Origin of the sequence: Actinosynnema sp. ALI-1.44 (genome assembly GCF_001984155.1) — a bacterium.
Classification (GTDB): Bacteria; Actinomycetota; Actinomycetes; order Mycobacteriales; family Pseudonocardiaceae; genus Kibdelosporangium.
On the sequence record NZ_MTQO01000052.1, the window covers coordinates 341,430 to 569,014 of the forward strand.

The 227,585-nt window shown below is 68.7% G+C and carries 221 protein-coding genes and 1 pseudogene (2 of these 222 cut by a window edge); 76 read left to right on the forward strand and 146 right to left on the reverse strand.

Features of this window, described 5'->3' with window-relative positions; translation table 11 throughout:
* The 4 genes from ALI144C_RS39465 to ALI144C_RS39480 all read left to right on the forward strand — a co-directional run.
* Positions 1-173 carry the final stretch of an FIST signal transduction protein gene (locus ALI144C_RS39465; RefSeq protein WP_083753791.1) on the forward strand. 1,003 nt of this gene lie to the left of the window's left edge, so 173 of the gene's 1,176 nt are visible here — the last part of the coding sequence; the start codon falls outside the window, past its left edge; its stop codon occupies positions 171-173.
* Between the two features lie 16 nt (positions 174-189).
* On the forward strand, positions 190-1,695 hold the full coding sequence (locus ALI144C_RS39470; protein ID WP_076992334.1) for a sensor domain-containing diguanylate cyclase: 1,506 nt from the start codon (positions 190-192) through the stop codon (positions 1,693-1,695).
* A gap of 106 nt (positions 1,696-1,801) precedes the next feature.
* Positions 1,802-2,680 carry an NAD-dependent epimerase/dehydratase family protein gene (locus tag ALI144C_RS39475; RefSeq protein ID WP_076992797.1) on the forward strand — a complete coding sequence of 293 codons (879 nt, stop codon included), beginning with the start codon at positions 1,802-1,804 and terminating at the stop codon, positions 2,678-2,680.
* 30 nt (positions 2,681-2,710) lie between these two features.
* A complete protein-coding gene (locus ALI144C_RS39480; RefSeq protein WP_076992335.1) occupies positions 2,711-3,463 on the forward strand; it encodes an alpha/beta fold hydrolase in 753 nt (250 codons plus the stop codon).
* A 20-nt stretch (positions 3,464-3,483) separates the two neighbouring features.
* On the opposite strand, the gene ALI144C_RS39485 is transcribed toward ALI144C_RS39480, so the two are convergent.
* The 7 genes from ALI144C_RS39485 to ALI144C_RS39515 are packed head-to-tail and all read right to left on the reverse strand — an operon-like array spanning position 3,484 to position 7,897.
* Complete coding sequence (locus ALI144C_RS39485; RefSeq protein WP_076992336.1) at positions 3,484-3,948, reverse strand: PH domain-containing protein; 465 nt, start codon at positions 3,946-3,948, stop codon at positions 3,484-3,486.
* Positions 3,945-4,442 carry a 6,7-dimethyl-8-ribityllumazine synthase gene (gene ribH, locus ALI144C_RS39490; RefSeq protein ID WP_076992337.1) on the reverse strand — a complete coding sequence of 166 codons (498 nt, stop codon included), beginning with the start codon at positions 4,440-4,442 and terminating at the stop codon, positions 3,945-3,947. Before ribH ends, ALI144C_RS39485 begins: the two co-directional genes overlap by 4 nt.
* Positions 4,439-5,710 carry a bifunctional 3,4-dihydroxy-2-butanone-4-phosphate synthase/GTP cyclohydrolase II gene (locus ALI144C_RS39495; RefSeq protein ID WP_076992338.1) on the reverse strand — a complete coding sequence of 424 codons (1,272 nt, stop codon included), beginning with the start codon at positions 5,708-5,710 and terminating at the stop codon, positions 4,439-4,441. Before ALI144C_RS39495 ends, ribH begins: the two co-directional genes overlap by 4 nt.
* A complete protein-coding gene (locus ALI144C_RS39500; protein WP_076992339.1) occupies positions 5,700-6,323 on the reverse strand; it encodes a riboflavin synthase in 624 nt (207 codons plus the stop codon). The genes ALI144C_RS39495 and ALI144C_RS39500 overlap by 11 nt, the downstream gene beginning before the upstream one ends.
* 2 nt (positions 6,324-6,325) lie before the next feature.
* Positions 6,326-6,985, reverse strand: a complete 660-nt coding sequence (gene rpe / locus ALI144C_RS39505) for a ribulose-phosphate 3-epimerase (RefSeq protein ID WP_076992340.1) — start codon at positions 6,983-6,985, stop codon at positions 6,326-6,328.
* 28 nt (positions 6,986-7,013) lie between these two features.
* Positions 7,014-7,517, reverse strand: coding sequence for a flavoprotein (locus ALI144C_RS39510; protein ID WP_441297594.1), 504 nt, complete (start codon positions 7,515-7,517; stop codon positions 7,014-7,016).
* Between the two features lie 11 nt (positions 7,518-7,528).
* Positions 7,529-7,897, reverse strand: a complete 369-nt coding sequence (locus ALI144C_RS39515; RefSeq protein ID WP_076992342.1) for a PLD nuclease N-terminal domain-containing protein — start codon at positions 7,895-7,897, stop codon at positions 7,529-7,531.
* Positions 7,898-8,040: 143 nt separating this feature from the next.
* On the opposite strand from ALI144C_RS39515, the gene ALI144C_RS39520 reads away from it, so the two are divergent.
* A complete protein-coding gene (locus ALI144C_RS39520) occupies positions 8,041-8,451 on the forward strand; it encodes a DUF3574 domain-containing protein (protein WP_076992343.1) in 411 nt (136 codons plus the stop codon).
* Positions 8,452-8,496: 45 nt separating this feature from the next.
* On the opposite strand, the gene ALI144C_RS39525 is transcribed toward ALI144C_RS39520, so the two are convergent.
* From ALI144C_RS39525 to ALI144C_RS39555, 7 genes are all read right to left on the reverse strand, one after another.
* Positions 8,497-9,240, reverse strand: a complete 744-nt coding sequence (locus ALI144C_RS39525) for a class I SAM-dependent DNA methyltransferase (protein ID WP_076992344.1) — start codon at positions 9,238-9,240, stop codon at positions 8,497-8,499.
* Between the two features lie 44 nt (positions 9,241-9,284).
* Positions 9,285-9,662, reverse strand: coding sequence for a VOC family protein (locus tag ALI144C_RS39530; RefSeq protein ID WP_143231140.1), 378 nt, complete (start codon positions 9,660-9,662; stop codon positions 9,285-9,287).
* A 178-nt stretch (positions 9,663-9,840) separates the two neighbouring features.
* Complete coding sequence (locus ALI144C_RS39535; protein WP_237774535.1) at positions 9,841-11,259, reverse strand: RsmB/NOP family class I SAM-dependent RNA methyltransferase; 1,419 nt, start codon at positions 11,257-11,259, stop codon at positions 9,841-9,843.
* On the reverse strand, positions 11,256-12,185 hold the full coding sequence (fmt, locus tag ALI144C_RS39540; protein ID WP_076992347.1) for a methionyl-tRNA formyltransferase: 930 nt from the start codon (positions 12,183-12,185) through the stop codon (positions 11,256-11,258). Before fmt ends, ALI144C_RS39535 begins: the two co-directional genes overlap by 4 nt.
* Before the next feature lies 1 nt (position 12,186).
* On the reverse strand, positions 12,187-12,732 hold the full coding sequence (def, locus tag ALI144C_RS39545; RefSeq protein ID WP_076992348.1) for a peptide deformylase: 546 nt from the start codon (positions 12,730-12,732) through the stop codon (positions 12,187-12,189).
* Between the two features lie 20 nt (positions 12,733-12,752).
* Positions 12,753-14,228 (reverse strand): glycoside hydrolase family 28 protein, encoded by a 1,476-nt coding sequence (locus ALI144C_RS39550; RefSeq protein ID WP_076992349.1) that lies wholly within the window; start codon positions 14,226-14,228, stop codon positions 12,753-12,755.
* 182 nt (positions 14,229-14,410) lie between these two features.
* Positions 14,411-16,357 (reverse strand): glycoside hydrolase family 18 chitinase, encoded by a 1,947-nt coding sequence (locus tag ALI144C_RS39555; protein ID WP_076992350.1) that lies wholly within the window; start codon positions 16,355-16,357, stop codon positions 14,411-14,413.
* A gap of 386 nt (positions 16,358-16,743) precedes the next feature.
* Between ALI144C_RS39555 and ALI144C_RS39560 the strand changes: the two genes are divergently transcribed.
* Positions 16,744-18,090, forward strand: coding sequence for an MFS transporter (locus ALI144C_RS39560; protein WP_143231175.1), 1,347 nt, complete (start codon positions 16,744-16,746; stop codon positions 18,088-18,090).
* Positions 18,091-18,202: 112 nt separating this feature from the next.
* Here ALI144C_RS39560 and ggt read toward each other — a convergent pair whose 3' ends face one another.
* From ggt to ALI144C_RS39585, 5 genes are read right to left on the reverse strand one after another with little or no spacing between them, the layout of a single operon-like run.
* On the reverse strand, positions 18,203-19,990 hold the full coding sequence (gene ggt / locus ALI144C_RS39565; RefSeq protein WP_076992352.1) for a gamma-glutamyltransferase: 1,788 nt from the start codon (positions 19,988-19,990) through the stop codon (positions 18,203-18,205).
* 58 nt (positions 19,991-20,048) lie between these two features.
* Positions 20,049-21,392: an aminobutyraldehyde dehydrogenase gene (locus ALI144C_RS39570; RefSeq protein WP_076992353.1), complete on the reverse strand. Its 1,344-nt coding sequence runs from the start codon at positions 21,390-21,392 to the stop codon at positions 20,049-20,051.
* A complete protein-coding gene (locus ALI144C_RS39575) occupies positions 21,392-22,990 on the reverse strand; it encodes a thiamine pyrophosphate-binding protein (RefSeq protein WP_076992354.1) in 1,599 nt (532 codons plus the stop codon). Before ALI144C_RS39575 ends, ALI144C_RS39570 begins: the two co-directional genes overlap by 1 nt.
* A complete protein-coding gene (speB, locus tag ALI144C_RS39580; RefSeq protein WP_076992355.1) occupies positions 22,987-23,925 on the reverse strand; it encodes an agmatinase in 939 nt (312 codons plus the stop codon). The genes ALI144C_RS39575 and speB overlap by 4 nt, the downstream gene beginning before the upstream one ends.
* Positions 23,922-25,370 carry a sodium:solute symporter gene (locus ALI144C_RS39585; RefSeq protein WP_076992356.1) on the reverse strand — a complete coding sequence of 483 codons (1,449 nt, stop codon included), beginning with the start codon at positions 25,368-25,370 and terminating at the stop codon, positions 23,922-23,924. Before ALI144C_RS39585 ends, speB begins: the two co-directional genes overlap by 4 nt.
* Before the next feature lie 125 nt (positions 25,371-25,495).
* On the opposite strand from ALI144C_RS39585, the gene ALI144C_RS39590 reads away from it, so the two are divergent.
* Both ALI144C_RS39590 and ALI144C_RS39595 read left to right on the forward strand, forming a co-directional pair.
* Positions 25,496-27,007: a PucR family transcriptional regulator gene (locus tag ALI144C_RS39590; protein WP_168211471.1), complete on the forward strand. Its 1,512-nt coding sequence runs from the start codon at positions 25,496-25,498 to the stop codon at positions 27,005-27,007.
* Between the two features lie 75 nt (positions 27,008-27,082).
* Positions 27,083-27,658, forward strand: coding sequence for a sigma-70 family RNA polymerase sigma factor (locus ALI144C_RS39595; protein WP_076992799.1), 576 nt, complete (start codon positions 27,083-27,085; stop codon positions 27,656-27,658).
* Here ALI144C_RS39595 and ALI144C_RS39600 read toward each other — a convergent pair.
* Both ALI144C_RS39600 and ALI144C_RS39605 read right to left on the reverse strand, forming a co-directional pair.
* The gene (locus ALI144C_RS39600) at positions 27,655-27,876 is read right to left on the reverse strand and encodes an RNA-binding S4 domain-containing protein (RefSeq protein ID WP_076992357.1); all 222 of its coding nucleotides are present in this window, start codon (positions 27,874-27,876) and stop codon (positions 27,655-27,657) included. The two genes, ALI144C_RS39595 and ALI144C_RS39600, sit on opposite strands and share 4 nt — an antisense overlap.
* A gap of 6 nt (positions 27,877-27,882) precedes the next feature.
* Positions 27,883-29,022: a carboxylate-amine ligase gene (locus ALI144C_RS39605; RefSeq protein ID WP_237774536.1), complete on the reverse strand. Its 1,140-nt coding sequence runs from the start codon at positions 29,020-29,022 to the stop codon at positions 27,883-27,885.
* Positions 29,023-29,155: 133 nt separating this feature from the next.
* Between ALI144C_RS39605 and ALI144C_RS39610 the strand changes: the two genes are divergently transcribed.
* Both ALI144C_RS39610 and ALI144C_RS39615 read left to right on the forward strand, forming a co-directional pair.
* Positions 29,156-29,758, forward strand: coding sequence for an RNA polymerase sigma factor (locus ALI144C_RS39610; RefSeq protein WP_076992358.1), 603 nt, complete (start codon positions 29,156-29,158; stop codon positions 29,756-29,758).
* Entirely contained in the window at positions 29,755-30,456 is a 702-nt protein-coding gene (locus ALI144C_RS39615) for a hypothetical protein (protein ID WP_076992359.1), read from the forward strand. The genes ALI144C_RS39610 and ALI144C_RS39615 overlap by 4 nt, the downstream gene beginning before the upstream one ends.
* 342 nt (positions 30,457-30,798) lie before the next feature.
* Here ALI144C_RS39615 and ALI144C_RS39620 read toward each other — a convergent pair whose 3' ends face one another.
* The 13 genes from ALI144C_RS39620 to pyrR form a co-directional block, all read right to left on the reverse strand.
* Positions 30,799-32,796: a primosomal protein N' gene (locus tag ALI144C_RS39620; RefSeq protein ID WP_237774537.1), complete on the reverse strand. Its 1,998-nt coding sequence runs from the start codon at positions 32,794-32,796 to the stop codon at positions 30,799-30,801.
* 435 nt (positions 32,797-33,231) lie between these two features.
* A complete protein-coding gene (metK, locus tag ALI144C_RS39625) occupies positions 33,232-34,437 on the reverse strand; it encodes a methionine adenosyltransferase (RefSeq protein ID WP_076992361.1) in 1,206 nt (401 codons plus the stop codon).
* Positions 34,438-34,488: 51 nt separating this feature from the next.
* A complete protein-coding gene (gene coaBC / locus ALI144C_RS39630) occupies positions 34,489-35,709 on the reverse strand; it encodes a bifunctional phosphopantothenoylcysteine decarboxylase/phosphopantothenate--cysteine ligase CoaBC (protein ID WP_076992801.1) in 1,221 nt (406 codons plus the stop codon).
* A gap of 29 nt (positions 35,710-35,738) precedes the next feature.
* Positions 35,739-36,020: a DNA-directed RNA polymerase subunit omega gene (gene rpoZ, locus ALI144C_RS39635; protein ID WP_033390145.1), complete on the reverse strand. Its 282-nt coding sequence runs from the start codon at positions 36,018-36,020 to the stop codon at positions 35,739-35,741.
* 18 nt (positions 36,021-36,038) lie between these two features.
* The gene (gmk, locus tag ALI144C_RS39640) at positions 36,039-36,629 is read right to left on the reverse strand and encodes a guanylate kinase (RefSeq protein WP_076992362.1); all 591 of its coding nucleotides are present in this window, start codon (positions 36,627-36,629) and stop codon (positions 36,039-36,041) included.
* An 11-nt stretch (positions 36,630-36,640) separates the two neighbouring features.
* Complete coding sequence (mihF, locus tag ALI144C_RS39645) at positions 36,641-36,958, reverse strand: integration host factor, actinobacterial type (RefSeq protein ID WP_054293572.1); 318 nt, start codon at positions 36,956-36,958, stop codon at positions 36,641-36,643.
* Positions 36,959-37,069: 111 nt separating this feature from the next.
* The gene (gene pyrF / locus ALI144C_RS39650) at positions 37,070-37,906 is read right to left on the reverse strand and encodes an orotidine-5'-phosphate decarboxylase (protein ID WP_076992363.1); all 837 of its coding nucleotides are present in this window, start codon (positions 37,904-37,906) and stop codon (positions 37,070-37,072) included.
* The gene (carB, locus tag ALI144C_RS39655) at positions 37,903-41,229 is read right to left on the reverse strand and encodes a carbamoyl-phosphate synthase large subunit (protein ID WP_076992364.1); all 3,327 of its coding nucleotides are present in this window, start codon (positions 41,227-41,229) and stop codon (positions 37,903-37,905) included. The genes pyrF and carB overlap by 4 nt, the downstream gene beginning before the upstream one ends.
* Positions 41,230-41,232: 3 nt before the next feature.
* Entirely contained in the window at positions 41,233-42,342 is a 1,110-nt protein-coding gene (gene carA, locus ALI144C_RS39660; protein ID WP_076992365.1) for a glutamine-hydrolyzing carbamoyl-phosphate synthase small subunit, read from the reverse strand.
* Positions 42,339-42,842 carry a PH-like domain-containing protein gene (locus ALI144C_RS39665; protein WP_076992366.1) on the reverse strand — a complete coding sequence of 168 codons (504 nt, stop codon included), beginning with the start codon at positions 42,840-42,842 and terminating at the stop codon, positions 42,339-42,341. Before ALI144C_RS39665 ends, carA begins: the two co-directional genes overlap by 4 nt.
* Positions 42,839-44,122, reverse strand: coding sequence for a dihydroorotase (locus ALI144C_RS39670; RefSeq protein WP_076992367.1), 1,284 nt, complete (start codon positions 44,120-44,122; stop codon positions 42,839-42,841). The genes ALI144C_RS39665 and ALI144C_RS39670 overlap by 4 nt, the downstream gene beginning before the upstream one ends.
* Positions 44,119-45,051 (reverse strand): aspartate carbamoyltransferase catalytic subunit, encoded by a 933-nt coding sequence (locus tag ALI144C_RS39675; RefSeq protein ID WP_076992368.1) that lies wholly within the window; start codon positions 45,049-45,051, stop codon positions 44,119-44,121. The genes ALI144C_RS39670 and ALI144C_RS39675 overlap by 4 nt, the downstream gene beginning before the upstream one ends.
* Positions 45,048-45,620 (reverse strand): bifunctional pyr operon transcriptional regulator/uracil phosphoribosyltransferase PyrR, encoded by a 573-nt coding sequence (gene pyrR, locus ALI144C_RS39680; protein WP_076992369.1) that lies wholly within the window; start codon positions 45,618-45,620, stop codon positions 45,048-45,050. Before pyrR ends, ALI144C_RS39675 begins: the two co-directional genes overlap by 4 nt.
* 262 nt (positions 45,621-45,882) lie before the next feature.
* Between pyrR and bldD the strand changes: the two genes are divergently transcribed.
* Positions 45,883-46,371, forward strand: coding sequence for a transcriptional regulator BldD (bldD, locus tag ALI144C_RS39685; protein ID WP_003096372.1), 489 nt, complete (start codon positions 45,883-45,885; stop codon positions 46,369-46,371).
* A gap of 495 nt (positions 46,372-46,866) precedes the next feature.
* Here bldD and nusB read toward each other — a convergent pair whose 3' ends face one another.
* From nusB to ALI144C_RS39700, 3 genes are read right to left on the reverse strand one after another with little or no spacing between them, the layout of a single operon-like run.
* The gene (gene nusB / locus ALI144C_RS39690) at positions 46,867-47,286 is read right to left on the reverse strand and encodes a transcription antitermination factor NusB (RefSeq protein ID WP_076992370.1); all 420 of its coding nucleotides are present in this window, start codon (positions 47,284-47,286) and stop codon (positions 46,867-46,869) included.
* A 1-nt stretch (position 47,287) separates the two neighbouring features.
* On the reverse strand, positions 47,288-47,854 hold the full coding sequence (gene efp, locus ALI144C_RS39695) for an elongation factor P (protein ID WP_269086727.1): 567 nt from the start codon (positions 47,852-47,854) through the stop codon (positions 47,288-47,290).
* A gap of 58 nt (positions 47,855-47,912) precedes the next feature.
* Positions 47,913-49,022, reverse strand: coding sequence for an aminopeptidase P family protein (locus ALI144C_RS39700; protein ID WP_076992371.1), 1,110 nt, complete (start codon positions 49,020-49,022; stop codon positions 47,913-47,915).
* A gap of 70 nt (positions 49,023-49,092) precedes the next feature.
* Between ALI144C_RS39700 and ALI144C_RS39705 the strand changes: the two genes are divergently transcribed.
* Positions 49,093-49,509, forward strand: coding sequence for a hypothetical protein (locus ALI144C_RS39705; RefSeq protein WP_076992804.1), 417 nt, complete (start codon positions 49,093-49,095; stop codon positions 49,507-49,509).
* Here the strand turns inward: ALI144C_RS39705 and ALI144C_RS39710 are convergent.
* The 7 genes from ALI144C_RS39710 to ALI144C_RS39745 all read right to left on the reverse strand — a co-directional run bounded on the left by ALI144C_RS39710 (position 49,473) and on the right by ALI144C_RS39745 (position 56,115).
* Entirely contained in the window at positions 49,473-50,948 is a 1,476-nt protein-coding gene (locus ALI144C_RS39710; protein ID WP_237774538.1) for a beta-xylosidase, read from the reverse strand. The two genes, ALI144C_RS39705 and ALI144C_RS39710, sit on opposite strands and share 37 nt — an antisense overlap.
* 51 nt (positions 50,949-50,999) lie before the next feature.
* A complete protein-coding gene (locus tag ALI144C_RS53790) occupies positions 51,000-52,046 on the reverse strand; it encodes a GNAT family N-acetyltransferase (protein WP_083753796.1) in 1,047 nt (348 codons plus the stop codon).
* Positions 52,043-52,468, reverse strand: a complete 426-nt coding sequence (gene aroQ / locus ALI144C_RS39725) for a type II 3-dehydroquinate dehydratase (RefSeq protein WP_076992372.1) — start codon at positions 52,466-52,468, stop codon at positions 52,043-52,045. Before aroQ ends, ALI144C_RS53790 begins: the two co-directional genes overlap by 4 nt.
* Positions 52,465-53,565 carry a 3-dehydroquinate synthase gene (aroB, locus tag ALI144C_RS39730; protein WP_076992373.1) on the reverse strand — a complete coding sequence of 367 codons (1,101 nt, stop codon included), beginning with the start codon at positions 53,563-53,565 and terminating at the stop codon, positions 52,465-52,467. Before aroB ends, aroQ begins: the two co-directional genes overlap by 4 nt.
* 6 nt (positions 53,566-53,571) lie before the next feature.
* The gene (locus ALI144C_RS39735) at positions 53,572-54,087 is read right to left on the reverse strand and encodes a shikimate kinase (RefSeq protein ID WP_168211472.1); all 516 of its coding nucleotides are present in this window, start codon (positions 54,085-54,087) and stop codon (positions 53,572-53,574) included.
* Complete coding sequence (gene aroC, locus ALI144C_RS39740; protein ID WP_076992375.1) at positions 54,084-55,271, reverse strand: chorismate synthase; 1,188 nt, start codon at positions 55,269-55,271, stop codon at positions 54,084-54,086. The genes ALI144C_RS39735 and aroC overlap by 4 nt, the downstream gene beginning before the upstream one ends.
* A gap of 145 nt (positions 55,272-55,416) precedes the next feature.
* Positions 55,417-56,115 (reverse strand): TetR/AcrR family transcriptional regulator, encoded by a 699-nt coding sequence (locus ALI144C_RS39745; RefSeq protein ID WP_076992376.1) that lies wholly within the window; start codon positions 56,113-56,115, stop codon positions 55,417-55,419.
* 94 nt (positions 56,116-56,209) lie between these two features.
* On the opposite strand from ALI144C_RS39745, the gene ALI144C_RS39750 reads away from it, so the two are divergent.
* Both ALI144C_RS39750 and ALI144C_RS39755 read left to right on the forward strand, forming a co-directional pair.
* Complete coding sequence (locus tag ALI144C_RS39750) at positions 56,210-56,914, forward strand: NAD(P)-dependent oxidoreductase (RefSeq protein ID WP_076992377.1); 705 nt, start codon at positions 56,210-56,212, stop codon at positions 56,912-56,914.
* Entirely contained in the window at positions 56,911-57,657 is a 747-nt protein-coding gene (locus ALI144C_RS39755; protein ID WP_083753797.1) for a DUF4386 domain-containing protein, read from the forward strand. The genes ALI144C_RS39750 and ALI144C_RS39755 overlap by 4 nt, the downstream gene beginning before the upstream one ends.
* 152 nt (positions 57,658-57,809) lie before the next feature.
* On the opposite strand, the gene ALI144C_RS39760 is transcribed toward ALI144C_RS39755, so the two are convergent.
* The 4 genes from ALI144C_RS39760 to ALI144C_RS39775 all read right to left on the reverse strand — a co-directional run bounded on the left by ALI144C_RS39760 (position 57,810) and on the right by ALI144C_RS39775 (position 59,776).
* The gene (locus ALI144C_RS39760) at positions 57,810-58,421 is read right to left on the reverse strand and encodes a prepilin peptidase (protein ID WP_083753798.1); all 612 of its coding nucleotides are present in this window, start codon (positions 58,419-58,421) and stop codon (positions 57,810-57,812) included.
* An 82-nt stretch (positions 58,422-58,503) separates the two neighbouring features.
* Positions 58,504-59,085 carry a class I SAM-dependent methyltransferase gene (locus ALI144C_RS39765; RefSeq protein ID WP_076992378.1) on the reverse strand — a complete coding sequence of 194 codons (582 nt, stop codon included), beginning with the start codon at positions 59,083-59,085 and terminating at the stop codon, positions 58,504-58,506.
* Positions 59,086-59,087: 2 nt separating this feature from the next.
* The gene (locus ALI144C_RS39770) at positions 59,088-59,543 is read right to left on the reverse strand and encodes a PTS sugar transporter subunit IIA (RefSeq protein ID WP_076992379.1); all 456 of its coding nucleotides are present in this window, start codon (positions 59,541-59,543) and stop codon (positions 59,088-59,090) included.
* On the reverse strand, positions 59,540-59,776 hold the full coding sequence (locus ALI144C_RS39775; RefSeq protein ID WP_076992380.1) for a glucose PTS transporter subunit EIIB: 237 nt from the start codon (positions 59,774-59,776) through the stop codon (positions 59,540-59,542). Before ALI144C_RS39775 ends, ALI144C_RS39770 begins: the two co-directional genes overlap by 4 nt.
* A gap of 265 nt (positions 59,777-60,041) precedes the next feature.
* On the opposite strand from ALI144C_RS39775, the gene ALI144C_RS39780 reads away from it, so the two are divergent.
* The 3 genes from ALI144C_RS39780 to ALI144C_RS39790 are packed head-to-tail and all read left to right on the forward strand — an operon-like array spanning position 60,042 to position 62,030.
* Positions 60,042-61,265: a PTS transporter subunit EIIC gene (locus ALI144C_RS39780; protein ID WP_076992381.1), complete on the forward strand. Its 1,224-nt coding sequence runs from the start codon at positions 60,042-60,044 to the stop codon at positions 61,263-61,265.
* Positions 61,258-61,527 (forward strand): HPr family phosphocarrier protein, encoded by a 270-nt coding sequence (locus ALI144C_RS39785; protein WP_076992382.1) that lies wholly within the window; start codon positions 61,258-61,260, stop codon positions 61,525-61,527. Before ALI144C_RS39780 ends, ALI144C_RS39785 begins: the two co-directional genes overlap by 8 nt.
* Positions 61,528-61,538: 11 nt before the next feature.
* Positions 61,539-62,030, forward strand: a complete 492-nt coding sequence (locus tag ALI144C_RS39790; RefSeq protein ID WP_076992383.1) for a pyridoxamine 5'-phosphate oxidase family protein — start codon at positions 61,539-61,541, stop codon at positions 62,028-62,030.
* A 68-nt stretch (positions 62,031-62,098) separates the two neighbouring features.
* On the opposite strand, the gene ALI144C_RS55980 is transcribed toward ALI144C_RS39790, so the two are convergent.
* The 14 genes from ALI144C_RS55980 to aspS form a co-directional block, all read right to left on the reverse strand.
* Positions 62,099-62,257: a hypothetical protein gene (locus ALI144C_RS55980; RefSeq protein ID WP_168211473.1), complete on the reverse strand. Its 159-nt coding sequence runs from the start codon at positions 62,255-62,257 to the stop codon at positions 62,099-62,101.
* Between the two features lie 71 nt (positions 62,258-62,328).
* Entirely contained in the window at positions 62,329-63,189 is an 861-nt protein-coding gene (locus ALI144C_RS39800) for a shikimate dehydrogenase (protein ID WP_076992385.1), read from the reverse strand.
* The gene (locus ALI144C_RS39805) at positions 63,176-64,396 is read right to left on the reverse strand and encodes an endolytic transglycosylase MltG (protein ID WP_237774539.1); all 1,221 of its coding nucleotides are present in this window, start codon (positions 64,394-64,396) and stop codon (positions 63,176-63,178) included. Before ALI144C_RS39805 ends, ALI144C_RS39800 begins: the two co-directional genes overlap by 14 nt.
* Complete coding sequence (gene ruvX / locus ALI144C_RS39810; RefSeq protein ID WP_076992386.1) at positions 64,393-64,920, reverse strand: Holliday junction resolvase RuvX; 528 nt, start codon at positions 64,918-64,920, stop codon at positions 64,393-64,395. Before ruvX ends, ALI144C_RS39805 begins: the two co-directional genes overlap by 4 nt.
* Positions 64,917-67,580, reverse strand: a complete 2,664-nt coding sequence (gene alaS, locus ALI144C_RS39815; protein WP_076992387.1) for an alanine--tRNA ligase — start codon at positions 67,578-67,580, stop codon at positions 64,917-64,919. The genes ruvX and alaS overlap by 4 nt, the downstream gene beginning before the upstream one ends.
* Positions 67,581-67,648: 68 nt before the next feature.
* Positions 67,649-67,915 (reverse strand): hypothetical protein, encoded by a 267-nt coding sequence (locus tag ALI144C_RS39820; RefSeq protein ID WP_076992388.1) that lies wholly within the window; start codon positions 67,913-67,915, stop codon positions 67,649-67,651.
* The gene (locus ALI144C_RS39825; protein WP_076992389.1) at positions 67,912-68,319 is read right to left on the reverse strand and encodes a DUF948 domain-containing protein; all 408 of its coding nucleotides are present in this window, start codon (positions 68,317-68,319) and stop codon (positions 67,912-67,914) included. The genes ALI144C_RS39820 and ALI144C_RS39825 overlap by 4 nt, the downstream gene beginning before the upstream one ends.
* Before the next feature lie 232 nt (positions 68,320-68,551).
* A complete protein-coding gene (locus tag ALI144C_RS39830) occupies positions 68,552-70,132 on the reverse strand; it encodes a purple acid phosphatase family protein (RefSeq protein ID WP_076992390.1) in 1,581 nt (526 codons plus the stop codon).
* Positions 70,133-70,232: 100 nt separating this feature from the next.
* Positions 70,233-70,703, reverse strand: a complete 471-nt coding sequence (locus ALI144C_RS39835; protein WP_076992391.1) for a GNAT family N-acetyltransferase — start codon at positions 70,701-70,703, stop codon at positions 70,233-70,235.
* Positions 70,700-72,028 (reverse strand): replication-associated recombination protein A, encoded by a 1,329-nt coding sequence (locus tag ALI144C_RS39840; protein WP_237774574.1) that lies wholly within the window; start codon positions 72,026-72,028, stop codon positions 70,700-70,702. The genes ALI144C_RS39835 and ALI144C_RS39840 overlap by 4 nt, the downstream gene beginning before the upstream one ends.
* Before the next feature lie 139 nt (positions 72,029-72,167).
* On the reverse strand, positions 72,168-72,968 hold the full coding sequence (locus ALI144C_RS39845; protein WP_076992393.1) for an SGNH/GDSL hydrolase family protein: 801 nt from the start codon (positions 72,966-72,968) through the stop codon (positions 72,168-72,170).
* 71 nt (positions 72,969-73,039) lie between these two features.
* Positions 73,040-74,236, reverse strand: coding sequence for a hypothetical protein (locus ALI144C_RS39850; RefSeq protein ID WP_076992394.1), 1,197 nt, complete (start codon positions 74,234-74,236; stop codon positions 73,040-73,042).
* 91 nt (positions 74,237-74,327) lie between these two features.
* Positions 74,328-75,269 carry a DUF389 domain-containing protein gene (locus ALI144C_RS39855; RefSeq protein ID WP_076992395.1) on the reverse strand — a complete coding sequence of 314 codons (942 nt, stop codon included), beginning with the start codon at positions 75,267-75,269 and terminating at the stop codon, positions 74,328-74,330.
* Positions 75,270-75,272: 3 nt separating this feature from the next.
* Complete coding sequence (aspS, locus tag ALI144C_RS39860; protein WP_076992396.1) at positions 75,273-77,063, reverse strand: aspartate--tRNA ligase; 1,791 nt, start codon at positions 77,061-77,063, stop codon at positions 75,273-75,275.
* Between the two features lie 199 nt (positions 77,064-77,262).
* On the opposite strand from aspS, the gene ALI144C_RS39865 reads away from it, so the two are divergent.
* Positions 77,263-78,216 carry a helix-turn-helix transcriptional regulator gene (locus tag ALI144C_RS39865; RefSeq protein ID WP_143231142.1) on the forward strand — a complete coding sequence of 318 codons (954 nt, stop codon included), beginning with the start codon at positions 77,263-77,265 and terminating at the stop codon, positions 78,214-78,216.
* A 10-nt stretch (positions 78,217-78,226) separates the two neighbouring features.
* On the opposite strand, the pseudogene ALI144C_RS39870 reads toward ALI144C_RS39865, so the two are convergent.
* The 4 genes and pseudogenes from ALI144C_RS39870 to ALI144C_RS39885 all read right to left on the reverse strand — a co-directional run.
* Positions 78,227-79,312, reverse strand: a pseudogene (locus tag ALI144C_RS39870) (aminotransferase class V-fold PLP-dependent enzyme); the annotation flags it as partial.
* A gap of 19 nt (positions 79,313-79,331) precedes the next feature.
* A complete protein-coding gene (locus ALI144C_RS39875; protein ID WP_168211474.1) occupies positions 79,332-80,801 on the reverse strand; it encodes an Rv2578c family radical SAM protein in 1,470 nt (489 codons plus the stop codon).
* A 37-nt stretch (positions 80,802-80,838) separates the two neighbouring features.
* The gene (locus tag ALI144C_RS39880; protein WP_076992399.1) at positions 80,839-82,209 is read right to left on the reverse strand and encodes an MFS transporter; all 1,371 of its coding nucleotides are present in this window, start codon (positions 82,207-82,209) and stop codon (positions 80,839-80,841) included.
* On the reverse strand, positions 82,202-82,648 hold the full coding sequence (locus ALI144C_RS39885) for a MarR family winged helix-turn-helix transcriptional regulator (RefSeq protein ID WP_076992400.1): 447 nt from the start codon (positions 82,646-82,648) through the stop codon (positions 82,202-82,204). Before ALI144C_RS39885 ends, ALI144C_RS39880 begins: the two co-directional genes overlap by 8 nt.
* A gap of 203 nt (positions 82,649-82,851) precedes the next feature.
* On the opposite strand from ALI144C_RS39885, the gene pnuC reads away from it, so the two are divergent.
* The 3 genes from pnuC to ALI144C_RS39900 are packed head-to-tail and all read left to right on the forward strand — an operon-like array spanning position 82,852 to position 85,891.
* The gene (gene pnuC / locus ALI144C_RS39890) at positions 82,852-83,493 is read left to right on the forward strand and encodes a nicotinamide riboside transporter PnuC (protein ID WP_076992401.1); all 642 of its coding nucleotides are present in this window, start codon (positions 82,852-82,854) and stop codon (positions 83,491-83,493) included.
* A complete protein-coding gene (locus ALI144C_RS39895) occupies positions 83,490-84,575 on the forward strand; it encodes an AAA family ATPase (RefSeq protein ID WP_076992402.1) in 1,086 nt (361 codons plus the stop codon). The genes pnuC and ALI144C_RS39895 overlap by 4 nt, the downstream gene beginning before the upstream one ends.
* A 38-nt stretch (positions 84,576-84,613) precedes the next feature.
* On the forward strand, positions 84,614-85,891 hold the full coding sequence (locus ALI144C_RS39900) for a YibE/F family protein (protein ID WP_237774540.1): 1,278 nt from the start codon (positions 84,614-84,616) through the stop codon (positions 85,889-85,891).
* Here the strand turns inward: ALI144C_RS39900 and ALI144C_RS39905 are convergent.
* Entirely contained in the window at positions 85,845-86,480 is a 636-nt protein-coding gene (locus ALI144C_RS39905; protein WP_076992403.1) for a hypothetical protein, read from the reverse strand. The genes ALI144C_RS39900 and ALI144C_RS39905 overlap by 47 nt on opposite strands.
* On the reverse strand, positions 86,480-87,181 hold the full coding sequence (locus ALI144C_RS39910; protein WP_076992404.1) for an MBL fold metallo-hydrolase: 702 nt from the start codon (positions 87,179-87,181) through the stop codon (positions 86,480-86,482). Before ALI144C_RS39910 ends, ALI144C_RS39905 begins: the two co-directional genes overlap by 1 nt.
* A gap of 142 nt (positions 87,182-87,323) precedes the next feature.
* Between ALI144C_RS39910 and ALI144C_RS39915 the strand changes: the two genes are divergently transcribed.
* Together ALI144C_RS39915 and ALI144C_RS39920 are read left to right on the forward strand one after the other, a co-directional pair.
* The gene (locus ALI144C_RS39915) at positions 87,324-88,142 is read left to right on the forward strand and encodes a peptidylprolyl isomerase (RefSeq protein WP_076992810.1); all 819 of its coding nucleotides are present in this window, start codon (positions 87,324-87,326) and stop codon (positions 88,140-88,142) included.
* 103 nt (positions 88,143-88,245) lie between these two features.
* Positions 88,246-88,920, forward strand: a complete 675-nt coding sequence (locus tag ALI144C_RS39920) for a helix-turn-helix domain-containing protein (protein ID WP_076992405.1) — start codon at positions 88,246-88,248, stop codon at positions 88,918-88,920.
* Here ALI144C_RS39920 and ALI144C_RS39925 read toward each other — a convergent pair.
* The 8 genes from ALI144C_RS39925 to ruvC form a co-directional block, all read right to left on the reverse strand.
* The gene (locus tag ALI144C_RS39925; RefSeq protein ID WP_076992406.1) at positions 88,896-91,211 is read right to left on the reverse strand and encodes a RelA/SpoT family protein; all 2,316 of its coding nucleotides are present in this window, start codon (positions 91,209-91,211) and stop codon (positions 88,896-88,898) included. The two genes, ALI144C_RS39920 and ALI144C_RS39925, sit on opposite strands and share 25 nt — an antisense overlap.
* Before the next feature lie 111 nt (positions 91,212-91,322).
* Positions 91,323-91,841, reverse strand: a complete 519-nt coding sequence (locus ALI144C_RS39930; RefSeq protein WP_076992407.1) for an adenine phosphoribosyltransferase — start codon at positions 91,839-91,841, stop codon at positions 91,323-91,325.
* A gap of 1 nt (position 91,842) precedes the next feature.
* Positions 91,843-93,084 (reverse strand): protein translocase subunit SecF, encoded by a 1,242-nt coding sequence (gene secF, locus ALI144C_RS39935; RefSeq protein WP_076992408.1) that lies wholly within the window; start codon positions 93,082-93,084, stop codon positions 91,843-91,845.
* A 1-nt stretch (position 93,085) separates the two neighbouring features.
* Positions 93,086-94,909 carry a protein translocase subunit SecD gene (secD, locus tag ALI144C_RS39940; RefSeq protein WP_076992409.1) on the reverse strand — a complete coding sequence of 608 codons (1,824 nt, stop codon included), beginning with the start codon at positions 94,907-94,909 and terminating at the stop codon, positions 93,086-93,088.
* Positions 94,910-95,058: 149 nt separating this feature from the next.
* Positions 95,059-95,469 (reverse strand): preprotein translocase subunit YajC, encoded by a 411-nt coding sequence (gene yajC / locus ALI144C_RS39945; protein ID WP_076992410.1) that lies wholly within the window; start codon positions 95,467-95,469, stop codon positions 95,059-95,061.
* 114 nt (positions 95,470-95,583) lie between these two features.
* Complete coding sequence (gene ruvB / locus ALI144C_RS39950; RefSeq protein WP_076992411.1) at positions 95,584-96,624, reverse strand: Holliday junction branch migration DNA helicase RuvB; 1,041 nt, start codon at positions 96,622-96,624, stop codon at positions 95,584-95,586.
* Positions 96,625-96,633: 9 nt separating this feature from the next.
* The gene (gene ruvA, locus ALI144C_RS39955) at positions 96,634-97,227 is read right to left on the reverse strand and encodes a Holliday junction branch migration protein RuvA (protein WP_076992412.1); all 594 of its coding nucleotides are present in this window, start codon (positions 97,225-97,227) and stop codon (positions 96,634-96,636) included.
* Positions 97,224-97,799, reverse strand: a complete 576-nt coding sequence (gene ruvC / locus ALI144C_RS39960; RefSeq protein ID WP_076992413.1) for a crossover junction endodeoxyribonuclease RuvC — start codon at positions 97,797-97,799, stop codon at positions 97,224-97,226. Before ruvC ends, ruvA begins: the two co-directional genes overlap by 4 nt.
* A gap of 86 nt (positions 97,800-97,885) precedes the next feature.
* On the opposite strand from ruvC, the gene ALI144C_RS39965 reads away from it, so the two are divergent.
* Positions 97,886-98,329, forward strand: a complete 444-nt coding sequence (locus ALI144C_RS39965; protein ID WP_076992811.1) for a cupin domain-containing protein — start codon at positions 97,886-97,888, stop codon at positions 98,327-98,329.
* Here the strand turns inward: ALI144C_RS39965 and ALI144C_RS39970 are convergent.
* The 9 genes from ALI144C_RS39970 to ALI144C_RS40010 form a co-directional block, all read right to left on the reverse strand.
* Positions 98,290-99,552 carry a cation:proton antiporter gene (locus ALI144C_RS39970; RefSeq protein ID WP_076992414.1) on the reverse strand — a complete coding sequence of 421 codons (1,263 nt, stop codon included), beginning with the start codon at positions 99,550-99,552 and terminating at the stop codon, positions 98,290-98,292. The two genes, ALI144C_RS39965 and ALI144C_RS39970, sit on opposite strands and share 40 nt — an antisense overlap.
* Before the next feature lie 9 nt (positions 99,553-99,561).
* Positions 99,562-100,872 carry a cytochrome P450 gene (locus ALI144C_RS39975; RefSeq protein ID WP_143231143.1) on the reverse strand — a complete coding sequence of 437 codons (1,311 nt, stop codon included), beginning with the start codon at positions 100,870-100,872 and terminating at the stop codon, positions 99,562-99,564.
* Positions 100,866-102,080, reverse strand: coding sequence for an alpha-hydroxy acid oxidase (locus ALI144C_RS39980; protein ID WP_076992415.1), 1,215 nt, complete (start codon positions 102,078-102,080; stop codon positions 100,866-100,868). Before ALI144C_RS39980 ends, ALI144C_RS39975 begins: the two co-directional genes overlap by 7 nt.
* Positions 102,080-103,642, reverse strand: coding sequence for an NAD(P)-binding domain-containing protein (locus tag ALI144C_RS39985; protein WP_076992416.1), 1,563 nt, complete (start codon positions 103,640-103,642; stop codon positions 102,080-102,082). The genes ALI144C_RS39980 and ALI144C_RS39985 overlap by 1 nt, the downstream gene beginning before the upstream one ends.
* 204 nt (positions 103,643-103,846) lie before the next feature.
* Positions 103,847-104,356, reverse strand: coding sequence for a DUF4262 domain-containing protein (locus ALI144C_RS39990; protein ID WP_076992417.1), 510 nt, complete (start codon positions 104,354-104,356; stop codon positions 103,847-103,849).
* Between the two features lie 214 nt (positions 104,357-104,570).
* Positions 104,571-105,323: a YebC/PmpR family DNA-binding transcriptional regulator gene (locus tag ALI144C_RS39995; RefSeq protein WP_076992418.1), complete on the reverse strand. Its 753-nt coding sequence runs from the start codon at positions 105,321-105,323 to the stop codon at positions 104,571-104,573.
* Between the two features lie 25 nt (positions 105,324-105,348).
* Complete coding sequence (gene pdxT / locus ALI144C_RS40000; RefSeq protein WP_237774541.1) at positions 105,349-105,966, reverse strand: pyridoxal 5'-phosphate synthase glutaminase subunit PdxT; 618 nt, start codon at positions 105,964-105,966, stop codon at positions 105,349-105,351.
* A 62-nt stretch (positions 105,967-106,028) separates the two neighbouring features.
* Positions 106,029-107,414, reverse strand: coding sequence for an amino acid permease (locus tag ALI144C_RS40005; RefSeq protein WP_076992420.1), 1,386 nt, complete (start codon positions 107,412-107,414; stop codon positions 106,029-106,031).
* Positions 107,415-107,515: 101 nt separating this feature from the next.
* Positions 107,516-108,658, reverse strand: coding sequence for a hypothetical protein (locus tag ALI144C_RS40010; RefSeq protein WP_076992421.1), 1,143 nt, complete (start codon positions 108,656-108,658; stop codon positions 107,516-107,518).
* Between ALI144C_RS40010 and ALI144C_RS40015 the strand changes: the two genes are divergently transcribed.
* Complete coding sequence (locus tag ALI144C_RS40015; protein ID WP_076992422.1) at positions 108,657-109,265, forward strand: TetR/AcrR family transcriptional regulator; 609 nt, start codon at positions 108,657-108,659, stop codon at positions 109,263-109,265. The genes ALI144C_RS40010 and ALI144C_RS40015 overlap by 2 nt on opposite strands.
* Positions 109,266-109,425: 160 nt before the next feature.
* On the opposite strand, the gene pdxS is transcribed toward ALI144C_RS40015, so the two are convergent.
* Positions 109,426-110,331 (reverse strand): pyridoxal 5'-phosphate synthase lyase subunit PdxS, encoded by a 906-nt coding sequence (gene pdxS, locus ALI144C_RS40020; RefSeq protein WP_076992423.1) that lies wholly within the window; start codon positions 110,329-110,331, stop codon positions 109,426-109,428.
* A 271-nt stretch (positions 110,332-110,602) separates the two neighbouring features.
* Here pdxS and ALI144C_RS40025 point away from each other — a divergent pair, with 271 nt between their 5' ends.
* Entirely contained in the window at positions 110,603-112,720 is a 2,118-nt protein-coding gene (locus ALI144C_RS40025; protein WP_076992424.1) for an elongation factor G-like protein EF-G2, read from the forward strand.
* Between the two features lie 71 nt (positions 112,721-112,791).
* On the opposite strand, the gene ALI144C_RS40030 is transcribed toward ALI144C_RS40025, so the two are convergent.
* From ALI144C_RS40030 to ALI144C_RS40050, 5 genes are all read right to left on the reverse strand, one after another.
* The gene (locus ALI144C_RS40030) at positions 112,792-113,757 is read right to left on the reverse strand and encodes an NUDIX hydrolase (RefSeq protein ID WP_076992425.1); all 966 of its coding nucleotides are present in this window, start codon (positions 113,755-113,757) and stop codon (positions 112,792-112,794) included.
* The gene (locus tag ALI144C_RS40035; protein WP_076992426.1) at positions 113,754-114,884 is read right to left on the reverse strand and encodes a glycosyltransferase family 4 protein; all 1,131 of its coding nucleotides are present in this window, start codon (positions 114,882-114,884) and stop codon (positions 113,754-113,756) included. The genes ALI144C_RS40030 and ALI144C_RS40035 overlap by 4 nt, the downstream gene beginning before the upstream one ends.
* Positions 114,881-115,786 carry a phosphatidylinositol mannoside acyltransferase gene (locus ALI144C_RS40040; RefSeq protein WP_076992427.1) on the reverse strand — a complete coding sequence of 302 codons (906 nt, stop codon included), beginning with the start codon at positions 115,784-115,786 and terminating at the stop codon, positions 114,881-114,883. The genes ALI144C_RS40035 and ALI144C_RS40040 overlap by 4 nt, the downstream gene beginning before the upstream one ends.
* Positions 115,783-116,397 carry a phosphatidylinositol phosphate synthase gene (pgsA, locus tag ALI144C_RS40045; RefSeq protein ID WP_076992428.1) on the reverse strand — a complete coding sequence of 205 codons (615 nt, stop codon included), beginning with the start codon at positions 116,395-116,397 and terminating at the stop codon, positions 115,783-115,785. Before pgsA ends, ALI144C_RS40040 begins: the two co-directional genes overlap by 4 nt.
* 68 nt (positions 116,398-116,465) lie before the next feature.
* Positions 116,466-116,960 (reverse strand): MarR family winged helix-turn-helix transcriptional regulator, encoded by a 495-nt coding sequence (locus tag ALI144C_RS40050; protein WP_076992813.1) that lies wholly within the window; start codon positions 116,958-116,960, stop codon positions 116,466-116,468.
* An 88-nt stretch (positions 116,961-117,048) separates the two neighbouring features.
* On the opposite strand from ALI144C_RS40050, the gene ALI144C_RS40055 reads away from it, so the two are divergent.
* Entirely contained in the window at positions 117,049-117,594 is a 546-nt protein-coding gene (locus ALI144C_RS40055) for a YceI family protein (RefSeq protein WP_076992429.1), read from the forward strand.
* A 290-nt stretch (positions 117,595-117,884) separates the two neighbouring features.
* Here ALI144C_RS40055 and ALI144C_RS40060 read toward each other — a convergent pair whose 3' ends face one another.
* Together ALI144C_RS40060 and thrS are read right to left on the reverse strand one after the other, a co-directional pair.
* Positions 117,885-118,454, reverse strand: coding sequence for an HIT family protein (locus ALI144C_RS40060; RefSeq protein WP_076992430.1), 570 nt, complete (start codon positions 118,452-118,454; stop codon positions 117,885-117,887).
* Complete coding sequence (gene thrS / locus ALI144C_RS40065; RefSeq protein WP_076992431.1) at positions 118,451-120,466, reverse strand: threonine--tRNA ligase; 2,016 nt, start codon at positions 120,464-120,466, stop codon at positions 118,451-118,453. Before thrS ends, ALI144C_RS40060 begins: the two co-directional genes overlap by 4 nt.
* A gap of 378 nt (positions 120,467-120,844) precedes the next feature.
* Between thrS and ALI144C_RS40070 the strand changes: the two genes are divergently transcribed.
* Positions 120,845-121,162 (forward strand): hypothetical protein, encoded by a 318-nt coding sequence (locus ALI144C_RS40070; RefSeq protein ID WP_076992432.1) that lies wholly within the window; start codon positions 120,845-120,847, stop codon positions 121,160-121,162.
* 21 nt (positions 121,163-121,183) lie between these two features.
* Here the strand turns inward: ALI144C_RS40070 and ALI144C_RS40075 are convergent, their stop codons facing one another.
* Positions 121,184-121,810, reverse strand: a complete 627-nt coding sequence (locus ALI144C_RS40075) for a DUF305 domain-containing protein (RefSeq protein WP_076992433.1) — start codon at positions 121,808-121,810, stop codon at positions 121,184-121,186.
* A 125-nt stretch (positions 121,811-121,935) separates the two neighbouring features.
* Here ALI144C_RS40075 and ALI144C_RS40080 point away from each other — a divergent pair, with 125 nt between their 5' ends.
* The 6 genes from ALI144C_RS40080 (at position 121,936) to ALI144C_RS40105 (ending at position 127,366) form a co-directional block, all read left to right on the forward strand.
* Positions 121,936-123,348 carry an LVIVD repeat-containing protein gene (locus tag ALI144C_RS40080; protein WP_076992434.1) on the forward strand — a complete coding sequence of 471 codons (1,413 nt, stop codon included), beginning with the start codon at positions 121,936-121,938 and terminating at the stop codon, positions 123,346-123,348.
* Positions 123,349-123,506: 158 nt separating this feature from the next.
* Positions 123,507-124,418, forward strand: a complete 912-nt coding sequence (locus tag ALI144C_RS40085) for an ABC transporter ATP-binding protein (protein ID WP_076992435.1) — start codon at positions 123,507-123,509, stop codon at positions 124,416-124,418.
* Complete coding sequence (locus tag ALI144C_RS40090; RefSeq protein WP_076992436.1) at positions 124,411-125,268, forward strand: ABC transporter permease; 858 nt, start codon at positions 124,411-124,413, stop codon at positions 125,266-125,268. The genes ALI144C_RS40085 and ALI144C_RS40090 overlap by 8 nt, the downstream gene beginning before the upstream one ends.
* Positions 125,265-126,218, forward strand: coding sequence for an ABC transporter ATP-binding protein (locus ALI144C_RS40095; RefSeq protein ID WP_076992437.1), 954 nt, complete (start codon positions 125,265-125,267; stop codon positions 126,216-126,218). Before ALI144C_RS40090 ends, ALI144C_RS40095 begins: the two co-directional genes overlap by 4 nt.
* Positions 126,215-126,931 (forward strand): ABC transporter permease subunit, encoded by a 717-nt coding sequence (locus ALI144C_RS40100; RefSeq protein ID WP_076992438.1) that lies wholly within the window; start codon positions 126,215-126,217, stop codon positions 126,929-126,931. Before ALI144C_RS40095 ends, ALI144C_RS40100 begins: the two co-directional genes overlap by 4 nt.
* 72 nt (positions 126,932-127,003) lie before the next feature.
* Positions 127,004-127,366 (forward strand): hypothetical protein, encoded by a 363-nt coding sequence (locus ALI144C_RS40105; RefSeq protein ID WP_076992439.1) that lies wholly within the window; start codon positions 127,004-127,006, stop codon positions 127,364-127,366.
* On the opposite strand, the gene ALI144C_RS40110 is transcribed toward ALI144C_RS40105, so the two are convergent.
* Positions 127,347-128,198 (reverse strand): enoyl-CoA hydratase/isomerase family protein, encoded by an 852-nt coding sequence (locus ALI144C_RS40110; protein ID WP_076992440.1) that lies wholly within the window; start codon positions 128,196-128,198, stop codon positions 127,347-127,349. The two genes, ALI144C_RS40105 and ALI144C_RS40110, sit on opposite strands and share 20 nt — an antisense overlap.
* A 107-nt stretch (positions 128,199-128,305) precedes the next feature.
* Here ALI144C_RS40110 and ALI144C_RS40115 point away from each other — a divergent pair, with 107 nt between their 5' ends.
* The 3 genes from ALI144C_RS40115 (at position 128,306) to ALI144C_RS40125 (ending at position 132,017) form a co-directional block, all read left to right on the forward strand.
* Positions 128,306-128,716, forward strand: coding sequence for a winged helix-turn-helix transcriptional regulator (locus tag ALI144C_RS40115; RefSeq protein ID WP_076992441.1), 411 nt, complete (start codon positions 128,306-128,308; stop codon positions 128,714-128,716).
* The gene (locus ALI144C_RS40120) at positions 128,713-130,563 is read left to right on the forward strand and encodes a maleylacetate reductase and hydroxyquinol 1,2-dioxygenase domain-containing protein (RefSeq protein ID WP_076992442.1); all 1,851 of its coding nucleotides are present in this window, start codon (positions 128,713-128,715) and stop codon (positions 130,561-130,563) included. The genes ALI144C_RS40115 and ALI144C_RS40120 overlap by 4 nt, the downstream gene beginning before the upstream one ends.
* Before the next feature lie 92 nt (positions 130,564-130,655).
* A complete protein-coding gene (locus ALI144C_RS40125; RefSeq protein WP_083753802.1) occupies positions 130,656-132,017 on the forward strand; it encodes a lipase family protein in 1,362 nt (453 codons plus the stop codon).
* 39 nt (positions 132,018-132,056) lie between these two features.
* On the opposite strand, the gene ALI144C_RS40130 is transcribed toward ALI144C_RS40125, so the two are convergent.
* Positions 132,057-132,431 (reverse strand): hypothetical protein, encoded by a 375-nt coding sequence (locus ALI144C_RS40130; protein ID WP_076992443.1) that lies wholly within the window; start codon positions 132,429-132,431, stop codon positions 132,057-132,059.
* Positions 132,432-132,553: 122 nt separating this feature from the next.
* The gene (locus ALI144C_RS40135; RefSeq protein ID WP_076992444.1) at positions 132,554-132,814 is read right to left on the reverse strand and encodes a hypothetical protein; all 261 of its coding nucleotides are present in this window, start codon (positions 132,812-132,814) and stop codon (positions 132,554-132,556) included.
* Between the two features lie 513 nt (positions 132,815-133,327).
* Between ALI144C_RS40135 and ALI144C_RS40140 the strand changes: the two genes are divergently transcribed.
* The 3 genes from ALI144C_RS40140 to ALI144C_RS40150 are packed head-to-tail and all read left to right on the forward strand — an operon-like array spanning position 133,328 to position 135,523.
* On the forward strand, positions 133,328-134,092 hold the full coding sequence (locus tag ALI144C_RS40140) for a hypothetical protein (protein WP_143231145.1): 765 nt from the start codon (positions 133,328-133,330) through the stop codon (positions 134,090-134,092).
* A 26-nt stretch (positions 134,093-134,118) separates the two neighbouring features.
* Complete coding sequence (locus ALI144C_RS40145) at positions 134,119-134,682, forward strand: DUF6879 family protein (protein ID WP_237774542.1); 564 nt, start codon at positions 134,119-134,121, stop codon at positions 134,680-134,682.
* 22 nt (positions 134,683-134,704) lie between these two features.
* Positions 134,705-135,523 (forward strand): helix-turn-helix domain-containing protein, encoded by an 819-nt coding sequence (locus ALI144C_RS40150; protein ID WP_237774543.1) that lies wholly within the window; start codon positions 134,705-134,707, stop codon positions 135,521-135,523.
* A gap of 38 nt (positions 135,524-135,561) precedes the next feature.
* Here ALI144C_RS40150 and ALI144C_RS40155 read toward each other — a convergent pair whose 3' ends face one another.
* On the reverse strand, positions 135,562-136,386 hold the full coding sequence (locus tag ALI144C_RS40155; RefSeq protein ID WP_076992447.1) for a phosphotransferase family protein: 825 nt from the start codon (positions 136,384-136,386) through the stop codon (positions 135,562-135,564).
* Positions 136,387-136,498: 112 nt separating this feature from the next.
* Between ALI144C_RS40155 and ALI144C_RS40160 the strand changes: the two genes are divergently transcribed.
* A complete protein-coding gene (locus ALI144C_RS40160) occupies positions 136,499-137,350 on the forward strand; it encodes a GNAT family N-acetyltransferase (RefSeq protein ID WP_076992448.1) in 852 nt (283 codons plus the stop codon).
* On the opposite strand, the gene ALI144C_RS54935 is transcribed toward ALI144C_RS40160, so the two are convergent.
* On the reverse strand, positions 137,290-138,645 hold the full coding sequence (locus ALI144C_RS54935) for a hypothetical protein (protein ID WP_143231146.1): 1,356 nt from the start codon (positions 138,643-138,645) through the stop codon (positions 137,290-137,292). The two genes, ALI144C_RS40160 and ALI144C_RS54935, sit on opposite strands and share 61 nt — an antisense overlap.
* 273 nt (positions 138,646-138,918) lie before the next feature.
* Positions 138,919-139,533, reverse strand: coding sequence for a TetR/AcrR family transcriptional regulator (locus ALI144C_RS40175; RefSeq protein ID WP_076992451.1), 615 nt, complete (start codon positions 139,531-139,533; stop codon positions 138,919-138,921).
* Between the two features lie 70 nt (positions 139,534-139,603).
* Here ALI144C_RS40175 and ALI144C_RS40180 point away from each other — a divergent pair, with 70 nt between their 5' ends.
* Positions 139,604-140,497 (forward strand): NADP-dependent oxidoreductase, encoded by an 894-nt coding sequence (locus tag ALI144C_RS40180; RefSeq protein WP_076992452.1) that lies wholly within the window; start codon positions 139,604-139,606, stop codon positions 140,495-140,497.
* Between the two features lie 48 nt (positions 140,498-140,545).
* On the opposite strand, the gene ALI144C_RS40185 is transcribed toward ALI144C_RS40180, so the two are convergent.
* Positions 140,546-141,301, reverse strand: coding sequence for an ABC transporter permease (locus tag ALI144C_RS40185; protein ID WP_076992453.1), 756 nt, complete (start codon positions 141,299-141,301; stop codon positions 140,546-140,548).
* Positions 141,298-142,275 (reverse strand): ABC transporter ATP-binding protein, encoded by a 978-nt coding sequence (locus ALI144C_RS40190; protein ID WP_076992816.1) that lies wholly within the window; start codon positions 142,273-142,275, stop codon positions 141,298-141,300. The genes ALI144C_RS40185 and ALI144C_RS40190 overlap by 4 nt, the downstream gene beginning before the upstream one ends.
* Before the next feature lie 74 nt (positions 142,276-142,349).
* On the opposite strand from ALI144C_RS40190, the gene ALI144C_RS40195 reads away from it, so the two are divergent.
* Together ALI144C_RS40195 and ALI144C_RS40200 are read left to right on the forward strand one after the other, a co-directional pair.
* Entirely contained in the window at positions 142,350-143,312 is a 963-nt protein-coding gene (locus tag ALI144C_RS40195) for a helix-turn-helix transcriptional regulator (protein WP_193441267.1), read from the forward strand.
* Between the two features lie 19 nt (positions 143,313-143,331).
* Positions 143,332-144,369, forward strand: a complete 1,038-nt coding sequence (locus ALI144C_RS40200; protein ID WP_202819164.1) for a DNA polymerase IV — start codon at positions 143,332-143,334, stop codon at positions 144,367-144,369.
* On the opposite strand, the gene ALI144C_RS40205 is transcribed toward ALI144C_RS40200, so the two are convergent.
* Both ALI144C_RS40205 and ALI144C_RS40210 read right to left on the reverse strand, forming a co-directional pair.
* The gene (locus tag ALI144C_RS40205) at positions 144,347-144,925 is read right to left on the reverse strand and encodes a TetR/AcrR family transcriptional regulator (RefSeq protein ID WP_076992456.1); all 579 of its coding nucleotides are present in this window, start codon (positions 144,923-144,925) and stop codon (positions 144,347-144,349) included. The two genes, ALI144C_RS40200 and ALI144C_RS40205, sit on opposite strands and share 23 nt — an antisense overlap.
* Positions 144,926-144,963: 38 nt before the next feature.
* Positions 144,964-145,317, reverse strand: coding sequence for an ArsR/SmtB family transcription factor (locus ALI144C_RS40210; protein ID WP_076992457.1), 354 nt, complete (start codon positions 145,315-145,317; stop codon positions 144,964-144,966).
* A 262-nt stretch (positions 145,318-145,579) separates the two neighbouring features.
* On the opposite strand from ALI144C_RS40210, the gene ALI144C_RS40215 reads away from it, so the two are divergent.
* Complete coding sequence (locus ALI144C_RS40215) at positions 145,580-147,916, forward strand: glycosyl hydrolase family 95 catalytic domain-containing protein (RefSeq protein ID WP_076992458.1); 2,337 nt, start codon at positions 145,580-145,582, stop codon at positions 147,914-147,916.
* A gap of 6 nt (positions 147,917-147,922) precedes the next feature.
* On the opposite strand, the gene ALI144C_RS40220 is transcribed toward ALI144C_RS40215, so the two are convergent.
* Positions 147,923-148,378, reverse strand: coding sequence for a MarR family winged helix-turn-helix transcriptional regulator (locus tag ALI144C_RS40220; RefSeq protein WP_076992459.1), 456 nt, complete (start codon positions 148,376-148,378; stop codon positions 147,923-147,925).
* A gap of 66 nt (positions 148,379-148,444) precedes the next feature.
* Here ALI144C_RS40220 and ALI144C_RS40225 point away from each other — a divergent pair, with 66 nt between their 5' ends.
* Positions 148,445-148,819 (forward strand): VOC family protein, encoded by a 375-nt coding sequence (locus tag ALI144C_RS40225; protein WP_076992460.1) that lies wholly within the window; start codon positions 148,445-148,447, stop codon positions 148,817-148,819.
* A 164-nt stretch (positions 148,820-148,983) separates the two neighbouring features.
* Here ALI144C_RS40225 and ALI144C_RS58075 read toward each other — a convergent pair whose 3' ends face one another.
* On the reverse strand, positions 148,984-150,207 hold the full coding sequence (locus ALI144C_RS58075; RefSeq protein ID WP_143231147.1) for a GNAT family N-acetyltransferase: 1,224 nt from the start codon (positions 150,205-150,207) through the stop codon (positions 148,984-148,986).
* A gap of 103 nt (positions 150,208-150,310) precedes the next feature.
* Between ALI144C_RS58075 and ALI144C_RS40240 the strand changes: the two genes are divergently transcribed.
* Positions 150,311-151,336 (forward strand): LacI family DNA-binding transcriptional regulator, encoded by a 1,026-nt coding sequence (locus ALI144C_RS40240; RefSeq protein ID WP_076992461.1) that lies wholly within the window; start codon positions 150,311-150,313, stop codon positions 151,334-151,336.
* Between the two features lie 77 nt (positions 151,337-151,413).
* Here the strand turns inward: ALI144C_RS40240 and ALI144C_RS40245 are convergent, their stop codons facing one another.
* The 10 genes from ALI144C_RS40245 to ALI144C_RS40290 all read right to left on the reverse strand — a co-directional run bounded on the left by ALI144C_RS40245 (position 151,414) and on the right by ALI144C_RS40290 (position 160,315).
* A complete protein-coding gene (locus ALI144C_RS40245; protein ID WP_076992462.1) occupies positions 151,414-152,136 on the reverse strand; it encodes an ABC transporter ATP-binding protein in 723 nt (240 codons plus the stop codon).
* Entirely contained in the window at positions 152,136-153,881 is a 1,746-nt protein-coding gene (locus ALI144C_RS40250; protein ID WP_076992463.1) for a branched-chain amino acid ABC transporter ATP-binding protein/permease, read from the reverse strand. Before ALI144C_RS40250 ends, ALI144C_RS40245 begins: the two co-directional genes overlap by 1 nt.
* Positions 153,878-154,759 (reverse strand): branched-chain amino acid ABC transporter permease, encoded by an 882-nt coding sequence (locus ALI144C_RS40255; protein ID WP_083753866.1) that lies wholly within the window; start codon positions 154,757-154,759, stop codon positions 153,878-153,880. The genes ALI144C_RS40250 and ALI144C_RS40255 overlap by 4 nt, the downstream gene beginning before the upstream one ends.
* Entirely contained in the window at positions 154,756-155,976 is a 1,221-nt protein-coding gene (locus ALI144C_RS40260) for an amino acid ABC transporter substrate-binding protein (protein WP_083753804.1), read from the reverse strand. Before ALI144C_RS40260 ends, ALI144C_RS40255 begins: the two co-directional genes overlap by 4 nt.
* Positions 155,977-156,148: 172 nt before the next feature.
* Positions 156,149-156,592 carry a GNAT family N-acetyltransferase gene (locus tag ALI144C_RS40265; protein ID WP_076992465.1) on the reverse strand — a complete coding sequence of 148 codons (444 nt, stop codon included), beginning with the start codon at positions 156,590-156,592 and terminating at the stop codon, positions 156,149-156,151.
* A gap of 26 nt (positions 156,593-156,618) precedes the next feature.
* Positions 156,619-157,017: an MmcQ/YjbR family DNA-binding protein gene (locus ALI144C_RS40270; protein WP_076992466.1), complete on the reverse strand. Its 399-nt coding sequence runs from the start codon at positions 157,015-157,017 to the stop codon at positions 156,619-156,621.
* A gap of 12 nt (positions 157,018-157,029) precedes the next feature.
* Entirely contained in the window at positions 157,030-157,752 is a 723-nt protein-coding gene (locus ALI144C_RS40275; protein WP_076992467.1) for a dienelactone hydrolase family protein, read from the reverse strand.
* A gap of 54 nt (positions 157,753-157,806) precedes the next feature.
* Positions 157,807-158,721, reverse strand: coding sequence for a DMT family transporter (locus tag ALI144C_RS40280; RefSeq protein ID WP_076992468.1), 915 nt, complete (start codon positions 158,719-158,721; stop codon positions 157,807-157,809).
* Between the two features lie 10 nt (positions 158,722-158,731).
* Complete coding sequence (locus ALI144C_RS40285) at positions 158,732-159,547, reverse strand: helix-turn-helix transcriptional regulator (protein ID WP_076992469.1); 816 nt, start codon at positions 159,545-159,547, stop codon at positions 158,732-158,734.
* 276 nt (positions 159,548-159,823) lie between these two features.
* A complete protein-coding gene (locus ALI144C_RS40290; RefSeq protein ID WP_143231148.1) occupies positions 159,824-160,315 on the reverse strand; it encodes a hypothetical protein in 492 nt (163 codons plus the stop codon).
* 140 nt (positions 160,316-160,455) lie between these two features.
* On the opposite strand from ALI144C_RS40290, the gene ALI144C_RS40295 reads away from it, so the two are divergent.
* Entirely contained in the window at positions 160,456-161,292 is an 837-nt protein-coding gene (locus tag ALI144C_RS40295; RefSeq protein WP_076992471.1) for an ADP-ribosylglycohydrolase family protein, read from the forward strand.
* A 16-nt stretch (positions 161,293-161,308) separates the two neighbouring features.
* Here ALI144C_RS40295 and ALI144C_RS40300 read toward each other — a convergent pair whose 3' ends face one another.
* On the reverse strand, positions 161,309-162,181 hold the full coding sequence (locus tag ALI144C_RS40300) for a DUF4394 domain-containing protein (protein WP_076992472.1): 873 nt from the start codon (positions 162,179-162,181) through the stop codon (positions 161,309-161,311).
* A gap of 440 nt (positions 162,182-162,621) precedes the next feature.
* Here ALI144C_RS40300 and ALI144C_RS40305 point away from each other — a divergent pair, with 440 nt between their 5' ends.
* Positions 162,622-163,059 carry a hypothetical protein gene (locus ALI144C_RS40305; RefSeq protein WP_143231149.1) on the forward strand — a complete coding sequence of 146 codons (438 nt, stop codon included), beginning with the start codon at positions 162,622-162,624 and terminating at the stop codon, positions 163,057-163,059.
* 9 nt (positions 163,060-163,068) lie between these two features.
* Here the strand turns inward: ALI144C_RS40305 and ALI144C_RS40310 are convergent, their stop codons facing one another.
* The 5 genes from ALI144C_RS40310 to ALI144C_RS40330 all read right to left on the reverse strand — a co-directional run bounded on the left by ALI144C_RS40310 (position 163,069) and on the right by ALI144C_RS40330 (position 171,254).
* Complete coding sequence (locus ALI144C_RS40310; protein ID WP_076992474.1) at positions 163,069-166,248, reverse strand: AfsR/SARP family transcriptional regulator; 3,180 nt, start codon at positions 166,246-166,248, stop codon at positions 163,069-163,071.
* An 87-nt stretch (positions 166,249-166,335) separates the two neighbouring features.
* A complete protein-coding gene (locus ALI144C_RS40315; protein WP_168211475.1) occupies positions 166,336-168,570 on the reverse strand; it encodes an ATP-binding protein in 2,235 nt (744 codons plus the stop codon).
* Between the two features lie 112 nt (positions 168,571-168,682).
* Positions 168,683-169,906 (reverse strand): helix-turn-helix domain-containing protein, encoded by a 1,224-nt coding sequence (locus tag ALI144C_RS40320; RefSeq protein ID WP_076992476.1) that lies wholly within the window; start codon positions 169,904-169,906, stop codon positions 168,683-168,685.
* Positions 169,907-170,049: 143 nt separating this feature from the next.
* Positions 170,050-170,793 carry an isocitrate lyase/PEP mutase family protein gene (locus tag ALI144C_RS40325; RefSeq protein WP_076992477.1) on the reverse strand — a complete coding sequence of 248 codons (744 nt, stop codon included), beginning with the start codon at positions 170,791-170,793 and terminating at the stop codon, positions 170,050-170,052.
* Positions 170,790-171,254 (reverse strand): carboxymuconolactone decarboxylase family protein, encoded by a 465-nt coding sequence (locus ALI144C_RS40330; protein WP_076992478.1) that lies wholly within the window; start codon positions 171,252-171,254, stop codon positions 170,790-170,792. Before ALI144C_RS40330 ends, ALI144C_RS40325 begins: the two co-directional genes overlap by 4 nt.
* Positions 171,255-171,480: 226 nt before the next feature.
* Here ALI144C_RS40330 and ALI144C_RS40335 point away from each other — a divergent pair, with 226 nt between their 5' ends.
* The gene (locus tag ALI144C_RS40335; protein WP_076992479.1) at positions 171,481-172,302 is read left to right on the forward strand and encodes an NmrA family NAD(P)-binding protein; all 822 of its coding nucleotides are present in this window, start codon (positions 171,481-171,483) and stop codon (positions 172,300-172,302) included.
* 70 nt (positions 172,303-172,372) lie between these two features.
* Positions 172,373-172,747 (forward strand): YccF domain-containing protein, encoded by a 375-nt coding sequence (locus tag ALI144C_RS40340; RefSeq protein WP_076992819.1) that lies wholly within the window; start codon positions 172,373-172,375, stop codon positions 172,745-172,747.
* On the opposite strand, the gene ALI144C_RS40345 is transcribed toward ALI144C_RS40340, so the two are convergent.
* Positions 172,689-173,015: a DUF6191 domain-containing protein gene (locus tag ALI144C_RS40345; protein ID WP_076992480.1), complete on the reverse strand. Its 327-nt coding sequence runs from the start codon at positions 173,013-173,015 to the stop codon at positions 172,689-172,691. The two genes, ALI144C_RS40340 and ALI144C_RS40345, sit on opposite strands and share 59 nt — an antisense overlap.
* Positions 173,016-173,069: 54 nt before the next feature.
* On the opposite strand from ALI144C_RS40345, the gene mobA reads away from it, so the two are divergent.
* The 8 genes from mobA (at position 173,070) to ALI144C_RS40385 (ending at position 180,648) form a co-directional block, all read left to right on the forward strand.
* On the forward strand, positions 173,070-173,852 hold the full coding sequence (gene mobA, locus ALI144C_RS40350) for a molybdenum cofactor guanylyltransferase (protein ID WP_202819165.1): 783 nt from the start codon (positions 173,070-173,072) through the stop codon (positions 173,850-173,852).
* Between the two features lie 158 nt (positions 173,853-174,010).
* A complete protein-coding gene (locus tag ALI144C_RS40355) occupies positions 174,011-175,021 on the forward strand; it encodes an ABC transporter substrate-binding protein (protein WP_076992482.1) in 1,011 nt (336 codons plus the stop codon).
* A 220-nt stretch (positions 175,022-175,241) separates the two neighbouring features.
* On the forward strand, positions 175,242-176,252 hold the full coding sequence (locus ALI144C_RS40360) for a methyltransferase (RefSeq protein WP_143231150.1): 1,011 nt from the start codon (positions 175,242-175,244) through the stop codon (positions 176,250-176,252).
* 128 nt (positions 176,253-176,380) lie between these two features.
* Entirely contained in the window at positions 176,381-177,334 is a 954-nt protein-coding gene (locus ALI144C_RS40365) for a PP2C family protein-serine/threonine phosphatase (protein ID WP_076992484.1), read from the forward strand.
* 255 nt (positions 177,335-177,589) lie between these two features.
* Positions 177,590-178,543, forward strand: coding sequence for a MetQ/NlpA family ABC transporter substrate-binding protein (locus tag ALI144C_RS40370; RefSeq protein WP_076992485.1), 954 nt, complete (start codon positions 177,590-177,592; stop codon positions 178,541-178,543).
* On the forward strand, positions 178,540-179,577 hold the full coding sequence (locus ALI144C_RS40375) for a methionine ABC transporter ATP-binding protein (RefSeq protein ID WP_076992486.1): 1,038 nt from the start codon (positions 178,540-178,542) through the stop codon (positions 179,575-179,577). The genes ALI144C_RS40370 and ALI144C_RS40375 overlap by 4 nt, the downstream gene beginning before the upstream one ends.
* Positions 179,577-180,239, forward strand: a complete 663-nt coding sequence (locus ALI144C_RS40380) for a methionine ABC transporter permease (RefSeq protein ID WP_076992487.1) — start codon at positions 179,577-179,579, stop codon at positions 180,237-180,239. The genes ALI144C_RS40375 and ALI144C_RS40380 overlap by 1 nt, the downstream gene beginning before the upstream one ends.
* A 70-nt stretch (positions 180,240-180,309) precedes the next feature.
* Positions 180,310-180,648, forward strand: a complete 339-nt coding sequence (locus ALI144C_RS40385) for a hypothetical protein (protein ID WP_076992488.1) — start codon at positions 180,310-180,312, stop codon at positions 180,646-180,648.
* A 6-nt stretch (positions 180,649-180,654) separates the two neighbouring features.
* Here the strand turns inward: ALI144C_RS40385 and ALI144C_RS40390 are convergent, their stop codons facing one another.
* The 3 genes from ALI144C_RS40390 to ALI144C_RS40400 all read right to left on the reverse strand — a co-directional run bounded on the left by ALI144C_RS40390 (position 180,655) and on the right by ALI144C_RS40400 (position 183,735).
* On the reverse strand, positions 180,655-181,650 hold the full coding sequence (locus tag ALI144C_RS40390) for an ABC transporter substrate-binding protein (RefSeq protein WP_076992489.1): 996 nt from the start codon (positions 181,648-181,650) through the stop codon (positions 180,655-180,657).
* A gap of 190 nt (positions 181,651-181,840) precedes the next feature.
* Positions 181,841-182,671, reverse strand: a complete 831-nt coding sequence (locus ALI144C_RS40395; protein WP_237774544.1) for an SAM-dependent methyltransferase — start codon at positions 182,669-182,671, stop codon at positions 181,841-181,843.
* Between the two features lie 32 nt (positions 182,672-182,703).
* Complete coding sequence (locus ALI144C_RS40400) at positions 182,704-183,735, reverse strand: NAD(P)/FAD-dependent oxidoreductase (protein ID WP_076992491.1); 1,032 nt, start codon at positions 183,733-183,735, stop codon at positions 182,704-182,706.
* 80 nt (positions 183,736-183,815) lie between these two features.
* Between ALI144C_RS40400 and sigJ the strand changes: the two genes are divergently transcribed.
* Positions 183,816-184,712, forward strand: coding sequence for an RNA polymerase sigma factor SigJ (gene sigJ, locus ALI144C_RS40405; RefSeq protein WP_076992492.1), 897 nt, complete (start codon positions 183,816-183,818; stop codon positions 184,710-184,712).
* Here sigJ and ALI144C_RS40410 read toward each other — a convergent pair.
* From ALI144C_RS40410 to ALI144C_RS40430, 5 genes are all read right to left on the reverse strand, one after another.
* On the reverse strand, positions 184,678-185,100 hold the full coding sequence (locus tag ALI144C_RS40410) for a hypothetical protein (RefSeq protein WP_076992493.1): 423 nt from the start codon (positions 185,098-185,100) through the stop codon (positions 184,678-184,680). The genes sigJ and ALI144C_RS40410 overlap by 35 nt on opposite strands.
* Positions 185,093-185,473: a hypothetical protein gene (locus tag ALI144C_RS40415; RefSeq protein ID WP_076992494.1), complete on the reverse strand. Its 381-nt coding sequence runs from the start codon at positions 185,471-185,473 to the stop codon at positions 185,093-185,095. Before ALI144C_RS40415 ends, ALI144C_RS40410 begins: the two co-directional genes overlap by 8 nt.
* Before the next feature lie 111 nt (positions 185,474-185,584).
* Positions 185,585-186,274, reverse strand: a complete 690-nt coding sequence (locus ALI144C_RS40420; RefSeq protein WP_076992495.1) for a DJ-1/PfpI family protein — start codon at positions 186,272-186,274, stop codon at positions 185,585-185,587.
* Positions 186,275-186,277: 3 nt separating this feature from the next.
* On the reverse strand, positions 186,278-188,419 hold the full coding sequence (locus ALI144C_RS40425) for a heavy metal translocating P-type ATPase (RefSeq protein ID WP_330359642.1): 2,142 nt from the start codon (positions 188,417-188,419) through the stop codon (positions 186,278-186,280).
* The gene (locus tag ALI144C_RS40430) at positions 188,416-190,299 is read right to left on the reverse strand and encodes a cytochrome c oxidase assembly protein (protein ID WP_076992496.1); all 1,884 of its coding nucleotides are present in this window, start codon (positions 190,297-190,299) and stop codon (positions 188,416-188,418) included. Before ALI144C_RS40430 ends, ALI144C_RS40425 begins: the two co-directional genes overlap by 4 nt.
* A 184-nt stretch (positions 190,300-190,483) precedes the next feature.
* Between ALI144C_RS40430 and ALI144C_RS40435 the strand changes: the two genes are divergently transcribed.
* Entirely contained in the window at positions 190,484-193,105 is a 2,622-nt protein-coding gene (locus ALI144C_RS40435; RefSeq protein ID WP_076992497.1) for an ATP-binding protein, read from the forward strand.
* Positions 193,106-193,168: 63 nt separating this feature from the next.
* A complete protein-coding gene (locus ALI144C_RS40440) occupies positions 193,169-193,942 on the forward strand; it encodes a DUF1684 domain-containing protein (RefSeq protein WP_076992498.1) in 774 nt (257 codons plus the stop codon).
* 102 nt (positions 193,943-194,044) lie between these two features.
* On the opposite strand, the gene ALI144C_RS40445 is transcribed toward ALI144C_RS40440, so the two are convergent.
* The 4 genes from ALI144C_RS40445 to ALI144C_RS40460 form a co-directional block, all read right to left on the reverse strand.
* Positions 194,045-195,211: an IS30 family transposase gene (locus tag ALI144C_RS40445; RefSeq protein ID WP_076992499.1), complete on the reverse strand. Its 1,167-nt coding sequence runs from the start codon at positions 195,209-195,211 to the stop codon at positions 194,045-194,047.
* A 63-nt stretch (positions 195,212-195,274) separates the two neighbouring features.
* The gene (gene secD / locus ALI144C_RS40450; RefSeq protein WP_168211476.1) at positions 195,275-197,401 is read right to left on the reverse strand and encodes a protein translocase subunit SecD; all 2,127 of its coding nucleotides are present in this window, start codon (positions 197,399-197,401) and stop codon (positions 195,275-195,277) included.
* A gap of 62 nt (positions 197,402-197,463) precedes the next feature.
* The gene (locus ALI144C_RS40455) at positions 197,464-197,799 is read right to left on the reverse strand and encodes a hypothetical protein (protein ID WP_076992501.1); all 336 of its coding nucleotides are present in this window, start codon (positions 197,797-197,799) and stop codon (positions 197,464-197,466) included.
* 14 nt (positions 197,800-197,813) lie between these two features.
* Positions 197,814-198,488, reverse strand: coding sequence for a TetR/AcrR family transcriptional regulator (locus tag ALI144C_RS40460; protein WP_237774545.1), 675 nt, complete (start codon positions 198,486-198,488; stop codon positions 197,814-197,816).
* Between the two features lie 48 nt (positions 198,489-198,536).
* Between ALI144C_RS40460 and ALI144C_RS40465 the strand changes: the two genes are divergently transcribed.
* The 8 genes from ALI144C_RS40465 (at position 198,537) to ALI144C_RS40500 (ending at position 206,903) form a co-directional block, all read left to right on the forward strand.
* Positions 198,537-199,265: an enoyl-CoA hydratase/isomerase family protein gene (locus ALI144C_RS40465; RefSeq protein ID WP_076992821.1), complete on the forward strand. Its 729-nt coding sequence runs from the start codon at positions 198,537-198,539 to the stop codon at positions 199,263-199,265.
* Positions 199,258-200,646, forward strand: a complete 1,389-nt coding sequence (locus tag ALI144C_RS40470; protein ID WP_076992503.1) for an AMP-binding protein — start codon at positions 199,258-199,260, stop codon at positions 200,644-200,646. The genes ALI144C_RS40465 and ALI144C_RS40470 overlap by 8 nt, the downstream gene beginning before the upstream one ends.
* Entirely contained in the window at positions 200,643-201,029 is a 387-nt protein-coding gene (locus ALI144C_RS40475) for an acyl-CoA thioesterase (protein ID WP_076992504.1), read from the forward strand. Before ALI144C_RS40470 ends, ALI144C_RS40475 begins: the two co-directional genes overlap by 4 nt.
* Positions 201,029-202,585 carry an amidohydrolase gene (locus tag ALI144C_RS40480; protein WP_076992822.1) on the forward strand — a complete coding sequence of 519 codons (1,557 nt, stop codon included), beginning with the start codon at positions 201,029-201,031 and terminating at the stop codon, positions 202,583-202,585. Before ALI144C_RS40475 ends, ALI144C_RS40480 begins: the two co-directional genes overlap by 1 nt.
* Positions 202,582-203,184: a hypothetical protein gene (locus tag ALI144C_RS40485; protein ID WP_076992505.1), complete on the forward strand. Its 603-nt coding sequence runs from the start codon at positions 202,582-202,584 to the stop codon at positions 203,182-203,184. Before ALI144C_RS40480 ends, ALI144C_RS40485 begins: the two co-directional genes overlap by 4 nt.
* A gap of 21 nt (positions 203,185-203,205) precedes the next feature.
* On the forward strand, positions 203,206-203,751 hold the full coding sequence (locus tag ALI144C_RS40490) for a GNAT family N-acetyltransferase (RefSeq protein WP_076992506.1): 546 nt from the start codon (positions 203,206-203,208) through the stop codon (positions 203,749-203,751).
* Between the two features lie 72 nt (positions 203,752-203,823).
* The gene (gene ilvA / locus ALI144C_RS40495) at positions 203,824-205,077 is read left to right on the forward strand and encodes a threonine ammonia-lyase IlvA (RefSeq protein WP_083753869.1); all 1,254 of its coding nucleotides are present in this window, start codon (positions 203,824-203,826) and stop codon (positions 205,075-205,077) included.
* A gap of 62 nt (positions 205,078-205,139) precedes the next feature.
* Positions 205,140-206,903 carry an alkaline phosphatase D family protein gene (locus tag ALI144C_RS40500; protein WP_076992508.1) on the forward strand — a complete coding sequence of 588 codons (1,764 nt, stop codon included), beginning with the start codon at positions 205,140-205,142 and terminating at the stop codon, positions 206,901-206,903.
* On the opposite strand, the gene ALI144C_RS40505 is transcribed toward ALI144C_RS40500, so the two are convergent.
* The 4 genes from ALI144C_RS40505 to ALI144C_RS40520 form a co-directional block, all read right to left on the reverse strand.
* Positions 206,866-207,324 carry a hypothetical protein gene (locus ALI144C_RS40505; protein ID WP_076992509.1) on the reverse strand — a complete coding sequence of 153 codons (459 nt, stop codon included), beginning with the start codon at positions 207,322-207,324 and terminating at the stop codon, positions 206,866-206,868. The two genes, ALI144C_RS40500 and ALI144C_RS40505, sit on opposite strands and share 38 nt — an antisense overlap.
* Positions 207,321-207,797 (reverse strand): hypothetical protein, encoded by a 477-nt coding sequence (locus tag ALI144C_RS40510; protein WP_076992510.1) that lies wholly within the window; start codon positions 207,795-207,797, stop codon positions 207,321-207,323. The genes ALI144C_RS40505 and ALI144C_RS40510 overlap by 4 nt, the downstream gene beginning before the upstream one ends.
* Positions 207,794-208,918: a VanZ family protein gene (locus ALI144C_RS40515; RefSeq protein WP_076992511.1), complete on the reverse strand. Its 1,125-nt coding sequence runs from the start codon at positions 208,916-208,918 to the stop codon at positions 207,794-207,796. Before ALI144C_RS40515 ends, ALI144C_RS40510 begins: the two co-directional genes overlap by 4 nt.
* Before the next feature lie 136 nt (positions 208,919-209,054).
* Positions 209,055-209,567, reverse strand: coding sequence for an RICIN domain-containing protein (locus tag ALI144C_RS40520; protein ID WP_076992512.1), 513 nt, complete (start codon positions 209,565-209,567; stop codon positions 209,055-209,057).
* Between the two features lie 147 nt (positions 209,568-209,714).
* Here ALI144C_RS40520 and ALI144C_RS40525 point away from each other — a divergent pair, with 147 nt between their 5' ends.
* Positions 209,715-213,449 (forward strand): nSTAND1 domain-containing NTPase, encoded by a 3,735-nt coding sequence (locus ALI144C_RS40525; protein ID WP_237774546.1) that lies wholly within the window; start codon positions 209,715-209,717, stop codon positions 213,447-213,449.
* On the opposite strand, the gene ALI144C_RS40530 is transcribed toward ALI144C_RS40525, so the two are convergent.
* Positions 213,425-214,678 (reverse strand): styrene monooxygenase/indole monooxygenase family protein, encoded by a 1,254-nt coding sequence (locus tag ALI144C_RS40530; protein WP_076992823.1) that lies wholly within the window; start codon positions 214,676-214,678, stop codon positions 213,425-213,427. The genes ALI144C_RS40525 and ALI144C_RS40530 overlap by 25 nt on opposite strands.
* Before the next feature lie 344 nt (positions 214,679-215,022).
* Between ALI144C_RS40530 and ALI144C_RS40535 the strand changes: the two genes are divergently transcribed.
* A complete protein-coding gene (locus ALI144C_RS40535) occupies positions 215,023-215,472 on the forward strand; it encodes a GNAT family N-acetyltransferase (RefSeq protein WP_076992824.1) in 450 nt (149 codons plus the stop codon).
* Here the strand turns inward: ALI144C_RS40535 and ALI144C_RS40540 are convergent.
* Entirely contained in the window at positions 215,469-215,795 is a 327-nt protein-coding gene (locus tag ALI144C_RS40540) for an META domain-containing protein (protein WP_168211477.1), read from the reverse strand. The genes ALI144C_RS40535 and ALI144C_RS40540 overlap by 4 nt on opposite strands.
* 61 nt (positions 215,796-215,856) lie before the next feature.
* Positions 215,857-218,610 (reverse strand): AfsR/SARP family transcriptional regulator, encoded by a 2,754-nt coding sequence (locus ALI144C_RS40545; RefSeq protein ID WP_168211478.1) that lies wholly within the window; start codon positions 218,608-218,610, stop codon positions 215,857-215,859.
* A gap of 328 nt (positions 218,611-218,938) precedes the next feature.
* Between ALI144C_RS40545 and ALI144C_RS40550 the strand changes: the two genes are divergently transcribed.
* Entirely contained in the window at positions 218,939-219,331 is a 393-nt protein-coding gene (locus ALI144C_RS40550; RefSeq protein WP_143231153.1) for a winged helix-turn-helix transcriptional regulator, read from the forward strand.
* Here the strand turns inward: ALI144C_RS40550 and ALI144C_RS40555 are convergent.
* Positions 219,270-220,610 carry a GGDEF domain-containing protein gene (locus tag ALI144C_RS40555; RefSeq protein ID WP_083753810.1) on the reverse strand — a complete coding sequence of 447 codons (1,341 nt, stop codon included), beginning with the start codon at positions 220,608-220,610 and terminating at the stop codon, positions 219,270-219,272. The genes ALI144C_RS40550 and ALI144C_RS40555 overlap by 62 nt on opposite strands.
* 297 nt (positions 220,611-220,907) lie before the next feature.
* Here ALI144C_RS40555 and ALI144C_RS40560 point away from each other — a divergent pair, with 297 nt between their 5' ends.
* On the forward strand, positions 220,908-222,068 hold the full coding sequence (locus ALI144C_RS40560; protein ID WP_076992518.1) for a GAF domain-containing sensor histidine kinase: 1,161 nt from the start codon (positions 220,908-220,910) through the stop codon (positions 222,066-222,068).
* On the opposite strand, the gene ALI144C_RS40565 is transcribed toward ALI144C_RS40560, so the two are convergent.
* Positions 222,065-222,706, reverse strand: coding sequence for a response regulator (locus ALI144C_RS40565; RefSeq protein WP_076992519.1), 642 nt, complete (start codon positions 222,704-222,706; stop codon positions 222,065-222,067). The genes ALI144C_RS40560 and ALI144C_RS40565 overlap by 4 nt on opposite strands.
* 268 nt (positions 222,707-222,974) lie before the next feature.
* Here ALI144C_RS40565 and ALI144C_RS40570 point away from each other — a divergent pair, with 268 nt between their 5' ends.
* Positions 222,975-223,379, forward strand: coding sequence for a pyridoxamine 5'-phosphate oxidase family protein (locus ALI144C_RS40570; RefSeq protein WP_076992520.1), 405 nt, complete (start codon positions 222,975-222,977; stop codon positions 223,377-223,379).
* Positions 223,380-223,382: 3 nt separating this feature from the next.
* On the opposite strand, the gene ALI144C_RS40575 is transcribed toward ALI144C_RS40570, so the two are convergent.
* Together ALI144C_RS40575 and ALI144C_RS40580 are read right to left on the reverse strand one after the other, a co-directional pair.
* Complete coding sequence (locus ALI144C_RS40575; protein ID WP_076992521.1) at positions 223,383-224,897, reverse strand: hypothetical protein; 1,515 nt, start codon at positions 224,895-224,897, stop codon at positions 223,383-223,385.
* Positions 224,898-224,899: 2 nt separating this feature from the next.
* Positions 224,900-226,819, reverse strand: a complete 1,920-nt coding sequence (locus ALI144C_RS40580; protein ID WP_076992522.1) for a hypothetical protein — start codon at positions 226,817-226,819, stop codon at positions 224,900-224,902.
* Positions 226,820-227,020: 201 nt separating this feature from the next.
* Here ALI144C_RS40580 and ALI144C_RS40585 point away from each other — a divergent pair, with 201 nt between their 5' ends.
* Positions 227,021-227,585, forward strand: the 5' portion of a protein-coding gene (locus tag ALI144C_RS40585) for an alkaline phosphatase D family protein (RefSeq protein WP_143231155.1). It continues 971 nt past the right edge of the window; only the first 565 of its 1,536 coding nucleotides appear in the window; it begins with the start codon at positions 227,021-227,023; the stop codon falls past the right edge of the window.

A 227,585-nucleotide genomic window follows, 5' to 3' on the forward strand; every position in this document is an offset into this window, starting at 1 on the left:
CGGCGCTGCGCGCCGTCCTCGGCGACGAAGGCATCACATGGGAGAACGAACGGATCGCCAAGTGGGCGCGGAACACGCCGTTCTCCGGCTTCTACACCTACGGGGAGATCGCACGGGTGCGCGGCATCGACGGTTTCCACAACCAGACGCTCGCGGTGCTGGCGATCAGCTGAGACGACCGCACACCGGATGACGACCGAGGACGGGTGGCTGCAGGGCCAGCAGCTGTTGGAACTGCTGGCCGTGATCTCGTCGTACCCGGACGAGGAGTCCGCCGTCCACGGCGCGGTCGAACGCGCGGCTCAGGCGTTGGAGGCCGAGGTCGCCGCGGTCGTGATGGGCACGAGCGTGGTCGCGTCGGTCGGGTTTCCCGCCGGGCAACTGCCGGAGGACGACCTGGTCGCTGTGACGACCCTGCGACGGGACAGGCTGACGGTGCCCGGGGTCGGCGAGTGCCCGGTGACGACGGCGAGCTGGGGCGGCACGCACCCGGGCAGCCTGGTGCTGGCCAGGTGGGACGCGGCGTTCACCGTGCAGGAGCAGTCGCTGGTGCGCGGGATGGCGCGGCTGCTGGAGCTGACCCTGACGATGCTGCGGACGCTGGAACGCAGTGAACGCCAGGCAGCCGAGAACGCCGAGTTGCTGAAGTCGTTGCGGCAACGCCAGCGGCTGGTCGAGCACCTGTTCGACATCCAGCGCGCGATCTCGCGGCGCCGCCCCCTCGCCCAGATCCTCGACATGATCACCGGCGCGGCGCAGGACCTGCTCGGCGACGAGGTCGTGGGCCTGTGGCTGCGCGAGTCACCGGAGGGTGACGACGCCAAGCTGGTCGCGCACGTCGGGCTGCGCACCGGGGTCGCCCGCAGACGACCGACCATTCCGCTGGCCGAGGCCGGTGCGGCGGGTCAGGCCATGCTCACCGACGACGTCGTCGTGCTGCACGGGTACACCGAGACGTCGACGTTGATCGCCGAGCTGACCGACGGGCGGCTGCGCGCGTCGATGGCCGCGCCCGTGCACGACAGCGGCGCGGTCAGCGGCAGCCTGATGGTCGGTTCGCACCAGCAGACCCGCGGGTACAGCGCGTCGGACGTGCAGACCCTGCGGGCGTTCGCCGAGCACGTCAGCCTCGCGCTGACCGACGCCAACACCGTCGACCGGATGTACCAGGCCTTCCACGACTCGCTGACCGGGCTGGCCAGCCGTGGCCTGTTCCTGGAGAAGCTGGCCAAACGGCTCGGCGCGGCCGAGCACGACGGCAAACGGGTGGCGTTGCTGTTCTTGGACCTCGACCGGTTCAAAGCGGTGAACGACAGCCTTGGCCACGCCGCGGGCGACGACCTGCTGACCATCACGGCGGGCAGGCTCAAGGCCCAGCTGCGCGCGACCGACGTCGCCGCCCGGTTCGGCGGCGACGAGTTCGCGGTGCTGCTGTACGGCGTCGCGACCACGGCGGACGCGGTGCGGGTGGCGGAGCGGATCCTGCGGACTCTCGGCGAGCCGATGCCGGTCGCCGGGCGGCACCTGCGCGTGAGCGCCAGCATCGGCATCGCGCTGAGCACGCCGGGGATGCCGGACCCGGCTGACCTGATGCGCCGCGCGGATGTGGCGATGTACCAGGCGAAGCGCAACGGGCGCGGCCGGTTGGAGGTCTTCACCGACGAGATGCTGCTGTCGTTCCCCACTTCGGACTGAGCAGACCGGGCCGACACCGGGGATCCACGTTTGGACAGGGGCTGACACGCCGGGCGCACCGGCCCACGATGGGGCCGACATCCCCGGTGTGAAGGGACGGCGGGCCGTGCGAGTTCTTGTGGTCGGATCGACTGGGACGTTGGGCGGTGCCGCGCTGCCGCAGCTGATCGCCGCTGGTCACCGGGTGACCGGGTTGGCGCGCAACGACGAACGCGCCGCCGTGGTCAGGGAACGGGGTGCGGAACCGGTTGTCGCGGACCTGTTCGACGTCGAACAGCTCACGGACGCGCTCGAGGGGCACGACGCCGTCGTCAACCTGGCGACGCGGGTTCCCGTTGGCGGCAAGCTGATCCGCTCGTCGTCGTGGGCGGAGAACGGCCGCATCCGCGTCGAGGGCAGCAAAGCACTCGTGCGGGCGGCGACCATGGCCGACGTCGGGATCCTGGTGCAGGAAGGGGTCGCGTTGGCGTACGCCGACGGCGGCGACCGCGAACTGGACGAGGACGCACCACTCGACCTGACCGGGCCACCGGCGACGTCGGTGGCCGCGCACGACACGGTCGCGGGGTTCGCGCGGGACGGGCGGATCGCGGTCCGGCTGCGGATCGCGAACGTGCACGGAGACGAGCCGCTGACCCGGTGGATCGTCAAGGGCGCCAAGGGTTTCGGCCCGTCGTACTTCGGCTCGAAGAACGGCTGGATCACCCCGGTGCACCCCGACGACGTCGGGTCGGCGGTGGTGGCGGCGCTGACCGCGCCGAGCGGCGTGTACAACGTCGGCGCGACGCCGCTGCGCAAACACGAGTTCGGCGCAGCGGTCGCGGCGAAGGCCGGGGCCCGCAGGGCGCGGACGGTGCCGTTCGCGTTCGGGTTCCTGAGGATACTGGCGCGCTCGCAGCGGGTGGTGTCCACGAAGCTGACCGAGGCGACGGGCTGGAAACCGGAACGGCCGGTCGTGACCCCGGAGTGGTTCCCGGCCCCCTAGCGGTACGCCCGTTGTGGCAAAATTCGTCGGATGGGAGACCGGCTGAGGGTGCAGCGTGGCGGTTCCGGCGACGCGGTGGTGTTGCTGTTGCACGGTTTGGGTGCCACCGGAGACGTCTGGCACGGCGTGCACGAGCAGCTGGCGAACGGCCCATGCCGCTGGATCACCCCTGATCTGCCAGGTCACGGCGGCTCCGCGCCCCTGCCCCGCTACACCTTCGGGCACATGGCGGCGGCGCTGGTCGAGCTGATCGACGACGAGGAACACGTGGTCGTGCTCGGTCACTCGCTGGGTGGCGTGCTGGGTCTGACGCTGGCCAGCGGCTGGTTCGGCGGCTCGGTGGACCGGGCGTGCGGCCTGGGCATCAAGGTGGCGTGGTCGGCGGCGGAGCTGTCCGGCGCGAAGGCGTACGCGCAACGCCCGAACAAGCTCTACGTGGGCCGCACCGAGGCAGCCGAGCGCTACCTGAAGGTGTCCGGCCTCGGCGGCCTGGTCGACGTCGACGATCCGCGGGTGGACTTCGGCCTGGTCGGGACCCCGGACGGCTGGCGGCTGGCGTGTGACCCGAAGACGTTCGCCGTCGGGCGACCGGACGTGCCCGGCCTGCTCGCCGCGAGCCAGGCCGAGACCGTCCTCGCGGTGGGCGAGCAGGACCAGATGTGCAGCCCGGAGCAGGTCCGCGAGGTCGACGAGAACGCCGTCGTGCTGCCCGGCCTCGGCCACAACGCGCACGTGGAGGACCCCGGCGCGATGGTGAAGCTGATCTCCGACCTGCTCAGCTAGTGGTTGCGACCGCCGGGCGGCTACTCCGCCGCGGTCGCCTTGAGCCTGCGGAGCTCACGCATCGCGACCACCGAGCGTTCGCCGTCGATCGCGGGGATCGCCATGATCGTGACGTACTCGTCGTCCGGCAGTTCCAGCCGCGCCCACGACGCGCCGTCGGGGAAGCTGACGTGCTCGACGTGCTTCCACTCGTAGCGACGGGTGCCGATGAGGTTGCGGACCTCGATGCCCACGGCGTCGGCGCGGACGCGGGACCGCGTGAACATCAGGACGATGACGGCGAGCACGATGCCGATCCCGACCATCGCGACCTGGTCGGAAACCTGGAAGTAGGCGCCGGTCCACTCGCTGCGCAGCAGGAACGCGACCACCGTGAACACCGCGACGAACAGCACCGCGATCACGATGGCCACGTACCGGACCTTGCGGGGGCGGAACTGGAACTCCGGCGCGTGCTCGGTTCGCCCACTCGTCGGTTCTGTCACTCGAATCCTCGTTCTGTCCATGGCTGGCGCAGGCCCCGCAGCACCATCGCGGCCTCCAGCGCCGCCGCACACGCCTCGAAGCCCTTGTCCTCGACCGAATCCGGGAACCCGGCCCTGGCGAGGGCCTGCTGCTCGTCGTTCACCGTCAGCACACCGTTGCCGACCGGGGTGCCTTCGTCGAGGGACACCCTGGTCAGGCCCGCCGTCACCGCGTCGCACACGTACTCGAAGTGCGGCGTCCCGCCACGGATGACGACACCGAGCGCGACGACGGCCTCATGGTGCTTGGCCAGTTCCTGGCAGACCACCGGCAACTCGATCGCCCCGGCGACCCGGACGACCGTCGGCTCGACGATCCTGGCCCGCTTGGCCGCGTCCAGCGCGCGTTCGAGCAGGGTGTCCGTGATCTTGCCATGCCACCTGGTGGCCGCGATGGCCAGCCGGATGCCCTCGCACTCCGGGACCGAAGCCTCCGGCCGCCCTTCGCCGCTCACTGCCGCGTTTCTCCTTCGAACTGTTCCAGGTCGCCCAGTTCGTGGCCCATCCGGTCACGCTTGGTACGCAGGTACCGCAGGTTCTCCGGGTTGGGCCACACCGACAGCGGCACACGATCGACCACTGTCAGGCCATAGCCTTCCAGACCCACGCGTTTGGCCGGGTTGTTGGTCAGCAAACGCATGGTCTTCACGCCGAGATCCGACAGGATCTGCGCGCCGGTGCCGTAGTCACGGGCGTCCGCGGGAACACCGAGCGCCAGGTTCGCGTCCACGGTGTCCACGCCGTTGTCCTGCAGCTGGTACGCCTGGAGCTTGTGCATCAGGCCGATCCCCCGGCCTTCGTGCCCACGCATGTACAGCACGATCCCGCGGCCCTCGGACGCGACCGCTTCCAGCGCCGCGTCGAGCTGGGGACCGCAGTCGCAGCGCAGCGAGCCGAACACGTCACCGGTCAGGCATTCGGAGTGCACCCGGACCAGGACCTCGGTGCCGTCGCCGATCTCGCCGTAGACCAGCGCGATGTGCTCGATGCCGTCCAGCAGGCTGTCGTAGCCGACGGCGCGGAACGTGCCGTGCGCGGTCGGGATGCGGGCCTCGGCGACCCGGGTGACCTGCATCTCGTTGCGGCGCCGGTAGGCGATCAGCGCGGCGATCGAGATGATCGTCAGGTCGTGCTCGGCCGCGAACACCTCGAGCTCGTCGCGGCGGGCCATGTCGCCTTCGTCCTTCTGGGACACGATCTCGCAGAGCACACCGGCGGGCCGCAGCCCGGCCAGCACCGCGAGGTCGATGGCGGCCTCGGTGTGCCCGGCACGCCGCAGAACGCCGCCTTCCTTGGCACGCAACGGAACCACGTGCCCCGGGCGGTTGAAGTCGGTGGGCTTGGTGTCCTGGTCGGCCAGCAGCCGGATCGTGTGCGCGCGGTCGGCGGCCGAGATCCCCGTGCTGACGCCGTCACGCGCGTCGACGGTGACCGTGTAGGCGGTGCCGCGGCGGTCCTGGTTGGTGTGGAACATCGGCGGCAGGTCGAGCCGGTCGCAGTCGGTCTCGGTCAACGGCACGCAGATGTACCCCGACGTGTACCGGACCATGAACGCGACCAGTTCGGGCGTGGCCTTCTCGGCCGCGAAGATCAGGTCGCCCTCGTTCTCCCGGTCCTCGTCGTCGACCACGATCACCGGACGCCCCTCGGCGATGTCCTTGATCGCTTTCTCGATGTCGTCCAACCGGGCCACGGCGCCTCCTTCAGAACCACTAGTGCTCATTGTGGCCCTGCCCAGCCCCGGTTGCCGTCGCGATGTGAGGCACAGCAAGTCGCTCGACGTACTTGGCGAGCACGTCGACCTCGAGGTTGACCACGTCACCGGGCCGGCGGAGCCCCAGTGTGGTCAGTGACAACGTGGTCGGGATCAGGGCGACCGAGAACCTGTCACCCTGCACGGCGGCGACCGTCAGCGACACGCCGTCGATCGCGATCGAGCCTTTTTCCACGACGTACTTGGCCAAGTCGGCAGGAAGGTCGAACGTGGTCAGGCCGTCGTCGTCGCGGGAGACGAACACGCCCGTCCCGTCCACGTGGCCCTGCACGATGTGGCCGCCGAGCCGGTCGCCGAGCGCCATCGCGCGCTCGAGGTTGACCTGGTCGCCCGCGTGCGCCTTGGCCAGGCTGGACCGCAGCAGTGTCTCGTGCACCACGTCGACGGTGAACGCGCCGTCGGCGACGTCGACGACCGTCAGGCAGACGCCGTTGACCGCGATCGAGTCGCCGTGTTTGGCGTCGGACGTGACCAACTGGCCCGCGACCGTCAGCCGCGCCGCGTCGGGCAGCGGATGGACGGCCGTGATCTGGCCGCGCTCCTCGACGATCCCCGTGAACATGCTCAGATCCCTCCCCTGGTGCGCGCCGCGCGGTCACGCAGCGCCGAGATGGCTTTCCCGGGGTCGTCGGCGTTGTAGACCGCCGAACCCGCCACGAAGCAGTCGACCCCGGCCTCTGCTGCCAACTCGATCGTCTCACTGTTGATTCCGCCGTCGATCTCGACGAGGACGTCGAGGTGCCCGGTGTCGACCAGTTCGCGCGCGGTGCGAACCTTGCCGAGCACGTCGGGGATGAACGACTGGCCGCCGAAGCCCGGCTCGACCGACATCACCAGCAGCGTGTCGTAGTGCTTGAGCACCTGCACCCACGGCTCCAGCGGGGTCCCCGGCTTGATCGACAGGCCGGCCTTCGCACCGGCCGCCCGCAGGTCCTTGGCGAGCTTGACCGGGTCGGCCGCGGCCTCGGCGTGCACGGTCACGTTGTACGCGCCCGCTTCGGCGTACCCGATCGCCCAGCGGTCGGGGTCCTCGATCATCAGATGGCAGTCCATCGGGATGTCGGTCGCCTGCAGCAACGCCTTGACGACGGGCAGGCCGAGCGTCAGGTTCGGCACGAAGTGGGCATCCATGACGTCGACGTGCACCCAGTCCGCCCCGGCGATGGCGGACAGCTCGTCGGCCAGGCGGGCGAAATCGGCGGACAGGATGCTGGGCGCGATCATGGGCTGTTCTGCGGACACGGACGAAAGTCTATGGTCGATCGGTTCCGGTCACCGGCAGGGCGTCCAGGACGCCCGTCCACGGTTGGTCGGGCGAGACGGTCGTCACAACGGCACCGGCGCCACGCAGGGTCGCGAGATGTCCGCGCCACGCGGGGTGCCGTGCCTGCTCAGGCGACAGTTGCGGGCACACCGACACGTGCACGCCCGGGTTGCCGAGCGCTTCGCACAGCACGGTCAACGCCTGGTTGTCCGCGATGCCGAGCGCGAGCTTGGCTGTGGAACTGGCGCTGGCCGGGACGAACAGGAACGTGCTCGGATCCGGGTGCGGGCGTGGCTCGCCGGGCAACCGGGACTCGCTGCGGACCGGCAGGTCGGTCAGGGAAGCTACGCGGTCGAACTCGCCGCTCGCCCTGAACCACCGCTCGGCCGTCGGGGTGAGCGTGATCGCCAGCCGCCAGCCGCGCTCGGCCGCCGGTTTCGCGATCTCGTCGTACAGCCGCCGCTCGACGCCGTAGCACGCGGCGGCGACCAATCCCAGAACAGCTATGACTCGTCCTCCTGCTGGCGTTGCTTGGCGGCCCTGCGCTGCTGCTCGGCGCGTTCACGGCACTTGCGCAGGAACTCCTCGTCGTCGTCCGGGCTCATCGCCACATGCCGCCCCGGCCGGTCGTACTCGGGGAACCGGCTCGGCGACTGCCTGGCCTGCCGGTAGCCACCGCCCGAGCCTTCCGGGCGGCCCGCGACCAGCCAGAGGATCGAGCCGACCAGCGGCAGCAGCAGGACGATGAACAGCCAGCCCATCTTGGGCAGGTTGCGCGTGGTCCCGTCGACCGTGGTGATCACGTCGACGAGACAGAAGATCCAGAGGCCCATCACCACGATGCTGAACAGGCCACCGGCGAACAACGGCATGATGTGTTCTCCACCCCAGGAAGACATGGTCCGCTCGAAGGGCGCACAGTGTGCCAGGTCTGCCCGGGCGGGCGGTTCCCAGGGTCCGGACGCCGCCCCCGATTGCCGGACAGGACCGCGGTGATGCCGCTTGAATACGCGGCATGACACGACGCACTGCCATCGCGGGCATGGTCTCCGCGCTGATGCTCGGCCTGACCGCGGCCGGAACCGCCGCGCCCGTCACCGCCGAGAAGACGCCCGGTGAGCCCTACAAGCGCACCGAGCTGTACTTCGGCGGCAACAGGCCGGACGGCTCGCCGATCACCCCGGCGGACTTCGAACTGTTCCTGGACAAGGAAGTCACGCCCGCGTTCCCGGACGGCCTGACCTGGCTCGACGCGCACGGCCAGTGGAAGGGCGGCAAGGAGGACTCGTACGTGCTGATCCTGCTGTACCCGTACGACAAGCGGAGCGCCGGTCGCGAGATCGAGGAGATCCGCTCGGACTACAAGAAGCAGTTCCAGCAGGAGTCCGTGCTGCGCGCCGACAGCGTGGAACGGGTCTCGTTCTAGCGCGCAGCGAGGAACGGCGTCGAGAAACGGTCCCCTGGAGGAGTCTCAGGTCCTGGCGTCGAGAATGGTGGCGACTGGTGCGGCGGTGAACGCCGTCCAATACTCCGGGCCGAATTTTGCCAACCCTTCCTCGGTAACCGTGGGGTTGATCCACAAAAGAGTCGTAAAACCTGCCGTCGTGGCGCACTCCTCGTAAGTTTCCCTCGACCACCAATACGCACTGAACCGTACCGGCGCCCCCTGGGATGCAACGTTCAGTACCAGGGGTGCGCCCTCATACCCTCCTGATTGACCGATGGTGAAACCGTAAGGAGCGTAGTAGTCTTCGGGGTTTCGGACATAGTCGGGGTTTACCACTACCGCGACGAAGCGGCCACCAACGGGAGGGAGCGCCTTCCGTGCGGTGACGAAGAAGCCGGAGAGTTGCTCCTGGTTCGCGGCGAAAGGCAGCACGAAGACCGATGAGACCAGGTCGAACTGGCCGTCGAGTCCAGTGTCGTTTGTCGGGTTGGCACCGTCGAGCTGCATGTACTCCACGTTCGGATGGTCGCCGTCGTGGGCACGCGCGATTTCGAGCATACCGCCGGAGATGTCAGTACCGACCACCCTGGCAGCGCCCCACTGTGCGTACTGACGTGTCACCGTACCCGTCCCACTACCCAGGTCCAGCACTCTCAGCCCGGTGACGTCGCCGACCACCTCACGCATGGCAGGGACTACAGAATGCACGCGGTACGGCAATTCGGCCGCTAGTTGATAGGCTTGAGCAAAGTCGTCGAATTGGCTCATTGTTTCTTCTTCCAGAACACATCGAGTCACATTTCGCGCATGGCTCACTGCTTGGGTGACACCGCGATCTCGGCGATGGCGCCGGACGATGTGGTGAAGCGCAGTGTGCGCTGGCCCCACGATTCGTCCTTGGCGCCTCGCAGGACGACATCGGCGAAGGCATCGGCCGCCTTGTCCACGTCGTCGACCTCGAAGCTGACCACAAATCCGAGCGGAATGCGGTCAGCGGCGTCAGAGCTACCGAAGGTCGATTCGGCGGCGTGACGGCGTTCCCATAATCCGAAGTGCGCGACGCCGTCGATCTTTACCTCGCAATAACCAGGCATCGTGCGCTCGACCTCGAGGCCGAGGCGCTCGTAGAAAGCCGCAGCGGTATCGAGATCCTCCACGATCTCCGCCAGCCCTCCCAGATATTTGATCATATGCATCTTCACTCGGTTCGATTTCGGCCACTGGAGTGGGAAGTCGTACTACTGGACGCATGTGATGGGAATGCATGGTCGAAGCTACCCGCCTCTTGTGGCCGACGCCAGTACGAGACTTCGAGGCCGGTGCGAACGGAAGTTCGTCGGGGTCTCGGCAGACTTCCGTTCGCAACCGCTAGATCTTGCGGATCAGGGCGCAGTACATCGCGTCCGTGCCGTGCAGGTGCGGCCAGAGCTGCACGTCCGGGCCCGGGCCGAGATCGGGCACGCCGGGGAAGAACTCCCTGGCGTCCAGCTGCTCGGCCTTGGTCCGGCGCACCACGTCGCCGACCACACCGACCGTCTCCGACAGGTGCGGTGAGCAGACCACGTACGCGACCACACCGCCGACCCGGACCAGGTCCATCGCGGACATCAGCAGTTCGCGCTGGAGCTTGGTCAGGTCGCCGACGTCGGACTGCTGACGCCGCCACCGCGCCTCCGGCCTGCGCCGCAACGCGCCGAGGCCGGTGCACGGCGCGTCCACCAGGATCCGGTCGAAGCTGCCCGGCTCGAACCCGGTGTCGCGGCCGTCGGCCACGTGCACGGTGACCGGCTGGCCCTCGGTGGCGTTCTCGACCAGCCTGGCGCGGTGCGGCGCTTTCTCGACCGCGTCCAGGGTCGCGTCGCTGAGCCCCGCGAGCGCACCGAGCATGGCCGCCTTGCCGCCCGGTCCGGCGCACAGGTCGAGCCATCGCGCGTCGGACCCGGTCAGCGTCGGCCGGGTCACCGCGACCGCGCACAGCTGGCTGCCTTCGTCCTGGACACCGGCGAAACGCTCGCGGACCGGCTCCATGTCGGCCGGGTCGCCGCCGCCTGCCGCCAGCCGGACACCGTACGGCGAGTAGGGCGCCACGTCGCCGCCGGTGATCGCGGCGAGCTCCTCCGCGGTGATCTCGCCCGGCCTGGCGACCAGGTGCACGGCCGGGCGGTCGTCGTCGGCCTTGAGCGCGGCTTCCAGCGCGTCGCCCTTGTCGCCGAGCGAGTCGGCGAACGCGCGGGCGATCCACCGGGGGTGCGCGGTCGCCGTCGCCAGGTAGCCGATCGGGTCCTCGTCGCGCGGCGGCGCGATCGCGGCGACCCACTCCTCCTCGGTGCGCTCGCCGACCTTGCGCAGCACCGCGTTGGCGAACCCGGCCAGCCGCGAGCCGACGTCGAACCGCACCAGGTCCACTGTGGAGGACACGGCGGCGTGCGGCGGGATCCTGGTGCGCAGCAACTGGTACGCGCCGAGCCGAAGCACGTCAAGCAGCTGCTTGTCCACTTGCGACAGCGGACGGTCGGAGCACGCCGTGATCACCTGGTCGAGCCAGCCGATCGCGCGGCTGGTGCCGTACGCCAGTTCGGTGGCCAGCGCCGCGTCACGGCCGCTGATCCGCCGTTCCCGCAACAGGCCCGGCAGGACGAGGTTGGCGTACGCGTCGCGGTCACGCACCGCACGCAACGTGTCCAGCGCGGCGCGACGAGCCGGATCCTCCATCGGCGGGCGCGGCGCGGACGGCTCACGGCGACGCGGCGGGTGTGCGCGCCGGGGCCGGGACGGTCGGTGCGTCAAGACAATCGTTCTCCTTGCTCGACCCGGGCGCCGCGCGCCCAGTCGGTCGCAGCCATCTTCTTCTTGCCCGGTGCCTGGACGTCGCCCAGCCGCACGGGATATGTCGCGGTGCCGACGAGCACGCGCTTGCGTTCCACTTTGACCTCACCCGGCGGCAGCGCCTCGGCGTCGGTCGGCGTCACCGGGCCGAGCTTGAGCCGTTCGCCGCGGAACTGCGCCCATGCTCCCGGATCCGGGGTGACCGCGCGAACCAGCCGGTCGACCGCGGCAGCCGGTTTGGTCAGGTCCAGGTGCCCGTCGTCGGGAGTGATCTTGGACGCGTAGCTGACGCCCTCGGCGCGCTGCTGCTCGACCGCGCTGATCGTGCCGTCCTCGATTCCGTCCAACGTGGACACCATCAGATCCGCACCGGCCACCGCGAGCCGGTCCAGCAGGATCCCGGCGGTGTCCTGCGGCCGGATCGGCTCGGTCAGCACGCCGAACACCGGCCCGGCGTCGAGCTCCTTGACGATCCGGAACGTGCTCGCGCCGGTGATCTCGTCGCCCGCCCGGATGGCGGCCTGCACCGGCGCGGCGCCGCGCCAGGCGGGCAGCAGCGAGAAGTGCAGGTTCACCCAACCGTGTACCGGGATGTCCAGCGCGACCTGCGGCAACAGCGCGCCGTACGCGACGACCGGGCAGCAGTCCGGGGCGAGCTCGGTCAACCGGGCGAGGAAATCCGGTTCCTTGACCCGCTGCGGCATGAGCACCTCGATGCCGTGCTCGTCGGCCAGTGCGCCGACTGGCGAGCGCACGACGTGCCGACCACGCCCGGCAGGCGCGTCCGGCCTGGTCACCACGGCCACGACCTCGTGACGCGGCGAGTCGATCAGCGCCTTGAGCGTGGGGACGGCGGGTTCCGGGGTCCCGGCGAAGACCAGCCGCATGTCAGAAGCCCCCGAACAGCGCGTGCGGGTCCTGCTTGATCGTCGGAACCGACCCGGTGAACCAGGACGCCTGGCGGATCTCCCGCATCGCCTGCTTGCGGGTCTCCGCGTCGAGCCGGTCGAGGAACAGCACGCCGTCGAGGTGGTCGCTCTCGTGCTGGATGCAGCGCGCGAGCAGGTCCGTGCCCTCGACCTCGATCGGTTCGCCGTACATGTTCCACCCGGTCGCGACGATGTTGCGCATCCGCCGCGTCTCCCAGGTGAAGCCGGGGATGGACAGGCAGCCCTCGTCGCCGTCCTGGCACTCGTCGTCGATCGCGTTCCACGTCGGGTTCACCATGTGCCCGACGAAGCCGTCGCAGTGGTACGTGAACACCCGCAGGCCCACCCCCAACTGCGGGGCGGCGAGCCCGGCACCGCCCTGCGACTCCATGGTGTCCCACAGGTCCTTGACGAGCGTGCGGAGCTCCTTGTCGAACTCGACGACCTCGTCCGCGCGGGTGCGCAGCACCGGGTCACCGAAAAGCCTGATCGGTTGGATGGTCACGACGGTCGATTCTACGGCTCCTACTGAACCCGGACGCGTGGACTGCCACCGCCTGGTGTGGTGGTGCTGCCGGTGACCTGCTGGCCGCTCGACTTCCGGAACGTGACGTCCCAGCTGCCCGTGGAGCGTTGCATCCGGACCCGGTCGACGGTGAGCCCGGTCGTGTCGTCGGCCAGGAAAGCGGGCCTGCCGTCGGACTTCTGGAACCCGACCGCGCTGTTGAGGAACATGACGTTCCTGGCGTGCCGGACCCAGAACGCGTACGCCGGGCGGACGCCGAACGTGCGCGGCGGGTAGGCGGTCGAGTTCTCCGGCGGCACGCGGTCGGCGTCGGAGGCGGGGTGACCGCCGGGGAAGTCGAGGGCGACGTTGTCCAGTGTGATGTTCTCGATCGGCGAGTCGGTGCGCCCGGTGATCGTCGCGGAGTACTCGTCGTCCCCGGCGACGTCACGTGGGGTGGTCAGGTTCGTGCCGGTGATGTGCTTGAGCGTGATGTCACGGATCTTGCCCGCGGGTGGGTTGCCGGGGCAGCGCGAGCGTTTGCCGACGTGCATGAAGATGGCCGACGCGGTCTTGCTGAGCTTGATGTTGTCGTAGGTGATGTTCTCGATCGTGGCGCCGTCCATCGACACGATGCCGATGCCCGCCTTGCCCGCACCGGTCACGTCGAGGTTCCTGAACTGGATGTCGCGGAACGCGCCGCAGGTCTCGGAGCCGAACTGCAGCGCGTTGTTCTCCGTCGAGAGGATCGTCGAGTCCCGCACGACCGCCTTCTCGGTCGGGAACGTCCGGCCGAGCGCGTAGTCGCTTTTGAACACCACCGCGTCGTCGCTCGCCTCGATGCGGGAACGGGCGATCTCCACGTCGGAGGTGTTGATGATGTTGAACGCGTCCCTGTCGTCGGCGCTGAGGATCTTCGTGTCGTACATCCGCACACCGGTGCAGCCGTTGATCAGGATCGCGAAGTGTCCGCCCCGCCGGAAGGTGATGTCCTGGAACCGGAGGTTGCGGCAGTACTTCAGGCTCAGCGCCTTGTCCGCCTGCCCCTGCTTGGGGTCGCCGGTGATCAGCTTGTCGTCGCCGTCGATGGTGCCCGCACCGGTGAACGCGATGTTCTCGACGTTCTCGCCGGAGATCAGCGCGTTGCGGAAGTGGCTGTGCCCGTAGTCCTGGTACTCGTCCCACTCGTTGGGTTCGGCGTTGTCCATGCCGCTGCCTGCGGCGAGCAACGTGGCACCGGCGTTGAGGTTGAGTGTCACGTTGCTCTTCAGGTGGATGGTCCGTGAGCGGTACCGGCCGGGCGGGAAGTCGACCACGCCACCGCCTGCCGCGTTGGCGGCGTTGATCGCCTTGTCGATGGCGTCGTCGTCGTTGGTGCTGCCGTTGCCGACGGCGCCGTAGGACTTGACGTTGAACACCGGCGCCGCGTCGGCTGCGGGCACCGTCAGCCCCGTCACGATCACGCTCGCAAGGACAAGCATGCCGATTTTCGCCATGAGCACTCCTCGTCTGTCGTAGACGTGTCACTCTCGCGGCGGCATGAAAACGTTTACGAAACGTACACTAGCGGGCACCCACGCGGGTCACAAGCGTTCGACGACGGTCGCGTTCGCCAGGTCCGCATCGGTTTCCACCGCCGGGTGACCGACGCCTGACGGCGCCGGTCACCTGGCTAGTGTCAGCCGATGCCCTGGTGCACCGCTGTCATCAGTTCGCCGTCGGCGGTGTCGCCGTCCATGGACCAGATCATCGCTCCGCCGAGCCCGTTGGCGGAGATCCACGCGGTCTTCCTGGCGATCTCCGCCGGGTCGTCGAACGTCCAGAACGTACTGCCGTTGAACAGCCACGCGTGCCCGGACACGGTGTCGCGGTGCAACTGGTAGCCGCTGTTGAGCAACGGTTTGATCAGCTTGTAGTCCTCGATGCCCTTCTCATAACGTCCGGGCGCGCCGTCCGTTGCCTTCTGGTGCAGGCCGTTGTTGGCGTTCGTCACGCCTGTCCAACCGCGACTGTAGAACGGCACGCCGAGCACGAGCCTGTTGGCCGGGGCGCCCCGGCTCGTCCACGCGTTCGTGGCGATCTCGACGCTGTACGGCTTCGGGCCGGGGTCGTTGGCGGGCAGCCGTAGTGCGGACTGGTTGTTGGTCACCGGGTCCCAGGCGCCGTGCAGGTCGTAACCCTGCAGGGTCGCGAAGTCGAGCGAGTCGAAGATCTGGCTCACCTCGAAGCCCGCGACCACCTTGTCCGGGTCGGCGGGCAGGAACGCGGTCAGCTCGTAGTGCTTTCCTGTCGTGGCACCGTACGCGTCGAGCTGCCTGCGCCATTCCTGCACCAGCAGCGTGAAGTTCTGCTTGTCCTCCGGGCGCACGACGTTGCCGGTGTTGCCTTCGCTGCCCGGCCACTCCCAGTCCAGGTCGATGCCGTCGAACACACCGGCGGCCGACCCGGGTCCACCCTGCGGTTCGCCACCGAGCTTCGGCAGGTTGCCCTTGATCCACATGTCCAGGCAGGAGGAGACGTGCGCCTGGCGCGACGCTGCCGTGAGGGCCGCGTCGGAGAAGTACTTCGACCACGTCCAGCCGCCGAGCGACAGGTTGACCTTCAGGTTCGGGTACTTCGCCTTCAACTGCTTGAGCTGGTTGAGGTTGCCCGCGAGCGGCTGGTTGTAGACGTCGCCCTGCCCGTTGACGGTCAGGTCGGCGGTGAACCGCCGCTGGTAGTCCGCCCACGCGTCGCCCTGGCCGAGTTGGTTGGCCTGGAAGCAACGGCCGCTGGAGTCGAGGTTGCCGAACGAGTAGTTGATGTGGGTCAGCTTGGCCGCCGAACCGGACGTGTCGAGGTTCTTGACGTAGTAGGCGCGGTCGTAGATGCCCCACTGCGTGAAGTAGCCGACCTTGCGCTTGCCGCCGGGACCGGGGTCGCCGAATTCCTTCGTGGTCGCGGACACCTGCGTGCTCAGCGCGGACACGTTGCCCGCCTTGTCCCGCGCACGCACGCGGAAGGTGTACGTGGTGGTGGGTTGCAACCCGCCGACGAGGAACGACGCGGACGTGGACGTGGCGATCGGGGTCGTCGACGCGCCCTGGAAGACGTCGTAGCCGGTGACACCGACGTTGTCGGTGGACGCCGTCCAGCTCAGCGGAACCGTGGAGCTGCTCGTCTCCCCCGCGGTGAGGCCGGTCGGGACGGACGGGGCCTCGGTGTCCGGCGCGCCCGACGACCCGTCGCACGGGGTGCCGTTGATCGTGCAGTTGGTCGGCGAGCCCGGCCCGACGCCGTTGAACCCGAAGGTCGCCGAGGCGCCCGCGGCCACGCTTCCGTTGTACGGGCGGTTGACGAACGTGTAGCTGTCGCCGCTGCGGGTCATGCCCGCTTCCCACGTCGACCCGATGCTGGTGCCCGCAGGCAGGTCGAACTTCACGGTCCAGCTGGTCAACGCGGTCGTGTCACCGGCTTTGACGACGACCTGGCCGGTGAACCCGGACCCCCAGTCGGACACCTTGCTGAACGTGGCGGTCGGGTCGGCCGCGGCCTGTGCGACGCCGGGAAAACCGGATAACGCGAGCGAAACGGCGGCGACGGCGACGCCGAACCGCCGCCGACTCGTGGACGGTCTGAGTGACATGAGGTCTCTTCCTCCTGACGGCAGGGTGTGGCAGGAAGACCACTCACCACTATTGGTCCAGACCACGTGATCAACACAAGGTCTAGACCAAACTTCGTCACCGGACTGTTGCCCAACCAGACGAAGAAGACGAACACGACACAGCGAATGCCCGTGAACTGGCACCCGTTCGGCGCCGGTTGTACTATGTGGGCACTGGAAGTAAAAACGTGTGATCCACACACGCGCACACGCGGTATCGAACGATCCGCCACTTCTTCACCACGAAGGAGTGCGCAGTGACCGTCCCCCGCAGTGAAGCCGTCCAGGACGCCCCGTCAGCACCACGCTCCCTGCGTGAGGCATGGGTTGCCCTCGCAGGACTGTCGGCGGTCTTCCTGGTTGAGATGCTCGACAACTCGATCCTCAACGTCGCCCTGCCGACCATCGGCCGCGAACTGGCCGCGTCGACCACGGCGCTGCAGTGGATCACGGGCGTGTACGCCGTCGTGTTCGGCGGCCTGATGCTGGCCCTCGGCGCGCTGGCCGACCGGGTCGGCCGCCGCAAGATCATGCTGCTCGGGCTGGTCCTGCTGGGCGCGGCGAGCCTGGCAACCGCGTTCGTCACCACATCCGGGCAGCTCATCGCGGTCCGCGCGGCGATGGGCGTCGCGGCGGCGATGACGACGCCTGGCTCCCTCGCCTTGGCGTTCCGCCTGTTCCCCGACGACGAACTCCGCGTCCGGGCGATGACCCTGATCTCGACCGTGGGCTTGGTCGGACTCGCGGTCGGCCCCACGGCGGGCGGCCTCGTGCTCACGTTCGCACCGTGGCAGGTGCTGCTGCTGGTGGACGTGCCGGTCGCCGTGCTCGCGATCATCGGCATCCGCAGCGGCATCCCCGCCGACAGGGCGGACGAGTTGCACCGCGACCCGATCGACTTCGCAGGGGGCCTGCTGGGCACCGCCACGATCGTGCTCGCGCTGCTCGCGCCGACGATGTTCGTCCACGACGGCGCCTCGTCGCCGCTCCCCTGGCTGACCACGGCGGCGGCCGTCGCGCTGGCCGTGCTGTTCGTCGTCCGCGAGCGCACGGCCCGCTTCCCCCTGCTCGACCTCAAGCTCATCGCCCGCCCGCTCGTGTCGAGTGGCCTGGCGTTCAAGGCAGCCGCGGGCCTGGCGACCGCGGGACTGACCTACCTCGCCACCCTGGAGTTCCAGTTCGACTGGGGCTGGACGCCCGCGCAGGCGGCCATCGGCATGCTGCCGCAGGTCGTCGTGCTCATCGCCGGCGGCGCTGTGATCACGCCGCTGATCACGCGCATCGGTCTCGACAAGGCCGCCTGGCTCAGCGCCGCTGTCGTCGTGTGCGGGCTCGCCGTCTACGGCCTGCTCGGCCGCTTCGGGTACGTGTGGATCGCGCTGGCCATCGTGCTCGTCGCCGCCGGGATGCGCGTCGTGGGTGTCGTCGCCGGGAACAACGTGATGCGTGGCCTCCCGGAGAACCGCACGACCATCGGCGCGGCGCTGATCGACACCGCCAGCGAGGTCACCACCGGCGTCGGCATCGCGGTCGGCGCGACCATCATCGCGGCGCTGTTCACCGGCGACATCACCACGTCGAACTGGAGCCCCGGCCAGACCTCGGAGTTCCGCACGGGTGTCACCGGCGCGGGCCTCGCGCTCACCGCCCTGGCCGCGGCGCTCGTGCTCTGGGGCATCATCCGCTCCCGGCGCGCCCCCGACAGCGAGTAACCCGTGCAACCAATGTGGCCTTCGTTGCGAAAACCGCCACCAATGCCACATTGGTTGCCAAAAACGCAACCAATGTGGCCTTCGTTGCACGCAGTCGGCGGTCGTGCGTCACCTACCAGCGGATCGGAAGCACCACGGCAGCCGATCCGCCGCCGCGGCGAACCGGTTCGGCCGCGGCGATCCACCGGCCGTCCGGCAGGCGCTCCACCCCGGTCGCCGCGCCGATCTCGGCGGGCGCGGTGCTGAAGCCCTGCCCGCGTTTCACCAGTTCCGCCGTTTCCGGCTGGGCCAGGAACTCCTTCTCCACCTGGGCAGCCGCCGCGTTGCGCTGGGAGGCCCGAGGCGCGGCGATCGCGTCCTTGAGCGACTTGCCCCGGTCCACCCGGCCGGTGATCACCTGGGCGACCGTGGTGATGATCGACGCACCACCCGGCGAGCCGGTGGCGAAGTACGGCTTGCCGTTGCGCAGCACGATCGTCGGGGCCATCGAGGACCGGGGACGCTTGCCCGCCGCGGGGAGGTTCGGGTCCGGCACGCCGGGGAACAGCGGCGCGAAGTTGAAGTCGGTCAGCTCGTTGTTGAGCAGGAATCCCCGTCCTGGCACGACGATCCCGTTGCCGCCTTCGGATTCGATGGTCAGCGTGTACGAAACGACGTTGCCCCACGCGTCGGCCGTGGTCAGGTGCGTGGTGTGCTGGCTGCCGATCTCCGCCGCCACGCCTTGGCCGACGGTCGCGCACGCCTGCGGGTTGCGCGGGTCACCGGGCGCCACGGGGCTGGTGAGCGCCTTCGCCGGGTTGATCAGGCACGCACGGGAATCCGCGAACTTCTGGGACAGCAGTTCACGCGTGGGCACGTCGCCGAACGCCGGGTCGCCGACCCAGCGGTTGCGGTCCGCGAACGCCAGCCTCGTCGACTCGAGGAAGTAGTGCAGGTAGTCCGTCTGCGACAGCTTCGAGACGGCGGTCGGCTCCAGGATGTTCAGCGCCTCACCGACCGTCGTGCCGCCGGACGACGGCGGGGCCATGCTGTAGACGTCCAGGCCGCGGTAGCTGGTCCTGCTCGGTTCACGCAGCGGCGCGTCGAACCGGGCCAGGTCCGACTCCGCCAACTTGCCCGGTCGTACGTTCAGTGTGGACGCCGGGTCCTTCGGCGGCTGCTGGACGGCCTTGACGATCTCCTTGCCGATCTGGCCGTGGTACAACGACTTCAGGTTCGTGTCGGCCAGCTCCCGGTACGTGTTCGCCATGTCCGGGTTGCGGAACTTCGTGCCGACCACCGGCGGCTGCCCGCCCGGCAGGTACAGCGACCGGGTGGACGGGAACGCCGAGAACCGGGCGGCGTTGTTCGCGATCTGCGTGCGGAACGTGTCGTCGACGGTGAACCCCTCGCGGGCGAGCTGCTCCGCGGGCTTCATCACCTCTTTGAGCGACTTGCGGCCCCACAGCTGCAACGCGCGCTGCCAGGTCCGCGGCGTACCGGGCACACCGACGCTCAGGCCGCTGGTGACGCCTTCCGCGAACGGGATCGGGGCACCGTTTTCCTGGAACAGCGTTTCCGACGCCGCCATCGGGGTCGTCTCACGGCCGTCGATCGTGTGCACCTTGCCGGTGCGGGCCTCGTAGAACACGAAGAACCCGCCACCGCCGATGCCGTTGGAGAACGGGTCCGTCACACCGAGCGCGGCGGCGGTCGCCACGGCCGCGTCCACCGCGTTCCCGCCCCTGCGCAGCACGGAGACGCCGATCGCGGTCGCGTCGGCGTCGATGCTGGCCACCGCGCCGCCGTAGCCGACCGCTTCGGGGACTTTGGGCCTGGTGGGACTGGCACCCTCCGCAACCCCGCCGACGAGCGCGGTGGTGACGGTGAGCAGTGCGACTAAGGCGGCTGACCTTCGCACGACATGACCTCCCGGAAACGATTGAGGTGGCCCACTTTGCCCCGACGACGTGATGATCTCAACCCAGCCGGGTCATCACGTGCTTGACGCGCGTGTAGTCCTCCAACCCGATCGTGGACAGATCCTTGCCATATCCGGACTGGCCGAACCCGCCGTGCGGCATCTCCGAGGCCAGCGGACCGTGCGTGTTCACCCAGACGCAGCCGAAGTCCAACTCGACCGCCAGCCGTGCCGCGCGGGCGGCGTCCGCCGTCCACACCGAGGAGGCCAGGCCTTGCGGGACGCCGTTCGCGCCGGTCACGCCTTCGTCGTCGGTGGTGAACCGCTGAACGGTGATGACCGGGGCGAACACCTCCTCCTGGACGATCTCGTCGTCCTGGCGCAGCCCGGAGATCACGGTCGGCTCGACGAAGAACCCGCGCTCGCCGAGCCGCTTCCCTCCACAGTGGACGACGGCGTGCCCTGGCAGCCGGTCGAGCAGGCCGGTGACCCGTTCCAGTTGGGCCGCGCTGTTGAGCGGGCCGGTCCGGGCCGCTTGGGCACGGACCGCCAGCGCTGCGACGAACTCGTCGTGCACGCGGTCCTGCACGAGCACGCGCGCGGCCGCCGTGCAGTCCTGGCCGGCGTTGTAGAAGGCCGCGGCGATGATCCCGTCGGCCGCCTCGGCCACGTCGACGTCGTCGAACACGAGGACCGGCGCGTTGCCGCCGAGTTCGAGGTGCGTCCGTTTCAGCGTGTCCGCCGCCGCGCGGGCCACTTCGATCCCCGCCCGGGTGGACCCGGTGATCGACACCATCGCGGGGATCGGGTGTGTGACGAGCAGCCTGCCGGTGTCCCGGTCGCCCGTGACCACGTTGACCACGCCTTCCGGCAGGTGCCGGGACGCCAGCGAGCCGAGCAGCAGCGTGCTCGACGGGGTCGTGTCGGCGGGTTTGACGACCACGGTGTTGCCAGCCGCGACCGCGGGCGCGATCTTCCACACCGCCATCATCAGCGGGTAGTTCCACGGCGTGATCTGGGCGATCACCCCGATCGGCTCACGCCGCAAGCTGGAGGTGTGGCCGTCGAGGTACTCCCCGGTCGCGGCGCCCGGCATCGTGCGCGCCGCCCCGGCGAAGAACCGCAGCACGTCCGCCGACTGCGGGATCTCCTCGTCGAGCACGACCGCCTTGTCCTTGCCGGTCTCCCGGCACTCCAGGTCGGCGATCTCGCCCGCGTTCGCCTCAAGGGCATCGGCGACGGCGAGCAGCGCGGCCTGCCGCCGCATCGGCGTGCTCCTGCGCCAGGTCGCGAACGCCGTGGCAGCGCGCCGGACGGCCGCGTCCACTTCGGACTCACGGCCGACCGGCGCGGTGCCGAACACCTCGCCGGTCGCCGGGTCGATCAGGTCGATGCTCGTCATCACTGCTCCAGGTGGGTCGGGGCGAACATGCGCAGCAAAGCCGGGAGGACGACGACCGCCGGTCCGTCGGCAGCCAGCGCCTTGGCCAGATCGGCCCGCAGCCGCTCCGGTGCGCTCCGCACGGCCGGTACGCCGAAGGACTCGGCCAGCGCCACGAAATCGGGCCGGGTGAGCTCGGTGCCGTTCGCCTCGCCGAACGCGTCGGTCATGTACTCGCGCAGGATGCCGTAGCCGCCGTCGTCCACGATCAGCCACGTCACGTTCAGGCCGTACTGCTTGGCTGTGGCCAGTTCGGACAGTCCGTACATCGCGCCCCCGTCACCGGAGACCGCGAGCACCGGACCGTCCACAGTGGATGCCGCACCGAGCGCGGCGGGGAAGGCGTAGCCGAGGCCGCCCGAGCCCTGGGCCGTGTGCACCGATCCGTGCCGGTGGTCCCACGCCGACCATGCCCAGTACGCCAGGATCGTCATGTCCCAGAAACTCGGCGCGGTGTCCGGCAACGCGTCCCGGACAGCGGCGAGCACGTCGCGCTCCAGCGTCAGGTCCTGGCTGTCCAGGCGTTGCCGGACTTTCGACAGCAGGTCGGGCACGACCGCGGCCCGCTGCTCCACGAGCGCAACCAGGGCCCGCAGGGCCAGCCGGGCATCGGCGTGGATGCCCAGTGCGCTGTGGTTGGCTTCCAGTTTGCCCAGATCGGCCTCGATCTGCACGACCCGGCCACGCGGCCGGAAAGTGTGGTAGTTGCTCGACAGCTCGCCCAGGCCGGATCCGACCACCAGCAGGACGTCCGCGTCCTGCAACACCTCGGTCGTGTACTGGTCCTCCAACCAGGACTGCAGCGAAAGTTCGTGCTCCCACGGGAAAGCACCCTTGCCGCCGAACGTGCTGACCACCGGCGCGCCGAGTTTCTCCGCCAGTTCGAGCAGTTCCGGCTGTGCGCCACTGCGCACCACACCGCCACCGGCCAGGATCACCGGCCGCTGCGCGTGCTGAAGCAACCGGGCCGCCTCGGCGAGCAGTTCAGGCCGTGGGACCAGCGGGACGGGCGTCACGGACAGGTCGCCCACGGCCGGAACCCCGGCCGGTCCGAGCAACACGTCCTGGGGGATCTCGACCCAGACCGGGCCGGTCGGCGCGGTCACGGCGATCCGCCACGCCTCGGCGATCGCCGACGGGATCTGCGACGCCGACCGCACCACACGCGTGTGCTTGACGACGTCACGGAAACTGGCCTGCTGGTCGGGCAGCTCGTGCAGGAATCCACGCCGCCGCCCGCCGAGGCCCGCCACCGGGATCTGACTGCTGACGCCCAGAACCGGCACGCTCGACGAGGCCGCTTCCTGCAGCCCCGCCAGCGTCTGCAACGCGCCAGGGCCGGTGGAGACGAACAACGGCGTCACCTCGCCGGTCGTCCTGGCGTGGCCGTCGGCGGCGAACGCGGCGTTGACCTCGGTACGGCTGCCGAAGTACCGCAGCGACGACCTGTGCACCGCGTGGAACAGCCCGAGCGCGTGCTGTCCGGGCAGTCCGAACACGGTCCGCGCGCCCAGTGCCACGAGTGACTCGACGACCAGGTCGCCGCCGGTCCGGCTCATTCGCCCACACCCATGGCCAGCAGCGTCACGAGGTCGTAGGCGACGTGCGACGCGGCGATCGACGTGATGTCGGCGTGGTCGTACGCGGGCGCCACCTCGACGACGTCCGCGGACACCAGGTTCAGCCCGGCCAGGCCGCGCAGGATCTCCAGCAGTTCCCTGCTGGTCATGCCGCCCGCCTCGGGTGTTCCGGTGCCCGGCGCGTGCGCGGGGTCCAGGACGTCGATGTCGATCGACACGTACACCGGGCGGCCGCCGATGCGGTCCCGGAGGGCTTCGACCACCTCGTCCACCCCGCGGCGCATGACGTCGGCCGAGGTGACGATCCCGAACCCGAGCCTGGCGTCCTCGGACAGGTCGGCCTTGCCGTACAGCGGGCCGCGCGTGCCGACGTGGGACAGCGCGGACGTGTCGAGGATGCCTTCCTCGACCGCACGGCGGAACGGGGTTCCGTGCGTGTACGGCTCGCCGAAGTAGGTGTCCCACGTGTCCAGGTGGGCGTCGAAGTGCAGCAGCGCGACCGGCCCGTGCTTGGCCGCGACCGCACGCAGCAACGGCAGGGCGATGGTGTGGTCGCCGCCGACCGTGACCAGCTTCGCGCCGGTGTCCAGCAGTTCGCCTGCCTGCTCGGAGATCTCGCTGATCGCCTGGCCGATGTCGAACGGGTTGCCCACGATGTCCCCGGCGTCCACGACCTGCGCCCGTTCGAACGGCGACACGTCGAGGCCGGGGTTGTAGGGCCGCAGCAGTCGGCTGGCCTCGCGGACCGCCGCCGGGGCGAACCGGGCGCCGGGGCGGTAGGACACCCCGGTGTCGAACGGGACGCCGACCACCGCGATGTCGGCCTTGTCCACCTGGTCGAGCCGGGGCAGCCGGGCGAACGTGGCGTGCCCGGCGTACCTGGGCACCTGGGAGCTGTCGACCGGACCGATCATGCGGGTATTTCCTCCTTGGTCTCGCCGTTGACACGGCTGTTCCAGTGGTCGAGCACGGCTTTGTCGGTCGGCGGCGTGAGCAGGCTGACCACGACGTAGGACATGAGGCTGACGCCGAGCCCGTAGTAGATGACCTCGTTGGCCTCCAGCCCGGCCACGATCATCATGACCACGACCGTGATCGCGCCGGTGACCATCGACGCGAGCGCGCCCTGCCGGTTGCCGCGTTTCCACACCATCCCCCCGACGATCGCCACCAGCAGGCCGCCGACGAGCAGGTTGTAGGCCACGGTCAGCGCGGCGACCACACCTTCGATCAGCACCGCCAGCACGACCGCCACGACGCCGAGCACCAGCGTGAACATGCGGTTGGAGTGCACGTCGTCCTTGACCGCCGCCGCTCGTTTCATTAGCCCGTTCTTGATCAGGCGGGGCCAGATGTCGTTCGCCGCGACCGTCGACGACGCGATCAACGCGCCGCTGGAGGTGGACATCAGCGCCGCGAGGGCGGCGGCGAGCACCAGGCCGCGCACGCCCATCGGCAGCAGGTTCTCCACCGCGGTCGCGAACGCGTCGTCGCGACTGGGCAGGTTCGGGTACAGCGCCTTGGTCGCCATGCCGACCAAGGCTCCCGCGAACGCGTAGATCACGCAGTACAGACCGGACGTGATCCCGCCCCACGTGGCCACGGCCGACGTGCGCGCGGTGAACACCCGCTGCCAGATGTCCTGCCCGATCAGCAGGCCGAGCGTGTACACCACCAGGTAGGTCACGATGGTGTCGCCGCCGATGGCGGTGAAGTCGAAGTAGGCCGCGTCCAGCCGTTGCCGCATCCCGTCGAACCCGCCCGCCTTGGCCAGCGCGAACGGCAGCAGCAACATCAGGATGCCGATGGTCTTGACCACGAACTGGACGATGTCGGTCATCGAGATCGACCACATGCCGCCGAGCACCGAGTACAGCACCACGATCCCGCCCGCGAGCAGGATGCTCGACCAGCGGTCGAACCCGAACAGCACCTTGAAGATCGTCGATGACGCGCCGAGCGAGGTGACCGTCAGCATCAGCGCGTACGCCCACATCACCACACCGGAGACGGCCGCCGACGAACCTCCGTACCGGATGTCCAGCATGTCGGACACGGTGTACACCCGCAGCCGCTGGATCCGCCGGGCGTACGCCGCCGACAGCAGCAGGATGCCCAGGCCGATCGCGAGCACGAGCCACGCGCCGGAGATGCCGAACTTGTAGCCAAGCCCGACGCCGCCGACCGTCGACGCGCCGCCGAGGACGATCGCGGACATCGTGCCCGAGTACATCGGGCCGCCCAGCCGCCGCCCGGCCACCAGGTACTCGCTCTTGGTGGTCGCCCGGCGCATGCCCCACCACCCCATCGCGACCATGCCGAGCAGGTAGGCCACAATCACTGCGTTGTCGAGGGCCATGTCGATCTCCTACGCGTGGCGTTTCGTTCCGGTCACCGTAGAGAGCCACCTCTGGTCTCGTTCAGGGGTTGTTCTGCACAATCTGGCCACGTGGCGTTGGACGAATCAACCTTGAGGAGGCTGCCGTGGTTCTCCGGACGATCCCGTTGCGGACCCTGGTCAGCCGTGCCGATCTCGGCCTGGAGGTGAAGGCGGGCAAGTCGCGGCTGGACCGGCAGATCTGCTGGGCGCACGTCAGCGAACTGCGTGACCCGATCCCGTACCTGCTCGGCCAGGAGCTGCTGCTGACCGCGGGCGTGAACTTCCCCCGGACGCCCGCGGAGATCGACGCCTACGTCGAAGGCCTGATCAACGCCGGGGTGAGCGCGTTGGGCTTCGGGGTCACCCCGGTGTACGACACCGTGCCCAAGGAACTCGTCAAGGCGTGCCGGGACCGCGACCTGCCGCTGATCGTGGTGCCGGAACGCACCCCGTTCCTCGCCGTCAGCCAGGCTGTCGGCAACGCGCTCGCCGAGGCGCAGAACGTCGAACTCCGGGTGATCGCCGACAGCCAGCGCAACCTGACCCGCGCCGCGACCCGTCCCCGGCCGACCGAGACCACGGTCCGTTCGCTGGCCACGTCCCTGACGGGCTGGGCCATGCTGCTGGACGCGGAGGGCACTGTCGTGACCCGGTCCGGCATGGCGCCCGAACCGGGCGACGACCTGCTGTCGCTGGCCGAACGGCTGCGCAGCGGCTCCGGTCCGCGCAGCGCGAGCACGCATGTCGGCGGCGACCACGTCGTGCTGCACCCGGTCGACCGGTCGACCGTGCTCGTCGTCGGGCGCAACCGGTCGTTCAGCGTCGCCGATCGCGCGGTCGTCGCCATGGCACTGGCGATGCTCGGGCTGCTGCGCCGGGACACCGACACGTCCCGCGGGCACGCGTACCGCCTGGCCGCCCGGCTGGTGCTGGCCGCCGGATCGGCCGCGGAGTCCACAGGGGACCTGCTCGCCGCGTTGCTGGACAACCGCGCGGGCCAGGACTACCGCGTGCTGGCAGGAGTCGACGTGCGACGCAGGCACCGCGCCGACAACGACGACTTCGGCCAGCTCGTGCAACTGCTCGGCACCCCTCTGGTCGACCTGGCCAACGGGAGTTTCCGCGCGGTCGTGTCCGCGCGGTCCGCACCGTCGCCGACCGCGTTGGAGACGCTGCACAAACGAGGCTGGCTCGTCGGCATGAGCGGCGTCGTCGGGATCGCGGACCTGCGGCTGGCCGAACGCGAGGCCGTCGCCTTGCGTCGACGCGCCGCCGCGGCGGGCCACCCGGTCAGCGCGGACAACGAATCCGAGAGCGTGTCGTCGCTGGTCGACCCGGCACAGGCGCGTGCGTTCGCGCGCCGGACGCTGGCGCCGCTGGCCGAGATCCGGTCGCCCGGTCCCGCCCACCTGGTCGAGACGTTGCGGGTGTGGCTGGCCAACCACGGCAACTGGGACCGCAGCGCCGCCGCGCTGGACGTGCACCGCAACAGCGTCCGCCACCGGATCGGGCAGATCGAGCGCGCCTTGCACGTCGACTTGTCCCAGGCCCAGCACCGAATGGACCTCTGGTACGCGGTCAACTGGCTGCCGCAGGACTGGCCCGAACAGCAGTAGAGCACAAAGTCCCGAATGCGCCGAAGTCTTCCGGCACTGTCGGCCGAACAGCGCAACGAACGAAAATTGACCGTGATGGCTACGAACTTGGTCAACTACCTCGACGCCCTGGTGCCTGCGGCGGTCAACGGCGACCCTGAAGCGGTCGGCCGTCTGTTGACAACGATCCGGCCCATGGTCGTGCGCTATTGCCGCGCCCGCGTCGGCCGAGGTGAACGCTCCTACACCTCAGCCGACGACATCGCGCAGGAGGCTTGCCTCGCGGTTCTCACCGCCCTGCCGCGTTACGAGTTCCAGGGACGCCCGTTCCTGGCGTTCGTGTACGGCATCACTGCCCACAAGGTCGCCGACGCCCACCGCGCCGTCGCTCGCAACCGCGAGCAACCGGTCGCGGAGATCCCCGAGGCACACGAAGTCGAAGCGAGCCCGATGCAGCACGTGCTGCAGGGCGAGTCCGCCAAACAGATCAACCTCATCCTGGGCAGCCTGCCCGAGCGGCAACGCGACATCCTCGTGTTGCGGATCGTCGTCGGGCTGTCCGCGGAGGAGACGGCCGCTGCCGTCGGCTCGACCCCCGGCGCTGTCCGCGTCGCCCAGCACCGGGCGCTGACCCGGCTGCGGCGAACCGTGAACATCGCCGAGCTGGTCTAGCGGCCTGCCACCAGGCGGGCCTGCTCGCCGTCGACGGTGACCACGTCGCCGTCACGCAGCTGCCTGCCGCGTCGGACCTCGACCTGGTCGTTGACCTTGACGTCCGAGGTCTCGATCAACTCTTTCGCGTGCCCGCCGTCCTCGGCCAGGCCGGCCAGCTTCAGGAACTGGCCGAGCCTGATCGACTCGTCGCGGATCGGAACGTCACGGATGCTCATCAGGCGTCAGCGTACCGACCGGGTCTGCGCACCGAGGAACCTCACCACCTCGCCCAGCGAGCCGGACCTGGCGAACGCCGCGCGCTGCCGCGCGGCACCGCACCCGTCCAGCACCAGCCTGGCCAGCGACTCGTCGACCAGCTCGTAGTCACCGGCGGCCTCCAACGCCGGGCGGATCCAGCGCACCAACGCTCCCGCCAAGTCGGCCGCCGGGGCCAGGTCACCCGTCACGAGATCCACGCCGAGGCCTTCCAGACCATCCCGGGCGGCCCGCCACAGCGCCGGACGCAACTGGTGCTGCGGCACATCGGGCCCTTTCGCACCCGAAGCCAACGCGGTCACCGCGATCCCCCGGACCAACGCGGCGAGCAGGACCGCGTCGTCGACGGTCGGTGCCACGTCGCTCACGCGCAGTTCCACAGTCGGCTGATGGGCGGAAAGCCTTACGTCCCAATAGAGCATGCCGATGTCCATCGCCGCGCCGCTGGCGATGACCCGCTCACGGGCCGCGTAGTAGTCCGAGGCCGACTCGAACCACGGCGGCGCTCCCGCCGAGGGCCATCGGCTCCACATCACGTACCGCCAACTCGCGTAGCCGGTGTCGGTGTTGTTGGAGTACGGGGAGTTCGCCCCGATCGCGAGCAAGGTCGGCAGCCAGTGGCGGAGGTGGTTGCAGACCAGGACCCTGGCCTCGTCGTCCGGCAGGCCGACGTGCACGTGACACCCGCACACCGGCAGATCCCCTGTCAGCGCACGGAATTCGCGCGTGATCCGGTGGTAGCGCGGCAACGGGGTCAGCGCGTTCCGCGCGCCGTGGCCGAGAACCGGCGTTCCCGACGCGATCAGCCACGACCCGTGCCGCTGCGCCTCGTCCGCCAGCACAAGGCGGGCATCGCTGAGCTGCCGGTGCAGGTCGGTCATGCTCACGCAGACGCCGCTGACCGATTCCACTTGGCTCAACGCGATTTCGGCCTGCAGGTCGTAGTCGGCACCGCCGACGTCCGACAGGATGTCGGGCGCACGGTCGGCCAACACGCCCGACTCGGTGTCCACCAGCAGGAACTCCTCCTCGACGCCTACCGTCAGCTGGTCCACCTCCGTGGCGGTCGACAGGGAGTCCCGGGTGCCGAGCTGGGCTTCGCTCACGCTTGCCTCCATGACGGCTGTCCTGCCTTCGACCCTAGGAGCAGGCACCACCACACCGCATGCGGCGTTGGGCTGAACCAGGTGGGAGTTTCGGGTGTGCAACGTTGTCACCCGTCCCGGACATGTAAGAGATGTGACCACCAAAAGTCTGCAGGCTGATCCGTACGCGGATACGCACGACGACGCTGCATTGTGGCAACGGGCCGCCGCCGGCAACAAGGCGGCGTTCGGCGAACTGTTCGAGCGGCACGCACAAGCCGTGTGGAACCACGCGTTCCGGCTGACCGGATCGTGGTCACTGGCCGAAGACCTGACCTCCATGACCTTCCTGACCGCATGGCGCAAGCTGCCCGAGGTCACGCTGGTGCGCGACAGCGCGCTGCCGTGGCTGTACGCGGTCGCGGGTAACCTCGCGCGCACGGAGTTCCGCAGCGCAGGACGGTTCACCAAGTTGCTCCGCCGTATCCCGCCCACCGACACGATCGAGGACCACGCGGAGTCCGTCGCCGAGAAAGTCGACGGTGAGGGCCGGATGCGGGTGCTGCTCGACGCGATCGCGAAACTGCCGAAGGCCGAACGCCAGGCGGTCGAGTTGTGCCTGGTCGGTGAGGTGTCCACCAGCGAGGCGGCCGAGTTGCTTGGCCTCGAGGAGGTCAGCATCCGTTCCCGGGTTTCGCGTGCGCGTGCCCGCCTACGCCGCGTGCTCGGCGAAGACCTGTTGGGAGAGACGACGTGATCCGCCAGCCCATGCCGCCGCGGCGGGAACTGCCGCCGGAGGTCCGCGATCGGTTGCGGCGCAGGCTGTGGAGCGAGCTGGACAGACCTCGGGAGGCGCGGCGGGTCCCCGTGCGGGTCCCGGTCGCCGCCATTGCCTGCGCCGCGACCGTGGTGGTGGCCGGGTCCGTGGTGTTCGCGCAGAACGTTCCGCAGGCCCCGGACCAGATGCGTGCGTCGATGGGGTTGGACCCGGTGTCCGCGGACGCCAGCGGTCAGCTGGATCGTTGTTATACGGCCGTTTCAGCGGTCCGAGAAGTCCCCGACCGGGCACAGTGGAGAGTCGTGCGGAGCTCGGTGGTCGCGGGGGTGGCGGTGACCGCTGCCCGGGTGGCGGGAAAACCGGTCTTCTGCGAAACGGCCGGAACAGCGGTGACCGTATCCGATCCCGACGCCGCCCCAGCCCCCGCGGGCCCGTCGTCGACCGGCGCCCTGTTCGCGACGTCGAACGGAACCATCGCCGGAGTGGCCGACCCGGGGTGGCAACGGTTCGAGCTGAGGGTCACCGTGGCCCCGGACCGGGTGGTCAGCGCGGAAGCCGAGTTGTCCGACGGGCTTTTCGTTGCCCGCCTTGGTGTCGACGTCGAAACCGGGGCGAAGGTGGAAGCAGTCCGGGGATCGGCGTACACCTTCGGCCCTATCCCGCCTGTCATACGGTGAGCTGGCAGGCTAGAACGGCGGAAGGTCGTACTTGGCTGGCGTGGTGAGTACGGTCCTGTTGCCCGGTGTGGTGAAGGCCAGGGTTCCGGATGTGACGTGGTCGATGCGCCAGGGAGTGCGTTGCCGCATGAGGTGGTGAGTCGACGGCGGGAGTTTCACCCGCCGCCGCTCGCGGAACCGTGCGTGACACTCTCGCGTCACACGGCTCGTGTTGCCGCGCCTGTGGGTAGTGCGCCGTGTCGCCAGTGAATGAACTGTTGGTTACCTTGGAGTGCGGCTTCCGGCCCGGGGTTTCGGTTTCCGGCGCTGGGTGCACTGTGTTGGTTACGTACCAGCCGTTTTTTACACTAGTTCCAGGGGGTCCAGGCGGACTCGGATGGATTCTGGTTCTTTGCGTGCTGTTCTTTCCTTTTGTGCGACGGTGAGTGCCGCCGCCAGCGCGCGGCCGTCTGTCCGGGGTGTTCGGACTAGTGCTCGCTCGTCTTTTTCGCCTATTGGTACTGGGCCGAGGATTTCCGCTGTTTCGGGAAGGGTCAGGTGGTCCAGGTATTCTGCCAGGGCTTCCGGGGATCCGTCGACGGATGCCATTCGTACCGCTGGGGGGAAGCCCAGTTCTACGCGGGCTTCCAGTTCCTGTTCCGCGTGCCAGGCCGGGTCCCAGCGCACCAATGCCTGTACTGGGGCGAATGCCGACTCGGCCACCACGACCACGCGGCCGCCGTCGGGTGCTGGGCGGACCAGTGCTGCCGCGCCCATCCAGCGGCGCAGGGTCTCCTCGGTCGCTCTCAGGTCCGCTCGACCGAGCAGTGCCCAGCTGTCCAACAGAAGCGCTGCTCCGTAACCGCCTTCCGCCACCGGCTCGGCTCCTGGTGTGCACACCACCAGCGCCGGGGCGCTGGACACCGTGGCAAGGACTTCATCCGCGCCGGAGGTTCGCACGGGGATTCCCGGGAATGCGCGGCCCAGTTCTTCCGCTGTTCTCTTCGATCCGACGACCACTGCTCTCAGGCGCCGTGATCCGCAGTTGCCACAACGGAATGCCGCCTCGGCCGCGCCGCACCAGCGACAGGCGGCAGGACGAGCCATGCCGTCGTCGTGCCCGCCTGGCAGGGCCAGTGGGCCCGCGCACCTCCGGCACCGCGCCGGTGCACGGCACTGCGCACACGCCAACGCGGGTACGTATCCGCGGCGTGGGACCTGGACCAGCACCGGCGCTCCTGCTGTCAGGGCATTGCGCGCCGCTTCGAAGCTGACCGACGGCAGCCTGGCCGCGCGGGCCGCCGGGTCTCTGGCCAGTTGGACGTCGGTCTCACCGATCGCCGTCACCCGTGGGGCGGACTTCCTGACTTCGTCCCTTGCCGCGACCAGTTCGTGTGCCCAGCCCGTGTCCAGCAGCAGCTGGGCCTCCGCTGTTCTGGCGAACCCGCCGATCACCATCGCCGCGCCGGTCTGGTGGGCCCGGAGGGTCAGCACCTCACGCACGTGGGCGTACGGCGATCGTTGATCGGCGTGCAGGTCGTCGCCGTCGTCCCAGACGACGACCAGACCCGGGTCCTTGACCGGGGCGAACGCGGTCGCGCGGGTACCAAGGACGATCTTCGCCGAGCCACGCAGGACCGAGAGCCAGCGTTTGTACCGCGTGGACGGGCCCAGGTCGGCCGAGAGGGCGACCACGGCCGACTCGCGCTCCTTGCCGACCAGGTCAAGGCACGCGGCGTGCAAACGTGCCACATCGCGGTAGTCGGGGACGACCATGACCACGCCCCGGCTGGTCGCCGCCACCGTCACCGCCAGTTCCGCCAGGCGGCGGGGCCAGTCCTCGTTCGGCAGCGCCTGCCAGACCGCGTGGGCGTTGCGGCCTGCTTTCAGCGCGTCCAGGAACGCCGATCCCCGCGGGTAACGGCCCCAGCCGGTCTCTGCCGGTGGGTCGACGTCGACCGGCTCCGGCGACGGCGCCGATTCGGCTCGGGCATGGCGCGGCGGGATCGCCAGGCGCAGCACATCCATCATCGCGCCCGCGTACCGGTCGGCCACCGCCCTGGCCAACTGGGCGACCTGCGGCGCGAGCACCGGCTCGGCGGACACGACCTTCTCGAGGAACATCGGCTTCGGGTGTTCGGACTCCGCCGCGCGCTCGATCACGTAGGCGTCGACGAGTCTGCCGGAGAACCGGACACGAACCCGACAGCCGGGTACCACTTGTTCGTCAAGATCCGACGGGATCAAGTAGTCGAACGTCTTGTCCAGATGCGCCAGCGGCACGTCGACGTAGACACGGGCAACCGGAAGGGCCTCAGCTGGATGCCGTTCGCCTCTGTTCCGCTTACCTGCGTTGACCACGCACTGAGGTTTACCAGAGGCTCGAAAGAAGACCATCTCCGCCCAGCCCAAGCCAGCCCCGCGCAACCACAGCCCCAGCCAGCAGCGCGCAAGCGCAGAGTGGGGCTTCGGGGGTGTCTCCTGCCCGTCGGCCTGGGCGAAGCCAACCACGGGCTGTCAAGAGGTCGGCCTCCCCAAAGAGCCCCAGCGACAGCCATACCGATCCTCTTGATAGACCGTGGTTCCCTGGGGCAGGTCGACGGGCAGGAGGCGCCCGCGCCTCACAACCCCGGGACAAGAAAAGCATGCGCCGGGAGAAACACGACGCGAAGAACCTCCTGCCCAGAGGTCAGCCCCCGGCGAGGGCTTCTTTCAACCGGCGAAAGCTCCTTCAAAAAGGCGCAACAAAGCAAAACGGCGCGAGCAAAGCCCGCGCCGTTCGTGTGGCTGTAACCGTCAGAGACCGGCGGCCTGCTTGAGGGCCTCGGCGCGGTCGGTGCTCTCCCACGGCAGGTCGAGCTCCGGGCGGCCGAAGTGGCCGTACGCCGCGGTCGGCGCGTAGATCGGCCGCAGCAGGTCCAGGTCACGGATGATCGCGGCCGGACGCAGGTCGAAGACCTGGGAAATCGCTTCCTGGATCTTCGTCGGGTCGACCACCTCGGTCCCGAAGGTCTCCACGAACAGACCCACCGGGGCCGCCTTGCCGATCGCGTAAGCCACCTGCACCTCGACACGCGTGGCCAGCCCCGCCGCCACCGCGTTCTTGGCGACCCAGCGCATCGCGTACGCCGCGGAGCGGTCCACCTTCGACGGGTCCTTGCCCGAGAACGCGCCACCACCGTGCCGCGCCATCCCGCCGTAGGTGTCCACGATGATCTTGCGGCCGGTCAGGCCCGCGTCACCCATCGGACCGCCGATGACGAACCGGCCGGTCGGGTTCACCAGCAGGCGCACGTTCGACGTGTCCAGGGTCAGGTCCGCGAACTCCGGCTCCATGACCTGCTCGCGGATGTCCACGCCGAGCAGCCGCTCCAGGTCGATGCCCTCGGCGTGCTGCGAGGACACCACGACGGTGTCCAGCCGCACGGCCTGGTCACCGGCGTACTCGATGGTCACCTGGGTCTTGCCGTCCGGCCGCAGGTACGGCAGCACGCCGTCCTTGCGGACCTTGGTCAGCCGCTTGGAGAGCCGATGCGCGAGCGCGATCGGCAAGGGCATCAGCTCTGGCGTGTCGTCGCACGCGTAGCCGAACATCAGGCCCTGGTCACCGGCGCCCTGGCGGTCGATCTCGTCGTCGGCCGACTCGACACGGGATTCGTAGGCGGTGTCCACACCCTGCGCGATGTCGGGCGACTGCGACCCGATCGAAATGTTCACACCGCAGGAATTGCCGTCGAAGCCCTTGGCCGACGAGTCGTAGCCGATCTCGAGGATCTTCTCCCGCACGATCGCCGGGATGTCCGCGTATGCCTCGGTGGTCACCTCACCGGCGACGTGCACCTGGCCGGTGGTCACCATCGTCTCGACGGCGACGCGGCTGCGTGGGTCCTTGCGCAGCAGGGCGTCCAGGATCGAGTCGCTGATCGCGTCACAGATCTTGTCCGGGTGCCCCTCCGTGACCGACTCCGACGTGAACAGCCGGCTGGCCTTGTTTTGTGCCATTACCCCTCACTTCATCACGGATGAGCTGCATGGATCAGACTACTGAAGGATTCAGCCAACCGTTCGAGAAGTGCTCGACTTCATGACGAAGTCCCAGATACCGGCCGCCATTTGCGCCTTTGACCCCAGTGCGATAGGCCTTTCGGAGCCGTCCGCCGCGAGCAGCCACCCGGCGTTGTCCTCGACCTCGAAGGCCTTGCCGTCCCCGACGGCGTTGACAACCAGCAGGTCACAGCCCTTGCGGGCGAGCTTCGCACGCGCGTGCGTGAGCACGTCGCCGCTCTCGTCCCCGGTTTCGGCGGCGAACCCGACGATGTACGGGTCGAACTTGCCGTCCGACCGGGCCACGACGAGTTCGCGCAGCACATCCGGGTTGCGGGTGAGCGCGACCGGATCGGGGTCCTTGTCGGTCTTCTTGATCTTGTGGGTGGCCAGGCTGACCGGGCGGAAGTCGGCGACCGCGGCGGCCATCACCACGATGTCGGCCTCGGCGGCGGCCTTGTGCATGGCGTCCCGCAGTTCCAGGGCCGTGCCCACGTTGACGACGTCCACGCCCGCGGGCTCGGGCAACGCGACAGTGTGCGCGGAGACCAACGTGACCTGCGCGCCGCGCTGGGCAGCGACCCGCGCGAGGGCGTAGCCCTGCTTGCCGGACGATCGATTGCCCAGGTAACGGACGGGGTCCAAGGGCTCTCGTGTCCCGCCGGCGGACACCACGACCCGCTTGCCCGCCATGTCACGAGGCAGCGCGTCGGCACGGGCCAGCAGCAGCCGGGCGAGGTCGACGATCTCGGTGGGGTCGGCCAGGCGGCCTTTGCCGGTGTCGGTGCCGGTCAGCCGTCCGCTGGCGGGTTCGGTGACCACGATGCCGCGGGACCGCAACAGCGCGACGTTGTCCTTCGTCGCGGGGTGGTCCCACATCTCGGTGTGCATCGCCGGGATCATCAGCACCGGGCACCGCGCGGTCAGCAGGGTGCCGGTGAGCATGTCGTTGGCGTTCCCGTGCGCGGCCCTGGCCAGCAGGTCCGCGGTCGCGGGGACGACGACGACCAGGTCGGCCTGCTTGCCGATCCGGACGTGCGCCACCTCGGGAACGTCCTCGAAGACGCCCGTGTACACGGGGTTGTGCGACAACGCCTCGAAAGTGGCCTTGCCGACGAAGTTCAGCGCCGACTCGGTCGGCAGCACCTGCACGTCGTGACCGGACTCGGTCAGCCTGCGCAGGACCTCACAGGCCTTGTAGGCGGCGATGCCGCCGCCGACCCCGAGCACCACCCGGGGACGGGCGGAAGACGGGGTGGTCACTCGCCTTCGGTGTGCTCGAGCAGGCCGGAGTGGATCTCGCGAAGCGCGATGGACAGCGGCTTCTCGCGGGGGCCGGGCTCGACGAGCGGGCCGACGTACTCGAGCAGGCCCTCGCCGAGCTGCGCGTAGTAGTCGTTGATCTGACGGGCGCGCTTGGCCGCGTAGATCACCAGCGCGTACTTCGAGCTGACCTTGTCAAGCAGGTCGTCGATCGGCGGGTTGGTGATGCCTTCCAGGTTGGTGGTCGGCTCGCCCAGTGCGCCCAGCTCGGTGGTCAAGTGAAACTCCAGGGGTTTTCAGACAGCGGTACCAGTCATCAAGGTTAGCAACTCGGCCGCGGCCTGCTTCACGTCGGTGTTCACCACCAGCGCGTCGAACTCGCCCTGCGCGTCCAGTTCCTTCTCGGCCACGGCCAGCCGATGCCGGACGACCTCGGGATCCTCGGTCCCCCGGCCGGTCAGCCTGCCGACGAGGGTCTCCCACGACGGCGGAACGAGCATCACCAGCTGAGCTTCGGGCATCGCGACACGCACCTGTCGCGCGCCCTGCAGCTCGATCTCGAGGATCGCCGGTTTGCCCGCGGCCAGCGCGTCGAGCACCGGCTGACGGGGTGTGCCGTAGCAGTTGCCCGCGTACTCGGCCCATTCGAGCAACTCGCCACGCCCGGCCATCTCGTCGAACCGCGCGCGGTCGACGAAGTGGTAGTGGGCGCCGTCGACCTCGCCGGGGCGCTGCTTGCGGGTGGTCATCGAAACACTGAAGAAGACCGTCGGGTCCATCCTGCGCAGCTCGGCCACCACAGTGGACTTGCCGACACCGGACGGGCCCGACACGACAGTGAGCCGGGGCCGGGCGCGCACACCCGTCCCCGGCTCTCCTGTGCTCAAGTGACTGCCAGTCACTCGCCGCTGAACTCAGCGAGCAGCGCTTTGCGCTGCCGGTCGCCGAGACCCCTGAGACGGCGGCTTGGGGCGATCTGCAAGCGCTCAATGATTTGGTTGGCACGCACCTTGCCGACGCCGGGGAGGGCCTCCAGCAGTGCGGTTACCTTCATCTTGCCCAAGACCTCGTCGCTGTCGGACTGGGCGAGCACGTCCTTGAGGGTCGTGCCGCCTCGCTTCAGGCGCTCTTTGAGCTCAGCCCGGGCCCGACGAGCGGCAGCCGCCTTCTCCAGCGCTGCGGCCCGCTGCTCCTCGGTCAGCTGGGGAAGGGCCACGATTTCCTCCGTGGGGTGGGTGTTTCCGGATCGGGTGCTGGCGACCGTACCGACACGCCCGGGTCAAGGACAACGTGGGTCTGCGATCCTGCGCAGATCACGCGTGGTACATCAATGGTGACCCGCGGCCGACACGATCGCGTCACGGGTGCGCAGAGCCTCACTACGCAGCGCGAACACGTCCGGGCCCGCCTGGAGTACCCCCCTCGACGACGTGGGAAGCACGCTACGCAGGGATTTTCCGAAGAGTGTCCGCATATCGGACAGCGTGCCCCCTTGTGCCCCGAACCCCGGCACCAGCAGGGGTCCGTTGAGCGTGCCCAGGTCCACGCCGAGCGACCCGATGGTGGCCCCCACAACGAGACCGATTCCCCCGATCGGCCGAACGCCCGCGTTGCGTTCGGCGGCAGCGTCCACGACCGTTTGCGCGATGCTGCGTGCGCCGTTGAGCGCACGCTGCACCTCCGGCGCCTCAGGGTTCGAGGTCAGAGCAAGGACGAAAACGCCCCGCCCGGACTTCTCCGCCGCCTGCAACGCGGGTTCGAGAGAACCGAAACCGAGGTAGGGCGACAGTGTTACGGCGTCAGCCGCGAGCGGGGACCCGTCGGTCAGGTACGCCGCGGCGTAGGCCGCCATCGTCGAGCCGATGTCGCCGCGTTTGACGTCCAGCAGGACGAGCGCGCCTGCCTGCTGGGACTCCGCGATGACCCGCTCGAGCACCGCGATCCCCTTGGACCCGTGGCGCTCGAAGAACGCCGACTGGGGCTTGAGGACGGCGATCTCCCCCGCCATGGCCTCGACGCAGGTCATGGCGAACCGTTCGAGACCGTCGGGCGTGTCGGCCAGGCCCCACTGCTCCAGCAGGCCCGGGTGCGGGTCGATGCCGACGCAGAGCTGACCGCGCTGCGACACCAGCGCGGTCAGCCGGGCGCCGAACGATTCCGTCATGCGCCGCCCCTTGTCTGTGCCTTCAGCGCCTCTTGCAACGCCTGCAACGGGCGGACGTTGATCTCACCCCGGATCAGGGCCTCGATGCCCTGCACGGCCGCTGCGGCACCCTGGATCGTGGTCACGCAGGGAATGTCACGCGCCACGGCCGCCGTGCGGATCTCGTAACCGTCCACACGCGGCCCGCTGTTGCCGTACGGCGTGTTGATCACCATGACGATCTCGCCGCCCTGGATCACGCTCACCGCGTTGCGCACCGAGTCGGTGGGCGCCTCGAAGTGCTTGAGCACCTCGGCACACGGGATGCCGTTGCGCCGCAGCACTTCCGCGGTTCCCTGGGTGGCGACGATCTCGAACCCGAGGTCGGCGAGGCGCTTGACCGGGAAGATCATCGCCCGCTTGTCCCGGTTGGCGACCGACACGAACACGCGGCCCGAGGTCGGCAGCGAGCCGTAGGACGCGGTCTGCGACTTGGCGAACGCCTTGCCGAACGAGGTGTCGATGCCCATCACCTCGCCGGTGGACTTCATCTCCGGGCCCAGCAGCGAGTCCACGCCGTGCCCTTCCGGTGTGCGGAACCGGTGGAACGGCAGCACGGCCTCCTTCACCGCGACCGCCGCGTCCGACGGCAGTTCGCCGCCGTCACCGGACGGCGGCAGCATGCCCTCGTCGCGCAACTCCTTGATGGTCGCGCCGAGCATGATCCGCGCGGCGGCCTTGGCCAGCGGGACCGCGGTCGCCTTGGACACGAACGGAACCGTCCGCGACGCGCGCGGGTTGGCCTCCAGCACGTAGAGCTGGTCGTCCTTGAGCGCGTACTGCACGTTCAGCAGGCCGCGCACGCCGACGCCCTTGGCGATCAGCTCGGTCGACCGGCGGACGTTCTCCAAGTCCGTCCGGCCCAAGGTGATCGGCGGCAGGGCGCACGAGGAGTCGCCGGAGTGGATACCGGCTTCCTCGATGTGCTCCATGACGCCGCCGATGAACACCTCGTCGCCGTCGCACAGCGCGTCGACGTCGATCTCGATGGCGTCGTCGAGGAACCGGTCGACCAGCACGGGGTGCTCCGGCGAGACCTCGGTGGCCCTGGCGATGTAGTCGGCCAGCGTGGAGTCGTCGTACACGATCTCCATGCCGCGGCCGCCGAGCACATAGGACGGTCGCACCAGCACCGGGTAACCGATCCTGTCCGCGATCCGCTTGGCGCCCTCGTAGGACGTGGCCGTTCCGTACTGCGGCGCGGGCAGTCCCGCGGCGGTGAGCACCTCGCCGAACGCGCCGCGGTCCTCGGCCAGGTTGATCGCCGCGGGCGGCGTCCCGACCACCGGGACGCCCGCGTCGGCCAGCCGCTGGGCCAGGCCGAGCGGCGTCTGGCCGCCGAGCTGCACGATCACCCCGGCGACCGTGCCGGACTCCCGCTCGGAGTGCACGACCTCGAGGACGTCCTCGAAGGTCAGTGGCTCGAAGTAGAGCCGGTCGGACGTGTCGTAGTCGGTGGACACGGTTTCCGGGTTGCAGTTGACCATCACGGTCTCGTACTCGTCGGCGCGCAACGCCATCGCCGCGTGCACGCACGAGTAGTCGAACTCGATGCCCTGGCCGATGCGGTTGGGCCCGGAGCCGAGGATCAGCACCTTGGGCTTCTCCCGCTGCGGCGCCACTTCGGTCTCCGCCGACGGGTCGGACTCGTAGGCCGAGTAGTGGTACGGGGTCTTCGCGGCGAACTCGGCCGCGCAGGTGTCGACGGTCTTGAACACCGGCCGGATGCCCAGGCGGTGGCGCAGCGCGCGGACGCCGTCCTCCCCCGCCAGTTCCGGGCGCAGCGCGGCGACCTGCCGGTCGGACAGCCCGGCGCGTTTCGCCCTGCGCAACAACGGTTCGTCGAGCACCGCGGCGTCGGTGATCTCGGCGCGCAGTTCGATCAGCGACAGGATCTGGTCGACGAACCACGGGTCGATGCCGGACGCCTCGTGCACCTGCTCGACCGACGCGCCGAGCCGCAGCGCGCGCTCGACCGTGTACAGCCTGCCGTCGTGCCCGGCCCGCAACTGCTCCAATGTGGACTCGAGCGTGGCGTCGGCCGGGTCGGGAGTCGTCCAGAAGCCCGCGGCCTTGGTCTCCATGGAGCGCAACGCCTTGCCGAGCGCCTCGGTGAAGTTGCGGCCGAGCGACATCGCCTCGCCGACCGACTTCATGGTGGTGGTCAGCGTCTTGTCCGCGCCGGGGAACTTCTCGAACGCGAACCGCGGCACCTTGACCACGACGTAGTCCAGCGTCGGCTCGAAGCTCGCCGGGGTCTCGCCGGTGATGTCGTTGGGGATCTCGTCGAGCGTGTAGCCGATCGCGAGCTTCGCGGCGATCTTGGCGATCGGGAAACCGGTGGCCTTGGACGCGAGTGCCGAGGACCGCGACACGCGCGGATTCATCTCGATCACGACCATGCGGCCGGTCCGCGGGTCGACGGCGAACTGGATGTTGCAGCCACCGGTGTCCACGCCGACCGCGCGCAGCACGTCGATGCCCACGTCCCGCATGTGCTGGTACTCGCGGTCGGTCAGCGTCATCGCGGGCGCGACAGTCACCGAGTCGCCGGTGTGCACGCCCATCGGGTCGATGTTCTCGATCGAGCAGACGACCACCACGTTGTCGTGCCGGTCGCGCATCAGCTCGAGCTCGTACTCCTTCCAGCCGAGCACGCTCTCCTCGATGAGCACCTCGGTCACCGGCGACTCGGCCAGCCCGAACGACGCCAGCCGCTCCAGCTCCTCCTGTGTGTGCGCCATGCCGGAGCCGAGACCGCCCATGGTGAACGACGGCCGGATGACCACCGGCAGGCCGAGCTCGGCGACGGTCTCGCGGACCTCGTCCATCGAGTGGCAGACGCGCGAGCGCGGGGTCTCGCCGCCGATCTGGGCGACGATGTCCTTGAACTTCTGCCGGTCCTCACCGCGCTGGATCGCGTCGATGTCGGCGCCGATCAGCTCGACGTCGTACTTCTCCAGCACGCCGCGCTCGTGCAGCGCGACAGCCGTGTTCAGCGCCGTCTGGCCACCGAGGGTGGCCAGGATCGCGTCGGGGCGCTCGGCCGCGATGACCTTCTCGACGAACTCGGCCGTGATCGGCTCGATGTAGGTCGCGTCGGCGAACTCCGGGTCGGTCATGATCGTGGCCGGGTTCGAGTTGACCAGGCTGACCCGCAGGCCTTCCGCCCGCAGCACGCGGCAGGCCTGGGTACCCGAGTAGTCGAACTCGCACGCCTGCCCGATCACGATCGGGCCGGAGCCGATCACGAGCACGTGCTTGATGTCTGTCCGTTTCGGCATCGCTCAGGCCTCATCCATCAACGTCACGAACTGGTCGAACAGGGGCGCGGCGTCGTGCGGACCCGCCGCCGCCTCGGGGTGGTACTGGACGCTGAACGCGGGCACGTCCACACAGCGCAGGCCCTCGACGGTGCCGTCGTTCGGGCAGTAGTGGCTCACCTCGGCCACGCCGTAGGGCGTGTCCAGTTTCTGTCCAGCCTCGCCTTCCAGCGCGAAGCCGTGGTTCTGCGCGGTGATCGCGACGCGGCCGGTGGCCGCCTCGATCACCGGCACGTTGATGCCGCGGTGGCCGTACTGCATCTTGTACGTGCCCATGCCCAGCGCCCGGCCGAGGATCTGGTTGCCGAAGCAGATGCCGAACAGCGGGATCCGGCGCTCCAGCACCTGCTGGGTCAGCTCGATCGCGTGCGCCTGGGTCTGCGGGTCACCGGGGCCGTTGGCGAGGAAGACGCCGTCCGGCTCGACCGCCAGCAGGTCGTCCAGCGTGGACCCGACCGGCAGCACGTGCGTCTCGATGCCGCGGTCGGCCATCATCCGCGGCGTGTTGAACTTGATGCCCAGGTCCAGCGCGGCAACCCGGAACCGCCGCTCGTCCGCCGCGGGCACGACGTAGGTCTCCTTGGTGCTGACCGCGCCGGACAGGTCGGCGCCCTTCATCTTCGGGCTGTCCTTGACCGCCTGGACCATCGTGTCCACGTCGGTCAGCGCGTCACCCGCGAAGATCGCGGCGCGCATGGCGCCCTGCTCGCGGATGTGCCGGGTGACCGTGCGGGTGTCGACGCCCGCGATCCCGACGATGCCCTGGCTGACGAGCTCGTCGTTCAGCGAACGGCGCGACCGCCAGTTGGACGGGATCCGCGCCGGGTCGCGGACGACGTACCCGGCGACGTGGATCTTGCGCGACTCGTCGTCCTCGTCGTTCCACCCGGTGTTGCCGATCTGCGGGGCCGTCGCCACCACGATCTGGCCGTGGTAGGACGGGTCGGTCAGCGTCTCCTGGTAGCCGGTCATCGCCGTGCAGAACACGACCTCGCCGAGTGTCGACCCGGTCGCGCCGAACGCCTCTCCCCGGAAGACCCGGCCGTCCTCAAGCACCAATGCAGCTGGTGTCATTTCGCCGCCCCTCCTTTGGCCAGGCCAGTCAGTGCCTCGACCCAGTCCGCGTACACGTCTTTGTCATCTCCCCTGAAGCCGGTGTCGAGCTCGTGCTCGCCCAGGCGCCAGCGCACGACGAGCAGCCCGTCGCGCTTCATCACCTTCCCGGCGATCGCCCGGTCGGTCCTTGCGCTGACCACGGACTCCGCCGGAATCCACACCCGGTCGGCGCCTTCCCGGTCGAACAGCACGCCGTCGCCGGTCAGCCGCACGGTCGCGGCAGCGCGGAACCCGACGTCCCCGACCGCCACCCGGTCCTGCCAGCTCTTCGCGGTCGTCGTGCTGATGTACACGCCGGTCACGGGTTCGAGCAGCTCGTCGGTGAGGTTTTCCGGCGGCGCCGGGAACTCGGGCAGCACAGGGCGCTGCCTGCGCGCGCGGTTGCGGTAGCCCCACCACATGGCCAGCACGCACAGCAGGAAGAACGCCACGACCGCGAGCGTCAGCCAGATCCTCATCGGACGGCCTGCCCGTCCCGCGCGGTGAGCTTGCCGCGCAGCATCGTCGCCTTGACGACGCCGGGGAGCTCCATCCCCTCGTACGGGGTGTTGCCCGCGAGACTGGCCAACCGCGCGCCATTCACTGTCCACGTCGCCTTCGGGTCGACCAGGACGAGGTTCGCCGGTTCGCCCGCCGCGATCGGACGGCCGTGGTCGGGCAGTCCGGCGATCTCCGCGGGCCGCTCGCTCATCACCCTGGCCACGCCGCGCCAGTCGAGCAGCCCGGGCTGGACCATCGTCCGGACCACCACGGACAGCGCCGTCTGCAGGCCGAGCATGCCGGGCCGCGCCGCGGACCACTCACAGTCCTTGTCCTGCGGGGCGTGCGGTGCGTGGTCCGTGGCGACGCAGTCGATCACGCCCTCGGCCAGCGCTTCCCTCAGCGCCTTGGCGTCCGACGACGTGCGCAGCGGCGGGTTGACCTTGTTGACCGGGTCGTAGGTGTTGAGCCGGTCGTCGTCCAGCAACAGGTGGTGCGGGGTCACCTCGGCGGACACCTGCGTCCCGCGTGCCTTCGCCCAGCGCAGCACGTCCGCGGTTCCGGCGGTGGACACGTGGCAGACGTGCAGCCGGGCGCCGACGTGCCCGGCGAGCAGGCAGTCACGGGCGACGATCGACTCCTCGGCCGCCGCGGGCCACCCCGCGAGACCGAGGCGCGCGGCCGTCTCGCCTTCGTGCGCCTGCGCGCCGACGGTCAGGCGAGGCTCCTCCGCGTGCTGCGCGATGAGCACGTCCAGGCCCCGGCTGTACTCCAGCGCGCGTCGCATGATCAACGGGTCCGCGACGCACAGGCCGTCGTCGGAGAAGATCCGCACGTTCGCGTCGCTGCGTGCCATCGCGCCGAGCTCGGCCAGGCGCTCGCCCTTCAGGCCGACCGTCACCGCACCGATCGGGTGGACATCGACCAGGCCGACCTCACGTCCGCGCCGCCACACGTGTTCGACGATCACCGGGTTGTCGGCGACCGGGTCCGTGTTGGCCATGGCGAACACCGCCGTGTAGCCGCCGAGCGCGGCCGCCGCCGACCCCGTCTCGATGGTCTCGGTGTCCTCACGACCAGGCTCGCGCAGGTGCGTGTGCAGGTCGACGAAACCGGGCAATGCGATGAGGCCGTGGGCGTCGATGACCTCGCCGCCATCGGATTCCGGCGTTCCGATCTCGGAGACGAAGCCGTCCTCGATCAGGATGTCGACCGGATCACCCTCGCCGTACGGCACGGCGCCCTTGAGCAGCGTCATGCGACTTCCTCTTCTCCGGCGAGCAGGTGGTACAGCACGGCCATGCGGACGTGGACTCCGTTTCGTACTTGGTCGGTGATCGCGGCGCGTGGCGAGTCCGCGACGACGGACGCGATCTCCATGCCGCGCAGCATCGGTCCGGGATGCAGCACGACAGCGTGGTCGGGGAGCAGGCGCATGCGCGCCTCCGACAGACCGTAAGCGATGGAGTACTCGCGTGCCGAGGGGAAGAAGCCGCCGTGCATCCGTTCGGCCTGCACGCGCAGCATCATCACAGCGTCCACAGCGGACAGTTCGGCGTCGAGTTCGTGCGAGACCGTGACAGGCCAACCGGAAACGCCGGTCGGCAGCAGAGTCGGCGGTGCGACGAGCACGACCTCCGCGCCGAGCGTTGTGAGCAAATGCACGTTCGACCTGGCCACACGGCTGTGCAGCACGTCACCGACGATCGCGATCCGCCTGCCGTCCAGACCGCCGAGCCGCTCCCGCAACGTGGCGGCGTCGAGCAACGCCTGCGTGGGGTGTTCGTGCGTGCCGTCGCCCGCGTTCACCACCGAGGTGTGCGTGTGCGACAGCCACCCGGCCAGCCTGTGCACCGCACCGGAGGCCGGGTGGCGGACGATGACGCAGTCCGCGCCCGCGGCGGCCAGCGTGAGAGCCGTGTCACGCAGCGACTCGCCTTTGCCGACCGACGACCCGCTCGACGACACGTTCACGACGTCCGCGCTCATCCACTTGCCCGCGATCTCGAACGAGACACGGGTGCGGGTCGAGTTCTCGTAGAACATCGTGATGACCGTGCGGCCCCGCAGGGTCGGCAGTTTGCGTACCTCGCGGCCCAGCAACGTCTGCTTGAGCGAGTCCGCTGTGTCCAGAACGGCAGTCGCCGCGTCACGGCTCAGGCCGTCGCAGCTGAGAAGGTGTTTCATCCCACAAGCTCCACGGCGTCGCGGCCGTCCAGTTCCTCGAGCAGCACCTCGATGCCCTCCGACCGCGCGGTGGGCACGTTCTTGCCCACGTAGTCGGCTCGGATGGGCAGTTCGCGGTGGCCGCGGTCGACAAGGACCGCCAGTTGTACCGCCCGTGGCCTGCCATGGTCACGCAGCGCATCCAAGGCAGCACGGACGGTTCGACCCGAATAGAGCACGTCGTCGACCAGGATGACCAGTTTGTCCTCGATGCCGCCGTCGGGCAGGCTCGTCGGTTCGAGCGGGCGGTTGGGGTGGCGGCGCAGGTCGTCGCGGTAAAGCGTGACGTCGAGCACGCCCGTGGGGACGTCGGCTCCGCTGAACTCCGCGATCCGCGCGGCCAATCGCTTGGCCAGAGGTGCGCCCCTGGTCGGTATGCCGATCAGCACGACTGGAGCAGCGTCGGTACCACCGAGAGTCGTCTTCTCGATGACCTGATGGGCCATTCGGGCGACAGTGCGCGCGACGTCCCCGGCCGAAAGCAGCTCGCGCCGCTCGCCGGGATCCGCCGCGCCACGGGTGCGTGGCACTGGCGTGGACCTCCTTCCCCGCCTCTCCGGACGGGTCGTTAAAGGATGTCAAGGACCCTTGTTACCAGGGTCATCAGGCACGTTACCAGGGCACATGGGTACACCGTCCGGGTGGTATTGGCGCCCATCTCGATACTGCAACTGAGCGAGGTGCTTGACCTGGTGGCCACGGCAAGTAACCATTACTCTGCGTATCGATCTCAGCAGAGACCCGACGGCTCGCCTTCCCGGCCGTCGGGCGAAGGAAATGGAGAACCGCCACATGGGCGATTACGCCAAGGCGCTAGGGGCCAAGCTCCGTGGCATCCGCCAGCAGCAAGGCCTGTCGTTGCACGGCGTCGAGCAGAAGTCCGGCGGACGCTGGAAGGCAGTCGTCGTCGGCTCGTACGAACGCGGCGACCGTGCAGTGACCGTGCAGAAGCTGGCCGAGCTGGCTGACTTCTACGGGGTACCGGTGGTCGAGCTCCTGCCTGAGGGAAGGGTCCCCTCCGGTGCCGAGCCCGCCACGAAGATTGTGATCAACCTGGAGCGACTGCAGCAGCTTCCGGCCGAGAAAGTCGGCCCGCTGGCACGCTACGCGGCCACCATCCAGAGTCAGCGAGGAGACTACAACGGCAAGGTTCTGTCCATCCGGACCGAGGACCTGCGGTCACTCGCCATCATCTACGACATGACCCCCGGCGAGCTGACCGAGCAGCTCATCGACTGGGGCGTGCTCCCGCCGGAAGCAAGGCCGTCCAAAGAGGACTGAGGAACACCGGCTGCGCGTTGGGGGACCCATAGGGCAGAAGGGTGACGCGCAGCCGGTCGGCGCTGAGTACTTCGGTGTCGTGGGTCGCCCCTGCGCGGCCTGATCTCTCGCCTGGACGTCGGTCGGCAACGCCGCTGGCCTTCCGGGTTTCGATCTTCGGGCGGAAAGACAGCCCCTCGCCGGGTGGCAGACCTCTGGGCAGGAGGTCTTCGCGTCGTGTTGCTACCCGCGCATGCTTTTATGCCCCGGGGTTTCAGGGCGCGGGCGTCCCCTGCCCGTCGAAGCACCACTCTGCGCTTGCGCGCGGCTGTTTCGGGCTGGCTTCGGACTCGCGGTTTCATCCGGCGAGGCGGGTGAGCCAGGCTTCGAATTCCACGGCGCCGTACAGCCAGGCCCGGTCGGTAGTCGGTGCGTCGGCGCCGGTCAGAGCGGTCAGCTCGCGGTGTTTGTCGATGATCGGCTGCCGTGGCGAGGATACCGCGCTGCCTCCCTCGTTCAGAGAGTCGCGCGCAGTCTGTCCGCGATCGTGGCGATCCGGCCGAGCAGGCCGTTGACGAACCGGGGTGAGTCGTCGGTCGACAGCATCTTGGCGAGCTGGACCGCCTCGTCGATGGCCACCGCGTCCGGCACGTCCGACGCCCACAGCAGCTCGTACAGGCCGAGGCGCAGCACCGCGAGGTCGACCGCGGGCATCCGGTCCAGCGTCCAGCCCTCGGAGTGCTCGGCGAGCAGTTCGTCGATGCGGGTCATCTGCGACTGCACGCCCTCGACCAGCGTGACGGTGTAGTCGTTCACCGGTGGCACGTCGGGTGAGCCGACCCGGTCGGCCAGCAGGCTGACCGGGTCGACTTTCCTGAGCTGCGCTTCGAAGAGGAGGTCGACGGCGCGTTTGCGGGCTTTGCTCCGTGCGCCCATCTCAGCTGGAGACTCGGCCGAGGTAGCGGCCGTCCCTGGTGTCGACCTTGACCTTCTCGCCGGTCGAGAGGAAGAGCGGAACCTGGATCTCCGCACCGGTCTCCAGCGTCGCGGGCTTGGTCCCCCCCGTCGAGCGGTCGCCCTGCAAGCCGGGGTCGGTGTGCTGGATGACCAGCTCGAGCGAGGTCGGCAGCTCGACGTAGAGCGGCACGCCCTCGTGCTGGGCCACGGTGACCTCGGTGTTCTCCAGCAGGTAGTTCGCGCCGTCGGCCACGACCTCCTTGCTCACGTGGATCTGCTCGTAGGTCTCGCCGTCCATGAACACGAAGTCGGTGCCGTCGGCGTAGAGGTACGTCATCGAACGGCGGTCGACGGTCGCGGTCTCCACCTTGGTGCCCGCGTTGAACGTCTTGTCGACGACCTTGCCGGACAGCACGTGCTTGAGCGTTGTCCGGACGAACGCCGGGCCCTTGCCGGGCTTGACGTGCTGGAACGACACGACCGTCCACAGCTGGTTCTCGAGGTTGAGAACCATTCCGTTCTTCAGGTCGTTGGTGGTGGTGGCCACGGGTTCGACTCTCCTGTTTTCAGCAGTGTTCAATTCTTGGCCAAGGGCGTGCTTGCGTTCACACGACCATGAGTTGCTTGGTGGTCAAGGTGAGGAGTTCGGGACCGGCCTCCCGCACGACAAGCGTGTCCTCGATTCGGACACCGCCCTTGCCTGCGAGGTACACGCCAGGCTCCACGGTGACCGCCATGCCGGCCGAAAGTGTACCTTCACCGGTCCTTGCCAGGCTCGGGGCCTCGTGAATCTGCAGGCCAACGCCGTGTCCGAGACCGTGCAGGAACTCGGCGCCGCGCCCGGCGCGGTCGATCACGTCACGGGAGGCCGCGTCGATGTCCTTCACGTCCGCGCCGGGCTTCAGCGCCGCGCGGCCCGCCGCCTGCGACTCCGCGACGAGCTCATAGATCTCCTTCTGCCAGTCCTCGGGTTCGCCGAGCACGACCGTGCGCGTCATGTCCGAGTGGTAGCCGTCGACCAGCGCGCCGAAGTCCATCTTCACGAAGTCGCCGGGCTTGAGGACCGCGTCGGTGGGCCGGTGGTGCGGGATCGCGGAGTTCGCGCCCGTGGCGACGATCGTCTCGAACGACGGCTTCTCGGCACCGTTGGCCAGCATCCGGTCCTCCAGCTCCCGCGCCACCTCGCGCTCGGAGCGCCCCGGGCGCAGGCCGCCGTTCTCCACCAGCTCGGCCAGTGCCCGGTCCGCGGCGGCGCACGCCATCCGCAACGCCTCGACCTCGGTGTCGTCCTTGACGATCCGCAGCTTCTCGATCATCCCCGGCGCACGGATCAGCTCGATCCCCCCGGCCGCGTCGGCCAGACCGTCCAGCTGCTCGACGGACACGTGGTGGCTCTCGTACCCGGTCCTGCGGTGCTTGCTCTTCTGCGTGGCCATCTTGTCGACCAGCGCGGTCGCGCTCGGCCGGTCGATGAGCCGTTCCAGGTCGGGTACCTGCTTCTCGGCCTGGGTCAGGTAGCGGCCGTCGGTGCAGAAGACGGTGTTCTTCTCGTCACCGGGGCTGTCGGTCGCGTTCACCGCGAGCGCTGCGTTCGATCCGGTGAACCCGGTGAGGTAGCGGATGTTCAGCAGGTCGACGACGAGCAGGGCGTCCAGCCCCCGCTCCCGGAGCTGGGTACGCAGGGCTTCGCGGCGGCGGGCGTAGAGCTCAGACATGGGACAACCTTAACGTTGGCGGATGTCGGTGAATCACCGTTCCGGCGCACGCTCGTTATAGGGTCTTGTGGTGCGGTTCTGGCTGATCCGAGGTGGCGTGCTCGCGTTCGTGCTGGCAGGCGCGGATGTCGGGCTCGCGGCTGTCGCCGTGCACGTCAGCTCGCTCGGTGTGATCCGCTCGGTCGTGCTCGGTGTCGTGGCCGGTCTCGCCGCCCTGTGGGGCGCGCTCGACGGATGGCACAGACTCGACGACCGGGCGCGGATCTGGGTGCTCGCGGCGGTCGTCGCCGGTTTCGCCAGCGGGGTGCTGCGTGTGGTCGGCAAGGCGATCCTCGTCGACGAGACCGGCATGAGCTCGCTCGGCAGTGCGCTGACCGGGGACGCGGCGTTCGGCGCGTTGGTGATCCTCGTGCCCGCGGGTCTGGGGCTGCTGGTCGGCGGGCGGCTGACTCAGCGCGCGAAGGCCAACGCAGGCCCGACGGAGTAGCCGTCCCACGCCGACGAGGTGATGTCGGTGATCTTCGACGAGTTCGCCCCGATCACGCCGGGCGTGACCGGGTAGACGCGGTTGCCGTCCAGCAACAGCCCCGCTCCCCTGCCTTCGGCGCGTAGCACCTCAGCACCCGCTTTGACGTGCGCGGTCACCGGCACGCCGTCCAGCGTCGTGGTCCGTTGCCCGATCACGATGGCGCCCATGGCTTCCGCGACCGAACGGCGGTCGACGCGGAAGACCTGCCCGCCCAGCACCATGTCGAGCGTGCGCTGCGGCGACGGCATCGCGAAGCCCTCCAACGTGACGAACGCCGACTGCTTGGTCGCGCACCCGTCGACGGTCCGCAGGTCCAGCCCGAACCGGCGCAGGTCGGTCGGTTCGGCCTTGTCGCGGGTGGCCCGGACGACGTCGACCGGGATCCGGCCGCACGGGTCGGCCGCGGAGATCGGCGCGTGCCCGTCGGGCCGCCTGGCCAGGCCAGGTCCTTCCTCCCACGGCCCCGCGATCAGCACCGGCTGGTACGGGTGCGCGGTGAACTCCCTGTTCCAGAAGGTGATCGTGGTGCCGCCCCCGGTTTCATGGGCGATGGCGAACGCGTCGAGCGCGTCGATCCACATCCAGTCGGCGCTGAACGCGTCCGCCACGGATCTGTCCCGGCCGGTACCGGGTTCGAAGCCGTGCACACCCAGTGCCTCCACACCGGTGGCGAACGCCGGGTCCTTGGCACGCAGCACGAACTGGCCCGCGCCGTTGTCGTGCGCGCCTTTCGCGTTCGTGTCGGTGAACATCAGGTAGAACCAGCCGTCGAGATACAGCGCCGACGGCTGTCCCGCACCATATGTGTTGCCCCTGGCGACTTCGTACGACGAACCGACAATCGGCTGGCCGCCGTTCGCGCGGGCCCAGGACAGGCCATCCGCGCTGGTGGCGAGGCCGATCGCGTTGCCGGAGTTGTGGTCGTTCGGCGCGCCGGTGTAGTACAGGTAGTACGTTCCGTTGACCTTGATCACCGAGGGGTCACACGTGTGCCGACCGTCGAACCCTTGTCCCGCACCGCCGAACACGGCTCGTGCGGTCGTGAACGGCCCCGCTGGTGTGCCTGCCTCGGCGTAGACCACGTCGTCGCCTGGCGGTGGATTGCTGACCAGTTGACTGCACCACCACATACGGGTGCGGTTGCCTTCGACCATCACCGACGGCGCGTAGTTGTACTGCGCGTTCTCACCCGATGCCGCGACAACACCGCCGTCGAGCCGTTGGTTTTCCGGGGTCAATGTCCTCGGTTGCGGCGGAGGAGCACCGGCGGGAGCAGGCGCGGGTTCCTCGGACCCGCCGCCGATGACCGGGGCTCCTGCACCGTCAGCCTGCGGCGATGTGTCCGTGCACGACGACAACAGCGCCGCACTCAGCAACAGCAACACCAAACGACGCACGAAGCATGCCTTCCGTCACCCGATCGGGCGACAGTCTAAGGCCCTCCGGTGTCAACGAGACACGGTTCGTGGCAACGCCACATACACCTGGTGCGGCCCGCCGTAGTGCGTGCCGGTGCCGACGTCGACGAACCCGAGACGCCCGGCGAGGCGATGACTGGCCTCGTTCCCCTTGTGGATCAGCGCCCAGACGGCGGGCAGGCGAAGTGTGTGCAGGCCGTGGTCCCGCACAGCGACGGCGGCTTCCGTGGCGAGGCCACGGCCCTGGTGCTCGCGGCCGAGGTACCAGCCGATCTCCGCGACATCGCCCGCGAGTTGCGCGGACGGCCGCAGGTGGCCGATCCCGACGAGGATGTCGTCCTCGACGAACGCCCAGTGCCCCATGCCCTTCGGCCCGTCGTACGCCAGGCGGCGGTCGATCATGTCGTCGATCCACGTCGCCGGTTCGCTGTTCGCGGCGAGGAAGTTCGACACCTCCGGGTCGCCGAAGATGTCCCGCACGTCACGGCGGTCGTCCTCGCGCAACGGCCGGATCACCAGGCGTTCCGTGCGCAGCGTGGGCTGCTGGGCGTAGCCGTTGGCAGTGGCGTCGTGACCCGGGAGCAGGACGTGGATCCGGTGCGGTCCAGCCGGTTGGTAGTGGTCGGCGATGTCGAGGAAGCCCAGCGACTTCGCCAGCCGGACACTCGGTTCGTTGGCCGCGTGGATCAACGCCCAGATCGCGGGCAGGCCCAGCACCCGGATGCCGTAGTCCAGCAGGGTCCGCAGCGCCTCGGTCGCGTAGCCCTGGCCGACGTGGGTGCGGGCGACGAACCAGCCGACCTCGACCACCTTGCCGGGCAGGCGATCCGACGGGGTGAACCGGCCGATGCCGATCACCAGGCCGTTCAGGTCGAGCAGCCACGTGCCCATCCCGTTCGGCGACCCCCAGCCCAGCCACCGCTCGAAGCTGGTCACCGCGTTGACCGGGTCGGACATGTCCCTGGTCAGGTACTTGCTGCTGGCCGGGTCCGCGAAGATCCCGACCACCGCGTCCCGGTCTTCGGCGCGCATCGGCCGCAGCGTCAACCGGTTGGTCTCGAACGTGGGCCGGCTCATCGCTCGGCCAGCCACCTGATCGCCAGGCGGTACCCCTGGACGCCGAGACCGACGATCACGCCGCTGGCCACGGCGGAGATGTAGCTGCGGTGCCGGAAGTCCTCACGCTTGTGCACGTTCGAGATGTGCACCTCGACCAGCGGCGCGGTCAGCATCGCGCAGGCGTCGGCGACCGCGACGGAGTAGTGCGTCCACGCGCCCGCGTTCAACACGACCGGGGTCTCGCTGTCGGCTGCCTCGTGCAGCCAGCCGATCATCTCGCCCTCGTGGTCGGTCTGCCGGACCTCGACGTCGACGCCGAGGTCCTTGCCCGACTGCTCGCACAGTGCGACGAGGTCGGCGTGGGTGGTGTGACCGTAGACCGCTGGTTCCCGCGTACCGAGCCTGCCCAGGTTCGGGCCGTTGAGCACCAGGATCTTCACAGCAGGACCCCGCCGTCCGCCTGCTTGGCCGCCACCGCCGAGTACGCACCGGCCAGCAGCGCCGGATCGGGCCCTTCCAGCCTGCCGGGCTTGGCCAGCCCGTCGAGCACGACGAACCGGAGCACACCCGAACGGGTCTTCTTGTCGTTGCGCATGCCGTCGATGAGCTGCGGCAACGCGTCCGCGTCGTAGTACGTCGGCAGCCCGATCGACTCGAGCACCGCGCGGTGCCGGTCCGCGGTGGCGTCGTCGAGGCGACCGGCCAGCCTGGCCAGTTCGGCGACGAACACCATGCCGACGCTGATGGCCGCGCCGTGCCGCCACCGGTACCGCTCGCGCCGCTCGATCGCGTGGCCGAGCGTGTGGCCGTAGTTGAGGATCTCGCGCAGCCCGGACTCGCGCAGGTCCTTGCCGACGACGTCGGCCTTGATCTGGATCTTGCGCCGGACGAGCTCGGCGATCACGTCACCCTCCGGGTCGACCGCGGCCCGCGGATCGGCCTCGACCAGCTCGAGGATCCTCGGGTCGGCGATGAACCCGCCCTTGATCACCTCGGCCATGCCCGCGACGAGCTCGTTGGGTGGCAGCGTGGTCAGCGTCGAGAGGTCGACGAGGACCGCGTTGGGCTCGTGGAACGCGCCGACGAGGTTCTTGCCCGCGTCGGTGTTGATGCCGGTCTTGCCGCCGACCGCCGCGTCGACCATGCCGAGCAGCGTCGTCGGCACGTTGATCAGCCCCACGCCGCGCAGCCACGTCGCCGCGACGAACCCGGCGAGGTCCGTGACGGCGCCGCCGCCGAGACCGACGACGATGCCCTGCCGGTCCAGGCCGATCCGGCCGAGCACCTCCCAGCAGTACCCGGCGACCGGCAGCGCCTTGCCGTCCTCGGCGTCCGGGATCTCGATCCGGTGCGCGTCCACGCCCGACGCGACGATCTCCTCCCGCGCGGCCTCGGCCGTCGCGGTCAGCGTCGGCGGGTGGACGATGGCCACCTTGGACGCGTCCCGCACCCGCTCGACCAGGTCACCGAGCAGGCCACGGCCGATCACGACCTCGTAGGGCTGCCCGGTGGCAACGGTGATCCTGACTGGGTCCAACGTTCGTCACCTCACCGGCATCGCCGCGAGGACATCTTCGAGGATGTCCTGGGGGTCGCGGCCGTTCGTCTCCACAGTTGCGTCCGCGACCCGGGTGTAGATCGGTCGCCGGTCGGTCAGCATCTGCCGCAGGTGCGCCCGCGGGTTGGGCATCAGCCACGGGTGCAGCGCGACCAGGCCCTCCCGCTTGAGCAGGTGGTCCAGGTCGACGTCGAGGAACACCACGTGGAAGGGCGCCAGCAGGTCCGGCACGCCGGGCGCGGTCGGGGTGCCGCCGCCGAGCGCGAGCACGCCGTCGTGCTGCGGCAGCACGCGGACGAGCAGCTCGTGCTCCAGTTCCTGGAACCGCTCGCGGCCGAAGTCGACGACCAGGTCGCCCGCTTCCTTGCCGTGCTCGGTCCTCATGTCGTCGTCGAAGTCGCGGAACCCGACGCCGAGCCGCTCCGCGGCCAGCCTGCCGATGGTGCTCTTGCCCGATCCGGGCGGCCCGACGAGGACCAGCACCGGCCCGTTGGTGCTCACCAGCGCTCCTCCAGTGCCTTCAGGTACCCGGCCGCGTTCGCCGTCGTCTCACGCATCGAGTCGCCGCCGAACTTCTCCAGCGCCGCGTCCGCGAGCACCAGCGCGACCATCGACTCGAGCACGACACCGGCCCTCGGCACCGCGCACACGTCCGACCGCTGGTGGATCGCCACGGCGGGCTCGCCGGTCGTCACATCCACAGTGGACAGTGCTTTCGGGACGGTCGAGATGGGCTTCATGGCCACGCGGGCCCGCAGCGGCTCGCCGTTGGTCACGCCGCCCTCCAGACCACCGGCGCGGTTGGACCGGCGGGTCACGCCCTTCGGGCCGCTGCCGCGGTCGATCTCGTCGTGCGCCTTGCTGCCCCAGCGCCGCGCCGTGGTGAACCCGTCACCGATCTCGACGCCCTTCATGGCCTGGACGCCCATCAGCGCACCGGCCAGCCGCGAGTCGAGGCGGCGGTCCCAGTGCACGTAGCTGCCCAGGCCGGGCGGCAGGCCGTACGCGACCACCTCGATCACGCCGCCGACCGTGTCGCCCGCCTGCTTGACCGCGTCCACCTCGGCGATCATCGCGTCGGTGGCTTCCTGGCCGAACGCCCGCACCGGGCTCTCGTCGATCGCGGCGAGGTCGGCGGGGGTGGGCTCGGGTCCTTCGGGGGCGACGGCCGCGCCGATGGACACGACATGGCTGATGATCTCGACGCCCAGCAACTGCCGCAGGAAGCTCTTGGCGACCGTGCCCAGCGCCGTGCGTGCCGCGGTTTCCCGCGCGCTGGCGCGTTCGAGCACGGGACGGGCCTCGTCGAAGCCGTATTTCTGCATGCCGGGCAGGTCCGCGTGACCGGGGCGGGGCCGCGTGAGGGGCTCGTTGCGCGCCAAGCCGGCCAGCTCGTCCGGGTCGACCGGATCCGCGGCCATGACCTTCTCCCACTTCGGCCACTCGGAGTTCTCGATCTTGACGGCGATCGGGCCGCCCTGGGTGCGGCCGTGCCGGACGCCGCCGAGGAACTCGACAGCGTCGGTCTCGAAGCCCATCCGGGGGCTGCGCCCGAAGCCGAGGCGGCGACGGGCCAACTGACCCGTCAGGTCCTCCGTGGTGACCTCGACCCCGGCCACCATTCCCTCGAGCACGGCGACAAGGGCAGGGCCATGCGATTCCCCAGCGGTTATCCAGCGCAGCACAGTCGGATCCTTTCACGTCGCGGGACCTCAGCCATTCCCTGGGGGTCGTTGTCCAGCTGCGCGGTCGATGGCGGTCTCGACGTGGAATCGTTCGTCCCTGACATGCTCAGTACGACACCGCGCGGCCCTCTCATCCCGGTACTCCTCACGCCCACGCTTCGCGGTGGCGTCGCAGGCCGTCGATGATCAGGTCCAGCCCGATGTCGAACTCCTCGGTGTAGTCGTAGCCGGGTTTCATGGCGTGGTCGGCGATCATCTCGGCGAGGTGCGGGAACTCGTCGCGGGGCAGTCCCTCCAGGATCGGGCCCGCCACGTCCTCGACGCTGTCCGGTGCCGCGAACGGCAGGCTGAGCTGCTGGAGCACGTATCCGTAGATGTAGCTGTCGAGCACTGACAAGGCGTGTGCCGCACCGGCGATCGAGAAGCCCGCTGACCGCAGGCAGCCGATCACCGCGTTGTGGTGGCGCAGCGTCGCGTGGCCGGGGCTCGTCCGCGAGTCCATCAGACTGACCGCCCACGGGTGACGGATCAGCGCGTCACGCATCGAGCCCGCACGTCGCCGCATCGCCTCCGGCCAGTCGGCGGCGGCGCGGTCGGCGGCGGTGTAGTCGACGGGCGGAGGCAGTTCGACCTCGCCGAAGACGTGGTCGACCATGCCGTCGAGGATCAGGTCCTTGGTGCGGAAGTGGTGGTAGAGCGACATGGCCTCGACGCCGAGCCGGTCGGCGAGTTTGCGCATGCTCGGCACAGCCGCACCCGCCTCGTCCGCCAACGCGACGGCCGCACGGAGCACGACCTCCTTGGTGAGCGCGGCGCGGTGCGACACGTCCTTCTGCGCGGCCACAGGCTCCCTTTCGGTTCGGAACGACTTGACAAGCTTACAGCGTAAGGCTGTACCTTACATCGTAAGGGTAACGGTGAGCCGAGGGAGCCAGGACATGGAAAACCCAGCGAGGCGAAGAAGAATCTGCATAGTCGGCGCGTCGGGAAAACTCGGCCGCCACATGGTCCGGCACGCGTTGGACCGAGGCTACGAGGTCGTGGGCGTGTGCCGCGAAAAGAGCGTGGGCAAGCTCGCCGAGTTCGACAACCGGATCACGGTGATCCCCGGGCCGACCAACAACCGAGAGGTCATCGCACGAGCTGTGCACGAATGCGACGCCGTACTCACCGTGCTGGTGCCCTGGGGCATGAACCACTACGCGTCCGGCACAGCCCAGGCAGTGCTCGACCACGCACGCCCCGGCGCCCGCCTGGTGTTCTCCTGCGGCTGGCACATCTCCCGCGACGGGAAGGACGTGTACTCCCGGAGGTTCAAGGCGTACGCGGCCGTGTTCGGGAAGGTGGCGAAGTTGGTCCGCGTGGTGGACGTCGACGACCAGGTGGAGGCGTGCCGCCGGATCTTCGCCAGTGACACCCGGTGGACTGTGGTGCGCGGCAGTGACCTGGAGGAAGGCGAAAGCCAGGGACTGCCGGTGTGGAGCAGGCACGTGGGCGACCCGGTTCTGGCGAGCAACCTGACCCGCCGCGTGGACTACGCCCGTTTCATGGTCGAGGCAGTGGACGACGACACCCTCGTCCAGGAAGCACCAGCCATCGTCGGCAGACTGACCCCGTCGGCCCTCGCCCACGCACAGGCATGAACGCCGGACAAGCGCGGCAGCTCGCCAGGACCGCGGGCGCGCTGTACCTGGTTGTCGCCGTGACCACGATCTTCGCCGGACTGGTGAACACCCATGTCGTCGAGCCGGGCAACGCGGCGGCCACGGCCACCAACCTCGCCACCTCAGCCACCCTGTACCGCGTAGGTCTCGTCAGCGAACTGGTGGGAGCCGTCTCCTTCCTGTTGACCGGCATGACCCTGTACAGGTTGCTGAAGCACGTCAACCAGATGGCCGCCGCCGCGATGGTCACCTTCGTCGCGGTGAGCGTCGCGATGCAAAGCCTCAACCTCCTCAACCAGCACACAGCACTGACGATCGCCACGAGTCAGGACGGTCCCGCAGACCTGGCAGCGCTGTTCGCCGACATGCAGAACACCGGATTCCTGATCTCCCAGACGTACTTCGGCCTCTGGCTGCTACCGCTGGGCTACCTGATCACACGGTCGACCTACTTCCCCAAGCCCCTGGGCATCCTGGTGGTGATCGGGTGCGCCGGTCACCTCGTTGACGTCTTCACGCGCTTGCTCGCACCAGGCCTGGGCGCGGACATCTCGCCGTTCGCCATGACCCCGGCGGCGATCGCGGAACTCTCGTTCATCGCATGGCTGCTGATCAAGGCCGTCAAAGTCCCCCAACCAGCCACGCGGGTGCCCTGCAAGCGGTTGAGCAGCGCCACAATCGGGTCGACGGGAAAGACCGGACCGAGTCGCCGGGAAGCGTGAAGCAACCACGGCCCCAAGCGCCCGCGCGCAAGCGCAGAGTGGTGCTTCGGGGGTGCCTCCTGCCCATAGGTCTGCCACCCGGCGAGGGACCGTCTTGAAAGACCCAAGATCCCCACGACGAACGCAAGACCCACCGCGCAAACGCCATAGAGCTAAGCAAAAGCCGACGGAATTCCCGTACCAGCAGGCAAGAAGGCCAATAACCAAGTAGCAGCAAGCAAACCAGGGCCATGTGGTACGCGATCCGAATACCGGCCAAGGGAAACAGCCCGAAGAGCCAGCGTGATCACGGCCGCGAGAGACAACCCCACCGACAACGCGAACCAGCTCACCGACCCGAGGATCGCCCCCAAGCTCCCGGACAGCTTGACATCACCACCACCCAACGCGGACGGCGCGAACCAGCGGACAATCGCATGGAGACACAAGAACAACGCGGCGCCGACCAGTGCTCGCTCCCAGCCGCCCGCGAAAGCAAGCAGAACACCGAAAACCGGGTAGGCGGCGTACGTCAACGCGTCCGGGAGCCTGCCGTGCAGGAGATCCGTCGCGGTCAGCACGACTGTGAACCACGACAGCGCCAGGATCACCAGCAGCCACGACACAGGCACGTGCGCCAGACCGGCCAAGGCCCACAGGATCGCGCACGTGCCTTCGCACCAACCCGGTCTCACCCGCGCACCGCGTCGCAACTTGGCCAGCAACCAACGACCGAGGGCTCCGGCGAGGAACCCACCGGCGAGGAGGGAGATGACGAGTGCCATGACTCCACTTTGCCCAGCGGTTGGCCGTGAAGGCCAGCGAATGTGGGGATGAGTGTTGGGCGGTGGCACCACCGCTTCGATGTCAGCGCGGCTTCCGCCAGGTCAGGGAGTAACGCCAGAGGACGTGCCGCCGGTATTCGACGCCGGGGAGCAGGTCGGTGGCCAACCGGCGCATCGACGAGTACGTCTCCGGCGGCGGCCAGCACGTGGGCGAAGGGTGGTTCCAGTAGCCCTTCACGCGCCGGTGGACGCGATCGGCCACCAGCCCGGCGAGTTCGTACGGCAGGTCCCGCGCCTCCGACCGCGCACACCCCACGATCACCATGGTCCCGCCAGGCCGCAGCAACGACCTGAAGCGGGTGAGCGCTGCTCTGGCGTCCATGTGGTGCAGTGTGGCCACGGACGAGATGAAGTCGAACGACGACGGGAACTCGTGCTCCAGCACGTCCGCGACAAGGTAGGAGATGTCGTCGCCGGACTGCCTGGCCAGCTCGACGCTCGGCCGGTCGAGATCGATGCCCGTCACCGCGGGCACTCTCGCGCGGAGGGCACGGGCGAGCATGCCTTCGCCGCATCCCACGTCCAGCGCGGTGCGCGCGGACGCGGGCACCGCGGACAGGACCACGGGGTGGTAGTGGATGTTGTGGTTCCAGCGCTCTCGCATGATCAAGGGTTCCACAGGAACAACTGGTCCCCGGCTGTCACGGGCCCGCCGGGCGCGAAGCCGGTCAGCGCGTCGCCTCGCGCGTCGAGCGCCACGACCGGACAAATCGGCGAATACCCCGCAGCCGACACGGCGGCGGGATCCCATCCGATGACGGGCTGACCGGATCGCACCGATTCACCTTTCACCACGTGCGGTAGGAAACTCTCACCCTTCATCTTTACCGTGTCAATTCCCAAGTGAACCAATACGGCATGCCCGTTCGCACCCGCCACGACGAATGCGTGCGGGTGCAACGTCACCACGACGCCGTCGATAGGTGCGACGACGTCACCAGCGGCCGAAATGGGTTCGACGGCGACGCCGGGACCCACCATCGCCTTGGCGAACACCGGGTCGGGCACGGCGGAGAGCGGGACGACCACCCCCGTCGCCGGGCTGAGCACCCGCAGTGTCACAGCAGGTCCTCGATGTCGCTGGCGATCACGTCGGCCTCGGGCCCGACCACGATCTGCACGGCCCCGCCCATCCGGACAACACCGTGCACGCCCAATGCACGCAATGCCGCCTCGTCGACCAAGGAATCGTCTTCCAGTTCGCACCGCAGACGCGTGATACACGGTTCCAGTTCGACCACATTGTCAGCGCCGCCGATAGCTGCGAGTATCTTCGCCGCCCGCTCGTCTGCCATCCTTCAGATCCCTCTCCGTTGTCCACCCTGCGCAATTTGTACGCGTTATATACCGACCGAGTCACGCATCGACACGAAGCTGTAACGGACGTTGACACCTAACACCCGTCAGGCGCATAGTCCCGCACCTACCTGGTCTAGACCAGGACCGTTATGAACGCGTCAGGACACCCGGCCCCGACACGGGAGACATCCAGTGAGCGCACCACAGATCCAACAATCCGGCCGTGGCCTGGCCGGTTTACAACGCTTCGCACGAAGCCTCATGCTGCCCATCGCCGCGCTGCCCGCCGCGGCGTTGCTGTCACGCCTCGGCTACATCGACGGCAGCGGCAAGGGCCAGGGTGAGCTGATCGCGGCCATCCCCGGCAAGTTCTTCGACGAGGCCGCACGGGTGATCGGCGCGGGCGGCGACGCGTTGTTCCAGTTCCTGCCGCTGCTGTTCGCCATCGGCATCGCGATCGGTTACGCCCGACGCGCGGACGGCTCGGCCGCACTGGCGGCGGCCGTCGGGTACCTGGTGTTCCACAACGTGCTGATCGCGATCGTCGACCCGGCGCTGACCGAGGGTCGCAACTTCATGAACGGCCCGTACGGGGTGCTCGGGGGCATCGTGGCCGGTCTGGTCACCGCGGGCCTGTGGTCGAAGTTCCACCGCATCAAGCTGCCGCCGTATCTGGCGTTCTTCGGCGGCAGGCGGTTCGTGCCGATCATCACCGCCGTGACCATGCTGGTCGTCGGTGTGCTCCTCGGCCTGGTCTACAGCTGGTTCAACAGCGGACTGACCCATGTCGGTGAGGCGGTTTCCGGGTCGACTGTCGTCGGGGCGGGGATCTACGGTGCGCTCAACCGCTTCCTGATCCCGTTCGGCCTGCACCACATCATCAACTCGTTCGTGTGGTTCGTGTTCGGGGAGACCAACGGTGTCACCGGCGACCTCAACCGGTTCTTCGCCGGTGACCCGAACGCGGGCACGTTCATGTCCGGTTTCTTCCCCATCTTCATGTTCGCGTTGCCCGCGGCGGCGCTGGCGATCTACCACACGGCCCGGCCGGAGAACCGCAAACTGGTCGGCGGCCTGATGCTGGCCGCGGCGCTGGCGTCGTTCCTGACCGGTGTGACCGAGCCGCTGGAGTTCGCGTTCATCTTCGTGGCGTGGCCGCTGCTGATCGTGCACGCGGTGCTGACCGGCGTCTCGCTCGCGGTGACGAACGCGCTGGGGGTGCACGACGGGTTCGGGTTCTCCGCCGGGGCCATCGACTACGCGTTGAACTGGAACCTCGCCACGAAACCGTGGCTGATCATCCCGATCGGTCTGGTGTTCGCGGTGATCTACTACACGGTGTTCCGGTTCGTCATCACCAAGTGGAACCTGCGCACGCCGGGCCGGGAAGCCGAACCGCTCGACACCGAGACGACAATGGACGCACCGACCGAACGGGTGAGGATGACGCACAACCCACCGCCGTCCCCGGGCCGACGTGCTTGAGATCAGAGTCCGGGTGGCCAGCAAGGTGGGCCTGCACGCCAGGCCCGCCGCGCTGATCGCCCGGCTCGCCGCCGAACAGCCGGTCGCCGTGACCATCCGCAAGGAGGGCGGCGAGCCGGTGCCCGCCGCGAGCCTGCTCAACCTGATGACGCTCGGTGCGATGCACGGCGACGAGGTCATCCTCGCCGCGGAGGGCGACGACGCACAGTCCAGCCTGGACAAGCTGGCCGAGCTGATCGCGACCGACGAGGACTCGCCGTAGGGTCACGGCTCATGACGACATGGCATGAGTTCAGCGCGGCGGCGCCCAGGATCGCGTCGGTGTTCAGCCGCAGGCACACCGCCACCGGCAACCTGTGCATGCTCGCGACCACCCGGTCGGACGGGTCACCGCGGATCAGCCCGATGGAACCCCGGTTCTTCGAGGACCAGCTCTGGCTCGTCGGGATGCCGGACACCACGAAGTTCCGGGACCTCGCCCGTGATCCCCGGTTCTGCCTGCACACGGCGACTGTCGACACACAGGTGAGCGACGGCGACGCGAAACTCTTCGGTGTCGCGGAGGACGTCCAGGACAAGGCGCTGCACCAGCGGTTCGCGCAGGACCTGTTCGACAGGACCGGTTTCGACCTGCGCGGCCGGGACTTCAGCCCCTTCTACGCGGCGAACCTGACCGGTGCGTCGGCCGTCGAGATCACCGACGGGCACCTGGAGATCACCATCTGGAAGCTCGGCGAGCCCGAACGCGTCGTACGCAAGCACTGAGCCGCCAATACAGCGAAAACTCCTCCCGACAGGCCGTTCTCCAGGCTGTCGAGAGGAGTCGACGACTGTCAGCGCCCGAGTTTGCGCCGAGTGGTGGTCCGCTGGGCCGCCGCCGCGACCGTGCCGACTGCCGCGACCGCGCCGAACAACAAGAAGAAACCGGCAAAGAACACGGCCATCACAACAGCCACGGCCGCCAGCATGCCGATGGTCAACGCTGTACCCACGCACACCCTCCGTTCACCGACACCCACCGCATCGTGAGCATCACCTACCTGTGTATCACGGATCACGTGACTCAGGCCAGCGGCAACGGGACGGTGCCTCCCGTCGCCTCGAACAACGCGTCGCGCATGGCTTCTTCGGGCGCTGGTCGGCCGGTGAATTGGGCGAATTGGCCGAAGGCCTGGTGCAGCAGCATGTCCAGCCCGGTGCCGATCCGGCCGCCATGGTCGCGCACGGCGGTGGCGAGCGGAGTGGGCCACGGGTGGTAGACCACGTCCACCACACACGGCGCCTCGGCCAATTCGGACACGTGTGCGTCGGCGACACCGGCTGGAACTGTGCTCACCACGACGTCCGACGACGCGGCGAGGTCACGGAAGTCCGTGTCAGCCCAGCGATGCACTTCGAGTTTCACGCCAAGGCGTTCCGCGCAACGGAAAGCATCGATCGCCCCCGCTGGATCCCTGACAACCAGGGCGAAAGAGTCGATGTCCACACTGGCCATGGCGACCAGGGCCGCCAACGCCGTCCCACCCGCGCCGAGCAGCAGCGCCTGCGCGCTGGGCTTGCGCTGGTAACCCCCCGCGTACAACAGCGCGCCCACGACACCGTCGACATCGGTGCAGTCCACCCGCCAGCCGCCGTCCGGCAACTGGACGAGCGTGTTTCCCGCGCCCACAAGCGATGCGCGCTCGGTGACCTCAGTGGCCACCGTCAACGCGGCGTGCTTGCCCGGCATGGTCACGGACAACCCCGCCCATTCCGGCCCCAGACCGGCGACCAGGGCGGGCAGTCCTTCCGCGTCACAGCTGATCCGCGAGTACGTCCACCCGGTCAGTCCCTGCGCGGCATAGGCAGCCGAGTGCAGCACGGGCGACAGCGAGTGCTCGACGGGCTTCCCGACGACAGCGGCCTTGCGATCAGTAGGCGCCACGGGCCTTGGCGTCTCTGATGTTCTGGTTGTGCTCCGCGTCCGTCACCGCGAAGCACGAAGTGCCGTCCTTGTAGCACTTCACGAAGAACACCCACGGCCCGTCTTCCGGCTTCGACGCGGCGAGCAACGCGTTCTTGCTGGCAGCCGCGATCGGCGTCGGGGGGAGCCCGAAGTTCAGATAGGAGTTGTACGGCCCCGGCGTGTTGCGCACCGAGGCGTTGGTCGTGACGACCGGGGCGTCCAGCGGGTAGTTGATCGTCGAGTCGAAGCCGAGCTTGATGTTGTCGGCCAACCGCCGGTAGATGACACGGGAGATCTTCCCGAAGTCCTTCTCGATGCCCTCGCGTTCGACCAGCGACCCCATGATCAGCAGCTGGTACGGCGTGTAGCCCGTTTTCTCGGCCAGCCTGGGCATCCCCCAGCCGTCCAGCATCGTCGCGGCGTCCTTGACCACCTTGGTCAGCAGCTCCTGCGCGCCAAGGCCGGGCTGCACGTCGTAGACGCCCGCCGTGATCAGGCCTTCCAGTCTGCGCTTCGGCTCGGCCGCCGAGGCGAACGGCACCGCCCACGCGGGCGCGCCGAGCTGCGTCAGGTCCACGGTCTCGGCGACCTTGCGCAGGTCCTCGACCGACGGGCCGGTCTTCTTGCCGTTCATCGTCACGGTGCCCGCGTTCGAGATCAGCGTGAAGATGCCCGGGTTGATCTTGTTGCCCGGCAGCTTGATGTCGTCGAGCTGCGTGCCCGGCCGGATCTGCAACTGGCCGACGCGGGCGTCCTTCGACGTCATCCGGTCGACGGCGGCCTTGCCGGACATCTTGGTCTTCATCAGGTAGAAGCCCGGCTGGATGGCCTTGACCTTGGGGTTGTCGTCGCCCCCCGAGGTGAACGCGCGCGAGCTGGCCACGACGTCCTTCTCCTCCAGCGTCGCGCCGATGCTGGCCGTGCCCTGGCTGGGCTTGACCTCGACCACGATGTCGCTCTCGCCCGCGCCGTCGTAGTCGCTGAAACCGCCGATGCCCAGCACCTGCGTGACGCCGAACCACACACCGCCCGCGATCAGCGCGACGATGACGACCGCGATCACCCAGAACGTGGGGCCGCGGCGTTTCCCGCGTCTGGGTCGGCGCGGTTCTTCGTCGTAGTCGTCGTGGTCGTCCTGGTCGTGACCACGCGAGTTGTCGAACAGTCCGAGTCCGTCGGTCGTCACTCCGCACCCTCCGGTGAACTATCCCCGACCCGGTCGTTGTCCCTGCGCACGGCGGCCGCGCGCGTGTCCAGCCACGCCTGCAGGATCTCCACGGCGGCGGCCTGGTCGACCACCGCGCGCTGCTTTTTGCCCCGCACCCCGCGCTGCGACAGCATCCGCGACGCCGTCACAGTGGTGAGCCGCTCATCGCCGAACCGGATCGGCACGTGCCCGACCCGCTCGGCGAGCTGCTCGGCGTAGGCGACCGCGCCGATCGCCGCCGGGCCGTGTCTGCCAGCCAGTGTCTTCGGCAAGCCGACCACCACCTCGACCACTTCGTGCTCCGCGACAAGCCGGGCGATCTGGTCCAGATCGCTACCGGCCTTTTCGTCACGGAACAGAGTAACGAGTGGGCTCGCGAGCATCGGCGCTGGATCGCTCAGCGCGACGCCGACCCGTACCGAGCCGACGTCCACACCGAGTCTCCGGCCCGGCCCGGGGTCGTCGTCACCCGGGCGGTGCGCGGCCGGACCGTCCTGCGTCACGTGCCGCCCAGCTCCTTGCGCAACAGGGCGATGGCGTCGTCCAGACCAGCGGGTTTGGTACCGCCGCCCTGGGCCATGTCCGGCTTGCCGCCACCCCGGCCCTCGATGGCCGGGGCGAACGAGCCGACCAGCTTGCCCGCGGCCAGCCCCTTGTCCCTGGCGGCACCGTTGGTGGCCACGACGAAGCTGACCTTGTCACCGGCCGGGGCGAACAGGGCGACCACACCGGACTCGCTGTTGCCGAGCCGGTTGCGCACGTCCGTGGCCAGGGCACGCAGGGCACCGGCGTCCACGCCTTCGGGCACCTGCTCGGCGACCAGCCGGACGCCATCCAGGTCCTGGGCCTTGCCCGCCAGGTCACCGGCGGACTGCAGCACCTGGGCGATGCGCAGCTGCTCGATCTCCTTCTCGGCGCTCTTGATCCGGCCGAGCAGGCCCTCGATCCGGCCGGGCAGCTCGGCCGACGGGACCTTCAGCTGGTCGGCGAGCTGCGAGACCAGCAACTGCTCCTTGCGGACGTAGCGCAGGGCGTCCGAGCCGACCAGGGCCTCGACGCGGTGCACGCCGGAGCCGATGGACGAGTCGGCGACCAGTTTGACCAGGCCGAGCTGGCCGATGCGGCCGACGTGCGTGCCACCGCACAGCTCACGGGAGTACTCGCCCATGTCGACCACGCGCACGTTGTCGCCGTACTTCTCGCCGAACAGGGCGACAGCGCCCAGTTCGAGTGCCTTGGCCTTGGTCGTGGTGAACGTCTGGACCTCGACGTCGGTCTGCAGGTAGTCGTTCACCTCCTGCTCGACCTCGGTGAGGATGTCGGCGGAGACCGAACCGGGCGTGGTGAAGTCGAACCGCATCCGGCCGGGCGAGTTCAGCGAACCGGCCTGGGCGGCGCGCTGGCCGTAGGCACCGCGGACGGCGGCGTGCACGAGGTGCGTGGCCGAGTGGGCGCGTTCGATGGCCTTGCGGCGGTCGCGGTCGACCGACCCGGTGACCTCGGCGTCCAGGCCGATCTCGCCGGACAGCACGGTCACGCGGTGCACGAACAGGCCGGGGACGGCCTTCTGCACGTCGTCGACCTGGATCTCGGCGCCGGACCCGACCAGCAGGCCGCTGTCGGCGATCTGGCCACCGCTCTCGGCGTAGAACGGGGTGCGGTCCAGCACCAGCTCGGCGTGCTGTCCCGCCGTCACCTTCGACACCGGCTGGCCCTCGACCAGCAAGCCGATCACGCGGGCGGTGGACTGCAGGTCCGTGTAGCCGAGGAACTCGGTCTCGCCGTGCTGCTCGAGGACCTTGCGGTACTCCGAGAGGTCGCCGTGGCCGGTCTTGCGGGCGGCGGCGTCGGCCTTGGCGCGCTGCCGCTGCTCCTCCATCAGCTCGCGGAAGCGGGTCTCGTCGACCTGCAGGCCCTGCTCGGAAGCCATCTCCAGGGTCAGGTCGATCGGGAAGCCGTACGTGTCGTGCAACTGGAAGGCCTTGTCACCGGCCAGGACCTTGCTGCCGCTGTCCTTGGTCTGCGAGGCTGCGACGTCGAAGATCCGGGAGCCCGTGGTGAGGGTGGCGCGGAAGGCCTCCTCCTCGGTCTTCATCACGGCCGAGATCCGGTCGAAGTCGCGGACCAGCTCCGGGTACGACGGGCCCATGGCGTCACGCACGACGGCCGCGAACTCGGGCAGCACCGGCTCGTCGACACCCAGCAGGCGCACCGAGCGCACGATCCGGCGCAGCAGGCGGCGCAGCACGTAGCCACGGCCCTCGTTGCCCGGGGTCACGCCGTCGCCGATCAGCATCACGCCGCTGCGGGCGTGGTCGGCGATGACGCGGAACCGCACGTCGTCGACCTGGTCGGCGCCGTAACGGCGGCCGGACATCTGCTCGGCCGTGCTGATCACGGGGCGGACGAGGTCGGTCTCGTAGACGTTGTCGACGCCCTGTAGCACGTAGGCGACGCGCTCGACGCCCATGCCGGTGTCGATGTTCTTCTTCGGCAGGGTGCCGATCGGCTTGTGGCCGTACTTCGGGCTCTGCTCGCCGCGGACGTCCTGCATGAAGACCAGGTTCCAGATCTCGAGGTACCTGTCCTCGTCGACGACCGGGCCGCCTTCCTTGCCGAACTCGGCGCCGCGGTCGTAGTAGATCTCCGAGCAGGGACCGCCGGGGCCGGGCACGCCCATGTCCCAGTAGTTGTCCAGGCCGTCCCGGCGCTGGATCCGCTCGTCGGGCAGGCCTGCGATCTTCTTCCACAGGTCGATGGCCTCGTCGTCGTCGAGGTAGACCGTGGTCCAGATCCGGTCGGGGTCCAGGCCGTAGCCCCCCTCGTCCTGCGAGGAGGTGATCAGGTTCCAAGCGTGCTCGATGGCACTGGCTTTGAAGTAGTCGCCGAACGAGAAGTTGCCCGCCATCTGGAAGAACGTGTTGTGCCGGGTGGTCTTGCCGACCTCGTCGATGTCACCTGTGCGCACGCACTTCTGCACGCTGGTGGCGGTCGGGTACGGCGGCGGGGCCTCGCCGAGGAAATACGGCTTGAACTGCACCATGCCGGCGTTGACGAACAGCAGGTTCGGGTCGTCCAGGATCAGCGAGGCACTCGGTACCTCGGTGTGCCCGGCGTTCTTGAAATGGGTCAGGAAGCGGTTGCGGATCTCATGCGTTTGCACGGCTCATCCCAAGGAGAGGTGGAACAGGTCGGTGGGCGGGCACGGCGGAAGACCGGGCTGGAAGCGACTCAGTCGTCCGCCCGTCGCGCTCGCGCGCCGTAGAGGCGCACGCCCGACCGCTCGGTCACCACGTCCTGCAACTCCTTCTCACGTTCCTGCATCCCCGCGCGCACGTCCGCACCGAACGCGCCCACGGCGCCCGCCAGCTCACGCACCGCGTCGCTGACGTTCTCGGCCACACCCGCAGGCGTGGCCTGATACGCCTTCTGCCTCAGTTTACGTGACAGCGCAACTCCGGCCGCGACGCCGACGCCCATCCAGAACAGCCTGCTCATTTGCGGCCCCTGCGGATGCCACGACGCGCGTGCTTGCCCTCGCGCTCTTCCTTGCGCTTGCGGCGGGCCTTGATCGCTTTGCTCAAGCCGTACGACACGGCGGCGACCTTGACGAGCGGACCACCCAGCGTCGCGGTGAACACCGAGGTCAACGCGGACACGTTGCCGCTGACCGCCTGCGCGTTGGCGGTGATGCCGTCGACCCGCTCAAGCTGCGTGTTGACGTGGGTGAGCGTGGTGTTGGCGCCGTCGAACAGCGGGTCGGAGTTCTCATGCGCCTTGCGGATCGCGATGGTGGCCTCGTCCAGCGTGCGCCCGAGTTTGAACAATGGGCGCGCCACCAGAATCACCAGCAGCAGGAACACGGCTACAGCCGCAGCCGCGATCCATTCCCCTGCGGACACGAAGCCTCCCGGTAAGGCGGTTGCTCGAATTGGGTGAGGGAAAGGTTACCGGTGCGCCGTCAGTCGTCGGGCAGCGCCTCAAGCCCGAGGTCCGCGCGGTGTCACGCATCGTGTCCTTGATGCGCTGAGGGGCGAACATATTCACCGGTCCGAGTGACAGCCTCAGTTCCTCGCGGGCCCGCCACACGTCGGCCTTGTTCACGTCGCGCTCGCGGTTCCAGTTCGTGCCCCGTCACGCGTCGCCGATGTCGGCACCGAGGGTGAGGCTGCCGAAGTGGAAGCCCGCCGTGCGTTCCAGGACGAATCGGTCGATCTCCGCGCCGGTCGCGGTGAGCACGCGGACGGTGAGGCGGGTTTTGCGGCCGGGGAAGGCGGGCTCGGAGTCGACGGCCAGGAAGGCGTAGCCGGTGAACCGCACGCGCGACCACGGAACAAGCTCGGTGACCTTCTGCTTGCCCGGCGCCCAGTGGTAGGAGGGCACGTCGGTGTGCGGGATCTCATGGCCCGCGTAGGTGTCCGGTGCCGGGAAGTTGTAGAGGCTCTTGCCGCCACCGCCGCATGTGGCGTAGACGGTTCCGTCCGTGTCCGGTCGGATCGCGCTGCCGATGGGGACCTGTTTGGTCACACGGCCGGCTCGCAACGCGTCGCTGCGTTCGTAGACGTGGTTGTGGCCGTTGACGACAAGGTCGACCTTGTACTTGTCGAACAAGGGGACCCAGTGGTCGCGGACGCCGCCTTCGGACGCGTGGCTGTTGGTGGTCGAGTAGGCGCAGTGGTGGAAGAAGACGACGATGAAGTCGACGTCGGGTTGTGCGCGCAGGTACGCGAGGCGTTGTTTGAGCCAGCGGGTCTGCTCACCTCCGCTGTAGCCGAGGTTCGCGGGGATCTCATAGGACACGTCGTTGGCGTCCAGCGAGACGACGCCGACGTTGCCGTAGATGAACGAGTACGCCCCCGGGCACGAGCGTGGCCCTGAGCCGGGGAAGTCCCAGCGTGCGGTTTGGCCGCCGTAGCCGTTGTGCGGGTACAGCGCTTCCATGTCGTGGTTGCCGGTGGTGACCATCCACGGCACGTTGGCGGCGACCGGTTCGATCTGGCCGAAGTACGCGTCCCAGACTTTCGGGTCGAACGTGTCGTGTCCCGTGTCCGGTTCGCTGCCGATCGGCAGTCCCGCGCCGTTCGGGTCGGCGTACGCGATGTCCCCGGCGAGCAGGTGGAAGGCGGGGTTCTGCTTGGCGACGGCGCCGTCGTTGGCCAGCGCGGCGGTGGTGACACCCTGGTCGCCGAACGCGGTGAACGTGAACTTGTGCTGTAAGAAGCCGCGCGGCGGTGCGGTGTGGAACTTCGCGTCGGCGTGCTTCGGGTCGTAGTCCTCGTGGCCGACGGCGTAGTAGTACTCGCCGCCCGGCCGTAGGTTCCCTACCTCGGCGTGCAGGTAGTACTGGTCCAGGGGCGCGATCACGCCCTTGACCTCGGAGTGCAGCGGCTGGATCTCCGCGGGCACGCGGTGGCCGAGGTCGTGCGGGTCGCAGCCGACACGCACGAACGGTTTGCGCACGAGCGCCGGGACCTGCCACGCGATACGCATCTGCGTTCGCGGGTTGCGGCCGAACGCCAGATGCCGTCCCGTCGGTGTTACCCGGTCACCGGACGCGTATGCCAAGCCAGGCAGCAAGGTGGGACCCGCGACGGTCAGTGCCGCCACCGCCGCACCGCGCCCCAGCAGGGAACGGCGGCTGAGGTACTCGTGCTGCTCCGCCATGGACAGGCGACCGGCCAGGTGATCGGGAACGCCGACGCGAGGTATTTCCATGCCGACATGCTTGTCCGGTGATATGCCCGCCCGGTCACGCCGACATGAACAGCAGCCATCCACTATGGATGGTGGCGGTCAAGGGGTTCCGAAGAGTCCTTTACCTTCCGGCGCGGAACCTCAGCCGGGTGCGCGCGTCGGGCAGTTCGGTCTCCGCGACCAGGTCGGCCGCCATCGACCGCCAGAACGCAACCGCGGGTTTGTTGACGTGGTCGTAGTTCAGCGTCCAGGTTCCCGGGTGCCGTGCGAACAGGAGCGTGGCGGCCTCGCGCGCGATGCCGTTGCGCCGCCGGGCTCGTACGACGAAGAACTCGGCGACGTTCCATGACCCGTCGTTGTCGACATCGCACCGTGCCATCGCAAAGCCGACGAGCTCACCGTCGGCCATGATGAGGTACGCCTCGCGCGTCGCCGACTCCGTGAAGTACGGGTCCAGGTAGTTGTACGTGTACGTGCCGTGGGGCGTCAGCGCCGCGAACCGAATCTCGGCGAAGTCGTGCAGGTACAACTGGAGCAGGTTCGCCAGTACGGGTTTGTCGTTCTCACCGGTGAGAACGAGATCGACCTTCACTCGCCCCGGATCGCCTTCCTGAGCTTCGGCACCCGGTCGGCCAGGGCGCGTTCCGCGCCGCGCGTGGTTGGTTCGTAGTAGTCGCGGCCGACCAGCTTGTCCGGTGGATACTGTTGCGCCAGAACGCCTTCCGGGACGTTGTGGGGGTAGCGGTACCCCTTGGCGTTGCCCAGGCGCGCGGCACCGGCGTAGTGACCGTCACGCAGGTGCGGCGGGACGGTTCCGGCGCCACCGGAGCGGACGTCGGACAGCGCGGAGTCGATGGCCGTGATCACCGCGTTGGACTTCGGCGCGGTCGCGAGGTGGATGGTCGCCTGGGCCAATGCCAGCCGCCCCTCGGGCATCCCGATGAACTGCACCGCCTGCTGGGCGGCGACGGCGATCTGCAGCGCGGTCGGGTCCGCCATGCCGATGTCCTCGCTGGCGTGCACGACCAGGCGCCGCGCGATGAACCTCGGGTCCTCCCCCGCCTCGATCATGCGCGCCAGGTAGTGCAACGCCGCGTCGACGTCGGAGCCGCGGATGGACTTGATGAACGCGCTCGTCACGTCGTAGTGCTGGTCACCTTGCCTGTCGTACCGGACGGCCGCCTTGTCGACCGTTGCCTCGACGGTCGCCAGATCGATCTCCGGCAGGCCGGTGGACGCCGCCGAGTCCGCCGCTGCCTCCAGCGCCGTCAGCGCGCGCCGCGCGTCCCCACCGGCCAGCCGCACGAGATGGTCCTCGGCGTCCTCGGCCAAGCCGAGTTGTGCGTCCAGGCCACGCGGGTCGGCGACCGTCCGCCGGATCAGCACGCGGACGTCCTTGTCGGTCAACGGGTGCAACTGGAGCACGAGCGACCGCGACAGCAACGGCGACACGATGGAGAAGAACGGGTTCTCCGTCGTGGCCGCCACCAGCAGCACGATCCGGTCCTCGACCGCGCCGAGCAACGCGTCCTGCTGGGTACGGGAGAAGCGGTGCACCTCGTCGATGAACAGCACGGTCGACTCGCCGGACCTGGTCAGCCTGCGCTTGGCCTCCTCGATCACCGCGCGGACCTCTTTGACACCGGCCGTCAACGCCGACAACGCGACGAACCGGCGGCCGATCGACTGCGAGACGAGGGTGGCCAGGGTGGTCTTGCCGGTCCCCGGCGGGCCGTAGAGCAGCACCGACGCCGGTGCCGCGCCCTCCACCAGGCGACGCAACGGCGACCCGGCGCCCAGGAGGTGGTCCTGGCCGACGACCTCGTCGAGCGACTGCGGGCGCATCCGCACAGCCAGTGGGGCGTTCGCGGCGACGCTGGCAGCCGATCCTGGGTGCGCCGGTGCTCCCGAAGGCACCGAGTACTCGGGTTCGGTTGGTTGCGAAACGTCGAACAGGCCCTCGTCCACGGGAAACACGCTACCCAATCAGGCCTGGCCCACCGGACCGGTGGGTAACGGCTTGAAACTGCGCTCGGCGAAGCTCATGACCCGCACATTAGCGAGCGGGTCCGACAACTCCCTTCACCATGATCGACAACGCGTATGGCACGAGGTCACGGCCACGCCGCCACAGCCACGGGATGCCCTTGACGACCAGCCAGACGAGGTGCCCGGCCGCGCCGACCTGCCGCCCGCCGGAACACGTGAGGCTCACCGGGTGCGGGATCGCGCAGTCGCGGTCGGCGAGCAGGGCGGCGAAACCCTGGGCGAGCATCCGGTGGCCGAGCTCCGACGGGTGCAGCCGGTCCACGCTCCACGCGCTCATCTCGTAGGCGCCGGGCAGCAGGTCCAGGTCGAGGCACCCGGCGTCGTGCGCCTCCGACACCGAGTCGATCACCGAGTTGAGCGCGGTGATCCGGCTGCGCAGCGCGCGCCGCAGCGGTCCGGGCAGCCGGAAGACCTTCGCGTGGTCGTGGAACCGGACGGTCAGCACGATCGCGCCCGCCGCCCGCAGCTCACCGACGACGTACCCGAGGTCGTCCCGAATGCGCCCGGGGTCGAAGTCCGAGCGCAACGTGTCGTTCATCCCGACGATGATCACGGCGACCTCAGGCGCCATGGCCAGCGCCTGGGGCAACTGGATCGCGCGCACGTCGCCCATCCGGGCACCGTTGATCGAGACGTTGGCGAACCGCACCTGTTCGGTGCCGCTGAGCGCGTCGGCGAGAAACGGGCCGACGCCACGCCAACCTCCGCCGGGCAACGGATCGCCCAGCCCCACCGCAGTCGAATCTCCCAGCACGACGAGGCTGCGTACCTGCCGCAGCCCCTGAGGTGCGTACTCCAGCACGGTCACGGCACAACGATCTATGCCGTTCGCTCACCAGCGGTGACTTCGGGTTAACCGTGCGAAGACGCCTGCCTGAACTATCGGAACGCCGGGTACATCGGCAGGTCCAGATCGGGCCCGAACTTCTTGGTCAACGCGTCGACCACGGCCTTGGAGTGCTCCACGATGTTGTGCGCGCCTGCTCGTGCGGCCTCGTCGGCCAGGTGCCGCCAGCGGGCGGCCAGCGAGACGCTGCGGCGCGGCGACGGCAGGTGGCTGTCGATCGGCGCGTCCGGCTCGCCCGGCCTCGGCAGGAACCAGAAGGTCGACGCCCAGACCCAGAACAGCTGCGCGTCCAGCATCCGCGGCAGCACGACCGAGTCGTCGGCCAGGTCCGGCCACATCACCTTGACCTCGGCGCGCCACGCCGCGAACATCGCCTCGGTCATCCCGGCTGGCAACGCGAACGCGCACCAGCACGACGGGAACGGCACACGCAGGTACGCCGCGTCGAGCATGATGTTTCGGACGCAGCCGCCCTCGAAGTCCAGGAACCTGACTCCCCTGCTGGTGATCAGGTTGTTGTCGGGGCACAGGTCCGACGGGCTGAAGCCGCGGTGCCTGCTGGTGGCCAGCAGCCAGCGGGTCCGCTCGGCGCGTTCGAAGACGTGCGCGGGGGTCGGCACGCCGAGGACGTCCTCGATCAGCTGCGGCAGGCGCTCGATGGCCGCGGGCCCGTTGACCGCCAACGGGTCGCCCTTCACCTTCGCCGAGGACAGGCGGCGCATCAACGCGTCGAAGTCGGCCTCGCGGCCCGCGGTCGTCGCGTGCAGCCGCCCCAGGGAACGGGCCCACGACAACAGAGCACGTTCCGCGGCGCGTGCGTCGTCGCCGAGGAGCTTGTCGGCCAGGGTGGGAGCGCGTCCCAGATCTTCGATAACGATCACGCCCGCGTTGCCGTCGTGTGCATAAAGCTCGGGGCACATGCGTTCGTCCGCCGTCAGCGCGGTGAACAGCTGGTAGCTGACGGCTTCGCGGACGAACGCCTCCGACGGCGTCGGCTGGTTGTAGCGCTTGACCACGAGCGTGCGCGGCAGCGAGAACGGTGTCACGGCGACACGGACGCGCACCACGGTGGAATGGGTGCTGCCGCCGAGATCCTCCGGCTCCGCGAGCTGGATCTTGGCTCCGTACCTGCGCCTGAGCACCGCTTCCGCCGCGTTCACCGCCTCGGTGATGGCCTGGTCCGGCGGCTGGTCGAGATCGGGCGGGTCGGCGGCGATGTCCACACTCATCTCCTCTGACCCTACTCCCGCGTCATCGCGGCCCCGACAGTAGTCACAACCAACGATAGAGACGCGCAGTCAGCCCGAACAGGTCACGATCTCACCCAGTGGACAGGGGGCGGCCGTTGTCCGCCCTCGTCCACGTCCGTTTCCGGACAAGCAGGACCAATGCGGCGGCGACCACGATCCCGACCAGGTTGACCACCAACTGACCGAACGACCACAGACACCGTTGCCATTCCCCGAGTACCGCGGCGACCGCCGCGTAACCCGCGGCGGGGATGGTCGTCACCGAGATGAACACCCCCACGAGCGCGGCGGACTTGGCCGACGTCATCGACAGCATGCCTGCCGCTCCGGCCAACAATGCCACGATCAGCGAGAACACGCCCACGTCGTAGACGAAGTCGACGGCGTGTCCGCCGCGGACGGCGGTCACGTCCAGCAGCCCGGCCCATTCGCCGAGCAGCGTCCCGCCCGCCGTGACCACCATCGCCAGCGGGAACCCGATCGCGAGCGCGACCGCCGCCCGGTTGACCAGGTCCCACCTGCGGCGCACGAGGCCGACGGCGATCGCCGCCAGCGGCCCGAACTCCGGCCCGACGACCATGGCGCCGACGACCGTGACGGCTGAATCGGTCACGACGCCGACCGCCGCCAACAGGCAGGCGATGATCATGAACCCGAGGAACGTGACGTTGAGCCGGGACTCCTCGCCGGTACGGCCGAGCAGTTCCTCCCAGACGACCGCGTCCGCGCCCTCACCGGGCGCCGCCTCCTCGGCCTTGTCGGCCGCGTCGGACAGCGCGGTGTCGATCTGCTCGAGCGTGATGGCACCGACGTGGTCGAGGTCGAGCGCGCACAGCCGCTCGATCACGGCGTCGGCCGCTTCCCTGGCCACGTCGGCCTCGACGACATCGCCCGCAGGCGCGACCGCCACGCCACGCAGGACGATCAGGTGCGTCGCGCCCGGCTCGTCCTCGAGCAGACCGATCACCCGGGTGGTGTGCTCAGGCGGGCACACCACCCGCAAGTGCAGCACGGGTCACGCCTCGGCGGGCGTGTTCTGGGCCGGGGGCTTGGGCTTGAAGTCGACGCCCGCTTCCTTGCGCTGCGCGGCGGTGATCGGGGCGGGCGCGCCGGTCAGCGGGTCGTAGCCGCCGCCGGACTTCGGGAACGCGATCACGTCGCGGATCGAGTCGGCCCCCGACAACAGCATGCAGATCCGGTCCCAGCCGAACGCGACGCCGCCGTGCGGCGGCGGGCCGTAGGAGAACGCGTCCAGCAGGAAGCCGAACTTCTCCTGCGCCTCCTCCGGGCCGATGCCCATCACGTTGAACGCGCGCTGCTGCACTTCCCGGTTGTGGATACGGATCGAGCCACCGCCCAGCTCGTTGCCGTTGCACACGAGGTCGTACGCGTAGGCGTTGGCGTTGCCCGGGTCCTCTTCGAAGCGGTCGATCCACTCCGGCGTTGGCGAGGTGAACGCGTGGTGCAGCGCGGTCCACTTGCCCGACCCGACGGCGACGTCGTCCGAGCCCTCGACGGCCTGGAACATCGGGAAGTCGACGACCCACACGAACGACCAGGCGGACTCGTCGATCAGGCCGCACTTGCGGCCGATCTCCAGCCGTGCGGCGCCCAGCAGCGCCCGCGACGACCCCAGGTCGCCCGCGCCGAAGAAGATGCAGTCGCCGGGGTTGGCGCCGACGGCCTTGGCCAGGCCCTCGCGCTCGGCGTCGGAGATGTTCTTGGCGACCGGGCCGCCCAGCGTGCCGTCCTCGCCGACCAGCACGTAACCCAGGCCCTTGGCGCCACGGGTCTTGGCCCACTCCTGCCACGCGTCGAGCTGGCGCCGCGGCTGGCTCGCGCCGCCGGGCATCACGACCGCGCCGACGTACGCGGCCTGGAACACGCGGAACGGCGTGTCCTTGAAGTACTCGGTCAGGTCGGTCAGCTCGACGCCCAGCCGCAGGTCCGGCTTGTCCGAGCCGTAGCGGGACATCGCCTCGGCGTAGCTGATCCGCGGGATCGGCAGCGTGATCTCGTGGTCGCCGAGCTCACGCCACAGCGCCGAGACGACCTTCTCCGACAGCGCGATCACGTCGTCCTGGTCGACGAAGCTCATCTCGATGTCCAGCTGGGTGAACTCCGGCTGGCGGTCGGCGCGGAAGTCCTCGTCGCGGTAGCAGCGCGCGATCTGGTAGTACCGCTCCATCCCGGCGACCATCAGCAACTGCTTGAACAGCTGCGGCGACTGCGGCAGCGCGTACCACGAGCCCGGCGCGAGACGGGCGGGCACGACGAAGTCACGCGCGCCTTCCGGCGTGGAACGGGTCAGGGTGGGGGTCTCGATCTCCAGGAAGCCGTCGGCGTGCAGCACGTCGCGGGCGATCCGGTTCGCCTCGCTGCGCAGCCGCATCGCCGCGGCCGGGCCGGCCCGGCGCAGGTCGAGGTAGCGGTGCTTGAGGCGGGCCTCTTCGCCGACGGTCAGGTGCTCGTCCAGCGGGAACGGCAGCGGCGCGGCCTCGCTGAGCACGTCCAACTCGGTCACGAGGACCTCGATCTGCCCGGTCGGGATGTCCGGGTTCTCGTTGCCCTGCGGCCGCACGGACACCTCGCCGACGACCCGGACGCAGAACTCGCTGCGCAGCTTGTGCGCGCGCTCGGCCATCTCGCCCTCGCGGAACACGACCTGGGACACGCCGGAACGGTCACGCAGGTCGATGAAGATGACACCGCCGTGATCGCGCCTGCGCGCCACCCAGCCGCTGAGTGTGACGGTCTGCCCGGCGTGCTCGGACCGGAGCGTCCCAGCCTCATGGGTGCGGATCACGGGTAGTGCACTCCATTCACGATCAGCTCAACACCTGAGGGCCCACGGATCAGGCCCAGGTGAAAAGGCTAGCCAACGCGCCGGTGGCCTTCACCGTCGGCTACCGCGTGGTGCCTGGATCACCAACTCTTGTCGGTACCACAGCGGGTTACCGCGACGTAGTGTCGTGTAACGGTTCATGACCCAGGGGAGCCTGACTATGGGAGGCTGGCCGGTTGGGGACTCCGGTGCGATCGACGAGGTCGACGCGCTGGCAGGTGACGCATTCCCGATCGCCTTACGTGCGGCGATTCGCGCGAGCGGACTGAGTCTCGACCGGATCCAGTACCGGCTCAGAGCCCGCGGCCTGACGATCAGCGTGACGGCGTTGAGCTACTGGCAGTCGGGCAGGCGCAGGCCGGAACGGCCGGAGTCGATGAGCGCGCTCAAGCACCTCGAGGAAGTCCTGGGGGTCGAGTCCGGCTCGTTGACGGCGTTGCTCGGCCCGCCGCGGCCGCGTGGCCGCGCGCAGCGCACGCCCACGGCCATCCCGATCGACGCGCTGTGGGACAACCGCGAGCAGTTGGCGCCGCTGCTGTCGAGGATGGATCTGGCGTCGGACACGTCGTTGACGCGGATCAGCCAGCACGACCGGGTAGAGATCGCCGCCGACCGCGGCGAGCACAGCATCCGCGTCCGCCAGGTGCTGCGCGCCGAGCACGACGGCGCCGACCGGTGGATCTCGGTGTACGACGTGGCACGGCCCGGCAACCCGCTGCCCCGGATCGTCCCGCTGCAGTCGTGCCGCCTCGGCCGCGTCGCCAAGGACCAGGCCGCCGGTCTGATCGTCAGCGAGCTGCTGTTCGACCGGGCGCTGGCGCGGGGTGAGACCGTGATCATGGAGTACGAGGTGGCCATGGCCGGGCCGCCGTACCCGCGTGGGGACGACTCGTTCTGCCGCAAGTTCCGGTTGCCGGTCCGCGACTACGTGGTCGAGATGCGGTTCGACCCGTCGAACCTGCCCGCGTACTGCCACCAGGTCAACACGCCTGCCGACGACCCCGACGCCGCGACCCGGCGTGATCTCGTGGTCGACAGCGCCGGGCGGACGCACGCCGTCGTGCTCGGCTTCGGGCCGGGCACGTTCACCGTCGAGTGGGGTTGGATCCCCTGATTTCGTCCCGTGCGGGCGGGGTGGCCGCGCGATTGTTCGACGTGACGCGTTTCAACGCGATGGCCAGCTGGTCGATCGTGTCGGCCGTGGTGGAGACGTGGGGCGACAGCCGGACGTGCTCCGGGCGGGTGGTCGCGCTGATGCCCTCGGCGTTGAGCGCCGCGCCGACCGTTTCCGCCGGGTTGCCGGGGACGGTGAACGCGAGGATGCCCGCTCGCCTCGCCGGGTCGAAGGACGAGACGATCTGCCCGCCCGCGCGCCGCACGACCTCGCCGAGCTCGTCGACCTTGGCCGAGATCTCGGCTTCGATGCGCGCGATCCCGGCCTGTTCGACCAGTTCGAGCGCGACGTTGAGCGCTCCGGCGGCGATCGGGCTGAGGTTGGTCAGCGACCACGCGGCCGCGAGCGGCGCGGGCTGGTGGACGCTGTCGTCGAACAGGCCGGGATCCTCCGCGCCGGTCCAGCCGGACAGCACCGGGTCCAGCCGTTCGAGCGCGCGGTCCGACAGCACCATGAACCCGGTCGACCAGCCCGCGCGCAGCCACTTCTGGCCGCCGACCACGAGCACGTCCGCGACTTCCCACGGCTCGTCCACGACACCGAAACCCTGGATGCCGTCCACGATCAGCACCCGGTCGCCCGCGACCTCGCGCATCGCGGCCAGGTCCGCGCGGTAGCCGGTGCGGAAGTCGACCGCGCTGAGCGAGATCGCGGCGGTCTCACCGGTGACCGCCTCGGGGATCTCGCACACGTGCGACACCCAGCGCGGCCGTGCGTCCGCGGCGCGAGCCCAGGGGTAGGTGTTCGACGGGAACTCCGCCGCCGAGACGACAACTTCGCCTCGCACACCGAACGCCGCCTGGAACAGGCCGGTGCTGGTGTTCGGCAGCAGCACGACGTGGTCGGTGTCCGTGCGGCACAACCGCGCGACCGCCGCACGGGCACGCAGGTCCTGCCGCATCAGGTCGTCGACCGTGGTCGGCCCGGCGACCGCCGCGTACTCGGTCAGCCGTGAGCGCTCGGCGAGCACCGCGTTGGACGGCGGGCCGAACCGGGCGAAGTCGAGGTAGCCGGTCGACTCACGAAACAACGCCATCACCGTGAGCAAGCTACAACTATTCGCTGAGGCTATCCACGTTCTGTTGAAGCATCAGCTCCAGTTGCTCCGACGCCACCGGCGGCGCCTCGACCGTGGGCTTGCTGCTACGCGGGAAGCTGCTGCCTTCGAGCCCGTACTTGCGCACGAGCGGCCGCGCTCGTTCCGCGAGCCGGTCGCGGTAGGAACGGCTGGCGTAGCTGCCGCGTGCGTAGATGTCCCGGTAGTCGTCAAGCAGGTCCGGGCGCTCGCGGGCGAGCCACGCGGCGAACCACTCCTTCGTTCCGGGACGCAGGTGCAACGGGATCATCGTGGCGCCGGTCGCACCCGCGGCGGCGATCTCCGCCAGCACCGCTTCGAGCTGGTCACGGGAATCGGTCAGCTTCGGCAGCACCGGCGCGACGAGCACTCCGCACGGCAGCCCCGCGTCCGTGACCCGCTTGATCATGTCCAGCCTCGCCTGGGGGCTCGGCGTGCCCGGCTCCAGCCGTTGCTGCAGGTCCCGGTCGACCAGGGCCAGTGACACCGACACACCCACCGGCACCTGCTTGCTCACCTTCGCCAGCAACGGGATGTCCCGCACCATGACCGTGCCCTTGGTCAGGATCGAGAACGGCGTCCCCGAGTCCGCGAGGGCCTCGATGATCCGCGGCATCAGCTTGTAGCGGCCCTCGGCACGCTGGTACGGGTCGGTGTTCGTGCCCATCGCGACGTGTTCGCGCTGCCATTTCGGCGACCGCAACTGCTTGGCGACGACCTCGGGCGCGTTGACCTTCACCACCACCTGGGTGTCGAAGTCGCGTCCCGCGTCGAACTCCAGGTACGTGTGCGTGTTGCGGGCGAAGCAGTTGTGGCTCACGACGCCGTTGGCGATGAAATCGCCCGTCCCGGTAGTGATGTCGTACATCACCACGGGGTCGCCGAGCGGCTCGATGGCCACGACCGCGAGCCGCGGCCGGATCACGCCATCGACGTCCGTGACGAGCGTGGTCCCGTCGGTCAGGAACGGCTGCCCGGTGATGCCTTCGGTCACCTGCTGCCAGCCCTGGTCGGTCAGCAGCCGGTGATCACCGCTGGCCACCAGCGCGGTGCCGTCCTGCAGCCGGACGCGGAACGCCGGTTTGACGGTCGTCCAATGCGCGAGGACCTTCGTCGGCACGCGCTGGCGCTGGTTGCCCAGCCTGCCCGTGCCGTAGATCTCGTCGCCGACTTTCAAGTCCGCCAGCGGCCTGGTCGTGCCGTCGAGCATCAGGATCTCGGTCTCGCCCGCAAGGCAGTACGCGCAGGCGTGCGAGCAGCCGCGGTACGGGTTGATCGTCCACTGGAACGGCAACGCCGAACGGCCGCCCGGCAGCCGGTTCAGCACGGATTTCGCGTACACCTCATGGAAGGTGATGTCGGCGAACTCCGGGGTCTGGACCGTACGCACCAGTCCAGGCAGGGCCAGTTGCCCGCGATCGGCCCGTTGAGCGTCCCAGCGCATGGCCATGATCCGAACATATGTTCGAGTTGCTGTCAAACCGGCGTCACCCGGATGCCGCGACACGGCCGAGCGTGCGGTCGAAGACGGTCACCAGTAGGTAGACCACGCCGGAACCGAGCATGATCCAGGTCAGGTGGTGCAGGCCGCCGGTGTCGGCGTGTTGCCCGAAGGACGCGGCGGTCGCGGAGGACGCGACCATCGAACCGATGTAGGCGAAGGTGCGCAGCAACCCCGCCGACGACGCGGTGCGCGCCGGATCAGCCTGGAAATAAACGGAGTTCTGCAGCGCCAGGTTGTTCAACCCCTGTGGCACACCGAAGATCAGGGCGAGGAGCAGCAGTGTCCACAGCGGACTCGCGTCGGTCAGCGTCAGCATCAGCAGGCACGCGGCGATCTGCCCGATCGCGCCCACCAGCAGCTTGCCGCGCACGCCCGCGCGCCGCCCGGCGAACACCGAGACGCCGATCGCCAGCAGGAACATGGGGACCTGCACCAGCCCGGCGTGGAAGGGCGTCAGTCCATAGCCTTCCTCGGACCATTGGCTGAAGCCGTAGAGGAACGCGTACGCCACGACATAGGCCACGAGCGCACGTGCGTAGGTGGCCACCAGCGGAAGGTTGCCGCCGAGCACCCGCAGGTCGATGAACGGTGTCGTCGCCCGCAGTTCCCGTACCACGAAACCAGTTCCCAACACGACAGCGATCACCAGCAGGTACCAGTCACGCAGGTGCAGGTTCATCAGGAACAGCAACAGCGACACGAGCATCGCGGCGAACAGCCCCATCCCGGGAAGGTCAAGCCGAGCAGCGAGTCCACCTCGCTGCGGTGAGTCATCCGACTTGGGCATGCGCCACAGCCCGAGCACCACGGCAACGACAGCCAGCGGCACGTTCAGCGCGAAGGTGGTACGCCACCCGCCTGCGGCGATCAGCACACCGCCCAGCAGCGGGCCGACGACAGCGATGGTCTGGTTGGCGACCGCCAGCGCGGTCAGCACGCCGCCGGGACTGTCCCGCCCGGTCCGGGTGGCTTCGCTGCGCAGCAGCGCCATCGCGGCGGGATAGCCCGCACACGTGCCGAAGCCGAGCAGCACACGGGCGACGATCAGCACTCCCAGGTTCGGCGCCAGGGTGCCGACGACTCCGGCGAGACCGACGAGGCCGGTGCTGAGCAGGAACGGCCTGCGCGGTCCGTAGATGTCGATGAGCCTGCCGACAATCGGCTGCCCGAGCGCGGTCGCCAGGTAGAGCGCGGAAACCAGCCACGCGGTCTCCGCGGGCGGCGCACCCAGCGCGGCACCGATGGGCACGAGAGCGACCGAGATGATCGTCGAGTTGATCGGGTTCAGGACCGAGCCCAGCAGCATCGGCGGCAGCAGTCGCCGGTCGAACCCCGGCTTGTCCGGTTCAGTCATGGGTCAGCCGTGCCAACACGCCCATGGCGGCGATCACGGCCTGCCGCTCCTCTTCGGTGCACTTGTCCTGCAACTGGCGGGCGAGCCACTCCGACCGGGCCTGCCGCCCTTCCTCCACCCGGCGCCGCCCGGCAGCGGTCAGCGTGACGAGCACGCGTCGCCGGTCGTCCGGATCAGGACTTCGACTCACCAGGCCCGCCTCGGCCAGAGACGAGATCATGGCGGTCATCGACTGGTGCCTGACTCCGTCGGCGGAGGCCAGTTCACTCGCCGTGGCCCGCCCTCGGCTGGCCAGATGAGCCAGGACCGACGCCTGCCCCAGCGTGATGTCCTCCGGTTTGGCGGCGTTCAGGATTCGGCGCCGCAGGCGGCTGATGACCGCGCGGACCTCGTTCGACGCCTGGATCGCCGTGGACGACACATCCTCGTTCGCACGCATGGCACCGACGGTAGTATCTACAGTTTTAGCTGTACAGGTGAACCTGTATGACTTGGCGCACGTCGAACCCCGCCTTTGTGCAGGTTTTGTGCAGGGATGCGGCACAGTCCCGTTGTGCCGGCGGCGCACAACCCCCCAGGCGTCGCCGGCCGCAATACTCCCGGTCCCCGGACTCCGGGCCGGACGACTGACATGATCACGGCATGTCGTTACTGGACACGCTCCTGGTGCCGTTCCACACGCCGGCGATCACGCTCGGCGCCACCAGCACGAGCTGGGGCGAGGTGGCCGGGTTCGTCACCGGCGCGTTGTGCGTGTGGCTGGTGGCCAGGCAGAACGTGTGGAACTGGCCGATCGGCATCCTCAACAACATCGCGTTCCTCGCCCTGTTCATGACCAGCGGTCTGTACGCGGACGGGTGGCTCCAGGTCGTCTACATGGCACTCGCCGTGTTCGGCTGGTGGTCGTGGTTGCGTGGTGGCCAGGCACACACGCACCTGCCGGTCAGCAAAACGACCAGGAGCCAGTGGTGGTCGCTTGTGGGCATCGGCGTCGTCGCGACGGCCGCGCTGACGTGGATCCTGGACAGCCTGACGGACTCGACCGTGCCGTTGCCCGACGCCGTGACGACCGTGCTTTCGCTGCTGGCCACATGGGGCCAGGCGCGCAAGAAACTGGAGTCGTGGTGGCTGTGGATCACCGCCGACATCATCTACATCCCGCTGTACGCCTACAAGCAGCTGTGGCTGACCGCGATCCTCTACATCGGATTCCTGGCGTTGTGCGTGCTCGGGTTGCGCAACTGGCGAGCCGACGTGCGGGGACGGGAGCTGGTGACAGCATGAAACGGTTCCGGCACGCGCTTGTCCTCGGCAAGTTCTACCCGCCGCACCGCGGCCACCACCTGCTCGTCCGGGCCGCCGCGGCGGCGAGCGAACGGACCACGGTCGCCGTTCTCGCGTCCAGCGTCGAGTCGATCCCGGTGGCCGACCGGGTCTCCTGGCTCGCCGAGGAGCACCGCGGCGACTCCGGCGTCGTCGTGCTCGGTGACATCGACGAACACCCCACGGACTTCGATGACGACGAGATCTGGCAGGCACACGTCGCCATCGCCCGGTCGGTGTTGTCGCGCCGGGCGATCCTGGACGGCGATCCGGCCACAGCGGCGGTCGACGCGGTGTTCACGTCCGAGGAGTACGGCCCCGAACTGGCCAAACGCCTTGGCGCCGACCACGTTCCGGTCGACCCCGAACGATCGGCCCACCCGGTTTCCGGCACAGCGGTCCGTGCCGACCCGCAAGGGCGCTGGCACGATCTCGCGCCTGCCACCCGCGCCGGTCTCGCCGCCCGGGTCGTCGTCGTCGGCGCGGAATCCACCGGTACGACAACGCTTTCCCGTGCATTGGCCGAGCACTACCGAGCCGCGTGGGTCCCGGAGTACGGCCGCGTGCACACCGAGGAGAAACTGGCCGCCGCCCAGGCGTTCGACCCTGCCGCGGACCTGGACAGTCTGGTGTGGACTGTCGGCGACTTCGTCGACGTCGCCGCCCGGCAGGCACGCGTCGAGGACGAGGCCGCGTCGCTCGGCCCGGTTCTGGTGTGCGACAACGATCCGTGGGCCGCGACCGTGTGGTGCGAACGCTACCTCGGATGTGCCTACTCCCAGGTCTCGGACGCCGTCGGCACGCGACGCCCCGCGTTGTACCTGCTCACCGACCACGAGGGCGTGCCGTTCGAACAGGACGGTTGGCGCGACGGCGAGCACCTGCGCGAATGGATGACCGGTTTGTTCGTTCAGCGGCTGGGTGAGCGCGGGGTTCCCTGGGTGCGTGTCACCGGCAGTCGAACCGAGCGCCTCGCGCAGGCGGTCGCGGCGTGCGAGGACATGTTCACACGGCACTTCCGCTACACCGATCCCCTGGGCTGATCCACTGGGCTGATCAACCGGAGTGCAGGATGGGCCCCGTGCACGACGACACCGTTCCGATCCCCCGCGTCACCGACGAACCGGAGAAACCCACCGGGCACGGACATGGCCACGGGCATGGGCACGGTCCGGCGCAACCGGCGTCACCGAAGGTCCGGCGGCTGCTGACCTGGTTGCTGCTGCCGTTCGCGCTGGCGTCCGTGATCGGGGTCGTGCTGCTCTACCCCACCGGTGACACGCCGAAGCCCACAGGCGGCCAGCAGGACCCGGTACGCGGCGAGGTCGTCGCGACGTCACTCGGGTCGTGCGACGGCGGCGTGCAGGTCGGTACGCCCGACCCCGCGTGCCTGGTGGTCACGGTCCGGATGAGCGACGGTCCCGCGCCCGGCAAGAACATCATCAGCCGGTCTCCCAACGAGCCCAGCACGCCGCGGTTCGCCGTCGGCGACAAGATCGTGATGGCGTACTCGGGCGACGACCCGGCCAAGGGCGAGTCGTACCGGGTCGTGGACTTCCAGCGCGGCATGCCGCTCGCGGTCCTCGCCGTCGTGTTCGCGTTGGCCATCCTCGTCCTCGGCCGGTACCAGGGCCTCGCCGCGCTGATCGCGCTCGGGCTCAGCTTCCTCGTCCTGCTGCTGTTCGTCCTGCCCGCCATCCTCACCGGTGAGAACCCGCTGGTGGTGGCGGTCGCGGGCGCCGGGCTGATCATGTTCGCCGCGCTGTACCTGACCCACGGGTTCTCCGCGCGGACGTCGACGGCCGTGCTCGGAACGATGATCAGCCTGGTCCTGATCGGAGTGCTGGGCGCGTTGTTCTCGGCACTGACCGACCTGACAGGGCTTGATGAGGACACCGCGCTGCTGCTCGGATCACTCGGGCACGGACTCGACACGCGCGGGTTGTTGCTCGCCGGGTTAGTCATCGGCGCGCTCGGTGTTCTCGACGACGTGACCGTCACGCAGGCGAGCGTGGTCTGGGAGTTGCGGCGCGCGAACCCGTTGCTGAGTTGGCGTGAGCTGTACGCCGCCGGGTTACGCATCGGCCGTGACCACGTGTCGTCCGCGGTGAACACGCTCGCGATGGCCTACGCGGGCGCCGCGCTTCCCGTGCTGCTGTACTCGTACGTGTCCGGTGCCGACCTGGGCACGATCCTGGGGTCGCAGTCCATCGCGCAGGAGATCGTGCGCACGCTCGTCGGCAGCATCGGGCTCGTCGCGTGCGTGCCCGTGACCACGTTGGCCGCGGCTCTCGTGGCCAGCCGCGAACCGGCTACTGCTCCAGCGAAGCCACGAACTTCGTCACGGCCTCGGGCTTGAGCCGGACGGCCAGTTTGCCCGGCGGGGCGGCCTTGGCCAGCTGGTACAGCGGGCGGCCGTCGAGGCCTTCGCCCCGTGCCTCCGCCCTGAGCTGGGCCACCAGCAGTTCGGAGATCACGAGCGACCCGGAGTTCGCACTGGCCGCCAGCGCGTCGGCGAGCTTGCGCAACGCCATGATGCCCAGTTCGGCGCCGCCCGTGCCGGAGTAGGACGCGACAGCCATGTTGATGCCACGGCTGCGGGGCGTGTCGGCGACCAGCATGCTGACGGTGCGCACGCTGCGGACGTCCATCACGACCATCTCGAGCCGTTCCGCCTTGGACAGGTCGACCGCGCGGCGGCCGAACGTCCGCAGGACGACCTTGGTGCCGTCCAGCCACAACGTGCGCCGGGCCTGCGACCAGCTGAACAACAGCAGCGGCACGGCGACCGCGGCCGCCGTGACCAACGCGGCCGTCTGGTCGAAGATCAGGCCGACGACACCGCCGATCGCGGCGGCGAGGACCAGGATCGCGACGATCGCCATCCGGAAGCGCTTGCGCACACCGGCCCGGTCGAGCAGGTCGAGCGGCAGGTGTTCGGTCGCCATCACAGCCCCCGCAGCGGACCAGGCACAGTCGAGTCCTCGTCGAGTCCGGCCAGGAACGGGTTGGACGCGCGCTCCCGGCCGATGGTCGTGGTCGGCCCGTGCCCCGGCAGTACGACGGTGTCGTCGGGCAGGGTGAGGATCTTGGTGCGCAACGACTGCGCCATCTTGCGCATGTCACCGCCCGGCAGGTCGGTCCGGCCGATCGACCCGGCGAACAACGTGTCACCGGCGAACAGCAACCGGCCGCCTTCCTGCGTGTCACACCGGAACGTGACCGAACCCTGGGTGTGGCCGGGCGTGTGGTCGACGGTGATGCTCAGCCCGCCGAGGTCGAGCACGGCCTGGTCGGTGAGCTCGCGCACCTCCCGCGGTTCACGCATCTCCAGCTTGCCGCCGAAGAACGCCGCCGACTCCGCGCTGATCCCCTTCAACGGGTCGGACAGCAGCGCGCGGTCGTCCGGGTGGATCCACGCGGGGATGTCGTCACCGTCGCAGATCGGCGCGACCGCGAAGCAGTGGTCGAAGTGGCCGTGGGTCAGCACGGCGGCGACCGGCGTCAGCCCGTGTTCGGCGATGGCCGCCGCGACCGGCTCCGCGGCGTCCTGACCGGGGTCGACGATCACGCAGGCCTCGCCTTTCCCCGGCGCGATCAAGTAGCAGTTGGCCTGCAGGGCCCCGGTGGGAAAGCCGACGACAAGCACGCGCACGTCCTCTCGGTATGCACACCGCGTGGATACGGCCACCCTACTGGGCGTCCCCTCTACACAGTTCTTACCGGGGGTGCAAATAGACTGCGCCAGCTAGCAGGTGAGCTAGCGGACGTGAGGGCCAGGGAGGGTGCAGGTGCCGACGAATCAGCAACGCCGGGAGGCGGCCAAGCGCAAGCTGGAACGCCAGATAACCCGCAGGGCCGAGCGCGCCAAAAAGCGCCGGATAGTCGCCACCGCGCTCACTGTCGGTGGCGTGGTGGTGGTCGTCGGGCTGATCTATCTCTTGGTCGTGCTGAACAGCGGTGACAGCAACTCGACAGCCAACCCGCCGAGCGACACGCCGCAGGAGGCGAAGACCACCAGCGGGCCGTGCAAGTTCTCGTCGAACCCGGCCAAGCCGGCGTCCAAGCCGGTCGACGCGCCGCCGGACGTCGACCCGACGCCGAACGCGGGCACGGCGAAGGTCGCCATCAAGACCAACCAGGGCGACATCCCGCTGACCATCGACCGCGCCAAGGCACCGTGCACGGCCGAGGCGATCGAGCACCTGGTGAAGTCCAAGTTCTACGACGGCACCACCTGCCACCGCCTGGTCGGCTCGCCGAGCCTGAAGGTGTTGCAGTGCGGTGACCCGACCGCGCAGGGCTCCGGCGGCCCCGGCTTCGAGATCAAGGACGAGCTGGCCAGCCTGCCCAAGCCCGCCGCGGGCCAGGAGACCATCCCGTACCCGAAGGGCACGCTGGCGATGGCCAACGCGGGCCCGAACACCAGCGGCAGCCAGTTCTTCATGGTCTACGGCGACAGCCAGCTGCCGCCGAACTACACGGTCTTCGGCACGATCGACGCGGCCGGTCTGACCACGCTGGACAAGATCGCCGCGGGCGGCATCACCGAAGGTCAGGACGGTGCGCCCAAGAACCCGGTGAACATCGAGACCGCCACGGTTTCCTGACCCGCGTTCGCTTGGCAACCAATGTGGCCTTCGTTGCGTTTTTCGCAACGAAGGCCACATTGGTTGCACGGGGAGTGTCAGAGGCGACCAGTACGCTGGACGTATGTACCGGGAGTTCGAGCCTGCTCGGACCGACGCCGTGCGCTGCTTGTGGACGAGTACGAAGGTCGGAGCGCAGCGGGTCGTCCCGGACACGTGTGTGGACATCATCTGGAACGGCACCGACCTGCTCGTAGCCGGCCCGGACACCGAAGCGTTCGTCACCCAGTCCACCGGAACCGGCTTCGGTGTGCGGTTCCAGCCTGGGGTCGCGCCGGGGTTGCTGGGTGTCCCGGCGCACGCGATCGCGAACGCGCGAGTGCCGTTGGCGGAGTTCTGGCCGCATGACCGCGTGCAACGACTGCTCGACGAGGTGCACGGCGGCAACCCCGGCCAGGCATTGCTGAACTCGGTGCGGTCAGCCGAACCGGACGACTTCGCCGCACTGGTCACGCGGCTCGTCACCGACCACGACGTCCGGCACATCGCCGAGGACCTGGGCATCACCGAACGGCACCTGCACCGCAAGTGCCTGGCCACGTTCGGCTACGGACCCAAGACCCTGCACCGGATCATGCGGTTCTCCGACGCGCTGGAACTCGTCTACGCCGGGAAACCGTTCACCGAGGTCGCGTACGCGTGCGGCTACGCCGACCAGGCGCACCTGTCCCGCGACGTGAAGGCGTTGGCGGGCGCGACGCTCACCACGCTGGTTCAGGAAGCCGACGTCACCCTGTAGACGTCGTACACGCCCTCGACGCTGCGGACCGCCTTCAGCACGTGCCCGAGGTGTTTCGGGTCGCCCATCTCGAACGAGAACCGCGACACCGCGACCCGGTCACGGGATGTCTGCACCGACGCGGACAGGATGTTGACCCGCTCGTCAGCCAGCACCTTGGTCACGTCCGACAGCAGCCGGTGCCGGTCGAGCGCCTCGACCTGGATGGCCACGAGGAACACCGAGGACGCCGACGGCGCCCACTCCACGTCGACCAGCCGCTCGGGCTCGGCCAGCAACTCGTCGGCGTTGGTGCAGTCCGTGCGGTGCACGCTCACACCGCCGCCGCGCGTGACGAACCCGAGGATGTCGTCACCCGGCACCGGGGTGCAGCAGCGGGCGAGCTTGACCCACACGTCCGAGGCGCCCTTGACGACCACACCGGCGTCACCGGACGCGCGTCGGCGGGTGACGGTCGACGGGGTCGCGCGTTCGGCGAGCTCCTCCTCCGCGTGTTCGACGCCGCCGAGCAACGCGACCAGCCGCTGCACGACGTGCCGCCCGGAGGTGTGCCCTTCGCCGACGGCCGCGTACAGCGAGCTGATGTCCGGGTAGCGCAGTTCACGCGACAGCGCCGTCATCGCGTCCACCGACACGAGCCGCTGCATCGGCAGGCCGACCCGGCGGACTTCCTTGGCGATCGAGTCCTTGCCCGCCTCGATCGCCTCTTCCCGGCGTTCCTTGGCGAACCACTGCTTGATCTTCGCCCTGGCCCGCGGCGACGCGGCGAACTGCAGCCAGTCACGCGACGGTCCGGCGCCCTCGGCCTTCGAGGTGAAGATCTCGACGACCTCGCCGTTCTCCAGCTTGCGCTCCAGCGCCACCAGGCGGCCGTTGACGCGCGCGCCGATGCAACGGTGACCGACCTCGGTGTGCACGGCGTAGGCGAAGTCCACCGGCGTCGACCCGGCCGGCAGCGTGATCACGTCACCCTTCGGGGTGAACACGAAGATCTCGCGGGTGGAGAACTGGTAGCGCAGCGACTCGAGGAACTCACCCGGGTCCGCGGCTTCACGCTGCCAGTCGAGCAGTTGGCGCATCCAGGCCATCTCGTCGACCTCGACGCCCTTGCTGTCGTGGGTGCCGCGGGTCTCCTTGTAGCGCCAGTGCGCCGCGATGCCGTACTCGGCCGTGTGGTGCATGTCGTGCGTGCGGATCTGCACTTCCAGCGGTTTGCCGTCCGGGCCGATGACCGTGGTGTGCAACGACTGGTACACGCCGAACCGCGGCTGGGCGATGTAGTCCTTGAACCGGCCCGGCATCGGCTGCCACATGGCGTGCACGACACCCATCGCCGCGTAGCAGTCACGGACGTCCTCGACCATCAGCCGGACGCCGACCAGGTCGTGGATGTCGTCGAAGTCGCGGCCGCGCACGATCATCTTCTGGTGGATCGAGTAGTAGCGCTTCTGCCTGCCCTCGACCGTGCACTTGATCTTCGCGTCGCTCAGGTGCTTGTCCAGCTCCTCGATCACCGCGTTGAGGTACTCCTCGCGGGACGGGGCGCGGTTGGCGACCAGGCGGACGATCTCGTTGAACTTCTTGGGCTGCAGGATCGCGAACGCGAGGTCCTCCAGCTCCCACTTGACCGTGGCCATGCCCAGCCGGTGCGCCAGCGGCGCCAGCACCTCGAGGGTCTCCTTGGCCTTGCGGGCCTGCTTCTCCGGCGGCAGGAACCGCATGGTGCGCATGTTGTGCAGCCGGTCGGCCAGCTTGATCACCAGGACGCGCGGATCCTTGGCCATCGCGATGATCATCTTGCGGATGGTCTCGGCCTCCGCGGCCGTGCCCAGCTTGACCTTGTCCAGTTTGGTCACGCCGTCGACCAGGTGCGCCACCTCGTCGCCGAAGTCGGAGCGCAGCAACTCGAGCGAGTAGTCGGTGTCCTCGACCGTGTCGTGCAGCAGGGCCGCGACGAGTGTCGTGGTGTCCATGCCCAGCTCGGCGAGGATCGTCGCGACCGCGAGCGGGTGCGTGATGTACGGGTCGCCGGACTTGCGGCGCTGGTGGCGGTGCTTCTCCTCGGCGACGTCGTACGCCTGCTGCAACAGGCCCAGGTCGGCCTTGGGGTGCAGCTCGCGGTGCACCGCGGCCAGCGGTTCGAGGACCTGCTTGACCGGGGCCGCGCGCTGGGCGGTGATCCGCCGGGCCAACCGTGTGCGGACACGACGGGTCGCCGATGGTGGCCTGGGTACTGCCGCCTGTTCCGAGGTCGGCTTCAGGCTCGCCGCGGACTCCACGTCATGACTCACTCACACGCTCCCGCACATCACCAGAGCCGTCCGGGCCCCGACTGAGACCCGTGTATTGAGAGTAACGCGTTAGCCCTGGTAACCATGCCGTTTCGCGGCAGGCGGCCGTCCTCACACGGTGAGCAGCGTGTCGAGCTTCCGCCCGGCGAGTCGGTCCCGACCGCCCAGTGCGCCGATCTCCAACAACACTGTGATTCCCGCCACTTCGACCTCGGCGAGCTCCACCAGCTCGCACGCGGCCGCCGCGGTACCGCCGGTGGCCAGCACGTCGTCGATGACCGCGACCCGCTGGCCGGGCTCGATGATGCCCGCGGGGATCTCGATCTCGGCGGCGCCGTACTCGAGCGAGTACGCCGCCTTGCCGCCGACCACGGGCAGTTTGCCCGATTTGCGCACCGGGACGACGCCGAGGCCGCGTGCGTACGCCACGGCCGCGCCGAAGAAGAAGCCCCGCGCGTCGATCGCCACGATCGCGTCCACGTCGCCGGGCAGGGTGTTCGCCATCGCGTCGACCACGGCCTTGAACGCGGCCGGGGTGCCCAGCACGGGCGTGATGTCCTGGAACACCACGCCCGGCTCGGGGAAGTCGGGCACTCGCCTGATCAGGGCGAGTGCCTCGGTCAGTTCCATGTCAGTGCTTGCGCTTCCCGGTGGGCCGCTTGCCCTGCGGCTGGCCCTGGCGGCGCCGCTGTTCGGCGGCGCTCGGGTTGCGGACCGGCACACCACCGGCCGCGCTGAGCGCACGCTCCTTGCGCAGTTCGGACGCCAGCGACTCCTCGTCGAACGACTCCGGCTTGTCGCCGATGGCCGCACCGCTCGCACCGGCGGCCTTGGCCGCGATGTTGGCCCGGCGGGCCTGCACGCGCTTGGCCTGGGCCCGGAACTTCGGGTCGCGCATGGTGAAGTCCACCAGCAGCGGCGTGGCCAACGCGATCGACGACACCACACCGGCGACCATGCCGGCGATCTGCACCAACGCGAGGTCCTGCAGCGTGCCGACACCCAGGAGCACGGCACCGACCACGAACAAGCCGATGACCGGCAGCAACGCGATCAACGCGGTGTTGATCGACCGCATCAGGGTCTGGTTGACCGCGAGGTTGGCCGCCTCGCCGTACGTGCGGCGCGTCAGGCCGAGCAGGCCTCGGGTGTTCTCCTTGACCTTGTCGAACACCACCACCGTGTCGTACAGCGAGAAGCCGAGGATGGTCAGCAGACCGATCGCGGTCGCCGGCGTGACCTCGAACCCGACGAGCGAGTACACACCCGCGGTCACGATCACGTCGTGGAACAGCGTGATCAGGGCCGCGAGCGCCATCCGCCGCTCGAAGTACAGCGCGAGGAAGATCGTGACCAGCACCAGGAACACGACCAACGCGATCAGGGCCTGCTGGGTGACCTCGCCACCCCAGGTCCCGCTCACCGCGCTGTCGCTGACCGCGCCGTTGGGCTTGAGCTGGCTGGTCAGCGCGGCCTTCAGGCGGGAGATCTCGTTCTGGTTGAGCGTTTCGGTGCGGATCTGGATGGACGCGGTGCCGCCGACGCCGACGCTCTGCGTCGACTCCGGCAGTGTGCCGAGGGTGTCCTGGTAGACCTTCTGGACCTGCTCGGTGGTGATGGTCCCGTTGGCGCCGGTGGCGTCGAGCTGGATCTTGGTCCCGCCCTCGAAGTCGATCCCGAAGTTGAAGCCGCGGAACACGATCGACGCGAGGCACACCAGGACGAGCGCCGAGAAGAAGATGTACAGCCGCTTGCGCTTGCCGACGATGTCCAGCGCGCCGTTGCCGGTGTAGAGGCGCTGGAAGAACGACCCCTGCTTGGTGGGGGCCTGCTTGGCGGGGGTTGCTGGCTGAGTCGTGTCGTCGCCGGCCACCTCAGGCCTCCTTCACTGTGGGACCGGTGCCGCCCGCGGCCGACTTCGACCGTTCCGCGGCGTGACTCTCGCGGTGCGCCGCACCCAGCCCGACGAGCTTGGGGTTGGACAGCCGCTTGGACTTGGAGACGATCGCGACGAGCGGGTGCGTCACCAGGAACACCACGATCAGGTCGAGCACCGTGGACATGCCCAAGGTGAACGCGAAGCCCTTCACCTGGCCGACCGCCAGCAGGTACAGCACCGCGGCGGACAGGAAGAGCACCGCGTCGGCGGACAGGATGGTGCGGCGGGCACGGGCCCACGCGCGTGGTACGGCCGACCGGAATGTTCGGCCTTCCCGCATCTCGTCCTTTAGTCGTTCGAAGAACACGACGAACGAGTCGGCGGTGAACCCGATCGCGACGATCAGACCGGCCACACCGGCCAGGTCGAGGCTGTAGCCGATGACCCGGCCGAACAGCACGATGATCGCGTAGACGATCGCGAACGACAGCACCAGCGACAGGATCGTCAGCACGCCGAGCAGGCGGTAGTAGAACAGGCAGTAGATGAACACGAGGCCGAGGCCGATCGCGCCCGCGATCAGACCGGCCTGCAGCGACGCGAGGCCCAGGGTCGCGGACACCGTCTCGGCGTCGGACGACTGGAACGACAGCGGCAGCGAACCGTACTTCAGCACGTCGGCGAGCGCGGTCGCCGAGCGCTGGTTGAAGTTGCCGCTGATCTCGGTGTTGCCGCCGGGGATCGGGCCCTTGATCTCGGGCGCCGAGACGACCTTGGTGTCGAGCACGAACGCGGCGCGCTTGCCGACGTTGGCGGCGGTGAACTTGGCCCAGATGTCCGCGCCCGTGCCGTCGAAGGTCAGGTTGACGACGTAGCCCGCGCCCTGGGAGTTCGGGCCGGAGGTGGCGTCGCTGATCTCCTCGCCCTTGAGGAAGACCTTGCTGAGCACGTACTTCTCGGCCTTGTCCTGGTCGCAGGCGACCAGCGGGAGGTTCGGGTCGTCGTTGCCGACCAGCGGGTCGTCGGCCTCGCAGTTCAGCGACGCCAGCGCGGTCTGCATCGCGTTCGTGTCGGGCTGCTGCGCGGTGCCGCCGTCCTCGGGGGTGGCCAGTGCCGGGTTCTGCCGGATGTCACGCGCCTGCTTGATCTGCGCGGCGACCTCGGGGCTGACCGAGCCGGAGTTGTTGTTGCCGGACGGCGGCGCGGGCTGCTGCGAGCTCGGCGGCGGGGTGCTCGGGCTGCTGGGTGTGGTGCTGCCGCTGGGCGGCTGCTGCTGCAACTGGGGCGCGGGGCGGCCCTGCGGCTTGTTGTTGCCGGACGCGGGTGGCTGCGCGGTCTGGCTGCCCGAAGGCGGGGCAGGCGGCTGGCTACCGGACGGCGGCGGGGGCTGGGTCCCGCTCGTCGGCGGCGTCTGCGACGCCGGGGGCTGCTGCGGCGTGTTGGGGACCGCCTCGATCACCTTGCGGAAGCCGAGAGTCGCGGTCTGGCCGAGTTCCTTGGCCTTCTCGCCGCCGTCACCGGGCACCGTGATCACGATGTTGTTGCCGTCAAGGACGATCTCGGCACCGTTGATGCCCTGGCCGTTGACGCGCGTCTCGATGATCTGCCGTGCCTGGTTGAGCGATTCCTGGCTCGGCGCGTTGCCGTCCAGCGTTCGCGCGGTCAGCACGACCCGGGTGCCACCCTTGAGGTCGATGCCCAGCTTGGGGACCGGTTTGTGGTCACCCGTGCCGAACACCAGCCCGTAGAGGACGGCGATGATGGCTATGAAGAAGGCGAGATAACGAACGGGGCGGAAGTGCCCAGCCGATGGTGCCACGTCTGTCCGTCTCTCTATGCGTCACTAGTGGGGTAGCGGGCTTTCTTTGTTCATGACGCTGCGCCCGCACCCGATGTCGATCGGGTGAGGGCGCAGCGTACCGCGAAGGCGATGAGGTTGGTGTTTCCCCAGCGCTTGGTTTGACGCGGTCAGCTCTTCTTGGTCTGCTCGAGCGGCGGCGCGACGTCGGCGGTGGACTTCGGCGTCTCGGAGGCGACGGTCTTCTCGTCGTCCTTGGTCTCCGCGATCGAGGCGACGGTCTCGTCGTCGTCCTGGATCGGCTCGTCGACGACGTCCTCGCTGACCTTCTCGCGGATCGCGGCACGCAGCCAGGTGGTCACCACGCCGTCGGCGATCTCGATGTCGACCGTGGCGTCGTCGGCGGTGTTCGCGACGTAGCCGTACAGGCCCGACGTGGTCATCACCTTGTCGCCGACCTCGATCGAGTTCTGCAGTTCCTGCTGCTGTGCCATCGCCCGCTTCTGCTTGCGGCTCATCAGCACCATGGGCACGATGAGCACCGCGATCAGCAGAAACGGAAGCAGTGACCCGATGTTCATTTCTCTCCGTTCGGTGGACATCCCGTTGGAGTGGAAATGCCCGATTGTTCTGGTTTCCTGCCGCCGAGTGTGCCACCAGCGCGTTACGCCCAGGCATCCAGCCTGTGCGCGCGGTCACTCACCGAACAGCGTAGGCGCCGCTTGACCTGGTGCGTCGCTCGGGGCTTGCAACCCGAGGTGCGCCCACGCGGTCGCTGTCGCCACTCGGCCACGAGGAGTTCTTGCCAGCATGCCAGCACGTACCAGGTACGGCTCGCACACTTCCTCCACGGTAGTTGACTCCTCCCCCACGGCAACAGCCAAAGTCGAAATACCGACCGGTCCGCCGCCGAACGACCTGACCAGCGCGTTCAACACGGCCCTGTCCAGCCGGTCCAGGCCGAGTTCGTCCACGTCGTAGACCTTGAGCGCGGCGTGGGCGACGTCAACTGTGACCGCACCGTTAGCTCGGACCTCCGCGTAGTCGCGCACACGGCGCAACAAGCGGTTGGCGATCCGAGGTGTGCCGCGTGACCTGCGCGCGATCTCCACCGCGCCGTCCGGCCGCAGGTCGACGCCGAGAATCGTGGCCGAGCGCGTGAGGACCTGCTCGAGCTCGTGCGGCTCGTAGAACTCCATGTGCCCGGTGAAGCCGAACCGGTCGCGCAGCGGGCCGGTCAGCACGCCGGACCTGGTGGTGGCGCCGACCAGGGTGAACGGAGCGATGTCGAGCGGGATGCTGGTGGCGCCCGGCCCCTTGCCGACCACGACGTCCACCCGGAAGTCCTCCATCGCCAGGTACAGCATCTCCTCGGCGGGCCGGGCGATCCGGTGGATCTCGTCGATGAACAGCACGTCGCCCTCGACCAGGTTGGACAGCATCGCGGCGAGGTCGCCCGCCCGTTCGAGGGCGGGGCCGGAGGTGATCCGGATCGCGCTGCCCAGCTCGGCGGCGATGATCATGGAGAGGCTGGTCTTGCCGAGTCCGGGCGGGCCGGACAGCAGGACGTGGTCAGGCGGGGAGCCACGCCGCATGGCGCCTTCGAGCACGAGTTCCAACTGCTCACGGACCCGCGCCTGGCCGACGAACTCACTCAGCCGCTTCGGCCGCAGCGTCGCTTCGACGTCGCGGTCCTCCGGCTCCGCCAACGGGGAGAGCGCGTCCTCGTCGTGCACGTCGCGCCCCTATCGCTTGCGGCCGAGGACGGCGAGGGACTTGCGCAGCACAGCGGCGGTGTCGGCGGCGGAATTGTCCGCGAGCACGCCGTCCACGGCCTGCTCGGCGGCGCGCTGCGCGAACCCGAGACCGACGAGGGCCTCGACCACCGAGCCGCGCACGGCACTGGCCGACGGCGCGGCGGGCGACTCGCCACTCGCCCACGAGCCGACCTTGTCGCGCAACTCGATGATCAGCCGCTCGGCGCCCTTCTTGCCGATGCCGGGGACCTGGGTCAGCATCGCGACGTTGCCCTCCGACAACGCGCTGCGCAGCTTGTCGGGCTCCAGGACGGCGAGCATGGCCAGGCCGAGCCGGGGCCCGATGCCGGAGACGGTCAGCAGCATCCAGAACAGGTCGCGGGCGTCGGTGTCGGCGAAGCCGTACAGGGTCAGCGAGTCCTCGCGCACGATGAGCGCGGTGTGCAGCTGCGCCTCCTCGCCGCGGCGCAGCGTCGCCAGGCAGGACGGCGCGGCCTGCACCGCGAAGCCGACTCCGCCGACCTCGATCACGGCGTGGTCAAGGCCGACCGACAGCACCGGCCCGCGTACCGACGAGATCACCGCGTTACTCCTTTTGCTTTCCTGGCTTCGGCTATCCGGGCTTTGTGCACCTTGGCCAGTTCGGCGGCGCGCTGCTCGGCCTCGGCGAGCCGCGCGCGCATCGGCGCGCGCCAAATGTGGCAGATGGCCAACGCGAGCGCGTCGGCGGCGTCCGCCGTGCCTGGTTTCTCCTGCAGTTTGAGCAGACGCATGACCATCGCGATCACCTGCGCCTTGTCCGCGCGGCCCGAGCCGGTGACGGCGGCCTTGACCTCGCTGGGCGTGTGGAAGTCGACCTTCAGGCCGCGCCGCGCCGCCGCGACCGCGACGACGCCGCCCGCCTGCGCCGTGCCCATCGCGGTCTGCACGTTGTACTGGCTGAACACCCGCTCGACCGCGACCACGTCGGGTTTGTACAGGTCCAGCCAGCCTTCGACGGCGTCGGAGACCGCCAGCAGCCGCTGCGCCAGCTCGGCCTCGACGGGCGTGCGGACCGTGTCCACCGCCACGCAACTGACCTTGCGACCGGTCCCACCGTCGACCACGGCGATACCGCACCTGGTCAGGCCCGGGTCGACACCGAGCACCCGCACACCATCACCCCTAAGAACGCTTGTTCGAGAGCGTAACGGGTGGTGTGCGTGGGCACGCGCAGGACACGCTTGTGGATGATGGGACCGTGACGCCCGAAGAGATCATCAAGGCGCTGGACCTGCGACCGCTGCCGGTGGAAGGCGGTCTGTACAAGGAGAACCTCAACGGCCACCCGCACGCGTCGGCGATCTACTACATGCTCGTCGCACCGCAGGTCTCCCGGCTGCACAAGCTCGAGCACGTCGAGATCTTCTCGTACCACGCCGGAGCGCCCGCCCGGATGCTGTTGCTGCACCCCGACGGCGCGGTCGAGCGGCCGGTGCTGGGAATGAACCTGGCCGACGGCCACCGCCCGCAGGTGGTCGTGCCCGCCGGGACATGGCAGGCGACGGAGACGCTGGGCGAGTGGAGCCTGCTCGGCACTTTCATGGCACCGCCGTACAACGACGACAGTGTGGCGTTCGCCGAGGCAGGCCCCCTCGCCGACGCCTATCCCGCCGCGGCCGGGGACATATCGCGCTTGGCCTGACGGCGTTCGGCGCGCCGGTCGAGCCAGCTCAGCCACGGCGCGGTCATCATCGTCGTCACGATGGCGACCAGCACCAGCACGCTGAACAGCGCCTGGGTCACGATGCCGACCTGCAGACCGACGTTCAACGCGATCAACTGCATCAGGCCGCGGGCGTTCATCAGCACCCCGACCCGCAGGGCGACCGGGTTCTGCTCGCCGGTCAGCCGTGCGGCGGCCCAGCAGGCGCCGAACTTGCCGATCACCGCGACCGCGATGCTGCCAAGGGCGAGCAGCATCAGCGGCACGGTGAACAGCAGGCCGAACGACGTGTTCAGGCCGGAGTAGGCGAAGAACAGCGGCAGGAACACGACCTTGGTGACCGAACTGATCGAGTTGACGACGCGTTCGGCCACTTCGCCACGGGGGAAGACGAAGCCGAGGCAGAACCCGCCGAACACGGAGTACAGCCCGATCAGGTCGGTCCACCACGCGGCCGCGAACAGCGCGACGGCCGTGGTCAGCACGAGGTGCTCCATGCCGATGCCGGGCCTTGCCATGACCCAGGCGAGAGCGGGCCTGCCGACGAACCAGACCACCAGGACGAACAGCAGCGATCCGCCCGCTGTCACGAGGATCTTGTTGGGGTCGCCTGTGGCGAGACCGATCGTCAACGCCAGCAGGACCCATGCCACGCCGTCGTCGAGCGCCCCCGCCGCCAGCGACAGGGATCCCTGCCGGGTATGGGTCAGGTTGCGTTCGCTGATGATCCGCGCCAGCATCGGGAACGCGGTGATGGCCAGCGTGACGCCGACGAACAACGCGGACACACCGACAGGCACGCCGTCCTTGAGCGCGCCGGTGTGTCCCTGAGTCAGCAGGATGAGCGCGACGCCGAGGAGCAGCGGTGCGGTGACACCGGCGAGCGACACCGCACCGGCCGGGCGGCCGAGGCCTTGGGGCTTGTGCGAGGCGAACCGGTGGCCGACCTCGAACATGAACGCGACCAGCCCGATGTGGCTGACCACGTACAGCATCGGCCGGACGGCGTCAGGGAACAGCCAGTCCTGCGCGTCGGGCAGCAGCAGCCCCAGCAGCGACGGGCCGAGCAGCACGCCCGCGATCATCTCGCCGACGACCGGTGGCTGCCCGATCCGGCGGGCGGCCAGCACGACCAGACGGCACGTGATCAGGATGACGACAGCGGCGAGGAAGAACCGCGCGGTGGTGGTGGCGATGTCCATGATGTCCCCTCAGTCCACGGCCAGTTGTTCGAAGTAGCGCCCACACAGGCGCTGGCGGCGCGCGTCCCAGACCATGTACGTGCCCAGGACGAGTTGGGTGACACTGCGCGTGACGTCTTCGCAGCGGTCACGCAAACGCATGACCGTCAGCCGCCATCGCACCGAACGCGTGTGGCCCAACCGGTCGGTCAGCAGGCATGGTCCGCGGTTGGGGATCGAACGGGTGTGTCCGGCAGAGGTGCGTAGCTCGAACCTCGTGAGCGTCGCGCAGGTCACCGCGCGCATGGTGATGGGCATGAGCCCACGGGCAGGGCATGCGCGGTTGGCTGTCACGCCGTACGGGATGTGGTTGGTGTCCTTGGCCGACAACGTTTTCCACCGGGACGGGTCGAAGCGTTCCGGGTTGTCGAAGCCCGACTGGTGGAAGTCGGCGTAGTTGAACAGCAGCACCGAACCCGTGGGGATGGCCCCGATCTCGCCGGTGGTGATCCGGTGCGCCACGCCGAACAACGGGTACAGGCGCAGCGCCTCGTCCATCACGTGGTCGATGTCGACCGTGCCGTCGAGCAGACCGGACTGCACGTCGGCGTGCTCGGCGATCGCCATCAGCAGGTGCGCCATCGCTTCGCTGGACTGCACGACCGCGGTGTTGAAGAACGTGCCTTGCAGGTACCAGGCCTGCTCCTGGGTGCTGAGCACGTCGGGCAGGCCGTGCGGCACGTCGCCCGCCTCGATCCGGCGCACCAGGTACCGCGTCAGGCTGTCGCGTCTGGTCATGTGCCGCAGGCCGCAGCACTTGAGCGACGTGACCACGTCGTCGGCGTTGCCCACGATCAGGTCGCGTGCTTCCCGGGGGCACGGCTCGTCGAACACCACCTGGTAGTAGAACTCGGCCCAGATCGGCATCATCAGGTCGCGTATCCGGACCGCGTTCACCGGTCGGCCGCCGAGCGCGTCGAGGGCGCGCTCGGCGCATTCCTGCGCGATGCTCGCGGATCGCGCGTGCACCGCGGCGAGGATGCGCCGCGTGGTCCGGGCGACCTCGGTGTACCGCTCCCCCGGTTCCAGGTGTTCCTGGTGCACCTGCGGGCCGGGCGCCAGCCAGTACCAGAACAGGTCGGACAGCACGGCGCCGCGGCTGCGGCCGTCCGCCGCGGGGTGCTCGTACAGCGCGCGGAACCGTGCCACCTCGACCTGGATGCCCTCGGTTCCGTTGACGTGCGCGAAGATCCGCAGCCGCAGCCGGACCACCACGGCGGGCAGCCAGAACGGCAGGCTGACCAGGAACACCAGCGGCGCGGCGATCAGGGCGGTCAGCACCGTGGCTCCCTGACTGGTGTCGTGTCAGGCAGGGTTGGTGGTGTTATCGGCGGTTCCAGGTTTCCGCTGGGCGTGCGGCCGGAAGGCCCTCGTACCGGGTTGTACTTGGGTCTTTCGGCCGTGCGTCCAGCGGGGACCTGGGCCGTCGAGAACCCGCCAAACCTTGCCTCACACGACACTAGGTCGCTCGTGACCTGCTGCACCGACGCGCAGCCGCTCAACGCCATGGCACGGTCGATCTCGTCGCGGAGCAGTTCCAGCACCTCACCGACCCCGGCCTCGCCGCGCGCCGCCAGGCCCCACAGCACGGGTCTGCCGATGCCGACAGCGTCCGCGCCGAGCGCGAGTGCTTTCAGCACATCGGTTCCCCGTCTGATCCCGCCGTCGGCCAGGACCGGGATGTCGACCGCGGCGGCCACGTCGGCGAGCGCGTCGATCGTGGCGACCACGGTGTCCAGCTGTCGGCCACCGTGGTTGGACACCATGACGCCGCTGATTCCGTGCGCCACCGCGGCGACGGCGTCGGCGGGATGCACCAGTCCTTTCAGGACAACGGGAAGACCGGTCGTGGCAACCAGGTGGTCGATGTGGTCCCAGGACAGGTCCGCGACCATCTCGATGTCGCGCACGCCCGGCCTGCCGCCGAGGTCACGCATGTTCTCGCAGCGGACACCGGCGGGCAGGTCGTGGAAACCGTTGCGGTGATCGCGTTCCCGCCTGCCGAACACCGGGGAGTCGACCGTGACGACCAACGCGCGGCAGCCCGCGTCCTCGGCCCGCCCGACCAGTTCCCGTGTGATCCGCTCGTCGGACTGGGCGTACAGCTGGAACCACAGCGCGAGGTCCCGGCCGCATTCCTTGGCGATGTCACCGACCGACACCGTCGACGCCATGCCGGTGATCATGACCGTGCCCGCCTTGGCGGCCGCCCGCGCGGTGGCCCGCTCGCCCTCCGGGTCGACGAGCCGGTGGAAGGCGGTCGGCGACAGCACGACAGGCAGCGTGACCTCGGCACCGAACAACGTCGTGCCGAGATCAGGTTTCCCGCATCCCCGCAGCACGCGCGGCACCAGGCGCAGGCGGGCGAACGCGTCCTCGTTCGCCCGCACCGTCACCTCGTCGTCGGCCCCGCCCGCGATGAAGTCGTACACGTCTCGGGGCAGCCGGTCCCTGGCCAACGCCTCGAACTCCCTGATCGACACGGGCATTACGGGGCCACAGTCAGGACCGTTTGCGACAGCCGGTCGGCGAGGAAGTCGGTCAACGGCTTGCGGTGGTTGTCCTCGCTCGTCCAGTCGTTCTCGAGGTTCTCGGCTATGTGGTGTTCAGCGAGCAACGCGCCTCGTCGGAAGTGGCGGATGACCGGGTGCAGGTATGCCGCGTCATAGGCCTTGTCCGCGTTGTCCGGTGAGATGCGACGCGCGTTGATGTCGAACGGGTCGACTTTGTCGTGGTCCGGCCCGTACTCCAGGGTGATGGTGAAGTACTCGTCGGCGAACTGGTTGTCGTGTGCGTAGTCGACCGGGACTTCCTCGTAGTACGCGGCGTCCTTGCCCGCCACCGTGATCAGGTCGCCGAGCTTGCTGAACTGCTGCCACAGTGCCGAACTGCGGTTGACCCGCGCGATGATCGCGTCGCTCAGCGCTTTCGCGTCCGCGGCCAGCGGGACGTACGGCCATTCGCGGTCCTCGATCTTGCGCTCCAGGATCCGGTGCAGCGCCTTGACGGTGTAGCGGAAGCCGTGGATGAACCCGCTCGTGGACTTCTTGAAGTCGCGGACCTGCATCATCGTGCCCGCGAAGTACATCCCCGGCACGTTGGTGGACTCCCACTCGCTGGTCTGCGCGGGGAACCGGTCCTTGATCACCAGCTCGGGCGTGCAGCCGTCGGAGAAGATGGACGTGTCGAGCCGGAAACCCGTGCAGGCGATGACCCGGTCGTAGGGGATGTCCTTGACGACGCCGTCGGCCCTGGAGAAGCTGACCGACGCGACGAACCCGTCGCCGTCCTCGCGGATCCGCAGCACATGGCCGTCGAGGATCGCGTTCTGCGACTTCAGCTGGTACGTGTCGAGGAAGTTGTTGTTCACCGCGCGCAGGTGCCCGACGAAGTGGGTCTGCCAGGCGAGCCGCAGCGAGTTCGGCCCGGCGACGTGGATGACGGCGGCGGTCTCGATGAGGTTGTCGGCGGTCTCGAACGCCGAGTTGCCCTTGCCGAGGATGAGGACACGCTGGTTGACGAAGTCCTGCGGGTCGACGCTGACCGTGGTGTACGGCTCGGCCAGTTCGATGCCCGGGATGTCCGGCAGATAGGGCTTGGCCGGTCCGGTGGCCACGATCAGCGCGGGCGCGCGGTAGACCTCGCCGTTCTGGTCGGCGACCTCGAACTCCTCGCCCTTGCGGACCTCGACGACCCGCGAGTCGTACCGGATGTTGAGGCCGAGTTTCGTGGCGTAGTCGCCGAGGTAGCGGACCATGTCGTCGGCGGCGGGGAAGTAACGCGGGGTGTACTTGGTGAACAGGAGATCCTCGTCGTCGGACAACAACGAGTTCCAGTCCATCCGCAGGTTGAACTCCGGGTCGTCGATCCCGGTGTACCGCTTGTTGCTGGAGATCAACTGCCGGTGTCGGGGAAACGTGCCGAAGAACGACCCCGCGACCGAACCGGCTTCGACCACCAGGTAGTCCCGACCGGCCCGGTCGAGGAAATAGGCCAGTTGCAGCCCGGCTGGACCGGCCCCGATCACCAGATAATCCGTGGTAGTGGGCATACATCCCCTCCGTGGACACGCCTAGGACAGCTGCGACAAGGCATGACTACGCACGTAGCCCCGAAGTAGTTCGATAACCGGACAGCTCTGTTTTTCCCAGTTTTCAAACGATCTTCCGGGCGTTGTGCGATCACGGTCCGACTGGTATGCGTCCAGTCGGCGGACAACGCCGTTCACCGGAGGCGAAGTGTGGTGCGGAGGTCCCTACGGACCGTTGAGGCCGGGCATCCAGCTTTCCGGCCGTCCGCTTTCGGTCAGGATGTGCTGCCAGTCCGAGAATCCCGCCGGGGCGTCGGCCGACCAGGGCCAGTGGCCCTCGGCGGTCGGGAGGATGAGCTGCAACGCCGGGAAGTCACCCTTTCGGTACAGCACGAACGCGCTGCCGAAGTACTCGAGGTAGTGGCCCTTGTTCACGCGCTCGACCGTGACGGGCACGCCCTCGAAAAACTCCTCGTACAACTGGCCGGGCAGGAACCGCTCGCCGGACTTCGCCCGGTCGAGGTAGGCGTTGATCAGCACCGGGCCCATGCCTTCCGGCAGGCCGAGCACGACCGCTTCGGCGACGCCGAACCTGCGCCACGCGCCCACTGAGAACGTGTAGCCCGCGCCTTCCTCGTCCGGTGGGACCTCGATGACCGCGCAACCGTTGACTTCGGTCTCGTGCAGCAGCCAGTCGCGGAATCTCTGTTCTTCAGGGTTCAGCGGCTCGGGCACGCCCTCATTGTGCCTGCTCACCTGATCGGGCGATCACCCGGCCAAGCGAAAACCCCGGGCACCGCCCGGGGTTTCGACACAGCGCGTCACGCGTCCACGGCCGCCAGGATGTCGTCGCTGACATGGAATTCGACACAGTGCATAGACGTTCTACGCGTCCACGGCCGCCAGGATGTCGTCGCTGACATGGAATTCGACACAGTGCATAGACGTTCTACGCGTCGACGGCCGCCAGGATGTCGTCGCTCACATCGAAGTTGGCATAGACGTTCTGCACGTCGTCGCAGTCTTCCAACGCGTCGATCAGCTTGAAGACCTTCTTCGCGCCGTCGACGTCCAACGGCACCGACACCGACGGCAGGAAGCTGGACTCGGCCGACTCGTAGTCGTAGCCCGCGTCCTGCACCGCCTTGCGCACGGCCACCAGGTCTGTGGCCTCGGAGACGATCTCGAAGCTCTCGCCGAGGCTGTTGACCTCCTCCGCGCCCGCGTCGATCACGGCCATCAGCACGTCGTCCTCGGACAGGTCGTTCGAGGGGATCAGCACGACGCCCTTGCGGTTGAACAGGTACGACACCGAGCCGGGGTCGGCCATCGAGCCGCCGTTGCGCGTCATGGCGGTACGGACCTCGCCCGCCGCGCGGTTGCGGTTGTCGGTCAGGCACTCGACCAGCAACGCGACGCCGTTCGGGCCGTAGCCCTCGTACATGATCGTCTGCCACTCGGCGCCACCGGCTTCCTCACCGGCGCCGCGCTTGCGCGCGCGCTCGATGTTGTCCAGTGGAACCGAGTTCTTGCGCGCCTTCTGCATGGCGTCGTACAGCGTGGGGTTGCCGTCCGGGTCGCCCCCGCCGGTCCGCGCGGCGACCTCGATGTTCTTGATCAGCTTCGCGAACAGCTTGCCACGCTTGGCGTCGAGGGCGGCCTTCTTGTGCTTGGTGGTCGCCCACTTGGAGTGGCCGCTCATCTCTCCTCCGTCGTCTACTCGCCAGTCAGGACGCCCGAACCATCTCCGTGAACAGCCGGTGCACCCGCCCGTCACCGGTCAGCTCCGGGTGGAAGGCGGTGGCCAGCACGGACCGTTGCCGAACCGCGACGATCCTACCGGCGGCCGCTCCCGCCGTTTCGGTCTCGGGCACCGTAGCGAGCACTTCCACCTCCGGCGACACCGACTCCACCCACGGGGCGCGGATGAACACGGCGTGCAACGGACCGCCTTCGACGCCGGTGAGCTCCAGGTCCTCCTCGAAGGAGTCGACCTGCCTGCCGAACGCGTTGCGGCGCACGATCATGTCGATGCCGTCGAGTTGGTGCTGGTCAGGCCGGCCGTCCAGCACCTTCGTGGCCAACATGATCATGCCTGCGCACGAGCCGTACGCGGGCAGACCGTCCGCGATCCGCGCCTTGAGCGGCTCGAGCAACTCGAACGTCGCCAGCAGCCGCGACATGGTCGTGGACTCGCCACCGGGCAGCACGATGCCCTGCAACCCGGCGAGTTCCTCGGCCCGGCGCACCGGCTGGACCCGCACGTCACACTCCGTGAGAGCGGCCGCGTGCTCACGCACGTCGCCCTGCAACGCGAGCACACCGACAACTGGCTGAGCCGTCACCCTGGGTTCCCCTCCCGAAACGCCTCCTACCAGCATAGAAGATGACGCTCCGGGCCATCGCACTAGTCGACCGGGATCGACTCCGACGCCCGGCGGCGCGAGATCACCCGCCAGCCGACGGCCAGCACGACCACGATCGCGGGCAGCGAGTAGAACGCGATCCGTTCGGCGCCGTCGGAGAACGCCATCAGCACGATGACCAGGGCGAGGAAGCCGAGCGTTGCCCACCCGGTGTACGGCGCGCCCGGCATGCGGTAGGCGGGGCGTTCCAGTTCGCCGCGCAACGCCGCCTGACGCAGCCGCATCTGGGACATGATCAACGTCGCCCAGGTCGCGACCACGCCCAGTGATGCGACGGCGATCGCGATGTCGAACGCCTCCTTGGGCACGAGGTAGTTCAGCACCACGCCGAACACGTAGGCGATCGCCGTGAACAGGATGCCGCCGTAGGGCACGTGCCGCGCGCTCATCTTGCCGACGAACTTCGGCGCCTCGCCCTTCTCGGCCAGTGCGCGCAGGATTCGGCCGGTCGAGTAGAGACCGGAGTTGCACGACGACAGCGCGGCGGTCAGGACGACCGCGTTCATGATGTCGCCTATGCCGGGGATGCCCAGCCGGGAGAACACCGTGACGAACGGGCTCTCGCCGCCGTTGTAGAACGGCCACGGCAGCAGCATGGCCAGCAGCAGCACGGAGCCGACGTAGAAGATCGCGATCCGCCAGACCACGCTGTTGATCGCCTTCGGCAGGATCTTCTCCGGGTCCTTGGTCTCCCCCGCCGCGATGCCGACCAGCTCGATCGCGGAGTACGCGAAGATCACGGCCTGCAACGTCATCAGCGCGATGCCGACACCCGCCGGGAAGAACCCCTGGTGCTCGGTCAGGTTGGCCACACCCGCGTGGGTCCCGCCGATGTCCGCGGCCGTCACCACCAGCCCGATGCCGACCACCAGGAACACCACGATGGCCAGCACCTTGATCAGCGAGAACCAGAACTCCAGCTCACCGAACAGCTTCACCGACAGCAGGTTGACCGCGAGCAGCACGCCGAGGGCGACCATCGCGGTGATCCACTGCGGCACGTCCGGCAGCCAGCGGTGCACGTAGATAGCGACGGCGGTGATCTCGGCGATGCCGGTCATCGCCCAGTTCACCCAGTACATCCAGCCCGACGCGAACCCCGCCCACGGGCCGATGAACTTCCGGGCGTACGTCACGAAGCTGCCGGAGCTGGGTTCGTGCATGACCAGCTCGCCCAGCGCGCGCATGACGAAGTACGCGGCGATCCCGCACAGCGCGTACGAGAGAACGAGCGACGGACCGGCCTGGTTGAGCTTCCCACCCGCGCCGAGGAACAGCCCCACGCCGATGGCGCCACCGATGGCGATCATCTGCACCTGGCGTTTGCCCAGCGCCTTTTGGTATCCGTCTTCGTCGACCGAGTCCATAGCTGCGGAACCGTAGCCAGTGGACTCGGCCACGATCGAGAGTACTTAAGGAAAACTTAGCGTGAGGCAAACGTCACAACGGGTCATGAGCTGGGAATTCTTCACCAAGTGTCCGCGTTGTGCCGCGCCAAAGCACGGAACGACTCCTTCGGCTCCCACCGGTAACGGGAGTACGCGTCGTCGTAGCGGTCACGGACGGTCTTGACGATGCTGAACGACGCGATGTCCATGTCGCGTTCGCGCACCGGCGAGTGCGGCGCCTCGGGATTGACGAACGTATAGATGTGCGCCGGAATTCCCTCCGCGGCGAAGATCCGGAGCATCCGGGCGATGTGGTCGGCCTGGGCTTTCTCGTCACGGACGTAGCCGGGCCTGATCACCGGCGGCACCTGCTCGTAGTCGACGATGTCGTAACCGGAGCCGCCTCGCTGCGGTGCTCCCGGATACGTGCAGCTGCCGAACTCCATGATCGTGAGCGGCTTGTTCCACTTGCGGAGCTTGGCGAGGTCGGCGCGGTACTCGGCGTCGGTCTCGAAGTACTCGTAGTAGTCGACGCCGACCATGTCGAACACCGACCAGTCGACCGGCTCGAAGAACGCTCCGCCGTAGGTGAGCGTGCCGCCGAAGTTCCTGCGTGCCACGGTCGCGGCCTTGGCGAGAAAGGCGTTCAGGCGGGCGGCCACGTGCGGCCACTCCTCCGGCGGCAGCTTGCCGATGTTCGCGATGCGTTCCTGGAAGTTCGCGCCCGGCACGATGTCCGGCGTGAACAGGATGTGCTCGCACCCGGCCGCGAAGACGATCCGCGCGCCCTGCCTGCGCAACCGTTCGACCTGACGTGCCGACTCGGCGAGGTGGTCGAGGATTTCCCGCTGCGTGTGGTCGTAGAGGCGTGGTTGCACGTAGACAGTCATGCCGCGCTCGGCCGCGGCGCGCGCGGTCATCGTCTGCCGGGAGATCTCGGTGCCGAACACGCTCACCGACGGGCAGTTCAGACGTCCGGCGATCACGTCCAGGTCGTGCTCCATCAACTGGCGGCTCCAGCGCGCCCGGGTGAGCGGCTCGTCACGGAAGTGCAGGACGCCGGTGTCGTAGGTGACCCCGGCTCGCCGCTGTGGCCGCTGCCCGGCACTCGCCTCGCCGGTCAGACCGATGGCGGCGAGGCCGCCGAGCGCAGCCGCGCGTAAGAAAGTCGATCGCTGCAAGGTGTTCCCCCTGACTGGTTGCTCGACTAATTTATTGGTCATGCAACCAGAAAATGAGCGAGACCGCCAGGAACGGCGCTCGTTCATCGAGGAGGCCCGGCGGCGGCAGATCATCGAGGCGGCGATCGAGACCGTCGCCGAACTCGGCTACGCCAAGGCGTCCTTCGCCCGGATCGCCAAGCGGGCGGGGATCAGCGCGGGCCTGATCAGCTACCACTTCGCCCACCGCGAAGAGCTGATCAACCAGGTGCTGGTCACCGTGCACGAGTCAATGGACGCCGACCTGTCAGCGAAGATCGAAGGCTCGGCGAGCCACGCGGCCTCGCTGCGGACTCTGATCGAGGGCTATGTGCACTACTGCGCGGCGCACCCGACGGAACTGATCGCGATCAGCCGGATCGCGGCGAGCGCGCCGGAGGCACGGGAATGGAGCGAACGCCAGCGGGAAGCCACGCTCGGCGAGATGGAGGACATGTTCCGCGGTGGCCAGGAGAGCGGCGAGTACCGCCGGTTCGAACCGCGGGTGATGGCGCTGAGCCTGATGTCAGCCCTGGAAGCGGCCACCAGGGAGTTGTTCGAACGGCCCGACACGGACGTCGCCGCGTTCGCGACCGAACTGGCGGACGTGTTCGTGCACGCCGCGCGCTGACTTGGCAACCAATGTGGCCTTCGGTGCACGAAACGCAACCAAGGCGGCATTCGTTGCGCTGCGGTGCGACACGGCGACACGGCGACACGGCGATGGCCGGTGCCATGCGGCACCGGCCATCGCCGTGTTGCTGTGTCGCCGTGTCAGGAAATCCTGCTTGTTACCAGCCGCGCTCGGCCAGGCGGTGCGGCTGCGGGATCTCGTCGACGTTGATGCCGACCATCGCCTCGCCCAGGCCACGCGAGACCTTCGCGATCACGTCGGGGTCGTCGTGGAAGGTGGTGGCCTTCACGATCGCCTCCGCGCGCTGCGCCGGGTTGCCGGACTTGAAGATGCCGGAGCCGACGAACACGCCCTCCGCGCCGAGCTGCATCATCATCGCCGCGTCGGCCGGGGTCGCGATTCCACCGGCGGTGAACAGCACCACCGGCAGCTTGCCCAGCTCGGCGACCTCCTTGACCAGCTCGTACGGCGCCTGCAACTCCTTGGCCGCCACGAAGAGCTCGTCCTCCGGCAGGTTCTGCAGGCGGCGGATCTCCTGGCGGATCTTGCGCATGTGCGTCGTCGCGTTCGACACGTCACCGGTGCCCGCCTCGCCCTTGGAGCGGATCATGGCCGCGCCCTCGGTGAGCCGGCGCAGCGCCTCGCCCAGGTTGGTGGCGCCGCAGACGAAAGGCACCGTGAACTGCCACTTGTCGATGTGGTTGGCGTAGTCAGCCGGGGTCAGCACCTCGGACTCGTCGATGTAGTCCACCCCGAGCGACTGCAGCACCTGCGCTTCGACGAAGTGCCCGATCCGCGCCTTGGCCATCACCGGGATCGACACGGCGGCGATGATGCCGTCGATCATGTCCGGGTCGCTCATCCGGGACACGCCGCCCTGGGCGCGGATGTCCGCGGGCACGCGCTCGAGCGCCATGACCGCGACCGCACCGGCGTCCTCGGCGATCTTGGCCTGCTCCGGGGTGACCACATCCATGATCACTCCGCCCTTGAGCATCTCCGCCATACCGCGCTTCACACGGGCGGTCCCGGTCTGCGGGACGGATTCTGGGCTGGTGGTCACGGAAGTCGTCCTCTCGACGTAAGAATTGGTTAACCGAATCCTACGGCGGACGTGGCCCCTTCCCACGGGCCAATCTAACGCAATACCACCAGGCCACTTCGTCAAATCCCCAGCGTGTGGCCCCTGTCACCCCCACAAGACCGTTGACGACGCCGTTACTACCACCGGATGGCAGAACGCGGGCGGGGTTGTCCCCACCCTGCGAACGGGTGTGAGATCGAGCACATTGTGTCCTGCAGCTGAACACTGTCCGTGCGGGAGGTTGAAGGCTATGGCTGGTAAACACACCGAGAACGGAGACGCCGGAGCCGCGGTCGCTGTGGACGACCCGGCCAAGGTGCGCAACGTGGTGCTGGTGGGGCCGTCCGGGTCGGGGAAGACCACACTGACCGAAGCTCTGCTCACCGCCTCGGGCGTGCTGACGCGCGCGGGTTCGGTCACCGAGGGCACGACGGTCTGCGACCACGACCCGGCCGCTGTGCGCCAGCAGCGATCGGTCGGCTTGTCGGTCGCGCCGCTCATGCACGACGGTGTGAAGATCAATCTCATCGACACGCCCGGGTACGCGGACTTCGTCGGTGAGCTGCGCGCCGGTCTGCGTGCCGCGGACGCCGCCCTGTTCGTCGTCTGCGCCGCCGAGGGCGTCGACGCCGCGACCGTCGCCGTGTGGGAGGAGTGCGCCGCGGTCGGCATGCCCCGCGCGGTGATCGTGGCCAGGCTGGACCACCAGCGCGCCGACCCGGAAACCGAGATCGCCGCGTGCCGCGACGCGTTCGGCGCCGGGGTGCTGCCGCTGTACCTGCCCGCCCGCGACGGCCTGGTCGGGTTGATCACCCAGCGGTTCTTCGACTACTCCGACGGCTACCCGCCCAAGATCGGCGAGCCGGACCCGGCCGACCTCGAGCGGATGACCGAGGCGCGCAACGAGCTGATCGAGGGGATCATCGCCGAGAGCGAGGACGAGACCCTGATGGACCGGTACCTCGCCGGTGAGGACCTCGACCAGGACACCCTGATCGAAGACTTGGAGAAAGCGGTCGCACGCGGCTCGTTCCACCCGGTCATCCCGGTCTGCTCGGCGACCGGCGTCGGACTCGCCGAAGTGCTCGACGGCATCAAACGAGCGTTCCCGTCGCCGTTGGAACACGCACTCCCCACGGTCACAGACCCCAACGGCCGCTCACCCGAGAAACTGAAGGCGGACCCGGACGGCCCGTTGGCTGCGGAGGTCGTGCGCACCGCAGTCGACTCGTACGTCGGACGTGTGTCGTTGGTGCGCGTGTTCTCCGGAACGTTGCGCCCGGAGCGCCCGGTGCACGTGTCAGGGCACGGCATGGCCGAGCGCGGGCACGAGGACCACGACGTGGATGAACGTGTGGCGCACATCTACTCCCCCTTGGGTGCGACGCTGCGCGAGGTGCCGTACTGCGTCGCGGGCGACTTGTGCGCGTTGACCAAGGTCGGTTCCGCGGAAACCGGCGACACGGTGTCCGCTCCGGAACACCCGTTGCTGATGGCGCCGTGGACGATGCCGGAGCCGTTGCTGCCGGTCGCGGTCGTGGCCAAGACACGCAGCGACGAGGACACCATGGCACGCAACCTCGCGCGCCTCGTGGCCGGTGACCCGACACTCCGGCTGGAACGCAACGCCGAGACGCACCAGATGGTGGTGTGGTGCATGGGCGAGGCACACGCCGACGTCGTGCTCGCGCGCCTGCGGTCCGGCGGTGCGGACGTGGACACCGAACCGGTGAAGGTCCCGCTGCGGGAGACGTTCGGCAGCCAGGCGAAGGCGAAAGGCAGGCACGTCAAGCAGTCCGGCGGGCACGGGCAGTACGCGGTGTGCGACATCGTCGTCGAGCCCCTGCCGCGCGGATCCGGGTTCCAGTTCGTCGACAAGATCGTCGGCGGGGCGATCCCGAACCAGTTCATCCCGAGCGTGGAGAAGGGCATCAGGGCGCAGCTCGAGCGCGGCCTGGTGTCCGGCTTCCCGGTGGTGGACATCAAGGTCACGCTGGTCGACGGCAAGGCGCACAGCGTGGACTCCTCCGACGCGGCGTTCCAGACCGCCGGGTCGATCGCGTTGAAGGAGGCAGCCGCGGCCGGGCAGATCACCCTGCTCGAACCGGTCGACACGGTGTCGGTGCGGTTGCCGGACGAGCACCTCGGCACGGTGCTCGGCGACCTGTCCAGCCGCCGCGGCCGGGTGCTGGGCACCGAGGCGGACCCGTCACCGGGCTACTCGGTGATCCGCGCGGAAGTCCCGGCGACGCAACTGATCCGGTACGCGATCGACCTGCGGTCGCTCAGCTCCGGCTCGGCCACGTTCACCCGCGAGTTCAGCCGCTTCGACCCGCTGCCGCAGAACCTCGTGCCCACCATGACGTGATGCTGTGCAACCAATGTGGCCTTCGTTGCGAAAACCGCTACAAAGGCCACATTGGTTGCACAGCCCGGCGGCTAGCGGATGGGCCTGGTGCGGCCGTCCCATTCGGACTCGAGCAGCTCCGGGAGCAGGTCGGCGAGCTGCACGGGGTACACGGTGTCGGTGGTGGAGCGCAGGTCGGCGGCGCTCCACCAGCGGTGCTCGTCGATGGTGTCCAGCTCGATCCGGTTGAAGCCGGACGTGTCCACCGCGGTCGTCGACGTGGTCGCGACGAAGAACCACTCCTCGGCGTCGTAGCTGCGGCCGTCGAAGCTGAACACCGCACGGCGCCGCCAGACCGGGCCGGTCAACTCGTCGTCGTCGAGTTTGACGCCGGTTTCCTCGTAGAGCTCGCGCAGCGCCGCGGCGCGGATGTCCTCGTCGGGTTCGACGCCGCCGCCGACGGTGAACCAGAACGTGTCGTCGGGGTCGCTGGGATTGCCCCCGTGGAACAGCAGCACGCGCCCTTCGCTGTCCAGGAGCAGGACACGCGCCGACGGTCGGGGAACGGGCGCGGCCTCACCGTTGAGTTCCGGTTCGGCGATCTCGAAGTACTGCGGCTGCGGCGCGGTTCCCGAGAGCTTGAGCCACCGCACGGTCCGGCGACGGCGTTGGGCGAGCGTGTCGCGGACCGCGTCGTTGTGCACGCGACGGGCGATCACCACGCGCTGTTCCGCGTCGACCAGTTCGGCGACGAGCGCCAACGGGAGCCGCACGCGTTCGACGGCGGCGAGTTCACGGCTCAGTTCGTTCTCCGCGGCCTCACGGTCCGGCCGGGCGGCGTGCTCCGCGTGGTCGGCGATCTCGCGGAGCTCGCCGTGCGCCGCTCCCGTCGCGGCCACGGTTCGTGCCACGACCGCGCGGCGCGCGAGCGCGGCCTCCAACGCCGCCCACGCGGCGTCGGTGCGGATGTGCAGCCGGTCAAGGCGGTTCGCCGTCGCCATCAGCCAGATCACCAGGATCACCACCACCGGAACGACAATGAGCAGCACGGTGGTCATGGTGCCTCCGCGACGTACCGCGGGTCGGCGGCGATCGCGGTCTCGTAGACGCGCAGGACCTGCCCGGCGATCACCGACCAGTCGAACGCCGCGACCCGCCGCGCGCCCTCGGCGGCCAGCGCGGCGCGTTTGGCCGGGTCGCGCAGCAGTCCGTGCAGGGCCTGGGCCAAGCGCGTCGGGTCGCCCACCGGGGTCACCACGCCGGCCGTCGCGTCGTCGAGGACGCGACGGAACGCGTCGAGGTCGCTCGCTACGACGGGTGTGCCCGCAGCCATCGCCTCAAGCAGGATGATCCCGAAGCTCTCGCCGCCGGTGTTCGGCGCGCAGTACACGTCGACGCTGCTCAGCGCGCGTGCCTTGGTCTCGTCGTCGACCTGGCCGAGCAGGTCGATCCGGTCGGCGAGCTCCGGCCCGGCCTCCCGTTCGAGGTCGTCGGCGTCCCCTCGGCCGACCACCAGCAGCCGTAGCCCCGGCAGGTCCGGGACGAGCTGGCGCATCGCGGCGAGCAGGATCGGCATGCCCTTGCGCGGCTCGGTGAACCGGCCGACGAACCCGATCGTCGGCTCGGCGCGCGGGTACCCGTCGAGCGGCCGTGCGTCGGCGAAGAACCGGACGTCCACCCCGTTGGGGATCTGCACCGCGTCGCCCCCGAGGTGCTCGACCTGGACACGGCGAGCCAGCGCGGAGACCGCGATCCGCGCGGTGATCTTCTCCAGGAACGGCTGGAGCACGACCTGGAACGCGTTCAGCGCGCGGGATCGCGTGGTGGACGTGTGGTACGTCGCCACGATCGGGCCCTCGGCGACCATCAGCGCCAGCAGCGACAAACTCGGGGCGATCGGCTCGTGCAGGTGCAGCACGTCGAAGTCCCGCTCGCGGATCCAGCGCCGCACTCGGGCGTACGACACGGGGCCGAACGACAACCGCGCGACGGATCCGTTGTACGGGATGCCGACCGCACGACCAGCCGGGTGGACGAAGTCGGGCAGCGGGGTGTCCTCGTCGGCAGGGGCGAGCACGTCGACCTCGTGGCCCATCCCGCGCAGCGCCCTGGCCAGGTCGACGACGTGGGCCTGCACTCCCCCGGGGACCTCGAAGGAGTATGGGCACACGACACCGATCCTCATGGCCCGAGCGCTTCCCTGCGGGTGTCGGACAGGTCCGAGATCCAGAGCTTCTGCAGCATGTGCCAGTCGGCCGGGTGTTCGGCGATGTCCTTGGCGTAGCCGTCGGCCAGTGCCTGGGTCGCGGCGGGCACGTCCGCGCGGGACTCGACCAGCTGCGGCGAGTGGATCCGCAGGCCCCAGCCACCCTCGGTGAACAGGTTGTCGACCACCGCGAGGGTCGCGCCGGTGCTCGCGGCCAGCCGGGCCGGGCCGGGCGGCATGCGGGTCTCCTCGCCGAAGAACGTGACCGGGATGCCGGTGCTGGTCAGGTCGCGGTCGGCGACCAGGCACACGACGCCGTTGTCCTTGAGCCGCTGGACCATGCCGCGGAACGGGCCGCTGCCGCCGCCGGTCAGCGGGATCACGTCGAAGCCCAGCGACCGCCGGTACGCCAGGAACCGCTCCCACACTGACTCGGGCTTGAGCCGTTCGGCGACCGTGGTGAACTCGCCGTAGTTCTGTGCCAGCCAGATGCCGGAGACGTCGAAGTTGCCGGTGTGCGGCAGCGCGAGTACGACGCCCTTGCCGCGCTCCTTGGCCGCGTCGATCACGTCACGGCCGACGACGACCGCGTCGACCTGGCGGGCGATGGCGCGGTGGTCCATGGTCGGCAGCCGGAAGACCTCTTTCCAGTACCGCGAGTACGACCGCATGCCCTGCCGGACGAGCTCGTCCAGCTCCGCGCCCGACGCGCCGGGAACGACGCGCCGCAGGTTGCGCCGGAGCTGCTGGGCGCCCGCGCCGTTGCGCCGGGTGGCGAGGTCGGCGCCGGTCTGGAAAGCCGGGCGCGCGACGAACTCCGGCAGGAGCTTCACCAGGCCCCATCCGGCGCCGTACGCGGCGTCGACCAGCTGTTCTTTCACGCCGTCTCCTCCCGCGAGCTCTGCCAGACCGCGACCAGCCGCTGGATCACCGTCACCACCGACAGAACCGCGAGCAGCCACAACGCGACGTGCAGGGCGTACGGCACGCCCAGCCCGTACAGGCCCGTTCCTACCAGTGTGATGATCAGACGCTCCGCGCGCTCGACGATGCCCACATCCGCGCGCAGTCCGGCGGATTCGGCCCTGGCTTTCACGTACGAGATGACCTGGCCGCTGACCAGGCAGATCAGTGCGGCCGCCCCCAGCATGTGGTTCTGCGCGACGGCTAGGCAGTACCACGCGACCGCCGCGCCGAGCGTGCCGTCGGCGATCCGGTCACAGCTGGAGTCGAGTACCCCGCCGAACTTGGTGCCGGTGCCGCCCTTGGCGCGGGCCATCGCGCCGTCCAGCAGGTCGAGCATGGCGAAGCCCCACACCACGAAGGTGCCTGCGACCAGGTGGCCGCTGGGGAACAGCCAGATCGCACCGACGACCGCGCCGAGGGTGCCGATGACTGTCATCGCGTTGGGCGTCAGTCCGATTCGGACGAGCCATGCGCCCATCGGGTCGGTCACGCGGTTGACCGAGGCACGAGCGAAGATGTTCAGCATGAGGACTCGGCGGGCACCCTGATCGACTCGGTTGGCGGTACGGGCAGCCTATCCGGAGTCCCAGCCGGTCAGAACTCGGCCCGCAGCTCCGCCTTGGCGCTGTCGCACTGCGGGGACAGGCCGATCTTGATCGCCGCGGTGATCTCGTCGAGCTGGTCGAGCTGCTGAGCGGTCAGCACGTCGAACAGGTGCTCGCGGACAGTCATGACGTGCCCGGGGGCGGCGCGCTCCAGCACCTTGAAGCCCTCTTCGGTCAGCTCGGCGAACTGGCCGCGTTTGTCGCTCTCGCAGGCACGCCTGCGCACCCAGCCCGCTTCCTCCAGCCGGGACACCGCGTGCGACAGACGGCTGCGAGACGAACGACACATCGTCGCCAGCTCGCTCATCCGCAGCGAACGGCCGGGCATCTCGGACAGCACGGCGAGGATCTCGAAGTAGGCGAGCGGCATGCCGGAATCGCGCTGCATCTGCCGGTCGAGGTGCTCCATGAAGGACCCGGTCGCACCGAGGAAACCGCGCCAGATCATCTGCTCGCGGGCGTCGAGCCACCGGACCTCTGTCATGACCTCATCGTACCCCATAGTTGAACTCTAAACTAAACCGCGCTAGGGTCTGGTTGAAGTTTCAACGAGCCCACGGAAAAGGATAGACATGAGCACCCCGACCATCAACATCCCCGGCTACATCACCGGCACGTGGACGATCGACCCGATCCACTCCGACGTGTCGTTCACCGTCCGTCACCTGGGTGTCTCCAAGGTCCGCGGCCAGTTCGGCACCTTCTCCGGAGAGATCGTCACGGCGGAGGACCCGCTGAAGTCGAGTGTGACCGCCACCATCGACGCTGGCTCGTTCCACAGCCGCCAGGAGCAGCGCGACAACCACGTGAAGTCCGAGGAGTTCCTGCACGTCGACGGCCACCCGGAGCTGACTTTCGTGTCCACCGGCCTGCGCCACGACGGCGAGGAGTTCCTGCTCGACGGTGACCTGACCATCCGTGGCGTGACCAAGCCGGTCACCCTCAACCTGGAGGTCAACGGCTTCGGCGAGGGCATGGACGGTGCTCCGGTCGTCGGCCTGTCGGCCAGCACCGAGATCAACCGCAAGGACTTCGGGGTGCACGGCGGTGCCGCTGGGGCGCTTGTCGGCGAGAAGATCCAGGTCGCGCTGGAGATCGAGGCCAAGAAGGCTTCTTGATCGTTCTTCTCAAACGCGACAAATTGCGTGCCAACGCAAGTTGGTTCACGGGTTGCCAGGCTTTCGGCGCTCTGCGTTCGGGGCCTGGCTTTTCCCTTGTCAGGCCTCCGGTAGCGGATTGCTGGCGAAGGCTCGGGGGCCTTGGGTCTTCAAGACAGGTCCCTCGCCGGGTGGCAGACCTCTGGGCAGGAGACACCCCCGAAGCCCACCTCTGCGCTTGCGCGCGAGCCTTGGACTCGCGCTTGTGCGCGGCCTGTTGGGGCCGGGCTGCGCTCACGCGCCAAACGCGGTCAGTTGGTCGTCTTCCACGCGTCGGCCAGCAGCTGACGGGTCTCGCCAAGCAGCTGCGGGAGCACCTTCGTGTGACCGATCACCGGCATGAAGTTGGAATCCCCGCCCCATCTGGGCACCAGGTGCTGGTGCAGGTGCGCAGCGATACCCGCGCCCGCGACCACGCCCTGGTTCATGCCGATGTTGAATCCGTGCGGCGCGGCGACCGCACGGCCGACCCGCATCGCGTGCTGGGTGAACTCGGCGAGCTCCAAAGTCTCCGGAACCGTCAGCTCGGTGTAGTCCGCGACGTGGCGGTACGGCACGACCATCAGGTGCCCGGGGTTGTACGGGTACAGGTTCAGCAACGCGAAGACGAGCTCGCCACGGGCGATGATCAGTGCGTCGGTGTCGTCGAGTTCGACCACGCGGCAGAACGGGCAGCCGTCCGACTGGTCGTGGTCCGGCTTGTTCTCGCCTTTGATGTACGCCATCCGGTGGGGCGTCCACAGGCGTTGCAGGGCGTCGGGCTCGCCGACGCCCTGCTGCTCGACCAGTTCGGGGTCGGTCGCCGCGTTGGGATCTGTCACAGCGTCGCCTGGACGGTCTCGGCCGTCGGCGAGCTGTTCTCGCGCCGCTCGATCCACGCCGTCACGGTCTCCACCGCGCGGTCGACCGGGACGCCGTTGATCTGCGTGCCGTCGCGGAACCGGAACGACACCGCGCCCGCTTCCACGTCCTTGCCGCCTGCCAGCAGCATGAACGGCACCTTCTGCATGGTGTGGTTGCGGATCTTCTTCTGCATCCGGTCGTCGGAGAAGTCCAGTTCCACTCGGACTCCCTTGGCGCGCAACGCTTTCTCGACCTGCTTGAGGTGGTCGGCGTGCTCGTCGGCGATCGGGATGCCCACCACCTGCACCGGCGCCAGCCATGCCGGGAACGCGCCCGCGTAGTGCTCGGTCAGTACGCCGAAGAAGCGCTCGATCGAGCCGAACAGCGCGCGGTGGATCATCACCGGCCGCTGCCTCGAGCCGTCCGGGCCGGTGTACTCCAGCTCGAAGCGCTCCGGCAGGTTGAAGTCCAGCTGAATGGTCGACATCTGCCAGGTGCGCCCCAGGGCGTCACGGGCCTGCACGGAGATCTTCGGGCCGTAGAACGCCGCTCCACCCGGGTCCGCGACCAGGTCGAGACCCGACTCCTCGGCCACCGAGCGCAGCGTCTCGGTCGCCTCCTCCCAGACCTCGTCCGAGCCGACGTACTTCTCCGGGTCCTTCGTGGACAGTTCCAGGTAGAAGTCGTCCAAGCCGTAGTCGCGCAACAGGTTCAGCACGAACGTCAGCAGCGACTTCAGCTCGTCGCGGACCTGGTCGGGCGTGCAGAAGATGTGCGCGTCGTCCTGCGTCATGCCGCGCACCCTGGTCAGGCCGTGCACCACGCCGGACTTCTCGTAGCGGTACACCGAGCCGAACTCGAACATCCGCAGGGGCAGCTCGCGGTACGACCGCCCGCGCGACCGGAAGATCAGGTCGTGGAACGGGCAGTTCATCGGCTTGAGGTAGTAGTCCTGGCCCGGCTTGCGGACCGTGCCGTCCTCGTTGAGCTCGGCGTCCAGGTGCATGGGCGGGTACATGCCGTCGCGGTACCAGTCCAGGTGCCCGGAGACCTCGAACAACGCGCCCTTGGTGATGTGCGGCGAGTAGACGAAGTCGTAGCCCTCTTCGACGTGCCGCCGACGCGAGTAGTCCTCCATCGCCATCCGGATGATGCCGCCCTTGGGGTGGAACACCGCCAGGCCGGAGCCGATCTCGTCGGGGAAGCTGAACAGGTCCAGTTCGTTGCCCACCTTGCGGTGGTCGCGCTTCTCGGCCTCCGCGAGCATCTCCAGGTAGTGCTCCTGCGCCTCCGAGGACTCCCATGCGGTGCCGTAGATCCGCTGCAACTGCGGGTTCTTCTCACTGCCGCGCCAGTACGCGGCCGCCGAGCGGGTCAGCTTGAACGCCGGGATGAACTTCGTGGTCGGCACGTGCGGGCCGCGGCACAGGTCACCCCAGACCTTGTCGCCCGAACGCGGGTCGAGGTTGTCGTAGATCGTCAGCTCGCCACCGCCGACCTCCATCACCTCACTGGTGTCGACATCGGACTTGATGTCCACCAGCTCCAGCTTGTACGGCTCCGCCTTGAGCTCGTCCTTGGCCGCGTCGATCGACTCGACCACGCGGCGGGAGAACCGCTGCGCGCCCTTGATGATCTGCTTCATGCGCTTCTCCAGCGCCTGCAGGTCTTCCGGGGTGAACGGCTTCTCGACGTCGAAGTCGTAGTAGAACCCGTCCTTGATGAACGGGCCGATGCCGAGCTTGGCGTCCGGGAACATCTGCTGCACGGCCTGGGCGAGCACGTGCGCGGTCGAGTGCCGGATCACCGAGCGGCCGTCGTCGGTGTTCGCCGCGACCGCCTCCACCTCGACATCCGCTTCCGGCGCCCACGACAGGTCACGGAGCTTGCCTTCCGGGTCACGCACCACCACGATGGCGTCGGGGCCCTTGGTTGGCAGCTCTGCCTCCCGCACGGCGGTGCTCGCCGTAGTCCCCGCCTGAACCACCACGCGCTTGGCGGGCTCGGCATGGACGGCGGGAGAGTGGGACACTGTCTTGCTCCTTCACGACGGTTCCGCCGGTTCGACCGGCACGGGATCGAATGGTATCGAGTGGCCGACCAGCCCGTTCTCCCCTGGGTCGACTGCTCGGCCGACTGGGCCGTTACCGATTCGACAGCTGTCGCACAGCTGACGCACAGTAACCCGGGTGACTCTGGAATCGTCATCGATTTTCGCACGTGACGGGGAGCGAACCAGTGTCCGGAACCCACCACCCCACGCCGACAGCCAGCGCCGGACCAGCCGGACCAGCCGGACCAGCCGGACCCCCAGCCCGGGCCTGGCGCCGAGGCCCCGCCACCTCCCCCACCGCCCCCGGCGGCTTCGGTGACAGCAGCGGCCCGCACACCGGGCGGGTTCGGCCGGTTCGTGCGGCACCGGGCCACGCAGATCGTCGCGGCGGGCCTGGCCGGGGTGGTCATCGGCGGTGGAGTGGTCGCGCTGATCGACCGGGACGGCCCGCGTGGCCGTGACAACTACGGCTACCACGGCCAGTTCGACCGCGGCCCGCGCGGCGGCGGGGGTCCGAACTGGGACAGGCCGTACCGCGACTTCCGTGACGGTCCCGGCCCACGCGCGCAGCGACCGGCACCCAACGCACCCACACCACCGACGACACCGGGCACCCCACCGGCCACTGGCTGAGCCAACGGCTCCGGGCGGGGGTCAGGACGTCCGCATCGCCTGCATCTGCCCGATTTCCTTCTGCTGGGTGACGATCACGTCCTGGGCCATCTCCTCGACGAAGACGTCCGAGCCGGTCTGCAGCACGTCCGTCGCCATCGCCACCGCGCCCTCGTGGTGAGCGATCATCAACTGCAGGAACACCTTGTCGAAGTCCGGACCACTGGCCGCCCGCAACGCGGCGAGCTGGTCGGGACTGGCCATCCCCCGCATCTGCTCGTGGCTGTCGTGCGCCGGGCCGTTGCCGTTCTTGGCCAGCCACGCCTCCATCGACCTGATGTCCGGGCCCTGCGTGTCCGCGATCCGGCCGGCGAACGACTTCACCGTCGGGTTCGCGCCCCGCTGCGGCACCAGGCCCGTCATCTCCAGCGCCTGCCGGTGGTGCTTGATCATCATCCGGACGTAGCGGAAGTCGGTCTCGTTCGGCTTGTCCTTCGTGGCAGCCTGCGGCGCCTCGCCCGGCGCCAGTGTCTTCGCGTCCTCGCCGGGCCTGCCCGGCACGATCACGCCAGGCGATCCGGACTCCGGCGGCGGGGCATCGGTGGTACAGCCGACTGCCGTGACACCGGCGCAAACCACGATCAGGGCAACGACCCAGACACGCCTCACAGTGCGTAAACGTACAACACCGAAGAAACAGTGGTTCCCTACTTTCGGATGCTTTCCGCAGCTAAATGATCAATGAATACTGACCGCACCCCGGCGTACGCAGCGTCGGGTGAGAGGAGCATGCAATGGGAGCGAAAGGTAGATCGCTCGCGCTGCTCGGTGCGGTCGCGGTGGCAGTCCCGATGGTGATCGGCACACCCGCGGCGGCCGCCGATCAGGCAGGTATCCCCGGCATCGACGAAATTCGCCACAGCTGGAACATGCGGCAATTGGCGAGCCTGCCGAAACAAGCGCCGTTCGACAACGTGGACGCGCTGAACACGGATCTCGCGTTCAGCGGCACCAAAGCGATCGTCGGCAACTACAACGGGTTCACGATCTACGACATCGGCAACCCGCGTAAACCCAAGCTGGTCAGCCAGGTGTCCTGCCCCGGTTCGCAGAACGACGTCTCGGTGTCCGGCGACCTGCTCTTCCTGTCGACGGACTCGTCACGCAGCGACAACTCGTGCGCCAGCGTGTCGAAGCCCGCGTCCGAGAAGGACGCGTGGGAAGGCGTCAAGGTCTTCGACATCAGCGACGCCAAGGCGCCGAAGTACGTCGCGGCGGTCGAGACCCCCTGCGGGTCGCACACCCACACACTGGTGCCGGACAACAAGTCCAAGGACCTCTACCTCTACGTCTCGTCCTACGGCCCCCGCGCGGAGTTCCCCGACTGCGCGCCGCCGCACGACCTGATCTCGATCATCAAGGTCCCCGTGCGCAACCCGTCGGCCGCGGCCATCGTGGCCAAGCCGGTGCTGTTCCCGGACGGCGGCAACCCCGGCGTCGGCGGCACGTACCCCGACAAGATCGTCGCGGCGACCTCGGGCTGCCACGACATCACCGTCTACCCGTCGAAGGACCTCGCGGCAGGCGCCTGCCTGGGCGACGGCGTCCTGTTCGACATCAAGAACCGCGAGCAGCCGCGGGTCATCAACCAGGTCAGGGACAACGAGCACTTCGCGTTCTGGCATTCGGCGACGTTCAACAACGCGGGCACCAAGGTCGTCTTCACCGACGAGCTCGGTGGCGGTGGCCGCGCGACCTGCAACGAGCAGATCGGCAAGGAGCGCGGCGCGGACGGCGTCTACGACATCACCGGCCGGGGCGACAACCGCAAGCTGGAGTTCCGCAGCTACTTCAAGATCCCCCGCGCCAACGCCGACTCCGAGAACTGCGTCGCGCACAACGGCTCGCTGATCCCGGTCCTCGGCCGCGACATCATGGTGCAGGCCTGGTACCAGGGCGGGATCTCGGTGTGGGACTTCACCGACTCGGCACGCCCGAAGGAGATCGGCTACTGGGAGCGCGGCCCGCTCGCTGGAACTCTGATCTCGGGCGGCCCGTGGTCGACCTACTACTACAACGGGCACATCTACTCGTCGGACATCCAGAAGGGCTTCGAGGTCTTCGAGATCATCGACCCCAGGGTGATCACCGCGAAGTTCGTCCGGATGAAGGAGTTGAACGCCCAGACGCAGGGTCATTTCTGGTGATCGCGCGCAGGAGCTGACGAACCGGACCCGGTGCGGGGGTGCTCGCACCGGGTCCGGTTCTTTCGTCCGGTTCGGGTTCATCCCCTAGGGGCGGCAGGGGACAATCCAGGGACGGTGCCGGATGCCGGGCGCACCCGGGATCCGTAATGTCTCCGCACGTGAACCTGATCGAGACCGAGTCACTGGAGAAAAGGTACGGCGGCACGGTCACCGCGCTGGCCGACCTGACCGTGACCATCGAGCCGGGCATCGTCGGCCTGGTCGGCGCGAACGGAGCGGGCAAGAGCACGCTCATCAAACTGTCGCTCGGCCTGCTGGAGCCGACCGGTGGCAAGATCCGGGTACTGGGGCTGGATCCGCTGACCGACGGCAACGCCATCCGGGCGCGCGTCGGCTACATGCCGGAACACGACTGCCTTCCGCCGGACGTGTCCGCGGCCGAGTTCGTCACGCACATGGGGCGCGTCAGCGGCCTCCCTGCCGCCGCGGCGCGTGAACGGGCATCGGAAACCCTGCGCCACGTCGGCCTCTACGAAGAGCGCTACCGCCAGATCGGCGGCTACTCCACCGGCATGAAGCAGCGGGTGAAACTCGCCCAGGCGCTCGTGCACGACCCGGAGCTGCTGCTGCTCGACGAGCCGACCAACGGCCTCGACCCGGAGGGCCGCAGGGCGATGCTCGCCCTGGTGCACCGGATCGGCAGCGAGTTCGGCATCTCCGTGGTGGTCTGCTCGCACCTGCTCGGCGAGATCGAGCGGATCTGCACCTCGCTCGTGGCCATCGAGAACGGCCGCCTGCTGCGGTCGGCGTCGCTCTCGTCGATGACCCAGCACAGCGACATCCTGATGATCGAGGTGGACGACGGCGAGGACGCGCTGTCCGAGCGGCTGTCCGGCGACGGGCTCGCGGTGCGCCGCAAGGACCGGGTGCTGATGGTGACCCTCAACGGCGACAACACCTTCGACATGATCAGGGACGCGGTGGCCGACCTCGACCTGTCGCTGCACCGGCTCGAACAACACCGCCACCAGGTGGCCGACCTGTTCCGGGAGGAAGCCAGCCATGTCTGAGGCCGGTGTTATTCACGACATCGGATACCAGCGTTACGAAGGCCCACGCCTCGGCCGCCGGTACTCCATGTGGTCCATCTACGTGCACAGCGTGCGCAGCGCGTTCGGCATCGGCCGGACCGCGAAGGCGAAGCTGCTGCCGGTCGCCATGTTCACGCTCGCGTGCCTGGCGTCGCTGATCATCGTCGTGGTCAGCAGCCAGTTCCCGGAGCCGATCCTGTCGTACGTCGGGCTGGTGTCCACGTTCTCCTACGGCATCACGGCATTCGCCGCGATCACGGCGCCGGAACTGGCGTCACGCGATCTGCGCAACAGCCTGCTGCCGCTGTACTTCTCGCGTCCGCCGCACCGGACGGACTACGCGCTGGCCAAGTTCGGCGCGCTGATCTCCAGCGTGTTCATCATGTACGCGGGTCCGCTGCTGATCATGTTCATCGGGATGGCGTTCAGCTCCGGCAGCATCGGCGACGTGTTCGGCGAACTCGGCGATCTGATGCCGGGGCTCGCTTCCGGGTTGATCCACTCGGTCGTGGTCGCGGCGATCGCGCTGCCGCTGGCGTCGCTGACCGGCAGGCGCGTGTTCGCCACCGGCCTGATCATCGCGGTGTTCCTGCTCAGCGCCCCGATCTCCGGCGCGCTGCAGTCCTTCAGCCGCGGCGACGCCGCCTACCTCGCCGGACTGCTCAACCCGGTGAACCTGCTCAACGGCGTCGACGAATGGCTCTTCGGCACTGTCAACGAGATCACGCTGATCGGCCGGTTCGGCCCCATCTACGGCGTCGCCGCGCTCCTGCTCGCCGTGCTCGGCACCGCACTGCTCATGTGGCGCTACAAGAAGGTGAAGTCATGACCGCCATCGACACCGAACCCAGGACGACCACAGTGAAGACTTCGGCGGTGGAACTCACCGGTGTCTCGCACTGGTACGGCAACGTCGTCGCGGTCAACGACGTGACGCTGACCGTCGGCCCCGGCGTGACCGGCCTGCTGGGCCCCAACGGCGCGGGCAAGACCACCGTGCTGCACATGATGGCCGGTTTCCTCCCGCCGTCGCAGGGAACCGTGACCGTCGGCGGGCGCCCGTCGTGGCGCAACCCGGACGTGTACAGGCAACTGGGGCTGGTGACCGAACGCGAAAGCGTCCCCGGTCACCTGACCGCACAGGAGTTCGTGCACGCCAGCGCGAAACTGCACGGCCTGAAGGACGCGGCGGCCGCGACGGCGAAGGCGATCGGCATCGTCGAGATGAACGACGCCAAGGATCGCCGGATCTCCACGTACTCCAAGGGGATGCGCCAGCGGACACGGGTCGCCGCCGCGCTCGTGCACGACCCGTCCGTGCTGCTGCTGGACGAGCCGTTCAACGGGATGGACCCACGGCAGCGGCTGCACATGATGGACCTGCTGCACAAGATGGCCGAGCAGGGCCGCACGATCCTGTTCAGCTCGCACATCCTCGAAGAGGTCGAACAGCTCTCCGGAACCGTGCAGGTGATCGTGGCGGGCCGGTTGGCCGCGTCCGGCGACTACCGGCACATCCGGCGGCTGATGACCAACCGGCCGCACGTGTTCACCATCCAGTCCTCCGACAACCGCGGGCTCGGCGCGGCGCTGATGGAATTGGAGTCGGTGTCCGGTGTGGAGCTGGAGCCTTCGGGCCTCCAGGTCCGCGCGAACGACTACGGCACGTTCACCCGCACGCTGACAAAGGTCGCGCGGGACAAGGACATCCGGCTGACCGCGGTGCTGCCGTCCGACGAGTCCCTGGAAAACGTCTTCTCCTACCTGGTGGCGTCATGAACCTCACGATCGCCGGTCTGACCGCGCGGGCCCTGCTGGGCAGGCGGCGGATCCTGTTGCTGCTGCCGATGCCGGTCCTGCTGATCGGCCTGACCCTGCTCGCCAACGCCTCACCGGCCCAGCCGGACGAGTGGGCCCCGATCGTGCTGGGGCAGCTGGGCCTCGGCGTGATCCTGCCGCTGACGGCGCTGATCGTCGGCAGCAGCGTGCTCGGCCTCGAGATCGAGGACGGCACGATCACCCACATCCTGGCCAAACCGGTGCCGCGCAGCGAGATCATCGTGGCCAAGCTGGTCGTCGCGTGGGCGGTGACCACCGTGACGACCGCGGTCCCGCTGGCCATCGCGGGCGTGATCGCCGACTCCGGGGCGCTCGGCATCGGACTGGCGCTGGGCGCGGCGGTCGGTGCGCTCGCGTACACGGCGTTCTTCCTGGCGTTGAGCCTGATGTCCCGCCGCCCGGTGGCGATCGGCCTGATCTACATCATGCTGTGGGAGAACCTGCTGGTGCAATTCGTGTCCGGGGCGCGGACGCTGAGCATCCAGCAGTACTCGCTCACCCTGGCCGACGGTCTGGCGGGCAACACCACGGTGCTCAACTCGAACCTGTCCACGGTGACCGCGGCGATCCTGGCCGCTGCCTTCGTCGCCGTCGGCACAGCCATCGCCACGCAGCGGCTTCGTTCGTTCGCGTTGACCGGCGAGACGAGCTGACTCCGGTATGGGGGCTGTCCCCCACAAGCTGACCGGGTGGTTTCCGACCACCCGGTTTTCTACTTTTCAGACATGGGAATTGTGCAGTCACTGGGCGCGGACGGGTGGCGCCGGATGGTGTTCATGTACGTCGGACCGGGCAAACGCCGCCAGTGGGCCGGGCGCCTGAGCTCGCCCGGCCGCCGCACGCCCGGCCCGGTGACGGCGGTCGCTGGGTTCCTGTCGATCCTGTTGTCGTTGCTGACCTTCTACCTGATCGGCCGGATCACCACCTACGGCGTGTTCTGGCGCGAGGGCCACGAAGCGGGCGCGTGGGGTGGGCCGACTCTTGCCGGGGCATGGCTCACGCACGCCGCGATCGCCGCCGCCGCAGTGGTGGTGATCATGTGGCTGCTCGTCCCGATCACCAGCCTGATCAGCCGCGGTTTGCGCTAGCCACTGCCAGCTTGCGCAGCAGGCCTTCCAGGTCGCGTTCGCCGTCGCGGGTCTGGGCGCCGTTGGCCAGTCCGCCCCGGATCAGCTGTTCGGCCGCGGGACGGGCGAACTGGCTTGCCCAGGCGTCGTGCTCCCGTAGGAATCCCCCGGCGAGATCGGCGGGGGCGACGGCCTGCTTGGCCGCGGCGATCACGCCGTCGGGCAGTGCGGCGATGTCGCGGGCGAGGCGGTCGACGACATCGTCGAGTTCGTCGGCGGCGACTGCTCGGTTGACCCAGCCGTAGCGTTCGGCGGTCCGTGCGTCGTACAGGTCGGCGCCGAGCACGACCTCCAACGCGCGATTGCGGCCGATTCGGTCGGTGAGGTACTGGGTGGCCCCGCCGCCGGGCACGATTCCCATAAGGGCTTCGATCTGGCCGAGTCCGGCGGTGCCGATCGCCGCGAATGCCATGTCCGCCGCCGTGACGAACTCCGCCCCGCCGCCGCGCGCCAGACCGGCGAGCTTGACGATCGTCACCTGAGGCTGGTGCCGCACCAGTTCGCCCAGCGCCTGGAAGACGTTGAGGCCGTCGGGCGCTTCGGCAGCGAGGTCGTCGAAGGCGTCCGGCGCGTCGACGAGGGACATGTCGACGTGGGCGATGAAGAAGTCCGGGTCGGCGCTGTCGAACACGATCACCCGGGCGGTGTCGTCGTCTCGCAGTGTGGTCAGCAGGCGTCGGAGATCTGTCATGAGCGCGACGTCGAGGACGTTGACGGGTGGGTTGTCGATGGTGACGCGGACGATGCCGGCCTCGCGGCTGACTCGCAGGGTCGCGTAGGCGTCGTGGTGCACGCAGATCTCCGATCGGTATCCGGCAAGCAGGTAGGTTCCTGATGTATACCTAGACTGCGACGGAGGCCGACGACCGTCAATAACGCACTTTCGGCATCGTAGGGATCATGGAGGATACCGACTTGGCCACTCCGGACACCGTCTACCGGGCCGACTGCCCCAGCCGCCCGATCCTGGACCAGATCGCCGACAAGTGGTCGATGATGGCGATGGCCGTCCTCGGCGAGCGGCCCCGCCGGTTCAACGACATCAAGCGCCGCCTCGAAGGCGTGACCCAACGCGTCCTGACCCAGACTCTGCGCCGCCTGGAACGCAACGGGATGGTCGAACGGCGTGTGCTGCCGACCTCACCGGTCGGGGTCGAGTACTCCCTCACCCCGCTCGGCGAATCCCTGCGGGAGCCGTTCGGACGGCTGTACGACTGGACGGTCGCCCACACCGACGAGATCAACCAGTGCCAACAGGACTACGACCTGCGTGTCCGCTCCGAGCAATCCGGCTCGATACTCGGTGGATGACGTCATTCACCTACTCGACAGGCCCGGCTCGGGTGGTGTTCGGATCAGGCACGATCGCCGCGCTGCCGGACGAGGTCGCCCGGCTCGACGCGTCCCGCGTGCTGCTGATCGGCTCCGGCAGGGCACAGCCCGCCGCCGGGTCGCTCGGTTCGCTGGTGGTCGCGCGCTTCGGCGGTGCCGTGATGCACACCCCGGTCGACGTGACCGAGAAGGCGCTGGCCGTCCTGCGTGACCACGACGCCGACTGCCTGGTCGCCGTCGGCGGCGGTTCGGCCATCGGGTTGGCCAAAGCGCTGGCGTTGCGGACCGGACTGCCGCAGATCGCCGTGCCCACGACCTACGCGGGCTCCGAGGCGACCCCTGTGCTCGGTCAGACAGCCGACGGCGCGAAGACCACGATCCGGGATCCCGCGGTCCTGCCGGAGACCATCGTCTACGACGTCGACCTGACCGTGGACCTGCCCGTGCACCTGTCGGTGACCAGCGGGATCAACGCGATGGCGCACGCGGTCGAAGCGCTCTACTCCCCCGATGCCAATCCGGTGGCCGACCAGCAGGCGCTCGACGCGATCCGGCGGCTCGCGCGCGCACTGCCCCGCATCGCCGACGACCCCACCGATCGGACCGCACGCGAAGACGCACTGATCGCCGCGTGGCTGGCCGGAACGTGCCTCGGTTCGATCCGAATGGGACTGCACCACAAGCTCGCGCACCTGCTCGGCGGCAAGTTCCGTCTCCCGCACAGCGAAACACACACTGTGCTGCTGCCACACGTGATGGCCGCCATGGCACCGGCCGCGATGGACCGCATCGCCGACGCCCTCGGGGTGAGTGACGCGCCGACCGGCGTCTACGACCTCGTCGTCACACTCGGCGGCCCCACTTCACTGCGGGAACTCGGCATGACCGAGGCCGACCTCGCCCAGGTGAACGACCACCAAGCGCTGCTCAGGCAAGCGTGGGAGGGTCACCGCCCGCGACAGACCGGTCTGCCCGACACCCGCGCGCTGACCAAGCAGGTCGTCGACAGCTTCACCGGCGGCGAGCCGCGTACTCGTGCCCTGTTGCAGGACCTCGTCCGCACACTGCACTCATACGTACTCCGCAACGACCTGACTGAAGCCGAGTGGATGCACGCGATCACGTTCCTGACGCGCACCGGCCAGATCTCCAACGACACGCGCCAGGAGTTCATCCTGCTGTCCGACACGCTCGGCGTGTCCAGTGTGGTCGACGTGCTCACCAACTCGCGCACGCCGGACACCACCCCGTCCGCGGTGCTCGGCCCGTTCTACACCGAGGGCCCTCCGGAGCGCCCGCACGGCTTCGACATCGCCGACGGCCTGCCCGGCACGCCGCTGTGGGCGGACGTCCAGGTGGTCGACACGCACGACAAGCCGGTCGCGGACGCGATCGTGGACGTCTGGCAGTCCAATGAGGATGGTTACTACGACGTCCAGCTACCCGACGTGGACGGCCCGGTGCTGCGCGCGCGGTTCCGCACCGACGCCGACGGGCGGCTGCGCTTCTGGTCCATCGTGCCCGCGTCGTACCCGATCCCCGCCGACGGGCCGGTCGGCCGGATGCTCCAGGCCGTCGGCAGGCACCCGTACCGCGCACCGCACGTCCACTTCATGATCGCCAAGCCCGGGTCCCACACGCTGGTCACGCAGCTGTTCGTCAAGGGCGGCGACTACCTGGACTCGGACACCGTCTTCGGCGTCAAGGATGGACTGATCGTCGACTTCCCCGCACAACAGGGCCCTCCGCCGGACGGCAGGGACGTGTCCGGCTGGTCCCGCGTGGACTTCGTGTTCCGGATCTCGGCGAGAGTCCTTAACGGGTAAGACGTCTTTCAAGATTGTTCGTAACCCGCGGCCGGGCCGGTCGTTGATTCCGATCAGAGGTCTTTTCAGATCCTTCGAAAGGGTGACCGGCAATGACAACGATGTTCACCGGTGCGCGAAGGGGCAGGGTCGCGGCGCTGGTCAGCGCGCTGGTCCTGGCAACGACGGCGGTCGGCACCCCGTCCGCCGCCGCGGCCCCACCCCCGCCGCCGCAAAGCGACCCGTTCTACCAGCCACCGAGTGGATACGAAAGCACAGCACCAGGGACAGTGCTCCGATCCCGGTCGGTGGCGATCGCAGCGTTCGGCGCGCTTCCGCAGAAGGTCCAGGCGTGGCAACTGCTGTACCGGACCACCGACCAGAAGAACAATCCGCAGGCCACGGTGACAACCGTGCTGCTGCCGTGGGGCGCGCGCCCATCAGCGACCCGGCCGCTGCTGTCATACCAGGTCGCCGAGGACAGCGCCGCGCCGCAGTGCGCCATCTCCTACCAGCTACGCCAAGGCGCGGGCAACGACAACATCGTGGCACAGGCCGAGATCCTGTTGATCAACGCGGCGGTGCAGCAGGGCTGGGCGGTGTCCGTACCGGACTACGAAGGCCCGCGAAACGCCTACGTGGCAGGCAGACAAGCCGGTCAGGCCACTTTGGACGGAATAAGGGCGGCTAGGACCTTCGCCCCGCTGGGACTGGGCCAGCAGACGAACATCGGACTGTGGGGCTACTCGGGAGGCGCGCTCGCGTCTGGCTGGGCGGCGGAACTGCAGCCGACGTACGCACCGGAACTGAACATCAAGGGCATCGCGGAGGGCGGCCTGCCGGTGAACCCGCAGAACGTCCTGCTGGGAGCGAACAAGGGCCCGTTCGCCGGAATCGCGATGAGCGGGATAGCGGGCCTGAGCCACGCGTACCCGGAACTGGCCAGGTTCATGGACGAAAACCTGACGCCGGAAGGCAAAGCGGCCTTCGCCAAAGCCTCGACCCAGTGCAACCACTCGAACGCGGACGAATTCGCGTTCCGCGACCTGTTCAAGTACTTCAGCATCAAGGACCCGCTCAACCAGCCCGTGCCGCGCCAAGTACTCGCAGAAGTGACCATGGGACAGGCCACCCCGACGGCGCCGCTGTTCGTGTACCACTCGGTCAACGACGAACTGGTCCCCGTCGCGGACACGGACGCGACTGTGACGAAGTACTGCGCCACTGGTGGGCGCGTGACCTACCAACGCGACATCCTCAGCGAGCACATCGCGCTGGCGATCACAGGCGCACCGGACGCGTTGAACTGGCTGAAGGACCGGCTCAACGGTCAACCGGCCGCCACCGGCTGCGACACGAAGACCGTGATCTCGTCGATCGCGACACCGCAGGCGTTGGCGACGTTCGGAATCGTCATCATCAACAACTTGCTCTCCCTGCTCGGCAAACCAGTCGGCCCCGCCGACATGGTGTGACACAGCAACGAACCAGGCCCTTTGCTGGTAGGGCCTGGTTCAGTGCTGTGCCAGGCGGTATTCGGCCCAGTGCCGAGCAGCGGCCGTGGCATCGGTTGTCGGGAACTTCGACTCCCAGAGCAGGAGAATCGATGCGGCGAACGCGGTCAACGCCTCGCCGGGTGCCTGGGCGAACTCTGCGAGTTGCCGTGCCCAACTCTCCGCGTGCTCAGGCTGATGCCCCGCCTCGATGAGCCGAATGACCAGGATCGCGGGATCGATCCATGCAACTCCAGGGACACAAGTGCGTCGGAAGGTGACAGCGTTTGAGTGGGTGCCGTCAACTTTTGCTCCTTTCAAGGTGGGCGTCGAGCGGGCCGTTTGTTGGCCGCACCAGGTGGACATCTGCCTTGGCGGAATCGGAGTCCCGGTCATGGACTGCCTGCTGCCGTATCTGGCGGAGCTTCTTGGTCAGTTCCGTACTCAGCAATGTCAGATGACGCCGTTCAGACATGAAGCTCCTTGTTGGTTGTCGTCGAGCGGGCATGGGCAGTCACTCACTCGTCTTCTGGCGATGCCGCAGGGGTGATCCAGATGAGGTGCGGGGTGATGTTGGTGCGACGGGGGACGTACCGCAGTGCGTTTTCCGGCTCCTCCAGGGCGAACTGGGCGCTGCCGTCGACAGTGGTCATGTAGGCGAAGTCGTCGAGCGCCATCCCCCAGGCGTAGACCTGCGCGTCGGTTTGCTCGCCGTACTCCAGGACGACGCCGAACAGTCGGGGTGCCTGGTCGGTCGCCATCTCGACGACGTCGGACATGAAAGTGGCACTGTCAGGGCGTGAGGTGGCGTTGCGGTTATTAGCGGGACACAAACCGGACTCCGGCATCTCGTTGGCGATATATGGTCAGATAATCGGTTCACAAATAGGAGACCGCGATTCGACCGACGAGTACACCCCGGCGAACCGTGATCTTGTGTGTTCACTTCTCCCTGTGCAGCGGGGACGTTCTGCCCGATGATGGACGCGGGTTACCGTGTCACCAGACCGGAAGGGAGCCCTGGCATGTCAGCCCCTACGCGAAGTCAGCGGCAAGAGCAGCGGCAGTTGTCGGCCGAGTTGCGCGCAGAGCGCAAGACTTGGGCGGAGGTCGCGTTTGTCTTCAGCGAGCGGTATCACGTCAACGCGCGTGCCGCGACGCGGATGGCGCACGGCTGGAGCCAACGGGACGCCGCCGAGCGATGGAACAGCAGATGGCCTGCGGATCCGAAGACGTTCGAGAACTTCTCGTACTGGGAACTGTGGCCAGCCTCGACCGGTTACGCCCCTTCGTTGGACGTGCTCGGCAAGTTGGCCGAGCTCTACGAATGCAGCGTCAGTGATCTGCTCCGCGACTGCGGTGACTACCGCGATCGGGATTCCGTTTTTCGGGATGCCACGAGCCTGCAGCAGATTTCCGTGGCCAGTGGCGGTGGGGCTTCGGCGGCGATCGTCCTGGAACTGGCTTCGAAGTTGGAGTCAGTCGACGTGCCCGAACTCGCACGGCTCACCACCTCCTGGGCAGACAGGCTCGGCAAGGGAACGAGTCGCAGATCTTTGCTTCTCAAACTCAGCGCCGGGATTTCGTTGGCCGCCGCGTCACCCGCACTCGCCGCCGAAGACTCCGATCACGAGCCGACCACGCCACTTCCAGGCGACTTCTCCGGGATCTGGCACAGCCGCTACATCTACCCGAGTACGCGCCGAGGCGGCGACTTCACCGGCGAGCACTACGTCGTCGTGCGGCAGCAGGGGAACCGTCTTCTCGGCCACAGTGTGCCTGCCACGAATGGTTCTGTGCTGAACCTGGAGCTCGCGCTGAACGGTTCGGTGGCGACTGGAACATGGTCAGAGCGGACTTCACTGACGGGCTACTACCGTGGTGCGGTCTATCACGGCGCTATCCAGCTCGTCGTCGATCCGATGGGCAAGTCGATGGCCGGGAAGTGGGTCGGATTCGATCGCGAATTCGCCGTCAACAGTGGGGAATGGACCCTTGTCTGGCAGGAACCAGCCGCCACCACAGGCGCCCAACGCGCCTACCACCTGAAGCTCTGAAACCGAGAACCACGGTCCCATGATGGATGTTCCGGTCACGCAAGGTCACGAAGAACGAGGAGGTCTGGTCGGTGGAACTGGTGCAGGGTGACAGGTTCGACGACTTGTTCCGCACGTTCGAACTGTCCGCGTTCCACCTCGAAGTGCAGGACAGCTATCACACGTCGGAAGAGACAGGGCCGTTCCACTTGTTCCTCACAGGCGAGGCGGACGACTTCGCTTGGCACCGGCCCTGGCTCGATCTCGTCGGCGAAGCCACCGCCAACGGGCGACGCGTGACCCGTGCCCGCGTCATTACTGTGCCGCACGGAGATTACACCCGATGGGGTCTCACGGTCGCCGAACACAACATCGCCGCGGGCGAGGAGATCAGGTGGCTCCCGAGGCATCTCATCGCAGCGGAAGAGCTGACGACGGATGATTTCTGGCTGTTCGACGACAGCCGAGTCGTGTTCACCGTGTTCGAACCAGGTGGCCAGTTCGTCGGCGGCGCGTGCACCACCGATCCCACCATCGCCGCCCGTTGCCGAGCAGTGCGTGACCGGGTGTGGGAAGCGGCCATTCCACACCACCTGTACGTGGCCACATAAGCTGCACACTGTGACCAGCTCCGTGCACCAGGCCCGCGAAGCACTCGGCCATGAGCTGCGGGACATCCGCAAGGACGCGGGGCTGACCGGCGTGCAACTCGCCGCACTCGCCGATTGGCACAGTTCCAAGGTGTCCAAAATCGAGTACGGCAAACAAACGCCAACCGAGGATGACATCCATACCTGGTGTCGTCACACAGGTTCAACCGAACGCGTCCCCGATCTCGTTGCCGCGGTGCGGCACATCGAGACGATGTACATCGAATGGAAACGGACTCTCGGAGCGGGAACCAAACGCCGACAGCAGGCCCAGCGCGCTCTCGAATCCAGGACCCGTCTCATGCGATGGTATGAGCCGCTGCTGGTACCCGGCATCCTGCACACAGCAGAGTACGCCGAGAGCGTGTTGCGTCGGGTGATCGCCTTCTACGACATCACCGACGACTTGGACGCCGGTGTATCGGCGCGGATGGAGCGGCAACAGATCCTCTACCGCGGCGATCACCGGTTCCACTTCGTCATCGCACAGCAGGCGTTGATGACCTCGGTCGGCGGGTCAGCGGTGATGTCGGGTCAACTCGATCGTCTCCTCGCTGTCATGTCACTGCCGCGCGTGACCCTGGGCATCATCCCCGCGCGGACCGAGTACCTGGTACCGACCAACCAATTCATCCTGTACGACGATGACCTGGTGCAGGTCGAGACGATCTCCGCCGAACTCACGATCAACCAACCACGAGAAGTCGCCTTGTATGTCAAGGCCTTCGACGAACTTGCGCAACAAGCTGTACACGGGCGGGAAGCGAGAACGCTGATCACGGCGGCCCTCGAACGCCTGTGAATCCCACGGCGGTAACCGAACATCGGTGGCGAAGCGGGTCACGGCCACATGCCGCGGTGCAAGGCCCACCTGGCCGCGGCGGCGCGCAAAGCCATCGTCACCCGGTTGGTGTGTGCGTCCACAGTGGCCTGCCAGTACCTGGTCTGTGCCACGGCGAACAGGTCGAGTGCGTCCGGGTCCGCGTCGCCCCAACTCGGTACCTTCGATGCCCATTGCTCTGCGGCATGCGGTGGGTGTCCGCTGTAGACGAGCCATACCACCCAGCACGCCGCGTCGATCCACGCTGCGCCTTGGGTTGCCAGCGGCCAGTCCACCATGCGGATGTCGCCGGTTTCGGTGAGCAACAGGTTGCCGGGGTTCATGTCGGAGTGGGCCAAGGTGTCTCCGGCGAACGCGGCCGCGTCGGCCGGGTAGTCCAGGAACCGGCCCCACCGCGCCCTTGCTTTCTTGATCCGGATGATCTCGGGGCAGGTGAGCTTTCCGACCGCGGTGATGCCGTTGACCACCTGGGGCAAGTCTGGTGAACCTGGGGCGTAGTTCGCGCCTCGGCCCGCCACGTGTTCGAAGCCGAGCAGGTCCCAGCCTTCGGCCACCACTCGCCAGAGCACTCGTGGTGCGAGTGGGTTCACGTGCGGTGCGATGGCGGCTTCGATGTCCTGGGTTCCGCGGGCTGGGTGGTCCAGGCGCATTCCCTTGACGAAGACGGGGCCGTTCGGGGTTTCCAGGGTCACGGCCAGTTGACTGCTGTACCCGGCTGGGATGGCGACCGCGTGGTCGATGGGGCCGGTGTGGTCGGCGACTGCGGCGACCAGGTCCGGCGGCAGGTCTGCCCACTCGTGTCGTAGCCCTTGCCGCGTGCCCATGGCCGCGCAACCTACCGGATCTCGCTCGCCTGGTGGTGACGGCGGGGATCTGGCTGGACGAAGTGCGAAAATCGGGCGCGAACTGTCGACGTGGTGGTGTGTGATCGCAGCTATGGCGACAGAGGTGGGCAGGCTGGGCGACGCTGCGGATGCGCTGCGGGAGTGGCAGTACGAAGGGGCGCCGATGCAGTTGCACCCCGGAGACCTGGGCTGGTTCTGGCGGTTCGGCGCGGAGGCGACCGCTGCCGCTGTGCGGACGTGGAGCAGGGACGGGCGGATCCTGGCTGTCGGGCTTCTGGACGGCCCGACGCTGTTGCGGCTGACGATCGCACCGGACGCCATGCGTGACGCGGAGCTCGCCCGGCAGATGGTCGAGGACGTGACCAGGTCGGAGCGTGGAGTTCTGCCCGATGGCAAGGTGAGCATCGAGGCACCGATGGCCGCGTTGCTCCAGGATCTGCTGGCCGAGGAGGGCTGGCTGGCCGATGAGCCGTGGACGCCGCTGCGCCGTGACTTCACGGCGAAGGTTCCGGATCCGGGCGTGCGGGTCGAGGTGGTCGGACCGGAGCAGGTGGGGGCCCGGACGGCCGTGCAGCGGGCGGCCTTCGACAACTCGACGTTCACTGACGAGCGCTGGCACACGATGGCGGCCGGGTTTCTGTACGACGACGCCCGGTGCCTGGTCGCGTACGACAGCCAGGGCAACGCGGTGGCGGCGGTGACGGTGTGGTCGGCTGGTCCAGGCAAGCCCGGGATACTGGAGCCGATGGGTGTGTCTCGGGATCATCGCGGTCACGGCTACGGCAAGGCGATCACCGTCGCCGCGGCGGGCGCGCTGCAGCGGATGGGGGCGTCCAGCGCGATCGTCAGCACGCCGAGTTCCAACGTCGGTGCCGTCGCGACCTACAAGGCAGGTGGCTTCGAGCAGTTCGGCGAGGTTCGGGACTTGTATCGGGCGCACTGATCCGCGACCACTTGGTCGACCGCATGATGGCCGTAGGCGTTCACCAGGGAAAGGTAGAACAACACCACAGCCGCCGGTGCCCAGGATTCGCGGCGGTCTTCGTCCAGCAGGAATGAGACCGTTGGCCCAGGCTGGAAACGCACGAAGTCGAATCCCTGGTTCTCCCAGGCATCCTGCGCGCCGCGACCCAGGTTCTCCTCGAACTGACGCCTCGTCATGGTGTTCAGCCTCGCCAGAAAAAGCCCGCACCACTGGGAATTCGACGTCACCACAGCAAACGCGAGCAAGGCGAGGTCGTACTTCTCCGGGGTGATTCTCAACTCCTCAAGAACCCCTCTCTCCGCTGCGCGAAAAAGATTGGGCGGACGGCCGTCGGGAGAGTCGAGCTGACGTTGGAGTCCTTCGTTCGCCGAGGAGTTCCAGACGTTCTTGCCGACGCCGACCCGATCACTTCGCCGCGCGACGACCAGCCACTCGTCGGCGGTGACGACAGCGACATTCAAACCGAAGCTCGACCGCATGAAATCCGGAACGTCTCGGGGATGCCGCCCGTGGAGGTAGAGACCTCGCAAGGTGGCCCCGTTCGGCAGTGGTAGATCGAGCTTCTGCGTGGCGATGAACGTGAAGTAGTCCGAGTGTTTGAGGTGGAGCGTCACCTCGGGCGCCTCGTCGAGGCCGGTCCGAGTCACGACGAAATCCTTCACCGCGTAGCGCGGCGCGTGCCAGAAGTACTCCAGCCCGGCATCGCGACGCCGACTTTGCTCGATCACCACCTCGTCGCGCAGATCTTTGACGATCGGCGGCAGCGCCACGTCAACAGGATCGACGAGTACACGGACGTTGTGCTCAAGAATCGGACGCTCCCCATTCCCCTCAAGGAGCTGGCAACTGGTCACCAGCGGACCCAGCCGAAAGCCCGGGTACACATCTGTGCGCAAGCCGAGCCCGCGGGCACTCCGGTAAGCCTCGCGCCACTGCATCACCTGCTTTTCCAGCACGTCGGGCGTCGGCTGCGCCTGCCTGAGCAACCCTCTGACGACGTCGAACAGCAGTTCCTCGTTATGACGTTTGCGATGGGCGCCAAAGAGATTCTGTAATGTCGCGTAAGCGGGCTTGGTTTGCTCGGCCGAACCCTTGCGCAGGCTTATTTCCGTCTCGACGACGTCCGACAGGGCACGAAGGCGTACATTCGCCCACTCTCTCAGTGCTTTCAGTCGTTCCGTGAACTCATCCAGCGAGGCAGGCGCACCGGGCCTCGGGGGTTCACCGTGCGGCGCCACTCGATCGGATGCCATTCCAGTCTCCTTCACCGCAGCACATCAAGACCCGCCCTCACCTGGGCTGATCGGCTTTGATCGGGAAAATTGCGCCCTCCCCGGTTCGCGGGACATGCTATCGCAGCACCGCAAGGAAAGGTGGCCACTGTGCATACGCACTGAGCGGCGACGCACTTATTCCAGCAATCGATGGGGCACACAATGAAGAGATCCCGACCTGTCCACACATAGGCGATATCAAGCGGCAATCCTCGGCCGGAAGAATTCTCACTCGGTTTTCGCGCGCGAGCTTCAGCGACTCGCCACAGCCTGATCGGCCACTGTCTCGCCTGGACGGACGGTGGCTGCCCACGCCGCTTCGACCATGCGGAAGATCTCGTCCAGCGCGGCGTCCGGGTCGGCCGCTTCCCGGGCGAGCGAATAGGCGTCGACCGCGAATCTCGCGATCGTCCGGCATTCCGTTGTGGTCCGGGCCAGGTCGGGGTCGGCCGCGATCGCCGCTGCCAGGGCTTCCGCGTGGCGCAGCCGCATCGACTGCTCGTACTCCTGAAGCGCGGGTGTCTCGTCGATCATGCGCCAGATCGGGAGGGCCTCGGCGGCCGAGCAGTGTCGCACCAGGGCTTCGATCTCACGGCGCAGGGCGGGGATGAGCGGTTCGCCCGGTTCCCGGCCGGTGACAGCGCGGGCGAGGCGTTGTTCGAAGTTCTCGTCCTGCTCGAACACCAGGGCCTCTTTCGAGGCGAAGTGGGCGAAAACCGTGGTGACGGCGACGTCCGCCTCAGCGGCCACGTCCCGGATCCCGACCGCCTCGTACCCGCGTTCCAGGAAGAGGCGCAGGGCGGTGTCGGCGATCTTCTGACGGGTCGCCGCTTTCTTGCGTTCACGGCGGCCTGTGGACACGGTCACGGATTCACGCTATCAGAAACGACACACTAACAGTTAGGAAACACTAACCGTTAGTGCTACGGTCGGTCTCATGAAGCGAGTGAGTTTTGCCGAGTTCGGCGGCCCGGATGTCCTTCGGCTCGTGGACGCCGAGGTTCCGCACGCAGGTCCTGGCCAGGTACGCGTCGCCGTGCGAGCCGCGGGCGTGAACCCCGTCGACTGGCGTGTTCGGGAGGGCCAGCGGCAGCGGACCCATCCGATCGAGTTGCCGTCCGGGATCGGCCAGGACGCCGCCGGGGTGGTGGACGAGGTCGGCGACGGCGTCGAAGGAGTCGCGGTCGGCGACCACGTGTTCGGGCGGGGCTCGAACACCTATGCCGAGTTCGCCGTGCTGTCGGCCTGGGCCCGGATGCCCGAGGGCCTGACGTTCGAAGAGGCGGCCGGGTACCCCTCTGTGGTGGAGACCGCCCTGCGCATCATCCGCGAGGTGGGCGTCCAACCTGGACAGACGCTGCTGGTCAGCGGCGCGTCCGGCGGAGTCGGGTCGGCGGTGCTGCAGATCGCCCGCGACCGTGGCATTACGGTCATCGGCACGGCCGGGGCCGCGAACCAGGACTACCTGCGCGACCTCGGAGCTGCCGCCACGACCTACGACGAGGGCTGGGTTGAGCGGGTGCGGCGAATCGGCCGGGTGGACGCGGCTCTCGACTTGGCGGGGTCGGGCGTGATCCCTCAACTCGTGGAGCTGACCGGGGATCCGCGGAAGGTGATCACCATCGCCGACCTCAGCGCGCCGGAACACGGCGTCCGGTTCTCCGGCGTGACCGGGAACGTGCCTGACGCGCTCGTCGAAGCCGTTTCCCTGATTTCGCGGGGAAAGCTGCGCATCCCGATCGAGAAGTCCTACCCGCTCGCCGAAGCCTCGGCAGCGCACATCGACAGCCAAGCCGGTCACACACGCGGCCGCCGGGTCATGGTCATCTGAACACGACAAGCGCGCCGGTCCACTGACGACCGGCGCGCCTACCCGAAATCACGCCTTGCGCATCGCGCGAGTACCCACGAACAGACCGAGAGCCGCGACAACGACAGCAGCGGCCAGACCGGCGAGCACGGTCCCCGAAGCGATGGTTCCGTTGAACAGCAGGCGTTCGGCGTCCACGACATAGGTCAACGGGTTGAACTTCGCCATGGTCTGCAGCCACTGCGGCCCGTTGTCGATCGGCAGCATCATCCCGGCCAGCAGCAACAGGGGGAACAGCAACGTCTGCTGCACGCCCCAGAACATCCACTCCTGGTCCTTCGACGCCAGCGCCAGCGTGTACGACAGCGCACCGAGGCCGACGCAGAAGATCGCCAGGATCACCAGGCCGATCGCCGCTCCGCCCACGTTCAGCGTGAACCCGAAAGGCATGGTCACGAGCACAAGCAGAACCGTCTGGGCCAGCATCGGGACGATCTCCTTCAGCGCCCGCCCCATGATCAGCGCGGGCCTGCGCAGCGGGGAGACCAGCATCCGTTCGTGCGAGCCGGTCTGCATCTCGTACAGCAGGTTCGAGCCGGTCATCGACGTGCCGAACAGGCACGACATCACCACGATCCCCGGTACGAACCACTGCAGCGACGAGTCGCCGGGCAGCAGCGGCGCGAACAGCGCCAGGAAGAACAGCGGCTGCACCATCGTGAAGATCACCGAGAACGGGTTGCGCAGCACCGGCCGCAGCTCACGGCTGAACACGGTCAGGGTGTCGGCGACGATGCCGGTCTTCGCCACAAGTGCGGTGGTCATGCCTTCTTCTCCTTCAGTGAAACGTCTTCGCGCAGGCTGCGGCCGGTCAGGGTGAGGAACACGTCGTCGAGCGTCGGCCTGGTCACCTCGACGCTGGCCACTTCGAGCAGCGCGTCGTCGAGTGCCCTGAGCAGTTTCGGGGCGATCTGGGCTCCGCCCGGCACTTCCAGGACGACCTGTGCGCCGGATTGGCTCACCTGCGCGCCTTCCGCGATACCGAGCGCGTGGTGGCCGATCACGCGTGCGGCCTGGGTGGCGTTGTCGAATGTCAGGGTGATGCGGTCGCCCGCGTGTTCGGCCTTCAGACGCGCCGGGGTGTTGTCGGCGATGATGCTGCCGTGGTCGATGACGATCACGCGCTCGGCCAACGAGTCGGCTTCGTCGAGGTAGTGCGTGGTCAGCACGATGGTCGTGCCGTGGTCGGCGCGCAGGCGTTGGATGTGCTCCTGCAGGTTCGCCCGGTTCTGCGGGTCGAGACCGGTGGACGGCTCGTCCAGGAACAGCAACGCAGGCGCGTGGATCAGGCCCATCGCGATGTCGAGCCTGCGCCGCTGCCCACCGGACAGTTTGGACACCACGCGGTCCGCGACCGCTGACAGGTCCAGTGATTCGACCAGTTCGTCGGCACGGGCCCGCGCGGCGGACGCCGTCATCCCGTACGCGCGGCCCTGGCTGACCAGTTCGTCACGGCCGCGCTGGCTGTGGCCCGCGCCGTTGCCCTGACCGATGTAGCCGATGTGGCCGCGGACCTCGCGCTGCTGGGTGCGGACGTCGAACCCGGCCACCCGAGCCGTACCGGACGTGGGCGCAAGCAGGGTGGTGAGCATCCGCAGGGTGGTCGACTTGCCCGCGCCGTTCGGCCCGAGCAGCGCCACCAGCTCACCGGTGTCGACGCGCAGGTCGAGCCCTTTGACAGCTTCGACCGTCTCGGTCCGGACGGTGAAGTGCCTGGTCAGTCCGCTTGTCTCGATCATCGCTTCGGTCATGGCGGCAACGCTAGAATCTATTCAGGTCAGTTTCTGGCCGCAACGAATGGGAATCTGGATTCATGGCGAACACAAGTGCACGGATGCTGCGACTGCTGTCGTTGTTGCAGACCCACCGGTACTGGCCGGGCAGCGAACTGGCCGAGCGGCTCGAGGTCAGCGCGCGAACACTCAGACGCGACGTCGACCGGCTGCGCGAACTGGGCTACCCGGTGGACGCGAGCCGCGGCGTCGCGGGCGGCTACCAGCTGCAGTCAGGTGCGGCGATGCCGCCGTTGCTGCTCGACGACGAGGAAGCGGTCGCGATCGCGGTGGGGTTGCGCACCGCGGCGGGTGGGGCGGTCGACGGCATCGAGGAGACGTCGATGCGCGCGTTGACCAAGGTCATCCAGGTGATGCCGCCGCGGTTGCGCCGCAGGGTCGAAGCGCTGCGGAGCTTCACCGTGCCGACGTTCTGGGGCGGTTCGGCCGCGAACTCGACGGTCGACGCGATGTCGTTGACGGTGATCGCGTCGTCCTGCCGTGACGACGAGCGCCTGCGGTTCGGCTACACCGCCCACGACGGCAGCGAGACCAAGCGGCACGTCGAACCGCATCGCCTGGTGTCGCTGGGCCGCCGGTGGTACCTGGTCGCGTGGGACGTGGAACGGCACGACTGGCGGACGTTCCGCGCCGACCGGATCGTCGACCCGAAACCGACCGGCGCCCGGTTCCGGCAACGGGACCTGCCCGGCGGGGACGCGGGTGCCTTCGTGCGCGACCGGTTGAACACCCGGCCGACGCAGTACGAGGCGATCCTGGAGTTCAAGGCACCGGCGAGCACGGTCAAGGAGCAGGTCGCGCACTGGGGCACCGTCGAACCGATCACCGAGGAGACCTGCCGCCTGACCATGCGGACGGACACGTTCGACTGGCCCGCCCTGATCGCGGGCACCATCGGCGTCGACTTCGAGGTCGTCCAGCCGCCGGAACTGCGCGACCACATCCGCACCATGGGCGAACTGTTCCTGCGCCACACGGCGTGAACAGGCGATACTGGCGGCCATGAACTGGGTGCTGCACGTCGACCTCGACCAGTTCATCGCCGCGGTCGAGGTCGCACGGCACCCTGAGCTGAAGGGCAAGCCGGTCGTGGTCGGCGGCACGGGCGACCCGACGCAACGCGCGGTCGTGGCGACGGCGTCCTACGAGGCCAGGGAGTTCGGTGTGCACTCCGGCATGCCGCTGCGCACCGCCGCGAAGAAGTGCCCCGACGCGATCTTCCTGGCGAGCGACGCACCCGCGTACGAGGAGGCGTCCGAGCGGGTGATGGCCGTGCTGCGGGAGTTCCCGGTCGTCGTGGAGGTGATCGGGTGGGACGAGGCGTTCGTCGGCGCGCGGACCGAGGACCCGGAGGCGCTGGCGGCGGACATCCGGACGGCTGTCGCGCAACGGACCGGGCTGTCGTGTTCGGTGGGCATCGGGGACAACAAGCTGCGCGCCAAGATCGCCACCGGCTTCGCCAAGCCGGCCGGGACCTACCGGCTGACCAGGGACAACTGGGTGGCTGTGATGGCCGGGCGGCCGGTCGACGCGCTGTGGGGCATCGGGCCGAAGACCACGAGGAAGCTCGGGGAACTGGGGTTGGCGACGGTCGAGCGGCTGGCCAGGGCGGATCCGGCGGTGCTCGCCAAGCGGTTCGGGCCGAACATGGGGCCCTGGTACCGGACGCTGGCGCTCGGCGCGGGTGACCCGAACGTCGAGGCGACGCCGTACGTGGCGAAGTCGCGCGGCCGTGAGGTCACGTTCCAGGAGAACATCAGCGACCAGGCCGAGATCGAGGCGCACGTGGCCGAACTGGCTGACCGGGTGGCGCGGGACGTCGCGGAGGAGGGCCGTCCGGCGGCGCGGGTCGCGGTGAAGGTCCGGTTCGCGCCGTTCCTGACGCACACCCGCAGCATCACGTTGCCGTCGCCTAGCAGCGATCCGGCTGAGATCCGGCGGGCGGCGTTGGAGGTGCTCGGTCTGTTCGAGGCGCGCAAGCCGGTCCGCCTGCTCGGTGTGCGGGCCGAATTCCCGGTCAGTGCGGAAGAAACGCGTTGAGGAACGTCATCGTCGTCTCGCCGGGCCCGATGGCCTGCAACTCCTCCGGCAGGACGATGTAGCTGAAGAGGGTGCCGACGTAGATCACGCGCAGCAGGTGGCGCTGTTTCTCGCTCGCTTCGGAACCGTCGGCGACCTTGGCGTCCTGCAGCAGCCGGACGCCGGACGTGAACGTGTCGACCAGGGTGGCGTGCAGCTCCGGCCGCCGGGTTCCTTCGAGCAGCAGCTCCATCATGGCCCGGTACCGGTCTTTGTGGACGGTCACGGACTCGTCGAGCACCTGGGCGAGGATCTCCACCAGCGCCGTGCGGTCGAGGGTGCCGTCGCGTTCGGCGCGCAGCTGCGAGATCCACTCGAAATGCAATTGCACGACGCGCCGCACGGTCGCCTCCAGCAAGGCGTCCCGCGACCGGAAGTAGTTGGACGTCGTGCCCTTGGGGACGGCGGCGGTCTCGTCCACCGACCGGTGTGACAGCCCGTGCGTGCCTTCCTTCGCCACGATCGCGATGGCGGCGTCCGCCAGTGCGTCGCGGCGTTGCTGGTTGACCGGTGGCACGGCTGGTACCTCCCCTGGAGTCTTCCGGGAGGGCGAGTCTACGTGCCGGTCCGCTTGTCGCCGTCGGCCCTTCGTTCCCGCTTGCCGCGCGCCAGCTCGGTGCCGAGCGCGTCGAGGCGCTGCGTCCAGAACCGCCGGTAGCGGTCCAGCCACACGTCGATCTGCTTGAGCGGTTCCGGGTCCACGGAGTAGAGCCGCCGTGTGCCGTCCGGGCGGACGGTGGCGAACCCGTTTTCCCGCAGCACCTTCAGGTGTTGCGAGACGCCGGGCTGGGAGATGCCGAACTCCTCCTGGACGACCGCGCTGATCTCACCGGCGGCCCGTTCCCCGTCGGCGAGCAGTTCGAGGATCCGGCGCCGCACCGGGTCCCCGAGCACATCGAACGCATGCATACCTTCATTAAAACGACCCATACTTATATAAGTCAAAGTCTATTCGCAAGGCATGACCGATAGATCCGATGTATCTCTGGCCATCAAACAAGCCCCCAGACGAAGGCACACTGTTCCATAACGTTGATTTTAAGGCTCTAACCAGCTGGTACACGGTGAGACAAAAATCGATCGGAAGCGGAACGCCAGTGATCGGTTACGATCAGATTCGCCGATTCGGGCCGCAGAGCTACTACCTTTGACGTCTGATTGGGGTCGTTCGATGTCGCACACCCGCCGCACCATCCTCAGAGCAGGCAGCGCCATCGGCGCCGGGGCCGCGATCGGCGGGCTGCGGACCTTCACCGCGCAGGCCGAACCCGTCGACCGGCCCGCGTCCGTCCACCTGGTGCCCGACGAGGAAGCCACCACCTTCTGGCACCGCGCGCCCGCGGTGGAAGACAGGATCATGGAGCAGGGCCTGCCCGTCGGCAACGGCAGGTTAGGCGCGTTGATCGGCGGCAACCCGGCTGGCGATTCGTTCTACATCACCGATGTCTCGCTCTGGGCGGGCGACAGGAACGACGTGCTCGACAACGACGGCCAGTTCCCCTACGAACGCGTGCACTTCGGCACCCTCAACGTCCTGGCGCAGGCGGCGGTGGCCATCGCCGAGCACACGCCGAACGCGATCAACAGGTACCGGCGCACGCTCGACATCAGCAACGGCATCGTCACGACCACGTACGAGTACAAGGGAACCAGGTACCGGCGCGAGGTCTACGCGAGCCACCCGGACGACGTGATCGTCATGCGGCTGACCCGGGACGGCCGGGGCACGCACACGGGCACGATCTCCCTCGCGGGCACCCACGGCGAGCCCACAGTCAACGGGGCGTTCGACGGCAGGCTCGACAACGGCCTCAAGTACGCGGCGGTCGCGCAGGCGACGAGCCGGGGCGGCCGGATCGGCTTCACGGACAACAAGGTCACGTTCACCGACTGCGCCGAGGTCGTCATCGTCATCAGCGGCGGCACCAACTACGTCCCCGACCACAGCGTCGGGTACATGAAGGCGGACGCCGACCCGTTGGCGATCGCACGGGACAAGGCCGCCAAGGCGCTCAAGGCGTCCGGTGCCGCGCTGCTCGCCACGCACGTCCGTGACTACCAGTCGCTGTACAACCGGATGAGAGTCGACTTCGGACGGTCGTCGCGCACCCAGCGGTCAATGGACACGTGGTCGCGGCTGGTCGTGCGCGGCACGCCCGGCGCGCAGCCGGACCCCGAGCTCGAAGCGGGTTACCTGCAGTTCGGCCGTTACCTGATGATCACGGGCTCGCGGGACAACCTGCCGTTGAACCTGCAGGGGCTGTGGCTGCACAACAACACCCCGGACTGGATGGCCGACTACCACACCGACGTCAACGTCCAGATGAACTACTGGATGGCCGACCGGGCCGGGCTGCCGGACTGCTTCACGCCGTTCGTCGACTACTGCCTCGCGCAGCTACCCGGCTGGACCAGGACCACCCAGGAGTCGTTCCTCGATCCACGCAACCGGTTCCGCAACAGCTCCGGCAAGGTCGCCGGTTGGGCGGTGGCGTTCTCCACGAACATCTACGGCGGCTCCGGCTGGTGGTGGCACCCCGGCGGCAACGCCTGGATCTGCAACTCGCTGTGGGAGCACTACGAGTACACCCAGGACCGCGCGTACCTGGCGAAGATCTACCCGCTGCTCAAGGGCGCCTGCGAGTTCTGGGAAACACGCCTGGTGCTGGACCCGGTGCGCCAGAAGCTCGTGGCCGACAAGGACTGGTCGCCCGAACACGGGCCGCAGGACGCCGTCGGCATCACCTACGCCCAGGAACTGTGCTGGGACCTGTTCGAGCACTTCCGCGCCGCGACCGCGATCCTCGGCAAGGACCGGGCGTACGCGCAGACGATCGCCGGGCTGCAGGACAGGCTGTACATGCCCGAGGTCAGCCCGAAGAGCGGCTGGCTGCAGGAGTGGATGAGCCCGGACAACCTCGGCGAGACCACGCACCGGCACCTGTCCGGCCTGATCGGGTTCTTCCCCGGCAACCGGATCACCACGGACACCAGCCCGAAGGAGCTCGTCGAAGGCGTGCGGCAGCAGCTGATCGCCCGTGGCATGGACAGCTTCGGCTGGGCGTGCGCGTGGCGCGCGCTGTGTTGGGCACGGTTGAAGGACGCCGAGCGGGCGTACCAACTGCTGCTCAACGTGCTGCGGCCGTCGGTCGGCAACGGCAACGGCACCGCGCCGAACCTGTTCGACATGTACAGCCTGGGCAGCTACACGATCTTCCAGATCGACGCCAACTTCGGCGCGCCGTCGGCGATGCTCGAAATGCTGGTGTACTCACGGCCCGGCGTGATCGAGCTGCTGCCCGCGTTGCCCGCGGCGTGGGCCAGGACCGGCTCGATCACCGGAGTCGGCGCGCGCGGCGGTTTCACCGTCGACGTCTCATGGCGCGACGGCAAGGTCACGAGCGCGACCGTGCACAGCACCACGGGCACGGAAACCGTGGTGCGGTTCGGTTCGTGGCGCAGGAACATCCGGCTGCGCCCCGGCCAGAGCGTTACCGTCCGGCCGTAGTCTTCCTCAGGCGCCCACCTCGCCCACGAGCCTTCGCAGGTAGTGGGCGAGTTGGGCCCTGTCGTGCTCCTCCCAGCTTCGCGTCAGTTCGTCGAACACGGTGCGTTGCCAGTTGCGCGCGTCCGCCAACAGCTGCTCTCCCGACGGGGTCAGCCGCACGACCGTACGCCTTTTGTCCATTTCGGACTCCGCGCGGACCAGGTAGCCCGCTTGGGCGGCGTCGCGGACCATCCGGCTCGCGCCGGAGTGGTCGAGGCCGAGCTGGTGCGCGATCGCGTTCACGGTCGCCTCACCGCCTCTCGATGCCGCCTGACCGGCGGTGTGCACCGCCTCGACCGCCTGGATGTGCTGGACGTGGCGGAGCTCGCCGGTCAGCTCCGCGGACGCGCGCGCACTCCACCGTCTGGACCAGAAGCGGACGAGCCGGAACAACGCCGGCCCGCCATCGGCGTCACTCAGCATGCCCCAGCCTACATCGTGTGCGAATCGCACGTATAGTAGGTGCGAATCGCACGCATTGGAGGACACGTGGGCATCGTGCTGAACCACATGATCATCCCGGCGGCCGACAAGGACCAGGCCGCGAAATTCCTGGCTGACCTGCTCGGACTCGACGTCGGCGCGCCCGCCGGGCCGTTCGCGCCCGTCCAGGTCAACGACGACCTGACCCTGGACTTCGACGACCGACACGGCAGCAGGCCGGGGCACTACGCGTTCCTGGTCGACGACGCGAAGTTCGACGGGGTGCTGGCGCTGCTGGCCCGGCACCCCGACATCGACTACGGCTCAGGCCGCGAACACGGCTGGGACCGCGCCATCAACCACCTCGGCGGCGGCCGTGGCGTGTACGTGCGCGACCCGAACGGGCACAGCTACGAGCTGTTCACCGCCGTCCCCCACTGAGAGGCCGAGCAGCTCCGGTTTGTCGGCCAAGGCGAGCCAATGCCGGGCGGGATCGGCGACGAGCCGCCGCTCGGCCAGGTCCAGCAGGCCGGAGACGCTCCGGACGGTCGCCGCCAGCGTGCCGCCCGGCTTGTGGATGTGCTGCTCGACGGTGAAGACGTCCGTCATTTCGGGCTCCAGATGTAGGGCGTGGTGGTGACCACCGGCGTGAAGCCGAGGCGTTCCAGGATGGGGCGGCTGTCGTCGGACGCGTCGACCCACAGGTACCGGACGCCCAACTCGACCGCCAGCCGTGCCCGGGTCGCGACGAGAGCGCGGTAGATGCCCCTACCACGCCACCGCGGCAGCGTCGTGCCGCCGAACATGCCGATGAACTCCTTGTCCTGCTTCGTGTTCAACCACCCCGCCGACACGACCTCGCCGTCGGCCTCGGCGACGAACACGATGAGGTGCCGCTTGCGGGAGATCAGGTTGGGCGCGAGCCAGGAGAGGATGTCCGGCCCCCACACGTGGGCGTTCATCGCCGCTATCCGGTGCATGTCGGCGTCGGCGTCGGTCCGGCGGATCCGCACGCCGTCCGGCAGTGCGGATTCGGCCGCGAAGTCCGCCGCGGCGCCGACCATCACGGTTTCCTTCTCGTCCGGCACGAAACCGGCCGCCAGCAACCTGTTCGGCAGGTCCGCGGGCAGGTCGTGGGCGCGGGTCTTCCACTCGACGGCCTCACCACGGGCGGCGTAGAAGTCACGCTGCCGGGCGATCAGCGCGTCGAGGTCGTCCACACCGGAAACGTCACGCGGCGAGCTCACGAAACCTTGGCGTTTGCCGACCACCCGGACAACCGGGCCGTCGGGTTCCACGTGGACGCCGTCTTCCATGTCGGTGTGCTCGGACGGCCTGACATGCCGGTCGTACGCCTCGAGCAGCGGTGTGACCAGGTCGATCCGCAACTGGGGCAGCACACGGCCGGGGATCGACCCGGACGGCGTCTCGCCGGTCTTGACGGCACCCATCGCGGCGTAGAAGCCTTCCGCGTACGGTTCCGCGTCGATCCTCAGGACCGTGAAACCTTTGGCACGGGCGGTGTCCATGGCGTGCTGCCAGAGCTGTTTGCCGAGCCCTCTGCCGATCACGTCCGGTTCGAGCCACAGGTTGCCCAGCTCGCCCTCGGGGACAGACCCGTCGAGGCTGTAGAAACCCACCAGCCGCTCGCCGTCCACGGCCACCACGAACAAGCGGTTGGCCAGGTCCTGCGGCGTGAACGACAACTCGGCCCGGCAGGCGTCCAGGAATGCCTGGTCGTATCCCCAGTGCGCCTTGGACCGCAATGCAAGCTCCCCCAACGCGACGGCCTCGTCGGGCCGCGCGGCGCGTAACACGATTTGAGCCACGGCATCGATACTCTCATCGGGCGCTACTGATTTTCGCAGGTCAGAGCGCGTGTTAACCTGAGTTTGCAATCGTTTTCCGCCGCTGAGGCCGGGTGCTGCCGCTATGCCGACGAACTCCCCCACCCTCAAAGAGGTCGCGCAGCGGGCAGGAGTGCACGTCACCACCGCGTCGCGAGCCCTCAACCCCGCGACCAGCTCACTGGTCAACCCCGCGACGATGCGCCGCGTGCAGGCCGCCGCCCGTGAACTGCGCTACCAGCCCAACGCGATGGCCCGCGGCCTGAAGACCTCGCGGTCGATGTCGGTCGGCGTGCTGCTGCCGGACCTGACCAACCCGCTGTTCCCGCCGATCGTGCGCGGGATCGAGGACGTGCTGGCCGCATCCGGCTACACCACGCTGATCGCCAACACCGACAACGACCTGGAACGACAGCGCACCCTGTTCGACACGTTACGCGCCCGCCAGGTCGACGGCGTGATCATCGCGACGGCCCGCCGGGACGACACGCTGTTCGCCGAAGCGCACCAGCAAGGCCTCCGAATGGTGATGGTCAACCGACGGGTCGACCAGTCCGACATCCCGTCGGTCACCGGCGACGACCACGACGGAATCGCGATGGCAGTCCGGCACCTGATCGAACTCGGGCACACCCGCATCGCACACGTCGGCGGCCCGCAGCACACGTCGACCGGGCGCACAAGGCAACGCGCCTACCGGCAGGCGCTCGACGACGCCGGAATCGAACTCGACCCCGGCCTGCTGGTCACCGCACAGGAGTTCACCGAGGCCGAAGGGGCGACGGCGGCGCGAGCGATGTTCGAGTCAGGCAAACGCCCGACCGCAGTGGTCGCCGCCAACGACATGATCGCGCTGGGCTGCCTCGATGTGTTCGCCGAGCGACGGATGCGATGCCCGAGGGACATCAGCCTGGTCGGGTTCAACGACATGCCGTTCGTCGACCGCCTGACACCACCGCTGAGCACGGTGCACGTGCCGCACTACCAGATCGGCGCGGAAGCAGCGCGGATGCTGCTGGAAAGACTGGCAAACCCGGACCTACCAGCGAAGTCGATCACACTGCCCGCGACACTGGTACTGCGTGAGTCGACCGCAGCACCGAAGGTGTGACCGGAACGACCAGCGCCCCGCCCCGGAAAGACCGAAACCGCTCGATCATGACCCTGTTGGACGGGAAGGGCAACCAGCTAAGCCTTACGCCCCAGAGCCCCGAGATAGAGCGAAGCGACATCGGGATGGCCAGAGATCTCCCCAGCGGTGCCATGCAACCGAACCCGCCCACCTTCCATGACGACGCCGTGCGTGGACAGAGACAACCCGAGCCGAACGTTCTGTTCCACCAGAATTACGGTCTTCCCCCGATCCCGCATCCCACCGATCAGCTCGGCGACGGCGGCCAGCCCCTTGGGATCCAGACCGAGTGAAGGCTCGTCCAGCAGAACAACAGCAGGATCGAGCATCAGAGAACGACCGATCTCCACCATCCGCCGCTGACCCCCGGAAAGGTTCCCAGCCGCAGTCCCCGCCCGTTCGGTGATCAACGGAACCAGCGCGGCAACGGCCGAATACCGTTCCGCCAACAGCTCGCGCTGCCCACGGATCAGATACCCACCCATCAAAACGTTGTCACGCACGCTCATCCGCGGGAACAACGCCCCGCTTTGCGGCACCTGAGCGACACCCTTGGCCAGGACCTGCGGCGCGGTCAGCTGGTCGATCCGCTCGTCGCCCAGAAGCACGGCGCCGTCCCGCGGCCTGACCAACCCGCTGACCACCCGCAGGACTGTCGACTTCCCGGCGCCGTTCGGGCCCAGCACGCACGTCACCGAACCGGGAACAACGCTCAGGTCGAGACCACGCAGGACGTCACCACCGCCGTACCCGGCGTACACACCTTTCAACGTCAGCATCAGCCGCTCACTTCACCCAGGTAAGCACCCAGCACCGCCGGGTCCTCGCGGATCGCCCCGGGCGGCCCCGAAGCGATCACCTTTCCCCTGTCCAGCACGAAGACCGGGTCGCACAGGTCGAGCACCAGCGGGATGTCGTGCTCCACGACGAGGAACGTGATTCCCTGCTCCGCTCCTGCCCTGACGATGCCGGTGATCCGGTCGACGAGGTCGGGGTGCACGCCGCCCGCGGGTTCGTCGAGCAGGACCAGTCGTGGCTGGAGCACCATCACCTGCGCCAACTCCACGAGCTTCTGCTGGCCGTAGGACAGCGAACCCGCCGGTTCGGCCCCGAACCGGCCGAGCCCGACGAGGTCGAGCAGCTCACGGGCGCGGTCGGCCTCGTGCCCGGTGACCGCGCCGGACGCGAGCACCGCGGGGGAGAACGCGGCCAGCGGCGCGACGACGTTCTCCAGCACAGTCATGCCTTTGAACAGCCGGGTCAGTTGGAAGGTCCGGCCGATCCCCCTGTGTGCCCGCGCCCACGGTGCCAGGCCGTCGATCCGCTCGCCGTCGAACCGGATCTCCCCGGTGTGGGCGCCGCCGGTGCCCGTGACCAGGTTGAACAAGGTTGTCTTGCCGGATCCGTTCGGCCCGATCAGCGCGGTGACCGACCCGGTGGGCACGGTGAGGCTGACGCCGTCGACCGCGGTCAGGCCGCCGAACGCCTTGCGCGCGTTCCGGACTTCCAGCAGTGGATCGGTTCTCGGTTCGGCGGGCGCACGGGTGACGATGGTGACCGGGCGCCGCGCGGCCGTGTGATCGGTGTGTTCGACTTCGTGGCGTTTCGCGAACAGGCGACGCACGGCAGGTAGCAGCCCGTCCGGCAGGAACAGCACGATGACGACGAGCGCGAGGCCGAAGACCAGCAGGCGGCTCTGGGACCCGCCGCCGTAGACCGTCGCCGCCTCACCCGCGAACGACACGACGAACGCGCCGACGACCGGGCCCCACAGCGTTCCCTTGCCGCCGACCAAGGCCGCGAGCACGATCGTGACGCTGCTGAGGATGTTGAACGCGCCCAACGGGTTGAGGAACGTCAGGAAGTACGCGTAGACCGCACCCGCGACGCCGACGAAGAACGCACTCGCCGCGTAGGCGAGGCTTTTGTAAAGCGTTGTGGGGATGCCGATGGCGGCGGCCTTGCCCTCGTCCTCGCGGATCGCCACCAGGCCGGTGCCGAACTTCGTGCGCCGGATCCACGCGCTGAAGCCGAACGCCAGCACCATCAGACCGAGGAACATGAAGTAGAACGGGATGTTGCCGACGTCCCGGCCCCAGGTGGGCAGTTCCAGCGTGATGCCGTCGGATCCGTTGGTGACCGCGGGCAGGTTGACCGCGAGCACCTGGAACGACAGCAGCATCGCGATCGTGATGATCACGAACGCGGGCCCCTTGGCGCGCAACACAACACTACCCACGAACAGTGCGACGACGACAGCGACCACGCCGGACAGCGGCGCCAGCACAAGCGGGTTGACGTCCCATTCGACGGACAAGATGCCTGCCGTGTAGGCGCCGATCCCGAGGAACACGCTGTGTCCCAACGAGATGTACCCGGCGAAGCCGGAGATGATGTTCCAGCTGATGGCCTGGATCGCCACGAGGAACGCCAGCAGCATGACCGTGTGCTCGTACGTGGCGTCCGGCACGACGAAGGGGAACGCGACCAACGCGGCCAGTACGACCGCAGCGCCCCACCTCATGCGACCGCGTCCTCACGCAGCCGTGTCCCGAAAAGCCCGTGCGGACGGACGATCAGCACCAGCAGGATCACCGCGTAGAAGACCACAGTGGACCACCTCGGCGACCCGTACGTCGCGGTGATCGTCTCCGCGAGGCCGAGGATGAGCGCGCCGACCCACGCACCGCGCAGCGATCCCATTCCACCGAGCACGATGATGCCGAGCAGCTTGGCGATCCAGTCGTAGTGCGACGCCGGGAAGAACGGGTACAGCACAGCCAGGATCGACCCGCCTGTGCCCGCGGTCGCCGCGCCGATCGCGAACGACAACGCCGCGACCGTCGACGCGCTGATCCCGACCAGCGCGGCACCGGACGGGTTCTGCGCGGTCGCGCGGATCGCCCGGCCGGTCCACGTCCGGTTGAGCACCAGGTAGAGCAGGCCGAGCACGAGCAGCGCGGCGAGAAAGCCGTAGACCTGGGCCTTGGGCAGCACCACCGAGCCGATCGTGAACGACTGCGCGAAGTACGGCGGCGTGGCCGAGCGGAAGTAGTTGCCCGCCGTGACGTTCAGCAGGCCTTCGATGGTCAGCGCGATCCCGAACGTCAGCAGCATCGACATCGCCGGGCTGCTCGCGCGCACCCGCACGACCACCAGGCGGTACAGCACCCAGCCGACGCCGAACATCAGCGGCGTCGTGGCCAGCGCCAGCAGGATCGGGTCGATCCCGGTCACCTGCCACGCTTTCCACGTCAGCATCGCGACGAGCACGAGGAACGCGCCCTGTGCGACGTTGACGATGCCCATGATGCCGAAGACCAGCGTCAGCCCGGCCGCCATCAGGGCGTAGACCCCGCCGATCAACACCCCCAACGCGACCGTCTGCACCGCTTGGGTCATGGCCACGCCGGCTTGGGGAACACGATCCTGTCGGTGGTCGCCGCCGGTTTGGGCGAGACGACCTCGACCTTGCCGTTCTGCCACTGGGCCACCATGTACGAGCTCTGCGGCTCACCGTTCGCGGCCCACCTGAGCGGGCCGAGGATCGTCGGCACCTCGTTGGCGCGCAACCAGTCCGCCAGCGCGACCTGGTCGATCCGGCCGACCTTGGTCACGGCCTCCTGCAGCACCTGGCCCGCGGCGAACGCGTCCGCCGCGTCCTCGGTCGGCGGGCCGTTGAAGCGCTTGCGGTACTCCTGCGCGAACTCGGCGTTCACCGGCGTCTTGGCGGCCTCGCTCCAACTGGTGCTGTACAACACGCCTTCGGTCGCGTCCTTGCCGACGCCGTCGCTGTACTGGTTGCCGTTGCCGGGCGCGTTGGTCTGGAAGAAGACCTTGGGCGAGAACCCGACCTGTCGCAGCGCGCGCACCGCGCCGATGCCGTCCTCGAACTGGGCGCCCTGCGCGAACAGGTCAGGCGACTCGGCCACGGCGGCGCTGACGATCGGCTGGAAGTTCGTGGTGTTGGCCGGGTAGACGGTCGAGTGGACGGTCCGCAGCCCGGCCGCTTCCAGTTGGCGCTGCAGCGACTCGATGACCGGCCGGGTGAACGGGTCATCCTGCGTGATGAACGCGGCGGTCCTGGGCCGTTGCGCCTCGGGCAGGGACTTCACCCACTCCGTGACGCCGTCCGCGTGGTGCGGCGCCGTCGCCGGTTGCGCGAAGAACAGCATTTTGAACCCGCGGGTGAACATGTTCGGCGCGGCGCCCGCCGGTTCGACGAAAAGCATCTGGTTGCGCTCGGCCACAGCGGAAGCGGCGTAGTTGAGCAGCGACGAGAAGCTGCCGAGCAGGAGGTCCACCTTGTCCTGCGTGATCAGCTTGGTGTAGTCGGCGATGATCGTGTCCTGGTTGCTGGCGTCGTCGGTGACGCGCAGGTCCACCTGCCTGCCGAGCAGGCCGCCCGCGGCGTTGACCCGGTCGCGCCAGATCTCGTAACCGCGCCTCGCCTCGCCACCGGGCTGGGAGAACTGCCCGGTGAGCGGCAACGACGTGCCGATCAGGATCGGACCACCCCCGCCGCCGGCCTGGCCACCGCCCCCGCACCCGGCGCTGACCAGCAACGCCGCGCACGCGACGAGGGCACGCAGCCTGAGCCGGACGGATCGTTCTCGCATCACGGATCTCCTCGACGTCGTCGAAGTCCCAACCCAACCATGGCAAACGATTGCAGCACAGCGCCTTTGGTCGCACGCTGTGCTGACTTCCCTGTGACCACTAGGGGGTATCACGGCACCAAAGCCGGCACCACCCGCCATCTGTCGCGCCCGATTGGTCTCCGCCACCGGCTCACCGCCGGTAGGTGTAGAGGATCAGCCCTTCGTTGTACTTGGCCAGCCTGTCGTACAGCGCGCGAGCAGGGGCGTCTGTCAGTGTGTTCCAGTAGAGGCGTGGCGCGCCGTGTTCCTTGGCGTCCGTCGCCACCCAGTTGATCATCGCCGTCGCGACGCCACGCCGCCGGGCTGCCGGCTCGACGAACAGGTCCGCCAGGTAGCACCTTCCCCCGTTGCCCCAGACACTCGCGTGGAACACGTAGTGCGCGACACCGATGGCCTTGCCGTCCAGTCGCGCGATGATCCCGCGTATCCGGTCGGCGAGCAGCTTCTGCCAGGTCGGTTCGTAGCTGTCGTCGCTGATGTCGTGCGCGAAGTGCGTGTGGTGGCCCCGCGCGAGCACTTCCCATTCGGCACGGTCGGATTCGGTCACAAGACTGATCTCCAGCACGGCGACCATCCTGCACCACAGCCGGTGCCGGGGTTTCAGTCTTGGCGGAACTGCTCAAGGTACTGCTTCGCCAGCCGCTTCGGCGCGCGGTCCAGCCACGCCTCGGTGACCAGCTCCGCCAGTTCGGCGACCGCGATCTCCGGCAGCCGGACGAGCACCGCCGGATACCCGTCGAAGTGCGGCGTGGTGAAGTACACCGCCGGGTCCTCGGCCAGCAGCGCTTCCTTGACGCCGACGTCGGCGACCCGCGCGCCGAGGATCGGGCCGTCCGGCGCGTCGTCGCCCAGCGCGGCCAGATCCGCCTTGCGCAACGGCCTTTCCCATACGAGCAGCTTGTCCTTCACCTGCCAACGCACTGTTCCATCGCCCGCCACCGACTCGGCGGCGGCGGGCAGTGCCATGGCGATCCGGCGGACATCGTCCCAGTCAGCCACCAGGAACCGCCCTCACCGCAGGTGTTCGCCGAAGAACGCCTCGATCCGGTGCCACGCGTCGGTCGCCGCCGCGGGCTGCGGTCCCATCCCGGCGATCCGCATGATCACCCGCACCGGCCGCGGCCCGATCTCCGCGTCGTTGAGGAACGAGTGTCCCGCCGACTGGTACTGCTTCACGTCGTGCGGGATACCGGCCTTCGTCAGCGCCCGCTCCAGTTTGGCCGGAACGCTCCGCAACGGCAGGTCCCGCCCGCCGTAGCTGGCCACGATCGGACACGCGCCCGCGAGCGCCGCGTCCAGATCACGCGGCAGGAAGCCGTAGTTCACCGCGGACGCGTCGAACCCGGCGTTCGCCGTCGCGAGAGCGAAGCTGCCGCCCATGCAGAACCCGATCACACCGACGTTGCCCGTGCAGTCGTCGGACTCGACCAGCCACTCGCGGGCGGACTCGATGTCGGCGAACGGCGTGCCCTCGCCCTTCCACAGCGACCGCATGGTGGACACCAGGCACTTGCGCACGCCACCCGCGCTGAACAGGTCGACCGCGAGCGCCAGGTAGCCCGCCTCGGCCAGCCGGTCGGCCTGTCTGCGAACGACGTCGTTGAGCCCGACCGCCTCGTGGATCACCACCACACCGGGCCACGGGCCGTCCCCGGACGGCCTGACCAGATAGCCGCCCAGCCGGGTCGACCCGCCGTTCTTGCGCGCCAGGTCAGTCAGATCTACGTGAGTCACACGCCCGCTCCCCTCTCCTTCGGAACCTGGGAGACGGTAGCGATCTGTCACCGTTCACGCATTCCGGCGTGCGGAATGGGCGATTTTTTGTTCCGGTGGGACAGGGACCGCCGCGGCCTTCGAGCGTTCCCGTGCGGTCGCCAGCACCGATCCGCTCAGGATCAGCACGAAGGCGACGATCGTGGTCACGGTGAGGGACTCGTTGAGGATCAGCACCCCGGCCGCGACCGCGACCAGCGGGTTGACGTACGTGATCACCACCGCCTTGGACGGCCCCACCTCCTTGAACAGCTCGAAGAACACCAGCAGCCCGATCGCCGTGCACACCACCGTGAGGCCGCCGAGCGCCCACAGCACGTCCTGCGACGGCATCCGGCTCGGCCACGTCACGATCGCGGCGGGCAGGTACAGGATCGCGGCAAGCCCCAGCGAGACCGTGACCAGCACGAGCCCGGGGATCTCCTGGAGCCTGCGCACCGCGATCACCGGCGCGATGGCGTACCCGACCGCGACCAGCAGGACCTCGACGACCGCCCACGCGTCCCCGCCGCTCAGGTTGGGCGCCGCCAGCAGCGCGACACCGCCGAACCCCACCGCGAGCCCAACCCACCGCAGGCCGCTGAGCCGCTCACCTCCCATGGTCGCCAGCAGCGCGCCGACCGTCGGCACGCACGCGATCAGCAACCCCGTCATCGAACTGGACAAATGGCGTTCCGCGTCCGAAAGCAGGTACCACGGCACGAGGATCTCGGTCGCCGCGAACGCCAGGATCATCAGCCAGTGCCTGCGCAGCACACCCCAGTCGATCCGGCGCAGGGCCAGCGGCAGCAGCACCGCGGCACCGACCGCCGTCCGGACGAAGACCACCATGGGAACGGACACACCGCCCACCGCCACCTTGATCATCAGGTACGGCAGCCCCCAGATGACGCCCAACAAGCCGAACAAAACCCACCCTTTACGTGTCACCCGGCCAGTCTCACCGGGGCCGCGGCGCCGAGTCTTGAACGCTGTTGCGGAAAGCACCGGGTGTGACGCCGAAGACACGCCGGAACCACCTGGTCAGATGGGCCTGGTCGGCGAATCCCGTCAAGGCGGCCGCCTGCGCGGGGCGGTGTCCCGAGGCCAGCAGCGCCCGCGCGCGGGTCGCGCGGTACTGCGACAGCCAGGCGAACGGCGGCATGCCGACCGTGTCACGGAAAACCCGCACCACCTGGAAACGCGACAGGCCCAGCTCGTCGGCGATCTCGTGCAGACCGGGCGGATCGACCAGGCGGTCGGCGAGGCGTTCCTTGGTGACCCGCGTGACCTGCTCACCCGCCCGGACCGGGGCGAACCGCCGCGCCCCCACCGCGTGCCGGTGGACCAGTGCGGCCAGCGTCCACGACAGGCGCGACTCGGCCTCGAGCGGATCCCGCCAGCGCGTGATCATCTCGTGCGTGCGGTGGAACTCCGCCGCCAGCTCGGGATCGTGCACGACGGGCACGGGGAAGTGCGGGACACCGGCGTCGGCCAGGCTTGTCCACTGTGGATAGATGGCGCGGTAGGCGAACCCCTCCGGCACGCCAGCGCCGCCGGTGTGCGTCTCCCCCGGTTCGATCACCACGATGTCGCCGGGCCCGCCGCGGTACGACCGGGTGCCGACCCTGATGATCTCCATGCCGTCGGTGCACGCCCCGATCGCGAACTCGTCATGCGCGTGCGGGGCGAACACGTGCCGGACGAAGCGCGCCGTCATCAGGTCGAGCGGGGCGCCCTGTCCCGCGTCGACACGTGTCCACGTGGCCTGCTCCATGGCGCGAATGTAACCCGCCTGGCACGCGCGAGCCCAGCAAACGGACTCGAACGACCAGTGCTACCGTCAGGTAGGACCGGTACCGGGCGCCGCTCGGACCGGCGGTACGTCGTCAAACAGCCGGCGACGAGCCACTCGAACTCCCGGCCGGTATCCGGCCCGGAGACAGCCGTCCGATTCGGGCGGTTCCCCGTGTGGTGGCGCCGGTGAACTCCCCGACGCAAGCCGACGCCCCACGCGGTGGGCAGGTACGCGAGCGCAGAACTGTCCAGCCGATTAGCGGTGACGACCTCCCCGGCCGCGCGAGCCGCCCCGGCGGCCGTACCCGTTGTCGTCGTTGTTGTCCCGGTAGTACTCGTAGAACTTGTACGCGTAGAACGCCGCGACGTCCCAATAGGACGGCCCTTGTGGCGTGGTTGTCCGTGACGGCGTGGTCGGTTTCGGTTCGGACGACGTGGTCGCCACGGGTGGTGCCGGGGAGGGCGGGTTCTTCTTCGGCGGATCGACCGGCTGCACGGGCGGTGGCTGCACCGGGATCCGCACGGCCGACGACGCCGAAGTCACCGCCACCGGTGGGACGACCGGGATGAACACCGTTGGCGCCTGGGGTTTCCCACCGGGCCGCGCGCCGTCGAACGCACCGGCCTCGGGCACTTCGATCCGCGGCCGGTACGGCTGTTCCTCGTGCGGGTTCACGATGGCCGTCGCCACGATCACTGCCAGCACGCCGACCGTTCCCACGGCAGCCCAGTCGAGCCTGCGCCTCACCGCGCCTCCCTCCCTCGGGATCCCCGCGTGACAATGGGTAACCGCGCCACTGTGGATAGTCAAGATCGCATGTGCGTGAGGCATCGCGACAATCCGGTTGCCCTGTCCGGCAGAATGACGCCGACGAGAGGGAGGCATTCGTGCTGGTCGAATTGGCTGTCGGGGACGCGTACGGCGCCGGCTTCGAGTACGCCCCCCGCGCGTTCGTCGAGGCGCGCAACACGCTGGACGGCTACGTCCAGCACGAGACGCACCACGGCATCGGGCCTGGACGGTACACCGACGACACCCAGATGACCATCGCGGTGGCCGAAGCGCTCGTCTCCGGTGAGGAGTGGACGCCGCTGAACCTCGCTTCCCGGTTCACGCAAGCGTTTCACCGTGACCAACGTGTCGGGTACGCCACCAGGTTCCACTCGTTCCTGCTCGATGTGCGCGACGGTGCCGACTTCCTCGCCAGGATCATGCCCGAGAGTGACAAAAGTGGCGCGGCGATGCGGGTCTCCCCGGTCGGCCTGCTGCCTGGCGTGGCCGACGTGCTGCACTACGCGGCCGTCCAGGCTCGTGTCACGCACGACACCCCGGAAGGTGTCGAAGCGGCACAGGCAGCCGCGTTGGCCGTGCACTACTGCCACTACGACCTCGGGCCGGTCCGCCAGGTCGGCGAATGGATCGACGCCAGGGTGCCACGCGGCGGCTGGGCGAAGACGTGGCACGGCAAAGTCGGGCCCAAGGGCCGGATGAGCGTCACCGCCGCGCTGACCGCGTTGGCCGCCAACACGAGCATGAGCGAGTTGCTGAAAGCTTGTGTCGCGTTCACCGGGGACGTCGACACCGTCGCCACAGTCGCGTTGGCGGCCGCGTCCAGGTCAGCGGAGTACACGCGGGATCTACCCGAGCACCTGGTGTCCGGCTTGGAGAACGGACCGTTCGGCCGGGACTACCTCGCCGCCTTGGACGCGCGGTTGCAGGCCTGACACGGCCACCGAGCTGTCAGGGTGTGCTGTCGAGGCCGACGGCGATGTCGGTGAGCGGGAACGGGAACTGGCCGAGCGCGGCTGTGGTCCCGGTGAAGAGGTTGACGCTGTAGAGCGTCGCCGGGCTGCCGCTCGGCGGGGTGAAGGTGGCGAACGCGGTGTTCGACACCGTCTTGCCACCGGACAGGTCGCTGTAGACGTCGAAGCCCGCGTTGGCACCGGTGTCGACGCCGAGCGAGCCGACCGGCGCCAGCAGGCCGTTGTTGGCCGGAGCCTGCAGGACGAGCTGGTCCGCGGCCGTGTCGATGTCGAACAGCGTGGTCGCGGTGGCCGGGTTCAGGTCGTTGTTCGTGTACGCGGCCGCGGTGACGTTCCTGGTGGGTCCGAGCGCCGGTGGGGTGCTCAGGACGGCGTCCTCGACCGTGGTGTGGTCGTTGAGGTTGTGCCGCAGGTTCTGGCCCTGGTCGCTGATCACCCGCAACCGGTCGGCCGCCGGGTTGAAGTCCACGCCGAAGTTCTTGCCCCACAAGGACACGGTCAACTGCGAGACCTTCTTGACGATCACGTCCCCGACCCCGCCGGGCGGGAACGTCACCGAGTAGATGCCGCCTTTGTCGCCGACCAGGTACATGCGGCCGTCCTGGACCCGGTAGTCGATGCCGATCGCGGCGGTGTCGCCGACGAATCCGCTGATCTGCCTGAACCAGTTGAGCACCTGGGGCTGGTTGGTGGTGAACGCCGCCATGATCGTGCCGTCGGCGGAGATCCCGAACGCGGGCAGGCTCAGGGTCTGGGCCCTGCCGGTGCCCGGCGACGTCGCGAAAAATGCCGTCGACGCGGCCAGAACCGCGGCCGCCGCGGCGATTGACTTCTTGACCCGTGCTCTCACGATGCGTCCTCCTGAGCTTCTGGTGTGGCCCGCGACCAGAAGCTATTCGCCGCGACTGGACGTCCACTGGACGCGGCGGCACCCCGCTACCGGAGATCCCGAACGCGGGCAGGCGGGGAACCGTCCTGCCCGCGTTCGGGGTACTTGCCCAGCCGGTGGCCCGACGTCGCCGCCGCGAACACCGCCGACGCGGCCAGAACCGCTGCTGCCGCGGCGAGCCCCCTCCGGAACCGTGTTTCTCACGATTCTCCCCTCGAACCCATCTGACGCGGCGGATCCGCCTTGGCCGACCGGCCCTCGACGGCCATCCGCCGAGGAACACGAGGCTATCGCCGTTGATTGGACGAGCGTTGGACGCCGACTGGACTACGCAGATCGGTCCCTTGCGGGCGTCGGGCACAAGCAGCACATTGGGGCGACACAGGAATCGAGAGGACGACGTGAAGACAGCCAGAGTTACGGTGATGGCGCTCTGCGCGGCGGTTTCCGTCGTGGGTATCCCGTCGACCGCGAGTGCGGGGGTGTTTCCGGCGGCACAGGCGTGTTCAACGGCTCCCTACACCGCCGAGGTGCCGCTGCGGTACCAGGATTTGTGGACCTACACCTTCAAAGCGACGTGGTGCGCGGAGGAAGCAAGGATCGTCTGGGCGGAGGTGGCGGTCACGCACGAGGAGCACAGCGAGACCTGCACCTGGATCGGCCGCTTGGAGGAATGGACCACGCGGGATCCGGGTACCGGTGCCTGGACTGTGTTCGACATGAGCGAGTACTCGTGCAGGACCGGGGCGGGCACAGCTCCGAAGGGCTGGACCCCGTGGGCCATGGTCACCGTGCAACCGGACGGCATCAGCATCGTGAAGGGCAAGGGATACGAGTAGTAGCGCGCACTAAGCCCGCGCTCGCGTTTCAGACGCGGCCTGGACGAGGACGGTGCGGGCATCGACCTCGCCGAGGTGGTGCCCGGTCTCGCAGTGGATGGCCACGGCGCGGCGGGCGTGGTCGGCGGCATCCTCCCTCTTGCCCTGAGCCAGGAGGATCCCGGCGATCGCGTTCGTCGCACGGCCCTGTAGCGCTCGATACCTCGCTCGCTTGGCGAGCGTGAGGGCGCGCTGGGCGCGCTCGATGTCCGCGGTGGCCGTAGCCATGCTGATGAGGATGTCGACCTCCGGATACCTGTCGCCGGTCTCGCGGATCAGATCGAGTGCCGCACGGTAGTGGCGGATCGCGTCCTGCCGGTGGCCCAGACGCAGGCGCGTGGTGGCGAGCGCGGCGAGGGCCTCCGCACCGGCCCGGGGATCATCGGTCTCCTCGGCCAGCGTGAGACCGGCCCGCGCGTGGTCGAGAGCGTCGGTCAAGCGACCGAGGTCGCCGTACGTCACGGCCAGAAGGCTGTGTGTCTCGGCCGCGCCGCTCAGGTTCCCGGCCTCCCTGTTCAGGACAAGCGCCTGGGTGAGCAGGTCGCGCGCCTCGGTCAGCAACCCACGCACGCGCTGCACCTGGCCGAGGTTGTTGAGGTTCATCGCCTCGCCGTAGCGGGACCCGATCCGGCGATGCAGGGCCAGCGCACGGGTGTAGTGCTCGACTGCCCGGGACAGCCGTCCCATCTCCCACTGGACCACACCGAGATTGCCGAGGACGACGGCCTCGCCTGCCACCTGGCCGATCTGGCGGCTGAGCGCCAGTCCACGGCCGAGCCGGGTCGCGGCGGCGGCCAGCTGCCCCGACTGCCGGTACACGTACGCGAGGTTGCAGAGCAAGGCCGCTTGCGCCTCCACCCAACCGGCTCGCCGGGCGATCAGGATCCCGTGCGCGTAGTGCCGGACGGCCTGCCTGTACCGGCCCTGGCGGAAACGCAGATCAGCGAGGCTGAGCCGGGTGACTGCCCGTGCGCGGGGCTCCCCGGCCTCGTCGGCCGCGGCCAGTCCGGCTTCGGCCGTCGCCTGCCATTCCACCCGGCGCAGGCACATCCAGAAATAGCCACGCAGGACGTCGGCGAGTTGCCAGGCCATCGGGCGCGGCCCGGCTTGCGCGGCGCTGCGGACAGCCGCCACGAGGTTGTCACGCTCGGCGTCCAGCCAGCTCGACGCCCCGGCCAGATCGGTGATACCCGCGGGCATGCGCGCCGTGCGGGTCACCGTCTCGGGCACCGGCAGCCGCAGCATGTGCGGGTAGAGCAGCCGCGCTGCGCCGTCGACCGCGTTCAGGTACCAGTCGTACAGCCGATGCAGGGCGGCCTCGCGTTCCGCCGCGGATTCCTGCTGGTGCGCTTGTTCGGCCGCGTACCGGCGCAGCAGATCGTGGAAGCGGTAGCGGCCCGGCACGTGGTGCTCGACGAGGTGCGCGGCGGCAAGCCGGTCCAACAGGTGACTTGCCTGTCGCGGGTCCGTACCGGCGAGTGCGGCGGCTGCCTCGGCACTGACGTCAGCGCCGGAGGCCAGGCTGAGCAGGCGGAACAGCCGTTGCGCCGCACCAGGCAACGCGGCGTAGGAAAGGTCGAACGCCGTCCGCACCGCGGTTTGCTCGTCGCCCCGCACCGCGAGGGCGGCCAGCAGGTTGCCTTCGCGCAGTTCCTTCGCGTATTCCTCGATGCCGCATCCCGGGCGGTCGGCGAGGTTGGCAGCCGCCACCCGCAAGGCGAGCGGAAGGTGGGCGCACAGCTCGGCGAACTCGACGGCCGCCGCGTGCTCGGCGCGGATCCGCTCGGGTCCCAGGACATCCGCGAGCACCTCCACGGCCTCTTTGGGGCTGAGCACCTCGAGCGTGAACTGGCGGGCGCCGTGCATGGCGACAAGACCCGCCATGCGTTCCCGGCCGGTCACCACCACCAGACACCCCGGGCCCGCGGGCAGCAGCGGCCGGACCTGATCCGGACCAGCGACGTTGTCCAGGAGAACCAGCGTTCTCCGGTCCACCATCAAGGTGCGGTAGAGCGCCGACGCGGTCTCCACGTCGAGGGGTACCCGCTCGACGGGAACGTCCAATGCGGACAGGAACTGGGCGAGGACCTCGATCGGCTGCGCGGGCTCACCGTGTGTGTGCCCGCGCAGGTTGGCGTGCAACTGCCCGTCCGGGAACCGGTCCCGGACGCGGTGGGCCCAGTGCACGGCGAGTGCGGTCTTCCCGACCCCCGCGGTGCCGGAGATCGCCGCGATCGTGACCGCCCCGCCCGACCGGCCGCTCTCCGACAGCAGTGTGTCCAGTGCGGACAGTTGGGTGGCTCTGCCGGTGAATCCGCGCGGTTCCGCGGGCAACTGCCTCGGCACCTGGTGCACAGGCCGGGGCCCGCCTGTCGAGCCGGTGGCGCCACCGCCGTACAGGAGCGCGGCGTGGGCGGCGAGCAACTCCGGCCCGGGGTCGACCCCGAGTTCCTCGACGAGCCGGTCGCGGACCTCGTGGTAGGTCCGAAAAGCTTTGGCCCGTTGCCCGACGGCGTGGTAAGCGCGGATCAGGCGGGCTTGCGCGGACTCGTCAAGCGGCTGGTCGACGGCTGCTTCGGTGAGGTCGACCAGCACGTCGGCGGCGGCGCCGGTCGCGAGCATCGCGTCGCCGTACCTGGCCAGCACCTCCCTGCGTTCGATGACCAGCGAAACGACCTTCGGATGCGTGGCGAGAAAGGGGATGTCGGCCAGTGGCCGACCACGCCACAACCGCAGTGCCGCACCAAGCAACTCCGCGGCGCGGGCCGTGTCGCCGCTGCGGTGTGCGTCGGTCGCCTCGGCGACGAGCCGCCGGACACGCAGCAGATCGACGTCCACGGCATCCCAGCGCACGGCGTAGCCGTCACCCACGTGCGGCAGGATCTCGCTGCTGGTGCGTGGTGGGCGGTCGGGCTCCAGCAGCCTGCGCAGGTGCTTGACGTGCGTCTGCAGCACGTTCACCGCGCTCCGGGGTGGTCGGTCACCCCACAGCGCGTCCATCAGTTCGTGTTTCGCCACCGCCTCGCCACCGGCGAGCACGAGCAACCCCAGCACCGCCCGTCGGCCTGGCGGGCCGAGTTCGAGTTCCGAGTCGTCGTGCCATACCCGCAGCGAACCCAGCACCTGGATCCGGACAGACCTTCTTGCCACTGGTTGGAACGTAATTCGCCGACCGGCGTGAGACAAGGACACGCCCGACAAAGGGGTCCGCTGCGACCGGCGTAGGGCCCACTCAGGCTAGTGGGTCCCAACCGATTGGCTTGATCCGGCTGCGACCCACGCGGCGATCTGCGAGCGCGACGCGAACCGGAGTTTGCGGAGGATGTGGTCGACGTGGACTTCGGCGGTGCGGCGGGAGATGTCGAGCCGGACCGCGATCTCCTTGTTCGTCGCGCCCTGCGCGACCAGGTCGGCCACCTGCTGTTCCCGCTTGGTCAACGGGCTGCCGCGGTCATGGCCGGACAGCACGTATGCCGACGCGGCGGCCAGCGATGCCCCGTTGGCCGTCCCGACCGCGAACGCCTCGGCGTACCGTTGCTCACCCATGACCTGCCGCAGTTGCGCGGCACACGCCTGGTGCGGTTCGAGCCACGGCTTCGAGTCCGCGAGCAGTGAGCCGCCCACCTCCGACCAGACCCGTTCCACCACACCGAGAATCGCGGCGGCACGCTCGTTCTCCTGGTTGCCGAGCGCGATCGCGGCCAGCACCTCGGCGACCATGACGAACCCGCTCAGGTCGTTGAACCGCAGGTGCAACTGGATGCTCTCGGCCGCTTCCCGCAGACACGCGGGCAGATCGCCCAGCAGCCACTTGGCCATCGCGAGCGCGTAGTGCGCGTAGGCACGCGCCCACAGTTCCCCGTGCGGCACGGAGAACTTGATGGCCCGTTCGCCCAGTTCCAGCGCTCGCCTGCCGTCCAGGCAGAACGCCGCGGTCATGCCTCTCGCGGCGTACGGCGGGAACATCCGCGCGCCGGGGTCGGGGACGCGGTCGTAGCAGTCGATGGCCTCGGCGTAGCACTTCTCCGCACTCGGGTAGTCGCCGGTCACCAACGCGCTCGTGGCACGGCAGTACAGCGCGAGCCACAACAGTTCGTCGTTGTCCAGCGTCCGGGCGAGGTCGACCCCCTGCTGTCCCATGTGGACGGCAGTGTGCCCCTCACCGAGGCCCGCGGTGGCGTAGGCGTTGACCGCCAACGCCTGCACGCGAAGATCGGCGGGCAGGTCGAGCTTGAGCACCCGGTCGAGCCAGCGGCGCCCCTCACCGAAGAACCCGCAGTTGAGCCAGTAGAAGTGCAGGCTCACGGCCAGCCGCGCGCCGGTCAGCCCGTCGCCGTCGGTCAGGCCGGACTCCAGCGCCGACCGGATGTTGGCGTGTTCCCTGCGGGTCTGCGCGACCAGCTCGAGCTGCCTGTGCCCGAACCACTCCGCGGCGAGCCCGCGGCCGAACTCCATGAAGTACCGGCTGTGCCTCGCGCGGAACTCGGCCAGGTGCCCGGACTGGTGCAGCCGTTCGACGCCGTACTGCCGGATCGTGTCCAGCATCCGGTAGCGGGCGATGTCCTGGTCGCCGGTGCGGATCAGCACCGACTTGTCGACGAGGTCCGCGATCAGCGTCAGGATCTCGAACCGGTCGATGTCGCACACCTCAGCCGCGGCGGCGAGGGTGAACCCGCCGTCGAACACCGAGAGCCTCGCCCACAGCTGCCGTTCCTCCGGCGAACACAGCTCGTAGCTCCATTCGACCGTGGCGGTGAGGGTCTGGTGGCGTTCCGGTTTGGTCTGCTCGCCGCGTGAGAGCAGCCGGAACCGGTCGTCGATGTTGGTCAGCAGCTCGTTGAGCGACAACACCCGCAGCCACACGACCGCCAGCTCGATGGCCAACGGCATGCCGTCGAGCCGTTGGCAGATCTTGACGACTGTCTCCTGGTTGTCCGCGTCCACCTGGAAACGGGGCGCCGCGGCGGAAGCGCGGTCGGCGAACAACGTCACCGCGTCGGTGTCTCCGACGAGCTTGCCGTTGCGCACCTGCGGAACCGGCAGCGGGTTGACCGGCAGCAACTGCTCGCCGCCGACGCCGAGGACGTGCCTGCTGGTGGCCAGGATCCGGACGTCCGGCGCGGCTTCGAGGATCTCGCCGACCAGCGTCCCGCACGCCCGCACCATGTGCTCGCAGTTGTCGAGCACCAGCAGCAACGACTTGTCCTTGAGGAAGTCGACCACTCGGCTGGTGGGTTCGTCCGGCACGTCCCGCAGGCCCAGCTCGGCGGCGACGGTCTGCGCGAGCAGTCCCGGATCGCGCAACGAGTCCAGCGCGACGAACCGGAACTCGTCGGGGTGGTCCTGGGCGACGCGGGTGGCCAGTCGCGTCTTGCCCGCACCGCCCGGACCGATCAGCGTGACGAGCCTGCTCGCGGCGAGCCTGCGGCGGACCTGGTCGACCTCGGCCTGCCGTCCCACGAAGCTCGTCACGTCAGGCAGGATGCTCACCACAATCCGGAGGCACATCAGGACGTGAGGATGCTACCCGCGTCGGCTGTACCCGACCGAGTGAACCTGATGCGCCAACCGTGTCAGTGCGTGGTTACGCCAGGCAGGCCTCCGAGCTGAGCTTGGCGAGGTCGTCCGCCACGAGGACGTGGCCGCGTTTGGTCAGGCCGCGAATCGCCTGACGTGCCAACGGATCGAACCGCAGATCGGCGGGCGCCAGCGCGGCGATCCGGTTGAGCGCGAACACCGCCGCGACGTCGTCACGGGTCCGCGTGTACGCGAATGCCATCGTGACCAGGTAGCGCACCTGCGAGCCGATCGGCACGCCCTGCGGCAACGACACGCCACGGGCCAGCCGCAGCGCCTTGTCCAGTCTGCCGAGCCGGACCAGCATCCGGACTTCCCTGATCCCGATCTCGGTCGGTCCACAGTAGATGGACGAGACGATCTCGTCGCGGCCGCGCCGCTGCGCGACCGCCTTGGCGGCGGTGTGCAGCGCGAACGCCTCGTCGGGCTGGTTGTCGGCCGCCGCGGCCTCCGCCGCCTGCAGCAGCAGCGCCGCCTTGATCGTCTCGTCCCGGTCGCCGGTGAGGCGCTCGGCGCAGTCGACCGCGAACTGCCGGGCCTGCGGCAGGTAGCCCATGGCCCGCATGCAGGCCGCGCGGTGCACCGACGCCGCGCCCCACAAGGCTGGTTCCCCCGGCGCCGGGTCACCGGTGCCGACCGCCACGTCCAGGCACAGCTGCGAAGCCATCCACGCGAGGTGGTCGTCGTTCATCCGGTTGGCGAACGCGCAGGCCAGGCCGTATCCCTGCACCAGCGCGGCGGCGAGTTCGGCAGACCGGTCACCGGACTGCCACACCGACCGCAGCCGCTTGAGCAGGCACGGCAACAGGCTGGCCACCACGGTGTACCGGCGCGCGGATTCACGCCAGGTGGCCAGCAGGTGGTCCAGTTCCATGCACAGCCTGCCGACCGGCGGCGTGCGCACCTGCTCGGCCAGGAACAACGGCTGCATCAACACGTCACGCAGCCGCTCGGTCAGCGGGCCGCAGTTCGGCTCGTTCTTGCCGCTGTCCTCGTCGCACCAGCCGACGAACTCGGTCAGGTCCTCGATGTGCAGCACCCGCGCGAGGTGGGTGAGCACCTCGATGCTGTCGAGCTTGCGCTGGCCGCGCTCGACCTGGCGCAGCCATTCCTCGCTGCGTCCGACGAGGTTGGCCACCACCCGGCGCGACAGACCCTGCTGCCTGCGCCGGACACCCACCCGCTCACCCAGGGTCGCGTCAACCGTGGGCTGGCCGGGCACGGCGTACATCGAGAGCCACCTCCGTGTGGTTTCAGCGCGGGGAACCACACCGTCCCGCAGCCCGGACCCAACCACAATTGGGCAAAACACGTAGCTCTCACGATCGGGCTACGCATGTGTCCCGTCGAGGTAAGTGTCCTCACCGACCGTGCTCAATATGGCCGTTCACCAGCCGCGAGCAGCGCGACCTTCCCGAACAGGTGACTCTGCGCGTCGCGCCACAGGCCCACGCCCAACGAAACCCTGGCCACCCCCAGTCGTGCCAGTCCGGCCACGTCCGGCCCGGTGGGCAGGTACGTGGCGTTGACCGACGCCGGGGCGAGGGCGGCGGTGAAGGCCGCCAGCACCTCCTCGTCGCGCACGAGGATCGGGTAGACGCAGTCCGCGCCAGCCGCGAGGTAGGCCCGTGCCCGTTCGATCCCCTCGTCCAGCACCGCGCTCTGGTCCCGCGCGTACAGGAAGACGTCGACACGCGCGTTGATCACCAGCCCGGGGCTCGCGGCGCGCAGTGCCGCGAGCCGGTCGGCCTGCCTGGCGGCCTCCACCAGGCCGGTCCCGCCGTGGTCGGTGTCCTCGATGTTGCAACCCGCCGCGCCCACCTCGGCCAGCCGGTCGGCCAGCTCCGCCTCGGGCAGGCCGTAGCCGCCCTCGGCGTCGACGGTCAGCGGCACGGACACCGCGCGGGCGATCCGGGCGAACGCCCCGAACGTCTCCGCGAGCGGTGTGCCGTGGTGGTCGGAGTAACCCAGTGACTCCGCCACGGCGGCGGAGCCCGTCGCGACGACCGGGAACCCGGCCCGTTCGACGAGACGCGCCGACGCGGCGTCCCACACGTTCGGCAGGACAAGGGGCGTGCCGGGCACGTGCAGTGCCCGCAACACATCACCGGCGGTCATGCTTCGTGCTTCGGCAGCTTCGGGCGGCCGGGGACGTTGACGCGGTTCCACGCGTTGATGACCACGATCAACCACACCACAGCCTGGTACTGGGGCTCGTTGAACACCTTCATCGCCCGGTCGTAGAGCTCGTCCGGCAGATCCTGGGTGTCGGCGAGGCGGGTGAGCACCTCGGTCATCTCGAGCGCGACCCGCTCCTCCTCGGTGAACAGGTCGGTCTCCCGCCACGCGTCGAGCAGGAACAGCCTGCGCGGGTCCTCGCCGAGCTTGATGCTGTCGCGGGTGTGCATGTCCAGGCAGAAGGCGCAGGCGTTGAGCTGCGAGGCCCTGATCTTGATCAGTTCGAGCACGATCTGGTCGATGCCCGCGTCGAGGCCCGACTTCTCCACTTCCTGGCCCATCGCCACCAGCGCCTTGAACGCCTTGGAGATCCCCATAGTGGTCTGGATTCGCTGTGTCATGACGACAACGCTATCGGGAACTTGTCCACGTTCGAGGTCCAGTTTCGAGCTGCTGCCGTGGACCAGTTGTGGTGCCGCCACCGGGCAGGTCTGTGAGGATTCCGCACGGCACAGCAGGCACTGGACATTTTGGATGGTCAACATCACCACGGGATGACGAGCGGCGCGTGGCGCGGCGGGCGATTGCGGACACTCGATGTCCGTTATCGCCCATAGGGTCCATTCCATGACGATTTTGGTAACCGGGGCGACCGGCAACGTGGGCCGGCCGCTCGTGGCGCAACTCCTGGCAGCGGGTCACAGCGTGCGCGCGCTGACCCGAGACCCGGCCAGGGCGGACCTGCCGCGAGGAGCGGAGGTGGTCACCGGCGACCTCGCCGACGCGAGCACCCTGACCGGCGTGTTCACCGGTGTCACAGCCGCGCACCTGATCAACTTCAACGGCAAGGACGGCTCACCGCTCACCAACGGCGACGAGATCGCGGCGCTCGCCGTCCAGGCCGGTACGCGGAAAGTGACGGTCCTCAAAGGAGAACGGGACCGCAGCCCGCTGGAGGAGGCGGTGGACGCCGCCGGTCTGGAGTGGACAGCCCTCGCGCCCGGCGAGTTCATGTCCAACGCCCTCGAGTGGGCCACGTCGATCCGCGCGGAAGGTGTTGTCAGGGAGGCGTTCGGGGACGTGCGCAGCGCGCTGGTGCACGACGCCGACATCGCGTCGGTCGCCGCGACCGTGCTGACCACGCCCGGCCACGGCGGGCGGCAGTACATGGTGACCGGACCGGAGGCGCTGACCCACGCCGAGAAGGTGCGGATCATCGGCTCGGTGCTCGGTACGGAGATCACCTACGTCGAACTGACGCGGGAGGAGGCCGTGCGGCGCTGGCAGGAACAAGGCTACCCGGAGGAGTTCATCGCGTTCTTCCTCGACCTGATGGACAACCCGGTGGAGGAAGCGCGCACCGTCCAGCCCACAGTGGAACAGGTCACGGGCGAACCGGCCCGCACGTTCGAGCAGTGGGTGCGGGAGAACGCCGCCGCGTTCCGCTGATCGTTTCGTGGCCCCGGCGACTGGCCCACCCGAATGGCTCAGTGTCGCCGCCGTACTCCAGACTGGCGGCATGAAAACGGTGCTGAACGTCATCTGGCTGGTCCTGTCCGGGTTCTGGATGGCGATCGGCTACGTCGTCGCCGGGGTCATCTGCTGCGTCTTCATCATCACGATCCCGTTCGGGCTCGCGTCGTTCCGGATCGCCAACTACGCGCTCTGGCCGTTCGGCCGCACGATCGAACAGCGCCGCGAGGCCGGGGTCATGTCGGTCATCGGCAACGTCATCTGGATCATCGTCGCAGGCTGGTGGCTGGCGATCGGCCACATCGTCACGGGGCTGCTGCAGTGCGTCACGATCATCGGAATCCCGTTGGGAATAGCCAATTTCAAGATGATCCCGGTATCGCTGGTCCCGCTGGGTTCCGAGATCGTCCCGACCGACTGACCGGCACGACGGCCGTGCCCGCGTCGAGATCGACACCCGACGGCGGCGCGCCCTGCGCGTCCTGCTCGCGCATCATCGAGACCGTGTCGCGGTGGTCGAGCTCGATCCGTTTCGTGCCGTAGAACATCGCGGTGACCTCGTTGACGTACGTCTCCGCGAGTGGCGTTCCGGTTTGTTTGCGCCGCTTGACCCGAACGAGCTCCCATGAACCCACGAGTATCAGCAGCACGACCGCGGCCGGGCCGGTCAACGCCAACGCTGTCTCCACAGTGGGCCAACGACACGCGGGGCACGGTCGTTCCCCGCGCCTATGATCTCCGCCGTGAGTACAGCGAACGCGGTTCTGGCAGGCGTGGTTCTGGCAGGCGGGCGTTCCACGCGGATGGGGCGCGCCAAGGCGGATCTCGCTTGGCACGGCTCGACGTTCCTGTACCGCACGAGCGCATTGCTGCGCCGCACCGTGGACGGCCCGGTCGTCGTGGTCGCCGCACCGGGGCAGGACCTGCCGGATCTGCCCGCGGGGGTCGAGGTCGCCGTGGACCCGGTGGAGGGCCTCGGCCCGATGCAGGGCGTGGCGGTCGGTCTGGCGAGCGTCGCCGACCGGGTGGAGTCCGCGTTCGTGTGCTCCACGGACATGCCCTTCCTGCATCCCGCGTACATCCGGCGTGTCATGCGCGCGTTGGCCGAGACCGGGGCGGACATGGTGCTGCCGTGGGTGAACGGGCACCGGCAGCCGCTGGCGACGGGGTACCGGACCGCGCTGCACCCGTTGATCACCAGGTTGGTCGGCGAAGGGGACCTGCGGCCGGGGATGTTGCCGAAGCACTGCGTCGTGGCCCGGCTCGACGACGAGATCCTGCTGCGGGACGAAGATCTGCGACGGTTGGATCCCCGGCTGGATTCGGTGGTGAACGTGAACACGCCGGAGGACTACGCCGACGCCTTGGCCCGTGCGCTCCCGGAAATCACCGTCAACGGGCACGCCGTACGCGCGGCGACGCTGGGCCGCGCGGCAACCTCGGTTGTGCTCAACGGCGCCGACGTTTCCCCCGACCCTCGCCTGCCACTGGTCACGGGCGATTCGGTGACGGTGCTCGAGGACTGAGTCAGCCGACCCGTTCGACGCAGAAATCTCACCAGTGGAGGAATAACCCGAAAGGGGGAAATCTGGGGTTGTGGCCCCGTCACGACGTGCCTAGAGTGACCGGTCGTACCCCCGGTGTAACCCATCCGGGCTAACCCCATTTAGGTTCAGGAGCGGCAATGGTGCGACGCCCCACGGTGTTGCTGGCGATCGTGGCGACCGTACTCGCGACACTGTCCGGCTGCGGACTGCTCGGCGGCTCGTCCGGTGACGACGCAGGCCCGACGGACAAGGTCGAGAAGTCCAAGATCCGGCTCGGCCTGCTGCCCGTCGTCGACGTGGCCTCGGTACACCTGGCGATCCAGGAGGGTTACTTCAAGCAGGAGGGTCTCGACGTCGACCTGATCAACATCCAGGGCGCCGGTGCCGCGATCCCCAGCCTGGTCAGCGACAACGCCAGCTACGACATCGTCTTCGGCAACTACGTCTCGTTCTTCAACTCGCAGGCCAAGGGCATCGCGCAGAAGGTCGAGGGGCTGAAGTTCGTGGCCGACGGCTACGTCGCCAAGCCCAACACGTGGATGGTGCTGGCGGGCAAGGACTCGGCGGCGAAGAAGATCACCGACCTGCCCGGCAAGAAGATCGCGGTGACCACGAAGCAGAGCCTGGCGGAGGTGAGCATCCGCTCGGTGCTCAAGGTCAACGGCGTGGACGCCACCCAGGTGACCTTCATCGAGATGCCGTACACCGACATGGGCGCGGCGCTGTCGGCCAACCGAGTGGACGCGGCACTCCTCGCGGAGCCGTTCATCACCCAGGCCGGCAAGGACTACGGGGCCGTGCAGCTGTTCGACGCGGCATCCGGCCCGACCGCCGACCTGCCGATCGCGGGCTACGGCACGACCGGCAAGTTCGCCAGGGAGAACCCGAAGACGATCGCGGCCTTCCAGCGCGCCTTCGCCAAGGGTCAGGAAGCCGCGGGCACGGACCGCTCGAAGGTGGAGAAGCTGCTGCCGGGCTACGCCAAGATCGACCCGCAAACCGCGGCACTGGTCAACCTCGGCGGCTTCCCCTCGCGACTGGAGTCGACCAGGTTGCAGCGCATCCCCGACCTGATGCTCGAGTTCGGCATGCTCAAGGAGCGCATCGAGGCGAGTTCGATGATCCTGTCGGGTTCCCCGACCGGCTGACACGGCTCTTTCGATTCACCCCGCCATGGCTGCTTGCCCGCCATGGCGGGGTTTGGTGCGTTCCTGATATGTTCAGCGCATGGTTGTAGCTGGTTCGGTGGTATGGCGCGGTCCGTCCGAGTAGACGGCCCGTTCATCCCCCATCGAATCGAGCCGTCTTCGGACGGCAGCACGCTTCCCTGACCGCCGAGGACGGCTCCCACTGGCTTTGGGAGTCCAGGTGGAGTCCACCGTTGTCATCGGCGACGAGTCGACAGCCGACCACGCACTGAAACTGGCCAGGCAAGGCCGGATCCTGGTGTGGCGTGGTGATTACCGCAACGCTGTGCAGTTGCTCGCCGCCATGCGGCGCAGAGTCGGCAAGGTCCGGCGTGGTTCCAGTCCGGCGGACACGTTCCGCCGCTACCGTGCCGCCGCCGCGCGCCGGGCGCGGCTGCTCGGTCAGGTCCAGGTCGACGTCGGTCCCGGTTATGCGCTTGAGCTTCCGCACGCGCCCGACGTCGCCGAAGCGTGCACGTTGGCGTTCGGCCCGTCGACTGGGCGGATGCCGTTGACTGACATCATGGGTGCGCTCGGGGCGCATCGGTGGCGGGTCCGGGGCGTCCACGTACCGGCGCTCGGCGCGAGGATCCATCCGCACTACGGTGTTTTCGCGCCCACCCGGCACGAGTACGTCGATCTCGTCGGGTCCATGCCGTGGCCCGGTCCGTCGAAGGTGTTCGACGTCGGCACGGGGACCGGTGTGCTGGCGGCCCTTCTGGCTCAGCGGGGCGCCGATGACGTTGTCGCCGTTGACATCGAGCCGCGGGCAGTCGAGTGTGCCCGTGCCAACGTCGACAGGCTCGGGCTGGCGGCGAGCATCCGGGTCGGGCAGCGGGACCTCTTTCCCGCCGGAACCGCGGACCTCATCGTGTGCAACCCGCCGTGGTTGCCCTCTGCGGTGTCGTCACCGCTGGACACGGCGGTCTACGACCCGGGCTCACGGATGCTGCGCGGGTTCCTCCGGGGCGTGGCCGGGCACCTGACCGCCGACGGGGAGGCGTGGCTGATCGTCTCCGACCTCGCCGAACGGCTCGGGTTGCGTGCGCCGACGCGGACGTTGATCACCGGCGCTGGCTTGGTCGTGCGTGACCGCATGGACGTCCGTCCCCGGCACAGGACGCGCAAGGACGACCCGCTCGCCGAGTACCGGGCAGCCGAGGTCACGTCGCTCTGGCGGATCACCCGTTAGGACCGGCCGAGGTTTAACAGGACGAGCAGTGGGGAACGAGGAACCCCAAAGGTGAGGCACTCCGCCCGTACGGTTGGGAGTGACGTGCGGGCGAGGCCAGGAACCGGCACGCCCAGGAAGGGCTACCGGTGGACCACGACCAACCCGCGGTACCCGGCCTGGACGGTCCTGTCCCGGCGAACCAGGACGGCGACTCGCCTGTCCGGAGAACATCCCCGATGACACGCGCGCAGTTGACGGCGGCCCTGGCCGCGGCCCAGCAGGAGCTCAAGGAGCTCAAGCACGAGTTGGCCGAGACCAACAGCGGCGTCGTGGCGATGTACGTGGAACTGGAGAAACGCGACGAGCAGCTGCGCCGCTCACACGCGGTGATCTTCCGTCAGCTCGAGGACGCGCTACGACCGCAGCCGCCGACGGTGCCGGGTGTCGGCCTCTCCGTGCACTACTCCCCTGCCGACGCCGACGCGCCGACCGGCGGTGACCTGTTCGACTGGTTCGTGTTGCCGGACGGCACGCTGCACATCACAGTCGTCGACGCGGTCGGGCACGGCGTCGCCAGCACTCGTGACGCGCTGGACGTGACACACGCGATCCGCACGCTGGCGTTGGAGGGTCACCCCCTGGCGCAGCTCATCGGCCGTGCCGCGGAAACGCTGGGCCGGGTCTTCCCGCGGCTGATGGCCACCGCGCTGGTGGCCAGGATCGATCCGGCCACCGGTCGGTTCCACCTCGCCAACGGCGGTCACCCGCCCGCGTTGCTGCTGCGGCGCGGCGCGGCTTCCTACATCGAGATCGACGGGCGCGGTGTGGGTTTCCCGTTGCCCGGCAGCGCCGTGGTGTACACCGGCCACCTGGAGACCGGTGACACGTTGCTGCTGTACACCGACGGGCTGACCGAGGGCCACGGCTCGATCATCGACGGTGAGCAACGCCTGTCGGCGTCCGCGCTCCGCAACAGCGGCCCTGACCTCGACGCCATGACGTCCGCGATCGTGGCCGACATCCACGACGGGCGGCGGTACGCGGACGACACGCTGCTCATCGGCGTCCGATATGGACGTCACACGGCCGAGCACGCGTGATCGGTTGACCACTCTCGGTCGAACCAGCCGCCACCAGTACACTCCACGGTGACCGGCGCCACATCCGTCTACATAGGAACTCTTACCAGAAATGCCGCTCTGGCGCCAATTCCCGGCCTGGGCGTCCGGTGGGTGGTATGAATTGGCGTCCGGCGCCCGGGGTGGGGACAGTGACGGCCGGACTCGGCGGTCGACCACCGCCGGGCCGATCCGCCCAGGGGACAGCCCAGGAGAAAGCACAGGGGAAAGGCAGCCATGTCGGAGCAGAGTTCTTCTCCAGAGAGCACACCACTCGGCCTTCCGGAGAAGCCGAAGCGCAACCGCGGCCTGGTGATCGGGATCGCCGTCGTCGTTGTCGTGGCGGTCGCCGCGGTGGTGGTGTTCCTCACCACACGGGGATCCGACACCGCCGAAGGCCGCACCACGGTCCGGATCGGAACGACGGAGGCCAGCTCGTCGTACTGGCCCGTGTTCAAGGATCTGGCCGCACAGCAGAACATCGACCTGCAGGTGGTCAACTTCAGCGACTACACGCAGGCCAACCCGGCGCTGTCGCAGAACCGCATCGACCTGAACCTGTTCCAGCACCTGCTGTTCCTCACCAACTACAACGTGGCGAACAACGACACGCTGACGCCGATCACGTCCACCTACATCGTGCCGCTGTCGCTGTACTCGCGTAAGCACAACGCCGTCGCCGACATCCCGGCAGGCGGGACGATCGCGATCCCGAACGACGCCACCAACCAGGCGCGGGCGCTGCTGGTGCTGCAACGGGCCAAGCTGATCACGCTCAAGGGCGGCGGGAACGTGCTGTCCACGCCCGCCGAGATCGACAAGGCCGCCTCCAAGGTCAACGTGACGCCGGTGGACGCCGCGCAGACGGTGGCGTCGCTGCCGTCGGTCGACGGTTCGGTCGTGAACAACAACTTCGCGCTCAACGGTGGCCTCGACCCGTCGAAGGCGCTGTTCTCCGACGACCCCGCCGACCCGTCTGCCGAGCCGTACATCAACGCGATCGTCGCCCGCGCCGCCGACAAGGACAACCCGGTCTACGCCAAGGTCGTGCAGGTTTTCAAGGACCCGCGGGTGACTGACAAGGTCAAGGCCGAGTCGAAGAACACCGCGGTGCTGGTCAACCGGCCCGCCGCCGACCTGGCCGCGATCACCGCCCGGCTGTCCCAGACGATCCGCGCCGGCCGGTCGTGAGCACTCCGCTGATCGAGTTCCGGGGCGCGGGCAAGACGTTCGGCACCGGGGGCAGATCCGGGGGCAAAGCCGTGACCGCGCTCGACGGCATCGACCTGAGCATCGAGGCCGGTGAGATCTACGCGGTCATCGGCCACTCCGGCGCGGGCAAGAGCACCCTCGTCCGGCTGATCAACGCACTGGAACGGGCCACGTCCGGATCGGTGCTGGTGGACGGCGTGGACATCACCGCGCTGCCGGAACGGCGGCTGCGGGAGATCCGGCTGGGCATCGGCATGGTGTTCCAGCAGTTCAACCTGATGCGCTCGCGCACGGTGTTCGGCAACGTCGCGTACCCGCTGAAGATCGCGGGCTGGGCGAAGGCCGACCGGGAGAAGCGGGTCGCGGAACTGCTGAACTTCGTCGGGATCGCCGACAAGGCGTGGCAGTACCCGGACCAGCTGTCCGGCGGGCAGAAGCAGCGCGTGGGCATCGCCCGCGCGCTGGCGACGAACCCGAAGATCCTGCTCGCCGACGAGTCGACGAGCGCGCTCGACCCGGAGACCACCGGTGAGGTCCTGCGCCTGCTCAAGCGGGTGAACAGCGAGTTCGGCGTGACGATCGTGGTGATCACGCACGAGATGGAGGTGGTCCGCGAGATCGCCGACCGGGTCGCGGTTCTCAAGGACGGCAAGGTGATCGAGCACGGGCCGGTGCGCACGGTCTTCGCCTCGCCGCAGGAGCCGACCACGCAGCGGTTCGTGGAGACCGTGTTGCGGGCGCGGCCGGATGACGACGACCTGTCCCGCATCCGGGAACGCCACCCGGGCCGCCTGGTGATCGCCAAGATCAGCGACGACAGGCGGATCGGATCGGTGCTGTCCGAGGCGAGCAGCCGCTACGACGTGCGCTTCGAGGTCGTGCACGGCGGCGTGAAGGAACTGGGCAGCACGTCGTTCGGCAGCCTCACGCTCGAGCTGATCGGCGCGGACTCCGCGGTGGACAGGCTGATCGCCGACCTGCGGACCACCACGGATGTCGAGGAACTGGTCTGATGGGCACCAACTGGGACAACCTGCGGCCGATCCTGCTCGACGCGGTCGGCCAGACACTGTGGATGGTCGCGGCGACGATGGTCGTCGGCGGGTTCCTCGGGCTGCTGCTGGGAATCGCGCTGTACAGCACGCGCCCCGGCGGCATCCTGGCCAACCGCCCGGTGCACACCGTGCTGAACGTGCTGGTCAACATCGTCCGGCCGATCCCGTTCATCATCTTCATCACCGCGATCGGCCCGGTCACCATCGCCGTGGTGGGCACCCAGCTGGGGACGACAGCGGCGACGTTCGCCCTGATCTGCGCGGCCACGTTCGGCATCTCCCGGATCGTCGAGCAGAACCTGGTCACCATCGATCCCGGTGTGATCGAAGCGGCCCGTGCGATGGGCGCGAGCCCGTGGCGGATCATCACGACGCTGCTGGTGCCGGAGGCGTTGGGGCCGTTGATCCTCGGTTACACGTTCGTGTTCGTCGCGGTGGTCGACATGTCCGCGGTCGCGGGCGCGATCGGTGGCGGTGGCCTGGGCGATTTCGCTATCGTGTACGGCTACCAGCGGTTCAACTGGGGTGTGACGGCCGTGGCCGTCGCCATCATCATCGTTCTGGTCCAGGTCGCCCAGTTCGTCGGCAACCGCCTCGCGCGCCGCGTGTTGCGACGATGAGTAGCCGCCACGTTACTGTTGAGTAGGACTACGCTGCCGGGCGATCCGGGTGCCCCATACGTTGGTAGGCATGGACATCACGCCACCCAAGGGCACCGGGACCGCCCGGCTGGTGTTCGGGCTGTCCCCGCTCGTGCTCGCCGCGTTGGTCGGCTACTTCACGAGTTTCGTCCTGGTGATGGGTTCGGACAGCTGTTTCCCGGGCACACCGAGGCTGATCTGCTCGCCGACCGTCCAGCAATGGGTCGGCTGGCTGCCGATGGGCGGCGCGGCGGCCGGACTCGTGGTCGGAGTTCTGCGGGGCTGCCGCGCGATCCGCCGTGACCGGCCGGTGGCACAGGCCATCGGAACAGCCTGGCTGGTCTGGGTGCTGGCTGAGATGCTCGCGGTGATCCTGGGAACGACCTGACGCACCTCAGCGCGACGGGGTGGTCAGCGTGGGAGCGGGCGGCGCCAGCAGCATCGGCTTGACGTCGAGTTCCTGCTTGAGCAGCCCGAACTCGGTCATCAACCGGGAAACACGCTGGATGGCCGCGGGATCGAGCGCGGTGCGGAACAACGGGAGCTTGGTCCGTGCCGCGACCTCACGGTCGATCTTGGCGACGTCCGCCAGCAGCGGTTCGATCTTGGCGCGGTCAGCGCTCTCGTCGGCCGCCCGGCCGATGCCGCGCTGGAAAGCCGCGACCGTCTTGGGGTTCGCGGAGACGAACGCGCTCGTCGCGCCGAACCCGGTGAACGGCAAGTCGGTCAACGAGCCGGTCGCCAGATCGAGCAACGGCGTGGCACCGACGGACCGTTGCGCCGCGGTGACGAACGGCTCGACCATCATCGCCGCGTCGACAGTGCCCCGGTCCAGTGCTGTCGGCATGTCCGGGAACGGCATCTCGACGAACGTGACCGTCTCCGGCCGCACGTTCCGCGTCGCCAGTGTCGAACGCACCATCAACTCGGCCAACGTGCCCTTCGCGGTGACCGCGACTTTCTTGCCCGCGACGTCCGCGGCCGTCTTGAGCGTGGACGACTTGCCGACCACGAGCATCGCGGTGCCGGGTGCGGCGGCGGAGTTGGCGGCGATGAGCTTCACGTCGGCGATGTTCTTCGACTGGGCGAGAAGCAGCGGCGGGTAGGTGGAGTAGACGATGTCGTACTGCCCGTTCACCATCCCCTCGACGGTCTGCTGGCCGCTGCCCGCGATGGTGACCTTCACTTCGAGCCCGTCGGCGGCGAAGTAGCCGTTGCGGATGGCGAGTTCCAACGGCGCGATCTCCACGGTCGGCAGGATCGCGACGTTGATCCGGGACTTCTCCAGCGGACCGGACGAAGCGGTCTCCCCGGACTGCCCGCTGATCGCGGAACACCCACCCACCAGCAGGGACAACGCAAGCACGGCACCGCAAGCACGAGACGACATGGTCCGCCATTCTCGACCCGACCGGCCTCGACCACAACCAGCGTGTAGACCATGACACACCGTGCACACGACCGAGCCGGTCGCACTGCTCATGGGTGCACTGTGGACGGTCGAGGTGGCGCCATGGCGCACAGGCAGGTACGGCGAGAATCGACTGATTGACCAGCGGATTCAGGAGAAGCTCTCTCGCTCAGGGTTTGCGGGCCACCGCGCCGTACATGGCCACGTCGGTGTCCGCGATCGGGCCGGCGTCCGCGTCCGGCCGCCACTTGTGGACCTGGACCACGCCTGGTTCCTCAAGGTCGAGGCCGTCGAAGAAGCGGACGGCCTTGTCCTTCGTACGGAACTGCAGTACCTCGCCGTGGTCCCGGTACTGCCGCTGGACCTGGGCGAGCGGCACCGGGTCGAAGTCGTCGGTGGCGATCGAGGCGGCCAGGTAACTGCCGGACGGCAGGACGTCCACCACCTGCTTGACCACGCGGTACGCCTCGTCGTCGTCCTCGATGAAGTGCAGCATCGCGATGACCAGCAGGCCGACCGGCTCGCCGAGGTCGAGCACGTCCCGCAGTTGCGGTGAGGCCAGCAGGGCCTCGGCTTCGCGCATGTCGGCGTGGATGTAGGCGATGCGGCCCTCGTTCGTGCTGGACATCAGCGCACGGGCGTGGGCGAGGACGATCGGGTCGTTGTCGGTGTAGACGATCCGGCTGTCGGGCCGGTGTTTCTGCACGATCTGGTGCAGGTTGGGCTCGGTCGGGATGCCGGTGCCGATGTCGAGGAACTGGCTGATGCCCCGGTCGGCGGCGAGGAACCGGCCGACCCGGTGCATGAACGTGCGGCTGGCCCACATGTGCGTGCGCAATGCGGGCCATGCCTGCATCGACGCGTCACCGACCTCGCGGTCGACCGCGTAGTTGTCCTTGCCGCCCAGGATGTAGTCGTAGATCCGCGCACCGTGCGCCCGGTCGGTCCGCAGGTCGACGGGTTCGTCATCCGACATATGACGGCCACTGCCCGACACCATGCGGATCATCCTACCGATTACGGATCATCGTGTTACCTGGCCATGAATCGCATGCTTGCCACAGTGCCCCGGACGACACGCTCCTTGATGTACGCCGCGGTCCGGCCCGTGACCATCCGTTCCTTGGGCGCGTCATCGGCGTGCAGCAGTTGGAACAGGCCGTTGTCCCGGCCGAGGCTCATGCACACCCCGGCGTACCGGAACCACAGCGGTTTGGCCTGCTTGCCGCGCAGGTCCAGCGCGATGTTCTTGCCCGCCCGCCAGCCCTGCGGGATCGCGGCGGCACAGCACATCCGCAGGTTCCCCGCCGAGTCGCCGATCGCGTAGACGTCCGGGTGGGACGTCGAACGCAACGTGTCGTCGACGTCGACCCGGTCCGCCGCGTTCAGCCTGATCCCGGCCGACGCGGCCAGCTCCGTGTTCGGGGCCATCGACGCCGCCCACACGATCACGTCGCTGTCGATGTCCGCCGGGGTGACCTTGACACCTTCCACCAGGTCGATCCCCATGCCCGCCATGGTGGAGCGGACGTAGTCGCGGCTCTTGCCCGACAGCCTCGGGCCGATCTCGCCGCCGGTCACCATCCGCACCCGCCAGTCCGGCACCTGGGTGGCCAGCTCGGTGGCGACCTCGATGCCGGTCTCGCCGCCGCCGACCACGGTCAGCTCACCCGGGCCGTCATCGAGGCGTTTACGCAGGTAGCCGGCCTTCTCGGTGGTGAAAACCCGGCCGTCGTCGGCTTCGGCGGCCCTGGTGCGGCTGCCGAGCGCATAGACGAGGCGGTCGTACGTGTGCGTCTGGCCGTCGTCGGTGCGCACCTCGCGCCGGTCGGGGTCGATGGCGGTGGCGCGGGCGGCGACGTGCCGGACCGGCTTCTTCGTGGTGAACGACGCCAGCGGGTGGGTGACGTCGGGGCGTCCCGCGGCCAGCTCGTGCCAGCGCACGCGCTCCGAGAAGCTGGCCGTCGGTGCGATCAGAGTGACATTCGCCTGGTCAGCGGCGCGCAAGGCGGCCATCAGTCCGCTGTATCCGGCTCCGAGTACGACAACACTTGGCTTAGTCATGCCATACAGACGACAGAGACCCCACAAGGTGTGACATTGACCTGTGTCACACCCGGCGGGGGCTGTCTCGTCTGTATGGCATGAGCGATGAAACGGAGCTGGCTGCGGCGTACACGCGGGCACGTCCACGTCTGGTGCGAGTCGCCTACGCCGTGACAGGCAGCGTCGCCGAGGCCGAGGACGTCGTGTCCGACTGCTGGCTACGGCTGGTCGCCGCGCACAAAACCGCACCGGTGCACGACATCGAGTCGTGGGCCACGGTGACGGTCGCGCGACGGGCGTTGGACACGCTGCGGTCGGCGCGTGTGCGCCGGGAGACGTACGTGGGGTCGTGGCTGCCGGAGCCGTGGGTCGAGTCGCCGGACCCGGCCGACCGGGTCACGCTCGACGACCAGGTCAGCTTCGCGCTCATGGTCGTGCTGGAACGCCTCAGCCCGACCGAGCGCACCGCATGGGTGCTGCACGACGTGTTCGGCATGGAATTTCCCGAGGTCGCGCGGATCGTGGGCCGGTCGTCGGCCGCTGTCCGGCAGCTCGCGGCACGGGCCCGCAAGCACGTCGCCGACGGCACGCCACGTGTCCGGGTCGATCACGGCACGCACGAGGCGGTGGTGGCCGCGTTCAAACTCGCCGCCACACAAGGGGATCTGCCCGCACTGATGAGCGTGCTGGATCCCGACGTGACGCTGACGAGCGACGGCGGCGGCCAGGTGGCCGCGATCCGCCACCCGTTGCACGGCGCCGAACAGGTCGCCCGGTTCATGGTGATCGGCATGGGCATGCTGGCAGAGGCGGGTCACGACCTGGCGATCGAGCTGGTCAACGGCCGCCCGGGGCTGGTGATCACCGGCGCTGGCAAGTACGACTCGGTCATCTCGCTGACCGTCGACGGCGGTGTCGTGTCCAGAGTGGACGTGGTGCGCGCGCCGGACAAGCTCGCGATCACCCGGCGACTTCGTGCCTGGCGGTCGCCCTGATCCACCACAGTCCGAGGATCGGCAGCACCACCGGCACGAACCCGTAGCCGCGGCCGTAGAACGACCACACCGTGGCGTCCGGGAACAGCTGCGGCGCGAACAGGCTCACAGTCCCCACGACGAGGACACCGACCAGTTCGACCGCGCACGAGATCATGGCGATACGGCGTGATGTCCTGCTGCCCTTGACCAAGCACACCAACGCGACGATGTAGATGACGGCGGCGACCGCCGAAAGCACGTAGGCCAGCGGCGCTCTGCCGAAGTGGGTGGCGATCTGGACCGCCGACCGGGCCGTCGCGGCGATCACGAAGATCCCGTACACCGCGATCAGCAGCCTGCCCGGCCCCGACCGGGTCACCTGCTTGAGGTCGCCCTGCTCAGCCATGTCCGTCCCAGATCTGCCGCAGCCGCAGGATCAGCACCGGCACCGTGAGGCAGCCGATCACCAGAACCGCCGAGCCCCAACGGGACCGCTCCGCCGCGGCCCACACCGCGGCCAGCGGCACGATCAGCACCGGACCCACCAGGTAGCCGATGAACGTGCCCGTCGCGACGTTCCGGTCGGTCGAGAACACGTTGACCAGACCGGCGACCATCTGCACGAGCAGTCCCAGTTCCAGCAGCAGCACCGCACCGGCCAACGCGAGCCCGTACGGCCGGTTCAGCGCGAACCGCCGGTTGGCCACCACGAGCACCACGCCCCAGAGCGCCACGGCGAGGGAGGCGTAGGTCAGAACAGTGGCAAGTACCTCGACCATCCAGCGGTTCCCTCTCCTCGGCGGACCAGGCAAGCCTAAACCTGTGACCACCAGCACTTTCGCGAGGTGTCACGTCACCGGCACCGCCGGGAGTGACCCCACCTTCAAGACCTAGGAATTGCGCCAGACGGTGCCGCGGCGCTCGTACTCCAGGACCGTCTCGACCTCGGAGGCGAGTTTGACGCCGAGGAACCGTTCGATCAGCCAGAGCGCGCCGTCGATGCCGGAGGTGATCCCCGCGCAGGTGACGAGGTCGCCGTCATCGACCACGCGTGCGTTGATCACCGTCGCGCCCTGTTCGGCGAGGTACGGCTTGGCGACTGTGTGCGTGGTGGCGGGCCTGCCACGGGTGATCCCGGCGGCGGACAACGCCATCACGCCGGTGCACACGCCCACCTTGACCAGTTTCGCGTCGGCCAGGCGCCGCATGAATCCCTTGTCCGCGATCAGCTTGTGCAGTCCCGATCCCGGCTGGTTGTGCATCCCGCCGCCCGGCACGACCAGGACGTCCGCGTCCTGCGGCGACCAGCCGCGGGGCACTTCGACGCGGATGCCCTTGGCGGTGGTGATCGTGGTCGGCCGGTACGGCGACACGAGCGTCGTGCGGATGGCACCACCCTTGTCGGCGGCCCTGTGGAGCACGTCGTACGGGCCGACGTAGTCCAGGTCCTCGGCGCCTTCGAAGGCCAGAACCTGCACGCGCAACGGCGACTCGATCGACACCGCGGACGCGATCGGCGCTCCGGCCACCACGATCCCGGCGGAGAGAGCCGACGCGCGCAGAAAAGTACGGCGTTCCAACGCTTACCTCCCGAATGAAGTTCTCTCCTGAGTAGTCGTGCGGACACCGGTCCCCGGTTCCCGGCCGAATCGGCGCAATCGGAGGCTGTTGGACACCACGAACACCGACGACAACGCCATCGCGGCACCGGCGACCAACGGGTTGAGCAGTCCGAACGCGGCCACCGGCAACGCGGCCAGGTTGTAGCCGAACGCCCAGGCGAGGTTGCCGCGGATCGTGCGCAGGGTTCTGCGCGACAGGCTGATCGCGTCGGCGACCGCCGTGAGGTCGTCCCGCACGATGATCACATCGGCCGCGGCGAGCGCGACATCCGTGCCCGTGCCGACGGCCATACCGAGGTCCGCCGTGGCCAACGCGGGCGCGTCGTTGATGCCGTCGCCGACGAAGGCGACTCCACGGCCCTCGCTGCGCAGCCGCCGCACGAGCTCGGCTTTCTCCTCCGGCCGGACACCGGCGTGCACCTCGTCGATGCCGACCTCCGCCGCGACCGCGCGGGCGGTGGTCTCGTTGTCGCCCGTGACGAGAACCGGAGTGAGGCCACGGGTGCGCAGCAGCCGGATCGCTTCGGCGGCGCTCGGTTTCGGCTTGTCCCGCAGAGTGATCACGCCACGCGCGGCGCCGTCCCAGCCGACCAGGACGACCGTGTCCTCGGATGCCGTGTCCACCGGTATGTCCCAGCCGCGTTCGGTGAAGGCGACGGCACGCCCGGCCAGTACGGTCCTGCCTTCGACGGTTCCGGTCGCACCGAGGCCCGGCAGCGCATGGAAGTCCGTGACCTCGGGCAGCGTGCCGTACTTCTCGATCGCCTCCGCTGTGATCGCCCGGCCGACCGCGTGTTCGGAGGCGGACTCCAGCGCTCCCGCGATCCGCAGCACGTCGCCGACGACGCCCGACACGTGCATCCGGCCGGTGGTGACCGTGCCGGTCTTGTCCAGCAGGACCGTGTCGACGTCCCGCACGGCCTCCAGCGCCTGCGGGCCACGGATCAGGATGCCCAGCTGCGCTCCCCTGCCGGTGGCCACCAGCAGGGCGGTCGGCGTGGCCAGGCCGAGCGCGCACGGGCACGCGATGATCAGCACGGACAGCCCGGCCCGCATCGCGTCCATCGTGGCCCCGCCGGTGAACAGCCACACCGCGGCCGTCACCAGGGCCAGGCCGAGAACCGCGGGCACGAACACCGACGAGGCCCGGTCGGCGAGGCGCTGCACGTTCGCCTTGCCGGTCTGGGCCTGCTCGACGAGCTTGGCCATCTGGGCGAGCTGGGTGCTCGCGCCGACCTTGGTCGCGCGCACGACCAGGCGGCCGGACAGGCTGATCGTCCCGCCGACCACCGCTGTCCCGGCCTCGGCGGAGAGGGGGACCGGTTCACCGGTGACCATGCTGGTGTCCACGTCGGAGAAACCGGATTCGACAACGCCGTCGGTCGCGATCTTCTCCCCCGGCCGGACCACGAACGCGTCCCCGGCCCGGAGCGCGGCGACCGGGACGAGTCGCTCGACGCCGTCCTTGAGCACTGTGACGTCCTTGGCGCCCAGCATGGACAGCTTGCGCATCGCGTCACCGGCTGCCCGCTTGGCCTTCGCCTCGAAGTACCGGCCGGCCAGCAGGAACGTCGTCACACCCGCGGCGACTTCGAGGTAGCTGCCGCCGTCGGGGTGGGCGAACACCGTGAACACGGACCAGCCGAACGCCACCAACACACCCAAGGACACCAGCGTGTCCATGGATGTGCTGCCGTGCAACGCGTTCTTCACCGCCGCGCGGTGGAACGGCAACGCGCACCAGAACACGACCGGCACGGCGAGAGCGAGGCAGACCCACTGCCAGCCGGGGAACCGCAGCTGCGGCAGGAACGTCGTCGCCAGTGACAGGTCGCCGAGCGGGACCATCAGCACGACGGCGACGATCAGCCTGCGCCACAACGCCTTGACCGGGTCTTTTCGTACCGCGGACGCCGTGTACCCGGCGTTGGTGACGACCTTGACGAGGGTTTCCACGTCCACATCGGACGATGTGCGCACACTGGCGCGTTCGGTCGCGTAGTTCACCGTCGCTTCGACGCCGTCGACCTTGTTCAGCTTGCGTTCCACGCGGTTCGCGCACGCGGCACAGGTCATGCCGCCGATCTCGAGTTCGATCGTCACACTCTGTCTCTTTCGGCTTCTCTTCCGGCGAGCTTGGACAGCATCGCGTTGTACGCCGCCAGTTCGTCATCGGACTCGGGGTTGCGGTCGTGTCTGCGCGCGTCGCGTTCGTCCGACCGGGACCACTGCACCAGCAGGGCGATCACGACGACGAGGACGGGAAGCTCGCCGGACGCCCACGCGATGCCGCCGCCGAGGCGTTGGTCGGCGAGCAGGTCGCCGATCCACGGGACGGCGAGCGACCGGTAGAAGTTCTCGGCGATCACGGTCTGCGAGGACATGATGATCACGCCGAAGAAGCCGTGGAACGGCATGACCGCGAACAGCATCGCCAGCCTGCCCAGGTACGGCGGGCGGCGCGGGCCGGGGTCGATCCCGATGACCGTCCAGTAGAACAGGTAACCGACGAGCAGGAAGTGCGTGTTCATCAGCAGATGGGCCCAATGCCACCGCACGGCCTGGTCGAAAAGGCCGGTGAGGTACAACGCGTAGTACGACCCGACCAACAGGACACACGCGACCAGCGGGTTGGTGAGCACTCGCGCGAACCTGCTGTGCAGCACGGCGAGCAGCCATTCCCGTGGGCCTGGTTCCTCTTTGCTCGGGCGCAACGCGCGCAAGGCCAACGTCATCGGCGCCCCGAGCACCAGCAGTACCGGCGCGAGCATGTTCAACACCATGTGGGTCACCATGTGCACGCTGAACACGCCTGCCGCGTAACGCCCCACGCCGGAGGACGTGGCCAACAGCAGAACAAGGCAGCCCAGCAACCACGCCACAGTCCTGCCCACCGGCCATTGGTCGCCGCGTCGGCACAACGTCCGTACCGCGAGCGAGTACGCGACCGCGAGCGCGATGGCCACGACACCGAAGATCAGCGAGAACCGCCACGCCGTGAAGAAGTCCCAGACGCTGGGCGACGGCGAGACGTCGTACCCGATCAGCGTGTCCATCGGTGTCTGCTCCTGGAAGAAGCCCGACGGTGGCTGCCTGGCCATCCCGACCGAGACCCCGATACCCACCGCCATCACGAGCATCTGCGTCCACAGTGCACGCTTGAGGAACAACGCCAGCACGGCCAGCAACCCGACCTTGGCCAGCAACAGAATGCCGTAGCGGGTGGTCAGGATGTCGTTGACGGGCGTGAAGACCAACCCCACCAGCACACCGGAGACCGCGACGACGCCGAAGCACACCATCGACAGGACCGTGAAGCGTTTGCGCATCCGCTCTGTCGCCTTGTGCCTGCGCACAGCGAAGACCACGAGCGTGCCGACCCACGCCGCCGCGGCGGTCACGTGCCAGATCGAAGCATCCGTGGAAACGTCGTGGTCGGCACCCGTGGCGGCATGCCCGGACACGACCACCGGCAGCAGGGCGAACAGCGCGATCACAGCCATCGCGGCACAGGACAGCCAGGTCAGCGCGATCCGGCTGGCGACCGCGATGACGAACGCGAGCGCCGCGGTGATCAACCAGGCTTTCGGCGTCTCCAACGCGTCGACACCGGCGACCAGCCTCGGAATGTCCATTTCAGACAAAGGCTGCCCGGACGAGTCCGCGACGTCCAGCACGACCATGGCAGCCGCGGCGGCCACCCACACCGTGGAAGCCCAGCACGCGATGCGCAGACCAGCGTATCCCTCAGCCTTGAGCACACCGTCACGGCGTGCCGACGCGATGAAGACCGCGAACAGCAACCCGCCGACCGTGAGCACGCCCGCTCCGTCCGCCACCAACCTCACCAGCGCCGCGCCGAACCGGACGAACGCGCCCGGATCGGCGTCACCCAGCAGAGCGTGCGCGGAACCGCCGATCACCGCTGTGATGGCGAGAACGGTCGCAGCACCGGCAAGGGCCGCCCCAACTGATCGGATCACTCAGCACCAGTCGGACGCGTACACGCCCGAGTTCCCGCTTGTGACCGCTCGCACACCTGTAGCGAGGCGACGCATCGCCGCCTGTTCCAGGATCGAACGACCTGCATGGATTCGCCCGCAGGTGGCAGTCTGTCGTCGTCGGACTTGACGACATCCCATCCGGGCTGGGAGGGCGGGCGGCGCGATGCGGGGACCGAGCCACGAGCTGATCGGCCGCGACGCCGATCTCGCGGTGCTCCGGGCCGCCTACGACCGGCTGCCGGGTGTCGTTCTGGTGTCCGGCGAGGCCGGGATCGGCAAGTCCCGGCTGGTGGCGACCTTCACCGCGGCTCTCGGCGGCGACCCGCTGCTGTTGGGCGGCGGCTGTCTCGAAATCGGCGCCGAGGGGTCGCCGTACGTGCCTTTCCTGCCGGTCATGCGTGACCTCGGCCTGCGGCCGGGGCCTCGGGTCCTGGCGGAGGTCCTCGAGCAGGTCACGTCGGCCGCCGAGCAGCGACCCGTGGTCATCACGATCGAGGACCTGCACTGGGCGGACGCGTCGAGCCGGGAGCTGTTCGCGTACCTCGCCCGCAACTTGGCAGGCTCGGTGCTGCTGGTCGGCACGGTCCGGACCGGTCAGCAGGCCATGGGGCATCCGAACCGGCGGCTGATCGCGGAACTCGGCAGGCGTGCCGTCACCAGGATCGACCTGCGCCCGTTGACCGTCGACGACGTCATGGATCTGCTCACGGCCCTCGAAGGCCACCGGCCCGACCCGGCGCGTGGGCAGCGGGTGCACCGCCGCAGCGGCGGCAACCCGCTGTTCGTGGAGGCGTTGAGCACCTCGGACACAGCCGGTGACCTGCGGACCCTGTTGCTCGAACGGATCACCCGCCGTGCCGAGATGCAGGCGCTGGCCGTGGCGGGCGCACCGGTGCCCGACGAGCACCTGGCTGGGGTGTGCGGTGCGGACGCGATCGCGGAACTGATCGACCACGAGCTGGTCGTGGCCGCCCCTGACGGGTACGCCATCCGGCACGACCTGATCCGTGCAGCCGTCTACGACTCCACGCTGCCCGCGCGGCGCAAGCGGTTGCACGCCCACTTCGCCGCGCTGACACCGGACAGTGCGGTGGCCGCGCGGCACTGGCTCGCCGCGGGCGAGGTCGACCGGGCGCTGCCCGTCGCCTGGCGGGCCGCGGGGGCGGCGGCTGAGCAGAGCGCGTACGACGAGCAGCTCCACCTGCTGGAGCTGATTCTGGCGCAGTGGTCCGACGCGTTGGCCGTCGACCGCGCCACGGTCATGGAGCACGCGGCCGTGGCCGCGCTCGCCGCGGGGAAGTCCGCGATCGGGATCGCGCACAGCACAGCCGCGCTCGATCTGGCGACCGACCAGCAGCAGGTGGCGCGGCTGCTGGGTCTTCGGGGCCAGCTGCGCAACCGCGTGGACGGCACCGGCATCGAGGACCTGGAACGGGCGATCGCGATCGCACCGCACGGGTGGCTGTTCGCGGCGTTGGCGTTCGTCGAGGTCGTGGCCAATCGCTACGACAGCAGCCGGGTCCACGCCCTGCAAGCGTCGCGGATCGCGGACGAGTCGGCGGACGACGCCCTGCGCGCCAGGGCCCTTCTGGTGATGGCCGCGCTTGACGGCGCGTCGGGTCTGGTCGAGCAAGCCAGGAACACCTTCGCGACCGCGCGTGCCCTCGCGTACCAGGTCGGCGACGAGCACGCGTTCCTCACCACCTTCCAGTGGGAGGCGGGTCTGCTGGCGGCCACAGGTGAGTACGCTCAGGCCGCCGAGCTCGCCCTCGAAGGCCGCGAGGCGGCGGAACGACTGGGGCACTGGCGTTCCCGCGGCAGCATGCTTGCCGTCGCCCGCGCGGTGCCGTTACGGCTGCTGGGCCGGTGGGACGAGGCGCTGGCGTTGGTGGACGAAGCGCTCGCGGACGCGCCGCCACCGCTCTACAGCGCCTTTCTGCGGTTGGTCGCGGCCGACATCGCCCGTTGCCGGGGTGACGCCACCAGGTTCGAGGCGCTGATGCGTGGACTGGCGGAATTCGCGCGGCACGCGCAGAACGCGGCCGAGGCGACGGTGGAAATCACCATCCAACGAATCGAGTGGGCGCTGGCGCGGGGTGAGCTGGACGTCGCCGACCGCGACCTGCGTGATCACCTCACCGCGAGTCACCCGGTTCGGGAGGTGACGCGCCTGGCCATCCTCGGCGCACGCATCCAACGAGCCCGCCGCGCGGCCGCGCCACGCAATCGCCGGCTCGCCCAGGAGGTCACGGCTCGTTTCGACGAACTCGCCGGTGTGGTCGACGCGGTCACGGCGCCGCCGGTCTACCGGCGTACCTTCCAGGCGCTGGTCTCCGACTCGCTGTCCGCTTGGGACGCGGCAGTGGCCGCGTGGCGCGCGGTCGGCAACCCCTACGAGACAGCGATGGCGTTGACCGGCGCGGCGACAGCCGCACTCGCCACGAACAACCGCCCCGGCGCCCGAACGAGGCTGGACGAGGCACGGGAGCTCGCGGCGGCGCTGAACGCCGCGCCGCTGGTCAGCCGGATCGACGGGCTGGTCAGCCGCAACAGGCTCGACGACGTCACGAAGCCCAAGGCTGACAACGATTTCGGGCTCACCCGCCGTGAGGTGGACGTACTGCGGGTGCTGGCGCGAGGCCGGTCGAACCAGCAGATCGCCGACGAGCTGTTCATCAGCACGAACACGGTCGCCACCCATGTGGCCCGGATCCTGGTCAAACTCGGCGCCACCACGCGTACCGAAGCGGTCGCCCGTGCACGCGACACCGACCTGCTCGGCTGACCAGCGGCCGATCCCGGCATATGGGAGGCGGAATAGGGCCTCGACGGCGTCGTTGCACCCGTCATGTCGAACTTTGTTTCCGAGTGGCAGGAATGGCACACCGCACGGGTGAAGGACCTCGTCGACCCGTACGGGTGGCTGGCGCTGGTCTCACTCGACTGGCTGGACGACAAGCCACGCTCCTACGGCGACTTGCCGGGATTGTGGTGGCAGGACGAGGAAGCGGCGTACGTCGATCCGCAGGGCAGCGACCTCGTCCACGAAGGCAAGCCGGTGACCGCCGTCCAGCGTTTCGAGTTGGTCAACAGCGGGCCGGGCACCCGGGTTGTCGCCGGGGACGTGGAGATCGAGATCGCCAGGCGGTCGGGGTACCTGATCCGGGTGCACGACCCGAAAGCCAAGGCGCTGGCCGACTTCCGCGGTGTGCCCGCGTACGAACCGAAGCCGGAGTGGGTCCTCAAGGGCCGCTACGAGGCCTACGACGAGCCGAAGCCGACGACGGTCGGTGCCGTGGTCGAAGGACTCAGCCACGTCTACCAGGTGCCGGGCGTCGTGCGGTTCGAACACGACGGCGCCGAGCACACGCTGGCCGCGTTCAACGGCAAGCAGGGCGGGCTGAGCATCCTGTTCACCGACGCCACCAGCGGTGTCACCACCTACGCCGCCGTGCGGTCGGTCGCCGTGGCCCTGCCGGACCAGGGCGACGACGTCGTCATCGACTTCACGCGGGCGACGAACCTGCCCTGCGCGTTCACCGAGTTCGCGACCTGCCCGATCCCGCCCGCGGGCAACCGGTTGCCGTTCGCCGTCGAAGCCGGGGAGAAGACCCCTCACTGAGACGACCCCTCACCCCGTGACCGTTCGTGCAACCAATGTGGCCTTTGTAGCGTTTTTCGCAACGAAGGCCAGGTGGATTCATGCGGTCGTCGCAACATGTTCTTATGTGGACAGTAGCATGTTGAGTTTCTCTTGGGGGGTCAGCCAGTTCAGGGTTTTGCGGGGCCGGGTGTTGAGCTGTTCGGCGACCGCGTCGAGGTGCTCGGCGGAGTGGACCGACAGGTCGGTGCCTTTGGGGAAGTATTGGCGCAGGAGGCCGTTGGTGTTCTCGTTGGTGCCGCGTTGCCAGGGCGAGTGCGGGTCGCAGAAGTAGATGGCCAGGTCAGTGGCCAGAGTGATCTGGGCGTGCGCGGCCATCTCGTTTCCCCGGTCCCAGGTCAGCGACCGTTTCAGCGCCTCGGGCAGGGTCTGGATGGCGGTGATCATCGCGTCGCGTACCGCGGCCGCGTCGTGGCTGTGGGGCAGGTGCAGCAGCAGGCAGTAGCGGGTGCTGCGCTCGACCAGGGTGCCGATCGCCGAGCCGTTGGCCTTGCCCAGGATGAGATCGCCTTCCCAGTGGCCGGGCACCGCCCGGTCCTCGGCCTCCGCGGGACGTTCACTGATCGCGACCAGGTCCGGTATCCGCGGTGGCCGGGCCGTCCTGGCCTGGGTCTGTCGTCGAGGTGCGCGCAGCGCCCGCCCGGTCCGCAGGCACCGGGTCAGCTCACGACGCAGCGCACCCCTGCCCTGCACGTACAGCGACTGATAGATCGTCTCGGTCGACACCCGCATCTCCAGTTGGCCGGGAAACTCATCCGCCAGCCTGGCCGAGATCTGCTCCGGCGACCACCGTCGCTGCAACCGCGCCTGCACATGCTCCCGCAACGGGGCATGAGCGGGCTGGGCCAGCTTCGCGGTCTTGGGCCGACGCGCCCGCTCTCGCGCGGCCGCGTCGGCCACATGCGCCCGATACCGCTCACGGCCACCGTTGTTGGCCACTTCCCGGCTGATCGTGGACGGCTCACGTCCCAACCGCCGCGCGATCCGCCGGAACGTCTCGTCCCTGGCGATACCCCGGGAGATCTCCTCCCGCTCGGCCAACGACAGGTACCGACCACCCAGCTCCCGCGGAGCGTTACCGATCACCCCACCAGCCTCGGCGAACCACCGCTGCCCAGTCCCGTGCGACACACCCGCCGCCCGTGAGGCAGGCGCCACAGCCAACCCAGCCCGCACCCCACCCCAAAACGCCACCCGCACACCACGCCCCAACGGAACACGACCCACCATCACAACCTCCGATCACCGGTGTTGCGACGACCCTCTGAACTCAAGCCACATTGGTTGCAAAAGTTAGGCCGCGCGTGCCGCACCCGGGTAACGCTTGTCCAGCATGATCGCCACGGGCCCTGCTGTGGCCACTGTGGACACAGTGCCTGCCACGAGGCCGAGCAGGAGTGCCAGCGCGAAGTCCGCGAGCGAACCGTCGCCCAGGACGAGCAACGCGCCGAGTACGAACAGGACACCGATGCCGGTGTTCACCGTGCGCGGCAACGTCTGCAGCACCGCCGCCCCGACCGTTTCGGCGAACGGCTGCTTCGGTCGTTTGCCCCGGATCTCGCGTACCCGGTCGAAGACCACGACCGAGTCGTTCACGGAATAGCCGATCACCGTCAGCAAAGCGGCGAGGAACACGCCGTCCATCGGCCTGCCGAGCCACGCGAAGATGCCCAGGATGATCAGCACGTCCTGGGCGAGCGCGACGACGGTGGCCACACCGAGCCGCCAGTCGAACCGCACTGCCAGGTAGACCAGCTGCGCGGCGATCGCGAGCCCCAGCGCGATCAACGCCTTCGTGCGCAGTTCGGCGCCGAGGCTCGGGCCGATCTGCTCGTCGCGGAGCTGGTCGGCCTTGCCGCCCACCTGCGCCACGGCGTCCCTGATCTTGTCCGTCGCGGCCTGGTCGAGCGGTTCGGTCCGGATCGAGACGGCGTCGTTCCCGCTGGCCTGGACGACCGCGCGCGGGAACCCCGCGTCGGACACGGCCTGCCGGACCTGTTCGGGATCGGCGTTGGTGCTGTACTCCAGCACACGACCGCCGGTGAACTCGATCCCCAGCCGGGGACCGGCGAACACCAAACCGGCCAGCGCGATCAGCACCACGGCGGTCGCGGCCGTCAGCCACCGCCGTGGCTTGGCCAGGAAGTGGGGACTGCGCCCGTTGACCCACCTGCGGACGCGACCGTCCCTCGTCAGGCCGGAGATCTTCGGCGAACGCACGGCGTAGTGCATCAGCAGGCGCGTGAGCACGAGCGTGGTGAACATGGCCGCGAGCACACCGATCGTCAGCGTCACACCGAAGCCCTGCACCGGCCCGGACGCCAGCAGGAACAGCAGACCGGCGGCCAGCAAGGTCGTCACGTTCGAGTCGACGATCGCCGACAGCGCGCCCTTGAAGCCCTTCTCGATCGCCCGGGGCAGCGGGCTGCCGCGTTCCTCTCTGGCCCGCTCGAACACAAGGACCGTGGCATCGACCGCCATCCCGATCGCCAGTACGAACCCGGCGAGACCGGGCAACGTCAGCGTGGCGCCGATGGCGAGCAGGGCGGCGTAGGAAACCAAGGCGTAGCAGGCCAACGCGAGCACGGCGACGAACCCGGCGAACCAGTAGACCACCAGCAGGAACGCCGCCGTGAGCGCGAGTCCGATCACCGCGGCCCGTGCGCTGTCCTCGATCGCCGCCGCGCCGAGCGTCGGGCCGACGGTCCGCTGTTCGATGATCTCCACCGGCACCGGCAACGCGCCCGCGTTGATCAGCAGCGCCAGGTCCTTGGCCTCGGCCTGGCCGAACTGGCCGGTGATCCGGATCTTGTCGCCGATCATCCCGATCTGGCAGCGGGCCTGTGCGTTGACCTCCGGCGACGAGATGACCTTGTCGTCCAGCACGATCGCGACCCGGCGCATCGGGTCGCCCATCGGCGAGCACGCCGCCTGGCCGGTCAGCTTCTCCCACTGCCTGGCCGCGTCGCCGGTGAAGTCGATGCTGACGAACCAGCCGGGCCCCTCCTGCGGGCTGGTCTCGGCCCGCGCGTCCTCGACGCCCTCACCGGTGAGCGCGACCGGGCCGAGGCCGAGCTGCCCGTCCGTGCCCGAGACCCCGGTGACGGAGTGGAACTTCAGCTGCGCCGTCTTGCCGATGACCTCGATGGCCTCCTTGGGGTCCTGCAGGCCGGGCAGCTCGATGATGATCCGGTTGGCACCGGATCGCGCCAGCATCGGCTCGGCCACCCCGAGCTGGTCGACACGGCGCCGCAGCACCTCCAGCGTGCGGTCGGTGGCGGCGTCGTCTGCTTCCGCCTTGGTTTCCAGCACGACCTGCGTGCCGCCACGCAGGTCCAGCCCCAGGCGGGGCGCGGTGGTCAGCAACAGGTAAACAGACGCGGCGAGCACGAACAGGCACGTGACGATGCGCCCAGTCATGCATCGCCGCGCGGGAGCGCGCGACAAGGGAATCTCCTAGCTGAAAAGTCCGGACAGGGGTGTCAGAGCACTGCCTGTCCGGCAGGAGGGCCTCGGTCGTCCGCGACCGGGAGCACCGCGCCGCGCGAGACCAGCGGCACGTCCTCGTCCTGCTCGCCCAGCTGGACCAGCACCGGTTCGGGGCTGGTCATCTCGGCGAGGCTTTGTACTTTCAGCAGGCCCGGGTCCGCCGCGGGGCGCCCGGCGGCACGGATCGGCGGCACGGCCTTGGCGACGGCCTGCTCGATCGCGACGGTCTCGTTGTCCGACGGTGGCGGCGTGGGTTCGCCGCGCGGGGTGAGGACCAACGACATCAGGACAGCGGCGACCAGCAGCAGGAGCAGGCGCCGGGCTGTCACGTGCCCCAGGGTACTCAATCCGACCAGTTGGCGGCGACGAGCTCGCGGACCGGGGCGAGGTCCGGCGCGGGGACCGGACCGGTCGCCCCCAGCAAGCCGAGCGCCATCTCGACGTAGCGTTCGGCCAGTTCGTCCAAAGTGAACGGACCCGTCGGCGAGTACCAGCGCGCGATGCCGCTGCACATCTCCAGCAGTGCCAGCCGGGCGACGCCGCGGGAGCTGGGACGCAGCAGGCCCCGGTCGCAGCCGTCGTCGATCGCGGACTGCCAGCAGGCTTCGTACTCGTCGCGCAGTGCGATGATCCGCGGCCGGTGTTCCGGCGACAGCGCCCGGATCTCGCCGTCGACCACGCGGGTTTCCAGCTGCTGCTCGGCGTGGGTGTAGACGTGCAACGCCACGAGGTTGGTGACGCGGCCGATCGGGTCCGGCACGTCGGCGGTGACCTGGCAGGCGGCGGTGACCAGCCGGTCGAGGCTGGCACGCATGATCGAGACGAGCAGTTCTTCCTTGGTCCCCATGTAGTGATAGAGCGTCGCCGAGGACAGGCCCGCGGCCTCCGCCAGGTCGCGGATGCCGGTGCCGTGGAAGCCGCGCGTGGCGAACAGTTCGATCGCCGCCTGCCGGACCCGGCGCGCTGTGGCCTGCGACATCTCCACCCCGCTCTTGTTGACCGGTCCGCTGAGCCACATCTACCCTACCCGCTGAGTCTATCGATCGATCGATCGAGAGGAGATCCGCTGGTGAGCGTCGACTACGAGGCCCGGGACGGCATCGCCCGCGTACACCTCAACCGGCCGGAACGGCTGAACGCCGTCACGACCGAGCTGACCGAGGGCCTGCTGGCGGCGCTGGACCGGGCGGCGGCGGACGGCGCGCGTGCGGTCGTGCTCGCCGGGCGCGGCCGGGCCTTCTGTTCGGGCCACGACCTCAAGGAGCCCGTCCCGGTCGAGACCGCCATCGAGACCCGGCGGCGCGTCGACCGTCTCCAGGAGGTCACCCGCCGGATCCGGGCGTTCCCCGGTGTCGTCATCGCCGCCGTGCACGGGTACGCCGTCGGCGCGGGCTGCGAGTTCGCGCTCTGCTGCGACCTGATCGTCGCCGACGAACACGCGCAGTTCGGGTTTCCCGAGGTCGGGCTGGGCCTGAGCGTGACCGGCGGGATCTCGGCACTGCTGCCCAAGATCGTCGGTCTCGCCGCGGCCAAGGAGATGCTCCTGCTCGGCGAGCGGTTCGCCGCCGCCAAGGCGGCCGAACTCGGCCTGATCAACCGCGTGGTCCCCGCGGGCGAGCACGAGAAGGCCGCGCTCGAGTGGGCGGCGACGGTCGCGGCCCGGCCGCCAGTGGCCGTCAGCCTGGCCAAACAGGTGCTCAACCAGGGCATGGACGGGGGCATGGCCGAAGCGCTCGCCACCGAGGCCGATCACGCCGTCCTGACCAGCGTCGTCGGCGAGTACGGCCATGGCTGACCTGGTCGAAGCGATCGCCGAGGCCGCGAGGAAGTGGCCGTCGCGCGTCGCGTGGACGTTCGACCCCGGCGAGCGGTTGACGTTCGCGCAGGTGCACGAGCGCTCGTCCGGTTACGCGCAGGCGTTGCGAGACAAGGGGATCCACGCGGGCGACCGGGTCGCGGTGATGCTGCGCAACCAGGCCGAGTTCCCGCTGATCTGGTTCGCGCTGGTGAAGCTGGGCGCGGCGATGGTGCCGGTGAACGTGAAGTACCAGTCGGTCGACGCCTCCCACCTGCTGCGGTCGTCGACAGCGGTGGCCGTGGTGACCACCAAGGAGTTCGGCCCGCTGCTCGACTCGATCGACGCACCGCCTGTCCACTACGTCGAGACGCTGCCCCCACGGCCGGGCTTCCAGCAGGGGCCAGTCAATCGCGTGGTCAACGTCCAGTACACGTCCGGCACCACGGGCAGCCCCAAGGGATGCGTGCTGTCCCACGAGTACTGGCTGCGCCTGGCAGGCAGTCTTATCGACCACTTCCCGCACCTGACCGAGCACGACGTCATGCTGACCGCGCAGCCGTTCCACTACATCGATCCGCAGTGGAACGTCGTGGCCGCGCTGCTGGCCGGGGCGGAACTGGTCGTCCTGGACGGGTTCCACCCCTCGAGCTTCTGGGCGAAGGTCCGCGAGCACCGGGTGACGTACTTCTACTGCCTCGGCGCGATGCCCGCGCTGCTGCTGAAGATGCCGCCCGACCCGGCCGACCGCGAGCACCGGGTCCGGGTCGTGCAGGCGTCCGCGATCCCGCCCGCGCTGCACCACGCGCTGGAGGAACGCTGGGGCGTCGGCTGGTACGAGGCGTTCGGCATGACCGAGACCGGCGCCGACATCCGGATCACGGCCGAGGACCACGACGCCTTCGTCGGCACGGGATGCCTGGGCAAGCCCGCGCCACATCGCGAGGTCAGGATCGCCGACGGTGAACTGCTGCTGCGCGGTCCGGGCATGATGGACGGCTACCTCGGCCGTCCGGACGTGTTCGACGACGGCTGGTTCCCCACCGGCGACCTCGCCCATATCGACGAGAACGGCCGCGTGTACCACCGTGGCCGGATCAAGGACATGATCCGGCGCAGCGGTGAGAACATCGCCGCGCACGAGGTGGAAGAAGTGCTCATGAGCCACCCGGGCGTGCGGCTGGCCGCCGTGATCGGCGTGCCGGACGACATCCGCGGCGAAGAGGTCAAGGCGTTCGTCGTCGGCGACGCGGCACGGGAAGAGCTCGCCGCGTTCTGCGCGGAACGGCTCGCGGCGTTCAAAGTCCCCCGGTTCTGGGAGTTCCGGGCCGACCTGCCGCGCACCGCGTCCGAACGGGTGGCCAAGGAGCGGCTGCGGTGAGCTTCCAGTGGGACAGCCCGGTCTACTTCGACGAGTTGGACCTCAACGGGACGCTGCACAACACCCGCTTCGCCCTGCACGTCGAACGCGCGCAGTCGGCGTTGTTCGAACAGCTCGGCAAGGGCTGGGAGAGGTTCGACGACCGCGACGACGACCTGCGGTACGTCGTGCGGGAGCTGCGGATCGAGTTCCTCGCCGCGTTCACGTCACCGGGAATCCTGCCGGTCGAGCTCACCGCCGAGCGGATCGGCACCACGAGCGCGGTGTACGGATTCCAGTGCGGGCACTACGCGCGCGGCCACCGCGTGATCGTGAAAGTGGACGCCGACGGGCGGCCCGCGGCGTGGAGTGACTGGTACCGGACGATGTTCGCGGAGCTGTGATGATCGAAGCAGACCTGGTGCTCAAGAACGCCGACGTGGTCACGCTGGACGGCCCGGACGCCTCAGCCGTGGCCATCCTCGGTGACCGGATCGTGGCGCTGGCGGAGGTCCCCGCCAAACGCGTGATCGATCTCGACGGCGCGACCGTGACCCCCGGATTCCACGACGCGCACAACCACATGAGCTGGTACGGCCTCACCCTGTCCGAAGTGGACGTCCGGGTGACGAGCCTCGACTCCCTCTACGCGGCCATCGCGACGGCGCCGGACGACGATGAGTGGATCATCGCCTCGGGCTACGACGAGAACAAGTGCGGCGGGCACCCGACGCGTGACGGCCTGGACCGTGCCGCTCGTGGCCGCAAGGTGCTCGTGAAGCACACGTCCGGGCACATGTGCGTGGTCAACTCCCCGGTCCTGCGCGAGCTGGGCATCGACGAACACGCCGTCGAGGTGGACGGCGGCCTGGTGGTCACCGACAGCGCCGGGCGACCGACCGGTCTGCTCCAGGAGCAGGCGCAGCAACTGGTGAACCCGCTGATCCTGCCGTACCCGGTGGACACCCTGGTCGACGCGATCGACCGCGCCGGGCGGCGCTACCTGGCCGAAGGCATCACCAGCTGCGTGGAGGCCGGGATCGGCGGCGGCTGGATCGGCAAGAGCCCGGTCGAGCTGGAGGCGTACCACCGCGCCCGTGAACAGGGGAAACTCCACGTCCGGGTGGAGCTGATGATCGCCGCGGACGTGCTGCACCCGGTCGCCGAACTCGGAGTCGGGCTCGATCTGGGCATCCGGACCGGGTTCGGCGACGACTGGCTGAGCATCGGCCCGGTCAAGGTGTTCTCCGACGGCTCGCTGATCGGCCACACCGCCGCGATGTGCCACGAGTTCGCCGACACCCCCGGCAACCGCGGCTACCTGCAAGGCGACGCCGACGCCCTGACCAGCACGATCCTCGCCGCGCACAGGGCGGGCTGGCGGGTGGCCACGCACGCGATCGGCGACGCGGCGATCGACCTCGTGCTGGACGCGTATGCCACCGCCGGGGACCCGGCCAGGCGGCACCGCATCGAGCACTTCGGGGTGGCCCGGCCCGACCAGGTGCTGCGCGCCCGTGACCTCGGTGTCGTCCCGGTGCCGCAAGGGCGGTTCGCCAACGAGATCGGCGACGGCATGCTGCGCGCGCTCGGCCCCGAGCGGTCGGCATGGGCCTACCGGCAGCGGTCCCTGCTTGACGCCGGGATCGTCGTCCCCGGCAGTTCGGACCGGCCCGTGGTCACCGGCGCTCCGCTGCTCGGCATGCACGACATGGTCAACCAACGGACCGCGTCCGGCGCGCCGTTCAACCCCGGTGAGGCGGTCACCGGGCTGGAGGCGTTGCGCGCCTTCACGTACGGCTCGGCGTACGCGTCCAAACAAGAACACCGGAAGGGCACGATCACCGTGGGCAAACTGGCCGACCTCGTGGTGCTGTCGGACAGTCCGGCGCGCGTGGACCCCAGCCGGATCAAGGACATCGAGGTGCTGCGGACCATGGTCGGCGGGGAGTTCCGGTGAGGCTCGTGCCCGCGGGATCGCTGTCGGCGGCCCACCTCGACCGGGTCCGTGAGATCTACGAGGAAGGCTTCGGCGAACGCCTGCGCGCCCCGTTCGACGACCTGCTCACCGACCGCGCGCTGGTGCTGACCGACGGCGCGCCGCTCGGTCTCGCCGTGCTGCGCGAGCTGGGACCGACCGGCTGGGTGTTCCTGCGGTACTTCGTCGTCGGCGACCGCGGCCGTGGGCTCGGGGCACTGCTGTGGACGGAGATCCGCCGCGAACTGGCCGGGTTCACCCGGATCGTGTACGACGTCGAGGACCCCGGCGAGGACGGCATCGACGACGCCGAGCGGACCACCAGGGAGCGCCGGATCGCCTTCTACCTGCGGCTCGGCGCGGTGCTGCTGCCCATCACGGGCTACCACCAGCCGGGCGAGGACGAGTCGCACCCGATGCGGCTGATGGCTGCCGACCTGACCAGGCCGCGGACCCACCCGATCGTCGGCGAGGACCTGCGCGACACCCTGCTGGCGGTCTACCGGTACCGCTACGGCCTGGCCGACGCCGATCCTTTGGTGATGCATGTATTGAGATCAACTGGCCTCATGGTGTCGTAGGTTTGCCCTACGATCCGCCGCATGCGGATCGACAGTGTCAACGCCGAACAGCTCGGCGATCTTCGCTCAGCGTTGCACGAGCTGTACCGGCTGTGTTTCGCCGACCCGCCGTGGAACGAGTCGAAGACCAGGCTGGACAACTTCGCCAACATCCTCACCAAGCACCTGGCACTGCCTGATCTGTCCGGGTCCGTGGCGTGGGACGGGCGCGCGCTGCACGGCGTGGCGTACGGGCGGCCGATGCCGCCGCGACTGCCGGAAGACGCGTTCCACACCATGGTCACCCAGGTCGTCCCCGCCGAGCGCCTGGTCGCCCCGGCGTTGACCGTCATCGAACTGATGGTGCACCCGGGGTCACGGGGCCAGGGCCTCGGCCGTGCCGTGCTTGACCACTATGTGAGAAACCGCCCGGAGGCGTGGCTGGTCACACACCCGGCGGCACCGGCGTGTTCGCTGTACGAATCCATGGGCTGGACCAGGTCGGACGAGTTCCGCACCCCGTACGGCGACCGGCGGGTCGTGTACGAGCGATCGGCCGGGGACAGGCAGTCCGCCGCTACACAGTAGACTCAGTGGTCTCACGGAGCGTCACCACAGTCCATTGTCGACCGCTCCCATAGAGACGACAGGAGCGGGTTGTTGTCCGCAGAACGCCCCACCGCGGCGGACATCGTCGCGGCGGCGCACCGGTTCGCCGGAGTGATCGAGCCAAGCCCGTTGCAGCGCAACGACAGGTTGTCGCGCCGACACGACCTGGACGTGTGGATCAAGCGAGAAGACCTCCACACAGTCCGCTCGTACAAGGGACGCGGCGCGTACAACTTGCTCAGTGAGTTGCCCGCCGATCAGCGTGAACGCGGTGTTGTGTGCGCCAGCGCGGGCAACCACGGCCAAGGCGTCGCGTTCGCGTGTGCGTCGCTTGGGATCGCCGCCCGCGTGTACCTGCCCCGGACGACGCCACGGCAGAAGCGCGAGCGTGTCGCCGTGCTCGGCGGCAGGTACGTGCAGATCGTCGTCGAAGGTGACACGTATGACGACGCCGCGGCAGCGGCCTACGCGGACGCGGAGACGAGCGGGATGACGCTCGTGCCCGCGTTCGACGACCCGCGGACGATCGCGGGCCAGGGCACCGTGATCAAGGAAGTGATCGAGCAACTGGGGCACGCGCCCGACGCGGTCGTCGTCCCGGTGGGCGGCGGTGGGCTGATCGCCGGAACCCTGGTGTGGCTGCGGGAGAACCACCCCGGCGTGACGGTGGTCGGCGCGGAACCGCTCGGCGCGACGAGCATGGCCGCCGCGCTGGAACACGGCGGGCCGGTCGACCTCGACCACCTCGACCCGTTCGTCGACGGCGCGGCCGTGCGCAAGGTCGGGCGGCACACGTACACCGAGGTCGCCGAGAGCCTGCCGCGGCTGATCGCCGTGCCGGAAGGCCAGATCTGCGTCGAGATGCTGAACCTCTACCAGTCCGACGGGATCATCGCCGAACCCGCGGGCGCGCTCTCGACCACCGCGCTGGACCTCGATCTGGGCCTCGAGCCGGGGTCGACGGTGGTGTGCGTCCTGTCCGGCGGCAACAACGACGTCAGCCGATATGCGGAGATCGTCGAGCGGGCGTTGGTCTACGAGGGCCGCAAGCACTACTTCCTCGTCGAGTTCCCGCAGGAACCCGGTGCGCTGCGGCGGTTCATCGACGACGTGCTCGGGCCGGACGACGACATCACGCTGTTCGAGTACGTCAAGCGCAACAACAGGGAGACCGGGCCCGCGCTGGTCGGCGTCGAACTCGGTGCGCCGGAGAACCTCGAGTCGATGTTGAAGCGGATGAACACGGTGCCGCACCGGATCGAACGCGTTCCGCCGGACAGCCCGCTGTTCGCCTTCATCGTCTGAACAGCGTGTTCACCGTGTCATTGCGGGGGACACGGCTTACCGCAAATCATTAGTGTTGACGCATGAACGCAACACCCAGCCGCAGGTCGATTCTCAAGGGGGCGGCACTCACCGCGGCAGCGGTGGCCGGACCGATCCGCGTCTTCGACGCCGAAGCCGCCGCGGCACCCGCCGCCAACGGTGTCTTCGGCTACGGCGTGGCCAGTGGCGACCCGCTGCGCGACGCGGTGATCATCTGGACACGCGCGACACCGCCGTGTGCGGACGACCGGATCGCCGCGCCGGGCAGCGGTTTAGGCAATCCCTTACCGGTGCGGTGGGAAGTCGCCAGGGACGAGGCCTTCCGCACCGTGGTCAGCCGCGGCGTCGTGGTGACGTCCGCCGCCTCGGACCACACGGTCAAGGTCGACGTCACCGGGTTACGGCCGTACACGCGCTACTTCTACCGGTTCCACGCCGAAGGCGAGACGAGCCAGGTCGGCCGGACGCAGACCACCCCGGACGACGGCGATCGCCTGCACGCGCTGCGGTTCGCCTTGACCTCGTGCGCCAACTACACCGGCGGTTACTTCGCCGCGTACCGTGCGATGGGGCAACGCACGGACCTCGACTTCGTACTGCAGGTCGGCGACTACTACTACGAGCAGGGCAACGGCGACGACCGCTCCGGCCCGCCTGAGCTGATCGGCGTCCGGGACGCCAACCCACCGACCGAGACCCTGGATCTGCGGGGCTACCGGCTGCGGCACGCGCTGCACAAGGCCGACCCGGACCTGGCGCTGGCGCACCGGCAGCACCCGTGGATCACGATCTTCGACGACCACGAGGTGGCCGACAACACCTGGAGCGACGGCGCGTCCAACCACCAGCCGGACACCGAGGGGTCGTTCGGCGCGCGGAAACGCGCGGCCTACCAGGCGTACATGGAGTGGATGCCGTTCCGGCTGCCGCACCAGCGGCGGATCCCGCACCAGGGCACGAGGTTCTTCCGCAGCTTCAGCTTCGGGCCGCTGGCCGACTTATCCATTGTGGACACCCGGCAGAACCGCGCCGAACAGGTCAGCCTCCCGCCGTACTCGGCACGCGGCGGCGGGCTCGTGCCGGTCGGGATGAGCCCCGAGGTGGACGCCCAACTCGCCGATCCGGCACGGCACCTGGTCGAGCCGGAGCAGATGGCCTGGCTGAAGAACAACGGCAGGACCAAGCCATGGCACCTGATCGGCAACCAGGTGATCCTCAGCCCGTTGCGGATCCCCGGGGCGGTACTGGGATTCCCGCCGGGCACGACACTGGTCAACTCCGACCAGTGGGACGGCTACCAGGCGCAGCAGACCGAGCTGATCAACCACATCGCGGCCCAGTCGAACGACGTGGTCCTGCTGACCGGCGACTTCCACACGTCCATGGCCATGGACATCCCGTCGAAGCCCGACCTCGGCTACACGCCGGTGGGCGTCGAGTTCGTCTGCCCGTCGGTGACCAGCGACGGCTTCTACGAGATGGTGCGCGGCAAGCTGCCGAAGGGAACCCCCGCCGACGCCGTGGTCCTCGCGACCAGGACGCTCACCGCGACAGTCAGCGCCCGCAACCCGTGGATGAGGATGTTCGACGGCGTCGCCCACGGCTGGGTGCTGATCGACGTCACGCCGGACCGGGTGCAGGCGGACTTCCACCACACACCGGTCCCCACCCTCCTGCGACACGACCCGCGCATCGACAAGAACGCCACGACGTCCCACGCGGTGAGCTGGCAAACCTTGGCCGGATCGCACAAGGCGATCCCGGCACTCACCCCAGTGGGGCCCCGCTCGGACGAGCCCGCGTAGCCCAGTACCGCCTGAACAGCAGCAGCGCCGCGACCACACCGAGCGCTGCTGCTGCCAGGTTCAACCACCAGAACCAGTTCAGCCACGTCAGCGCGGACGCCAGGTCGCGTCGCACGGTCTCGAGGTCGGCGGACCCCGGAGCCATGAGATCGCCCGTGACAGCGGCGCCACCCGTGTAGCCGGAGGTGCCGGACACGAGCACCCACACCACCGGTGCGAGCAACATGATTCCCGCAGGGACGTAGCCTCGCTGCCGGTTGAGCGCGATCAGGCCCAGCACCGCGCCGACGACGGGCAGCAACGGCAGGATGCCCAGCGTCAAGGACACCATCATCCCGTAGCGGCTGGTCGCGATCGCCGTGACAGCAAGGCACAAGGACGCCACCACCAACGCGATCTGCGTCCACAGCAACCACTTCATCCGGCGACCGTATCGGCTTGACCGGCTCCGCGAAGCCGGAACAGCGATACCGACGACACAACACCCAGCGCCGCCGCGGCCAGCAACAGCCACCAGGACCAGTTCATCCACGCCAGGAGCGCGTCCACCTCGCGCCGCGCGGTCTCGTACTCCGAAAGCGAGAAGTACCCCGCCATCCCCACCCCGGTGGCCAGCGGGTTCAGGTCCGCCGCGGTGTCCCCGCCGTCGGTGACGACCAGCAAGGACATGACCAGCAGAACGGCGGGCGCCGCCAACATCACCACCGCGGGGACGCGCAACCCGCGCCGGTTGAGTGCGATCAGCCCCAGCGCGGCACCAAGGACGACCAGCGACGACATCAAAACCACTGTCCCGCCGCTCACCGCGGCATAGCGGCTCCGGGTCATGGCGACGATGAAGACACCTGCGGACGCGGCCACCAGGGCGAGCTGCGTCCAGAGCATCCATCTCATCCGGCGACCTTATCCCGATCACGCACGACAGCGACGTTGACCGTGCGGGTGAGCCGTTCGTACGGCGCGGATTCGTGGCCGAAGAAGACCGCGAGCGGTGTCCAGACGACGACCACGAACACCGAGACGACCGCGCCCGCCGGGATCAGCAGCTGTTCGGGGCGGGCGAAGACGTCCCACTCGTCCACCGACAGGGCGATCCACAGCAACCACAGCGGTGACAGCAGGATCCCGTACCTGGCGGCGAGCGAGATCGGGCCCGCGCGGTGGCCGTCGGTGCGTTCGATCCGCAGCAGCATCGCGCGTTTCCCCGGCGTCGCGCCGGTGAACGTCGGCACGAGCAGGAACCAGATCAGCGCGAGCATCACGATGATCGGTCCGCGCGGGGGTACACCACCGAAAAGTGTGAACAGGCCCAGCACGAAGGCGACCAGTGCGGCGAACCCGACCGCGTCGGTGAGCAGGGCGAACAGGCGGCGGCTCGGTGTCACGCGTTCCGCGTAGCGCCTGCGGTCCCGTTCGGCTTCCAGTCTCGGCAGCAGACGACGCAGCGGACCGGCGAGCAGCCATCCCATCGAGGCGCCCGCCGTGTTGAGGATCAGGTCGTCCACACTGAACAGCCGGTACGCGCACGGGTAGACGAACCACAGGCCGGTCAGCTGGGTCAACTCGAACAACAACGACGTGCCGAAACCGATCGCGGTCGCCGCGACGAAGCGGACGCCTGACATGTACCGCAGGAAGAAACCCAGTGGTAGCAACAGGACCACGTTCAGTGCCGTTGTCCACAGTGCTGGATTCCGCATCAGCGCACCTGGGGACCACCTGCCTCGTGCGCGCTGCTCGACGACCTCGACGAAGTAGAACGGGCGCAGCTGCGGGCTGCTGGCGTAAGTCTGGGTCGCGCAGTACAGCTCGGGATCCCGGGGCAACGGAATCACCGTCTGCATCACCGCCGCCAGCAGGTAGAACAGGAAGCAGTAGAAGACCACCGTCGCCCAGCCGCCAGCGCGGCCCCTGCGCCGGTAGCTCACCACCGCCACCGGCAGCATCACCAGCAACACGATGACCGGGAACAGCAGCAACGCCGTCTTGACCGGAAGCAGGTAGGTGGCAACCACGACGCATTGTTACCCAATGGGCACGGCTTCCAAGCGCGGAGCCCGGCGCGGGCCGTCGCCCGGGTGGGGGCGGCGTCTACCAGGTCTCCGGCACGTGATGATCACGCGCCGGAGACCTGGTCGTCAGACCCGCGGGTCAGAACCAGCGCTGCTCAGGAGTGCCCAGCCGAGTCCACTGGATCGCCTGCGCGCCGTCGTCCTTGCTCGCACCCGCGATGGCCAGTGCCTTTCCGCTGCCCTGGTTGACGAACTCCCACCCGGTGCTGGTCACGCTCGCGAACCAGCGCTGGTCGGTGATGGCCAGACACGTCCATTGGATCGCGTGTGCGCCTTCACCGGTGCTCGACCCCCCGATCGCCAGGCACTTCCCGCTGTTCTGGTTGATGAAGGCGTACAAGCCGCTGCCCATGTGGCGCAGGTACCACCTCTGGTCGGGGATGCCCATGCACGCCCATTGGATGGCTTTCGCGCCGTCGTCCTTGCTCGCTCCTCCGATCGCCAGGCACTTTCCACTGTTGGAGTTGTGCACGTAGTAGTAGCCATCGGGGATAGGGCCTGCCGCGCTGGCGGACGCCGATACGGCGAATACGCCGCTGAGCACAATTCCGAGTGCCGTGAACAAGGTGATGAGTCGTTTCCTCGCGCTCATGGAGTTCCTCTCGATGGGAAGCGGCCGGGTATCCAGCCGGCCGGTCGCCCCTCTTGTCTAAGGCAGCTGGTTTGTCCGGTTCCGCCGGACGGGATCGGACAACCAACGACCTGACAACGAGCAGGCCGAAGCAAGGAGGACAAGGCGGTGCCCCGGCGGGAAAGACCCTTGGACGCGACGGACGGCGTCCTGCCACGATTCGCCGCTGACCTCCGTCGATTGCGCGAGAACGCGGGCGGCCCGACTTATCGTGAGCTGAGCAGGACCGCGCACTACTCACCAACGATGTTGTCCGAGGCCGCGAGCGGCCGAAAGCTGCCCAGTCTCGCGGTCACGCTGGCCTATGTGCGTGCCTGCGGCGGCGACACCGCCGAGTGGCGGGCTCGTTGGCATGACACGGCGGCCGAACTGGCGGGCCCGGACAATGGCGGAGCCGACAATTCTTTGTCACCGTACGTCGGGCTGAGCGCGTTCCAACCGAATGACGCCGATCGGTTCTTCGGACGTACCCGGCTGGTCGACGAACTACTGGACGGGGTCCGTGGCCGACGGTTCCTCGGCGTGTTCGGCCCATCGGGCTCAGGCAAGTCGTCCGTGCTGCGCGCGGGTCTGGTTGCCCGGGTGCGGGCCGGGAACAAGCCGGCGCTGCTGGTGACGCCAGGGGCGCACCCGCTGGAGGAATGCGCCGCCCACCTGGCGGCCCTGACCGGCGAGTCGGTGGTGTCGCTGCACACCGAGTTCACCGCCGATCCCGAGAACCTCCACCTGCGCATCCGGCAAGCCACGGGCGAGAGCGAGATGCTGCTGGTCGTCGACCAGTTCGAAGAGGTGTTCACGCTGTGCCGGGACGACGGGGAGCGGTCCCGGTTCATCCAGGCACTGGTCACGGCGGCGACCCGGGAGACCAGCCGCACCCGGGTGGTCATCGGCGTGCGTGCCGATTTCTACGGCCACTGCGCACAATACCCAGAACTGGTCACGGCACTGCGCGACGCACAGATCATGGTCGGCCCCATGACGGCGGACGAGCTGCGGTGCGCCATCGTCGGACCGGCGGCCAAGATGGGTTACACCGCCGAGACAGCACTGGTCGCGCGGCTGATCGCGGATGCGGCCCGGGAGCCTGCGGCCCTCCCCTTGGTCTCGCACGCGCTGTTGGAAACCTGGCGACGACGGCGCGGCACCCGGCTTACGCTGGACGGTTACGAGGAAACCGGCGGTATCCACGACGCGATCGCTCGCAGCGCCGAGAGTGTCTACGCGGGATTGAACGCCGCTCAACAGCTCGTGGCCAAACACCTGTTCCTGCGGCTGACCGCGTTGGGTGAGGGCACCGACGACACCAAGCGCCGGATCACCCGGTCCGAGCTCGACGCCGACCTCGACACCGAGATCGTCCTGGAGAACCTGACCCGCGCCCGCCTGGTCACAGTGGACGACGGGAGCGCCGAGATCGCCCACGAAGCACTGATCCGCTCCTGGTCTCGCCTGCGTGACTGGCTGACCGACGACCGCGAAGGTCTCCGCGTGCACCGCCGTCTCACCGAGGCGACCGAGGCATGGGAAGCCCACGAGCACGATCCGGGATCCCTCTACCGCGGCACACGTCTGTCGCTGACGCAGGATTGGGCAAGCGACAACAGGGATGCGTTGACCGAACGGGAAGGACGATTCCTCGCGGCCAGCCTTGCCGCCGATCGCGGCCGTGCTCGCCGTCGGCGCCAGATCACCGCCGCGCTTTTCGTCTTGTTGCTCGTCGCGATCGCGGCCACCGTGGTCGCCGTCGACGCCGGGAACACGGTCTCCGAACAACGCAACGTCGCCATCGCCCGGAAGGCCGCCGACGACGCCGCCGCGACACACGCCACCGATCCGGCCTTGTCCGTCCAGGTGAGACTTGCCGCCTACCAGCTCGCCAGGACCGCGGAGACCCGCGACGCCCTGCTCAGCGCTTTCGCCGCCCCGTACGCCAGCCGCGTCGTCGGTCATGTCGGCACCACTGTTGTCGCATTCCACCCCGGCAAAGCGATGTTGGCGACCGGGAGCATCGACGGTACAGCGCGATTGTGGGATACCGCCGATGCCAACCGGCCGCAGGAGTTGGCCACACTCCGCCTTCCCGAGGGCGTCACGCAAATGGCGTTCGGACCAGCCGGACGGGTTCTGGCCACAGCCGGTGACAGCACCGTCCGGCTGTGGGAGGTGACCGATCCGCACCAGCCTCGCGAACTGGGCATCCTGCCTGCGGACAGCAAGGCAGGCGGCGGCGTGGCGCTCAGCCCGGACGGCAGGACAGCCGCCACCGTCAACGACACGTCAGTGCGACTGTGGGATGTATCCGACCCCCGCAATCCACTCAAGCTGTCCACAATCACCGGCCACACTTCGCGAGTGTCATCCGTTGCCTTTCGCCCGGATGGGCGTGCGCTGGCCACAACCGACACCACCGTGCGATTGTGGGACATCAGCGATCCGCGACAGGCACGCCCGTTGCGTTTCCTGAGCGGCCACCGTGCCGCGGTGTCCGGAGTGGCGTTCAGTCCGGATGGCCGCACGCTCGCCAGCGCGGGCTGGGATCACGCAGTGCGGCTGTGGGACATCAGCACTCCGGACGTTTCCCGGGAACTGGCGACACTCACCGGCCATACCGCCATCGTCTGGTCGGTCGCGTTCAGCCCGGACGGCCGCACGCTCGCCTCGACCTCGGGTGAGACCCGGCTCTGGGACGTGTCCGATCCTACCCGCTCTCGATCGTTGATCGCACTCACCGGCGGTCTGTATTCGACGGCGTTCAGCTCTGACAGCAACGTCCTCGCTGTTGCGGACGACGCCGGAGTGACACGTGTATACGATCTTCGAGGATTGCCACTGGTCGGTCACAACGACAACGTCTCCGCCGTGGCGTTCAGCCCCGATGCGTCGACATTGGCCACCGGCAGCTGGGATGGCAGTGTACGACTGTGGGATGTCAGCGATCCGCACACCCGCCGCCCACTGGCCAAGTTGACCGAGCACAAGGGATTCGTCCGGTCGGTCACGTTCGGCCGAGATGGTCGCGTCCTCGCCACGTCGAGCGACGACGGCACCGTGTCGTTGTGGGACATGAGCGATCGGACCAACCCGCGCAAGGTTGGTTCCCTGACGCACGATGGGGGTGCCATCCGCAGTGTGGCGTTCAGCCCGGACGGCCGTACGCTGGCCACTGGAGGCCGTGACACGGCAAGGCTGTGGGACGTGTCGGACCCTGCCAAACCGCAGGCACTGGCAGCGTTGCCCTTCCCAGGCGTGGCCTGGCTAACGATCTTCAGCCCCGACGGCCGAGTCCTCGCAGGCGGAGACGACGGCGACATGCTGTCGAAGCTGTGGGACGTCACCGATCCCCGCCGCCCGCACGAGGTGCCGTTCCCGTTCAGTGGCACGGACTTCGTCGGGGCGTTCGCTCCTGACAACCGAATGCTCGCCGCCATCGGCAAGGGCGGGGTCCGGCTGGTCGACATGACTGATCGCGATCGACCACGACAGCTGACGACGCTGACCGGGAACGGCGGCGCTGTCATCGCGGTGGCGTTCAGTCCCGACAGCAACCGGATCGCCATCACCAGCCAAGGCGCCGACGTGCGGCTGTGGGACATCACCAAGCCCGCCGTGCCGAAGGAGGTGGGCAGGTTCATCGGACACACCGGTTTCGGTGCCACCGTGGCGGTCAGCCCGGACGGTCACACCCTGGCCACCGGTGGCTCGGACTTCGCGGTTCGGCTCTGGGAAACCGACATCGATCGCGTCGTGGCCCGGATATGTGCGGTCGCGTACCCGAGGATCACACAACCACAATGGGAACAGTACTTTCCCGACCTGCCCTACAAGCCACCGTGCTCACCGTGAGACGCCCGTGCGCCTGCCTCCGCCAGGTACCGCATGGACGCCTCCGGGTCGGTCAGCCATCCGGTGTAGTTCACCGGGTTCTCGAAGAGGTGGGCGAACCTGTGCGCCACCTCGGGGACGCGCTGGGCGGTATCGAGGGTGGCCAGCACGTGCTCCGGCGGCGGGGCGAGCAGGTCGTTGTTGAACCGGGTCGCGTGCTGGGCCACTGACCAGTACCGGGCGAACGCGTCGTGCATGAACTTCTCGTCGAACTCACGGTCTTCGTTGGCCAGAACGGCTTCCTCGTAGGACCTCGCGGCGTGGGCCGCCATGTTCGCGCCCTGCCCGCCGACGGGGTCGTTGGTCACCGCCGTGTCCCCCATGGCCAGCACGCGCCTGCCGGACGGGAGCGTGCCCACCGGGTGCCGGACGATCGGCGTGATCCGGCCGTGCAGCGTCTCCAGCGGCCCGACCGGTTCCGCGTTGTCCAGGATCTCGGTGTGCCACGGGAAGAACCTGCGCGTCAGGCCACGGGCGATCTCCAGGTGCTGCCCGGGGTCGGCGATGTCGTGCCAGACGTCCATCGGCCCGCCCGGCACGCCGAAGAAGCCGACGCCGAGGACCGGGCCCTGCACGGACAGCACCGGCATGGCGAAGTTCTCGCCGTACGGACTCAGGTTGAACGTCAGCCCGTCGATGACCGGGTGCGAGGTCCGCACGTAGATGATCCCGATGTCGCGTTGCGCCTCGGTGTACGGCGAGAACTCGGGTTCGCGCGGGAACAGCGCGTCGAACTGCGGCCCACGGCCCGCCGCCACGACGACCAGGTCGAACTCGGCGGCGTACGCGTCGAGGTCGTCCGGGGTGACGCGGTGGATCCGGATCTCGCCGCCCAGTCCGGCGAAGTGCGCCATCCAGTCGGACACCTTCACCCGTTGGTCCACCGACTGCGCCGCGTGGTCGAACTCCGCCCGCCACGAGATCGCCGGGGTGCCGCCGCCGGCCGGGTCCACCGCCTTGAACTCGATCTCGCCGATCGGGGTGACGTCCCGGTCCCAGAGGTTGATGCCGAGTTCGCGTTCCCTGGCCAGCGCCGGGTGGAAGACGCACTGGTTGGAGATCAGCCTGCCCGACCGGACCTCGTCGGGCGGGCGCTCGGCCACCACCGTGACGTCGTAACCGTGTCGCCGCAACCCGATGGCCAGCACCAGACCGGCCTGACCCGCACCGATGACCGCGATTCGCCGCATCACCCCACCGTGGCAGGCCTTCGCCAGGCGAGGAAAGGACCACAAGGCTTGACTTGGGGGCGGCCGGTCGGACACCCTGACTCAGGAGAGCGCTCTCCCGAACACGGTCCGCACGGCATCGGTGCCTGCCCATCGAGGCCGGTCCACCCTGCCACGGCACCAACTGGGTGAAGGAACAGCCCTACCTGCGACCGGACCAGCTGGCGGTCATCCAGAACTTCCAGCGCCAGGGCACGGTACCCGGTGACGTCGACGAGTTCGTTGCGGGGCAAAGAGGAGCGTTGTCCACGACAGTGGTTCGTTGTCGAGTCGATGCCTCACCGATGACGAACTACAGTTCTCCCATGATCAGCCAAGCCACCGGCGACCACCGCGGCACAGTCGAGGAGATCGTGCGCGCCGCCTACACCAAGTGGATCGAGGTGACGGGCAGCGAGCCGCTGCCAATGCTGGCGGACTACGCCGCGCTGATCGACGCGGGCACCGTCTGGCTGCTCGACTCGATGGACGGGCTCATTGTCCTGGTCGACGAGCCGGACGACGGCGTGCTGCTCGTGGAGAACGTCGCCGTTCGCCCGTCGGCACAGGGCAAGGGTCTCGGCCGTCAACTGCTGGCGTTCGCCGAGGAACAGGCGCGCCATCGTGGCCTGACCGCGTTGCGCCTGTACACCAACCAGAAGATGACCAGCAACATCGCGCTCTACCTGGCGTTGGGCTACCGCGAGACCGGCCGCGCGGAACTCGACGGCCGCCAGGTGGTGCACATGCTCAAGGACCTGAACGCCGTCCCCTAGGCGACGTCCTCGGTGAACTCGATGGCCACTTCGTCCGTGCTGATTCGCAGGCGCGGTCCGGACAGCTCCCAGAACGGCCGGGCAGTCAGCACTGCTGCCAGCCATTCGTCCTGCGCCGTCAGTTCCTCCGAGCACCCCTTCAAGGTCATCCCCATGACGGACACGGTGATCCGGCCGTCGGACACGTCGACGTCGCCGCCCAGGATGTTGCAGTCGGCACTGAGGCGCAGTTTTCCCGGCCGGGTGAAGTCGAGCTTCACCCGGGAACCCGGCACCAGCGCGAACGGTGCGCCGTCCTTGGTCACGGCCGTAGACACGAACACGCGGCCGTCCATCACGTGAGTCCGCATACATGTCGAACGCGCGCAAGGAAAACCGGGTTCCCTAGCCCGTCTCGGTGAGTGTGGCCTGAATGTCCCTGGCTCGCGGGTCGGCCAGTTCCACCATCGTCGTCATGGCCGATGTCAGGACGGCGCGGGCGATCCGGGGGTGACCCGCGGCGTTGAGGACCTTGCCGAGGTCGGTCAGCACGATCGCCTCCCCGCGGCGGTTGACCGCGGCACGGTGGAACGAGATCGCCGTCCGGTAGGCGCGCACGGCTCGTGGCACGTCGCCGAGACCCGCGTAGGCAAGGCCGAGGCCGTGCTGGTTGAACGCCTCGATCATCTCGTCACCCGTTCGCAGGAACCACTGGTGTGCTCGCAGATGGGACTCCACGGCCGCCGCGTGGTCGCCGGAGACCGTCTGCGCGATGCCGAGGTTGTCGAGGTTCTGCGTGATCCCGCGCGAGTCGTCCAACTGCTCGAAGAGTTCCAGCGCCCGCTTGGCGTTGTCACGGGCCGTGCCGCCGTCACCGAGTTGGGCGTTGGCGATCGACAGGTTCCCCAGCGCCATTCCCTGGCCACGGAGCAGGCCACGCTCGCGGAACCGGGCCAGCGACCGTTCGAAGAACGACTTCGCCGTGCCGCACTCGAGCTTGTCCAGGTGAATGCAGCCGATCGAGTTCAGCAGGTACGCCTCGCCCACCCGCTCCCCCGCTGCTTCGGCGTCGGCGAGCGCACTGGCGTAGAAGTTCAATCCGTCGCGCCACTGGACCACGCTGTCGAGCAACGTCGTCAACGCCAACGCGTTGCGCCACGCGTACCCGTCCCAACCGTTGGCGCCCGCCCACATCACGATGGACCGCAACGTGTCGTACTCGTCGTCGAACCAGGCCGCTGCCTCCTGCGCGTCGGCGAAGGCCGGGGGCGGGACACGGGCCTTGTACGGCACGAGGAAATCCCGGTTGCGGTGCGGGTTGAGCAGCATGTCCGCAGCGACCGTGGCGTGCAGGTACCAGCCGAGCACGCGCTCGACGGCCTCGTCCCGTTCGGCCTGTGGCTCGTGGCTCATCGCCATGTCGGTGGCGTACAGCCGGACCAGGTCGTGCAGCTGGTAGCGGCCTGGCCGTGGTTGTTCGAGCAGGTTCGTCGCGATCAACTGGTCGAGCGCGTCCTTGGCCTGGCCACGGGGCAGGCCGCTCAACGCCGCCGCCGCGTCGAGGCCGATGTCGTTGGCGGGCACCAGCCCGAGCTTGCGGAACACCAACGCGGCCGACTTGCGCAGCGCGCGGTAGGACCAGGACAACGCGGCGCCCAGGTCGGTGTGCGGGTCGTCCTCGCCGCTGCCGAGGTTGTCCAGCCTGGCTTTCTCGTCCTCCAGGGCCAGGACGACGTCGGCCAGTGATTCGCTGCGGTGCGCCCGCTCGGCCACGATCGCCAGCGCCAGCGGCAGGTAGTCGCACAACCTGACCAGCCGGGCCGCCGCGGCCGGTTCCTCGGCCACCCGGTGTGCTCCGATCGCCGCCGCCAGCAGGTCGACCGCCTGGGCGTGCGGCATGGGGCTGAGCGTCACGCGGTGGGCGCCGTCACGGACCGACAGCCCGCGCAGCTGGTTGCGGCTGGTCACGATCACCAAGGCCGACGTACCAGGCAGCAGGGGGCGCACCTGCCCCGCGTCCAGCGCGTTGTCCAGCAGGATCAGCGGACGGCGATCTGCCAGTTTGCTGCGCAGCAGCGCCGACCGCTCGTCGACGTCTGAGGGGATGGTGTCACCGGCGACACCGAGCTCACGCAGCAACGCCTCGGCCGCCGCGTCCGGCGTCACCGGCTCACCGGGACCGTAGCCGCGCAGGTTCAGGTATAGCTGGACGTCGGAACACCGGTCGGCGACGCGGTGCGCCCAGTGCAGCGCGAGCACGGTCTTGCCGATGCCGGGCGCGCCGTCGATCGACACGATGACCGGCGCACTGCCCCGCTTGTGCAGCAGCGAGTCAAGCCTGGTGAGCTCGTCCTGCCTGCCGATGAACTTGGCGCTGTCGTGCGGCAGCTGGCGTGGCGTCGGCGCGCGGGTGGCCGGTTCGGCCCTGCCGTGCAGCACCTCGTGGCGCAGCCGTTGCAGCTCAGCGCCCGGGTCGATGCCGAACTCCTCGTTGAGCACGCGGAAGACCTGCGTGTACGCCGCGAGCGCGTCGTCGTGCCTGCCCGCCTTGTGCAACGCCAGGATCAGCCGAACCCAGAGCGACTCCCTGGCCGGGTACTGGCTGGTCAGCTCGTGCAGGTCGGCGATGACCGACGCGGACGGACGGGCGCCGAGCTCGATGTCGATCCGGCGTTCGGTGGCGGCGAACCACTCCTCGGTCAGCCGCGGCACCACGTCCCGCTCCAGCCACAGGGACGCCACATCGGCGAACGGCCTGCCACGCCAGAGCCCCAGCGCCTCGCCGAGCAGCTCCACCTCGCCTGGCGCGCCCTCGTCGGCGCGCGCGAGCCGCAGCAGCTCACGGAACCGGCACAGGTCGACGCGGTCGGGGTCGACGCTGAGCTGGTAGCGGCCCGCCGAGACGCGCTGGATGACGCCGTGGCCGAGCAGCTGCCGCAACCGGCCGATGTAGGTGTGCAGCGAGCCGCGGGCGTTGCCGGGCTGATCACCGGGCCAGAGGCGTTCGGCGAGGGTGTCGGTGGTGACCGGTTGGTTGGCCGAGACGACCAACGCGGCCAGCAGGACGCGCAATTGCCCCGGCGGGACCGGCACGATCTCGCTGTCGACGCGGATCTCCCAAGGGCCGAGTACGCGGATGTCGATTGTCTGCCGCGTCACGCACTGATCACCGATCCCCCTTTTGTCCACTGGATGGCCAGCAACGGATCAGCATATGTTGCCTGGCAGGAAACCGGCGGTCGACAGTTTTCAGGCCCCGGCGGGGGAGATATCGCGCCGATTCCGGACCTCACCCACAAGCGGCCATGATCTCGAACCACCTCGCGCCCCCGGATCGGCTCGAGTCATGGCCGCTGTCCCCTCCCCCCGGGTCGTTCCTATCGCGGCGACATCGGGTTACCGCAAGGTGAGCGCCCGTGACACCTCGAGGTAACTCGGTACTCTTCACTCGTTCGGAGGTACGCTGGCATCAGAAGGGGTGGAGGCGATGGCCGGCAACAACGTCCCTTACCGACAAAGCCTGCTGGACGCCATGGCGGTGCTCAACGGGCAATGGGTCCCCGCGGTGCTGGCCTCATTGGCGCCCGGCCCGCTGAACTTCACCGAATTGCTGAATGCCATCAACTCCGCGGAAGAACGGTCCGGTTGGACCAACCACGTTCGGCCGCTGACGCGAAAAGTGCTGACCGAGACGTTGTCGCGACTGCAGCGTTACGGCATTGTGCGGCGGCAGAACACCACGGACGAGCTGTTCCAGCCGGTGTTCTACGAACTGACCCCGATGGGCAGTTCGCTGCTGCGCTCGGTGCGGCCGCTGATCAAGTGGGCTCAGGACCACCAGGCCGAGTTGACGTCCGTGCGCCCGCGGCGTGACGACTAGCGGCCTGCCTCGCGACCACGACCTGGTCGCGGCCGCTGTCCTTGGCGGCGAACACCGCCAGGTCCGCGGCGAGCAGCAGTTGGTCGAGCCCGCCGTCGGTGGCCGGGTAGCGCGCCGCGCCGATGGACACGCTCAGGCCGTCGACCACCTCGTTGTCGTTGATCGGCACACGCAACGCGCGGACCCGTTCGCAGACGCGTTCGCTGAACTCGGCGATCCCCTCGTCATGGACATCCGGCAAGGCGACCGCGTACTGCCCGCCGTTGAACCGGCCCACCACGTCGTAGCGGCCGACCTCCGTACGCAGCACCTCGGCGACGGCCGCCAGCACAAGATCACCCGCGCGTCGCCCGTGGGCGTCGTTGACCTGCGTGAAGTGGTCGATGTCGACCACGAGGACACCGAGACCGGCGTTCTCCCGACGAGCGCGGTCGAACTCCTTGGCGGTCACCGCACGCCACGCGTTGGCGTTGAGCAGCCTCGTCGCCGGGTCGGTCGCGGCGGTCTGCTCGAACTGGCGTGCCACCAGACCGCGGTGCAGCACGTGCAGTGCGAAGAGGAAGAACACGACCAGCAGCGGTTTCCAGTCCAACAGGATCGCGGCGAGAGCACCGAGGCAGATCGTCGCGAATTCGAGCATGTTCGCCGACCAGGTGCCGAATATCCGGACCGGTTCGAGCGTCCGCTTGGACAAACCGATGGCACCGGCGACCAATCCCGAGTTGACCGCGGAGAACACCACGACAACGAGCGGAATGCCCCAAACCGACTCGGGGAACGCGACCGTGACAAGACTGCGCGGACCCAGCAGGTACTGCACAGCACTCGCGGCGTGACAGGCGAGAACGATTGTCGCGGCGCTGAACGTGAGCCGATACGGACGCACCCCGCGGACCTGGTACCAACTGCGAATCCACAAGTGCGCGTAGAGCACGACGACAACGGCCGCCGCCAGGCCAGGTGACAGCAGCAAAGCGGCGGCGACCGTCCAGATCGACGTGAGATTGACGTGCGGCGTGTCGGAGAAACTCCGCCGCACCCGTTCGACATGCCGCGAAATTTCCCCATTGATCAGCCCGAGCCCGATGATGACGAGGACCATGCGAAGATCGGCCGAAGCAGGCGGGGCCTCGATGAGCAAAAACGCCGTCACGACCACGGCGAGAACATCGATGACGAGCACATAGCAGACGAGATAGCCCGGTAACGCCCACAACGACCCGTTCGCGGACCGATGTCGGCGAAGTCTGTAGCGGGGCAAGGTCATCACTTCTGTCATCTCCCCAGTTCGGACAAATGCAACCGCCCGATCCCCAACGTACCTGCCGGAGAACTACGAGGACACAGAGTTACGCAACAGACCGCGAACAGTTACGTCGATCACTCCGCTACCGCGACGGCGCAAGAGCGGAGAAACAAGATCACCCGACAGTTCGTTCCGCGCGCATTTCAACCACTATGAGAAGAACGTTCACCTCGCCGTAACCCCGGAATACCCCGTGCAGCGCTCATCTATAAGGGGACACTCTCGTCCGTTCGAACCGCGGGCGGCCAGAGTCCACTTACTCTGTGTCGCGTGGGCCAGAAGACACCACGGGACTACGACCGGCTGCTGCGGGAATCGCGGCGCCGGGAGTCCTGGCTGCGCGCGTCCAATGAGATCACCGCGGCTTTGTTGACAGGCAACGGATCCGACCTGCACCTGGTGACTTCCCACGCTCGTGACGTCGCGGGCGCGCCGTTCGCGGCGATCGCGCTGCCGGACGACGAACGACCGGGAACCCTGGTCTTCCACGTGGTCCTCGGCGCGGAGCACCTCACCGGGGCGTCCATCGCCATGGAGGGCACCGCGTCCGGCATGGTCTTCAGCTCCGGCAACCCGCTGCTGATCGACAACTACGGCGACGCCGCCGCGTCGTGGCAGGGCGACGGCGGCTCGGTGGCGCCGTCGGACCTCAAGCCACTCGGGTCCGCCGCGATCGTCCCGCTGACGGCGGGTGACGCGATCCTCGGCGTGCTGCTGCTGTGCCGGCTGCGGGACGAGCCGCTGTTCGAACAGTCCGACCTGGACCTGTTGCGCAACTTCGCCGCACACGCCGCGTTGGCGTTGCAGTACGCCGCCGCGCGCGCCGACCAGCAGCGCCTGGTGGTGTTCGAGGACCGCGACCGGATCGCCAGGGACCTGCACGACCTGGTCATCCAACGGATCTTCGCGACCGGGATGGCGCTGGAGGCCGCGGCCGCGCTGGTCGCGGCGGACCCCGACGACGCCGCCGCCCGCATCCGGCTGGCCGTCGACGACCTCGACCAGACCATCCAGGAGATCAGGACCACGGTCTTCGCGCTGCGACACCCGCCTGCCGAGAGCCTGCGGTCCCTGGTCGCCGCCGAGGTCACGGCGGCCGAGCCGACACTGGGGTTCAAGCCGTCCGTCCGGTTCGCCGGCCCCGTCGACACCTCGGTGCACGCCGAAGCGGGCAAGCAACTGGTGTCCGTGCTGCGGGAAGCGTTGTCCAATGTGGCCAGGCACGCGCACGCGACCAGCACGGCGATCGAGATCGTCTCCGGTGACGACCTCGTCCTGCGGGTGACCGACAACGGCATCGGGATACCGGACAGCGGGCGCCGCAGCGGGCTGAGCAACATGTCCGTCCGCGCGGGCCGCCTCGGCGGCTCGTTCCACATCACACCGGCCGAGCCCGGGACGGAGTTGTACTGGTCGGTGCCCTTGCGTTAGGGCCTGCGGCGGTTCTGCTTCAGTTCGGTGGCCAGCACGGCCGCCTGGGTCCTGCGCCGCATGCCGAGCTTGGCGAGCAGGTTGGACACGTAGTTCTTCACGGTCTTCTCCGCGAGGAACAGCCGCTCGGCGATCTGCCGGTTCGTCATGCCCTCCCCGATCAGCTCGAGCACCTTGCGTTCCTGCTCGGTGAGTTCGGCCAGCTTGTCGGTCGGTCCCTTGCGCAGGCGGGTCAGCACCTGGGTGGTGGCGGCGGAGTCGAGCAACGACCCGCCCTGCGCCACTGTCCGGATGGCACGCACCAGGTCGCCGCCGCGGACCTCCTTGAGGACGTATCCCGCCGCGCCGGCCATCACCGACTCGAACAGGGCTTCGTCGTCGGAGTACGACGTGAGCATCAGGCATTTCAGGTCCGGCATGTCGGCACGCAGGTCACGGCACACCTGGACACCGTCACCGTCGGGCAGGCGCACGTCCAGCACGGCGACGTCCGGTTTCAACGCGGGCACCTTCGCCAGCGCCTCGGCCGCCGTGGACGCCTCACCGACCACGGTGATATCCGGGTTCGTGCCGAGCAGGGCCGCCACACCCTTGCGGACGACTTCATGGTCGTCGAGCAGAAAGACCTGGATTGTCACCCGGCCACGTTAGTGGCCCCGGCTGGGCCCGCGGAACGGCATTTGTCACACAAGCGGGCGAACCGCGCCGTTCGTCGGCGCCGAGGAGGGCGTCCGCGCCCGAGGCGATCGCCTCTGGTGGATTAGGGACTTTCGACTCGGTTGCGGGAGGCACCGACGAGGCAGGATCTGGCCAAGCCGGCTTGACCGACACCACGCCGGGCGTCCGCGACGACCCGCGTGGACGCCCGGCCGGTCGGCCGTGGGAAGGGATGGGGGGTGGGGCGTTGTGGACTCGGCAGGACTGGAATCGCTCTCGGCGCAGGAGTGCTTCCGCTTGCTGGCGAAGATCCCGGTGGGCCGGGTGGTGTACACCGACCGGGCGCTGCCCGCTGTGCTTCCCGTGATGTTCGCGCTGCACGAGAAGGCTGTGATCATCCGGACGTCGGCGCACAGCAGGCTGGCGGTCGCCGCGACGGGGAAGGTGGTGGCCTTCGAGGCTGACGAGTACGCGGATTCGTGTGTCCGAAGTGGATGGAGCGTCGTCGCCGTCGGGCACGCCGTGAAGATCACCGATCCGGTCGAACTGGAGGTCGTGCGGCAGTTGGGGCTACGGGCGTGGGCCCCGGATGCCGAGGACTGGTACATCAGGATCGCTCCTGAGATCGTCTCCGGTCGCAGGCTGCCGTCGTGAGGCTCACGACTGGGCGCACACGTGCGTCCCCTTCGACCACACCAGGCCGACGGGATTCATGGTGCCCTCGGCCGTGATCCCCACGATCGGGATCGCCTTGTTCACCTGGTTTCCCGTGTCCTGGTCGAACGCGATGAAGCCGCTGGCGCCCGGCACCGCCGAGTTGCAGTCGAGGTTGGCGATGAAGTTGGCCACCGCGCTGGGATCCTTGGCCGGGATGTCCTTCGCCGCCTGCGTCGCCGAGACGACCGCGTCGTGCAGCACCATCGCCGTGCCGTCCCAGAGGTCGTCGGCGGCGAACTTGTGGGTGCCGAGGAACTTCGCAGAGAAGTTCTCGTAGTTGGTCTGGTACGCCGTGGAGGAGGTCGCCTGGGGGAAGTTCTTCCACTGGTCGGGGTGGGCCAGCGCCGTGTACAGCACACGTGCCTTGATGTCGCCCTGCAAGGGCATCGGTGTGCCGACGAGGGTCGCCGCGTCGTCACCCGTCATCACCGTGACCTCGCCGACCTCCTCGCACGCGCCGTCTCCCGACAACGCCGTGACGAAGGAGCGGACGTCGACACCGCGACCGGCGAAGTAGATCAGGTCCGGTCTGCCGGTGCACACGTCGGAGTGCATCCCGGAGAAGAGTCTGCGCAGCAGTTCGTCGCGGGTCGCGCCGGTCGGCTCGGTGTCGGGCGACTCGTACTTCTTGGTGAACGCGATCCTGATGTCGGTGCGGCGCGCGAACGCGCTCGCCAGCGTCGCGGCGTAGATGTTGCCGGGGTTGGTGTCCTGGATCATCATGATCCGCCGGTAGCCCTGGGCGACCACGTAGTTCGCCGCCGCGTTGGCCTCGTCGGTGTTCGTCGGGCCCACCCGGAAGAAGTTCTTGATCCGCTTGCCCGCCAGGTCGGTGTTCATGCTGTCCGCGGTGATCGTCGCGCCGATGGAGGCGATTCCGTGCAGGGACAGCTCGGCGACGGCCGCGCGGCTGTTCGCCACGCTCGTGCCGATCCCCACCACGGCCACGATCCGCTGGCTCGGGGCGGCGGCGACGATCTCGTCGACCGCGATCCGCCAGTGCTCGGCGTTGCCGCCGAAGTTGGCCAGCAACAACTTCGTTCCCGCGGCCTTGCCCTCCTCCGGCCACGCGGCGGCGATCGCCCCCTGGATCTCGTGCCGCAGGAAGCTCAACGGCGTGCTGTCGATCGCGGGGTTCACGGTCATGTTCTCGAGCAGGACGACGGTCCTGAAGTCCCCGGTGACCTTGCTGTTGTAGGCGGCGATGATGGCGTGCAGGTCGCTGAGCGGGTCGTTGGCCCGCATCGGCGTGGAATCGAGGTTGAGCCCCATGCAGAGGTACGGGGACCCGACGGCCTTCGTCCCCGCACCGCAGGGACCCGGCTTGGGCTGGTCCCAAGGACGGACCATGCCCAGCCACGCCCCCAGCGCGACGAGGACCACGACCACGGCAGGCCAACGGTATCGCGCCAGCCAGTGCCGGGGCTGGATCGGCGGTTGGTGGGTTCTCGGCATTGTCAGTCTCCGATCAGCCGGCCGCGCTTGGCCAGGTCGATGGCCTTCTGCAACGGTTGGATGTCCCCTAACCGGGACTTGTTGGCCAGGTGGGTGAGCGCGGTGACGATGACACCGTCCAATGCGGGCTCACGGGCCGACGACCTGTCCTGCAGCAACCAGCCCGCGGCGACGAGGCGCGCGATGCTGTTGCGGACCTCCGTTCCGGCGGGTTTCCCCGCGGTGGCGGCCTTGACCACCTCGTCGTGCAGCGCGAGACACCCCACATCCGACGGCAGGTGGTTCGGGGCGCGGATGACCAGCAGGAGCCGCTCGAGCCAAGTGCGGTGGGGAATCCTGTCGAACTGCTCGTCGAAGAAGGACACCACCTCGGCGCTCTGACCGAGCGCACACATGCCGTAGGCGCGGCGGACGGGGTCGTTGCGGGTGTCCGGGTCGTCGCGCAGCAGGGTGAACTGGTCGACGTACGTGGGTTGCCCGCCATCACGCCGTGACAGGGCAGCCACCAGGTTCAGCTCGACCCACGGGTGCAGGACACCCTGGTTCGGTGTGATCGCCTGCGCGTCGGACAGGGCCGCGACCCACAACGAGGTCCGCAACTCGGTCAGGATGACGCCGACCAACGGTTGGTTGGCGCGGCCCTCGGTGGATACCGGGATGAGCCATGGCGCGGTCGCGAACGGGGCGGCGGTGACGAAGTCCTCGATGTCGACGCCGTCCACGTGTTCGGTCAGCCGCAGCGCGGCCAGCCGCGGATACGGTGGCTGGTCCACGCCCAGCACGTCACGAGCGCCGCGCTCGACGGTCCGGTCGCGCAGGTGCCGGGCCAGGTACGTCACGGCCAACGGCAGACCGTTGGTGGCGCGCAGGACGAACTTCACCTCGGTCGACTCCCGGTCCGCCCGCAGGATTTCCGCGATGTGGTCCGATTTCAGCGGGTCGAGCAGCAACGGGTAGTACTTCGACGACGCCTCTTCCCAGTCTGCGTAGTCGGCCTTGCGCAAAGTCGTCAACGGTCGCAGGCTGTCGTCGGTTCCGGGGTGCCACCACGGCGGCAACCATTCCGTGAATTCGTCACTCCACCGGCCGCTCGTCGCTATGACGAGCAACGGATCATGCGTGCCGTGCGGGAGCTGATCTCTGGCGTTGTCCAGATCGGCGAGGAACTGCCTGCCACCGGGCAGGTGGACGTCGTCGAGCAGGATGGCCCAGTTGTGCACGTGCTTGCCCTGGTCGCCTTCGGCGCACTTGCACTGACCGCCGCGCTCGGGGCGTGACATACGTTTGTGGTTTTCCCGGACGTCGCCGAGAAATGCCAGCAGCAGCCGCTCGGTCTGCTGGACGGCCGACAGCCCGTTCAACGCCACGAGTGCGTCCAGCAGGTCCCCGCCCTGGGTCTGCGGGAAGTCGGCGAGGTCCTTCATGGCTCGGCGCAGTTTCCTCCGCACCGGCTTGACCACTACCGGGAACAGCCGTCTGATCAGCTCGATCAGCGACGGGTCGAGCAGTTCGGCCGCGTCGGCCGCGTCGGCGACCTGGTTGACGACCGCCTGGACCGCGGTGTGGCCCAGTGCCGCGTGGAACTCGTCGATGAACGACGACAGCCGCGCCCGGTCGGCCTGCCGGTCCTTGTGGTCCAACTTGGCCGAGATCGCGATCAGGGCGATGGAAAACCGGAGGAATCCCGGTTTCCGCCGATTGCGCCACCGCTGCGACAAGCCGTAGACGAGCTGGATCAGGACCTCATTGGTGGTCGGCACACCGGCACCGGACGTTCGCTTGTCACCGAAATTGTATCGGGCGTGGACCACGGCCCAGCTCATGTCATGGTTAATGGCGTCCAGCGCATATGTCTTGCCCGCTCCCACCGACCCGAGCAGAACGATCATCGGCGGGCTGCGGCGATCCCGGTACCGCAGCATTCGATGGTAAAAACGAACCGGTTCGATCTCCGGCAGAGGCAATGGGCTCCCCCCTTGTTCGCACCTGACTCAGCCTGGATCAGAGAATCCTAAAAGCTGTACCGACAATTGTCGTACACCCGATCAGCTAGTCATGCACTTGAGTACGGGCTGACCCGCTCAGTTCACCTGGATGCCAGGTGAACCGGCTAGACAGTGCCGGTGACCACCTCCTTCTCACTCGGCAGACGACGGTTCCTCGCGCTCGCGGGGGCCGCCGCACTGGCCCAGGTACCAGCGCACACCGCCGCCGCGGCGCCGAACCCCGGCGGCTACCCCTTCATTCTGGGCGTGGCGAGCGGGGACCCCACCCGATCGGGTGTGGTGTTGTGGACGCGGCTCGTCCCCGAGCCGTTCGCCGTGGGTGGCGGCATGCCGAACACGAAGGTGCCGGTCGAGTGGCAGGTCGCGGCGGACGAGCGGTTCCGGCGAGTCGTCGCGCGGGGTACGGCGTGGGCAGTGCCCGAGCTCGCGCACTCCGTGCACGTCGAGGTCGACGGCCTCACCCCGGACCGGGAGTGGTTCTACCGCTTCCGCTACCGCCAGGAGACCTCCCCGGTCGGCCGGACCCGCACCACGCCGTCCCCGGGCGCGCACGGTGGTTCGCTGGCTTTCGCGTTCGCGTCCTGCCAGGACTGGGCCAGCGGCTACTACCCGTCGTACCGGCACATGGCGAGTGATGACCTCGATCTCGTCGTGCACCTCGGCGACTACGTCTACGAGGGCG

Coding starts and splice junctions, on each gene's coding strand:
- ALI144C_RS39985 (WP_076992416.1), bottom strand. CDS start 103,642: ATGCCCACTACCACGGATTATCTGGTGATCGGGGCCGGTCCAGCCGGG.
- ALI144C_RS39885 (WP_076992400.1), bottom strand. CDS start 82,648: ATGCGTGCGAACGAGGATGTGTCGTCCACGGCGATCCAGGCGTCGAAC.
- ALI144C_RS40100 (WP_076992438.1), top strand. CDS start 126,215: ATGAACCTCACGATCGCCGGTCTGACCGCGCGGGCCCTGCTGGGCAGG.
- ALI144C_RS54935 (WP_143231146.1), bottom strand. CDS start 138,645: ATGGCATCCGATCGAGTGGCGCCGCACGGTGAACCCCCGAGGCCCGGT.
- ALI144C_RS40340 (WP_076992819.1), top strand. CDS start 172,373: ATGAAAACGGTGCTGAACGTCATCTGGCTGGTCCTGTCCGGGTTCTGG.
- ALI144C_RS40010 (WP_076992421.1), bottom strand. CDS start 108,658: ATGACCAATAAATTAGTCGAGCAACCAGTCAGGGGGAACACCTTGCAG.
- ALI144C_RS40025 (WP_076992424.1), top strand. CDS start 110,603: ATGGCTGGTAAACACACCGAGAACGGAGACGCCGGAGCCGCGGTCGCT.
- secD (WP_168211476.1), bottom strand. CDS start 197,401: ATGACTGGGCGCATCGTCACGTGCCTGTTCGTGCTCGCCGCGTCTGTT.
- ALI144C_RS40105 (WP_076992439.1), top strand. CDS start 127,004: ATGGGAATTGTGCAGTCACTGGGCGCGGACGGGTGGCGCCGGATGGTG.
- ALI144C_RS40005 (WP_076992420.1), bottom strand. CDS start 107,414: ATGGACTCGGTCGACGAAGACGGATACCAAAAGGCGCTGGGCAAACGC.
- ALI144C_RS39880 (WP_076992399.1), bottom strand. CDS start 82,209: ATGACTGAACCGGACAAGCCGGGGTTCGACCGGCGACTGCTGCCGCCG.
- ALI144C_RS40195 (WP_193441267.1), top strand. CDS start 142,350: ATGGCGAACACAAGTGCACGGATGCTGCGACTGCTGTCGTTGTTGCAG.
- ALI144C_RS39865 (WP_143231142.1), top strand. CDS start 77,263: ATGGGAGGCTGGCCGGTTGGGGACTCCGGTGCGATCGACGAGGTCGAC.
- ALI144C_RS40160 (WP_076992448.1), top strand. CDS start 136,499: ATGGCGACAGAGGTGGGCAGGCTGGGCGACGCTGCGGATGCGCTGCGG.
- sigJ (WP_076992492.1), top strand. CDS start 183,816: ATGAGCGATGAAACGGAGCTGGCTGCGGCGTACACGCGGGCACGTCCA.
- ALI144C_RS40120 (WP_076992442.1), top strand. CDS start 128,713: ATGACGTCATTCACCTACTCGACAGGCCCGGCTCGGGTGGTGTTCGGA.
- ALI144C_RS39850 (WP_076992394.1), bottom strand. CDS start 74,236: ATGAGTGTGGACATCGCCGCCGACCCGCCCGATCTCGACCAGCCGCCG.
- ALI144C_RS39830 (WP_076992390.1), bottom strand. CDS start 70,132: ATGGAAATACCTCGCGTCGGCGTTCCCGATCACCTGGCCGGTCGCCTG.
- ALI144C_RS40385 (WP_076992488.1), top strand. CDS start 180,310: ATGGACATCACGCCACCCAAGGGCACCGGGACCGCCCGGCTGGTGTTC.
- bldD (WP_003096372.1), top strand. CDS start 45,883: ATGGGCGATTACGCCAAGGCGCTAGGGGCCAAGCTCCGTGGCATCCGC.
- pgsA (WP_076992428.1), bottom strand. CDS start 116,397: ATGCTGAACATCTTCGCTCGTGCCTCGGTCAACCGCGTGACCGACCCG.
- ALI144C_RS39495 (WP_076992338.1), bottom strand. CDS start 5,710: ATGAGCACTAGTGGTTCTGAAGGAGGCGCCGTGGCCCGGTTGGACGAC.
- fmt (WP_076992347.1), bottom strand. CDS start 12,185: ATGCGGCTGGTCTTCGCCGGGACCCCGGAACCCGCCGTCCCCACGCTC.
- rpe (WP_076992340.1), bottom strand. CDS start 6,985: ATGATCGCGCCCAGCATCCTGTCCGCCGATTTCGCCCGCCTGGCCGAC.
- ALI144C_RS39700 (WP_076992371.1), bottom strand. CDS start 49,022: ATGTCTGAGCTCTACGCCCGCCGCCGCGAAGCCCTGCGTACCCAGCTC.
- ALI144C_RS39780 (WP_076992381.1), top strand. CDS start 60,042: ATGCTGCCCATCGCCGCGCTGCCCGCCGCGGCGTTGCTGTCACGCCTC.
- ALI144C_RS40185 (WP_076992453.1), bottom strand. CDS start 141,301: ATGACCACCGCACTTGTGGCGAAGACCGGCATCGTCGCCGACACCCTG.
- ALI144C_RS40580 (WP_076992522.1), bottom strand. CDS start 226,819: ATGCTGCGGTACCGGGATCGCCGCAGCCCGCCGATGATCGTTCTGCTC.
- ALI144C_RS39920 (WP_076992405.1), top strand. CDS start 88,246: ATGTACCGGGAGTTCGAGCCTGCTCGGACCGACGCCGTGCGCTGCTTG.
- ALI144C_RS39980 (WP_076992415.1), bottom strand. CDS start 102,080: ATGCCCGTGTCGATCAGGGAGTTCGAGGCGTTGGCCAGGGACCGGCTG.
- ALI144C_RS39750 (WP_076992377.1), top strand. CDS start 56,210: ATGGAAAACCCAGCGAGGCGAAGAAGAATCTGCATAGTCGGCGCGTCG.
- pnuC (WP_076992401.1), top strand. CDS start 82,852: ATGTCGTTACTGGACACGCTCCTGGTGCCGTTCCACACGCCGGCGATC.
- metK (WP_076992361.1), bottom strand. CDS start 34,437: ATGGCACAAAACAAGGCCAGCCGGCTGTTCACGTCGGAGTCGGTCACG.
- ALI144C_RS39665 (WP_076992366.1), bottom strand. CDS start 42,842: ATGAGGATCTGGCTGACGCTCGCGGTCGTGGCGTTCTTCCTGCTGTGC.
- ALI144C_RS40550 (WP_143231153.1), top strand. CDS start 218,939: ATGGCCGGCAACAACGTCCCTTACCGACAAAGCCTGCTGGACGCCATG.
- ALI144C_RS40080 (WP_076992434.1), top strand. CDS start 121,936: ATGGGAGCGAAAGGTAGATCGCTCGCGCTGCTCGGTGCGGTCGCGGTG.
- ALI144C_RS40265 (WP_076992465.1), bottom strand. CDS start 156,592: ATGGTCGCCGTGCTGGAGATCAGTCTTGTGACCGAATCCGACCGTGCC.
- ALI144C_RS39930 (WP_076992407.1), bottom strand. CDS start 91,841: ATGGAACTGACCGAGGCACTCGCCCTGATCAGGCGAGTGCCCGACTTC.
- ALI144C_RS40095 (WP_076992437.1), top strand. CDS start 125,265: ATGACCGCCATCGACACCGAACCCAGGACGACCACAGTGAAGACTTCG.
- ALI144C_RS39570 (WP_076992353.1), bottom strand. CDS start 21,392: ATGACGAGCATCGACCTGATCGACCCGGCGACCGGCGAGGTGTTCGGC.
- ALI144C_RS40355 (WP_076992482.1), top strand. CDS start 174,011: ATGGTGCGACGCCCCACGGTGTTGCTGGCGATCGTGGCGACCGTACTC.
- ALI144C_RS40260 (WP_083753804.1), bottom strand. CDS start 155,976: ATGCGAGAACGATCCGTCCGGCTCAGGCTGCGTGCCCTCGTCGCGTGC.
- pyrF (WP_076992363.1), bottom strand. CDS start 37,906: ATGACGGAATCGTTCGGCGCCCGGCTGACCGCGCTGGTGTCGCAGCGC.
- ALI144C_RS40445 (WP_076992499.1), bottom strand. CDS start 195,211: ATGGTGGGTCGTGTTCCGTTGGGGCGTGGTGTGCGGGTGGCGTTTTGG.
- ALI144C_RS40180 (WP_076992452.1), top strand. CDS start 139,604: ATGAAGCGAGTGAGTTTTGCCGAGTTCGGCGGCCCGGATGTCCTTCGG.
- ALI144C_RS39555 (WP_076992350.1), bottom strand. CDS start 16,357: ATGTCACTCAGACCGTCCACGAGTCGGCGGCGGTTCGGCGTCGCCGTC.
- ALI144C_RS40250 (WP_076992463.1), bottom strand. CDS start 153,881: ATGAGGTGGGGCGCTGCGGTCGTACTGGCCGCGTTGGTCGCGTTCCCC.
- ALI144C_RS40215 (WP_076992458.1), top strand. CDS start 145,580: ATGTCGCACACCCGCCGCACCATCCTCAGAGCAGGCAGCGCCATCGGC.
- ALI144C_RS40435 (WP_076992497.1), top strand. CDS start 190,484: ATGCGGGGACCGAGCCACGAGCTGATCGGCCGCGACGCCGATCTCGCG.
- ALI144C_RS39550 (WP_076992349.1), bottom strand. CDS start 14,228: ATGGCGAAAATCGGCATGCTTGTCCTTGCGAGCGTGATCGTGACGGGG.
- ALI144C_RS39520 (WP_076992343.1), top strand. CDS start 8,041: ATGACACGACGCACTGCCATCGCGGGCATGGTCTCCGCGCTGATGCTC.
- ALI144C_RS40440 (WP_076992498.1), top strand. CDS start 193,169: ATGTCGAACTTTGTTTCCGAGTGGCAGGAATGGCACACCGCACGGGTG.
- ALI144C_RS40055 (WP_076992429.1), top strand. CDS start 117,049: ATGAGCACCCCGACCATCAACATCCCCGGCTACATCACCGGCACGTGG.
- ALI144C_RS39905 (WP_076992403.1), bottom strand. CDS start 86,480: ATGGCGACCGAACACCTGCCGCTCGACCTGCTCGACCGGGCCGGTGTG.
- ALI144C_RS40210 (WP_076992457.1), bottom strand. CDS start 145,317: ATGCATGCGTTCGATGTGCTCGGGGACCCGGTGCGGCGCCGGATCCTC.
- ALI144C_RS40575 (WP_076992521.1), bottom strand. CDS start 224,897: ATGCCGAGAACCCACCAACCGCCGATCCAGCCCCGGCACTGGCTGGCG.
- ALI144C_RS40510 (WP_076992510.1), bottom strand. CDS start 207,797: ATGAGATGGATGCTCTGGACGCAGCTCGCCCTGGTGGCCGCGTCCGCA.
- ALI144C_RS39790 (WP_076992383.1), top strand. CDS start 61,539: ATGACGACATGGCATGAGTTCAGCGCGGCGGCGCCCAGGATCGCGTCG.
- ALI144C_RS40530 (WP_076992823.1), bottom strand. CDS start 214,678: ATGCGGCGAATCGCGGTCATCGGTGCGGGTCAGGCCGGTCTGGTGCTG.
- ALI144C_RS40410 (WP_076992493.1), bottom strand. CDS start 185,100: ATGGCTGAGCAGGGCGACCTCAAGCAGGTGACCCGGTCGGGGCCGGGC.
- speB (WP_076992355.1), bottom strand. CDS start 23,925: ATGATCGGTCCGGTCGACAGCTCCCAGGTGCCCAGGTACGCCGGGCAC.
- ALI144C_RS39970 (WP_076992414.1), bottom strand. CDS start 99,552: ATGGACATCGCCACCACCACCGCGCGGTTCTTCCTCGCCGCTGTCGTC.
- ALI144C_RS39585 (WP_076992356.1), bottom strand. CDS start 25,370: ATGGCCCTCGACAACGCAGTGATTGTGGCCTACCTGCTCGGCATGGTC.
- ALI144C_RS40145 (WP_237774542.1), top strand. CDS start 134,119: ATGTTCCGGTCACGCAAGGTCACGAAGAACGAGGAGGTCTGGTCGGTG.
- ALI144C_RS40320 (WP_076992476.1), bottom strand. CDS start 169,906: ATGTACGCCGTGCCCGGCCAGCCCACGGTTGACGCGACCCTGGGTGAG.
- ALI144C_RS39595 (WP_076992799.1), top strand. CDS start 27,083: ATGGCTACGAACTTGGTCAACTACCTCGACGCCCTGGTGCCTGCGGCG.
- ALI144C_RS39995 (WP_076992418.1), bottom strand. CDS start 105,323: ATGAGCGGCCACTCCAAGTGGGCGACCACCAAGCACAAGAAGGCCGCC.
- ALI144C_RS39500 (WP_076992339.1), bottom strand. CDS start 6,323: ATGTTCACGGGGATCGTCGAGGAGCGCGGCCAGATCACGGCCGTCCAT.
- ALI144C_RS40135 (WP_076992444.1), bottom strand. CDS start 132,814: ATGTCCGACGTCGTCGAGATGGCGACCGACCAGGCACCCCGACTGTTC.
- ALI144C_RS40050 (WP_076992813.1), bottom strand. CDS start 116,960: ATGACAGAGGTCCGGTGGCTCGACGCCCGCGAGCAGATGATCTGGCGC.
- ALI144C_RS40200 (WP_202819164.1), top strand. CDS start 143,332: ATGAACTGGGTGCTGCACGTCGACCTCGACCAGTTCATCGCCGCGGTC.
- ALI144C_RS39675 (WP_076992368.1), bottom strand. CDS start 45,051: ATGAAACACCTTCTCAGCTGCGACGGCCTGAGCCGTGACGCGGCGACT.
- ALI144C_RS40115 (WP_076992441.1), top strand. CDS start 128,306: ATGGAGGATACCGACTTGGCCACTCCGGACACCGTCTACCGGGCCGAC.
- ALI144C_RS40240 (WP_076992461.1), top strand. CDS start 150,311: ATGCCGACGAACTCCCCCACCCTCAAAGAGGTCGCGCAGCGGGCAGGA.
- ALI144C_RS40395 (WP_237774544.1), bottom strand. CDS start 182,671: ATGGTGTCGGGCAGTGGCCGTCATATGTCGGATGACGAACCCGTCGAC.
- ALI144C_RS40030 (WP_076992425.1), bottom strand. CDS start 113,757: ATGACCACCGTGCTGCTCATTGTCGTTCCGGTGGTGGTGATCCTGGTG.
- ALI144C_RS40015 (WP_076992422.1), top strand. CDS start 108,657: ATGCAACCAGAAAATGAGCGAGACCGCCAGGAACGGCGCTCGTTCATC.
- ALI144C_RS40130 (WP_076992443.1), bottom strand. CDS start 132,431: ATGACCGGGACTCCGATTCCGCCAAGGCAGATGTCCACCTGGTGCGGC.
- ALI144C_RS40460 (WP_237774545.1), bottom strand. CDS start 198,488: ATGTGGCTCAGCGGACCGGTCAACAAGAGCGGGGTGGAGATGTCGCAG.
- yajC (WP_076992410.1), bottom strand. CDS start 95,469: ATGAACATCGGGTCACTGCTTCCGTTTCTGCTGATCGCGGTGCTCATC.
- nusB (WP_076992370.1), bottom strand. CDS start 47,286: ATGGGCGCACGGAGCAAAGCCCGCAAACGCGCCGTCGACCTCCTCTTC.
- ALI144C_RS40370 (WP_076992485.1), top strand. CDS start 177,590: ATGTCGGAGCAGAGTTCTTCTCCAGAGAGCACACCACTCGGCCTTCCG.
- ALI144C_RS40505 (WP_076992509.1), bottom strand. CDS start 207,324: ATGAAGTGGTTGCTGTGGACGCAGATCGCGTTGGTGGTGGCGTCCTTG.
- ALI144C_RS40480 (WP_076992822.1), top strand. CDS start 201,029: ATGATCGAAGCAGACCTGGTGCTCAAGAACGCCGACGTGGTCACGCTG.
- ALI144C_RS40380 (WP_076992487.1), top strand. CDS start 179,577: ATGGGCACCAACTGGGACAACCTGCGGCCGATCCTGCTCGACGCGGTC.
- ALI144C_RS40555 (WP_083753810.1), bottom strand. CDS start 220,610: ATGACAGAAGTGATGACCTTGCCCCGCTACAGACTTCGCCGACATCGG.
- ALI144C_RS40400 (WP_076992491.1), bottom strand. CDS start 183,735: ATGACTAAGCCAAGTGTTGTCGTACTCGGAGCCGGATACAGCGGACTG.
- ALI144C_RS39470 (WP_076992334.1), top strand. CDS start 190: ATGACGACCGAGGACGGGTGGCTGCAGGGCCAGCAGCTGTTGGAACTG.
- ALI144C_RS39530 (WP_143231140.1), bottom strand. CDS start 9,662: ATGATCAAATATCTGGGAGGGCTGGCGGAGATCGTGGAGGATCTCGAT.
- ALI144C_RS39480 (WP_076992335.1), top strand. CDS start 2,711: ATGGGAGACCGGCTGAGGGTGCAGCGTGGCGGTTCCGGCGACGCGGTG.
- carA (WP_076992365.1), bottom strand. CDS start 42,342: ATGACACCAGCTGCATTGGTGCTTGAGGACGGCCGGGTCTTCCGGGGA.
- ALI144C_RS40285 (WP_076992469.1), bottom strand. CDS start 159,547: ATGGAGCAGGCCACGTGGACACGTGTCGACGCGGGACAGGGCGCCCCG.
- ALI144C_RS53790 (WP_083753796.1), bottom strand. CDS start 52,046: ATGAGCCGGCCCACGTTCGAGACCAACCGGTTGACGCTGCGGCCGATG.
- ALI144C_RS39760 (WP_083753798.1), bottom strand. CDS start 58,421: ATGGCACTCGTCATCTCCCTCCTCGCCGGTGGGTTCCTCGCCGGAGCC.
- ALI144C_RS39560 (WP_143231175.1), top strand. CDS start 16,744: ATGCTCGACAACTCGATCCTCAACGTCGCCCTGCCGACCATCGGCCGC.
- ALI144C_RS40190 (WP_076992816.1), bottom strand. CDS start 142,275: ATGATCGAGACAAGCGGACTGACCAGGCACTTCACCGTCCGGACCGAG.
- ALI144C_RS40415 (WP_076992494.1), bottom strand. CDS start 185,473: ATGGTCGAGGTACTTGCCACTGTTCTGACCTACGCCTCCCTCGCCGTG.
- ALI144C_RS40220 (WP_076992459.1), bottom strand. CDS start 148,378: ATGCTGAGTGACGCCGATGGCGGGCCGGCGTTGTTCCGGCTCGTCCGC.
- ALI144C_RS39875 (WP_168211474.1), bottom strand. CDS start 80,801: ATGGCCATGCGCTGGGACGCTCAACGGGCCGATCGCGGGCAACTGGCC.
- ALI144C_RS40330 (WP_076992478.1), bottom strand. CDS start 171,254: ATGACACAGCGAATCCAGACCACTATGGGGATCTCCAAGGCGTTCAAG.
- ALI144C_RS39755 (WP_083753797.1), top strand. CDS start 56,911: ATGAACGCCGGACAAGCGCGGCAGCTCGCCAGGACCGCGGGCGCGCTG.
- ALI144C_RS39670 (WP_076992367.1), bottom strand. CDS start 44,122: ATGACGCTGCTCAAGGGCGCCGTGCCGTACGGCGAGGGTGATCCGGTC.
- ALI144C_RS40390 (WP_076992489.1), bottom strand. CDS start 181,650: ATGTCGTCTCGTGCTTGCGGTGCCGTGCTTGCGTTGTCCCTGCTGGTG.
- ALI144C_RS40255 (WP_083753866.1), bottom strand. CDS start 154,759: ATGACCCAAGCGGTGCAGACGGTCGCGTTGGGGGTGTTGATCGGCGGG.
- ALI144C_RS39525 (WP_076992344.1), bottom strand. CDS start 9,240: ATGAGCCAATTCGACGACTTTGCTCAAGCCTATCAACTAGCGGCCGAA.
- ALI144C_RS40470 (WP_076992503.1), top strand. CDS start 199,258: ATGGCTGACCTGGTCGAAGCGATCGCCGAGGCCGCGAGGAAGTGGCCG.
- ALI144C_RS40520 (WP_076992512.1), bottom strand. CDS start 209,567: ATGAGCGCGAGGAAACGACTCATCACCTTGTTCACGGCACTCGGAATT.
- ALI144C_RS39575 (WP_076992354.1), bottom strand. CDS start 22,990: ATGAGCCGGACCGGCGGCGACCTGGTCGTCGAGTCACTCGTGGCACTG.
- ALI144C_RS39895 (WP_076992402.1), top strand. CDS start 83,490: ATGAAACGGTTCCGGCACGCGCTTGTCCTCGGCAAGTTCTACCCGCCG.
- ALI144C_RS40325 (WP_076992477.1), bottom strand. CDS start 170,793: ATGACCGCCGGTGATGTGTTGCGGGCACTGCACGTGCCCGGCACGCCC.
- ALI144C_RS40155 (WP_076992447.1), bottom strand. CDS start 136,386: ATGGGCACGCGGCAAGGGCTACGACACGAGTGGGCAGACCTGCCGCCG.
- ALI144C_RS39820 (WP_076992388.1), bottom strand. CDS start 67,915: ATGAGCAGGCTGTTCTGGATGGGCGTCGGCGTCGCGGCCGGAGTTGCG.
- ALI144C_RS40535 (WP_076992824.1), top strand. CDS start 215,023: ATGATCAGCCAAGCCACCGGCGACCACCGCGGCACAGTCGAGGAGATC.
- ALI144C_RS40035 (WP_076992426.1), bottom strand. CDS start 114,884: ATGAGGATCGGTGTCGTGTGCCCATACTCCTTCGAGGTCCCCGGGGGA.
- ALI144C_RS39600 (WP_076992357.1), bottom strand. CDS start 27,876: ATGAGCATCCGTGACGTTCCGATCCGCGACGAGTCGATCAGGCTCGGC.
- ALI144C_RS39515 (WP_076992342.1), bottom strand. CDS start 7,897: ATGCCGTTGTTCGCCGGTGGCCTGTTCAGCATCGTGGTGATGGGCCTC.
- ALI144C_RS39775 (WP_076992380.1), bottom strand. CDS start 59,776: ATGGCAGACGAGCGGGCGGCGAAGATACTCGCAGCTATCGGCGGCGCT.
- ALI144C_RS40335 (WP_076992479.1), top strand. CDS start 171,481: ATGACGATTTTGGTAACCGGGGCGACCGGCAACGTGGGCCGGCCGCTC.
- ALI144C_RS40500 (WP_076992508.1), top strand. CDS start 205,140: ATGAACGCAACACCCAGCCGCAGGTCGATTCTCAAGGGGGCGGCACTC.
- ALI144C_RS40490 (WP_076992506.1), top strand. CDS start 203,206: ATGCGGATCGACAGTGTCAACGCCGAACAGCTCGGCGATCTTCGCTCA.
- ALI144C_RS40245 (WP_076992462.1), bottom strand. CDS start 152,136: ATGCTGACGTTGAAAGGTGTGTACGCCGGGTACGGCGGTGGTGACGTC.
- ALI144C_RS40090 (WP_076992436.1), top strand. CDS start 124,411: ATGTCTGAGGCCGGTGTTATTCACGACATCGGATACCAGCGTTACGAA.
- ALI144C_RS39765 (WP_076992378.1), bottom strand. CDS start 59,085: ATGCGAGAGCGCTGGAACCACAACATCCACTACCACCCCGTGGTCCTG.
- carB (WP_076992364.1), bottom strand. CDS start 41,229: ATGCCGAAACGGACAGACATCAAGCACGTGCTCGTGATCGGCTCCGGC.
- ALI144C_RS40125 (WP_083753802.1), top strand. CDS start 130,656: ATGACAACGATGTTCACCGGTGCGCGAAGGGGCAGGGTCGCGGCGCTG.